General features: G+C 71.1%; 202 protein-coding genes, 1 tRNA gene and 3 pseudogenes (2 of these 206 only partly in view). 100 read left to right on the forward strand and 106 right to left on the reverse strand.

Translation table 11 applies throughout. The features are described from left to right. Together CRM89_RS05910 and CRM89_RS05915 are read right to left on the reverse strand one after the other, a co-directional pair. Nucleotides 1–1,613 carry the 5' portion of an FAD-dependent oxidoreductase gene (locus CRM89_RS05910; protein ID WP_098083425.1) on the reverse strand. The gene continues 52 nt to the left of window position 1, outside the view, so the window shows 1,613 of its 1,665 coding nt (coding positions 1–1,613); it begins with the start codon at nucleotides 1,611–1,613; its stop codon lies off the left edge, out of view. Further along, nucleotides 1,613–2,971, reverse strand: coding sequence for a cytochrome P450 (locus tag CRM89_RS05915; RefSeq protein WP_011209121.1), 1,359 nt, complete (start codon nucleotides 2,969–2,971; stop codon nucleotides 1,613–1,615). The genes CRM89_RS05910 and CRM89_RS05915 overlap by 1 nt, the downstream gene beginning before the upstream one ends. 131 nt (nucleotides 2,972–3,102) lie before the next feature. Here CRM89_RS05915 and CRM89_RS05920 point away from each other — a divergent pair, with 131 nt between their 5' ends. From CRM89_RS05920 to CRM89_RS05930, 3 genes are all read left to right on the forward strand, one after another. Beyond that, a complete protein-coding gene (locus tag CRM89_RS05920) occupies nucleotides 3,103–4,332 on the forward strand; it encodes an MCE family protein (protein ID WP_086838865.1) in 1,230 nt (409 codons plus the stop codon). Nucleotides 4,333–4,380: 48 nt separating this feature from the next. Further along, nucleotides 4,381–5,277 carry an SDR family NAD(P)-dependent oxidoreductase gene (locus CRM89_RS05925; RefSeq protein WP_098083426.1) on the forward strand — a complete coding sequence of 299 codons (897 nt, stop codon included), beginning with the start codon at nucleotides 4,381–4,383 and terminating at the stop codon, nucleotides 5,275–5,277. Nucleotides 5,278–5,410: 133 nt separating this feature from the next. Next, nucleotides 5,411–6,475, forward strand: a complete 1,065-nt coding sequence (locus CRM89_RS05930; RefSeq protein WP_098083427.1) for a phosphotransferase family protein — start codon at nucleotides 5,411–5,413, stop codon at nucleotides 6,473–6,475. A 13-nt stretch (nucleotides 6,476–6,488) separates the two neighbouring features. Here CRM89_RS05930 and CRM89_RS05935 read toward each other — a convergent pair whose 3' ends face one another. After that, nucleotides 6,489–8,258 (reverse strand): FAD-dependent oxidoreductase, encoded by a 1,770-nt coding sequence (locus CRM89_RS05935; RefSeq protein ID WP_098083428.1) that lies wholly within the window; start codon nucleotides 8,256–8,258, stop codon nucleotides 6,489–6,491. Then, a complete protein-coding gene (locus CRM89_RS05940; RefSeq protein WP_098086892.1) occupies nucleotides 8,251–9,666 on the reverse strand; it encodes an NAD(P)/FAD-dependent oxidoreductase in 1,416 nt (471 codons plus the stop codon). The genes CRM89_RS05935 and CRM89_RS05940 overlap by 8 nt, the downstream gene beginning before the upstream one ends. Before the next feature lie 160 nt (nucleotides 9,667–9,826). Here CRM89_RS05940 and CRM89_RS05945 point away from each other — a divergent pair, with 160 nt between their 5' ends. Continuing rightward, nucleotides 9,827–10,471: a TetR/AcrR family transcriptional regulator gene (locus tag CRM89_RS05945; RefSeq protein ID WP_098083429.1), complete on the forward strand. Its 645-nt coding sequence runs from the start codon at nucleotides 9,827–9,829 to the stop codon at nucleotides 10,469–10,471. A 26-nt stretch (nucleotides 10,472–10,497) separates the two neighbouring features. Here CRM89_RS05945 and CRM89_RS05950 read toward each other — a convergent pair whose 3' ends face one another. Further along, a complete protein-coding gene (locus CRM89_RS05950; protein ID WP_011209128.1) occupies nucleotides 10,498–11,061 on the reverse strand; it encodes a TetR family transcriptional regulator in 564 nt (187 codons plus the stop codon). 93 nt (nucleotides 11,062–11,154) lie between these two features. Here CRM89_RS05950 and CRM89_RS05955 point away from each other — a divergent pair, with 93 nt between their 5' ends. Together CRM89_RS05955 and CRM89_RS05960 are read left to right on the forward strand one after the other, a co-directional pair. Beyond that, the gene (locus CRM89_RS05955) at nucleotides 11,155–11,622 is read left to right on the forward strand and encodes a DUF4334 domain-containing protein (protein WP_098083430.1); all 468 of its coding nucleotides are present in this window, start codon (nucleotides 11,155–11,157) and stop codon (nucleotides 11,620–11,622) included. Beyond that, the gene (locus tag CRM89_RS05960) at nucleotides 11,622–12,713 is read left to right on the forward strand and encodes an NAD(P)-dependent alcohol dehydrogenase (protein WP_098083431.1); all 1,092 of its coding nucleotides are present in this window, start codon (nucleotides 11,622–11,624) and stop codon (nucleotides 12,711–12,713) included. Before CRM89_RS05955 ends, CRM89_RS05960 begins: the two co-directional genes overlap by 1 nt. Before the next feature lie 22 nt (nucleotides 12,714–12,735). Here CRM89_RS05960 and CRM89_RS30810 read toward each other — a convergent pair whose 3' ends face one another. Then, on the reverse strand, nucleotides 12,736–12,897 hold the full coding sequence (locus tag CRM89_RS30810) for a hypothetical protein (protein WP_011209131.1): 162 nt from the start codon (nucleotides 12,895–12,897) through the stop codon (nucleotides 12,736–12,738). Nucleotides 12,898–13,218: 321 nt separating this feature from the next. Continuing rightward, a complete protein-coding gene (locus CRM89_RS05965) occupies nucleotides 13,219–14,016 on the reverse strand; it encodes an SAM-dependent methyltransferase (RefSeq protein ID WP_011209132.1) in 798 nt (265 codons plus the stop codon). A gap of 340 nt (nucleotides 14,017–14,356) precedes the next feature. On the opposite strand from CRM89_RS05965, the gene CRM89_RS05970 reads away from it, so the two are divergent. Continuing rightward, nucleotides 14,357–14,581, forward strand: a complete 225-nt coding sequence (locus tag CRM89_RS05970; RefSeq protein WP_041560957.1) for a DUF397 domain-containing protein — start codon at nucleotides 14,357–14,359, stop codon at nucleotides 14,579–14,581. 196 nt (nucleotides 14,582–14,777) lie between these two features. Next, the gene (locus CRM89_RS05975; protein ID WP_041560114.1) at nucleotides 14,778–15,665 is read left to right on the forward strand and encodes a helix-turn-helix transcriptional regulator; all 888 of its coding nucleotides are present in this window, start codon (nucleotides 14,778–14,780) and stop codon (nucleotides 15,663–15,665) included. Nucleotides 15,666–15,815: 150 nt separating this feature from the next. Here CRM89_RS05975 and CRM89_RS05980 read toward each other — a convergent pair whose 3' ends face one another. From CRM89_RS05980 to CRM89_RS05990, 3 genes are all read right to left on the reverse strand, one after another. After that, complete coding sequence (locus CRM89_RS05980) at nucleotides 15,816–16,043, reverse strand: hypothetical protein (protein ID WP_041560115.1); 228 nt, start codon at nucleotides 16,041–16,043, stop codon at nucleotides 15,816–15,818. 674 nt (nucleotides 16,044–16,717) lie between these two features. Beyond that, nucleotides 16,718–17,377, reverse strand: a complete 660-nt coding sequence (locus tag CRM89_RS05985; protein WP_098083432.1) for an NAD(P)H-binding protein — start codon at nucleotides 17,375–17,377, stop codon at nucleotides 16,718–16,720. A gap of 31 nt (nucleotides 17,378–17,408) precedes the next feature. Further along, nucleotides 17,409–17,909: a DUF2599 domain-containing protein gene (locus CRM89_RS05990; protein WP_098083433.1), complete on the reverse strand. Its 501-nt coding sequence runs from the start codon at nucleotides 17,907–17,909 to the stop codon at nucleotides 17,409–17,411. 228 nt (nucleotides 17,910–18,137) lie between these two features. Here CRM89_RS05990 and CRM89_RS05995 point away from each other — a divergent pair, with 228 nt between their 5' ends. After that, nucleotides 18,138–18,992, forward strand: coding sequence for a helix-turn-helix transcriptional regulator (locus CRM89_RS05995; RefSeq protein ID WP_098083434.1), 855 nt, complete (start codon nucleotides 18,138–18,140; stop codon nucleotides 18,990–18,992). 7 nt (nucleotides 18,993–18,999) lie between these two features. On the opposite strand, the gene CRM89_RS06000 is transcribed toward CRM89_RS05995, so the two are convergent. Together CRM89_RS06000 and CRM89_RS06005 are read right to left on the reverse strand one after the other, a co-directional pair. Continuing rightward, nucleotides 19,000–21,099, reverse strand: coding sequence for an acyl-CoA synthetase (locus CRM89_RS06000; RefSeq protein WP_060591481.1), 2,100 nt, complete (start codon nucleotides 21,097–21,099; stop codon nucleotides 19,000–19,002). 289 nt (nucleotides 21,100–21,388) lie between these two features. Then, the gene (locus CRM89_RS06005) at nucleotides 21,389–22,939 is read right to left on the reverse strand and encodes an acyl-CoA carboxylase subunit beta (protein WP_098083435.1); all 1,551 of its coding nucleotides are present in this window, start codon (nucleotides 22,937–22,939) and stop codon (nucleotides 21,389–21,391) included. A 264-nt stretch (nucleotides 22,940–23,203) separates the two neighbouring features. On the opposite strand from CRM89_RS06005, the gene CRM89_RS06010 reads away from it, so the two are divergent. After that, nucleotides 23,204–23,680: an HAD-IIIC family phosphatase gene (locus CRM89_RS06010; RefSeq protein ID WP_011209141.1), complete on the forward strand. Its 477-nt coding sequence runs from the start codon at nucleotides 23,204–23,206 to the stop codon at nucleotides 23,678–23,680. Between the two features lie 31 nt (nucleotides 23,681–23,711). Here the strand turns inward: CRM89_RS06010 and CRM89_RS06015 are convergent, their stop codons facing one another. Next, nucleotides 23,712–24,587: a sigma-70 family RNA polymerase sigma factor gene (locus tag CRM89_RS06015; protein WP_098086893.1), complete on the reverse strand. Its 876-nt coding sequence runs from the start codon at nucleotides 24,585–24,587 to the stop codon at nucleotides 23,712–23,714. Nucleotides 24,588–24,693: 106 nt separating this feature from the next. Between CRM89_RS06015 and CRM89_RS06020 the strand changes: the two genes are divergently transcribed. Beyond that, nucleotides 24,694–25,044 (forward strand): DoxX family protein, encoded by a 351-nt coding sequence (locus CRM89_RS06020; protein ID WP_041560117.1) that lies wholly within the window; start codon nucleotides 24,694–24,696, stop codon nucleotides 25,042–25,044. A gap of 35 nt (nucleotides 25,045–25,079) precedes the next feature. On the opposite strand, the gene CRM89_RS06025 is transcribed toward CRM89_RS06020, so the two are convergent. Together CRM89_RS06025 and CRM89_RS06030 are read right to left on the reverse strand one after the other, a co-directional pair. Further along, the gene (locus tag CRM89_RS06025) at nucleotides 25,080–26,651 is read right to left on the reverse strand and encodes a GMC family oxidoreductase (RefSeq protein WP_086838887.1); all 1,572 of its coding nucleotides are present in this window, start codon (nucleotides 26,649–26,651) and stop codon (nucleotides 25,080–25,082) included. Between the two features lie 105 nt (nucleotides 26,652–26,756). Continuing rightward, nucleotides 26,757–28,490 (reverse strand): GMC oxidoreductase, encoded by a 1,734-nt coding sequence (locus tag CRM89_RS06030; RefSeq protein WP_098083436.1) that lies wholly within the window; start codon nucleotides 28,488–28,490, stop codon nucleotides 26,757–26,759. 88 nt (nucleotides 28,491–28,578) lie between these two features. On the opposite strand from CRM89_RS06030, the gene CRM89_RS06035 reads away from it, so the two are divergent. From CRM89_RS06035 to CRM89_RS06045, 3 genes are all read left to right on the forward strand, one after another. Continuing rightward, on the forward strand, nucleotides 28,579–29,274 hold the full coding sequence (locus CRM89_RS06035; protein ID WP_060591470.1) for a MerR family transcriptional regulator: 696 nt from the start codon (nucleotides 28,579–28,581) through the stop codon (nucleotides 29,272–29,274). Between the two features lie 21 nt (nucleotides 29,275–29,295). After that, entirely contained in the window at nucleotides 29,296–29,991 is a 696-nt protein-coding gene (locus CRM89_RS06040) for a TetR/AcrR family transcriptional regulator (RefSeq protein ID WP_098083437.1), read from the forward strand. Nucleotides 29,992–30,133: 142 nt separating this feature from the next. Further along, nucleotides 30,134–31,123, forward strand: a complete 990-nt coding sequence (locus CRM89_RS06045) for a diiron oxygenase (protein ID WP_011209148.1) — start codon at nucleotides 30,134–30,136, stop codon at nucleotides 31,121–31,123. Between the two features lie 3 nt (nucleotides 31,124–31,126). Here the strand turns inward: CRM89_RS06045 and CRM89_RS06050 are convergent, their stop codons facing one another. After that, nucleotides 31,127–31,858: a TetR/AcrR family transcriptional regulator gene (locus tag CRM89_RS06050; protein ID WP_011209149.1), complete on the reverse strand. Its 732-nt coding sequence runs from the start codon at nucleotides 31,856–31,858 to the stop codon at nucleotides 31,127–31,129. Nucleotides 31,859–32,016: 158 nt separating this feature from the next. Here CRM89_RS06050 and CRM89_RS06055 point away from each other — a divergent pair, with 158 nt between their 5' ends. Continuing rightward, nucleotides 32,017–33,282 carry a CdaR family transcriptional regulator gene (locus CRM89_RS06055; RefSeq protein ID WP_060591462.1) on the forward strand — a complete coding sequence of 422 codons (1,266 nt, stop codon included), beginning with the start codon at nucleotides 32,017–32,019 and terminating at the stop codon, nucleotides 33,280–33,282. A 16-nt stretch (nucleotides 33,283–33,298) separates the two neighbouring features. Here the strand turns inward: CRM89_RS06055 and CRM89_RS06060 are convergent, their stop codons facing one another. Then, nucleotides 33,299–34,621: a family 1 glycosylhydrolase gene (locus tag CRM89_RS06060; protein ID WP_098083438.1), complete on the reverse strand. Its 1,323-nt coding sequence runs from the start codon at nucleotides 34,619–34,621 to the stop codon at nucleotides 33,299–33,301. A gap of 395 nt (nucleotides 34,622–35,016) precedes the next feature. Here CRM89_RS06060 and CRM89_RS06065 point away from each other — a divergent pair, with 395 nt between their 5' ends. Further along, entirely contained in the window at nucleotides 35,017–35,274 is a 258-nt protein-coding gene (locus tag CRM89_RS06065) for a hypothetical protein (protein ID WP_229435004.1), read from the forward strand. 5 nt (nucleotides 35,275–35,279) lie between these two features. Here the strand turns inward: CRM89_RS06065 and CRM89_RS06070 are convergent, their stop codons facing one another. Then, entirely contained in the window at nucleotides 35,280–36,008 is a 729-nt protein-coding gene (locus CRM89_RS06070; protein ID WP_060591458.1) for an endonuclease/exonuclease/phosphatase family protein, read from the reverse strand. Between the two features lie 65 nt (nucleotides 36,009–36,073). Between CRM89_RS06070 and CRM89_RS06075 the strand changes: the two genes are divergently transcribed. Then, nucleotides 36,074–36,565 carry a nitroreductase family deazaflavin-dependent oxidoreductase gene (locus CRM89_RS06075; RefSeq protein WP_324188804.1) on the forward strand — a complete coding sequence of 164 codons (492 nt, stop codon included), beginning with the start codon at nucleotides 36,074–36,076 and terminating at the stop codon, nucleotides 36,563–36,565. Between the two features lie 99 nt (nucleotides 36,566–36,664). Next, a complete protein-coding gene (locus CRM89_RS06080; protein ID WP_098083441.1) occupies nucleotides 36,665–37,525 on the forward strand; it encodes a haloalkane dehalogenase in 861 nt (286 codons plus the stop codon). 93 nt (nucleotides 37,526–37,618) lie between these two features. Here CRM89_RS06080 and CRM89_RS06085 read toward each other — a convergent pair whose 3' ends face one another. After that, the gene (locus tag CRM89_RS06085) at nucleotides 37,619–38,821 is read right to left on the reverse strand and encodes a site-specific integrase (RefSeq protein ID WP_098083442.1); all 1,203 of its coding nucleotides are present in this window, start codon (nucleotides 38,819–38,821) and stop codon (nucleotides 37,619–37,621) included. Nucleotides 38,822–38,933: 112 nt separating this feature from the next. Further along, nucleotides 38,934–39,845 carry an LLM class F420-dependent oxidoreductase gene (locus CRM89_RS06090; RefSeq protein WP_098083443.1) on the reverse strand — a complete coding sequence of 304 codons (912 nt, stop codon included), beginning with the start codon at nucleotides 39,843–39,845 and terminating at the stop codon, nucleotides 38,934–38,936. A gap of 42 nt (nucleotides 39,846–39,887) precedes the next feature. On the opposite strand from CRM89_RS06090, the gene CRM89_RS30815 reads away from it, so the two are divergent. After that, nucleotides 39,888–40,046 (forward strand): hypothetical protein, encoded by a 159-nt coding sequence (locus tag CRM89_RS30815; protein WP_159005582.1) that lies wholly within the window; start codon nucleotides 39,888–39,890, stop codon nucleotides 40,044–40,046. On the opposite strand, the gene CRM89_RS06095 is transcribed toward CRM89_RS30815, so the two are convergent. Next, nucleotides 40,034–41,002 (reverse strand): YafY family protein, encoded by a 969-nt coding sequence (locus tag CRM89_RS06095; protein WP_098083444.1) that lies wholly within the window; start codon nucleotides 41,000–41,002, stop codon nucleotides 40,034–40,036. The two genes, CRM89_RS30815 and CRM89_RS06095, sit on opposite strands and share 13 nt — an antisense overlap. 175 nt (nucleotides 41,003–41,177) lie before the next feature. Between CRM89_RS06095 and CRM89_RS06100 the strand changes: the two genes are divergently transcribed. The 4 genes from CRM89_RS06100 to CRM89_RS06120 all read left to right on the forward strand — a co-directional run bounded on the left by CRM89_RS06100 (nucleotide 41,178) and on the right by CRM89_RS06120 (nucleotide 44,802). Next, nucleotides 41,178–41,531, forward strand: coding sequence for a RidA family protein (locus CRM89_RS06100; protein ID WP_216641996.1), 354 nt, complete (start codon nucleotides 41,178–41,180; stop codon nucleotides 41,529–41,531). Between the two features lie 942 nt (nucleotides 41,532–42,473). Next, entirely contained in the window at nucleotides 42,474–43,547 is a 1,074-nt protein-coding gene (locus tag CRM89_RS06110; protein WP_172964448.1) for a hypothetical protein, read from the forward strand. A 212-nt stretch (nucleotides 43,548–43,759) separates the two neighbouring features. Further along, nucleotides 43,760–44,095 carry a helix-turn-helix transcriptional regulator gene (locus CRM89_RS06115; RefSeq protein WP_098083447.1) on the forward strand — a complete coding sequence of 112 codons (336 nt, stop codon included), beginning with the start codon at nucleotides 43,760–43,762 and terminating at the stop codon, nucleotides 44,093–44,095. Beyond that, nucleotides 44,095–44,802, forward strand: a complete 708-nt coding sequence (locus CRM89_RS06120; RefSeq protein WP_098086894.1) for a cation transporter — start codon at nucleotides 44,095–44,097, stop codon at nucleotides 44,800–44,802. The genes CRM89_RS06115 and CRM89_RS06120 overlap by 1 nt, the downstream gene beginning before the upstream one ends. Nucleotides 44,803–44,848: 46 nt before the next feature. Here CRM89_RS06120 and CRM89_RS06125 read toward each other — a convergent pair whose 3' ends face one another. Next, nucleotides 44,849–45,403, reverse strand: coding sequence for a putative immunity protein (locus CRM89_RS06125; protein WP_098083448.1), 555 nt, complete (start codon nucleotides 45,401–45,403; stop codon nucleotides 44,849–44,851). A gap of 190 nt (nucleotides 45,404–45,593) precedes the next feature. Here CRM89_RS06125 and CRM89_RS06130 point away from each other — a divergent pair, with 190 nt between their 5' ends. The 5 genes and pseudogenes from CRM89_RS06130 (at nucleotide 45,594) to CRM89_RS06150 (ending at nucleotide 49,327) form a co-directional block, all read left to right on the forward strand. After that, nucleotides 45,594–46,187 (forward strand): DUF308 domain-containing protein, encoded by a 594-nt coding sequence (locus CRM89_RS06130; RefSeq protein WP_098083449.1) that lies wholly within the window; start codon nucleotides 45,594–45,596, stop codon nucleotides 46,185–46,187. Nucleotides 46,188–46,326: 139 nt separating this feature from the next. Continuing rightward, nucleotides 46,327–47,082, forward strand: a complete 756-nt coding sequence (locus tag CRM89_RS06135) for a prolipoprotein diacylglyceryl transferase (RefSeq protein WP_060591441.1) — start codon at nucleotides 46,327–46,329, stop codon at nucleotides 47,080–47,082. Beyond that, the gene (locus CRM89_RS06140) at nucleotides 47,079–47,471 is read left to right on the forward strand and encodes a hypothetical protein (protein ID WP_127516072.1); all 393 of its coding nucleotides are present in this window, start codon (nucleotides 47,079–47,081) and stop codon (nucleotides 47,469–47,471) included. The genes CRM89_RS06135 and CRM89_RS06140 overlap by 4 nt, the downstream gene beginning before the upstream one ends. A gap of 26 nt (nucleotides 47,472–47,497) precedes the next feature. Continuing rightward, nucleotides 47,498–49,046 (forward strand): annotated as a pseudogene (locus CRM89_RS06145) (radical SAM protein). Continuing rightward, nucleotides 49,043–49,327 (forward strand): hypothetical protein, encoded by a 285-nt coding sequence (locus CRM89_RS06150; protein WP_098083450.1) that lies wholly within the window; start codon nucleotides 49,043–49,045, stop codon nucleotides 49,325–49,327. The pseudogene CRM89_RS06145 and the gene CRM89_RS06150 overlap by 4 nt, the downstream one beginning before the upstream one ends. 23 nt (nucleotides 49,328–49,350) lie before the next feature. Here the strand turns inward: CRM89_RS06150 and CRM89_RS06155 are convergent, their stop codons facing one another. Then, complete coding sequence (locus CRM89_RS06155) at nucleotides 49,351–49,923, reverse strand: TetR/AcrR family transcriptional regulator (RefSeq protein WP_098083451.1); 573 nt, start codon at nucleotides 49,921–49,923, stop codon at nucleotides 49,351–49,353. 89 nt (nucleotides 49,924–50,012) lie between these two features. On the opposite strand from CRM89_RS06155, the gene CRM89_RS06160 reads away from it, so the two are divergent. Beyond that, nucleotides 50,013–50,486 (forward strand): hypothetical protein, encoded by a 474-nt coding sequence (locus CRM89_RS06160; RefSeq protein ID WP_011209171.1) that lies wholly within the window; start codon nucleotides 50,013–50,015, stop codon nucleotides 50,484–50,486. Between the two features lie 438 nt (nucleotides 50,487–50,924). Then, a complete protein-coding gene (locus CRM89_RS06165) occupies nucleotides 50,925–52,403 on the forward strand; it encodes a three-helix bundle dimerization domain-containing protein (protein ID WP_229435006.1) in 1,479 nt (492 codons plus the stop codon). Between the two features lie 4 nt (nucleotides 52,404–52,407). On the opposite strand, the gene CRM89_RS06170 is transcribed toward CRM89_RS06165, so the two are convergent. Further along, nucleotides 52,408–52,755 carry a DoxX family protein gene (locus CRM89_RS06170; protein WP_060591431.1) on the reverse strand — a complete coding sequence of 116 codons (348 nt, stop codon included), beginning with the start codon at nucleotides 52,753–52,755 and terminating at the stop codon, nucleotides 52,408–52,410. Nucleotides 52,756–52,995: 240 nt separating this feature from the next. Here CRM89_RS06170 and CRM89_RS06175 point away from each other — a divergent pair, with 240 nt between their 5' ends. The 4 genes from CRM89_RS06175 (at nucleotide 52,996) to CRM89_RS06190 (ending at nucleotide 57,723) form a co-directional block, all read left to right on the forward strand. Then, nucleotides 52,996–54,534: an NAD(P)/FAD-dependent oxidoreductase gene (locus tag CRM89_RS06175; RefSeq protein WP_060591428.1), complete on the forward strand. Its 1,539-nt coding sequence runs from the start codon at nucleotides 52,996–52,998 to the stop codon at nucleotides 54,532–54,534. Next, the gene (locus CRM89_RS06180) at nucleotides 54,524–55,456 is read left to right on the forward strand and encodes a DMT family transporter (protein WP_098083453.1); all 933 of its coding nucleotides are present in this window, start codon (nucleotides 54,524–54,526) and stop codon (nucleotides 55,454–55,456) included. Before CRM89_RS06175 ends, CRM89_RS06180 begins: the two co-directional genes overlap by 11 nt. After that, nucleotides 55,453–55,899, forward strand: a complete 447-nt coding sequence (locus tag CRM89_RS06185; protein WP_098083454.1) for a heme-binding protein — start codon at nucleotides 55,453–55,455, stop codon at nucleotides 55,897–55,899. The genes CRM89_RS06180 and CRM89_RS06185 overlap by 4 nt, the downstream gene beginning before the upstream one ends. 204 nt (nucleotides 55,900–56,103) lie before the next feature. Next, complete coding sequence (locus CRM89_RS06190) at nucleotides 56,104–57,723, forward strand: amidohydrolase (RefSeq protein ID WP_098083455.1); 1,620 nt, start codon at nucleotides 56,104–56,106, stop codon at nucleotides 57,721–57,723. Between the two features lie 219 nt (nucleotides 57,724–57,942). On the opposite strand, the gene CRM89_RS06195 is transcribed toward CRM89_RS06190, so the two are convergent. From CRM89_RS06195 to CRM89_RS06215, 5 genes are all read right to left on the reverse strand, one after another. Next, nucleotides 57,943–58,401 (reverse strand): hypothetical protein, encoded by a 459-nt coding sequence (locus CRM89_RS06195; RefSeq protein WP_127516074.1) that lies wholly within the window; start codon nucleotides 58,399–58,401, stop codon nucleotides 57,943–57,945. Nucleotides 58,402–58,444: 43 nt separating this feature from the next. Continuing rightward, nucleotides 58,445–58,978, reverse strand: a complete 534-nt coding sequence (locus CRM89_RS06200) for a hypothetical protein (protein WP_011209180.1) — start codon at nucleotides 58,976–58,978, stop codon at nucleotides 58,445–58,447. A 25-nt stretch (nucleotides 58,979–59,003) separates the two neighbouring features. Further along, nucleotides 59,004–59,288, reverse strand: a complete 285-nt coding sequence (locus CRM89_RS06205; RefSeq protein WP_127516076.1) for a hypothetical protein — start codon at nucleotides 59,286–59,288, stop codon at nucleotides 59,004–59,006. A 47-nt stretch (nucleotides 59,289–59,335) separates the two neighbouring features. Further along, nucleotides 59,336–59,821 carry a hypothetical protein gene (locus tag CRM89_RS06210; protein WP_098083458.1) on the reverse strand — a complete coding sequence of 162 codons (486 nt, stop codon included), beginning with the start codon at nucleotides 59,819–59,821 and terminating at the stop codon, nucleotides 59,336–59,338. A gap of 567 nt (nucleotides 59,822–60,388) precedes the next feature. Further along, nucleotides 60,389–60,946, reverse strand: coding sequence for a PadR family transcriptional regulator (locus CRM89_RS06215; RefSeq protein WP_011209183.1), 558 nt, complete (start codon nucleotides 60,944–60,946; stop codon nucleotides 60,389–60,391). 46 nt (nucleotides 60,947–60,992) lie between these two features. Here CRM89_RS06215 and CRM89_RS06220 point away from each other — a divergent pair, with 46 nt between their 5' ends. The 3 genes from CRM89_RS06220 to CRM89_RS06230 all read left to right on the forward strand — a co-directional run bounded on the left by CRM89_RS06220 (nucleotide 60,993) and on the right by CRM89_RS06230 (nucleotide 63,015). Continuing rightward, a complete protein-coding gene (locus tag CRM89_RS06220) occupies nucleotides 60,993–61,565 on the forward strand; it encodes a peptide deformylase (RefSeq protein ID WP_098083459.1) in 573 nt (190 codons plus the stop codon). Nucleotides 61,566–61,599: 34 nt separating this feature from the next. Next, nucleotides 61,600–62,112 carry a GNAT family N-acetyltransferase gene (locus CRM89_RS06225; RefSeq protein ID WP_229435008.1) on the forward strand — a complete coding sequence of 171 codons (513 nt, stop codon included), beginning with the start codon at nucleotides 61,600–61,602 and terminating at the stop codon, nucleotides 62,110–62,112. 66 nt (nucleotides 62,113–62,178) lie between these two features. After that, the gene (locus CRM89_RS06230; protein ID WP_098083460.1) at nucleotides 62,179–63,015 is read left to right on the forward strand and encodes an alpha/beta fold hydrolase; all 837 of its coding nucleotides are present in this window, start codon (nucleotides 62,179–62,181) and stop codon (nucleotides 63,013–63,015) included. 41 nt (nucleotides 63,016–63,056) lie between these two features. On the opposite strand, the gene nuoN is transcribed toward CRM89_RS06230, so the two are convergent. The 17 genes from nuoN to CRM89_RS06315 form a co-directional block, all read right to left on the reverse strand. Next, nucleotides 63,057–64,673 carry an NADH-quinone oxidoreductase subunit NuoN gene (gene nuoN / locus CRM89_RS06235; protein WP_098083461.1) on the reverse strand — a complete coding sequence of 539 codons (1,617 nt, stop codon included), beginning with the start codon at nucleotides 64,671–64,673 and terminating at the stop codon, nucleotides 63,057–63,059. Further along, a complete protein-coding gene (locus CRM89_RS06240; protein WP_041560968.1) occupies nucleotides 64,670–66,286 on the reverse strand; it encodes an NADH-quinone oxidoreductase subunit M in 1,617 nt (538 codons plus the stop codon). Before CRM89_RS06240 ends, nuoN begins: the two co-directional genes overlap by 4 nt. Nucleotides 66,287–66,297: 11 nt before the next feature. After that, the gene (nuoL, locus tag CRM89_RS06245) at nucleotides 66,298–68,184 is read right to left on the reverse strand and encodes an NADH-quinone oxidoreductase subunit L (protein ID WP_098083462.1); all 1,887 of its coding nucleotides are present in this window, start codon (nucleotides 68,182–68,184) and stop codon (nucleotides 66,298–66,300) included. A gap of 1 nt (nucleotide 68,185) precedes the next feature. Beyond that, nucleotides 68,186–68,485: an NADH-quinone oxidoreductase subunit NuoK gene (nuoK, locus tag CRM89_RS06250; RefSeq protein WP_011209190.1), complete on the reverse strand. Its 300-nt coding sequence runs from the start codon at nucleotides 68,483–68,485 to the stop codon at nucleotides 68,186–68,188. Further along, the gene (locus CRM89_RS06255) at nucleotides 68,482–69,306 is read right to left on the reverse strand and encodes an NADH-quinone oxidoreductase subunit J (RefSeq protein ID WP_098083463.1); all 825 of its coding nucleotides are present in this window, start codon (nucleotides 69,304–69,306) and stop codon (nucleotides 68,482–68,484) included. The genes nuoK and CRM89_RS06255 overlap by 4 nt, the downstream gene beginning before the upstream one ends. After that, nucleotides 69,303–71,096 (reverse strand): NADH-quinone oxidoreductase subunit NuoH, encoded by a 1,794-nt coding sequence (nuoH, locus tag CRM89_RS06260; protein WP_060591410.1) that lies wholly within the window; start codon nucleotides 71,094–71,096, stop codon nucleotides 69,303–69,305. Before nuoH ends, CRM89_RS06255 begins: the two co-directional genes overlap by 4 nt. Beyond that, complete coding sequence (locus tag CRM89_RS06265) at nucleotides 71,089–73,716, reverse strand: NADH-quinone oxidoreductase subunit G (protein ID WP_098083464.1); 2,628 nt, start codon at nucleotides 73,714–73,716, stop codon at nucleotides 71,089–71,091. The genes nuoH and CRM89_RS06265 overlap by 8 nt, the downstream gene beginning before the upstream one ends. After that, the gene (gene nuoF / locus CRM89_RS06270) at nucleotides 73,713–75,038 is read right to left on the reverse strand and encodes an NADH-quinone oxidoreductase subunit NuoF (protein WP_098083465.1); all 1,326 of its coding nucleotides are present in this window, start codon (nucleotides 75,036–75,038) and stop codon (nucleotides 73,713–73,715) included. Before nuoF ends, CRM89_RS06265 begins: the two co-directional genes overlap by 4 nt. Beyond that, a complete protein-coding gene (nuoE, locus tag CRM89_RS06275; RefSeq protein WP_098083466.1) occupies nucleotides 75,035–75,772 on the reverse strand; it encodes an NADH-quinone oxidoreductase subunit NuoE in 738 nt (245 codons plus the stop codon). Before nuoE ends, nuoF begins: the two co-directional genes overlap by 4 nt. Continuing rightward, complete coding sequence (locus tag CRM89_RS06280; protein WP_041560970.1) at nucleotides 75,769–77,046, reverse strand: NADH-quinone oxidoreductase subunit D; 1,278 nt, start codon at nucleotides 77,044–77,046, stop codon at nucleotides 75,769–75,771. The genes nuoE and CRM89_RS06280 overlap by 4 nt, the downstream gene beginning before the upstream one ends. A gap of 83 nt (nucleotides 77,047–77,129) precedes the next feature. Then, entirely contained in the window at nucleotides 77,130–77,891 is a 762-nt protein-coding gene (locus tag CRM89_RS06285) for an NADH-quinone oxidoreductase subunit C (protein WP_098083467.1), read from the reverse strand. Further along, a complete protein-coding gene (locus CRM89_RS06290) occupies nucleotides 77,888–78,442 on the reverse strand; it encodes an NADH-quinone oxidoreductase subunit B family protein (protein WP_011209198.1) in 555 nt (184 codons plus the stop codon). Before CRM89_RS06290 ends, CRM89_RS06285 begins: the two co-directional genes overlap by 4 nt. A gap of 48 nt (nucleotides 78,443–78,490) precedes the next feature. Continuing rightward, nucleotides 78,491–78,871 (reverse strand): NADH-quinone oxidoreductase subunit A, encoded by a 381-nt coding sequence (locus CRM89_RS06295; protein WP_011209199.1) that lies wholly within the window; start codon nucleotides 78,869–78,871, stop codon nucleotides 78,491–78,493. Nucleotides 78,872–79,179: 308 nt separating this feature from the next. Continuing rightward, on the reverse strand, nucleotides 79,180–79,578 hold the full coding sequence (locus tag CRM89_RS06300; protein WP_086842191.1) for a response regulator transcription factor: 399 nt from the start codon (nucleotides 79,576–79,578) through the stop codon (nucleotides 79,180–79,182). A 67-nt stretch (nucleotides 79,579–79,645) separates the two neighbouring features. Further along, a complete protein-coding gene (locus CRM89_RS06305) occupies nucleotides 79,646–80,029 on the reverse strand; it encodes a PLD nuclease N-terminal domain-containing protein (RefSeq protein ID WP_041560973.1) in 384 nt (127 codons plus the stop codon). 92 nt (nucleotides 80,030–80,121) lie between these two features. After that, nucleotides 80,122–81,363: a DNA polymerase IV gene (gene dinB / locus CRM89_RS06310; RefSeq protein ID WP_098086895.1), complete on the reverse strand. Its 1,242-nt coding sequence runs from the start codon at nucleotides 81,361–81,363 to the stop codon at nucleotides 80,122–80,124. Nucleotides 81,364–81,480: 117 nt separating this feature from the next. Further along, nucleotides 81,481–82,404 carry a LysR family transcriptional regulator gene (locus CRM89_RS06315; protein WP_098083468.1) on the reverse strand — a complete coding sequence of 308 codons (924 nt, stop codon included), beginning with the start codon at nucleotides 82,402–82,404 and terminating at the stop codon, nucleotides 81,481–81,483. A 70-nt stretch (nucleotides 82,405–82,474) separates the two neighbouring features. Here CRM89_RS06315 and CRM89_RS31565 point away from each other — a divergent pair, with 70 nt between their 5' ends. After that, the gene (locus tag CRM89_RS31565; protein WP_253805080.1) at nucleotides 82,475–83,053 is read left to right on the forward strand and encodes a dihydrodipicolinate synthase family protein; all 579 of its coding nucleotides are present in this window, start codon (nucleotides 82,475–82,477) and stop codon (nucleotides 83,051–83,053) included. Further along, on the forward strand, nucleotides 82,989–83,396 hold the full coding sequence (locus CRM89_RS31570) for a dihydrodipicolinate synthase family protein (protein ID WP_253805081.1): 408 nt from the start codon (nucleotides 82,989–82,991) through the stop codon (nucleotides 83,394–83,396). The genes CRM89_RS31565 and CRM89_RS31570 overlap by 65 nt, the downstream gene beginning before the upstream one ends. Before the next feature lie 9 nt (nucleotides 83,397–83,405). Here CRM89_RS31570 and CRM89_RS06325 read toward each other — a convergent pair whose 3' ends face one another. Further along, the gene (locus CRM89_RS06325) at nucleotides 83,406–84,005 is read right to left on the reverse strand and encodes a TetR/AcrR family transcriptional regulator (protein ID WP_098083469.1); all 600 of its coding nucleotides are present in this window, start codon (nucleotides 84,003–84,005) and stop codon (nucleotides 83,406–83,408) included. A 181-nt stretch (nucleotides 84,006–84,186) separates the two neighbouring features. On the opposite strand from CRM89_RS06325, the gene CRM89_RS06330 reads away from it, so the two are divergent. The 4 genes from CRM89_RS06330 to CRM89_RS06345 all read left to right on the forward strand — a co-directional run bounded on the left by CRM89_RS06330 (nucleotide 84,187) and on the right by CRM89_RS06345 (nucleotide 87,271). Beyond that, nucleotides 84,187–85,293 (forward strand): winged helix DNA-binding domain-containing protein, encoded by a 1,107-nt coding sequence (locus CRM89_RS06330; RefSeq protein WP_098083470.1) that lies wholly within the window; start codon nucleotides 84,187–84,189, stop codon nucleotides 85,291–85,293. A 103-nt stretch (nucleotides 85,294–85,396) separates the two neighbouring features. Beyond that, nucleotides 85,397–85,813: an NUDIX domain-containing protein gene (locus CRM89_RS06335; RefSeq protein WP_011209207.1), complete on the forward strand. Its 417-nt coding sequence runs from the start codon at nucleotides 85,397–85,399 to the stop codon at nucleotides 85,811–85,813. 11 nt (nucleotides 85,814–85,824) lie between these two features. After that, nucleotides 85,825–86,337, forward strand: a complete 513-nt coding sequence (locus CRM89_RS06340; RefSeq protein WP_060593338.1) for a hypothetical protein — start codon at nucleotides 85,825–85,827, stop codon at nucleotides 86,335–86,337. 79 nt (nucleotides 86,338–86,416) lie between these two features. Then, nucleotides 86,417–87,271, forward strand: coding sequence for a TIGR03619 family F420-dependent LLM class oxidoreductase (locus CRM89_RS06345; RefSeq protein ID WP_098083471.1), 855 nt, complete (start codon nucleotides 86,417–86,419; stop codon nucleotides 87,269–87,271). A gap of 79 nt (nucleotides 87,272–87,350) precedes the next feature. Here the strand turns inward: CRM89_RS06345 and CRM89_RS06350 are convergent, their stop codons facing one another. The 4 genes from CRM89_RS06350 to CRM89_RS06365 are packed head-to-tail and all read right to left on the reverse strand — an operon-like array spanning nucleotide 87,351 to nucleotide 90,946. Next, the gene (locus tag CRM89_RS06350; protein WP_011209210.1) at nucleotides 87,351–87,965 is read right to left on the reverse strand and encodes an ATP/GTP-binding protein; all 615 of its coding nucleotides are present in this window, start codon (nucleotides 87,963–87,965) and stop codon (nucleotides 87,351–87,353) included. Beyond that, entirely contained in the window at nucleotides 87,946–88,320 is a 375-nt protein-coding gene (locus CRM89_RS06355) for a DUF742 domain-containing protein (RefSeq protein ID WP_098083472.1), read from the reverse strand. The genes CRM89_RS06350 and CRM89_RS06355 overlap by 20 nt, the downstream gene beginning before the upstream one ends. Further along, nucleotides 88,317–88,712 (reverse strand): roadblock/LC7 domain-containing protein, encoded by a 396-nt coding sequence (locus tag CRM89_RS06360; protein ID WP_098083473.1) that lies wholly within the window; start codon nucleotides 88,710–88,712, stop codon nucleotides 88,317–88,319. The genes CRM89_RS06355 and CRM89_RS06360 overlap by 4 nt, the downstream gene beginning before the upstream one ends. Next, complete coding sequence (locus CRM89_RS06365; RefSeq protein WP_228786488.1) at nucleotides 88,709–90,946, reverse strand: nitrate- and nitrite sensing domain-containing protein; 2,238 nt, start codon at nucleotides 90,944–90,946, stop codon at nucleotides 88,709–88,711. The genes CRM89_RS06360 and CRM89_RS06365 overlap by 4 nt, the downstream gene beginning before the upstream one ends. A 176-nt stretch (nucleotides 90,947–91,122) precedes the next feature. Here CRM89_RS06365 and CRM89_RS06370 point away from each other — a divergent pair, with 176 nt between their 5' ends. Then, complete coding sequence (locus tag CRM89_RS06370) at nucleotides 91,123–92,676, forward strand: succinic semialdehyde dehydrogenase (protein ID WP_011209214.1); 1,554 nt, start codon at nucleotides 91,123–91,125, stop codon at nucleotides 92,674–92,676. A gap of 6 nt (nucleotides 92,677–92,682) precedes the next feature. On the opposite strand, the gene CRM89_RS06375 is transcribed toward CRM89_RS06370, so the two are convergent. The 3 genes from CRM89_RS06375 to CRM89_RS06385 form a co-directional block, all read right to left on the reverse strand. Beyond that, a complete protein-coding gene (locus tag CRM89_RS06375; RefSeq protein WP_060591386.1) occupies nucleotides 92,683–93,003 on the reverse strand; it encodes a hypothetical protein in 321 nt (106 codons plus the stop codon). 140 nt (nucleotides 93,004–93,143) lie between these two features. After that, entirely contained in the window at nucleotides 93,144–94,286 is a 1,143-nt protein-coding gene (locus CRM89_RS06380) for an alkaline phosphatase family protein (protein WP_172964449.1), read from the reverse strand. 59 nt (nucleotides 94,287–94,345) lie between these two features. After that, on the reverse strand, nucleotides 94,346–94,963 hold the full coding sequence (locus CRM89_RS06385; protein ID WP_098083475.1) for a TetR/AcrR family transcriptional regulator: 618 nt from the start codon (nucleotides 94,961–94,963) through the stop codon (nucleotides 94,346–94,348). A gap of 126 nt (nucleotides 94,964–95,089) precedes the next feature. On the opposite strand from CRM89_RS06385, the gene CRM89_RS06390 reads away from it, so the two are divergent. From CRM89_RS06390 to CRM89_RS06405, 4 genes are all read left to right on the forward strand, one after another. Beyond that, the gene (locus CRM89_RS06390; protein ID WP_098086897.1) at nucleotides 95,090–96,163 is read left to right on the forward strand and encodes an NAD-dependent epimerase/dehydratase family protein; all 1,074 of its coding nucleotides are present in this window, start codon (nucleotides 95,090–95,092) and stop codon (nucleotides 96,161–96,163) included. Between the two features lie 10 nt (nucleotides 96,164–96,173). Next, on the forward strand, nucleotides 96,174–96,383 hold the full coding sequence (locus CRM89_RS06395) for a hypothetical protein (protein ID WP_060591380.1): 210 nt from the start codon (nucleotides 96,174–96,176) through the stop codon (nucleotides 96,381–96,383). Nucleotides 96,384–96,442: 59 nt separating this feature from the next. Continuing rightward, on the forward strand, nucleotides 96,443–97,330 hold the full coding sequence (locus CRM89_RS06400; RefSeq protein WP_076573451.1) for an LLM class F420-dependent oxidoreductase: 888 nt from the start codon (nucleotides 96,443–96,445) through the stop codon (nucleotides 97,328–97,330). Between the two features lie 95 nt (nucleotides 97,331–97,425). Next, nucleotides 97,426–98,094: a hypothetical protein gene (locus tag CRM89_RS06405; protein WP_115410676.1), complete on the forward strand. Its 669-nt coding sequence runs from the start codon at nucleotides 97,426–97,428 to the stop codon at nucleotides 98,092–98,094. A 12-nt stretch (nucleotides 98,095–98,106) separates the two neighbouring features. Here the strand turns inward: CRM89_RS06405 and CRM89_RS06410 are convergent, their stop codons facing one another. Together CRM89_RS06410 and CRM89_RS06415 are read right to left on the reverse strand one after the other, a co-directional pair. Then, a complete protein-coding gene (locus CRM89_RS06410; RefSeq protein ID WP_253805082.1) occupies nucleotides 98,107–98,658 on the reverse strand; it encodes an HAD family hydrolase in 552 nt (183 codons plus the stop codon). A gap of 446 nt (nucleotides 98,659–99,104) precedes the next feature. Beyond that, entirely contained in the window at nucleotides 99,105–100,121 is a 1,017-nt protein-coding gene (locus tag CRM89_RS06415) for a TIGR03617 family F420-dependent LLM class oxidoreductase (protein ID WP_098083477.1), read from the reverse strand. Between the two features lie 172 nt (nucleotides 100,122–100,293). On the opposite strand from CRM89_RS06415, the gene CRM89_RS06420 reads away from it, so the two are divergent. The 4 genes from CRM89_RS06420 to CRM89_RS06435 all read left to right on the forward strand — a co-directional run bounded on the left by CRM89_RS06420 (nucleotide 100,294) and on the right by CRM89_RS06435 (nucleotide 107,277). Continuing rightward, a complete protein-coding gene (locus CRM89_RS06420; protein WP_098083478.1) occupies nucleotides 100,294–101,799 on the forward strand; it encodes an NAD(P)/FAD-dependent oxidoreductase in 1,506 nt (501 codons plus the stop codon). A 76-nt stretch (nucleotides 101,800–101,875) separates the two neighbouring features. Beyond that, nucleotides 101,876–105,118 (forward strand): carboxyl transferase domain-containing protein, encoded by a 3,243-nt coding sequence (locus tag CRM89_RS06425; protein WP_172964450.1) that lies wholly within the window; start codon nucleotides 101,876–101,878, stop codon nucleotides 105,116–105,118. A 9-nt stretch (nucleotides 105,119–105,127) separates the two neighbouring features. Further along, nucleotides 105,128–106,015: an SDR family oxidoreductase gene (locus CRM89_RS06430; RefSeq protein WP_011209227.1), complete on the forward strand. Its 888-nt coding sequence runs from the start codon at nucleotides 105,128–105,130 to the stop codon at nucleotides 106,013–106,015. Between the two features lie 173 nt (nucleotides 106,016–106,188). Further along, nucleotides 106,189–107,277 carry a PP2C family serine/threonine-protein phosphatase gene (locus CRM89_RS06435; RefSeq protein WP_060591367.1) on the forward strand — a complete coding sequence of 363 codons (1,089 nt, stop codon included), beginning with the start codon at nucleotides 106,189–106,191 and terminating at the stop codon, nucleotides 107,275–107,277. A gap of 9 nt (nucleotides 107,278–107,286) precedes the next feature. Here CRM89_RS06435 and CRM89_RS06440 read toward each other — a convergent pair whose 3' ends face one another. The 7 genes from CRM89_RS06440 to CRM89_RS06470 form a co-directional block, all read right to left on the reverse strand. After that, nucleotides 107,287–108,813 carry an FAD-dependent oxidoreductase gene (locus CRM89_RS06440; RefSeq protein WP_170986920.1) on the reverse strand — a complete coding sequence of 509 codons (1,527 nt, stop codon included), beginning with the start codon at nucleotides 108,811–108,813 and terminating at the stop codon, nucleotides 107,287–107,289. 57 nt (nucleotides 108,814–108,870) lie between these two features. Beyond that, nucleotides 108,871–109,188, reverse strand: a complete 318-nt coding sequence (locus CRM89_RS06445; RefSeq protein ID WP_060591361.1) for a hypothetical protein — start codon at nucleotides 109,186–109,188, stop codon at nucleotides 108,871–108,873. 30 nt (nucleotides 109,189–109,218) lie between these two features. Then, nucleotides 109,219–109,680: a hypothetical protein gene (locus CRM89_RS06450; protein ID WP_060591358.1), complete on the reverse strand. Its 462-nt coding sequence runs from the start codon at nucleotides 109,678–109,680 to the stop codon at nucleotides 109,219–109,221. Nucleotides 109,681–109,726: 46 nt separating this feature from the next. Further along, a complete protein-coding gene (locus CRM89_RS06455; RefSeq protein WP_060591355.1) occupies nucleotides 109,727–110,038 on the reverse strand; it encodes a hypothetical protein in 312 nt (103 codons plus the stop codon). A gap of 88 nt (nucleotides 110,039–110,126) precedes the next feature. After that, on the reverse strand, nucleotides 110,127–110,858 hold the full coding sequence (locus CRM89_RS06460) for a metallophosphoesterase (RefSeq protein WP_041560125.1): 732 nt from the start codon (nucleotides 110,856–110,858) through the stop codon (nucleotides 110,127–110,129). Nucleotides 110,859–110,863: 5 nt separating this feature from the next. Continuing rightward, nucleotides 110,864–111,127, reverse strand: coding sequence for a BON domain-containing protein (locus tag CRM89_RS31575; protein WP_060591350.1), 264 nt, complete (start codon nucleotides 111,125–111,127; stop codon nucleotides 110,864–110,866). Nucleotides 111,128–111,133: 6 nt separating this feature from the next. After that, nucleotides 111,134–111,709, reverse strand: coding sequence for a nucleotidyltransferase family protein (locus CRM89_RS06470; protein ID WP_011209235.1), 576 nt, complete (start codon nucleotides 111,707–111,709; stop codon nucleotides 111,134–111,136). 112 nt (nucleotides 111,710–111,821) lie between these two features. Between CRM89_RS06470 and CRM89_RS06475 the strand changes: the two genes are divergently transcribed. After that, nucleotides 111,822–112,244 carry a ChaB family protein gene (locus CRM89_RS06475; RefSeq protein ID WP_041560979.1) on the forward strand — a complete coding sequence of 141 codons (423 nt, stop codon included), beginning with the start codon at nucleotides 111,822–111,824 and terminating at the stop codon, nucleotides 112,242–112,244. After that, nucleotides 112,231–112,728, forward strand: a complete 498-nt coding sequence (locus tag CRM89_RS06480; protein ID WP_011209237.1) for a DUF6328 family protein — start codon at nucleotides 112,231–112,233, stop codon at nucleotides 112,726–112,728. Before CRM89_RS06475 ends, CRM89_RS06480 begins: the two co-directional genes overlap by 14 nt. On the opposite strand, the gene CRM89_RS06485 is transcribed toward CRM89_RS06480, so the two are convergent. Further along, nucleotides 112,682–113,947, reverse strand: a complete 1,266-nt coding sequence (locus tag CRM89_RS06485) for a glycosyltransferase (RefSeq protein WP_011209238.1) — start codon at nucleotides 113,945–113,947, stop codon at nucleotides 112,682–112,684. The genes CRM89_RS06480 and CRM89_RS06485 overlap by 47 nt on opposite strands. Nucleotides 113,948–114,178: 231 nt before the next feature. On the opposite strand from CRM89_RS06485, the gene CRM89_RS06490 reads away from it, so the two are divergent. From CRM89_RS06490 to CRM89_RS06510, 5 genes are all read left to right on the forward strand, one after another. Beyond that, complete coding sequence (locus CRM89_RS06490) at nucleotides 114,179–116,329, forward strand: catalase (protein WP_098083481.1); 2,151 nt, start codon at nucleotides 114,179–114,181, stop codon at nucleotides 116,327–116,329. 294 nt (nucleotides 116,330–116,623) lie between these two features. Further along, a complete protein-coding gene (locus CRM89_RS06495) occupies nucleotides 116,624–117,019 on the forward strand; it encodes an STAS domain-containing protein (RefSeq protein ID WP_011209240.1) in 396 nt (131 codons plus the stop codon). Between the two features lie 86 nt (nucleotides 117,020–117,105). Beyond that, on the forward strand, nucleotides 117,106–117,786 hold the full coding sequence (locus CRM89_RS06500; RefSeq protein ID WP_098083482.1) for a PAS and ANTAR domain-containing protein: 681 nt from the start codon (nucleotides 117,106–117,108) through the stop codon (nucleotides 117,784–117,786). 118 nt (nucleotides 117,787–117,904) lie between these two features. Further along, nucleotides 117,905–118,336 carry an anti-sigma factor gene (locus tag CRM89_RS06505; protein WP_060591341.1) on the forward strand — a complete coding sequence of 144 codons (432 nt, stop codon included), beginning with the start codon at nucleotides 117,905–117,907 and terminating at the stop codon, nucleotides 118,334–118,336. Continuing rightward, a complete protein-coding gene (locus tag CRM89_RS06510) occupies nucleotides 118,326–119,111 on the forward strand; it encodes an RNA polymerase sigma factor SigF (protein WP_060591339.1) in 786 nt (261 codons plus the stop codon). The genes CRM89_RS06505 and CRM89_RS06510 overlap by 11 nt, the downstream gene beginning before the upstream one ends. Before the next feature lie 31 nt (nucleotides 119,112–119,142). On the opposite strand, the gene CRM89_RS06515 is transcribed toward CRM89_RS06510, so the two are convergent. From CRM89_RS06515 to CRM89_RS06525, 3 genes are all read right to left on the reverse strand, one after another. Further along, entirely contained in the window at nucleotides 119,143–119,325 is a 183-nt protein-coding gene (locus tag CRM89_RS06515; RefSeq protein ID WP_060591336.1) for a hypothetical protein, read from the reverse strand. Nucleotides 119,326–119,350: 25 nt separating this feature from the next. Beyond that, nucleotides 119,351–120,418, reverse strand: a complete 1,068-nt coding sequence (locus CRM89_RS30820; protein WP_127516078.1) for a Vms1/Ankzf1 family peptidyl-tRNA hydrolase — start codon at nucleotides 120,416–120,418, stop codon at nucleotides 119,351–119,353. A gap of 612 nt (nucleotides 120,419–121,030) precedes the next feature. After that, a complete protein-coding gene (locus tag CRM89_RS06525; protein WP_172964451.1) occupies nucleotides 121,031–125,788 on the reverse strand; it encodes a cation-translocating P-type ATPase in 4,758 nt (1,585 codons plus the stop codon). A gap of 375 nt (nucleotides 125,789–126,163) precedes the next feature. Here CRM89_RS06525 and CRM89_RS06530 point away from each other — a divergent pair, with 375 nt between their 5' ends. The 5 genes from CRM89_RS06530 to thpD all read left to right on the forward strand — a co-directional run bounded on the left by CRM89_RS06530 (nucleotide 126,164) and on the right by thpD (nucleotide 130,264). Beyond that, nucleotides 126,164–126,874, forward strand: a complete 711-nt coding sequence (locus tag CRM89_RS06530) for a response regulator transcription factor (protein WP_041560984.1) — start codon at nucleotides 126,164–126,166, stop codon at nucleotides 126,872–126,874. A 197-nt stretch (nucleotides 126,875–127,071) separates the two neighbouring features. After that, the gene (ectA, locus tag CRM89_RS06535) at nucleotides 127,072–127,653 is read left to right on the forward strand and encodes a diaminobutyrate acetyltransferase (protein ID WP_170916111.1); all 582 of its coding nucleotides are present in this window, start codon (nucleotides 127,072–127,074) and stop codon (nucleotides 127,651–127,653) included. Next, entirely contained in the window at nucleotides 127,650–128,960 is a 1,311-nt protein-coding gene (ectB, locus tag CRM89_RS06540) for a diaminobutyrate--2-oxoglutarate transaminase (RefSeq protein ID WP_011209249.1), read from the forward strand. The genes ectA and ectB overlap by 4 nt, the downstream gene beginning before the upstream one ends. Further along, entirely contained in the window at nucleotides 128,957–129,352 is a 396-nt protein-coding gene (locus tag CRM89_RS06545) for an ectoine synthase (RefSeq protein ID WP_011209250.1), read from the forward strand. Before ectB ends, CRM89_RS06545 begins: the two co-directional genes overlap by 4 nt. A gap of 15 nt (nucleotides 129,353–129,367) precedes the next feature. Beyond that, nucleotides 129,368–130,264, forward strand: coding sequence for an ectoine hydroxylase (gene thpD, locus CRM89_RS06550; RefSeq protein ID WP_172964452.1), 897 nt, complete (start codon nucleotides 129,368–129,370; stop codon nucleotides 130,262–130,264). A gap of 63 nt (nucleotides 130,265–130,327) precedes the next feature. Here the strand turns inward: thpD and CRM89_RS06555 are convergent, their stop codons facing one another. The 3 genes and pseudogenes from CRM89_RS06555 to CRM89_RS06565 all read right to left on the reverse strand — a co-directional run bounded on the left by CRM89_RS06555 (nucleotide 130,328) and on the right by CRM89_RS06565 (nucleotide 135,037). Then, nucleotides 130,328–132,586, reverse strand: a complete 2,259-nt coding sequence (locus tag CRM89_RS06555) for a serine/threonine-protein kinase (protein WP_098083484.1) — start codon at nucleotides 132,584–132,586, stop codon at nucleotides 130,328–130,330. 37 nt (nucleotides 132,587–132,623) lie between these two features. Further along, nucleotides 132,624–133,410, reverse strand: a pseudogene (erm, locus tag CRM89_RS06560) (23S ribosomal RNA methyltransferase Erm); the annotation flags it as partial. A gap of 325 nt (nucleotides 133,411–133,735) precedes the next feature. After that, on the reverse strand, nucleotides 133,736–135,037 hold the full coding sequence (locus CRM89_RS06565) for a tetratricopeptide repeat protein (RefSeq protein WP_098083486.1): 1,302 nt from the start codon (nucleotides 135,035–135,037) through the stop codon (nucleotides 133,736–133,738). Nucleotides 135,038–135,076: 39 nt separating this feature from the next. On the opposite strand from CRM89_RS06565, the gene CRM89_RS06570 reads away from it, so the two are divergent. Beyond that, nucleotides 135,077–136,177, forward strand: a complete 1,101-nt coding sequence (locus CRM89_RS06570; RefSeq protein WP_060591314.1) for a dihydrodipicolinate reductase — start codon at nucleotides 135,077–135,079, stop codon at nucleotides 136,175–136,177. Next, the gene (locus CRM89_RS06575) at nucleotides 136,177–136,659 is read left to right on the forward strand and encodes a carboxymuconolactone decarboxylase family protein (RefSeq protein WP_011209256.1); all 483 of its coding nucleotides are present in this window, start codon (nucleotides 136,177–136,179) and stop codon (nucleotides 136,657–136,659) included. The genes CRM89_RS06570 and CRM89_RS06575 overlap by 1 nt, the downstream gene beginning before the upstream one ends. Before the next feature lie 7 nt (nucleotides 136,660–136,666). On the opposite strand, the gene CRM89_RS06580 is transcribed toward CRM89_RS06575, so the two are convergent. Beyond that, entirely contained in the window at nucleotides 136,667–137,353 is a 687-nt protein-coding gene (locus CRM89_RS06580) for a hypothetical protein (RefSeq protein WP_011209257.1), read from the reverse strand. 132 nt (nucleotides 137,354–137,485) lie between these two features. Beyond that, on the reverse strand, nucleotides 137,486–137,803 hold the full coding sequence (locus CRM89_RS06585) for a hypothetical protein (protein WP_041560127.1): 318 nt from the start codon (nucleotides 137,801–137,803) through the stop codon (nucleotides 137,486–137,488). Between the two features lie 152 nt (nucleotides 137,804–137,955). Between CRM89_RS06585 and CRM89_RS06590 the strand changes: the two genes are divergently transcribed. Continuing rightward, on the forward strand, nucleotides 137,956–139,329 hold the full coding sequence (locus CRM89_RS06590) for an FAD-dependent oxidoreductase (RefSeq protein WP_060593330.1): 1,374 nt from the start codon (nucleotides 137,956–137,958) through the stop codon (nucleotides 139,327–139,329). An 86-nt stretch (nucleotides 139,330–139,415) separates the two neighbouring features. Then, on the forward strand, nucleotides 139,416–139,649 hold the full coding sequence (locus CRM89_RS06595; protein WP_041560128.1) for a hypothetical protein: 234 nt from the start codon (nucleotides 139,416–139,418) through the stop codon (nucleotides 139,647–139,649). Between the two features lie 106 nt (nucleotides 139,650–139,755). Here the strand turns inward: CRM89_RS06595 and CRM89_RS06600 are convergent, their stop codons facing one another. From CRM89_RS06600 to CRM89_RS06610, 3 genes are read right to left on the reverse strand one after another with little or no spacing between them, the layout of a single operon-like run. After that, on the reverse strand, nucleotides 139,756–140,391 hold the full coding sequence (locus tag CRM89_RS06600) for a UdgX family uracil-DNA binding protein (RefSeq protein ID WP_011209261.1): 636 nt from the start codon (nucleotides 140,389–140,391) through the stop codon (nucleotides 139,756–139,758). Beyond that, nucleotides 140,391–141,542, reverse strand: coding sequence for a glutamate--cysteine ligase (locus CRM89_RS06605; protein WP_098083487.1), 1,152 nt, complete (start codon nucleotides 141,540–141,542; stop codon nucleotides 140,391–140,393). Before CRM89_RS06605 ends, CRM89_RS06600 begins: the two co-directional genes overlap by 1 nt. Nucleotides 141,543–141,591: 49 nt before the next feature. Then, nucleotides 141,592–142,035 (reverse strand): nuclear transport factor 2 family protein, encoded by a 444-nt coding sequence (locus tag CRM89_RS06610; protein WP_086845026.1) that lies wholly within the window; start codon nucleotides 142,033–142,035, stop codon nucleotides 141,592–141,594. Nucleotides 142,036–142,139: 104 nt separating this feature from the next. Between CRM89_RS06610 and CRM89_RS06615 the strand changes: the two genes are divergently transcribed. The 3 genes from CRM89_RS06615 (at nucleotide 142,140) to CRM89_RS06625 (ending at nucleotide 145,221) form a co-directional block, all read left to right on the forward strand. After that, the gene (locus CRM89_RS06615; protein ID WP_127516082.1) at nucleotides 142,140–143,384 is read left to right on the forward strand and encodes an alpha/beta hydrolase; all 1,245 of its coding nucleotides are present in this window, start codon (nucleotides 142,140–142,142) and stop codon (nucleotides 143,382–143,384) included. A 394-nt stretch (nucleotides 143,385–143,778) separates the two neighbouring features. Next, nucleotides 143,779–144,456 carry a uracil-DNA glycosylase gene (locus tag CRM89_RS06620; protein WP_127516084.1) on the forward strand — a complete coding sequence of 226 codons (678 nt, stop codon included), beginning with the start codon at nucleotides 143,779–143,781 and terminating at the stop codon, nucleotides 144,454–144,456. A gap of 60 nt (nucleotides 144,457–144,516) precedes the next feature. Continuing rightward, nucleotides 144,517–145,221, forward strand: coding sequence for a histidine phosphatase family protein (locus CRM89_RS06625; protein ID WP_170986741.1), 705 nt, complete (start codon nucleotides 144,517–144,519; stop codon nucleotides 145,219–145,221). Between the two features lie 34 nt (nucleotides 145,222–145,255). Here the strand turns inward: CRM89_RS06625 and speG are convergent, their stop codons facing one another. The 3 genes from speG to sigJ all read right to left on the reverse strand — a co-directional run bounded on the left by speG (nucleotide 145,256) and on the right by sigJ (nucleotide 148,312). After that, a complete protein-coding gene (gene speG / locus CRM89_RS06630) occupies nucleotides 145,256–145,771 on the reverse strand; it encodes a spermidine N1-acetyltransferase (protein ID WP_137355078.1) in 516 nt (171 codons plus the stop codon). 66 nt (nucleotides 145,772–145,837) lie between these two features. Next, complete coding sequence (locus CRM89_RS06635) at nucleotides 145,838–147,250, reverse strand: glycosyltransferase family 39 protein (RefSeq protein ID WP_098083490.1); 1,413 nt, start codon at nucleotides 147,248–147,250, stop codon at nucleotides 145,838–145,840. 168 nt (nucleotides 147,251–147,418) lie between these two features. After that, nucleotides 147,419–148,312 (reverse strand): RNA polymerase sigma factor SigJ, encoded by an 894-nt coding sequence (gene sigJ, locus CRM89_RS06640; protein ID WP_098083491.1) that lies wholly within the window; start codon nucleotides 148,310–148,312, stop codon nucleotides 147,419–147,421. A 101-nt stretch (nucleotides 148,313–148,413) separates the two neighbouring features. Here sigJ and CRM89_RS06645 point away from each other — a divergent pair, with 101 nt between their 5' ends. Continuing rightward, nucleotides 148,414–148,998 carry an NADPH-dependent FMN reductase gene (locus CRM89_RS06645; protein ID WP_060591291.1) on the forward strand — a complete coding sequence of 195 codons (585 nt, stop codon included), beginning with the start codon at nucleotides 148,414–148,416 and terminating at the stop codon, nucleotides 148,996–148,998. A gap of 10 nt (nucleotides 148,999–149,008) precedes the next feature. After that, on the forward strand, nucleotides 149,009–149,464 hold the full coding sequence (locus CRM89_RS06650) for a nuclear transport factor 2 family protein (protein ID WP_060591289.1): 456 nt from the start codon (nucleotides 149,009–149,011) through the stop codon (nucleotides 149,462–149,464). A 170-nt stretch (nucleotides 149,465–149,634) separates the two neighbouring features. On the opposite strand, the gene CRM89_RS06655 is transcribed toward CRM89_RS06650, so the two are convergent. Continuing rightward, a complete protein-coding gene (locus CRM89_RS06655) occupies nucleotides 149,635–150,585 on the reverse strand; it encodes an epoxide hydrolase (RefSeq protein ID WP_324188803.1) in 951 nt (316 codons plus the stop codon). Between the two features lie 63 nt (nucleotides 150,586–150,648). Between CRM89_RS06655 and CRM89_RS06660 the strand changes: the two genes are divergently transcribed. Continuing rightward, the gene (locus CRM89_RS06660) at nucleotides 150,649–151,611 is read left to right on the forward strand and encodes a YafY family protein (protein ID WP_098086900.1); all 963 of its coding nucleotides are present in this window, start codon (nucleotides 150,649–150,651) and stop codon (nucleotides 151,609–151,611) included. An 11-nt stretch (nucleotides 151,612–151,622) separates the two neighbouring features. On the opposite strand, the gene CRM89_RS06665 is transcribed toward CRM89_RS06660, so the two are convergent. Together CRM89_RS06665 and CRM89_RS06670 are read right to left on the reverse strand one after the other, a co-directional pair. Continuing rightward, a complete protein-coding gene (locus CRM89_RS06665; RefSeq protein ID WP_098083492.1) occupies nucleotides 151,623–152,201 on the reverse strand; it encodes a dihydrofolate reductase family protein in 579 nt (192 codons plus the stop codon). A gap of 182 nt (nucleotides 152,202–152,383) precedes the next feature. Continuing rightward, entirely contained in the window at nucleotides 152,384–152,944 is a 561-nt protein-coding gene (locus tag CRM89_RS06670) for a TetR/AcrR family transcriptional regulator (RefSeq protein WP_098083493.1), read from the reverse strand. Nucleotides 152,945–153,038: 94 nt separating this feature from the next. On the opposite strand from CRM89_RS06670, the gene CRM89_RS06675 reads away from it, so the two are divergent. Beyond that, the gene (locus CRM89_RS06675) at nucleotides 153,039–153,659 is read left to right on the forward strand and encodes a DUF2867 domain-containing protein (RefSeq protein ID WP_098083494.1); all 621 of its coding nucleotides are present in this window, start codon (nucleotides 153,039–153,041) and stop codon (nucleotides 153,657–153,659) included. Beyond that, nucleotides 153,656–154,054 carry a DUF6463 family protein gene (locus CRM89_RS06680; RefSeq protein ID WP_060591259.1) on the forward strand — a complete coding sequence of 133 codons (399 nt, stop codon included), beginning with the start codon at nucleotides 153,656–153,658 and terminating at the stop codon, nucleotides 154,052–154,054. The genes CRM89_RS06675 and CRM89_RS06680 overlap by 4 nt, the downstream gene beginning before the upstream one ends. A 215-nt stretch (nucleotides 154,055–154,269) precedes the next feature. On the opposite strand, the gene CRM89_RS06685 is transcribed toward CRM89_RS06680, so the two are convergent. Genes CRM89_RS06685 through CRM89_RS06695 form a run of 3 tightly spaced genes read right to left on the reverse strand, consistent with a single transcriptional unit; the run spans nucleotide 154,270 to nucleotide 157,492 of the window. Next, a complete protein-coding gene (locus tag CRM89_RS06685) occupies nucleotides 154,270–155,142 on the reverse strand; it encodes a sugar phosphate isomerase/epimerase (RefSeq protein WP_098083495.1) in 873 nt (290 codons plus the stop codon). Then, nucleotides 155,139–156,329, reverse strand: coding sequence for a dihydrodipicolinate synthase family protein (locus CRM89_RS06690; protein ID WP_098083496.1), 1,191 nt, complete (start codon nucleotides 156,327–156,329; stop codon nucleotides 155,139–155,141). The genes CRM89_RS06685 and CRM89_RS06690 overlap by 4 nt, the downstream gene beginning before the upstream one ends. Continuing rightward, nucleotides 156,326–157,492 carry a Gfo/Idh/MocA family protein gene (locus CRM89_RS06695; RefSeq protein ID WP_098083497.1) on the reverse strand — a complete coding sequence of 389 codons (1,167 nt, stop codon included), beginning with the start codon at nucleotides 157,490–157,492 and terminating at the stop codon, nucleotides 156,326–156,328. The genes CRM89_RS06690 and CRM89_RS06695 overlap by 4 nt, the downstream gene beginning before the upstream one ends. Before the next feature lie 175 nt (nucleotides 157,493–157,667). On the opposite strand from CRM89_RS06695, the gene CRM89_RS06700 reads away from it, so the two are divergent. From CRM89_RS06700 to CRM89_RS06740, 10 genes and pseudogenes are all read left to right on the forward strand, one after another. Continuing rightward, nucleotides 157,668–158,708 carry a LacI family DNA-binding transcriptional regulator gene (locus CRM89_RS06700; RefSeq protein ID WP_098083498.1) on the forward strand — a complete coding sequence of 347 codons (1,041 nt, stop codon included), beginning with the start codon at nucleotides 157,668–157,670 and terminating at the stop codon, nucleotides 158,706–158,708. 126 nt (nucleotides 158,709–158,834) lie between these two features. Further along, the gene (locus tag CRM89_RS06705; RefSeq protein WP_011209288.1) at nucleotides 158,835–159,707 is read left to right on the forward strand and encodes an ABC transporter permease; all 873 of its coding nucleotides are present in this window, start codon (nucleotides 158,835–158,837) and stop codon (nucleotides 159,705–159,707) included. Between the two features lie 43 nt (nucleotides 159,708–159,750). Further along, nucleotides 159,751–160,791, forward strand: a complete 1,041-nt coding sequence (locus CRM89_RS06710) for an ABC transporter substrate-binding protein (protein WP_098083499.1) — start codon at nucleotides 159,751–159,753, stop codon at nucleotides 160,789–160,791. Nucleotides 160,792–160,807: 16 nt separating this feature from the next. Next, entirely contained in the window at nucleotides 160,808–161,602 is a 795-nt protein-coding gene (locus tag CRM89_RS06715) for an ABC transporter ATP-binding protein (protein WP_011209290.1), read from the forward strand. A 38-nt stretch (nucleotides 161,603–161,640) separates the two neighbouring features. Then, entirely contained in the window at nucleotides 161,641–162,777 is a 1,137-nt protein-coding gene (locus CRM89_RS06720) for a glycerate kinase (RefSeq protein WP_098083500.1), read from the forward strand. Between the two features lie 9 nt (nucleotides 162,778–162,786). After that, complete coding sequence (locus CRM89_RS06725) at nucleotides 162,787–163,572, forward strand: alpha/beta fold hydrolase (RefSeq protein ID WP_098083501.1); 786 nt, start codon at nucleotides 162,787–162,789, stop codon at nucleotides 163,570–163,572. A gap of 226 nt (nucleotides 163,573–163,798) precedes the next feature. Continuing rightward, on the forward strand, nucleotides 163,799–165,343 hold the full coding sequence (locus CRM89_RS06730) for a class I SAM-dependent DNA methyltransferase (protein ID WP_098083502.1): 1,545 nt from the start codon (nucleotides 163,799–163,801) through the stop codon (nucleotides 165,341–165,343). 83 nt (nucleotides 165,344–165,426) lie between these two features. Continuing rightward, entirely contained in the window at nucleotides 165,427–166,503 is a 1,077-nt protein-coding gene (locus tag CRM89_RS06735; RefSeq protein WP_098083503.1) for a restriction endonuclease subunit S, read from the forward strand. A gap of 144 nt (nucleotides 166,504–166,647) precedes the next feature. Then, a pseudogene (locus tag CRM89_RS31585) lies at nucleotides 166,648–166,719 on the forward strand (hypothetical protein); the annotation flags it as partial. Between the two features lie 73 nt (nucleotides 166,720–166,792). After that, nucleotides 166,793–167,425, forward strand: a complete 633-nt coding sequence (locus tag CRM89_RS06740) for a restriction endonuclease (protein WP_229435011.1) — start codon at nucleotides 166,793–166,795, stop codon at nucleotides 167,423–167,425. A gap of 48 nt (nucleotides 167,426–167,473) precedes the next feature. Here the strand turns inward: CRM89_RS06740 and CRM89_RS06745 are convergent, their stop codons facing one another. Continuing rightward, the gene (locus tag CRM89_RS06745) at nucleotides 167,474–168,940 is read right to left on the reverse strand and encodes an ATP-binding protein (RefSeq protein ID WP_229435013.1); all 1,467 of its coding nucleotides are present in this window, start codon (nucleotides 168,938–168,940) and stop codon (nucleotides 167,474–167,476) included. Between the two features lie 111 nt (nucleotides 168,941–169,051). Here CRM89_RS06745 and CRM89_RS06750 point away from each other — a divergent pair, with 111 nt between their 5' ends. Further along, entirely contained in the window at nucleotides 169,052–172,495 is a 3,444-nt protein-coding gene (locus CRM89_RS06750; protein ID WP_098083505.1) for a DEAD/DEAH box helicase family protein, read from the forward strand. Between the two features lie 171 nt (nucleotides 172,496–172,666). Here the strand turns inward: CRM89_RS06750 and CRM89_RS06755 are convergent. The 7 genes from CRM89_RS06755 to CRM89_RS06785 form a co-directional block, all read right to left on the reverse strand. Then, a tRNA-Leu gene (locus CRM89_RS06755) sits at nucleotides 172,667–172,750 on the reverse strand. Between the two features lie 72 nt (nucleotides 172,751–172,822). Next, nucleotides 172,823–176,053 carry a beta-phosphoglucomutase family hydrolase gene (locus CRM89_RS06760; RefSeq protein ID WP_098083506.1) on the reverse strand — a complete coding sequence of 1,077 codons (3,231 nt, stop codon included), beginning with the start codon at nucleotides 176,051–176,053 and terminating at the stop codon, nucleotides 172,823–172,825. 51 nt (nucleotides 176,054–176,104) lie between these two features. Continuing rightward, on the reverse strand, nucleotides 176,105–177,106 hold the full coding sequence (locus CRM89_RS06765; protein ID WP_098083507.1) for a hypothetical protein: 1,002 nt from the start codon (nucleotides 177,104–177,106) through the stop codon (nucleotides 176,105–176,107). 192 nt (nucleotides 177,107–177,298) lie between these two features. Next, on the reverse strand, nucleotides 177,299–177,667 hold the full coding sequence (locus CRM89_RS06770; RefSeq protein ID WP_106427525.1) for a metalloregulator ArsR/SmtB family transcription factor: 369 nt from the start codon (nucleotides 177,665–177,667) through the stop codon (nucleotides 177,299–177,301). A 14-nt stretch (nucleotides 177,668–177,681) separates the two neighbouring features. After that, nucleotides 177,682–178,950, reverse strand: coding sequence for an MFS transporter (locus tag CRM89_RS06775; protein WP_305778345.1), 1,269 nt, complete (start codon nucleotides 178,948–178,950; stop codon nucleotides 177,682–177,684). 175 nt (nucleotides 178,951–179,125) lie between these two features. Beyond that, nucleotides 179,126–180,064, reverse strand: coding sequence for a sigma-70 family RNA polymerase sigma factor (locus CRM89_RS06780; RefSeq protein ID WP_098083509.1), 939 nt, complete (start codon nucleotides 180,062–180,064; stop codon nucleotides 179,126–179,128). Between the two features lie 10 nt (nucleotides 180,065–180,074). Further along, complete coding sequence (locus tag CRM89_RS06785; protein ID WP_098083510.1) at nucleotides 180,075–181,262, reverse strand: NAD(P)/FAD-dependent oxidoreductase; 1,188 nt, start codon at nucleotides 181,260–181,262, stop codon at nucleotides 180,075–180,077. Nucleotides 181,263–181,529: 267 nt separating this feature from the next. On the opposite strand from CRM89_RS06785, the gene CRM89_RS06790 reads away from it, so the two are divergent. Beyond that, entirely contained in the window at nucleotides 181,530–182,300 is a 771-nt protein-coding gene (locus CRM89_RS06790) for an SDR family NAD(P)-dependent oxidoreductase (protein ID WP_098083511.1), read from the forward strand. Between the two features lie 35 nt (nucleotides 182,301–182,335). On the opposite strand, the gene CRM89_RS06795 is transcribed toward CRM89_RS06790, so the two are convergent. The 8 genes from CRM89_RS06795 to CRM89_RS06830 form a co-directional block, all read right to left on the reverse strand. Beyond that, nucleotides 182,336–182,959 (reverse strand): bifunctional 2-polyprenyl-6-hydroxyphenol methylase/3-demethylubiquinol 3-O-methyltransferase UbiG, encoded by a 624-nt coding sequence (locus tag CRM89_RS06795; RefSeq protein WP_011209304.1) that lies wholly within the window; start codon nucleotides 182,957–182,959, stop codon nucleotides 182,336–182,338. Between the two features lie 169 nt (nucleotides 182,960–183,128). Next, nucleotides 183,129–184,592, reverse strand: a complete 1,464-nt coding sequence (locus CRM89_RS06800; RefSeq protein ID WP_098083512.1) for an NAD-dependent succinate-semialdehyde dehydrogenase — start codon at nucleotides 184,590–184,592, stop codon at nucleotides 183,129–183,131. 43 nt (nucleotides 184,593–184,635) lie between these two features. Further along, nucleotides 184,636–185,439 carry an HpcH/HpaI aldolase/citrate lyase family protein gene (locus tag CRM89_RS06805; protein WP_098083513.1) on the reverse strand — a complete coding sequence of 268 codons (804 nt, stop codon included), beginning with the start codon at nucleotides 185,437–185,439 and terminating at the stop codon, nucleotides 184,636–184,638. Beyond that, complete coding sequence (gene hpaH / locus CRM89_RS06810) at nucleotides 185,424–186,212, reverse strand: 2-oxo-hept-4-ene-1,7-dioate hydratase (protein WP_011209307.1); 789 nt, start codon at nucleotides 186,210–186,212, stop codon at nucleotides 185,424–185,426. The genes CRM89_RS06805 and hpaH overlap by 16 nt, the downstream gene beginning before the upstream one ends. A gap of 18 nt (nucleotides 186,213–186,230) precedes the next feature. After that, entirely contained in the window at nucleotides 186,231–187,385 is a 1,155-nt protein-coding gene (hpaD, locus tag CRM89_RS06815; RefSeq protein WP_098083514.1) for a 3,4-dihydroxyphenylacetate 2,3-dioxygenase, read from the reverse strand. A 37-nt stretch (nucleotides 187,386–187,422) separates the two neighbouring features. Then, complete coding sequence (hpaE, locus tag CRM89_RS06820; protein ID WP_098083515.1) at nucleotides 187,423–188,925, reverse strand: 5-carboxymethyl-2-hydroxymuconate semialdehyde dehydrogenase; 1,503 nt, start codon at nucleotides 188,923–188,925, stop codon at nucleotides 187,423–187,425. A gap of 33 nt (nucleotides 188,926–188,958) precedes the next feature. Next, nucleotides 188,959–189,690 (reverse strand): GntR family transcriptional regulator, encoded by a 732-nt coding sequence (locus CRM89_RS06825; protein ID WP_098083516.1) that lies wholly within the window; start codon nucleotides 189,688–189,690, stop codon nucleotides 188,959–188,961. Between the two features lie 13 nt (nucleotides 189,691–189,703). After that, on the reverse strand, nucleotides 189,704–191,191 hold the full coding sequence (locus CRM89_RS06830; protein ID WP_098083517.1) for a fumarylacetoacetate hydrolase family protein: 1,488 nt from the start codon (nucleotides 191,189–191,191) through the stop codon (nucleotides 189,704–189,706). 105 nt (nucleotides 191,192–191,296) lie between these two features. Here CRM89_RS06830 and CRM89_RS06835 point away from each other — a divergent pair, with 105 nt between their 5' ends. Next, entirely contained in the window at nucleotides 191,297–192,646 is a 1,350-nt protein-coding gene (locus CRM89_RS06835; RefSeq protein WP_060591208.1) for an MFS transporter, read from the forward strand. 120 nt (nucleotides 192,647–192,766) lie between these two features. Continuing rightward, nucleotides 192,767–194,668, forward strand: a complete 1,902-nt coding sequence (locus CRM89_RS06840) for an FAD-binding monooxygenase (protein WP_060591206.1) — start codon at nucleotides 192,767–192,769, stop codon at nucleotides 194,666–194,668. A gap of 105 nt (nucleotides 194,669–194,773) precedes the next feature. Here the strand turns inward: CRM89_RS06840 and CRM89_RS06845 are convergent, their stop codons facing one another. After that, nucleotides 194,774–195,472, reverse strand: a complete 699-nt coding sequence (locus CRM89_RS06845; protein ID WP_060591204.1) for an IclR family transcriptional regulator — start codon at nucleotides 195,470–195,472, stop codon at nucleotides 194,774–194,776. Nucleotides 195,473–195,596: 124 nt separating this feature from the next. Here CRM89_RS06845 and CRM89_RS06850 point away from each other — a divergent pair, with 124 nt between their 5' ends. The 7 genes from CRM89_RS06850 (at nucleotide 195,597) to CRM89_RS06880 (ending at nucleotide 204,293) form a co-directional block, all read left to right on the forward strand. After that, nucleotides 195,597–196,571 carry a helix-turn-helix domain-containing protein gene (locus CRM89_RS06850; protein WP_011209315.1) on the forward strand — a complete coding sequence of 325 codons (975 nt, stop codon included), beginning with the start codon at nucleotides 195,597–195,599 and terminating at the stop codon, nucleotides 196,569–196,571. 83 nt (nucleotides 196,572–196,654) lie between these two features. Beyond that, entirely contained in the window at nucleotides 196,655–198,079 is a 1,425-nt protein-coding gene (locus CRM89_RS06855; RefSeq protein ID WP_011209316.1) for an aldehyde dehydrogenase family protein, read from the forward strand. A 25-nt stretch (nucleotides 198,080–198,104) separates the two neighbouring features. Continuing rightward, a complete protein-coding gene (locus CRM89_RS06860) occupies nucleotides 198,105–199,649 on the forward strand; it encodes a GMC family oxidoreductase (protein WP_098083518.1) in 1,545 nt (514 codons plus the stop codon). A 119-nt stretch (nucleotides 199,650–199,768) separates the two neighbouring features. Further along, nucleotides 199,769–201,703, forward strand: a complete 1,935-nt coding sequence (locus CRM89_RS06865; protein WP_098083519.1) for a primary-amine oxidase — start codon at nucleotides 199,769–199,771, stop codon at nucleotides 201,701–201,703. After that, nucleotides 201,696–203,114, forward strand: a complete 1,419-nt coding sequence (locus CRM89_RS06870; protein ID WP_098083520.1) for an APC family permease — start codon at nucleotides 201,696–201,698, stop codon at nucleotides 203,112–203,114. Before CRM89_RS06865 ends, CRM89_RS06870 begins: the two co-directional genes overlap by 8 nt. 12 nt (nucleotides 203,115–203,126) lie before the next feature. Then, a complete protein-coding gene (locus CRM89_RS06875; RefSeq protein ID WP_127516086.1) occupies nucleotides 203,127–203,651 on the forward strand; it encodes a hypothetical protein in 525 nt (174 codons plus the stop codon). 54 nt (nucleotides 203,652–203,705) lie between these two features. Then, nucleotides 203,706–204,293 carry a TetR/AcrR family transcriptional regulator gene (locus CRM89_RS06880; RefSeq protein WP_011209321.1) on the forward strand — a complete coding sequence of 196 codons (588 nt, stop codon included), beginning with the start codon at nucleotides 203,706–203,708 and terminating at the stop codon, nucleotides 204,291–204,293. A 54-nt stretch (nucleotides 204,294–204,347) separates the two neighbouring features. Here the strand turns inward: CRM89_RS06880 and CRM89_RS06885 are convergent, their stop codons facing one another. Beyond that, nucleotides 204,348–204,800 (reverse strand): MaoC family dehydratase, encoded by a 453-nt coding sequence (locus tag CRM89_RS06885; protein ID WP_086843029.1) that lies wholly within the window; start codon nucleotides 204,798–204,800, stop codon nucleotides 204,348–204,350. Nucleotides 204,801–204,968: 168 nt separating this feature from the next. Here CRM89_RS06885 and CRM89_RS06890 point away from each other — a divergent pair, with 168 nt between their 5' ends. Beyond that, the gene (locus tag CRM89_RS06890; RefSeq protein WP_098083522.1) at nucleotides 204,969–205,448 is read left to right on the forward strand and encodes a helix-turn-helix domain-containing protein; all 480 of its coding nucleotides are present in this window, start codon (nucleotides 204,969–204,971) and stop codon (nucleotides 205,446–205,448) included. 58 nt (nucleotides 205,449–205,506) lie between these two features. On the opposite strand, the gene CRM89_RS06895 is transcribed toward CRM89_RS06890, so the two are convergent. After that, on the reverse strand, nucleotides 205,507–205,983 hold the full coding sequence (locus tag CRM89_RS06895) for a hypothetical protein (protein WP_127516088.1): 477 nt from the start codon (nucleotides 205,981–205,983) through the stop codon (nucleotides 205,507–205,509). Nucleotides 205,984–206,138: 155 nt separating this feature from the next. Continuing rightward, nucleotides 206,139–207,014: a hypothetical protein gene (locus tag CRM89_RS30325; RefSeq protein ID WP_127516090.1), complete on the reverse strand. Its 876-nt coding sequence runs from the start codon at nucleotides 207,012–207,014 to the stop codon at nucleotides 206,139–206,141. Between the two features lie 176 nt (nucleotides 207,015–207,190). Here CRM89_RS30325 and CRM89_RS06905 point away from each other — a divergent pair, with 176 nt between their 5' ends. Together CRM89_RS06905 and CRM89_RS06910 are read left to right on the forward strand one after the other, a co-directional pair. Beyond that, nucleotides 207,191–207,694 (forward strand): thioesterase family protein, encoded by a 504-nt coding sequence (locus CRM89_RS06905; RefSeq protein ID WP_011209326.1) that lies wholly within the window; start codon nucleotides 207,191–207,193, stop codon nucleotides 207,692–207,694. Nucleotides 207,695–208,382: 688 nt separating this feature from the next. Next, nucleotides 208,383–226,493 (forward strand): amino acid adenylation domain-containing protein, encoded by an 18,111-nt coding sequence (locus CRM89_RS06910; protein WP_098083525.1) that lies wholly within the window; start codon nucleotides 208,383–208,385, stop codon nucleotides 226,491–226,493. Here CRM89_RS06910 and CRM89_RS06915 read toward each other — a convergent pair. Further along, nucleotides 226,483–227,532 (reverse strand): nuclear transport factor 2 family protein, encoded by a 1,050-nt coding sequence (locus tag CRM89_RS06915; RefSeq protein WP_098083526.1) that lies wholly within the window; start codon nucleotides 227,530–227,532, stop codon nucleotides 226,483–226,485. The two genes, CRM89_RS06910 and CRM89_RS06915, sit on opposite strands and share 11 nt — an antisense overlap. Before the next feature lie 74 nt (nucleotides 227,533–227,606). Then, nucleotides 227,607–228,479 carry the 3' portion of a GlxA family transcriptional regulator gene (locus tag CRM89_RS06920; protein WP_098083527.1) on the reverse strand. Its footprint extends 123 nt past the window's final position, so only the last 873 of its 996 coding nucleotides appear in the window; the start codon falls outside the window, past its right edge — the gene reads right to left on this strand; its stop codon occupies nucleotides 227,607–227,609.

Consider the following 228,479-nt stretch of genomic DNA (forward strand, 5'->3'; position numbering starts at 1 on the left):
CGGGGGCGGCCGGTCGCGGCGCCCGCGGCGCGTTCGGCGCGGTCGATGTCCTGCCAGGCGGTGCGGTCAACCACGTCGGGTTGCCGAGTGCGGATCAGTGCGGTCAGGGCGGTGCGGTCACCGGCCGGGGTGGGTAGCAGTCCGGCACGGAAGTCGGCGAGCAGGGCCTGCACGGTTTCGGCGGAATCGCCGCGGTTGGAGCCGATCACGCCGCGGGCGCCGCGTTTGATCCAGCCGGTGACGTACAACCCGGGCACCGGCCTGCCGCCGGGCGCGTCGAGGACACGACCGGCCGCGTTGGGCACGATGCCGCGCTCGGGGTCGAACGGCACGTCGGGTACCGGCACGCCCCGGTAGCCGGTCGCGCGCAGGACCAGCGACGCCTCGATGTGCGCCCGGTCGTCGGTGCGGTCGGCGACCACGCCGTCGGCGGTCTGCCGCACGCGGGTGCGCGCGTACTCCACACCGGTGACCCGGTCCGTCCCGAGGATCGCGGTGGGGGCGGCGCGGTAGCCGAAGCGGATCCGACGGCGGCCCGAACCCACCGCGGCCGAGGCGTATTCGTGGACCAGCGCCACCTTGCGGCGGGCGGCGTCGTCGCCCTCGGGCACGGCGGTGCCCGGCCCCGGCGCCAGATCGGCGGGGTCGACGATCACGTCCACCCCGGACAGGTGTGCGAGGGCGAGGAATTCGGGACCGGTGTAGGCCGCCTGCGCCGGGCCGCGCCTGCCGAGCACGACCACCTCGCGGATGCGCGAGTGCCGCAGCGCGGCCAGCGCGTGGTCGGCGATGTCGGTGCGGGCCAGCTCGTCGGGGTCGGCGGTGAGCACGCGGGCGATGTCGAGGGCGACGTTGCCGTTGCCGATCACCACCGCGCGCTCGCCGGACAGATCGACGGCGAGGTCCGCGTGCTCGGGATGGCCGTTGTACCAGGCGACGAAATCGGTGCCGGAATGGCTGCCCGGCAGGTTTTCGCCGGGGATGCCGAGCTCCCGGTCGGCCGAGGCGCCGACCGCGTAGATCACCGCGTGACAGCTGTCCAACAATTCGGCCTGGGCGACATGCTCGCCGACAGTGACATTGAGATGCAGCTGGACCGCGTCGCGCTTGATGGCCGCGGCGAACATCTCCGCCACCGCCCTGGTCTGACCGTGATCGGGCGCCACCCCGTGGCGGACCAGGCCCCACGGGGTGGGCAGCCGGTCGAACATCTCCACCTCGACGTTGCCCGCGGCCAGCAGATGCTCGGCGGCGTAGCAGGCGGCGGGACCGGTGCCCACGATCGCGACCCGCAGGGTGCCCAGGTGGGCGGGCAGCCGCGCGGGCGGCGCCGGGAGCGGCAGATCGGTGGTCATCGGGTGCCGAGCGAACCAGTCGGCGTTGATCTCGCGGTAGCGGTCCAGCTGCGCGGGCAACTCGTCCTCGGCGTAGACCGCCCCGACCGGGCAGGCCTCGAAGCACGCCCCGCAGTCGATGCAGGTCTCCGGGTCGATGTAGAGCATCTCCGCCGAGGTGAACTCGGGGTCCTCCGGGCGCGGCCGGATGCAGTCCACCGGGCATTCGGCCACGCAACTGGCGTCGTTGCAGCAGCGCTGGGTGATGACGTAGGCCATCAGCTGGTCCTGACCCGGCGGCGGTAACGCACCCGGCAGGGCTGTTGCAACTGCACCACCATCTTGGAGTGGTCGTTGCGGTAGCTCTCCGACGGCTGCGCCATCTCGAATTCCCAGTCCCGCAACAGGATCGAGAAGATCGCCTTCAGCTGCATGAGCGCGAACGCCGCGCCGACGCAGCGGTGCCTGCCCGCGCCGAACGGGATCCAGGTCCAGCGGTTGACCAGATCCTCCTGGTTCGGGTCGATGTAGCGGCCGGGGTCGAAGGTGTCGGGGTCGGGGAAGTCCTCGGGCAGGCGGTTGGAGATGGCCGGGGTCGCCGCGACGTGGTCGCCCGCCGCGATGTGGTGCCCGCACACCTCGAAATCGCCCTGCGCGACCCGCATGAGGATGATCAGCGGCGGGTGCATCCGCAGCGTCTCCTTCAGCGTCGCCTCCAGTAGCGGGATCTGGCGCAGCGCGTGGAAGCTGACATCCTTGCCGTCGGCGAACAACTCGTCCAGCTCGGCCACCACGCGGTCGCGCAGCTCGGGATGGCGCAGCAGTTCGATGACCGTCCAGGCCGCGGTGCCCGAGGTGGTGTGGTGACCGGCGAACATCATCGAGATGAAGATGCCGGTGATCTCGCTGGCCGAGAAGCGCGGACCGCCGTCCTCGTTCGGCACCGAGACCAGCACGTCGAGCAGATCCCGGTCGGACTTGTCGGCGGGCGGGTTCGCCGCGCGCTCGTCCATGATGGCCTGCACCAGCGCGACCAGCGCGGCGCGGGCTTCGTCGCGGCGGCGGAAGCTCTCGATCGGGGCGTAGGGATCCACGTAGGCGAGCGCGTCGGTGCCGCGCTCGAGCTCGTGGTAGAGCCTGGCGAAGCGATCGTCGAGTTCGTTGCGGAACTTCACGCCGATCAGGCAGGCCGAGGACGTGTAGATGGTCAGTTCGGCGAAGAAGTCGAGCAGGTCGATCTCGCCCTCGTCGTCCCATCCGGCGATCATCCGGTCCACCTCGGCGGCGATGGTGGTGGCGTGCCCGCGCATCTGCTCGGCGCGCAGGGCGGAGTTGTGCAGCATCTCCTTGCGGCGTTCGGGGCTGGCGTCGAAGACGACGCCCTCGCCGAAGATCGGTTTCATGAACGGGTAGGCCGCGCCCTGGTCGAGGTCCTCGTCCCCGGAACGGAAGAAGAACTCGTTGGCTTCCGCGCCGCTGAGCAGGATGACCTGCTTGCCCGCGAGTTCGAAGGCGCCGACATCGCCGCACTCCTGCCGCACCCGCCGCATGAGGGCGATCGGATCGGTGCGGAACTCCTCGAGATGCCCGTGCTCGTGTTCGCCGCCGGAGACCCGCCGTGGTTTCACCAGAGTCATCGGAATTCCTTCCCCAGATACCTGTCCACGTCATATGATGGACACGTGTCTGGACAGTACTACGGCTGACCGGACGCGGGCAAGGAGTCGCGGTCGGCCCCGCGCACCGGCCCTCTCGCGAGAGGTGAGAAGTGGACGCAGGACAATCCGACAGCCACGAGCGATACGTACTGCTGCGCACCGCCTGGTCGCTACTGCGGCTCAAGGTCGCCGGCCTGGCGATGGTGACGGTTCTCCTCGCCGTCGTGCTGCTGGCGCTGGCCATGTTCACCGGCCGGTTCCAGTCCACCGCGGTCGTCACCGTCGACGCGCCGCGGAGCGGCCTGGTGCTCGACCCCGACGCCAAGGTGCGCATGCGGGGCGTGGAGATCGGCCGGGTGGCCGCGATCGAACCGGCCGCGGGCCGGGTGCGGCTGACGCTCGCCCTCGATCCCGAGCTGATGCGCATGGTGCCGGAGAACGCCCTGGTCGACATCCGTTCCACCACGGTCTTCGGTGCCAAATACGTCAACTTCGTCGCGCCGCCGCAGCCGTCGGACCGGCCGCTGCGCGCGGGGGCGCTGGTGCGCGGCGAATCGGTGACCGTCGAGTTCAACACCCTGTTCCAACGGCTGTCGACCATCCTGTCCCGGATCGATCCCGCCGAGCTCAACGCCACCCTGTCCGCGATCGGGCAGGCGTTGCACGGCCGCGGCGAAACGCTCGGTGACCTGCTCGCTCGCGCCGACGCCTACCTGCGCGAGATGAATCCGACGCTGCCCGCGCTCCGCGCGGACATGGCAGCCACCGCCCAGGTCGGGCACCTCTACGCCGATACCGCGCCCGAGTTGCTGCACACCGTCGACAACGCGACCGGCACCGCCACGACGCTCACCGAGCACGCCGCCGAGTTCGACGAGGTGCTCATGAACGTGACCGGGCTCGCGCAGACGGCGGGCACGGTGCTCGCGGAGAACGAGGGGCGACTGGCCGAGTCGCTCGGCCTGCTGGCCCCCACCACCGGGTTGCTGAACCGGTACAACCCGGTCTTCTACTGCATCGTCACCGGCGTGGCGTCGGTGCTGCCCCAGGGTGAGGCGATCTTCGGCGGCAACCAGCCGGGCGCGGCCTTCAACACCAACTTCATGCTGGGTGGCGAGCCCTACAGCTATCCCGAGGACCTGCCGAAGGTGAACGCGACCGGCGGGCCGAGCTGCGCGGGCATCACCGATCGGGTGCCCGGCTCGCACGCCGACTACGTCGTCACCGACACCAGCGAAGGCGCGCCCTTCACGCCCTCGACGGGCATCCGGTGGCTCGACGACCCGCCCCGCGTCTTCGAGATCATCTTCGCCGGCCTGCCCGGCGTGGGCAGGCGCTGACCGCCGGTATACCCGCCGGTGGCACGACGAAAGTGAGCGAATCCGAGCATGAGCGGACATGGATCGATGCGTGGCCGCGGTGCGGTGGTCGTCGGCGCGACCAGCGGCATCGGCCGCGCCGTCGCCGAGGCCCTGGCAGCCGAGGGCGCGGGGGTGGTCGTGAACGGGCGCGACAGCGCCGCCGTCGACGCCGCGGTCGCGCACCTCGGCGCCCGCGCGCGGCAGGGCGGCAGGGTGGTCGGGGTGCCGGGGTCGGCGGCGCACGAGGCGGTGGCGCAGCAGGCCGTCGCCACCTGCCGCGCCGAGTTCGGCACGGTCGACGTGCTGGTGAACTGCGCCGGCGTGCCCGAGCCGGACGGCTCGTCGATCCTGAATGTCACCGAGCCGCAATGGCATGCACTGCTGGAGGCGCACCTGGGTACGGCGTTCGCCACCTGCCGGGCGGTGGCGCCGCACATGGTCGCCCAGGGTCGCGGGTCGATCGTCACCACCGGTTCCTTCGCCTACCTCGGCGACTACGGCGGGACCGGATACGCGGCGGGCAAGGGCGCGGTCACCAGTCTGACGCTGGCCGTCGCGGCGGAGCTGAAGGAGCACGGCGTCCGCGCGAACGTCGTGTGCCCGGGCGCGAAGACCCGCCTGTCCAGCGGGCCGGGCTACGAGGCGAAGATCCGGGAGCTGCACCGGCGCGGGCTGCTCGACGAGGTGTCCGCGCACGGCGCGCTCGACGCGCCGCCCGCCGAGTACGCCGCGCGGCTGTACCTGTTCCTCGCCGGGGACCGCGCCGCCGATGTCACCGGGCAGGTCTTCGTCGCCGCGGGCGGATTCGTCGGCCGGTTCGAGCGGCCCACGCCGGCCGTTCTCGGCTACCGCGACCACCACACCGATCCCCCCTGGGAACTCGGCGACCTCGAGCACATGATCGGGCGGCGGGCCCGCCGATGAGTGCCGTACCACGCTTCCCCGAACTCCGGTGCTCCACCCCCGCCGACCTCGCGCCCGTGCCGGCAGCCTGGGAGCGCCGTCGCGACCCGGCGCGGTTCGCCGGGCTGTCCGCCGATCCGGGAAGCACCACAGCGTGAACGCCGACGCCACCGCCGCGGACCTCGAACCCGCCTGCACCGCAGCGCAACTCACCCCGGAGTGGCTCGGTCGTGCGCTCGGCCGCCCGGTGCGGGCCGCCCGCGTCGAACCGGTCGGCACCGGCCAGATCGGCGCCGTGTACCGGGTCCACCTCGACGGCGCAGGCGTGCCCGAACGCGTGCTGGCCAAGCTGCCCGCCGCCGACCCCGGTACCCGCGCCATGCTCGCCGGCCCCTACCGGCAGGAGGTCGCGTTCTACACCCGCCTGGCGGCGACGGTGGCGGTGCGGGTGCCGCGGTGTCATCACGCCGTCAGCCGGGGCGACGGCGCCGAGTTCACCCTCCTGCTCGAGGATCTGGCCCCGGCCACGCCGGGCGACCAGATCGCCGGCTGCGGCTACCCGGAGGCCGCCGCCGCCGTCCGGAATCTCGCCGGACTGCACGCGCCGCGCTGGTGCGACCCCACGCTGCTCGACGAACCGGGCCTGTCGCTCACCGGGCCCGGCGAGGCGGCGATGCTGGCCGACCTCTACGGCCCGGCGCTCGACACCTTCCTCGCGCGCCTCGGCGACCGGCTGGACCCCGCCGATGCCGACACGCTGCGGGCCTGCGCCGCCGGGTCGGCGGACTGGCTGGTGGCCCGCCCGGAGCGATTCGCGCTCGTCCACGGCGACTACCGGCTCGACAACCTGCTGTTCGACACCCGCGGCGGCGGCACCGTCACCGCCGTCGACTGGCAGACCCTCGGATTGGGCCTGCCCGCACGGGATCTGGCCTATTTCGTCGGTACCGCGCTCGACCCCGCCGACCGGGCACGCCACGAGGACGCGCTCGTCGAACAGTACTGGCGGGCGTTGTGCGAGCTCGGCGTCACCGGATACACCCTCGGGCAATGCCGGCGCGACTACGTCTTCGCGATGCCGCAGGGTCCGCTGGTCGCCGTGTTCGGGGCGGCCTACGGTACGCCGAGCGAGCGCGGCGACGCCATGTTCGCCGCCATGGTCCGGCGCAGCTGCGCCGCGATCCGGGAACTCGGCTCACTCGCCGCGACACCGGGCTGAACCGGAGGCGATGTCAGACGTCGAGCACGTGCGGCAGCCCGGCCCGATACCGGTCGGCGTCGATCGCCTTGGCCGCCTCGAACACCGGCACCCGCACGAGCGGGAAGATCGGCGCCCGCGGGCCGGGGTCGTCGGCGGCGTCCATGATCGCGTTGGCCGCGGCGCGCCCGGACTCGTTGGCGCCCTCCATCGTCGCCAGATCGATGTGGTTGCGCACGTGGTCGCCGCCGAAGAACAGGTTGGGGATCGCGCAGCGCGCCTCCGGCCGGTTCGCGTACGAGCCGACCGTGTTGACCAGCAGCGGGGTCGCGTTCTCGATACCGCCGCGGCCCCAGGTGATGCCCGGATCGAGATGCCAGGAGTGCACGTCCTCGTCGCGCAGCCAGCCGGTGGCGGTGTTGAGCCATTCCTTCAGCTGCGCCCACACTTCGGCGGCGATCTCCTCGGCGGAGCATTCCTTGGCGGTTCGGCCGTAGAGGATGCCGGGGGTGTCCCAGTCGGAGATGTCGACGGACAGGCACTCGCGGACGGTGCCGTCGCCGTAGCGGGCGGCGAAATCGCCCACCCACATCGGCGCCTGCCGCAGTGCGGTCAACGCCCACGGCGAGCCGAGCGCGGCGATGTGGCCCTCCGGGATGTCGGTCGGTGTGCGCAGGTAGTACTGGATGCCGACCATCCAGTCCACCACCAGCTCACGCATGCCCGCCAGGCTCGGGTCGGCGTCGAGCACGGCGTTGCTCAGCAGCGGCACCGTCCGCTCCACCGGCATCGCGCAGACGTACCAGTCCGCGGTCACCCGCTCGCCACCGCTCAGCCGCACCGCCGCGATCTGCCCCTCGGCCAGCTCCAGCGCGCTCGCCGCCCGGCCGAGCACGAAACGCACCCCGCTCGCACGCAGATGGGCGACCCACGGGTCGATCCATGCCTCGTTGGTCGGCCGGTTCAGGATGCGGTCGATGCCGCCGGAATACTCCTTGATCAGCCCGGTGCCTGCCAGTACCAGCGCCTCGCCGATCGTGCCGATGGTGCGCGCGGAACTCATGTGCGGCTTGGCCGCCACGGTGATCCTGGTCAGCGCGCTGACCAGGTACTCGCGGTAGGCCGCGGACTTGCCCTCGGCCCGGAGCGCCTGCGCCCAGGTCATGTGCTCCCACTGCCCGAAGCGGCGGGCATCGCAGGAGGTGAACCACATCATCATCTGCCTGCCGAAGAAGGCCAGCTCGTCGGGCGGCAGTTCGGGAATGAAACTCAGCCCGCCCACCACCGTGTTCTGTAGCCGCTGCGGCGTCAGCTGATCGATCGCGCCGACCTCCACCGGAACGAAGATCGGCGGCCTGCCCCGGAAGCCGGCCACCGTGCCCTCGACGCGAATCAGATTGTCCGCCACACCGTTCGGGTTCCCCGGGAACGGGATGCGCCGCATCATCTCGGGGATGTTCTGGTAACAGCCGGGGAAGAACCGGAATCCGTGCTCGCCGGGCAGATCGAGCCGCCCGTCGCGGGCGGTCCCCGGCACCGCCATGCTGCGCGCCTTGCCGCCGAGATGAGCGGGCTCGTACACGGTCACCTGGTACCCGCGTTCGACGAGTTCGTGGGCGGCCGACAGTCCCGCCACGCCGCCGCCGAAGATCGCGACGCTGCGCCCGCCGCCGGTGCGCAACCACGGCGTTCGGCGTCGCTGCGCCGCGGCCGCTGGTGCGGTGGCGGCGAGGCCGAGACCCGCGGCCAGCGCCCCGCGGAGCACGTCGCGGCGGTTCACGATGCCCGGTCGCTTGTCATCCATGTCGATCTCCTGAGCAGACGGCGGAGGGAGGGGTGGCCGCCGCGAGGGCGGACGACTGCGCACCGAACCGGTGGTGTGCCAGCGCCCGCGCCTGCCACCAGTCGGCGACCGCGCCGCGGGCCTCGGCGGCGAGATCGCCGAGCACCGGACCGATGCCGGGAAACGCCCGGCGCAGCGCCGAGACCGTGAGGGCGGCGCCGCGTGCGGGACCGAGAATGTCGGTGGGGCGCCGGGTCCGCGAGAAGATCGCGGTCACCGCCGAAGCCAGCGCGGGGTCGGCCTGTGCCGCCCGGTACAGCTCGGTCTCGAGGGAGTTCATGGCGGTGCCGCGGGCGAGCCGGTTCGTCCACTGGAAGATCTCCAGGCACTCGGCCACGCGCTCGCGTTCCCAGGCGGTCACCGCCGCGTCGAGTGCGTGGGTGTCGTCGAGCATCGGCGCCGCCTGCTCGCCGAGCAGGCGGCCGTACCGCAGCGCGTCCCGGATGCCTTGTGCGGTGACGGGATCCTTGAAATGGCCTGCGTCGCCCGGCAACGCCCAGCCCGGACCGGCCGACCGGCGGAAATAGGAGACCAGTCCGGTCGCCGAGCGCACCCGCCCCACCCGCTCGCAGCCCGCCAGCCGCGCCGCCAGACCCGGAATCCGCGCGATCGCCGCGGTATAACGCCGTTCGGCGGTGCCCGGTCCGAGCCGCTCGGTGCTCGCGGCGGGCTGCACGAGGCTCAACAGCAGGTCGTCGTCGCACGGGAACGCCGTGCCCAGGTCGGTGCCCTCGCGCCATTGGGCGGCGATCGCGCGGCGATCATGGTGGACATCGCGCCAGTAGGCGTAGAAGCAGTCGCGTCCGCTCGCCCGCGCCAGCCAGGGCTCGCCCGCGCCGGCCAGCCGGGCGACCGTGCTGCGCCGCCCGTCCGCTCCCACCACCAGCGCCGCCCGCAGCTCCCGGAGACCGTTCCCCTCGGCGTAGCGGACACCCACGCAGCGCCCGCGCTCCCAGACCAGTTCCGCGACGCGGGCCCCCTCGCGCAGCTGCGCCCCCGCCGCCGTGGCGGTCGCCACCAGTGCCGCGTCCAAGCCGGTGCGCCGCACGCACAGCGCGTAGTCGATCCCGTCGACCGGCTCGAACCTCGACCGCACCGCCAGCCCGGCGCCCGCGGCGAAGGCGGTGCGCAGGGGCGGTGCGCCGAGCGCCAGCACCCGGTCCAGCGCGCCGAGCCGCCGGAGTTCGGCCACGCCCGCGGGCCACAGCAGGTGGGTGGACAGCGTGTCGGAGGGAAAGCGGGCCGCGTCGAGCAGCACGACCGCCCGGCCCGCCCGGGCGAAGGCGGTGGCCGCGGCCGATCCGGCACAGCGCGCCCCGACGACGACGACCTCGGTTTCCTCGACGCCCGTGGCGGGGGTACCGCTCATTCCGACCACCTCGGTCACTAAGTCTCGGACACACTGTCCGATTGATGGTCCGGGCCCGGCGCGGGATTGTCAACGACTGTGCGGATGCGGGCACAATGGTCGACATGCAGCCACGCCGCCGACCCGAACGGCTCTCGCGCGCCGCGACGACGGGTGCCGGATGCCGTCGCTGACCCGGGCGCCCAGGAGCGCGCGCAAGCCGGACGACGAGCGCCGCGCCGAATTCGAGCGGCGCGTGCTGGCCGCCGTCGAGGACCTGCTCGCCGACGGCACCCCCTACACCGAGATCGCCGTGCAGAAGATCGCCGCGGCCTCGGGCGCGGCGCGCTCGACCTTCTACCGCTACTTCCCGGACAAGAGCGAGCTACTGGTCCGGATGGCCGAACTGGCGACCACCGACCTGTTCGAGGCCGCCGAGAACTGGTGGCGTGCCGAGCACACCGAGGAACCGGCCGGTGTCGTCGCGGCCATCGCGGCGATGATCGCCGGGTTCCGCGAACACCGCTACCTGCTGCTGGCCCTGAGCGAGGTGGCCGCCTACGACCGGGCGGTCGGCCGCTACTGGCGCGGCCGCGTCGCCGCGTTCGTGGCGATCGTGCGCGAGCGCCTGGACGCCGAGAAAGCGGCCGGTCGAATCGACCCCGCGGTGGACAGCGCCGCGACGGCACTGGTGTTGACCGCGATGGTGGAACGCGCCATCGCGACCGCGTTCGCGTCGAACTCGGCGGTCGGCGACGATGCCCTGGCCGCGGCGCTGGGCCGGGCGATCTGGCTGATCGTGTACGGGGACGCGCCCGGTCGCTGAAAGACGCCGCACCCCAGGGTTTCCGCTCAGGGGCGGGGCTCGACGAGGCGGCGCGCGGCCAGCACGATCGCCTCGCGCTGCGCCGCCCGGCTCGGCCCGGAGGTGGCCTGGATCGCGTGGGTGGCCGACGTGCGCGCCAGATCGGTGAGGATGCGCAGCAAGGCGGCCGGATGGAACTCGGTGGTCACCGTGCCCGCGGCCTGGCCGCGCCGGATCTCGGCCAGCTTCGGGGCGATCGCCGCCTTCAGCACCGTGGCGACGGCCGCGTGCGTCGTCGGTTCCAGATCGGCCCACGCCTGCAACCGGGCGTTGTCGGGGTTGGCCAGGAAATGATCGAACAACCGCCCGACGTAGCCGGGCAGGTCGTCGGCCGCCAGCGCCGTCTCCGCGGTGGTCTGTGCCGTCCAGCGTTCGGTGACGGCCGCGTACAACTCGTCCTTGCCGGGGAAGTAGGCGTAGAGCCGGTCCTTGCTGGCGCGGGCGGCCGTGGCGATGCGATTGATCCGCGCACCGGCGACGCCGAACTCGGCGAACTCGGCCTTCGCCGCCGCGAGTATCCGCTCCCGGGTGGCCTCTCCAGCTGCACGCATGCCGACGATCCTATCTTGCCGAACCGTTTGGTTCGGATATATGGTCGATCCGCGAACCGGGTGGTTCGGCACCGGCGGAGGCGAGGAGCTGTGATGAGCGAACAGATCGACTGGCGGCAACTGCGCGAGCAGCACGAGGGCGTCTCGCCCCGCGACCTGGACCGGCTGTGGGCGCAGCTGCCGACCGCGCGGGCCGAGGACATCCTCGGCAACTGGCGCGGCGATGCCTTCCCGACCGGTCATGCGCTGTGCCGGGCGCTGCCCGCCAGCCGCTGGTACGGCAAGCACTTCTTGGCGCTCGACGATGCCAAGCCGCTCATCTGCCGCGCCGAGGACGGCAGCCTGTTCTCCAATGTGGAACTCGGCCAGGGCGAGGCGACGTTGTGGAACATCGAGTTCCGCGGCGAGGTCACCGCGACCATGGTCTACGACGGCCGCGCCGTCTTCGACCATTTCAAGTGGCTCGACGAGAACACCCTCATGGGCATCATGAACGGCAGGCCCGAGCTGGTGCTCAGCCGCGGCGAGCACTTCTACTTCCTGCTGGAGCGGGATTCGTGATGCGCACGACCACGGCGGCGCTGTCGCGGGATCCGCGCGGCCCGTTCCAGCTCGAACAGGTGCGCCTGGACGCCCCGCATCCGGACGAGATCCTGGTTCGCGTGCTCGCCTCGGGCATCTGCCACACCGATCTGGTCAGCAGGGCCGCCGGCGCCGCCGATCGACCGGTGCTGCTCGGCCATGAGGGCGCAGGGGTGGTCGAGGAGGTCGGCGGCGCGGTCACGGCGGTGCGCCCCGGCGACCACGTGGTCCTGACGTTCCGGCACTGCGGCGCCTGCCGCAACTGCGCGACCGGCCGCCCGGCATACTGCCGAAAAGCCACCGCTCTCAACACGTTCGGGCGGAGGGCGGACGGTACGCCGCGGGTGACCGTCGACGGCGCACCGGTGCTCGACGGGTTCTTCGGTCAATCGAGCCTGGCCGGCTACGCGCTCGCCACACCCGACAACACCGTCGTCATCGACCCGTCGGTCGATCCGGTCGTGGCCGCCCCGCTGGGTTGCGGCTTCCAGACCGGCGCCGGTGCCGTGCTGAATCTGCTTCGGCCGGAAGCGGATTCCTGGCTGGTGGTGTACGGCGCGGGCGCGGTGGGCTTGGCCGCGCTGCTGGCGGCCCGCACGCTCGACGGGGTGCGGACGGTCGTCGTGGAGACCTCGGCGCAACGTCGCGCCCTGGCGCTCGAACTGGGCGCGACCGCGGCACTCGACCCCGCCGACGGCGACACCACCGCCCGGGTGCGCGAGCTGACCGGGGGAGGGGCCGACCACGCGCTGGAGGCCACCGGCATTCCCGCCGTACTGGCCGACGCGGTCCGCGCGCTCGGGGTGGGTGGCACCGTCGCGGCGGTCGGCCTCGGGACCGGGACGCCGCCGCTGGACATGCGGGACATCGTGGTGCACGGCAAGAGCATCCGGGGTTGCCTGGAGGGGGACTCGGTGCCCACCGAATTCGTGCCCCGGCTACTGGAGTTGTACCGCTCGGGCCGGTTGCCGTTGGATCGGCTGGTGAGCGTCTATCCGAGTGCGGAGATCGAGACGGCGCTCGCGGATCAGCGCGCGGGGACGATAGTCAAACCGGTGCTGCGCTGGTGAGCTCGAGGGCGTGCCGCCTCGGTCACTCGTCGTCGAGTCCGGCCGACAGGTAGGCCGCGGCGGCCAGCCACTGCCGGCACTGCGGTCCGTGGACCTCGTGAACGAGCAGGATCTCGCGGGCGCGGCGATAGGTGAGCCCGCCCGGCTCGACGCTGCAATCGGCCGATGCCACATCGGTGTACACCCGAGCACGCCAGGTCTCGGCGGGGGAGCGTGGTGGTTCGGCTATCCCCGCAGCGATGCCCGCCGGGTAGGGAGTTCGGAATGGTTGGTGCATTTCGACCGCCCCTCGCTTCTGGCGATGGGGAGGCGATGATCCGGCGCCGAACGGAAATTCCGGCGGACCTCCCCGATATGTCTTGCGGCGAGTTTACGGCCGTGTCGCTTACAGATGCAAGTACATCTGTAAGGATGCCGGGCGGTTTGTAAAAGGCGGCCGCCGTCCGGGCAGGACGACGGCCGCCGTTGTGCCGCAGGGGGTTTGGCTCGTGCTGCCGCGTCGGCGTCAGGGCTTGCGCGCGACCGCGCCGTAGGCCGAGATCGGCCGGATCTCGCCCACCTGGGTGGCGTCGGGCCGCCACTGCGTGATGGAGACGAACCCCGGTTCCACCATCTCCAATCCGTCGAACACCGCGCGAATCTGCTCCTGCGGCCGCGGAACATAGGGCACGCCACCGGTTTCGGCGTAGTTCTTGCACAGGGCGACGTATTCGGCACTGTCGTCGGTGCCGTCCCACATGACCAGGTAGCTGCCCGAGGGCACCGCCGCGAGCACGGTGTCCACGATGCGGCGCAGTTCGTCGTAGGTCTTGGCGTGGCCGAGCACGCCCATGAACATCACGCCGACCGGCTCGTTCAGATTGAGCACGTTGCGGGCGTCGGCGATGATCTGCTCGGGGTCGTGGAAGTCGCAGTCGACGTAGGTCGTCACGCCCTCGGGGGTGGTGCTGGTCAGCAGCGCCCTGGCGTGGGTGAGGACCAGCGGATCGTTGTCGACGTAGACGACCTTGGACTCCGGCGCGACGCTCTGGGCCACCTCGTGGGTGTTCTGCATGGTGGGCAGGCCGGTGCCGATGTCGAGGAACTGGCGGATGCCGATCTCGCTGGCCAGGAACCGCACGGCGCGGATGAGGAACTGCCGCGACTGCACCGCCATGGTGGTGATGTCGGGGTCGACCTCGATGCCCGCGTCGCCGGCGACCCTGTCGATTTCGTAGTAGTCCTTGCCGCCCATCCAGTAGTTCCAGATGCGCGCCGAGTGCGGGATGTCGGTCCGGATCAACGGGGCGTGGTCATCGGGCATTGCGTGCGACTCCTCAGGCGAGCGGTTCTTCGTGATGGCGGTACCGCCGTGCGCGACCTCCCGCGCGAACGGTCGGTACATCCGTTGTTGCACTGTGACAGTACAAGATTCAAGGCCGGTCGGCCGCCGAGATGAGGGACCTGAACTCGGCGTATTCGGACAGTTCTCGACACGCGTAACAAAGCCGACCAGTAGGTCCGAAAATCCTTGCTGCACAACGCCCCCCGCGGTGAACTTCGTGCTATCGTCCACGCGTCGGTGCAAATGCAAGAACGTTTGAGCGTGCATCTGCAAAACCGACTCGTACGAATCACTCACACTGCGCAAACGAGGAGTGGACATGTCGGAGACGATCGCGCACCGCATCACCGGTGCCTGGCGGAAGAGCTCGTTCAGCGGCCCGAGCGGCGGCAACTGCGTCGAACTCGCCGAGGCGACCAATGGTCTTGTGGCCATGCGGAACTCGCGCGACCCCGAAGGAGCTGTCATCTTCTACACCCGGCCCGAGATCGATGCGTTCGTTCGCGGCGCGAAAGCCGGGGAGTTCGACGATCTGACCAACTGAGAGCCCGGGCGGCGCCGGATCGTCTCCGTCGTCGAGCGGTGCGCCGATTCCCGCGACGCCACAGGTGTGCCGGTGGTCTTTGTGACCGGCGACGGATGTGCCACACTGGTGGTGCCGGGACCCCCTGGATGCTGGTGGCGCAGTGGCGCCTCCCGTGCGGACGGGAATGCGCCCTCGAGTAGCGGAGACGAGCTCCATGATCGCAGAACCCAACGACGACGGTCGTGTGCAACAAGCTGTCGCGGAACGTGGTCCGACCGTACTGCGGATCGCACTCGGCGGTCAGCTGAGGAAATTGCGGGAGAGCCGCAACATCACCCGGGAAGCGGCGGGTGACGCCATCCGCGGATCGCACGCGAAGATCAGTCGTCTGGAGTTGGGCCGCACCGGCTTCAAGGAACGCGACATCCGGGATCTGCTGACGCTCTACGGCGTGGTCGACCCCGCCGAGCGCGAATCGTTCCTGGATCTCGCGCGCCGGGCCAACGAGCCGGGGTGGTGGCATCGCTACAGCGATCTGCTGCCCCAGTGGTTCGGTCAGTATCTCGGTCTGGAACAGGCCGCGTGGAAGATCCGTACCTACGAGGCACACCTCGTGCCCGGCCTGTTGCAGACCCCCGATTACGCCCGCGCCGTGCTCGCGTTGGGCAGCGACGACGCCGACACCGATCGCCGGGTCGACGTCCGTAGGCGCAGGCAGGAGATCCTGCGCAGGCCGGAGCCGCCGATCGTGTGGGCCGTCCTCGACGAGGCGGCCCTGCACCGGCCGGTGGGCGGCGTGCAGGTGCACCGGGCGCAGATCGAGCACCTGATCGAACTCGCCGCGCTGCCCAACGTCACCTTGCAGGTGTTGCCCTACTCGGCGGGTGAGCACGCCGCCGCGGGGGCGTCGTTCAGCATTCTGCGCTTCGCCGAGGCGGAACTGCCCGACGTCGTGTACCTCGAACACCTGACCAGTGCCCTGTATCTGGATCGTACGCAGGACTTGGCGCTGTACCGGTCGGTGATGGACCGCCTGAGCGTCCAGGCGCTGGCGCCCGACAAGTCGGTGGACTGGTTGAAGAACTTCGCCGCCGGCTTGTAGCAGTTCGGAAGCGACCGCCCGGTCGCGAAATGAATGACGGCCTGCCCGGATCGCTCCGGGCAGGCCGTCATTCGTCGTCGTGGCCCGCGGTACCGCCACCCGACCAGTGGACGGTGATCGGGAGGCGAACCGGCAGCTACCGCGCGGCCGTCACTGCTTGATGAACGTGGCCGCGATGCGCCAGAAGGTCTCCGGCTGCAGGGTGTTCAGATCCCAGTCGTCCGCCAGGTCGTGGGCGGTGTTGACGATCCGATCGATGTCGAAGTCGTTCCGCGTCGCGGCGCCGGTGGACTCGACGGCGTCGATGACGAAGGCGACGGCGGTCTCCCGCGAATAGCTGGTGGTTCGTTGCCCGGACCGGGCCGACGGTGTGCTCATGGTTCTACCGTTCGCTGGCTGGACGGCCAGAGCGGATTCGGCGAGGCCGACGTGGCCGCCAATGAGTGGTTGATTCATGTGAACGCCCCTGACTTTCGGCGGCGGCTAACTTATGGCGACATTGCCCGTCGATTCGCCGTAACGGCCGCCCCTGGTTGTCCCCTTGTCGAGCTGTGCGATTCAGAGTCTAGGACCGTGTGTCTTGCAGATGCAAGTACATCTGTACGGTCCATTTGTATTCGCAGAGAATGACTTTCGCATTCCGGCAGTACTACCGGTCGTGCCGACCGGGTGGTTCGCTATGGGTGACTGCCACCGATCATCCCCGTGCGGATACCGTGCGCTGCCCGTCGCGCGGCGGTGTTTCCGCCGCTCGTGGCCCGTCGGATCGGGTGCCGGCGGGTCGGTCGGGCCTGGGGTGGTGCTTCGTCCGGCGGGTGCGGGCGCGGTCCGGGCCCGCACTCACCGGTGTTTGAAGAATCCGTCTCGCGGTGCGTGAGGCCTTCCGCTCGATCGGATTCGCCGTGCACTCCCGGTCTACCGCTTCTGTCATCCGAACGGGAGCAAGCACACGCAATCGTGATGAAAACGAATCCAATGGATGTGCCCGGGGCTGAATCCAACCGAGTGGATGGTACTTATTTCCTTGCCGCGCAGATCAGTTCAGCAATTTTTCAGTTACTGATTGCTGCGACGGCCTCGGAAATCGGTGTGACGCCCGCTACCAGCTCGAGTGTGGTGTGCACGGTGTTCGCTGCGGGCAGCAACGCGGCGATGACGGCGGCGACGTCCGCGCGAGCGATACTGTCGCGACCCACCCGTCCGGTGCTGAGCGTGACCGAACCGCTGGAGACCGTGTCGACCAGGCGGCCCGGCCGCAGCACCGTCCAGTCCAGATCCCTTGACCGCAGATCGTCTTCGGCCTGGGTCTTGGCGTCGAGATAGGCCGCCCACACCTCGTCCGTTCCCGGTGCCGGTGGCGCGCCGGTGCCCATCGCCGAGATCTGCACGAAGCGCCGCACTCCGGCGCGCTGGGCCGCCTCCGCGAGCAGGACCGAACCGTCCCGGTCGACGGTGTATTTGCGGGCCGCACCGCTGCCCGGTCCCGCGCCGGCCGCGAAGACCGCCGCGTCGGCGCCGGCGAGGGCGGCGGCCACCTCGGTGACGTCGGTCTGTTCGAGGTCGAGCAGCACCGGCTCCGCGCCGGTCGCCGCGACGTCACCGGTGTGCTCGGGGTTGCGGATCAGGCTGCGCACCCGATGCCCGTTCGCCGTCAGCTGCTCGGCCAGCAGCAGCGCGATCTTGCCGTGTCCGCCTGCGATCACCACGTCCATGTCGGTCCTCTCGTGTCGACGCCGGTTCGGGTCAGCGCTCGGGTCCGCCGGGATTGCAGGAGGCCCGCACGGTCTCCTGATACCCGACCGCCGGGCGCCAGGGTTCCAGGTTCCAGCTCGGTTTGTCCGGCTGCACCAGCCGCGCCCAGTGCCAGTGGCAGACGAACTGGTCGCGCATGCCGGGGCTGTCGGCCGCCGGGGAGAGCGCGACGATCTCGGCCCAGGCGCGGTTCTCCGCGCCGGGGAAGGTGGTGTCCCGGCCCGCCCGGGTCGGCACGACCAGCAGCCGGTCGCCGTCGACCGTGTCGGTCCACTCCACCCGATCGATCAGCGGGACGTCCGCGTAGGGATCGATCGTCGGCAGTGCGGCGACCGGCGGCGGTGTGGCGGTGGTCGGCGGACGCGGGGTGGTGGCGGTGGCCGGGGGAGCGGCGGCGGGCTGGTCGTCGCCGCAACCGGTGAGGAGGGCGGCCAGCGCCAGCGGGGCCAGGATCGCCGCTGCGCGCCTGCCCGCCGGTCTCCGAAGTGTCACCCGCCGTCCTTCCCTGCCGTGGGGCCGCGTCGTGAACCAGCCTAGACGCCGCGGCGACCCCGGATGAATATCACTGAAGACACTCCGTTTTAGTGCTGGAGTCATGCGCTGTGCGCATGGCAGACTCTATGGATGCGTTCCCCGGACGGCCGACGCCATGCTCCCGGCACCGAATCTGCCCCGCCCGCAAGACAACCCGCTCCCGAAGGCGGTCCGACTGTGCTTCGTATGATTCTCGGCGGCAGGCTGCGGCGGCTGCGCGAGAGCCGCGGCATCTCGCGCGAGGACGCCGGCGAGGCGATCCGCGGATCGCACTCGAAGATCAGCCGGCTGGAGCTGGGTCGCACCGGTTTTCGCGAACGCGATCTGGTCGACCTGCTCACGCTCTACGGCGTCGAGGACGAGACCGAGCGCGCGGAGTTCCTCACGCTGGCCAGGCAGGCCAATGCCTCGGGCTGGTGGCACCACGACTCGGACTGGCTGCCCAAGTGGTTCGACACCTATCTCGGCCTGGAGCAGGGCGCGCGGCTGATCCGCTGCTACGAGCCACGGGCGGTCCCGGAACTGTTGCAGACCGCCGACTACGCGCGCGCCCTGCTGACCCTGGCCCACCCCGACGAACCCGCCGACGCGATCGAGCGCCGCGTCGCGTTGCGCATGCGCAGGCAGCACATCCTGGATCGGACCGACCCGCCGCAGGTGTGGTTGATCGTGGAGGAAGCCGCGCTACGCAGGCCGATCGGCGGGTCGGCTGTGTGGCGCGACCAGCTCGATCGGCTGCTCGAGGCCCTGGACCGGCCGAACATCACCCTGCAGGTGCTGCCCGACCACGTCGGCGGACCGGCCCTGGCCGACGGCGCCTTCACCATGCTGCGCTTCACCGAGGCCGACCTGCCCGACATCGTCTACCTCCAGCAGCTCACCGGCGCGCTGTACCTGGACAAGGAGTCGGACCTGTCCGCCTATCGCGCGGTCGCGAACATGCTCTCGGTGCACGCGTCGCCGCCGCAGTACACCAAGGGCCTGCTAGAGGCGCTGCGGCTGCGCCAGCCCGCCACCGTGGACGAGCCGCTGGGCCGCTGAGAGCGGGTCAGGGGTTCGGGGCGATCGTCCCGATGATCGGATGCAGATCCTCGCCTCCGGCCTCGCCGGTGAGCAGGCGCTTGAGGATCTTGCCGGTGTCACCGCGGGGGAGCGCGCTGAGGAAGGTGACGTCGCGCGGCACCGAGAACCGACTCAGCCGGTTGCGGATGTAGGTGCGCACCATGTCCGAATCCAGTCCGGTGCCTTCCCTTTTCACCACGAACGCCGCCAGCCGCTGGCCGTACTCCGGGTCCGGCACGCCGACCACCGCGACCTCGCGCACCTGCGGCAGGTAGGCCAGCGCCTCCTCCACGGGGCGGGGGAAGACGTTCTCCCCGCCGGAGATGATCATCTCGTCGTCGCGGCCCGCGATGAACAGCCGTCCGGTGGCGTCGAGATAGCCGAGATCGCCGGTGTCTAGCATGCCGTCGGCCTCGTCGGGCGGGGCGGAGTTGACGTAGCCGTCGAAGAGCATGTGATTGCTCACGAACACGTGCCCGGTGGCGCCGACGGGCACCGGGCGGTGGTCGGGTCCGAGCACGGCGACCTTGGTGCCCAGCGGGGGTGTGCCCGCGGTCGTGGGGGCGGCGAGCAGATCGGCCGGATCGGCGATGGTGGCCCAGGAGACCTCCGTGGAGCCGTAGACGTTGTAGAGGATCTCGCCGTAGGCGTCCATGAAGCCGAGCACCGTGTGCGCGGCCAGCGGCGCTCCGCAGCTGGCGACCACCCGCAGGCTGGAGGTGTCGTAGCGGGCGCGCACGTGTGCGGGCAGTTCCAGGATGCGGTGCACCATGATCGGCACGGCGATGAGCGTGCTGACCCGGTGGTCGGCGATGAGCCGCAGGCACTGCTCGGCGTCGAAGTGCCGCGGCAGCACCACCGTCGAGCGCAGCGCGGTGCTCAGTTGCAGCGCGGCCAGGCCCCAGGTGTGGAACAACGGCGCCGGGATGAGCATGGTCTCGTCCATGCCCAGTGGGATGCGGGAGAGCAGCGCGGCGACGGTGCTGAAGCCCTTGGGATGCGGACGTCGCGCGCCCTTGGGGGTGCCCGAGGTGCCGGAGGTGAGCACGATCAGCTTGCCGGGCCGGGTGGGTTTGCGGAACCGGGTGTGGCCCATGCCCGCCAGATCGTCGAGGGTGATCCGGCCCGGGACCGCGGTGGCCTCGGTGGCGTAGCGCGGCAGGTCGGCGTGTAGGTACTGGACCAGATGGTCGAACTCGTCGTCGACGAACAGCGCGGTGAGCTTGTCGCGCTGCACCACCTCCTCGATGCGACGGGCGGGCAGTCCCGTGTTGAGCAGCGCGACGTCGACACCGAGTTTCCCGGCCGCCACGATGGTTTCGACCATGCCACGGTGGTTGCGGGCCAGCAGGCCGACCGCATCGCCCGCGCGCAGGCCCAGTTCGCCGAGCGCGCCCGCGATCGCGGTGGTCCGCTCGTGCACGTCGGCGAAGGTGGCGGTGCCGTGCTCGTCGACCAGGGCGGTCCGGGCCGGGTCGAACACCGCGCCCGCCGCGTACCCGCCCGCCATGTTGAATCCCCACTCGGAGAGCATGCGCAGCTGCCGGAGCCCGATGTCGGGTCGCGTGGTGGGCACGACACCGGTGCCGACCATCTGGCGCAGCACTTCGGCGCGCCGGCGGACCGGGGAGTTCTCGCCGTTGACCACCGTGGAGGTCGGCGTGCCGCGCACCAGGTCGGCGATGCGCCGCAGGCCGCGTTCGGTCCAGGCGGCGATGGCGGCGTTGGTGGAGCGCTCGATCGCCGGGTGCATGCGGCCGGGCGCGAAGAGTGTCACGGTGACGCGGGTGCGGCGCTCGTCGCCGAGCAGCCGCACCGACGCGAAGCTGCCCAGCGCCGGGCACACCAGCTCCAGGCTCTCGTACCAGCGTCCGACGCGGAGCTGGACGGTGTGCAGGCGGATGCCCGCGGCGGCGGTGCCGACGCGCAGGCGCAGCATCGTGTGGCCGCCCACCGATTCCAGGGGATCGCAGGCGCCCACACCGGGAAAGACACGAGGATAGGTCTGCGGTTCGCGGAGCAGATCCCACACCGCCTGGCGGGAGATGGGCAGATCCGCGGTCACATCGAGGACATCGGTAACCACTGGCGTGCAATTCTCGTCGGCCGGTTCGAACAGCTCGGGTCGGCGGAGATTTCATTTGTAACCCTCGCGCTCGATCTTGGTCAAGCGTTTTCGGTTACCACTGTTCACACTTTGTTTGCCCACCTCACCCGACCGCGAACGGACTTGTGGGATCGCACAGAACCGCAGGTCATCCCACGGATCGGGAGCCACGGTCGACCATGACGGAAGCGAAAACGGGCGATTTCCGGTGGAATCTGTGATCATTCACGATTTCACCGGAAATCGCCCGCGCGCGGGAAATTCGTGCTTACACCGGGAAAAGGCTGTGCTTGCGCGGATTGTGGCGCGGCCGCGGATTCTTGTCGCGCAGCATCCGCAGTGCCTTGCGGATCTCGAGCCGGGTCTGGGACGGTTCGATCACCGCGTCGATGTAGCCGCGCTCGGCCGCGATCCACGGGGTGGCCATGGTGGCGTTGTAGAAATCGATCATCTGCTGCCGCACGACCTCGCGCTGGTCGGCGGGCGTCTCGGCGAGCTTCTTGCGGCCGATGATGCCGACCATGCTCTCCGCGCCCATCACCGCGATGCGGGCGGTGGGCCAGGCGAAGCTGACATCGGCGCCGAGCTGCTTGCATCCCATCACCGCGTAGCCGCCGCCGTAGGCCTTGCGGGTCACGACGGTGACGATGGGAACGGTCGCCTCGATCACCGCCCGGAAGAACCGGCCGCCCCGCTTGATGACGCCGTTGCGCTCCTCCTCGATACCGGGCAGCACGCCGGGGGTGTCGACCACGAACACCAGCGGCAGGCCGAAGGCGTCGCAGAGCCGGATGAAGTGGGTGGCCTTGTCCGAGCACTGCGCGTCGAGCGCCCCGCCGAGCACCTGCGGCTGATTGGCGATCACCCCGATGGGGCGGCCGTCCACCCGGGCGAAGGCGGTGATGAGGTTGCCCGCGGTGGCCGCGCCGATCTCGTGCAGCTGACCGTCGTCGAAGATGCGCAGCAGGATCTCGTGCATGTCGTAGCCGACCTTGTCCGAGTCCGGGATGATCGAGTCCAGCTCGCGATCGTGGTCGGTGATCTCGGGCTCGAGACCCGGGTTGACCACCGGCGGCTGCTCGAGGCAACTCGACGGCAGGTAGCTCAGGTAGTCGCGCACCCAGTCGAAGGCGGCCTGCTCCGTGGGCGCGACGTGGTGCACGGTGCCGTTCTCGGCCTGCACCGCCGCGCCGCCGAGTTCCTCCGCGCTGACCGTCTCCCCGGTGACCGCCTTGATCACCTCGGGGCCGGTGACGAACATGTAGGACTTCTCGGTGGCGACCAGCACGTCCATGTTGACCGGGCCGTACACCGATCCCGCGGCGCACTTGCCGAGCATGACGGCGATCTGCGGGACGTAGCCGGACAGATCCTCCTGCCGACGGCACATCAGCGCGTACCAGGCCAGCGAGGTGACCGCATCCTGGATGCGGGCGCCACCGGAGTCGTTGATGGCGATGACCGGGCAGGCGTTCTGGTAGGCGAACTCCATCGCCGCGGCCACCTTGCGGCCGAACATCTCGCCCACCGACCCGCCGTGCACGGTCTGATCGTGGGCGATCACCACCACCGGCCTGCCGTCGATGTAGCCCCGGCCGGTGACCACGCCGTCGCCGTACATGGCGTCGCCGGATCCCGGCTGGCGCACCAGCTTTCCGATCTCGACGAACGTGCCCTTGTCCAGCAGCATGCGCACGCGCTCGCGAGCGCTCGGTATCTCCTTGGCTTTGCGTTTCGCGATGCCGGCTTCTCCGGCAGGTTCCTCGGCGAGTTCCAGGATCCCCAGTAGCTGATCCAGCTTCTCTCGCGTACCGCTCATAGTGTCGTCTTGTCCTTCGAACTCGCCGTGGCGCCCGATCCGCCGATATCACTGTGCGGAGGCGCGGCGCTCGACTCTATCCGGGATGAGACGCTTCGCACACCCCGGGACCGTTACTCATGGGCGACCTCACAGGCGGGGCCGGGCGTGACTTGGGCCGGAGCGGGAAAGCGCCCGGTCGACGATGCCGCTCGGGTGGCGGGTCGTGGCGCGAACGGTATTATCGGCGCGGCTGCTGTGGTGACGAACCGATGAGGGGCAGGCATGCGACCGGCTCTGAGATGTCTTGTCTGGGAACTGGACAACACGCTGTGGGACGGCGTCGTCTGCGACGCCACCAGCACCGCGCCCAGACCGGCCGCCCTGCGCACGCTGCGGGTCCTCAACGAGCGCGGCATCTGGCACGCCGCCGCCAGCCGCAGCGACCGCGGGCTCACGCTCGAGCGGCTCTACCGCCACGGCGTCTACGAGATGTTCTCCGCCCTCGAGATCGGCTGGGGCCGGAAATCGGCGTCGATCGTGCGGATCGCGCGCACCCTCGGCCTGAGTCTGGACACCATCGCCTACATCGACGACGAGCCGGTCGAGCGCGCCGAGGTGTCGCGGGCGCTGCCCCAGGTCCGCTGCTACGCGGCGCGCAACGTCGACGTGCTCACCGCGCTGCCGGATTTCCGCCCGGTCCGCCGCTCCGGCCCGCACCCGACACCGCCGCTCGGCTTCGATCGCATTCCGGCCGTGTAGTTTTCGGCTCCGTGCGCCGGGGCCGCCCGAATCAGTCGAGCACCGCGAGGGAGAGCCGCGCCAGCCGGGCAGGCTCGGCCACCACCTCGTAGCCGGCGACCCGGCCGTCGGCCACGGTGATCCGCAGGGCCAGCAGCAGCCGGCCCGCGGGTGCGACGACCACACCCACCCGGCCGTCCACCAGGGCCAGATCGGCGGCCGCGGCGCGGGTGCGCAGCAGCAGCGTCTCGCGCACGACGGCGTCGGCGCCGCGGACGACCGGCGCCGCACCGGCGGGCAGCGCGGCGGGATCGGCGGTGCGCACCACCTCGGGCGCCAGGACGCGCAGCAGCGCGGCGATGTCACCGCCGCGGGCGGCGTCGAGGAAGGCCTGCACCACGGCGCGATGGTGGGGGAGATCCGGGTCGGCCGCGGTCTGCTCGCCGCGCACCCGCGCCCTGGCCCGGCTCGCCAGCTTCTTCGTGGTGGCCGCGCTGCGGTCCACGATCGGCGCGATCTGCTCGAACGGCACGGCGAACAGATCGTGCAGCACGAAGGCGACCCGCTCGTCGGGGCCGAGCCGGTCCAGGACCACCAGCAGCGCGCGGCCCACGGAATCCACCAGTGCCGCTACCTCTTCCGGTGCGCGGTCGGGGGCGGGCCGCAGCAGTGCGGTAGCCGCGTCGAGGGGTTCCTCGCGCCGCGCGCCCCGGGTGCGCAGCATGTCCAGGCAGATCCGGGACACCACCGTGGTGAGCCAGGCGTCCAGGTTCACCACGTCGGCGGTGTCGGCGCGGGACAGCCGCAGCCAGGCCTCCTGGACCGCGTCCTCGGCCTCGCCCATCCCGCCGAGCATCCGGTAGGCGAGGCCGAGCAGCCGCCCGCGTTGCCGTTCGAAGCGCCCGGCCAGCTGCTGCGACTCGTCCACGGTCACCTTCGCCGCCCCCCGTCCGTCGACCTCATGACGGGCGCGTGCGCGCCCGCGTCATCACGATCGCAGAGCCGCTCGTCGGCCTCGACAGAAGGGTGTCCCCATGCACGTCGCCTACGTCGTCCTCACCGCACTGGCCGCCGCCGCGGCCGCCTTCGCCGCGGGGGTGGACCTGGTGCGCCCGGAATGGGTGCGCGCCAACATGCGCACCTACGGCATCCCGGACCGGGCCCTGTACCCGCTGGCGGCCGTCAAGGCGATCGGCGCGCTCGGGCTGCTGGCCGGGCTCGTCGTCGCTCCGGTCGGCCTGGCCGCCGCGATCGGGCTCGTCGGCTACTTCTCGCTCGCGGTGCTCACCGTCCTGCGCGCGCGAGTGTTCGCCGATGTCGGCTACCCGCTGCCCTACCTGGCGATCTCGGTCGCCGCGCTCGGCGTCACGCTGGTCGCGTCCTAGGGGTCGGTCGCGAGGATCATCGCCGCGGGCGGTCCTCAGCCCGCCCGCAGGAAGCGGGCCGCCTGCTCGCCGACGAACACGCTCGGCGCGTGCGTGTGCCCGCGGACCAGCAGCGGCATCACCGACGCGTCCGCCACCCGCAGCCCCGCCACGCCGCGGACCCGCAGCTGCGGATCGACCACGCTCACCGGGTCGGTGCCCATGCGGCAGGTGCCGACCGGGTGATAAAGGGTGTGCGAGTAGCCGGTGAGCGCCAGCTCGATGGCGGCTTCGAGGTCGGCGGGTGCCTTCGGCGGGTAGATCAGATCGCCCAGCACGGCCTTGAGGGCGGGCGCCTCGGCGATCCTGGCGCAGGTGCGCAGGCCGGACAGGATCGCCGCGCGGTCCACCCCGTCGCTGTCGGACAGGTAGCGCGGATCGATCACCGGCTTGGCGGTCGGGTCGGCCGAGGCCAGGGTGATGCGGCCGCGGCTCTCCGGGCGCAACAACACCGTGGCCAGGATGACGCCGTGTTCGGTCGGGTCGAGCAGACCCTCGTAGTAGAAGGGGGCGGGCGCGTACACCAGCTCCAGATCCGGCTGCTCGAGGTCGGGCCTGCTGCGCACGAACCCGTACGCCTCGCCGACGTTGGAGGTGAGCATGCCGCGGTGGCGCAACAGGTAGTTCAGCAGTTCCTTCGGTTTCTCCGCGGCGAAGAGCGAATCGCCCTCGACGGAGTAACCGAGGCCCGCGACGAGGTGGTCCTGGAGGTTCGCGCCGACCTCGGGTGCGTGCCGGACCACGGGGATGCCGTGCCGGGCCAGCTCGTCGGCGTCACCGACGCCGGACAGCATCAGCAGCTGCGGGCTGTTGATCGCACCGCCGCACAGCACCACCTCGCGCCGCGCCCGCACCACGAATGTCTCGGTGCCGCGGCGGTATTCGACCCCGACCGCCCGCGTGCCCTCGAACAGCACCCGGGTGGCGAGCGCCTCGGGTAGCACGGTGAGGTTCGGTCGGCGCATGGCCGGTTTCAGGTAGGCGTCGGCGGTGCTCCACCGCCTGCCGCCGTGCTGGGTGACCATGGTCTGGCTGAAACCCTTGGGCTGCGGGCGGTTCGGCGGCTCCACCGGGAAGCCGGACTCCTGCACCGCGGTCAGGAACGCCGCGGTCGAGGCGCGCGGGCTGCGCTGGTGCTCGACGTGGATCGGCCCGCCGGTGCCCTCGTCGGGGTACTGCGCGTCCTGGACGTTCTCGATGCGCCGGTACTGCTCCACCGCGGCGGCGAAGCCCCACTCGTCCCCGGCCAGCAGTGCCCACTCGTCGTAGTCGGCGCGGAAGCCACGCACCCACATCATCGCGTTCATCGACGAGGAGCCGCCGAACATCCGCCCGCGCGGCCAGTAGATGCGGCGCCCGTCCAGGGCGGGCTGCGGCTCGGTCAGGTAGTCCCAGTCCAGTTCGGAGCGAAACAGTTTCGCGAATCCGGCCGGGATGTGCGCGAATTTGTTCTTGTCCGGCGGACCCGCCTCGAGCGCCACCACACGGGTGCCGGAATCCTCGCTGAGCCGGTGGGCGACCACCGCGCCCGCGGACCCGGTCCCGACCACGACGTAGTCCGCGGCCATCTGTTCTGCTGCCACTGTCCCACTCCGATCTGCTGCTAGGGCCAAGATACGAGCACGCGGCCCACCCCGGCGGTGTTTCGCCGAAGTGGGGTGGCGAGCGGTGGGTCAGCCCGCGGCGGGCGTGTCCTGCTCGGTGCGGCGCACCGGACTGATCGGCAGCACCAGGGCGGCGGGGGCCTCGGCGGGCACCACCGGGCGCACCGGCGGCACCGGGTCGATCCGGCGGTAGCCCTCGCCCTGCGGCGGGCGCTTGTCCTGCTCGCCGTTGTTCGGCCAGTAGGCGGCGGCCCGCTCGGCCTGCGCGGTGATGGTGAGTGACGGGTTGACGCCCAGGTTGGCCGAGACCGCGGCGCCGTCCACCACGCTCAGCGTGGGGTAGCCGTAGACGCGGTGGTACGGGTCGATGACGCCGTGCTCGGGGTCGGCGCCGATCGCCGCGCCGCCGAGGAAGTGCGCGGTGAGCGGGATGTTGAAGATCTCACCCCAGCTGCCGCCCGCGATGCCGCCGATCTCCTCGGCGACCTTGCGGGTCACCTGGTTGCCCACCGGGATCCAAGTCGGATTCGGTTGGCCGTGGCCCTGTTTCGAGGTCATCTTGCGACCGAACAGGCCGCGTTTGGTGTAGGTGGTGATGGAGTTGTCCAGGTGCTGCATCACCAGCGAGATGATGGTGCGCTCGCTCCAGTTCTTGGTGCTCAGGAAGCTGAGCAGGTCCAGCGGGTGGCGCAGCACCAGCAGCAGGAATTTCAGCCAGCGCGGGATGCGGCCGCCACCGTCCACCATCAGCGTCTGGAGCAGGCCCATGAAGTTGGAGCCCTTGCCGTACCGGACCGGTTCGATGTGGGTGTCGGGGGTGGGGTGGATCGAGGAGGTGATCGCCACGCCCTTGGTGAAGTCCTGGCCGGGCTGCAGCGTCTTGGTGGCGGCGCCGACGATGGACTCGGAGTTGGTGCGGGTCAGCACGCCGAGGCGGTCGGAGAGCTTGGGCAGCACCCCCTTGTCGCGCATGGCGAACAGCAGTTGCTGGGTGCCACGGGTGCCTGCCGCCAGCACCACGTGGCCCGCGGTGTAGGTCTTGGGCTGCTTGCCGATCAGCTTGCCGGTGCGCTTGGTCTCCACGTCCCAGGTGCCGTCCGGGAGCGGGCGGATGGCGGTGACCGTGGTCATCGGCACCACCTGTGCGCCCGCCTGCTCGGCGAGGTAGAGGTAGTTCTTCACCAGGGTGTTCTTGGCCCCGTATTTGCAGCCGACCATGCAGTCACCGCACTCGACACACCCGGTGCGCTCGGGGCCGACGCCCCCGAAGTAGGGGTCGGGCACGGTCTTTCCCGGCTCCCCGAAGAACACGCCGACCGGGGTCTGCACGAAGGTGTCGCCGAAGCCCATGTCGTCGGCGACCTTCTTGAAGACCTCGTCGGCGGGCGTCATGTGCGGGTTGCGGACCACGCCGAGCATCTTCTGGGCCTGCTCGTAGTACGGCGTCAGTTCCTCGCGCCAGTCGGTGATGTCGCGCCACTGCGGGTCGCGGAAGAACGGCTCCGGCGGCACGTAGAGGGTGTTGGCGTAGTTCAGCGAGCCGCCGCCGACCCCCGCGCCGCCGAGGATGAGCACGTCGCGCAGCAGATGGATGCGCTGGATGCCGTAGCACCCCAGGGCGGGCGCCCACAGGAACTTGCGCACGTCCCAGCTGGTCTTGGGCAGCTCGTGGTCGGCGAAGCGCTGTCCGGCCTCGAGCACGCCGACCCGGTAGCCCTTCTCGACCAGGCGCAGCGCGGTGACGCTGCCACCGAACCCGGAACCGACGATGAGCACGTCGAAGTCGGTTTCTCGCTGGGTCATGCGGAACTCCTCGGTCGCGTCGGCAGTGACGCGCGTTACGCTAACGCCGACAGTAGGAACTGTCAACGAAGGCGGGAGGTGGCGCTCTATGCTGACAGTCGTGTCCCGCTACAGCCGCTCGCAGCTCGCCGAACTCAGCGGCGTCCCGGCGCGCACCATCCGCTACTACCACTCGCTCGGCGTGCTGCCCAAGCCCGGCCGCGCGGGCAAGGAAGCCGTCTACGGCGACGATCACCTCGCCCGCCTGCGCGACATCGCCGAGATGCAGGCGCGCGGGCTGCGCCTCGACGCGATCCGCGAGGTGTTCGACGTCCAGGCACAGTCGGGCGCCCCGGCGGATTGGCGCGCGGTCCTCGATCCCCGCTATCCCGGTGCAGGCGAGCAGTCGGCGGTGCTCGACGACGACCAGCTCACCGCCCTGCTCGGCGACCGGCGCGCCGACATCCTCGACGAACTGATCGCGGCCGAGTACCTGCACCGGTGCGAGGGCGGCTGGCGCATTCCCGACCAGCCCATGCTCAAAGGCGCGCTCATCCTCTACGACCTGGGCACCGACATCACCCTCAGCGGCGCGCTGCGGAAACTGATCAGGACCCGGTTGGCCGAACTCGCCGACGAGATCGTCGCGACCTTCCGCGACGCGGCCGCGACGAGCTACGGCGGCGAAGGGATCGGCATCGACCACAGCCGGTTCCGTGAGCGTTTCCGCGCCGCCGCCCGCGAGGTCGCCGGCGCCACCCTGGCCGACGAGATCGACCGCGCGGTCCGCGAATCCGAGGCCTGAGCGCCGCCTAGGGTGTGGGACATGACCACACCCCGCCAGCGGGCCAGGGCCCGGACCATGGAGGACATCAAGCGCATCGGCCGCGAACATCTGGCTCTGCACGGCGCGGCCGCGCTGTCGCTGCGCGCGGTGGCGCGCGATCTCGGGGTGGTCTCCTCGGCGGTGTACCGGTACGTCGCCAGTCGCGACGAACTGCTCACGCTGCTGGTGGTCGACGGCTACAACGCGCTCGGCGACGCGGTGGACGCGGCGGTCGCGGCCGCGCCCGAGGACCCCGCCGAGCGGCTGCGGGCCGCCGCGCGGGCCGTGCGGGCGTGGGCGCTGGCGGAACGGGCCTGGTACGGGCTGCTGTTCGGCACCCCGGTGCCCGGCTACGAGGCACCCGCCGAACAGACCGTCGATCCCGGCACCCGGGTGATCGCCGCCCTGCTGCGGATCGCGGCCGACGCCCACGAGCGCGGCCTGCTCACCGAGCCGGCGCGGCCGGTCCGGGTCTCGCCGGACCTGGCCCGCAGCTTCGCCCGGGTGGGCGCGGAATTCGGGGTCCGGCTGCCGGACGGGCTGGTGCCGCGCCTGGTCTCGGTGTGGACCGCGTTGTTCGGCGCGGTCGGGTTCGACGTGTTCGACATGTACGGCCGCGACACCTTCGCCGACCGGGACGAACTGTTCGAGCTGCTGGTCGAGAACCTGGTCGAACTCCTCGGCCTGCCCGCCTGAGCCGCGACGATTCGCGGCCCGGACGCGCGAACGACACCCGGGGTGTTGTGTGGGACCGGTAGTCCCATATATTCTGGATCACATCACGCACCCCGCGTGCGCAGAGCCGGCGCGGCGCGCCGGCGGGAACGAGGAGGCATCGATGACGCTGTCCGAATCGGTACGTGCCGGACTGTTCGATCAGGAGTACCGGGACGCCCTGGCGACCCTGTCGGACGGATCGGTGCACCGCAAATTCGACCCGTATCTCGACATCGACTGGGACTCCCCGGAACTCGGGATCGACAAGAACGACCCGCGCTGGATCCTGTCGCCGGACTACGATCCGCTCGGCGCGACCTCGTGGTACCGCAACCTGCCCGTGGAGCGGCAGATCGAGATCGGCCGCTGGCGCACCGCCAACGCGATCAAGGTCGGCGCCGCCTTCGAGAGTGTGCTCATCCGCGGAATGATGCAGTACATCATGAAGCTGCCGAACCAGTCACCGGAGTTCCGGTACTGCCTGCACGAGATGACCGAAGAGTGCAACCACATCCAGATGTTCCAGGAACTCGTCAACCGCATCGGTGACGACGTGCCGGGCATGCGGCCGATCTTCCGCAGGCTCTCGCCGTTCATCGGCGTCGCGGGCGGCTTCGCCCCGGCCATCCTGTTCATCGGGATCCTCGGCGGCGAGGAGCCGATCGACCACTACCAGAAGGCGCTGCTGCGCGACGGCGGCAACATCCCGCCCGCCGTGCGCCGGTGCATGCAGATCCACATCGCCGAGGAGGCTCGCCACATCTCGTTCGCCAACGAGTTCCTCAAGGCGCACCTCGAGCACATGACGCCCGCGGGCCGGGCGGTGTGCGCGGTCGCCTTCCCGGTGGTGATGCGGTGGCTGGCCGGCGAGATCATGGTGCCGCCGCGCTCGTTCGCCGAGAAGTTCGACGTGCCCCGCGAGGTCTTCAAGGAAGCGTTCTGGCGCGCGCCGCACTCCAAGCGCATCCTGGCCGGCTACTTCGGCGACGTGCGCAAACTCGCCGACGAACTCGGCCTGATGAACCCGGTGACCAAGCGGCTGTGGGCGCTGCTCAACGTCGACGGGGAAGCCTCGCGCTACCGCAGCGAACCCGAGCGCCGGGCGGCGTGAACGTCAGCCCGGGGTCTGCACATCGGAGAGCCGGGTGAGCACCGACAACAGCGGCTCGTCCGGATCGATGAGCAGACCCTGGGCCCGGCACACGCCGTCGAGCACGCTCCACGCGTACCCGGCGAGTTCGGTGACCAGCCGGTCCCGGTCCATCAACCGGTCCGGACTGCGCACCCACCGGGTGACCGTCGCCTCGGTCATCGAGACGATGGCGAAGGTCATGGTGTCGACGACCGGCTCGTCCACCACGCCGATCACGCCCGCCAAGCCGGACACCAGCCCGCGGGTGTCCGCGGCGATACGGTCCTTCAGGCTGCTCACGCCGTCCACGTCGTCGGGGTCGCCCAGCGCCGGGCCGCGGCGCAGGAATTCGTAGAGGCTGGCGTGCCCGTCGATCCAGTCGACCACCGCGGCGATGGTGCGGTGCAGGATCTCGTTGATCGAGCCGACCGAGACGTCCAGCGCGGTGGCGAGGGTGTCGGCGAACTGATCGGAGATGGCCGTCCTGGCCCGGCGGTCGAGTTCGTCCCGGCCGGAGAACTGCCGGTAGACCACCGATTTCGCCAGCCCCGCCCGCTCGGTGATCCGCTGCATCGGCACCTCGATGCCCGGCGGGGTCTCCTCGATCAGCTCGATGAGCGCGGCGACGATGCGCTCGCGGCGCCGGTCGTTGTGCGGCTGCCAACGCGCCTGTCTGCCGCCGCGCGGCGGATCGGGTGACGCGGAGATCGACACGCACCGAGTCTAGAACACCACCCCATCCGGCTGGCGATGATCACAACGGGCCGCCGGAGCGCTCGTCGAGTATCACAAACCGGACGCCTGCGCCTCCCAGCGAGCACGCGATTGCCGTTAGGTTGAATCGCTGCGTTACCCGGGCGGAAGGAATCTCGATGACCCCACCACCCACGGCCGATCCGGACCTGATCGTCTCCGGCCGGCCCGCGTCGACGCACCTGCGGGATGTTCGCACGATCTCCCGGCGAATGGTAGGCCATTTCGTCGAGAACGTCGTGCCGTGCGGAACACTGCCCGGCGACGCGCTGGCCGGCGACGTCACCGCGGTCACCCGCGCCTGCCTGGAATTGACCATGCGGATGCTCGACGGTCACGAGATCGGCGAGAACATCGACGAGGTCGCCGCCGCCGCGGCGGGCTGGGCGCGCGAGGGCATCCCGATCGACACCATCCAGCACGCCATCCACGAGGGCTTCAAACTCAGTTTCGATCTGATCCAATCCCAGGCCAGCGCACAGGATTACGAGAGCCTGATCAACGTGGCGCGCCGGTTCATGGAGATCCTCGACGCCATCACCGTGGCCGTCTCCGCCGCCTATGTGCGGGAGCTGCGCGCGGTCGTCGGTGAACACCACACCGCGGTGCACACCCTCACCTCGGCACTGCTCGCGGGCAACACCACCTCGACCATGGTGCGTGAGTGCGGCATTCCGATCGCCGCGTCGTATCACGTCCTGGCCCTGGCGGTTCCGCAGCACCCCGACGAGCACAACCCGGCACTGGACGGCGGCGTCGTCGCCCGGCGCAAGCTGCGCAGAGTACAGGCCGAGCTGGCGACCCGGGTCGGCGAGGCCGCGTTGTCACTGCTCAGCGTGGACGGCGGCACCGTCCTGATCCCCACCGACGCCTGCGCGGACGAGGCGCTGGACGACCTGGTCGCCCGCCTGTCGGGGGCCGCGCAGGTGCCGGTGCGGGCCGCGGTGGTGGCCGCCGAGCCGGACCGGGTACCGCAGGCCGCCGACCAGGCCCACGAACTGCTCGACATGGTGCAGCGCATGCACAGCGAGCCCGGACTCTACCGGTTCACCGATCTGGCCCTGGAATACCAGCTCACCCGGCCCGGCCCCGCCCGCGAGTACCTCGGCGGGCTGCTCGATCCCCTCGAGGAGTACCCCGAGCTGCTGGAAACCCTGCGCGTGCACATCTCCACCAACCTCAATCGACAGCGCACCGCCCGGCTGCTGCACGTGCACACCAACACCGTCGACTACCGCCTCAAGCGCATCGGTCACCTGATCGGCTTCGACCCCACCAACCCCTCCGGGTTGTGGTACCTGCGCTCGGCCCTGGTCGCCCGCACGCACCGCACGGCCGAGCCCGCCGCCGGGCCCGACGGCGCGCGAGTACGCCGCCGGGCCTGAGTTCACCGGGGCAGCGTCACCGGGGCAGCGTCACCGGTTCGAGGCAGCTCGAGAGCCCGTCGACCAGCGAGCAGAGCTTCGGGTCGCGGGTGGGGCGGTAGTCCGCGGGCACGCCGCCGGACGCGGTGATCTCCCGGTAGGCGGCCACGGCGTCGGTGGGTCGGCGGGTGAGGGTGGGATCGGTGCGGACGTCGACGGTGTAGAGGCCGAAACGCGGTGTGTAGGAGCCCCATTCGTAGTTGTCGGTGAGGCTCCAGTAGTTGTAGCCCAGCACGTTCATGCCGTCGGCGACCGCGCGCTGCAGCCAGTAGACGGTGTCGCGCAGGTTGTCCGCGCGGCCGTAACCGTCGGCGCGCGGGTGGCCGTTCTCGGTGGGCATGCCGTTCTCCACGATGTAGAGCGGCTTACCCGGGAAGGCGCGCGCGTAGTGCCGTAGCGCGTAATAGATGCCCTCGGCGTGCAGCGGGTTCTTCCAGAGCTCGGCGAAACTCCATTCCTCGGTCACCGCATCGGGCGCGACGCCGTAGTAGTAGTCGATGCCGATGTAGTCGAGTTTGCCGCCGATCCTGTCGAGCAGCGGTTTGTTCACCACGTCCTCGACGGCGGGGATGTAGGCCACGTTGCTGGTGACCATCGCGCCGGGCTGCACGGCGTGGATGTGGTCGTAGATCGCGTTGTGGCCCCGCGCGATCCGGTCGTGCATCGCCGGGACGTCGGTGGGGGAGAGGCCGCCGTGGCGCACCTCGTTGATCTGGTACATCAGCGGCTCGTTGAAGGTGACCCACAGCGGGTCGGCGGGCGCGTAACGGTCGACCACCCGGCGCGCGTTGGTCAGCCAGTCCTCGACGATCCCCGGGTTGCCCCACCCGCCCCGGTCGACGGCCCAGCCGGGGTAGACCCAGTGGTCGAGGGTGATCATCGGCCGCATCCCCGCCGCGCGGATGGCGGCGACCACATCGTCGTAGAAGCGGAACCCCTGCTCGTCCCACTCGCCCGGGTGCGGCTGCACGCGGGCCCATTCGATGCCGATCCGGTACACGCGCACACCGAGGTCGGCGGCGAGCTGGATGTCGGAGCGGTAGCGGCCGAAGAAGTCCACACTGTTCGCGTACGGGTCCTCGGTCTTGCCCTGGGCGACATAGCGGGACCAATTGCTGTCGGGCGCCTGGCCTTCGGACTGATAGCCCGAGGAGGCGACACCCCAGAGGAAGTCGTTGCCGAGTGGCGCCACCCGGTCGGGCGCGGGCTGTGCCTGGGCGGTGGTGGGGCCGCCGAGCAAGAGCGCGGCCGTGGTTGCCGCGACGACGGCCAGGACGTGACGGCGACGGGGTGATCGCATCGTGGCTCCTGTTGTGTCCGGACGGGGGGAGGGCGGGATGGCGCTCGGGCGCCACTGTACTGGTCGATTGTCCGATTGGGGGAGGGGACCGAATGATTCGCACGGAAGAGTCGGGGGAGGCGAGTTCGCCGGGGCGAGGGTGCCGCTCCGGAACAGGGTTGGAGAAGCGAGCCGGCGGGCGGGGAGGTGGTCCAACACGCCGCGATTAAAAGTGCCGATACGTAGATATTCGCATCTAACCATATTTCTCACCTTTTCCACCGAACGCTGCCAACCAGCCCCATGCTGATGCAACGACGCCAAGGACGAAGAGGAGAATCGGACCCGTGCCCGACCATCTTTCAGACCTGCCGGTGCATCCGCGGTGGTGCAGGACCGGCGATGACCGCTTTCCCGTGGCCGCGTCGGTCGACGGCGCGTGGTGGGTATTGCGCCGCAATCCTTTTCCCGACCACGACCTGTGGACGGTGTTCGTGGACGGCGCCGCCCGGTACGACCTGAACGACCTGCCCGCGGGATGGGGGCGGCCGCTGACCGTGTCGACGGTGCTCGAGGCCGCGACCGCGAGCGCGATCCTGGCCGTGGTCGAACCGTTCGCCGTGTACGGCAGTGAGGTCGGTGCGCCCTGTGACGATCCGTTCTGTTGCGGGTGACCGCGTCAGATCCGGGGCGGTGGGTCCAGTGCCAGGGCGGCGTGCACGAAGTTGTGATCGGAGCGGTCGCCGGTGATCTCGACGCCGACCTCCGTGATGCGCGCGCCGCGGACGACGATGTGGTCGATGGTGCGGGACCGGCCGGCACGCTCGCGGGGGCGGGTCGGGGGCGCGTCCTCGGGTGGGATCGCGACGGTGAAGTCGGGCAGGTGCTGCGCGACCGCGTCACGGCCGGTGTTGAAGTCACCGAGCAACACGACCGGCCGGTCGGTGTGTTCGCGGGTGAGGGCGGCCAGCCGGTCGAGCTGGCCGTTGGTGCGGCCGCGTCCGCTGAGGTGGGTGGCGACGGCGACGAGTTCGTCGGTCTGTACGGCGAGCACGCCCTTGCCCGGGTCGTCGGGGAAGGCCTCGGCGACCAGTGGACGGGCGGGTTTGTCGAGGATGAGCACCAGGTATTCGGCGGGTTCGGTCAGTTCGGCGGCCGTGCGTCGCGGCGTGGGCATGCGGGGGTAGCGGAAATACGGCACGGTCCGGTCCGGGAGGGCGATGCGCAGGCTGTTGAGCAGGTCGCCGCTGACTTCCTGTAGGGCGATCACCTGTTCGGACCGGCTCGCGACCCACTCGGTGACGGCGCTGATCCGGGCGGCCTCGTTCGGCCACCGGCGCGGCGCCTCCTCACCCCAGTTGTCGGCGTGGATGCGGTGCAGGACATTCCAGGTGGCCACCGTGATCACACGGGGTGATGCTACCGATCCCCGTCGGGGCGCCGCGCCACACGGGGCGTCCGGATCGTGCCAGGATGGCGAATATGGCCGCCAACCCGTTGCCCGTCCTGGCCCGGTATCTCGCCCGGCAACGCTGGGTGATGCGCACGGCGCCCCTGGTGGTCCGCTTGGAACGGCTCGTACGTCGGCTGACCCGCGGCCGGTACGGGGTGCTGGACCTGGCGGGCCTGCCGTCCCTGGAACTGACGGTGGCGGGCCGCAAGACCGGTCGGCCCCGCACCACCGCGCTGCTGTACGTGCCGTACGGCCCGGATCACCTTGTCGTCGGTTCGAATTGGGGCAGCGCCAAGCACCCCGTATGGTCGGCGAACCTGCGCGCCGCCGACCGCGCGGTGGTGCACCGCCGGGGCGAGCGGTATCCGGTACGGGTGGTGGAGTTGACCGGACCGGAGCGCAAGGAAGCCTGGGCGGCGGCCGTGCGGTTCTGGCCCGGCTACCTGATGGAGTGCGAGTTGTCGGGCGGTCGCGAGTTCCGGATGTTCGTGTTGCAGCGCGTCCGGGAGTGAGTGGGACGGCGGATATCGGTTGCTTGCGGATCGGACCAGTCGAACGCCGGCCCCGGCCGTCCCGGGTGCGTTGTAGGCTACCTCGAAGGAGGGGGCTCGATGCAGATCACATTCGTTCCCGACGCGACGCTCTACCCGTTCGCGTCGCGCTGGTTCGATTCGTCGGTGGGCCGCGTGCACTACATCGACGAGGGGGCGGGACCGACGATCCTGTTCTGTCACGGTGCGCCGGCGTGGAGCTTCCTCTACCGGCGCATTGTGCGAGCGCTACGTGATCGGTTTCGTTGTGTCGCCGTCGATCACCTGGGTTTCGGGCTGTCCGAGCGGCCCACCGGATTCGGATACACCGTCGCTGAACAGACCGCGGTTCTCGGCGAATTGATCGATCATCTGCGCCTCGAGGACTTCGTGGTGATGGGCCACGACTGGGGTGGGCCGATCGGTCTCGGGGCAGCCAGCGCGCGGGCCGACCGGGTGCGGGGAATCGTGCTGGGAAATACGGCGCTCTGGCCTGTCGACGCACTCGCGAACCGGGTGTTCAGCGTCGTCATGAGCAGTCGTCCGTTGCAGCGGCGGATTCTGGAACACAACTTTCTCATCGACCGTGTGCTGCTCGCAGAACTGAGGGGCGTGCTCACCAAGGCCGAGGCCGACCACTATCGAGCTGTGCAGCCCACCCCGGCGGCCCGTCGTGGGCTCGCCGTCATGCCGGGCCAGATTCGTGCCGCACGCCCCTTGCTCGAGGAACTCGCTCGGAAGGTGCCCGAGCGGTTCGGGGATAAGCCGACTCTGGCCGTGTGGGGGATGCGGGACGTGGTCTTCCGCCCGAGCGTGTGTCTTCCGCGGGTTCGGGCGATGTTCGGCGATCTCGAGGTGGTCGAGCTGTCGGGCGCTCGGCATTTCGTTCAGGAACACGAACCGGACGCGATCGCAGTAGCGATCACCGAACGCTTTTCCTGAACCCAGCTCTACCACGGGACCGGGACGAGTTGCTGACGAGCCGTTCGTCGAGCCGGCGACCAGGGCGGTGCGGCCGCAGGTGGCGGGGCATTCTCACAGCCCGAGTTTGGTGACGGCGTTGTCCTGGAGCGGGTCGGCCGTGCGGATGTAGCCGTGCACGGTGCGGGGATTGGACCAGCGGCCCTGGCGCATGATCTCGCGGTCGTCGGCGCCGCCGAGGGCGGCTTGGGTGGCGAAGCCGGCGCGCAGGGAGTGGCCGGAGAAGAGGGCGGGGTCGAGGCCGGCGCGGGCGGCGTAGCGTTTGACGAGTTCGGCGACGGCGCGGCCGGACAGCGGGCGCGCGCCGATGTGCCCGTGCCGGGTGATGGTCGGCAGCAGGGGTGCGTCGGGGTGCCCGCCGGTGCTGCCGGTGAAGCCGTGGCAGCGGTGCAGAGCGGGGTCGTGGTGGGTTTGCGCGCAGTAGGCGCGGACGGCGTCGGTGCCGCCGCGGTGGTGGATGTCGAGCAGGCGCAGCCAGTCGGCGTAGGCGCAGACGGGGCAGGTGCGGGGGTGTTTGCCGCGGGGCAGGACGACGCGGTGTTCGGCGGTGCCGGTGGGGTCGGTCTTGGTGGTGGGCAGGTGCAGGAGCAGCAGCGGTTCGCCGGTGGCGTGGTCGGTGCGTTGTTCGACGTCGCCGAGGCGCAGGCCGGCGAGTTCGCTGCGGCGCAGGGCGCCGGCGAACCCCATGAGCAGGGCGAGGGTGTCGCGGCGGCGGGCCGGTTCGCCGGGCCAGCCGGGTTCGGGCAGGCCGTCGAGGAGTTGTTCGAGGGTGTGCAGCAGCACGGGGCGTTTGCGGGTGGGGGCGCTGCGGCGGGTGCGGCGGATGCCGCGCAGGGTCAGTCGCACGACGTCGGAGCGAGTGGGGGAGGGCAGGCCGTTGGCGGCGTGGACGGCGGCGATGGCGGCGGATTTGCGTTCCAGGGTGGCGGGTCCGAACGCCCAGGTGCCGTCCTCGCGGCGGGCGTCGGCGGCCGCGGCGAGATAGACGGCCACGTCGAGGGGTTCGGCGGGCAGGGCCTGGCGTCCTTCGCGCGCGCACCAGGCGGCCCAGGCGACCCAGTCGGTTCGATAGGCGCGCAACGTGTTCGGTGACTGCGAGGCCTCCAGGTAGCGGCGTAACGCGCCGGCCTGACCGTCGTCGAATCGTTCGCGCACCAGCCGCAGTGCCGCGGCGTCGACGAGCACGCTGCCCACTCCGCGTCGCAGTTCCCCGCGCACGGCGTCGGGCACCGCCACGACCACCGTTCCCTCCGGCACCGCACCTCCTCGTGAATCACCGCCCGCCGCACCGGTTTCGCCGAGTCTACGGCGATCGATCCCCGGACCGGTCGGGCGCGCCGCACCGGTCGGCGCGCGCCGGATCACGTGGTCAGGATTTCAGGTCGGTGAGGAGCTTGCGGGTGCGGGTGGCGTCGTCGCCGTCGGCGAAGACGATGCCGACGAATTCGGTGGCGCCGGCGGCGAAGACCGTGCGCACCCGTTCGGCGACCTGGTCCTCGGTGCCGACGATGGCCAGGTCGGCCGGGCCCGCGGCGCCCTCGCGGTCCATCATGGCGCGGTAGGAGGGCAGGCTGCCGTAGATCTTGAACACCTTGGCGGCGCGTTCGCGGGCGCTGTCGGGGTGGTCGGTGACGAGCACCGGCAGCGCGCACACGATCCGGGGTGCGGGACGGCCCGCTTCGGTCGCGGCGGCGGTGATGGTGGGGGCGATGTGGTCGCGGATGGTGGTGGGTCCGGTCATCCACAGCACGGTGCCGTCGGTGCGTTTGCCCGCGAGCCGGAGCATCTGTTCACCCAGCGCGGCGACGAGCACCGGCACGCGGTCGTCGTTGGGGACGCTCAGTTGCAGGTTGGCGCTGACCGTTTCGCCGCTGAAGGACACCGCCTGTCCGTCCACCAGCGGCATCAGCACCTCGAGGTATTCGCGCAGGTGCCGGACCGGGCGGGCGAAGTCGTAGCCGTACATGTTCTCGATGACCATCTGGTGCGAGAGTCCGATGCCCAGCGTCAGCCGGTCGGGTCCGACCGCGAGCGCGGTGGTGCGCGCCTGCTGGGCGAGGGCCCCGGGGTGGCGTGGGTAGGTGGGCACGACGGCGGTGCCGATGGCGATGTCGGGAACTCGGCTGCCCGCGACGGCGAGCGCGGTGAGCGCGTCCACGCCGAAGACGTGCGTGAGCCAGGACGAGTCGAATCCTTCGTCGGCGTTGCGGCGCAGCTCGTCGGTGAGCAGGCGCAGGCTGTCGGGTCCGGCATGCTCGTTCAGCATGATTCCGATCCGCACGGGGTCTCCTTCGGGTCGTGCCGAGGGCGCCCCGGTGGCCCGGTGCGACCCGGCGTCGTCGCTCGCCCGAAGCCTACGCGGCGGGCCGCCGCGCAGGCGCTGGCGGCCGCCCTGAAGTACTGGACGGTGGCCTTTCCGCCCGAGCCGTTCTGGATCATGCGGCTGGTGTCGCGGGCCGTCGGTGGTGGTCAGCGCTCGTAGCGGGCGGCGATGGCGGCGGCGCGGTCGTGCAGGGCGGCGCGCAGGGCCGGCGGGGCGAGGGCTTCGGCGTCGATGCCGAGCTGCCACAGTGCCCATTCGGCGTGGCGGGTGTCCTGGAAGGTGACTTCCATGCGCAGCCTGCCGTCGGTGTCGGGTTCTTCGGTGAGCACGGCCAGTGCGGTGGTCACCAGGTCGTCTCGTCTGGCCGGGTTGAGTCGGAGCAGCACGGTGATCTGGTCGCCGCCGGTGCGGAAGCGGATGCTGCGCTCCTGCCAGATCTGGTCCAGGTCGACCTGCTCGGGTCGCTGGGCGGGGTCGGGCAGTTCTTCGGCGGCGAGCACTCGCGCCAGCCGGTAGGTGCGGTCCGCGCCGGATCGGGTGGCCAGCAGGTAGGTCTGGCCGCGGGCCACGACCAGGCCGATGGGGTCCACGGTGCGCCACCGTGGCGGCTGGTCGACGGCGGCGTAGTGGATGCGCAGCCGGTGGCCGGCCAGCACCGCGCGTCGGATCTCGGCGAGCACGGTGCCGGGGATCTCCTCGGCCGCGAGTGGACGCGACAGCAGGTCGGTGCGTGGGTCGATGAGCAGCCGCTCGGCGATGTCGGCGGCGGTGTCGCGATAGGTGTCGGGCAGTGCGTCGACGACCTTGAGCATTGCCGAGGCGAGCGCGGAGTCGAGGCCGAATGCCTGTGCTCCGCGGCGGGATCCGGCGATCAGCAAGGCCAGCGCTTCGTCGTGGTTGAGGCCGGTGAGCTCGGTGCGGAAGCCGGGCAACAATGCGAAGCCGCCGTACCTGCCGCGTTCGGCGTACACGGGAACGCCTGCGGTGGACAGTGCGTCGATATCGCGCAGCACGGTGCGCGTGGACACCTCGAGTTCGGCGGCCAGCTCGGCCGCGGTGGCCCTGCCGCGTTGGCGGAGCAGCAGCACCAGCGACACCAATCGATCCGCGCGCACCGCAAAACCCTAGTCCGATACGCGACAGAGGGTGTCGTCATTACCGGGAAGGCTCCTCGGCACGGCGCTCGAACACGCGGTCACCCGACCGCGGGGCGCCGGATCCGACGAAGCGAATGGAGCTGATGTGGTAGCGGAACGAACGGCGATCAACCCGGTGACGTGGTCGCTGGCGATGGGGTTCAACCAGGGCGAGCTCGTCACCGGGCACACCCGGACCCTGTATTGCTCCGGGCAGACCGCCATGAGCGCGGACGGGCAACCGTGCCACGACGGTGACATGGCGGCGCAGCTGGCGCTGAGCCTGGACAACGTGGAGGCGGTGCTGGCGGCGGGCGGCATGTCGTTGGCGAACCTGGTCCGCCTCGACGTCTACACCACCGACGTCGACCTGCTGCTCGAACACTACGGCGTGCTGGCCGGCCGATTGGGTGCGGCCGGGGTGGCGCCGACGACCACGATGCTCGGTGTGACGCGGTTGGCCGTGCCGGGGCAGCTGGTCGAGCTCGAGGCGACCGCGGTGGAGTGAGTGGGTCACCGTCCCCGGCCGCAGCGACCGGGGACGGTCGTCCAACCGCCCGGGGTACGCCCGCGTCGTGCGGAAGCAGTAGGGGACGGGAATTCGGCGTGCCGTCCTCGCCAGTGCGTGCGGAAGTGTTGTGGCTCACGTTCGGTACGTCCGTACCACCGATCCCAGTTTTTCGACCGCTTACGTCGCAATGCGTTGCGTTTGTGCGACGATAACGAAAACGAAAATGAGCGGAGTTGACTCCGACGAGCGGGAGATCCTGACCGCCGATAATGTTCACTTATCGGCGGTCAGGAAAGGAACGGTCTCCACCCCACTCCGCAGAGGGCGGGGGCATTTCGTTGGCCGTCAGCGGAGAGCAGCGCCGTCCTCGCCGGTGCTGCACGACCGCGGAGGGGTGGGATGTCCCCCTTCTGTCCGGCAGACCGAAGCGCGGCGACCTGGCGGACCGTGGGTCTCGCCGATCGGCTGGCGTCGCGTTCATGATCTGGGCGTGGCTGTTCGTCGCCCTGCTGGCCGCCTTGGCGATCGTCCAGATCGCGGTGGCGCCGCTGGGGCGCTTCACCTGGGGAGGCGCGCACCCGCGTGCTGCCCGCGGGTTTGCGGGTCGCCGCGGTGGTGTCGATCCTGATCTACGCGGTGATGGCCGCGCTCGCACTCGACCGGGCCGGGGCGGTGGCACTCCTCGTCGCCGTCGGCTGAACGGCGCGATCGCCGCCCTCGGCCCGCCCGCGGGAACGCGGTGGACGCGGCCGGTGCGGCTACGATCCACCCGTGTCCAGTGTCTGCAACTATCCCGGCTGTTCCCGTCCTGTTACGCGCGGGAGCGGGCCCGGCCGCCCGTCGGAGTACTGCGACCACCCGGACCATACGCGGTGGCGGGCCTGGCGGGAGCGGCAGCGGATGCAGCAGGAGACGCAGGCACCCCCGGCTGGTGTCACTGTGACGCAACAGGGTCCGGTGACGGCTGCCCGGCTGCGGGCCGATGAGCTGCTGGGTCAGTTTCGTGGACTGGCCGAGCAACTGAGCGCCAACCTCACGGCAGCGGTCGCCGAATTGTCCACCCTCGCCGACCCTTCCGTGGCCGAGGCGCAGGTCCAGGCGGTGCAGGCGGATGCGGCGCGGCGGATCGCGGAAGCGGAGATGAGCGCCGTCGCGGCCGAGCAGGCGCGGCGGGAGGCCGAGGACGCACGCGCGGTCGCCGAATCGGCGGCCGAGGACGCGGCCGCGGCGGCCGAGCGCGCCGAAGCTCTCGCGGCCGAGGCGAATTCGGCGCGTGCGGAAGCGCTCCGGGAGGTCGAGCGGGTCGCGGCCGCCGCGGCCGAGGAAGCCTTCGCCCTCCGCAGCGCGGCCGAGGCCGACCTGCGTGCGGCGCGCCAGGAGGCGGCCGCGGAGATCGAACGCGCCCGCCGGCAGGCCGCCGAGGACGTCGACGCCGCGCGAGCCAAGGCCGCCGCCGAGATCGAACAGGTCCGCCGCGAGGCCGCACAGCAGACCACCGCCGCGGCCGCCGAACGCGACCTCGCCGTCCAACGCGCCGCCGACGCCGAGCGGGCCATCACCCGGGCCGAACAGGCCGCCGCCGAACGCGCCGAGGCCGCTGCCGACACCAAGGCCGAACTCGCCCGCGTTCGCGACGAGCTCGCGCGCACCCGGGACGAACTCGACACCGCCCGCGCCGAACTCGGCCGCGCCCGCGCCGAGACCGCCGAAGCCCGCCGCGCCGCCGCCACCGAACTCGCCGATCTACGCGCGGAAACGGCCGCGACCCTCGACCGTGTGCGCGCCGAATCCACCGCGGCGCTCGAGCGTGTGCGCGGTGAGTCCGCGGCCGCGCTCGAGCAGGCCCGCGCCGAAGCGGCCGCCGCCCTGGAGCAGGTCCGCGCGGAGACCGCCGAGCGGATCGCGGCCCTCGACGACGCCCGCGCCCAAACCCTCGCGCGCGCCGAACGGGCCGAACGCCAACTCGACGAACTCCTCGACGGGCGGCGTTCGGGCACACCGGAATCGGTCTGACCACCCGCTCACCGAGCGGTCCCTGACACCCCGGGGTCGAGTGAGCACTCGCCTCGTTGCTCGAACCCGACCGCCGCACCGTCGGGTAGCGGCCCACCTGCTGCGGAATACCGGCCGTGGGCGGTGCACGCCGCCGTGCGGATCGGCAGGTGTCAGTCCTCCTGGCGACCGCCCCGGCCCCAATAGTACAGATTTCGCTGTACTATTTCGGCATGGAGACCGCTCCCGTGCTGCACATCGACGCGCTGGCTCGCTTCGGGCACGCCCTGTCCGACCCGACGCGCGCGCGGATCATGGTGCGGCTGCGGCAGCAGCCGGGGTATCCGTCGGAGTTGGCCGAGCAGCTCGGGGTGTCGCGGCAGGTCCTGTCCAATCATCTGGCGTGCCTGCGCGGGTGCGGGCTGGTGGTCGCGGTGCCCGAGGGGCGGCGCGTGCGTTACGAGCTGGCCGACGCCCGTGTCGGTGCCGCGCTCGGGGATCTGCTGGGTCTGGTGCTCGCCGTCGATCCGGCCTGCTGCCCGGCCTCGGACGAGCAGGGGTGCTGCTGATGACGGCATCGGCGAGTGCGTTGTCGCGGCGGGACGTGCTGGCGCGGCGGATCCGCTGGTTCGTCGCGGCCACCATCACCTACAACGTGATCGAGGCGGGCGTGGCCCTCACCGAGGGGGCGCGCGTGTCCTCCACCGCCCTGATCGGGTTCGGACTGGATTCGGTGATCGAAGTGTCCTCGGCGGCGGCGGTCGCCTGGCAGTTCGCCGGGCCCGACCCGCAGGCGCGCGAACGGGTGGCGCTGCGGGTGATCGCCTGCTCCTTCTTCGCGCTGGCCGGTTATGTCGGTGTGGAGGCGGTGCGGGCGCTGGCCGGATTCGGCGAAGCCCGGCATTCCACCGTGGGGATCGTGCTGGCCGCGGTGAGTCTGGTCGTCATGCCGGTGCTCTCGGCAGCGCAGCGGCGGGCCGGGCGGGAGCTGGGCTCGGCCTCGGCGGTGGCCGATTCCAAGCAGACGCTGCTGTGCACCTACCTGTCGGGAGTGCTGTTGCTGGGCTTGGTGCTCAACAGCCTGTTCGGCTGGTCGTGGGCGGACCCGATCGCGGCGCTGGTGATCGCGGCCGTCGCGGTGAAGGAAGGCCGCGAAGCCTGGAACGGTGACCACTGCTGCACCCCGGTGGCCCCCGCCCGGATCGACGGGGACGCGACCGGCGACGGGTGCTGCGGGAGGTCCGGGTGCGATGAGGGCACCGTCGGCAAGGGGTGACCGAAGCCACCTCGCGGAGCCGAACAGCCGTGCGGCGGAACTCAACTCACCCGGTCTGGCGGAGGGCGGAGTCGAGCGTGCGCCACAACTCACCCACCCGTCCGCGTCCCCGCGCCGGTGCGGGTGGATATCGCCGCAACACCGCCCGCACCACCGGGCCGGCCAGCCGCTGGGCCGTGGCGAGGGTGTCGGCGGCGACGGTCGGGTCACCGGCGTCGAGTTCGCGGGCGCGCGCCGCGTGCGCGGCCGACAGGAGGATGTGTCCGCCCTGCGTCGCGGTCGCCAGCGGATGCAGGTAGGCGGCTCCGCCGGTGTGCCCGGCGGCCAGCGCCGCCTCCGCGGCGGCGTCCATCCCCCGGTCGCGGGCCTCTCGGGCGGCGCGGTGCGCGGCGAGCGCGGTCACCCGGATCGCCTGCGTGCGTGGGCCACCGGTGACGAAGGCACGCGTGCGGTCGAGGACGGCGCGCGGGCGCGGGTCGCCGGGGCAGTCGCGCTCGGCGATCGGCAGCACCGATTCGGCGCAGGCGAGCGCGAACGCTGTGACCGCGCGCACCTCGTCGAGGGTGAGGTCGATGGCGGGGTGCCGGTCGTTCGGTGTCATGAGCCTCGACAGTATCGTTGAAGTCCCGGTGGAGACTTCCGCGCCGGGCCGCCCGGCGCGATGGCTGCCAAGCCCCCTCGATGGGCGGTGTCGATCCGGGCTCAGCGGGCACCCTCGCGGCATGGTGACGTTGCGAACCCGACTCCCGGCACTGACGAACCGCTTGTTCGCCCGCCCATATCATGGGCTTATGTCGGACAACTATGGCGGAAAGCCGGTTTCGTCGCGAGTCCGGGGTGGCCGGGAAGCGATTCTCGTGCTGGGCATCTGCTCGGTGGCGCTGGGCGTGCTGGTGGCGCTGTGGCCGGGCAAGACCGTGCCGACCCTCGAACTGCTCCTGGGGTTGTACCTGGCCGTGAGCGCGGGCGCGCAGGTGTTCCTGGCGTTCGGCGCGCGGTTCGCGATGCCGTTGCGGGCGTTGCTGTTGGTGTCCGGGCTGCTGTCGGTGATCTTGGCGGTGCTGGCGCTCAGCGGCGGCAATTCGATACCGACACTGTCGATGTGGTTGGGGCTGGGGTGGGCGATGCGCGGGGTGAGCCAGGCCACCGTCGCGGTGTGGGACGAGCAGCTGTCCGAGCCGTTGCGTCTCGAGCTGGCCGGGGTGGCGGCGCTGGTGATCGGCATCGTCGTGTTGTTGTGGCCGCTGGAGTCGACGATGGCGCTCGGATTCGTCGCGGCGGCCGGGTTGCTCGCGATCGGGGCGGCGGAGCTGGGCGTGGCCGGGGTCGGGCGCGCGGAGGCGCGCGCGGTGTGGGCGAACCGGATCGCGGTGCCGCGCGGCTGAACCGGGTCGGTCGGTAGGTCCGTACCGGTGATCGGGCGCGGGGGAGGGCTGGAAGGGTCCGGCGGTCACCGCGCACCTGCCGACATACCGAGTGGTTTCACTCATGCCCGCGAGCGGGCGCGGCGGCTAGTCTCGGCCCATGGTGCCGCAGCTGATCGGAGGGATCCCCACCCACGGGTTCTTCGTGGCGCTCGGGGTCGCGGTGGCGGCGGTGGTGTTCGTGCTCGAATGCAGGCGCCGGGCCGCGCTGCGCGAGGAATCGCTGGTCGCGGTCACCGGCGCGCTGGTGGGCGGCGCGATCGGCATGCGGTTGTCGAGCCTGGCCGAAACGCTGGACCCCTACGAGAGCTGGTTGTTCGGCGCCCGCAGTGTGCTGGGCGGTCTGCTGGGCGCCTACCTCGGCGTGCTGGTCGCCAAACGCCTCATCGGCTACCGCGAACGCACCGGTGACCTGTTCGCCCCCGCCGTGGCCCTCGGCATGGCGGTCGGCCGCATCGGCTGCCATCTCACCGAAGCACCCGGGCGGCCCACCGGCCTGCCGTGGGGCGTGCACGCACCCGGTACCGTCCCGCAGTGCCCGGGCTGCGCCAGCGGTGCCGCCATGCATCCGAGCTTCCTCTACGAGATCGCCTTCCACCTGGCCGCGTTCGCCGCGCTGCGGTGGGCGCGCACCCGCATCACCGCGCCCGGGGAGTTGTTCACCCTCTACATCGGCGCCTACGCGATCTTCCGGTTCCTCGTCGAATTCACCCGCGCCAACGACACCGTGTGGCTGGATCTGACCCGCCCGCAGTGGTTCCTGCTGCCCGGATTGGTGCTGGTCGCCGTCCGGCTGACCCTCGGCTACCGGCGCGGCACCTATGACGCTGTCCTCCGACGAAAGGTCGCGGCATGACCCAGCCCCCACCCCCACCACCACCCGTCGGCCCGCCGCCGCCCGGCTCCGGTAATGGTCTGGTCGTCGCCGGATTCGCGGTGCTCGGCGCATTCGTCTACATCTGCGCCAACGCCGTGCTCGGGTTCATGGTGTTCCTGCTGGTCTCCGACCGGCCGGGGACCACCGGCGAGATCATCCTCGGTGTGGCCACCGCCGCCGGGGTGCTCACCGTCTTCGTCGGTGGGGGACTGCTGATCCGGACCCGCAACGCCGTCGCCAAGGGACTCGGTCTCGGGCTGATGATCGGCTGGGCCCTGGTCACCATCTGCACCGTCGGCCTCTGCACCGGCGTCAACCCCGACCTGTATGCCGCCCTGACCTGGCCCGCCTCGAACGGAGTACCGTGATGAGCCGTCGACCGACCGGCACCGGCATGCCCCTGCGCGGTGACCGGATCCTGCGCTACGTCAACGCGTTCTGCCCGCAGTGCCACCGCGCGGACCCCGACCGCCCGCTCGCCGAGGTCGCCCGCCGCTCGGGCTGGCTGGCCGAACGCGACGGGCGGGTCTACCTCGAACGCGGCTGCCCCGAGCACGGCATGGTGCGCACTCTCTACGACGAGCATCCCGAGATCCTGGCCTACCTCGAGGAATGGACCGCCCCGACCAAGGCCCACCTGCCCGACACGCCGGGCAATTTCGACCCCGTGCCCGCCGCCTACCTGCGCGGACTGCCGGAGATGCAGACCCAGCACACCTGCATCCTGCTCGCCGACATCGTGGAGGGCTGCAATCTGCGCTGCCCCACCTGTTTCGCCGACTCCACCCCGGAGCTGGCCGGCGTCGTCGCCGTCGCCGACGTGCTCGCCAACGTCGACCAGCGGCTGGCCCGCGAACACGGCAGGCTCGATGTGCTCATGCTCAGCGGCGGCGAACCCACCCTGCATCCCGACCTGCCCACCCTGCTGGCCGAACTCACCGCCCGCCCCATCACCCGCATCCTGATCAACACCAACGGCGTGCGCCTCGCCCGCGACGAGTCGCTGGTCGCGCTGCTGGCCGAGCACCGCGAACGCGTGGAGGTCTACCTGCAATACGACGGGGTCAGCGCCGCCGCCTCCCGCCACCACCGCGGTGGGGATCTGCGCGCCCTCAAAGCCGAAGCGCTGCGCCGTCTTTCCGGTCACGGCATCTTCACCACCCTGGTGATGACCGTCGCGCTCGGGGTCAACGACGACGAGATCGGCGCGGTCGTGCGCACCGCACTGGACACCCCGTTCGTCGGCGGGGTCTCCCTGCAACCGCAGTTCGGCTCCGGCCGCAGCGGCGCCATCGACCCGATGCACCGGCTCACCCACACCGGTGTGCTGGCCCGCCTCGGCCCGCAGACCGACGGCCTGGTCACCTGGCGCGACCTGACCGCACTGCCCTGCTCGCACCCGCACTGCTGCTCGGTCGGCTACCTGCTGCGCGACGACGGGCGACTGGCGCTCCCTGACCGCTCTGCTCGGACACGACACCCTCAAACAGCGCCTCGGCCTGGTCGCCAACCGCATCGCCGACAGCGACATCCCCGCCGATCTGCGCCTGGCGGTGCGCGAATCCCTGCTCGGGCTGCTCTCGGAACAGTCCTCGCTGTCGCACCCCGACATCGGGCGGGTCTGGCAGACCATCTGCCAGCACTGCGATCTGGGCATGTCCACGCTGCTGACGCTGGCCTCCTCGGCGCTGCCCGGCCGCAAGGCCCGCCTGCGGACCCTGTTGGGTGAGCGGGTCGTCCGCGTCACCGTCAAACCCTTCATGGACATCGACACCATGCTCGAGGAACGCCTCACCCAGTGCTGTGTGCACGTGGGCACCCGCGCCGAACAGGACCAGTGCGCGCCCTTCTGTGCCGTGCAGGCCTGGCCCGCCCTGTCGCGCCAACGCCTGTCCGCCGCCGCCCCCGCCGGGGCCGCGCTGCTCCCGGTGACCACACCATGAGCGACAACCCCGGGGTCTACTACACCGAGGCCACCGCGAAACAGGCCACGCCCGACCCGCTGAACCTCTGTGTCTACGCCACCGTCGCCCTGCTCACCTGGCTGGTCGGGCCGCTCGCCCTGATCGCCTTCGCCGCCCTGGCCTTCGTCGGCTACTGGCGTGCCTGGCGTCACGGACTGCGCCGCAGCCACTGCCTGCTGCGCGACACCCGGCTCGTGCTGGGCTATCTCGCGCTGCTCGTGGTGATCGGAGTGGTGGCGGTGGTCCACCCGCTCATCTGACACATCGCCCGCGGCAGCGAGCGTCAGGCGCCCGTCAGCCAGCGCTCGAGGATGTCGAGGCGTTGTTCGCGCAGGCCCGGGCGCAGGCGGGCATCGCGTTCCAGGCTCGCCAGGCCGTGCAGGGTGCTCCAGACGGTTTCGGTGAGGGTCTCCACGTCGGTGGCGGCGGCGAAGGGAGCGAAGGTGGCCACCAGCTCGGCGAAGGCCGCGCGCAACGGTTCGGGGGCACCCTCGCCGAAGGTGAGATCGGTGGGCTGGGAGAACATGGCGTCGTAGAGGGCCGGGTGGGATGCGGCGAAGTCGGTGTAGGCGCTGGCCACGGCGGCCAGGGCCGCGGGGGCGTCGGGTGCGGAGGTGCGGGCCCGGTGTAGTGCCTCGGCGAGTTCGGCGATGCCGTCGAGGGCCACCGCGGTGACGATGGCGCGCTTGCCCGCGAAGTGGCTGTAGAGCACGGGCTGGCTGTATTCGATGCGGTCGGCGAGCTTGCGGACGGTGACCGCGTCCCAGCCCTCGGTTTCGGCCAACTCGCGCGCGGTGTCGACGATGAGGCGGTGCCGCTCGGCGCGCTCCCGCTCCCGCCTGCTCTGGATACCCATACCGCGAACCTAGCAGCGCTAGACAACGTAGCGCCAGCACGTTAGTTTCGCTACATCAGATAGCAACGCTAGACTTCAGGAGTCCGCCCATGATCACCGTCGTTCAGGTCCTCGCCGTGCTCGCGCTGGCGGCCAACGCCGTCGTCTACGGCACCGACGCGGCCGCCGCGCTCGTCGTGCGTTCGGCCAACACCCATCTCGACGACACCGCGATGACCCTCAGTGCCGGGTGGGGTCACTACTACGCCGACCGGCGCATGCCGCCGGTCGGCATCACCGGACTGGTGAGCATGCTCGCCGCCGCCGTGGCCGCCGCGCTCGGTGGGCACACGGTCGCGGCGGCCGCCGCCGGAGTGTCCGTGATCGCCCTGATCGCCTGGCTCGTGCTGTATGCGCGAATCGCCAAGCCGGTCAACATCGCCCAGAAGGCAGCCGCGCTGTCGGGCATCATCCCGGCGAATGCCCGTGCGCTGCAGCAACGATGGGACAGCATCATCGGTGTGCGGGTCGGATTGCAGGCGATCGCACTCCTCGCCGCGGCGGTCACCATCGCTGCCGTCTGAGCGGTGGTGTTCTCTCGTGCCCGCCACGGGTGCGCGCCGGTCCGGCGACGGCAGACACACCGGACGGTCCCGCACCTGACAGTCCGGTGGCGAACGGTCACGCAGCGAACGGTCCCGTGGCGAACACGGTCGGTCCGCGCGTCGCACCGGCGAACAACCGGTATCGAGGGGCCGATGCCCGAGTGAACTCTCGACCGCTCAGCAGGCAGCGCGGCACGGTTGCCGCCGAGGCGGGGCGACGCCGCCGCATGCCCGCCGACCTGCGCGGATACCGCCCAGGACACCCGCGCGGGGGTGTTCGCTGCGGGTCGAGGCGGCCCCTCGGCGCCGGTCCGCGGCCGCTGCCGCGACCCGTGCGCTGCCGGTATCGTTTCGGCGCGCAACTCAGGTGGTGGCGGCGCGCGGCGCCGGTGGATACGTGGTCCGAGGGAGTGTGTGGTGGCTGTCGATACCGTCCGCGAAGAACAGGCACTGCGCCGATTGGCCGACAGCCTGGTCGAGAGCTACACCGAGACCCATCCGCCCGAACGGGTGCGCACCGTCATCGACCACGCCCGGGAGCGGTTCACCGGCAACCCGGTCCGCGAGTTCGTGCCGATCCTCGTCGAACGCATCGCCCGGCGCGAACTGGACCGGACCGCCGGGGCCGGCCCGGTCGCCACTCCGGCACCGGACGCCGGTGCGGCAGCGCAGCCGAGCACCCGGCTGGAATCGGCTGGGCGGGACCACGATACGCCGCACAACCGAACCGGCCACCGCGCACCAGCGATATCGGCGGATGCGGAGTCCCGGGGGAGCGGGGCACGGCACGCCGCCACCGTGGGTGGCGTGTCCCGGCGCACTCTGGCGCTGGCCGGCGGCGCGCTGCTCGTGGTGGCCGTGGTGGTCGCCGCCCTGCTCGGCCGCCAGCCCGAGCCCGAGCCCGCCGCGGCGAGCGGACCCGCCCTCACCGTGGTGCGTGGCGCGGTCGGCTCGGAGAAGGCGTCCTTCTTCGAAGATCAGCGCGTCATCGACGCGCTGGCCCGGCACGGCCTGCGCGCCGAGATCGAACCCGCCGGGTCCCGCCAGATCGCCGACATGGACCTGTCCGGCTACAGCTTCGCCTTCCCCTCCAGCGCCACCGCCGCCGAACGCATCCAGCGCGCCCGCGGTGTGGCGACCAAGTACACGCCGTTCTCCTCCCCGATGGCGATCGCCACCTTCGCCCCGATCGCCGACCTGCTCACCGGCGCGGGCGTCCTCCGTCCCGGCCCGGAGCCCACCGTCGACATGGCACGCTATCTCGAACTGGTCCAACGCAATACCGAGTGGACGCACCTGCCCGGCAACACCGTCTACCCCGTGCGCAAGAACATCCTGGTCTCCACCACCGACCCCCGCACCTCCAACTCGGCGGCGATGTTCCTGGCGATCGCGGCGTTCGTCGCCAACGACAACGCCGTCGTCCAGGGCTCCGACGCCGAGCAGCGGGTGCTGCCGCAGCTGACCCGTCTGTTCACCGGCCAGGGCTACGCCGAGAACTCCAGTGCCGGCCCCTTCCAGGAATACCTGACCGCGGGCATGGGCCCCGCGCCGCTGGTGCTCATCTACGAAGCCCAGTACGTCGAAGCGCTGGCCCAGGGCCGCATCCAGCCCGGCATGGTGCTGGCCTACCCCTCACCGACCGTGCTGTCGACCCACACCGTCGTGCCCTTCGACGAACCGGGCGACCGGCTCGGCCGCCTGCTCACCACCGACCCCGAACTCCAGCGCCTGGCCGCCGAACACGGCTTCCGCACCCGTGACGCCGCCCAGTTCGCCGCCGTCGCCGCCGAACACCGCGCCCCGGTCCCCGCCGAGCTCATCGACGTCGTCGACACCCCCACCTACGACACTCTCGAGAGCCTGCTCGACGGCGTCACCCGCTCCTACAACTGAGCCCTCACCGGGCCAGCTGCAGCGCCAGGGCCGCCGCCGCCGGCGCCAGGTACAGCAGCGGAAACACGGTCGTCCCATACGATTTCGCGTGGATCGTGGTGGCGACGGCACCCAGGAAGTAGACGATCAACCCCATCGCCGCGGCGACACCGACCGCGGGCACCACCAACCCGGCGAGCAGGCCCAGTGCGCCCGCCGACTTCGCCGCCGCCAACCAATTCCACCAGGCCCGCGGAACCCCGTACCGCTCGAGCGGTTCCACGACGAACGGCTGCTTGCTGTAGAGCGAATACCCCGAGAACCCGATCCACAGCGCAGCCGCCACCGTGACGATGTGATACGCGACGTCCATTCGACTCCCCGTCCTTCCGACTCGTGTTGGTCTGTCGGCAGGGAGACGATGCGGGCCGCCCGAGTGTGACACGGCCGCGAATCGGAGGATGCGCGACGACGGGCGAATCGGGCATCTTCGCTCGAGCTGATCGCAATGCTCGCCCCGCGGGCCCGGACCGGACAGGCTCGAACCGCGGTCCGCCCGCGACGCGGCGGCGGATCGGTCCGGCTCGAATCCTACTGGGGGAGTTGATGTCCGATGTCTGCTACCGCACAGCACCGCCCGATCCGTGGCGAGTCGCTGTTCGACGAGTCCTTCGCCTTTCCCGCGCCACTGCGCACCCCGGCACCGGCGGCGCCCGCGCGGGTCGCTGTCGTCGGCGCCGGTGTGGGCGGGCTCGCCGCCGCCTACGAACTCCAGCGCCGCGGGCTGGCCGTGACCGTCTTCGAACGCACCGCCCGGCCCGGTGGCCGCATCCGCACCTGGCGGTTCTGGGACGGCACCCACGGCGAACTCGGTGCCATGCGCATCCCGGGCAACCACCACTGCACCCTGCACTACATACGCGAATTCGCGCTACCCACAAGGCCGTTCGTCAACGCGAACCCCGACGCCCTCTATCTGCTGCGCGACACGCGCGTGCGGCGCGCCGACGTGGCGCGGGTGGTGAACGGTTATCGGCTCGCCGCCGGTGAGCAGGGCGACCCGCTGACACTGCTGGACACCCTGCTGCGTTCGGCGTGGGAGGGGCTCGGCGAGCACCGGCGCAAGGCGCTGCTCGCCGGCGACGTCGCCGACCCGGAACTCGAGCGGCTGGCGGGCACCTCGCTGTGGCAGTTCGCGCGCGAGCGGCTCTCCGCCGAGGCGTGGGATCTGGTCGGGCACGCCAGCGGGCTGCTGCACTACGAGCACGCGTCCCTGCTCGAGGTGCTCGTCGACTACTTCGGGCTGTTCAACGTCGACCAGGTCGAGCTCGTCGACGGCACCGACGCCCTGGTGCGCGCCTTCGTCGCGGCCCTGCGCCCCGGCACCCTGCGGCTGGCGACCCGCGTCACCGCCGTGCGGGTCGACGGCGACGGTGTGCGCGTGCACGGCGAGCAGCTCGGCGCACCGGTCGAGGAGGACTTCGACTACCTCGTCTGCGCCGTGCCCGCGCCCGGCCTCGACCAGATCGAGATCACCCCCGGCCTGCCCGCCCGCCAGCGGCAGGCCATCCGCGGCATGAACTACGCCAGCAGCACCAAAACCCTGCTGCACCTGCGGGACCGGCCCTGGGAGTACCGTGACGGCATCTACGGCGGCGGCAGCTTCACCGACCTGCCGATCCAGCAGGTGTGGTATCCGGCCGACAACGCCGTGCGGGTGCCGGGCACCGATCGCCTCACCGCCCGCGACCGCGACCGCTCGCATCGTCCGGCCGTACTCACCGCCGCCTACCTGTGGGAGAACAACGCCCGCCGCTTCGCCGCGCTGCCCGAAGCCGACCGCACCCGCGTCGTGCTGTCCGCGCTCGACAAGCTGCACCCGGGCATCGTCGCCTCGGTCGACGACGTGGTGCACTGGACCTGGGACGAACAGGTCGGTCTGGGCGGCGGCGCGTTCGCCTATCTGGCGCCCGGCGAGCACGCGCGGTACCTGGCCGGGATCGGCGCCGCCCATCCCGCGCCCGCGCCGCGGATCTTCTTCGCCGGCGAACACCTCTCGGTGGCACACGCGTGGATCCAGGGCGCACTGCAGTCGGCGCTCGACGCGGTCACCCAGGTGCTCGATCGCGTGAGCCTGGCTCGTGCGGCGTGAGCCGGCGACACTGCTGCCCGCGGCGGCGGCGCTGGTGTGGGGCGCCAGCTACACCGTCACCGGCTGGGGCCTGCGGGAACTGGATGTATTGAGCTACAACGCGATCCGGTTCGCCGCCGCGGCGCCGCTGCTGTTCGCGGTGGTGCTGCTCACCGAGGGCGCGCCGTGGGTGGCGCGGGCGGTATGGCCGCGGCTCGCGGTCTCGGCGTCGATCGGCATCGTGGCCTATCAGCTGACGTTCTCGCTGGCGGTCGCCTGGACCACGGTCACCGAGGCCGCGATCCTCATCGCCCTCTCGCCGCTGTGGGCAGCGCTGTTCGCCGCGGTGGCGGGGGAGCGGGTGCCCGGCCCGGTCGTCGTCGCCGCGCTGGTCGCCACGGTGGGGGTGATCCTGGTGGTGACCGGCCGACCGGACGGGCCGCCGCCGGTGCACCGCCTCGCCGGAGATCTGGCCGCGCTCGCCGCGGGCGTGTTGTGGGGACTGTATCCGGTGGTCACCCGGCCGTTGCTGGACCGCTACAGCCCGGTCCGGGTGACGGCGTGGGCGGTGCTGATCGGCGGCGCGGTCCTGCTCGCGGGCGCCGCGCTGCTGCCCGGCGCCCGGCCCGGCGCCGCCGAGTGGGCCGCGCTCACCTGGGTGTCGCTGGCGTTCTCGGTGCTCGCGGTCACCGTCTTCGGCCTCGTCGCCTGGTATCGCGGGGTGCGCGCCCTCGGCTCGGCGCGCACCATGCTGCTCATGTTCGCGGTGCCGGTGGTCGCCGCGGCGTTCGCGGTCGTCGGGGGTGAACGGATCGGCCCGGCCCAGATCCTCGGCGGCGCCCTCGTCCTGGCCGCGCTGGCCGCCGTGCCGACCACCCGATCCGACCCTGCCCCGCCGGTCACACCGGCATCGAAACACCCTGTCCCGAGGAGGATTCCATGACATCGATCAGCCTGACCGCCGCTGTCACCATCGCCGAGCACGCCGTGGCCTTCGGCGTCGAACACGGCTACGACCCGCTCACCGTGGCTGTGCTCGACCCCGGCGGACACCCGGTCGTGCTGCACCGCCAGGACGGCTCGGGCATTCTGCGCCCGGACATCGCGACCGCCAAGGCCTGGGGTGTGCTCGGGCTCGGCGTGCCCAACCGGGAGATCGCCCGCCGCGCCGCCGCCGCACCGGCCTTCTTCACCTCGGTCGCCGTGCTCGCCCAGGGCCGCATCCTCGACGTGCCCGGCGGGGTGTTCGTCCGCGCCGAATCCGCGACGCTGCTCGGCGCGGTCGGCGTCACCGGCGCCGCCACCTCGGCGGAGGACGAGCTGGCCGCGATCGCCGGGATCCGCGCGGCGGGGCTGGTGCCCGAGACAGGCGCGCCGTCGACCTGACATCCGGCGGCGTGGGCTGCTCGGCCGGCGGCGTGGGCTGCTCGGCCGGCGGCGTGGGCTGCTCAGCCGGCGGCGTGGGCTGCTCAGCCGGCGGCGTGGGCTGCTCAGCCGGTGTCGATGTCGGCGCGGGCGGTGCGGGCGGCTGTTATCGTTCGGTGGTTCGAGCTGTTCCGCCCGCTGTTCTCCCGTCCGCGGAGGTGTGCGATGAGCACGGCCGATCTGATCGTCACCGGAGGACCCGTCCACACCATGGACCCCGACCGGCCGCGCGCGAGCGCGGTCGCGGTCACCGGCGGCCGGATCACCGCCGTGGGCGCCGAGGAGGTCCTGGAGCTGCGCGGGGCGAGCACCGAGATGATCGACCTGGGTGGGCGCTGTCTGCTGCCGGGATTCGTCGAGGCACACACCCACCCCACCCAGGACCAGATGATGTACTCCGACGCCGTCGTCGACATCCGCCCGGTCACCACCTGCCCCAGCGCCGAGGACGTACACCGCACGATCGAGCGGGCCCTCGCCGCGGCCCCCGCGGACGCCCCGCTGATCTGCTACGGCCTCGACATCCTGTTGCAGAAGGGGTTCCCCGAACCCACCCGGCGGTGGCTGGACGACCTCGGCCCGGCCCGCCCGATCGTGATCTGGCAGAACTCCGGACACCTCGCCTACGCCAACAGCGCCGCCCTCGCGCAGGCGGGCGTGCACGCCGCCACCCCCGACCCGGTCGGCGGCAGCTTCGAACGCGACGCCACCGGGGAACCGACCGGCCGCGTCTACGAAGCGCCCGCCGTACTCGCCGTGGTCGCCCCGATCCTCGCCGGGGAACTCACCGGCCCCGGCCTGCTGGCCCGCCAGCACGCCGAATTGGCCCGGCGCGGAGTCACGCTGTGCAGCGACATGGCCTTCTCCGACCGGCTGCGCCCACTGACCGACGAGCTGTACCGGCGGGATCTGGCGAAGGTGCGGATGCGGGTCTACGAAATGTCCACCGCCGACGGCCGGGCGAGCTGCCCGCTCGACAACGGCGACGACATGTTCCGCCAGATCGGCATCAAACTGTGGCTGGACGGCTCACCCTGGATCGGCAACATCGATATCTCCTTCCCCTACCTGAACACCGCCGCCACCGCCGCGCTCGGCCTCGCCCACGACCACCGCGGACACGCCAACTACACCGCGGCCCAATTGGATTCGATCATGGCCGCCTATCATCCGCACGGTTGGCAGATGGCCTGCCACATTCACGGCGACCACGGCGTCGACACCATCCTCGACGTCTACGAACGGGCGCTGGCCGCCCACCCGCGCCCGGACCACCGGCTGCGCCTGGAACACTGCGGCGCCATGACCGCCGAGCAATTCCGGCGCGCCGCCCGCCTCGGCGTCACCTGCAGCCTGTTCATCGACCACATCTATCACTGGGGCGACGTGCTCGTCGACGACCTGTTCGGGCCCGACCACGGCGCGCACTGGACACGCGCTCGCTCCGCGCTCGACGCGGGCGTACGGATCTCCTTCCACAACGACAGCCCGGTGACCGAGGAGGAGCCGCTGCGCAACATCGCCGCCGCCGTCACCCGCACCACCCGCACCGGACGCGTGCTCGCCCCGCAGGAGCGCATCACCCTCGACCAGGCCCTGCGCGCACAGACCCTCGACGCCGCCTACCAACTGTTCGCCGACGACATCACCGGATCGATCACCCCGGGCAAATACGCCGACCTCGTCGTCCTCGACCGAGACCCGTACGACCTCGATCCCGCGGAGCTCCCCGGGACCGAGGTGCGCGCAACCTACCTCGCCGGGACGCCGACGTTCTCGGGGTGAGGACATCGCCCACCGCCCGGACCGGGCGTGTTGATCAAGACGTCCGGGCTCGTGGTCGGCGAACTCGATCAGGCTCGAGCGATGGCGAGCCATCGCGATGCGCTCGGACATGACCGCCCGCGCCCACAGCGCCGCGATACCTTCAGCTACTTCGATGAAGTCCGTGCCGGTAGGCCGGGGCCTGCCGCGCGCGTGTCCCACTCGGCAGCGGCGGGCGGGTTACGAACCGGGGTTGCGACGGCTCCGGAGTTCGGTGAACCGTTCGCGTAGTTGGGTTTGTTTCTGCTCGGGTGAAGGACCGGGGACTTCGACGGCGCGGGAGCTGGTCTGCAGCCGGTACGCGAGCAAGGCCGACGCGCACCCGAAGATCGCGAATTCGAACGCGATCGCGGCGGTGACCCCCGCCGGCTCCCGAAACGCAGCGAGCGCGCCGAGCGCGACGAAGCCCGCCGCGCTGAGCGACAGGATCGTCACTGCCGTGTGCCGCAGCCAGGCGGGCGCGCGATGGCTGGTGAACAGCAACGGAATCGCACAGAGCGCTGCTGCCGCGCCGAGAATCGCGTACGCGGCGAAAATCGCGGCGTTCATCCCGGCGATCCGGTCGGCCTCGCCGAGGACGAGAAACCATAACGGGGGTACCGAGGTGGCGACGACGAGTGCTGCTCCCGCGCCCTGCACTCGCTGTGTTTTCCTGTTCGTCGTCAGGCGGCAGCCCTCCTGATCATCGGATGGACCACTCCGCGGTTCCGTCCAGTCGCGTCCCGTTGTCGAAGGTCGACGTCGCGGCGTCGGGCCACTTTCCGTTGGGCCAAGTGGAATTGTCCGTAGCTGTCGCCTCGAGTCCCGCCATCGTGGTCACCTGCGCGGTCAGCAGTGCCGTGAGGCCCGCGATGGCGGCGGCGATCGCTGCGGAGTCGGTGATCGCTTCTTCGACGATGAGCGCCGCGCCTGCCCAGGAGAACACTCCCGAGGCGATGCCGCCGAGTCCAACGGTTACCGCCATGGCGGCCTTCACCAGGACGCCGAGGATCACGGCGTAGAAGGTCAATCCCGCAGCCGCGGAGACGATCAGGGTGGTGGCGGCATCCTTGGAGATATCGCTGATCCGCTTCGCCGCGGCATTGTGCGCTGTCGCGGCAGCTCGGTAGGCGAACTGCGCGATTCCCGGCACCGAAGCCAATTGACTGTCGAGGCCGTCCAGCTTCTCCTCGATATTGCGGACGACTTCCTCGAACTCTTCGATGCTGAAATCCACGTCAGCTCCCCCTTCTCGTCCGCTGCTACCAGATGTTCGCGAGCCGCTCCGCGTACAACCGGTCTTCTTCGTCGTAAGTGTTGGCCACCTTGTTCAGGGTTGATCCGGTGTCGGCGAACGCGGTCGATCCCTCCTGGCACCGCTCGGCGGCCTTGTCGACCAAGTTGGAGTGCGCGGTGACTATCAACTGGAACATGCCGGCTTCGGTCCGGTTGAACTTCAGTCGGCTGATCGCGTGGGAGATGGAGGTCAACGTCCCGGATTCCGTTGTCCACACGCGGGATTCGGCGCGCAGATTGTCGGTGGCCACCTTGATTCGTTCCGCGGTCGGGCGTGGGGGCATGGGAGCCGTCTTTCCTATCGGTCGTGGTTGACGAGGTACGCGAGCCCGTCGGTGATGAGCCGGTTCGCCTGGGTGAGCGGGTCGGCCGCGGCAGGTTTCGTCGCGAGATCTCGCAGCGCGTCGGCGACCGCCTGGTCGATGGCGGCCGCTATCTCGGATCCGTCGCGTCCGGCTGCCCAATAGGCGGCGACATCGCATCCGACGAGCACACCCGTCGAGTTCTCTGCGGCGCGCACCCAGCCTTCGGCTCCCGCGCCGTGTCCCGCGTTCTCGGTGTCCGAGTGTCCGGAGGCGTTGGAGGCGAGGTCGAGCCTCTCGCCCGCCAGTTGTCGCGCGGACCGGATGCTGCCGGGGTCGCCGACGTTCGGCGGTGCGCCGAGCGGCGATGGCGCGAGATCATTGTCGGATCGGGCGCGCAGGCGTTGCAGGACGGCAGGGGCGATGGCGGTGCCTGCGCTCGGAGGAACTCGTCGCGCGTGCCAACCGTCACCGACACGCACCTCGTCCGGTCGTAGCCGACCACTGAGCGCGGTCCGGTGTGCGACACCGAATCGAGCATGCGCCGGGATCGAGCCATCCGGGCGTGGAACTGCAGGGTCTTGTCCAGTAGTTCCTCGGTCGAGGCACTGTCGCGGGCGACGCTCGGCATGGGCGTGCTGGGTCGTGGTGAAGGGACCACCTCCGGATGCCCCTGAGGCCCCGCGCTGGAGGGCGGAACAGGGGGCGCGGGCGGCGTCGTAGTCGGTGGACGAGTAGTCGACCGCACCTGCAAAGGCTCGTCGTCCCAGAACTCGTCCGGATCGTCGTAGTGGTTGAACCACCCGCCGCTCGTCATCAACGCATCTCGAGTTCGAGCCCGAGATGATCGTATTCACGCATTCAACCACCCCCCGAAATGGCGACCCATCATCAGCTCGCCGTCGCGTCACATCCTCACCCGCGACTCGTTTTTGGTCAAGCCAGGACCGGCACAACGCGGGTTTCAGAGTTCGCGCGCTGATCGTTTCACTGCGGATGGTGGGAGTTGGCGCCTGTGCGCGGCGGCGGCGATCATTGCTCGATCCCGGTCATCGGTTCGGCGCCCGACCGGTGTCGAGTTTGTCGATGTGGGCGAGAACCTTTTCGTGCCAGTCGATCTCGGCCTGGATGCGCAACGTGGCGTGCTCGACCACGAGATCGTCGGCCGCGGTCTGGTCGGGCCAGCGGCGGTCGAGCTGGTGCTCGAGGGTGGATCGGCGGGCGCGCAGGGCTGCCAGGCGGTCTTCGACGTAGCCGCGCAGCAGCTCCCCGTCCAGATCCTCGCTCACCGCCAACGCCAGATCGACGGGATCCGGGCGGATGTCGACCTCGCTGAACGCCTCGTCGCGCAGGGCGCGCAGCTCTCGGTGCCCCTCGCCGGTGATCTCGTACACGGTGCGGGCGGGCAGGGCACCGGACTGCTCGGTGCGCAACGGCCGGATCAGGCCTTCGTCGGCCATCCGGTGCAGTGCGCTGTACAGCGAGCCGGGCCGCACGCGCGACCACAGATCCGCGCGATCCAACCGCGCGTCGCGCCGCAGCTGGTGCCCGTGCATCGGTCCGCGCTTGGCCAGCGCCGCCAGCACGAACAACCGCGTCTCGTTCATGCTCCTAGTCTGACACGACTACTCGGTTTTGAGTACCCTCGGCGGCATGGCGATACGACCCATCCTCATCGCGGGCGACCCGCGCCTGACCACCCCTGCCCAACCCGTCACCGTGTTCGACGACGAACTCGCCGCCCTGGTCGACGACCTCTTCGACACCCTGGCCGCCGCCGAGGGCGCGGGCCTGGCGGCCAACCAGATCGGCGACCCGCGCGCGGTGTTCGTCTACGACCTGGTCGACCACGGACACCGGTATCGCGGAGTCGTGGTCAACCCGGTCGCGGAAACCTCCGCACTACCGGAAACGATGCCCGACCCCGACGGCGACCTCGAAGGCTGCCTGTCGGTGCCGGGGGAGTGGTACCCGACCGGCCGCGCCGACCGGGCCAGGGTCACCGGCCTCGACGCCACCGGCGCACCCATCACCGTCGAGGGCACCGGCTACCTCGCCCGTTGCCTGCAACACGAAACCGACCACCTCGCCGGCCGGCTCTACCTCGAGCGCCTGCTCGGCCGCCACGCCCGCGCCGCCCGCCGCATGATCAAAGCCCACGGCTGGACCGTCCCGGGCAACACCTGGCTACCACCGAAGAACCACTCGAGACCGGAATCGGATTGACGCGCCTCGCTCGCGGCGTGCAAGGATATGCATCGTGACAAATAATGATGCAGCAGGTGATGTGTCGGCCGATCTGGTGTTCCGGGAACCGACCGAGGAGGATCACGCCCGGGTGTTGGCCGTGCTCGACGAGTGGTGGGGTGGGTTGGGCGGTGCGGAGGGGTCGCGGCAGCGGGCCGGGCTCTTGCCGCGGTTGTTCTTCCAGCACTTCACCGACACCAGCACGGTGGTGGAGCGCGACGGACAGTTGGTGGGGTTCCTGATCGGGTTCCTCTCGCAGTCCCGGCCGGACGAGGCCTACATCCACTTCGTCGGCGTCGCACCCGACCTGCACGGGCACGGCCTCGGGCGCGCGCTCTACGAGCGCTTCTTCGCGCTGGTCCGCGCCCGGGGCCGGCGGATCGTCCGCGCGATCACCTCCGACACCAACACCGCATCCCAGGCCTTCCACGCCCGCATGGGGTTCACGGTGAGCACGGCGGCCTACCCCGGCTACGACGGGCCGAACACCGTTCGCGTCACCTTCGAACGCGTCCTCGAAGACTGACGACCGATGAATCCGGTGCTCCCGCCCCGTCGACTCCGGTGAAGCCTCGACAATCCGGGAGACCCCATGACCACATCCAGTCGAATCAGCGAACCCCGCACCGGTGAACTCGCCGTGCCCGGCGCACGCCTGTACTACGAGGTGCGCGGCGCGGGCCCGCTCCTCGTGCTGGCGGGTGCGCCGATGGCGGCGGCGGATTTCGCGGCGGTGGCCGAGCAGCTCGCCGCCACCCACACCGTGCTCACCACCGATCCGCGCGGTCATCGCGGCAGTACGCTCGACCACCCCGCCGCCGATTCCACCCCGGCCCTGCGCGGTGACGACCTGGCCCGGCTCATCGAACATCTCGGCGCCGGACCGGCCACGGTGTTCGGTTCCAGCGGTGGCGCGGTGAGCGCGCTGGCGCTCGTCCAGCGGCGCCCCGACCTGGTCGCCACCGTGATCGCGCACGAACCGCCGCTCATCGAACTGCTCGACGACCGCGAGGCGTTGCGGGCGGGCACCCACGCCATGATCGCCACCTATCTGTCCGGGGACGTGGTCGGCGCCTGGCGGAAGTTCTTCGCCCAGGCGAACATCCCGATCCCCGACGAGGCGCTCGAGCAGATGTTCGGCGGCGCGCGCGACCCGGAACAGGCCGCCACCGAGCGGTACTGGTTCGAGCACGAACTGCTCGGCACCGTGACCTGGCAGCCCGACATCGCCGCACTCACCGCGCAGGGCGCGAAGGTCGTCGTCGGCGTCGGCGCGGATTCCGCCGGGCAACTCTGCGACCGCACCTCCCGTGCGCTCGCCGCCCGGCTGGGCGGCGAGCCGATGGTCTTTCCCGGCGATCACACCGGATTCGTCGACGATCCGGCCGGATTCGCGGCCTTTCTCACCGACTCCTCAGCCCGGCGCTGACGGTCGGAGCTGGCGCGTACCGCGCAGCTGCGGTGGCGCGCTCAGCGCACCAAGGTGGCCGCGCGCTCGGCGAGGTCGAGCAGCGGCTGGGGCAACACGCCCAGCACCAGCGTGGCCGCCGCCGTCACCGTGATGACCGCCCGCGTCAGCGCGAGGGGCAGGACAGCGGGGGCGTCGGCGGGCTGGTCGGTGAAGAACATCATCACGATCACCCGCACGTAGAAGAACGCCGCCACCGCGCTGGTCAGCACGCCGACCACGACCACCGCCGCGCCGTAGCCACCGGCCGCGGCTTCGAACACCGCGAACTTCGCGACGAACCCGCTGGTGAGCGGGATGCCCGCGAACGAGAGCAGGAACAACGCGAACACCGTGGCCGCCCAGGGGGACCGGCGGCCCAGCCCGGCCCACTGCGCCAGCCCGGTCGCCTCCTCGTCGCCGTCGCGCACCAGCGTGACCACCGCGAACGCGCCCAGCGTGCCCAGCGCATAGGTGGCGAGATAGAACAGCACCGCGCGGATTCCGGCGTCGTCGGCGGCGAGCAGCCCGGTGAGCAGGAAGCCCGCGTGAGTGATCGAGGAGTAGGCGAGCATCCGCTTCACATCGGTTTGAGTGACCGCCAGTACCGCGCCGACGACCATCGTCGCGATCGCGACCGTCGCCAGCACCGGCCGCCAGTCGTCCACCAGGCCGGGCACCCCGACATACAGCACGCGCAACAGCGCACCGACCGCCGCGATCTTGGTCGCGGCCGCCATGAACGCCGTGACCGGCGTCGGCGCACCCTGATAGACGTCGGGTACCCACGCCTGGAACGGCACCGCGCCCACCTTGAACAGCAACCCCACCGCCAGCATCGCCAACCCCAGCAACGCCAGCAGCGGATCGTCCTGCGGCCGGGCGGCCAAGGCGTCGGCGATGCCGCCGAGACGCACCGTGCCCGTCTGCCCGTACAGCAGGGCGACGCCGTAGAGGAAGAACGCCGAGGAAAACGCGCCGAGCAGGAAGTACTTCAGCGCCGCTTCCTGGGAGAGCAGCCGCCGATGCCGCGCCAGCCCGCACAGCAGGTACAGCGGCAGCGACAGCACCTCGAGCGCGACGAACATGGTGAGCAGATCGTTGGACGCGGGCAGCAGCATCATGCCGCCGACCGCCAGCATGGTCAGCGGGAACACCTCGGTGGTCACCGCACCCGCGCGCGCGGCGGCCTGTTCGTCGGCGCTGCCGGGCACCGCCGCCGCCTGCGGGGTGAACGCGTCCAGGCCACGATCCAGGGTCGCGGCGGCCCGGCTCCACGTGCCAGGACCCGACCGCACCCGGCTGCGCGTCCCGCGCCGCTCGGCCATCAACAGCACGCCGAGCGCCGCCACCACCAGCAGCGTGCCCTGCAGGAACAGCGTCACCCCGTCGACGGCGACCGCGCCGACCACCGCCGTCTGCTCGGCGCCCCACACGGCCAGCACCGCGACGAACCCGGCCGCCGAACCGCCGAGCGCCAACACCAGCTGGGTGCCGTAGCGGAACCGGCGCGGCACGAACGCCTCGACCAGCACACCGGCCACGGCGGCGCCGAACACGATCAGCATCGGTGCGAGCACGCCGTATTCGATGCTCGGGGCGGGCACCGTCGCGGCGAGCGGAAGCGGCTGGGCGGTCACGGGTGTCCACCTTCCTGGAGGTCCGCGGCGGCGGGCGCGGGCACCGTCGGCGCCGGATCCTGGCGGCCGATGGTGGTGAGGGTCTGGCCGACCGCGGGATCGACGACATCGAGCACCGCCTTCGGGTACACGCCGAGGAACACGAGCCCGGCGATCAGCGGCGCGACCACCAGCAGCTCCCGCGGCACCAGGTCGGGCAGTTTCTCGTTGCCGGCCTTCACCGGCCCGGTCATCATCCGCTGATACAGCCACAGCACATAGATCGCGGCCAGCACCAGCGCGCCGGTCGCGAAGACCGCCGCCACCTGATACCGGCTGAACGTGCCGACCAGCACCAGGAATTCGCTGACGAACGGCGCCAGACCCGGCAGCGACAACGTCGCCAGGCCCGCCACGAAGAACGTGCCCGCCAGCACCGGCGCCACCTTCTGTACCCCGCCGTAGTCGGCGATGAGCCGGGTGCCGCGCCGCGAGACCAGGAACCCGGCGATCAGGAACAGCGCGGCGGTGGAGATGCCGTGATTGACCATGTAGAGCGTGGCGCCGGACTGCGATTGGCTGGTCATCGCGAAGATGCCCAGGATGATGAAACCGAAGTGCGAGATCGAGGTGTAGGCGATCAGGCGCATCACGTCGGTCTGGCCGATGGCCAGCAGTGCGCCGTAGAGGATCCCGATCACCGCGAGCGTGATCACCAGCGGCGCATAGGTCTGCGACGCGCCGGGGAACAGTGTCAGGCAGAACCGCAGCATGCCGAAGGTGCCGACCTTGTCCACCACCGCCATCATCAGCACCGCGCTCGACGGCGTCGCCGCCACCGCCGCGTCCGGCAGCCAGGTGTGCAGCGGCCACAGCGGCGCCTTCACCGCGAAGGCGAACATGAAACCGAGGAACAGCGCGTTCAGCACCGCCGGACCCGCGCCGAGGGCACCGGAATTCGCGGCCGCGACCACGGTGCGCAGATCGAAGGTGCCGCCGCCGTCGGGGCCGAGGCCCGCCCGCGCGGTGAGCACGTACAGCCCGATCACCGCGGCCAGCATGATCAGTCCGCCGAGCAGGTTGTAGAGCAGGAACTTCACCGCCGCCCGGGAGCGGGTTGCGCGCGCGGCGAGATCGCCGGTGCGCGGGCCGAATCCGCCGATCAGGAAGTACATCGGGATGAGCATGGCCTCGAAGAACACGTAGAACAGCAGGATGTCCAGGGCCAGGAAGGACATCAGCACCATCGCCTCGACCAGCAGGGTCAACGCGACGTAGGTGTGCGCGACCCGGCGGCCGCTGCCGACCTCGCGGTCGTCGTGCCAGCCGGCCAGGATCAACAGCGGCACCAGCGCGGCCGTCAGCACCACCAGCACCAGCGCGATCCCGTCCAGCCCCAGCGTGTAGCCCGCGCCGAACGCCGGGATCCACTGCCGGGACTCGACGAACTGGTACTGGGCGCCCCCGGGTTCGAAGGCGACCGCCAGACCGGCGGCCACGCCGAGCACACCCACCGACACCGCCAGCGCCAGACCGCGGGCGAGGGTGCGGCGTTCGGCGGGCACGGCCAGCACCGCCAGCGCGCCCGCCACCGGCAGCAGCCACAGGATGGTCAACCACGGGAAATCGCTCACGACCGCCTCGCTCACAGGATGCGCACCGCCACCAGGGCGGCGGCCACCAGGGCCGCGCCGGTGAACATGGACAGGGCATACGACCGCACGAAGCCGGTCTGGATGCGGCGGGCCCGCGCGGACAGCCCGCCGATCAGCGCGGCGGTGCCGTTGACCAGGCCGTCGATGCCGCGGTTGTCGAGGAACACCAGCGAGCGGGTCAGGTGCAGGCCCGGTCGCATGAGCAGGCCCTCGTTGACCGCGTCACCGTAGAGATCGTTGCGCGCGGCCACGGTGAGCGGGCCGACGGCTTCCGGTGCGGTGCGCGGGATCTCGGCCCGGGCATAGCGCTGGTAGGCGATGCCCGCGCCGACGGCCACGACCGCGAGCGCGAGCACGGTCACCACGATCGGCGGCACCGCGTGCTCGGCGTGGTGTGCGCCGACGACCGGCTCCAGCCAGTTCTGCAGCCCGTTGCCGAGCACGAACAGCAGACCCGAGGCGACCGAGCCGATCGCGAGCAGGATCATCGGGCCGGTCATCACCGCGGGCGCCTCGTGCGGATGAGTGTCCGGCGCCCACCGGCGTTCACCGAAGAACGTCATCAGCATGACCCGGGTCATGTAGAAGGCGGTGAGCCCGGCGCCCAGCAGCGCGGCCGTGCCGAGGGCGTATCCGCCCGCGCCGCCGTCGCCGAAGGCCACCTCGATGATCTTGTCCTTGGAGAAGAATCCCGCGAACGGCGGCACCCCGATGATCGCGAGATAACCGAGCCCGAACGTGACGTAGGTGATCGGCAGCAGGGTGCGCAGCCCGCCGTAGCGGCGCATGTCGGTCTCGTCGTTCATCGCGTGCATCACCGAGCCCGCGCCCAGGAACAGTCCGGCTTTGAAGAAGCCGTGCGTGAGCAGGTGCATGATGGCGAAGGCGTAGCCCGCCGGGCCGAGTCCGGCGGCCAGGACCATGTAGCCGATCTGGCTCATGGTGGAGGCGGCGAGCGCCTTCTTGATGTCGTCCTTGGCGCAGCCGATGATCGCACCGAACAGCAGTGTCACCGCACCGACGAGCACCACGCCGAGTTGCGCGCCGGGCGCGAGGTCGAAGATGGCGTTGGACCGGGCGATGAGATACACACCGGCGGTGACCATGGTGGCGGCGTGGATGAGCGCCGAGACCGGGGTGGGGCCCTCCATGGCGTCGCCGAGCCAGGACTGCAGCGGCACCTGCGCGGACTTGCCGCAGGCGGCGAGCAACAGCAGCAGGCCGATGGCGGTCAGTGTCGCCTCGCTCGCATCGGGCGCCGCGGCGAACACGGTGTCGAAGCCGACCGAGCCGAAGGTGGCGAACATGGCCATCATCGCCAGCGCCAATCCCATGTCACCGACCCTGTTGACCACGAACGCCTTCTTCGCCGCGGTGGCGGCCGAGGGCTTGTGGTACCAGAAGCCGATCAGCAGATAGGAGGCCAGGCCGACGCCCTCCCAGCCCAGGTACAGCACCAGGTAGTTGTTCGCCAGCACCAGGATCAGCATCGCGGCCAGGAACAGATTCAGGTAGGCGAAGAACCGCCTGCGGCCGGGATCGGCGTTCATGTAGCCGATCGAGTACACGTGGATGAGCGTGCCGACCCCGGTGATCAGCAGCACGAAGCACATCGACAGCTGATCCAGCGACAGCCCGAAATCCACCTGCAGGCCGGCCACCGGCACCCAGGAGAACAGGTCGGTGTGGATCGCGCGGGCGGGTTCGGCGCGGCCCAGCATCGCCACGAACGCGACCACCGCGACGACGAACGACGCCAGCGCGGTGGCGGTGCCGAGCAGGTGACCCCAGCGGTCACCGCGGCGTCCGATCAGCAGCAGCACGACCGCGCCCGCCAGCGGCAGCGCGGGCAACAGCGACAACGTTGCGGTATCCACGTCAGAACTTCAGCAGGTTGGCGTCGTCGACCGAGGTCGAGCGGCGGGCGCGGAAGATGGTCATGATGATGGCCAGCCCGACCACCACTTCGGCGGCGGCGACGACCATCGTGAAGAAGGCGAACACTTGCCCGTCGAGGTTCGCGTGCATCCTGGCGAAGGTGACGAACGCGAGGTTCACCGCGTTGAGCATCAGCTCGATGCACATGAACACCACGATGGCGTTGCGGCGCAACAGGACTCCGGCCGCGCCGATGGTGAACAACAGCGCGGACAGGAACAGGTAGTTCGCGGGATTCACCGCTGGCCTCCCTCGTCGGCGGATTCGGGACCGTCCTGGCCGCCCCTGGAGCCGACCGACAGCGCGGCCGCCTCGGTGAGGGCCCTGGTACGGCGGTGCCGCAGGATCGTGCTGACCGAGAGTTCCTCGAAGGAACCGTCGGGCAGCCGCGCCGGGACGTCGACGGCGTTGTGCCGGGCATAGACGCCCGGCGTCGGCAGCGGTGTCGCGCGGCTCGCGCCGTCGCGGAACCGGCGGCGGGACAGCTCGCGCTGGGTCGTCCTGGCGCCGAAGTGGTCGCGGTGGGCGAGCACCATCGCGCCGATGGTGGCCGTGATGAGCAGCGCGCCGGTGAGCTCGAACGCCCACACGTAGCGCAGGAAGATCAGTTCGGCCAGTTCGGCGATGACGTCGCGGCCCGGAAAACCGGTGGCCGGGAAGGTGACCCCCGACTCCCGGATGCCGATCCCGATTCCGGCCATCAGCAGCAGCCCGAACCCGATCCCGACGACCGTGGCGGCGATGCGCTGCCCGCGCAAGGTCTCGCGCAGTGATTCGGCCGAGTCGACGCCGACGAGCATCAGCACGAACAGGAACAGCATCATCACCGCGCCGGTGTAGACGACGATCTGCACGACACCGAGGAACAACGCGTCCTGGGCGATGTACATCACCGCCAGCGCGATCATGGTGGCGGCCAGGCAGATCGCCGAATGGACGGCCTTGGCGGCGAACACCATGCCGAGCGCGCCCAGCACCGCCAGCGGAGCCAGTATCCAGAACTGCACGGCCTCACCGGTGGAAGCTCGGGTCAGGGGCTCGGCGGCCAGTACCAGCGTCACCGCGCACCTCCTTTCGCACCCGCGGGCGCGGGTTGCTCGGCGGCGGGGGCGCCGCCGGTGACCGCGCCGAGGTAGTAGTCGGCCTCGGTGGTGCCCGGCGCCATCGCGTGCGGAGGAGCGACCATGCCGGGGGCGAGCGGGGCGAGCAACCGGTCCTTCTCGTAGATCAGGTCGGCGCGGTTGTCGTCGGTGAGCTCGTAGTCGTTGGTCATGGTCAGCGCGCGCGTCGGGCACGCCTCGATGCACAGGCCGCAGCCGATGCACCGCAGGTAGTTGATCTGGTAGACGCGGCCGTACCGCTCGCCGGGGGAGAAGCGTTCGTCTTCGGTGTTGTCGGCGCCCTCGACATAGATGGCGTCGGCCGGGCAGGCCCACGCGCACAGTTCGCAGCCGATGCACTTCTCCAGCCCGTCGGGGTGGCGGTTGAGCTGGTGCCTGCCGTGGTAGCGCGGCGCGGTCGGCACCTTCTGCTCGGGGTAGAACTCGGTGTTCGGCTTCTTGAACATGGTGGCCGCGGTGACCGCGAAACCCGCCAGCGGTTCGAGCAGGCCGCCCTTCGGGTTGTCGACGCGGTGGGCGTCGGCGGGCACCGGCGGGGTCGGGAAGCCGAGGAACACCGCCTCGCCGGACGGTTCGGGTTCCGGCTCCGGCGGCGCGGCCGGGCGGCGGCCCGCCCGCAGGAACAGCCCGATCATCGCCGCGGTGAGCGCGACTCCGACGACGACCTGGGCGCCGGTGGCCCACGCGTGGCCGTCGGCGCGCAGCAGCCGGGCGGTGGCGACCAGCATCACCCACAGCAGCGACACCGGGATGAGCAGCTGCCAGCCCAGCCGCATGAACTGGTCGTAACGCAAGCGGGGCAGGGTGCCGCGCAGCCAGACGAACACGAACATGAACGTCCACACCTTGGCGGTGAACCAGAGCAGCCCCCACCAGCCCGCGTCCGCGCCCGGGATGAGGTTGAACGGCCACGGCGCGCTCCAGCCGCCGAGGAACAACGTGGTCGCCAGCGCCGAGACGGTGCCCATGTTCACGTATTCGGCGAGCATGAACATCGCGAATTTCAGCGACGAGTACTCGGTGTGGAAGCCGCCGACGAGTTCGCCCTCGGCCTCGGGCAGGTCGAACGGCGCGCGGTTGGTCTCGCCGACCATCGACACGCAGTAGATGAGGAACGAGGGCAGCAGCAGGAAGACGAACCAGGTCGGATGCTGGGCGCCGACGATGCCGGAGGTGGCCATCGTGCCCGCGTGCAGGAACACCGCCGCGAAGCACAAGGCCATCGCGATCTCGTAGGAGATCACCTGTGCCGTCGAGCGCAGCCCGCCCAGCAGCGGGTAGGTCGAGCCGGACGCCCACCCGGCCAGCACGATGCCGTAGACGCCGATGGAGGTGATGGCGAGGATGTAGAGCACGCCGACCGGCATGTCGGTGAGCTGGAGTGCGGTGGTGTTGCCGGCCACCGACACCTCGCCACCGAGCGGGATCACCGCGAAGGCCATGAACGCGGGGATCACCGAGACGACCGGCGCCAGCAGGTAGATCGGTTTGTCGACGATGGCGGGGACGAGGTCTTCCTTGAACGCCATCTTCACGCCGTCGGCGATGGACTGCAGCGACCCGAACGGGCCGACCCGGTTCGGGCCGACCCGCATCTGCATGCGCGCCACGACCTTGCGTTCGGCGAGCACCGCGACCAGCGGGATCAGGATGATGTAGACGAACAGGAAGACCGATTTGGCGACGACCAGCCAGAACGGGTCGTGGCCGAACAGGGACAGGTCAGGCATGGTCGTCCTCCTGCTGGGTAGCGCCTTCGGCGGCGCCGGATGCCGCGACGACGGCGGCGACCGGCCCGGTCTGCGGCGCGGGACCGGCTCGCCGGATCCGCACCACCGCACCGGCCGGGGTGGCCAGCTGGGCGGGGACAGCGCAGCCGGGGGAGTTCAGCGGCACCCACACCACCCGGTCCGGCATCGGTGTGACCGCCAGCGGCAGGGTGAGCGCCCCGCGCTCGCTCGCCACCTCGACGAGGTCGCCGTCGGCGGCGCCGATCTCGGCCGCGGTCGCGGCGGACAGCCGCGCGACCGCCGGGCGGGCGATGCCCGCGAGGTTCGGTTCGCCGTCCTGCATGCGGCCGTTGTCGAGCAGCATCCGCCAGCCGGCCAGCAGTGCGGTGCCCGGCCCCGGCAGGGTGACCGGATGTGCGCGGTGCGCGGGCGGTGCCAGCCGCTGCCCGTCCCAGGCGCCCAGCGCGGTCAGCTCCGCCCTGGCCGCGTCCGCGTCGGGCAGGCCGAGCCGGACGCCGAGTTCGGCGGCGAGGGCGTGCAGCACCCGGTGGTCCGACAGCGGTGCCGCCTCACGGCGCACCGTCGAGGTGCCGAGCGCGGCCGCGAACGGGCGCGGCCTGCCCTCCCAGGTGCGGAAGGTGCCCGCCTTCTCCATCGCCGAGGCCACCGGGAAGACGACGTCGGCGCGTTCGGTCACGGCGCTGCGCCGCAGCTCGAGGCTCACCACGAACGGTGCGGCGTCGAGGGCGGCGAGCGCCGCGGCCGGGTCGGGCAGGTCGGCGGGATCGACGCCGCCGACCAGCAGGGCGCCGAGCCGGGGTGCCGCCTCGAGGATCGCGCCGGTGTCGCGGCCGGGTGTGACCGGCAGTTCGTCGGTCTGCCAGACCGCTCGGACCTGTTGGCGCGCGGCGGGATCGGTCACGGGACGGCCGCCGGGCAGCAGGCCGGGCAGCGCACCCGCCTCCACGGCGCCGCGCTCGCCGGCCCGGCGCGGCACCCAGGCCAGCGCCGCGCCGGTCTCCTCGGCCAGCCGGACCGCCGCCGAGAGCGCGCCCGGCACCGCCGCCATCCGCTCGCCGACCAGGATCACCGCCCCCGGCCGCCGCAGCAGCTCCGCCGCCCGGCGGACCGTGGCCCCGTCCACCCCCGCGACCACGGCGGCGGAGGCAGGTTCCGGGCTGCCCGTGCCGTGCGCCGCATCGGCCGATTCCGCGGACGCGGGACGGTCGTTCGGTTCCGGCAGCTGCCCGGTGCGCAACGCGTCGAGCAGGTGCGGTTCGGCGCCGGGAACGGTCGGGAGCAGCGCGCCGCCCATCCGTGCCAGCCCGCGCGAGGCGTACGGCGCCGCCGAGTACACCGCCAGCCCCCGCTTGCGGGCGGCCTTGCGCAGCCGCAGGTAGACGATCGGCGACTCCTCCTCGGGCTCGAACCCGGCCAGCAGCACCATCGGGGCCCGCTCCAGCGCGTCGTAGTCGACGACCACGCCCTGCCCGGCGACCCGCGCGGCGAGGAAGTCGGCCTCCTCCACCGAATGCGGACGCGCGCGGAAGTCGATGTCGTTGGTGCCCAACACGATCCGCGCGAACTTGGCGTAGGCGTAGGCGTCCTCCTCGGTGACCCGCCCGCCGACCAGCACGCCCGCGTCGCCGCGCGCGGCGGACAGACCCCGGGCCGCCGCGTCCAACGCCTCGGACCAGGACGCCGGGCGCAGCTCGCCGTCGGCGCCGCGCACCAGCGGGGTGGTGAGCCGGTCGGGCTCGCTCGCGTAGGTGAACGCCCACCGCCCCTTGTCGCAGTTCCATTCCTCGTTGACCGCGGGATCGTCGCCGGCCAGCCTGCGCAGCACCTTGCCGCGCCGGTGGTCGGTGCGCTGTGCGCAGCCCGACGCGCAGTGCTCGCACACGCTGGGCGAGGAGACCAGGTCGAACGGGCGGGCGCGGAACCGGTAACTGGTGCCGGTGAGCGCGCCGACCGGGCAGATCTGCACGGTGTTGCCGGAGAAGTAGGAGTCGAACGGCGCGGCCTGCGCGGTGCCCACCTGCTCGAGCGCGCCGCGGTCCATCAGCTCGATGAACGGGTCGCCTGCGACCTGCTGGGAGAAGCGAGTGCAGCGCGCGCACAGCACGCACCGTTCCCGGTCGAGCAGCACCGCGCTCGACAGCGGAATCGGTTTGGGATAGGTGCGTTTGACGCCGTCGAAGCGTGACTCCGGGCGGCCGGAGGACATCGCCTGGTTCTGCAACGGGCACTCCCCGCCCTTGTCGCAGACCGGGCAGTCCAACGGATGGTTGATGAGCAGCAGCTCCATCACGCCCTCCTGCGCGCGGCCGGCGACCGGCGAGGTGAGCTGGGTGCGCACGACCATGCCGTCGGCGACGGTCTGGGTACAGGAGGCGACCGGTTTGCGCTGGCCCTCCACCTCGACCAGGCACTGACGGCACGCGCCGACCGGGTCGAGCAGCGGATGGTCGCAGAAGCGCGGGATCTGGATGCCGATCAACTCGGCGGCGCGGATCACCAGCGTGCCCGCGGGCACGCTGACCTGCACGCCGTCGATGACGACGGTGACCAGGTCGGCGGGCACCACGCCGCTGGCGTTGCTGCTGACGGTGGCGGTCATCGAACCCCTTCTCCTGCCTCGGCCCACGCCGTCGACCGCGCCGGGTCGAACGGACAGCCGTCGCCGCGCATGTGCGCGAGGTACTCGTCGCGGAAGTACTTCACCGAGGACACGATCGGGCTCGCCGCGCCGTCGCCGAGCGCGCAGAACGATTTGCCGTTGATGCTGTCGGTGATGTCGAGCAGGGTGTCCAGATCGGCCTCGGTGCCCCCGCCGGTCTCGATCCGCCGCAGCAACTGCACCAGCCAGTAGGTGCCTTCGCGGCACGGTGTGCACTTACCGCACGACTCGTGGGCGTAGAACTCCGTCCAGCGCAGCACCGCCCGCACCACGCAGGTGGTCTCGTCGAAGATCTGCAGCGCCTTGGTGCCCAGCATCGAGCCCGCCGCGGCGACGCCCTCGTAGTCCAGCGGCACGTCCAGGTGCTCGTCGGTGAACAGCGGCGTGGACGAGCCGCCGGGTGTCCAGAACTTCAGCCGGTGTCCGGCGCGCACGCCGCCGGCGTAGTCGAGCAGCTCGCGCAGGGTGATGCCGAGCGGCGCCTCGTACTGGCCGGGCCGGGTGACGTGACCGGACAGCGAGTAGATCGTGAAGCCGGGCGACTTCTCGCTGCCCATCGACCGGAACCAGTCGGTGCCGTACCGCAGGATCGGGGGCACGCTGGCGATGGACTCCACGTTGTTGACCACGGTCGGGCAGGCGTACAGACCGGCGACGGCGGGGAACGGCGGGCGCAGCCGGGGCTGGCCGCGGCGGCCCTCCAGCGAATCCAGCAGCGCGGTCTCCTCGCCGCAGATGTAGGCGCCCGCGCCCGCGTGCACGATCAGCTCCAGATCGAAGCCGGAGCCGAGGATGTCGCGGCCGAGCAGACCCGCCGCGTAGGCCTGGTCGACCGCGGCGCGCAGCCGCCGCAGCACCGGTACCACCTCGCCGCGCAGGTAGATGAAGGCGGTGTTGGCGCGGATGGCGTAGGAGGCGATGATCGCGCCCTCCACCAGCGCGTGCGGGGTGGCCATCAGCAGCGGGATGTCCTTGCACGTGCCGGGTTCGGACTCGTCGGCGTTGACCACCAGGTAGTGCGGTTTCACGGTGCCGTCCGGGCCGGGGCCCTGCGGGATGAATCCCCACTTCATGCCGGTGGGGAAGCCGGCGCCGCCGCGGCCGCGCAGGCCCGCGTCCTTGACCGTCTGGATCACCTGGTCCGGCGCCATGCCCAGCGCGATCCGCAGGCCCTCGTAGCCGTCGTGGCTGCGGTAGGTGTCGAGGGTCCAGGACTGCGGGTCGTCCCAGTAGCGGGTGAGGACGGGCGCGAGGGCGGTCATCGCAGCTCTCCCGAATCTGGTTGCGGCGCGGTCATGTTCCGGTCGCGGGCGATCTCGAGCCCGGCCAGGGTGGCGTGCCCGGCCGCGCCGTCCAGCGCGCCGGGCCGCTCGTCGGGGAAGCCCGCGAGCAGGCGCGCGGTCTCGCGGAAGGTGCACATCGGAGCGCCGCGGCTGGGCCGCACCGGTTCCCCGGCACGCAACGCATCGACCAGGGCTCGCGCGGACTCGGGCGTCTGGTTGTCGAAGAACTCCCAGTTGACCATCACCACGGGCGCGAAATCGCAGGCGGCGTTGCATTCGATGTGCTCGACGGTGATCGCGCCGTCGGCGGTGGTTTCCCCGGCGGCGATGCCCAGGTGTTCGGTGAGGCTCGCCAGGATGGCGTCGCCGCCGAGGACCGCGCACAGCGTGTTCGTGCACACCCCGACGTGGTAGTCGCCGGTGGGGGTGCGGCGGAACATCGAGTAGAAGGTCGCCACGGCGGTCACCTCGGCGCCGGTGAGCCCGAGTTGTTCGGCGCAGAATTCGATGCCGGTGGCGGTGACGTAGCCGTCCTCGGACTGCACCAGGTGCAGCAGCGGCAACAGCGCCGAGCGCGGCTGCGGGTAGCGGCCGATGATCTCCTTGGCGTCGAGCGCGAGTCGTTCCCGCACCGAGGGCGGGTACGGCTCGGGCCGGGTGCTCAACTGCAACAGGATCGGGGCGTGCCCGTCGCCGGTCTGTCGGTCGCTCATCGGTCGACACCACCCATCACCGGGTCGATGCTCGCGACGGCGGCGATCACGTCGGCGACCATGCCGCCCTCGCACATCGCCGCCACCGCTTGCAGATTCGTGAACGAGGGATCGCGGTAGTGCACCCGGTACGGCCGGGTGCCGCCGTCGCTGACCATGTGCACCCCCAGCTCACCGCGCGGCGACTCCACCGCCACGTACACCTGGCCCGCCGGCACGCGGATGCCCTCGGTGACGAGCTTGAAGTGGTGGATCAGGCCCTCCATCGAGCTGCCCATGATGCGGCCGATGTGGGCGGGGGAGTTGCCCAGGCCGTCGGCGCCCAGTTTCAGGTCGGCGGGCCAGGCGAGTTTCTTGTCCTCGATCATGACCGGGCCGGGCCGCAGCCGGTCCAGGCACTGCTCGACGATCTTCAGCGACTCCTTCATCTCCTCGACCCGGATGAGGTAGCGGCCGTAGCAGTCGCAGCCGGTGGTGGTGGGCACGTCGAACTCGTAGGTCTCGTAGCCGCAGTAGGGCTGGGACTTGCGCAGGTCGTGCGGCAGGCCCGCGGACCGCAGCACCGGGCCGGTGATCCCCAGCGCCATGCAGCCGGTGAGATCGAGGTAGCCGATGTCCTGGGTGCGGGCCTTGAAGATCGGGTTCTGGGTGAGCAGATGTTCCATGTCGCGCAACCGCTTCGGCATGAGGTCGAGCAGCTCGCGGACCTTGGCGACACCGTCGTCGGGCAGGTCCTGGGCGAGCCCGCCCGGGCGGATGTAGGCGTGGTTCATCCGCAGGCCGGTGATGGTCTCGAAGACGTCGAGGATCAGTTCGCGTTCGCGGAAGCCGAACAGCATCGGGGTGAGCGCCCCGAGCTCCATGCCGCCGGTGGCCAGGCACACCAGGTGCGAGGAGATGCGGTTGAGTTCCATCAGCAGCACCCGGACGATGCTGGCCCGCTCGGGAATCTGTTCGGTGATCCCCAGCAGCCGCTCCACGCCCAGGCAGTAGGCGGTCTCGTTGTAGAACGGTGACAGGTAGTCCATCCGGGTCACGAAGGTGACGCCCTGCATCCAGGTGCGGTATTCGAGGTTCTTCTCGATGCCGGTGTGCAGGTAGCCGATGCCGCAGCGGGCTTCGACGACGGTCTCGCCCTCGATCTCGAGGATCAGCCGCAGCACGCCGTGGGTGGACGGATGCTGCGGGCCCATGTTCACGACGATGCGCTCTTCGCGTGCGCCGCCGAGGGTTTCGGTGACCGTGTCCCAGTCCTGGCCGGAGACGGTGACCACGGTGTCGCCGGTGGTGTCCGGCTGCTCGGGGTGTGCCGGCTCGGGGGCGCGGTGGCGGCCCGGCCGGGTCTCGGTGTCCTTCACTAGCTGTACGCCCTCCGCTCGTCGGGCGGCGGGATGCGCGCGCCCTTGTACTCGACCGGGATCCCGCCCAGCGGGTAGTCCTTGCGCTGCGGGTGACCGCGCCAGTCGTCCGGCATGGTGATGCGGGTCAGCGACGGATGACCGTCGAAGAGGATCCCGAAGAAGTCGTAGGTCTCGCGTTCGTGCCAGTCGGTGGTCGGATAGACCTCGAACAGCGACGGGATGTGCGGGTCGGCGTCGGGGGCGCAGGTCTCCACGCGCAGGAGGCGGTTGTGGGTGATCGAGCGCAGCGGGTAGACCGCGTGCAGTTCGCGGCCCGCGTCGTCGGGGTAGTGCACGCCGTTCACGCCCAGGCACAGTTCGAATCGCAGGGCGGGGTCGTCCCGGAGCAGGCGCGCCACGGTCACCAGGTGCTCGCGGCGCACGTGCAGGGTGAGTTCGCCGCGGAAGACCACGATCTTCTCCAGCGCCGACCCGAAGGGGGTGCCGCTGTTCTCCAGCGCGGTGCGCAGCCGGTCGACGACCTCGTCGAACCAGCCGCCGTAGGGCGGCGCGGTGCCGCCGGGCAGGGTGACCGGGCGGATCAGGCGACCGTAGCCGGAGGTGTCGCCGGTGCCGCGGATGCCGAACATGCCGTGCCGCACGCCGATCACCTCGGCGGCCGGTTCGGTGTCCGGCGGGGTGCCTTCGGGGCCCGCGGTGGCGGCGGCGTCGGGCTCGGGCGGGTGCAGATCGCCGCCGCGGGGCGTGTCCGGGCTCATCGCAGCAGGCCCTCCATCCGGATGGTGGGGGTCGCGGCGAGGGCGGCCTGCTCGGCGGCGCGCACCGCCTCCTGCCGGTTCACGCCCAGCGGGGTGTGCTGGATCTTGTCGTGCAGTGCCAGGATCGCGTTGAGCAGCATCTCCGGGCGGGGCGGGCAGCCGGGCAGGTAGATGTCGACCGGCACCACGTGGTCGACCCCCTGGACCACCGCGTAGTTGTTGAACATCCCGCCCGAGGACGCGCACACCCCCATGGCCAGCACCCATTTCGGCTCGGCCATCTGGTCGTAGACCTGCCGCAGCACCGGCGCCATCTTCTGACTGACCCGGCCGGCGACGATCATCAGATCGGCCTGCCGGGGCGAGGCGCGGAAGGCCTCCATACCGAAGCGCGCGATGTCGAAACGGCCTGCGCCGGTGGCCATCATCTCGATGGCGCAGCAGGCCAGGCCGAAGGTCGCGGGCCACACCGAGCCCTTGCGTAGATATCCGGCGAAACTCTCCACCGTGCTCAGCAGGAACCCGCTGGGCAATTTTTCCTCGAGACCCATATCCGACTGACTCTCACTTCCACTGTGCGGGCGTGACTCCGGCGGTGATCAGTCCCAGCTGAGCCCGCCGCGCCGCCATTCGTAGGCGTAGGCGATCGAGACGTTGACGATGAACAGCGCCATCGCGACGAGACCGAACAGCCCGAGTGCGTCGAAATGCACGGCCCACGGGTAGAGGAACACGATCTCGATGTCGAAGATGATGAACAGCATCGCCGTGAGGTAGTACTTCACCGGAAAGCGTTGCCCGGTGGCATTTCCCGGCCCACCGGCGACCGCGTGCGGTGTCGGCTCGATGCCGCATTCGTAGGCTTCCAGCTTCGCCCGGTTGTAGCGCTTGGGGCCGACCAGGGCCGAGAGCACGATGGAGAACACGGCGAAGGCGCCGGCCAGCGCGCCGAGCACGAGGGTGGGCGTTTCCAGGTTCACGAGCGCTTCCCCTCCTTGCGAGCCAAGGCTCCTCGACGGCCGGTGGGCAGCTTCGAGACGGCGCGCGGGCAGCGGCGATTGTCACGGGGCTGTCATTCCGCTACCCGCATCCGTGTGAGCTACGGCACAGCCTACAACCGCCGCACGTGCGTGAGCGGCCTTTGCGGGGTCCGGTTTGATCGAATTCGCGACTGCGATTCATGACCGAAACGGGGGTAATCGGGCAGGTGCGCGCACCGGCTCGGGTCGCGGTCGGAGCGCGGGAGGGCCGGCCACGGCGGTGGCCGGTCATGTGCGATGGATATGAATCAGGCCGCGGAGCGATCGCGGAGCAGCTCGACCACCGACTCGGTCAGCCGCAGCGGATCGATCGGGTGCGGGACCGCGGCCTCGGCGCGCGACCACTTCGCCAGCCAGGCGTCGTCCGGGCGGCCGGTGAGCACGAGCACCGGCGGGCACTGCGCGAGTTCGTCCTTGAGTTGCTTGGCGATGCCGAGACCGCCGGCGGGAGTGGCCTCGCCGTCGAGGATGGCCAGGTCGATGCCGCCCGCGTCCATCCGCTCGATCACCATCGGTGCCGTCGCGACCTCGAGGTAGTCGAACTCCGGCAGGTCCGGGTGCGGGCGCGGGCCAAGGGCGAGCACGACCTGGCGCCGGGTATCGGCGTCGTTGCTGTAGACCAGGACCCGCAGTGCGGTGGAACGCATCTCGTCGGCCACGATCGCATCGTACGTCCGTCCCCGCGGCGGGCGGGCGAAGTTCGGCCGGATCAGATCAGCCCGCGTCGCCGCGGCTCTCGCGCGCCCGGCGTTCCCGCTCCTGCCGTTCCTCCTCCTGCCGTCGGGCTTCGCGGCGCTGCTGTTCGGCGCGTTCGCGCAGCCCGCGGAGGAACGCCTCGTCGTCCTCGGGGTTCTGCGCCACCGCGCGGCCGGGACGGTCGTACTCGGCGTAGCGGGTGGTCGAGCGCGGCGCCCCCTCGTGCAGGGGGCGGCCCGCGAACAGCCACAGCAGCGCACCGATGGTCGGCACCAGCAGTACCACCAGCAGCCAGCCCATCTTGGGCAGGTGGCGGATGCCGGCCTCGGGACAGGTCACGATGTCGACCAGGCAGTAGACCCACAGCGCGAGCGTGAGGAAGCCGAACACGGCGTAGGGCACGGACATTCTCCTCGATAGCGTGGCCGGCGTTCCGCGGTCCCGAGTGGTGACGCCCCCCGTCCGGCCGTTCCGGCAACCATAGCGCTATCGGTTCAGTCGGGGAGCAGCGGCACCGAAAGTCCCTCGCCGCTGGTGATCAGCGCGGCCCGGGTGACCGCGGCCGACCCGAAGCGGCGGCGCAGTTCGTCGAGCGTGCGGTCGAGGGTGCCGGTGGGGCGCGGTTCCAGGGGCAGCGTGAGTTGCAGCGGGTCGGCGTCGACGAGGTTGGTGAGCGAGAGGCCGATCAGGGTGAGGCCGCGCTGCTGGATCATCGGGGTCGCGGCGTCGAGCAGCAGCCGGGCCGCGCGCAGCACGGTGGCGGTGTCGTCGGTGGGTTCGGGCAGGGTGTGCGAGCGGGTCGCGCGGGTGAAATCGTCGAAACGCATGCGCAGCACCACCGTTCGGCACAGGCGGTCCGCCGCGCGCAGCCGCCTGCCGAGCCGGTCGACCAGCCCGTGCAGGTACGCCGCCACCTCCTCGGGCGTGCGGTGCCGCCGCCCGAGCGCGCGTTGGGCGCCGAGGGAACGGCGTCGCCGCCCGGTCTCCACCCGGCGCGGGTCGCGTGCCATCGCCAGCGCCGACAGGTGCCGGGCCGCCGCCGGACCCAGGAACCCGCGCAGCCCGCTCTCGCCGAGTTCGGCGAGCTGGGCGATCCGGGTGATGCCGTGCTCGTGCAGTGTCCGCGCGGTGACGTCGCCGACGCCCCAGAGCCGCTCGACGGGCAGCGGATGCAGGAACTCGAGCTCGCGCTCCGGCTCCACCAGCCGCAGTCCGTCCGGCTTGGCGACCGCGCTGGCCACCTTCGCCAGGAACTTGGTACGCGCGATGCCCACCGAGATCGGCAGGCCGACCTCGTCGCGCACCCGGGCCCGCAGCCGCCGGGCGATCTCGATCGGCTCGCCCGCGATCCGCCGCAGCCCGGCCACGTAGAGGAACGCCTCGTCGATCGAGATGCCCTCGACCACCGGGGTGGTGTCGCGGAAGACCTCGAAGACGGCCTTGCTCGCCGCCGCGTAGGCGCTCATCCGCGGCGGCACCACCACCGCCTGCGGGCACAGCCGCAGCGCCCGCGCACCGTTCATCGGCGTGCGCACCCCGAACGCCTTCGCCTCGTACGAGGCCGCCAGTACCACCCCGCCGCCGACGATGACCGGCCTGCCGCGCAGGCTCGGATCGTCGCGCTGCTCGACCGAGGCGTAGAAGGAGTCGAGGTCGGCGTGCAGGATCGAGGCATCGGCCCTGGCTTCGATGCGCGGGCGGGGTGCCCGGGTCGGTTCGGCCCCGGCGTCCCCGATGCCGCCGCGCCCGCGAACGGTGGGCGAGGGGGGTTCGAGGTGGCTCTCCGACACGAACACATGTTCGCATGCGGGGGTGACAAACTGCGGGGGACGAGGCGGGGCACTCCTCGGCGGTCAGGAATTCTCGTCGAGCCGGATCCCGTCGTCCGCGCGGAACGCCGCCGCCGCGCGGTGGAGTTCGGCGGCGACGGCGGCGAACAGCGGCTGGTCGGCGCTGCCGCGACGATAGGCGATACGGGTTCGCCTGCCGACCGGCAGGGCGGCCAGCCGCACACCGGCCGGTAGGTGGTCCACGCCGAGGTGGGGAACGAGGGCCACACCGGCCCCCGCGGCGACGAGCCGGAGCACCGTGGCGAAGTCGTCGATGTGGTGGGCGACCCGCGGTTCGAAGCCGTGCGCTCGGCAGGTGCGCACGGCCATGCTGTGGCAGAGGGTGCCCGGATTGGCGAGTATCCACCGCGACTCCGCGTGGTCGCCGAGGGTGATCTCGCGGTCCGGGTTCCAGCTCGCGGGACAGGCGAGATGCACGGCCTCCGCGAGCAACGGCTCCAGATCGAGGCCCGCGCCGAGCGCGGAGGGCACGTTGTCGTACTCGTGGACCAGGGCGAGATCGAGCCGACCGCCGCGCAGCAGGTTCGGCACTTCGGCGGGGTCGACCTCGGTGATGTCGACGGCGAGGTCCGGCGCGGAGCGGGCGAGCGCGGCGAGGGCGGGCAGCACGAGGGTGGGCAGGGCGGTGGTGAACGCGCCGAGCCGGACGGTGCCCGCGAGGACGCTGTCGTGCCGGGCGAGGGCGGCGCGCGCCCGTTCCATGTCGGCGAGCAGGGTCTCGGCGTGTTCGACGAGCAGGCGCCCGGCGGGGGTGAGCTCGACGCGCCGCCCCGTCCGGATCAGCAACGGACGTCCCGCTTCCCGTTCCAGAGCGGTGAGCTGCTGCGACACCGCGGAGGGGGTGTAGGAGAGCGCGTCGGCGACCGCGGCGATCGTGCCGCGATGGGCGAGTTCACGGAGCAGTCGCAGCCTGCGCAGATCGAGCATCAGTTCAGCTTACGGAAAGGCTCATGAAACCTAACTGGTGCTTCATCTCGCTGCGGGTGAGGGTGGAGGCATGTCGTTTCGACCATCCGGAATCTTCGTCCCCCTGGTGACCCCGTTCGACGAGCACGGCGCGGTCGCCGCCGCCGAGCTGGCGCGCCTCGCCCACACGGTGCTCGACGAGGGTGCGGCGGGTCTCGTCGCGCTGGGCACGACCGCCGAACCGGCGACCTTGTCGGCGGCCGAGCGGGTTCGGGTGCTGCGGGTCTGCGGCGAGGTGTGCCGGGCCCGTGGTGTTCCGCTGATCGCGGCCGTGGGCTCCAACGACACCGTCGCGACGGTGCGGGCGATCGAGCAGACCGTCGCCCGGACCGACGTCGCGGCGGTGCTGACGGTGGTGCCGTACTACGTGCGGCCCTCCGAAGCCGGCGTGGTCGCGCATTTCGAGTACGTCGCCGAACGCAGCCCGGTGCCGGTGCTCGTCTACAACGTCCCCTATCGCACCGCGCAGACCGTGGGATACGAGGCGATGCTCGAGCTGGCCCGGGCAACCAGGGATCGTCGGGGTGAAGCAGGCGGTGGGCGCGGTGGACACCGACACCGCGCGACTCATCGCGCACGCCCCGGCCACCTTCTCCGTGCTGGCGGGTGAGGACACGCTGGTCTCGCCGCTGCTGGCGATGGGCGCGCGCGGCGGGATCCTGGCGACCGCGAACGTGTGTGCGCGCGAGTTGGTCGAGCTGCGCCGGCGCTGGCTGGACGGGACGCCCGACCGGGCGCGCGAGCTGGCCGATCGCCTGGTCGAGCCCGCCCGGCTGCTGCTGTCGGAGCCCAATCCGACCGTGATCAAAGCGGTGCTGCACGCGCGCGGGCTGCTGTCGACGCCGCGGGTGCGCCTGCCGCTGCTGACCGCCGCGCCGTCCCCGGCGGTGCTGGCCGCGGTGCGGGCGCTGCGGGCGGAGTACCCGGGCGCGGTGGTCACGGCCGGTCGCTGACGGCCGGGGTCACCGGCGGGGCGCGGAACCCAGGAGGCGGTCGAGGGCGTGGTCGACGAGTGCGGTGGCGCGGTCGGGGGTGTGGTAGCCGGCCAGGGTGGATTGGGTGAGGCCGACGAGGATGCCGGTGAGGAGTTCGGCGTCGGCTTCGGTGTCGGTATCGCTGCCGCGGGCACGGCGCAGGTGGCCGGCGAAGGTCTGGGCGAGCAGTCGGGGTGCTTCGAGGGTTTCGCCGGGGATGGTGGGCGAGCCGGTGAGCCGGGCGGTCTGGTAGGCGGACAGGACGAGGGCTTCCGCGCGGCGGGTCTCGTCGAGGGGGAGCAGGGCGAGGGCGGTGGCGCGCATGGCCGCGCGGGGGTCGGGGTCGGGACCGAGCGCTTCGACGTGGCGGATGAAGCGGACGGCCATGTCGTCCAGCACGGCTTTCAGGGTGCCGAGCAGGAAGTCGTTCTTGGTGCCGAAGTAGTACTGCACCAGGCGGACCGAGATGCCCGCCTCGGCGGCGACGGCCTGGAAGGTGGCGGCCGCCAGTCCGCCACGCACGATCACCCGCCGGGCGGCGTCGGTGATCTGGCGTCGTCGTTCGTCGTGATCCACCAGTCGCGGCACGATGTCGTCCCTTCGTCCTCCGAAACCGCTTATGGTACGCGGATATCATCCAAGTGCTACGCTCGTCGGTGCTGCCGCGCATCCTGTGGTTCGTTCATAGCCACGAACATGTCACCGGGTAGGCCGGATCTGTCGCCCACGGCCGGTAGCCTCCAGCCGGTCCGGTGATGAGGAGGAGCGGGTGCGGGTCACGTGGGAGCAGGTGTTCGCCTGGCGGCTGCGCAGGCAGTTCGTGTCCGGGGCGGGCGCGCGGTCGGCCGTCGAGGTGGCCGAGCGGTTGGTCGGGGTGCAGGCGCAGGTGGCCTCCTCGGCCGAGTTGGCGGTGGCGTTGCGCAGTGCGGAGCCGAGCACGGGCGCGGTCGCGCGGGCGCTGGCGGCGGGGACGCTGGTGAAGACCTGGGCGATGCGCGGCACGCTGCACGCGATGACGCCCGCGACCGCGGCGACCGTGCTGCCGCTCATCGCGGCCGCGCGCACGTGGGAGAAACCGTCCTGGCAGAAGGCCTTCGGCGCCTCGCCCGCAGACGTGGCGGCCTTGGCCGAGGCCGTCGGTGACGTGCTCGCCGACGCCGCGCTCACCCGCGCCGAACTGGTGGACGCGCTGCTCGCCGACGCGCGGTTCCACCGGCTCGGTACCGAGCTGAGTTCCGGGTGGGGCGCGCTGCTCAAACCGCTGGCCTGGCAGGGTGTGCTCTGCCACGGGCCGGCCGAGGGCAACCGGGTGACATTCACCAGTCCCCGCCGCGCCGTTCCCGGCTGGACCGGCCCGCTCGCGCCCGAGGAAGCCGCGCCGCGCGCGATCGCGGCCTACCTCGGCGCCTACGGCCCGGCGACACCGGAGACGTTCGACGCGTGGCTCACCCGCACCAGCCACCGCAAGACCGTGGTGCGGTCCTGGTTCGCCGACATGGGCGCGGCGTTGGTAACCGTGGACGTCGACGGCACGCCCGGCGCGCTGCTCGCCGAACACGCCGACGACCTCGCCGCGGCCGAACCGAGCGCCGAGGTCCACCTGCTCGGCCCGTTCGACCAGTACGTTCTCGGCCCCGGCACCGCCGCCACGGAACTGCTGCCCAAGGCACATCGCGCGCAGGTCAGCCGGACGGCCGGCTGGATCGCGCCGTTGGTCGTCGTCGGCGGACGTATCGCGGGCACCTGGGAATTCACCGACGACGAGGTGGCCGTGTCGATGTTCGACGACGCCCCGCTCCCGAAACACCTGGACGCCGCGCTCGACCGCGTGGCGACCGCGACGGGTCGGGCGGCGTTGCGCGTCCGGCCGGTGTGAAGCCCACCCTGGGACGGCAGCCCGCACCGGGTGCCCGCGTGGCAGCACCCACCGTGTCGCCTCATGGCCGACCTCGGACGGCGCGACCCGGTAGGCTGCGGCGATGAGGGAAGGCCCGGTGACGACACTCATCGATACGGTCGCGTGGGTGCACATCGTGCGGGGACGCATCCTGTGCGCGCGTCCGCGCGGCAAGGACGTCTTCTTCATTCCCGGCGGGAAACGCGAAGGCGCCGAATCGGATCTGGACACGTTGCTGCGGGAGATCCGCGAGGAACTGACCGTCGCGCTGATCGCAGGGACCGTCGCGGCGGTGGGCGTCTACGAAGCGGGCGCGCACGCACCGGGCGACGACGTGCTCGTCCGGATGGCCTGCTACACCGCCGAATACCGCGGCACCCTCGCCGCCAGCAGCGAGATCGACGAGCTGGCCTGGTTCGGGTACGCCGACCGGCCGCGGGTACCGCCGGTGGATCGACTGCTGTTCGACGACCTGCACGCCGCCGGTCTGCTGGAGTGAACGGGGACGGTATGCGCCGGGGCCCACGGACGACAGCGGCGACACTCGCGCGCTGGTCGGGATACGGGCTGGCGGCGCTGCCGTTGGCGTTCGCACCGGTGAGTGTCCGGCTGCGGGTGCCGCGGCGCTGGCTGCGCAGCCCGGTCCGGCTCGAGCGGCCCGGCCCGCTGCGGGTGCTCGCGCATTCGGTTCTCAGCGGCGGCTCGGGCCTGGTCGGCTGGTTCCTGGCCCTCCTCGCCCTCGTCGCGCTCACCCGCGGGCTGGCCTACCCGGTGCTCACCGGCGACGACCACGCGAACTCCTGGGGCGGCCCGACCCTGGCGGGCGCCTGGGCGGTGCACGCGGTCCTGGGCGTGGCACTGCTGCCGGTCTGGCTCCTGGCGATCGCCGGGCTCGGCGCCGTGCAGTGGCGGCTGGCGCAGCGACTGCTCGGGCGCACCGGCCCGCCGTGGGCGATTCCGCTGTCCATCGCGCTCGCCGCCGCAGGCGCGCTGCTGTTCATCGCCTGGACCCGCCAGCTCTGAACCGGGAATCGGTCTGCGCGCGGCGCGGTTTCCCTCCGAGACGACCCGCACCCGCGCGGTCGCGCCCGGAAGGACCAGCATGCACTTCGCCGTCAGCTACAGCAGTGCCCATTTCGGCACCGACCCCGACCGTCTCGTCGCCTATGCCCGGCACGCGGAATCCTGCGGTTTCGACGGGCTGTATCTGCCCGAACACCTGGTCCTCGGCCCCGGGATCGAACTGCACGGTGCCGAGGTGGCACCCACCCTGCCGTTCCTCGACCCGCTCGACACCCTGGCCTACGTCGCCGCCGCGACCGAGCGGCTGCTGCTGGGCACCGGGGTGCTGTTGCTGCCGTACCGGCATCCGGTGGTTCTGGCCAAGCAGCTGGCGACGATCGACGTGCTGTCCAAGGGCCGGATGCGCTTGCTGACGGTCGGATTGGGGACGGTGCCGCGCGAGGCGGCCGCCACCGGGGTGGACTTCCGTGCCCGCGGCCGTCGCGCCGACGAGGCGATCGACGTGCTGCGCCTGCTGTGGTCCGGTGACCAGGACGGGGTGAGTTTCCACGGCGAGTTCTTCGACCTCGACCGCGTGGTCCAGTATCCGACGCCGGTGCGCCCGCTGCCGATTCACATCGGTGGCTCCAGCGAGGCCGCCGCGCGCCGGGCCGGGTTGCGCGGGGACGGCTACTTCGCCGGGGGAGCGTTGATGCCCTGGGATCGCGCGGCGCAATGGGAACTCGCCCGCGCCACGGCGGCGGCGGCCGGGCGCGACCCGGACGCTCTCGAATACACCCGCTGGAGCGGCATCGACATGACTCCCGAGCGGCTCGACGCCTTCGTCGCGCAGGGCGTCACCCGGGTGGTCGTGAGCGCGACGGCGGCCGACCCGGCCGAACAACTCGATCAGCTGTCCGCTTTCGCCGAACGGTTCGGTCTCGGCCCACACTGACCGGACGGTCGGGCCGACCCACCGAGCCGGGCCGCCGGTGCCCGGCATCCGCGTCCGTGGGCGGGGATGCCGAGCCGGCTCAGGTGGCGACGGCCGCGCGGCCCGCCAGCTCGATCAGATGCTGGACGAGGGTGAGCAGCACGTTCTTCACCGAATCGCGGCTGCGCGCATCGCACAGCAGCACGGGCGTCTCCGGATCGAGGTCCAGCGCGTCGCGCACCTCGTCCACGGTGTAGCGCGGTGCGCCGTCGAAGCAGTTGACGCCGATGATGAACGGCAGCCCGCGCCGCTCGAAGAAATCGACCGCGGCGAAGGAATTGCTGAGGCGCCGGGTATCGGCCAGCACCACCGCGCCGAGCGCGCCCCGGGACAATTCGTCCCACAGGAACCAGAATCGGTCCTGGCCCGGTGTGCCGAACAGATACAGCACGAGATCACGGTCGATGGTGATGCGACCGAAATCGAGCGCCACCGTGGTGGTTTCCTTGGATTCGACGCCGGACAGGTCGTCGACGCCGGTACTGACCTCGGTGATGAGTTCCTCGGTGCGTAGTGGCGTGATCTCGCTGATCGCCGACACCATGGTGGTCTTACCGACCCCGAAGCCGCCCGCGATGAGAATCTTGACCGAGGCGGCCAAGCGCTGGGATCCGCTGGGATCGACCCGTGCGGGGTCATAGTTTTCTGATGCCATCCAATACCGCTCGCAATACGTTGAGACCGCCGGGACCTGTTTCCAGTTGCACCGGAGCCCGGAAGATCAGGTGTCCCTCGCCGATCAGGTCGCCGACGAGAATCTTTGTCACCGCAACGGGAAGTTGCAAGTGGGCGGCTACCTCGGCCACCGATTTCGGCTGCGCGCAGAGCGCGGTGATGATCCCGTATTCGGGCTCCGGCCTGCGCAGAGTCGGCGCCGCGGTGGTGGTGACGACCACCGTCAGCATGTCCAGATCGTGGGCGGCGCCCATCGTGCGGCCGCGGATCAGCGCGTACGGACGGACCACGGGCCCGGCCGCCTCGTCGAACCACGGCTCGCCCCCGCGCGTCATGACAAACGGGCGGGGGTGGACAGGTAGGAGCCGACACGCTGGACGGTGACGTTCATTTCGTAGGCGACCATGCCGAGGTTGGCGTTCTCGGCGGCCTGCAACGCCAGGCACGCGTTGTCGCCCGCCGAGGTGACGAACAGCACCGCGCGGTCCAGCTCGATCACCGCCTGGCGCACCCCGCCGCCGTCGAATCGGCTGCCCGCGCTGCGCGCCAGCCCGTACAGGGTCGACGACATCGCGGCGAAATGCTCGGCGTCGTCGCGCTCGATCGCCTTCGATCGGCCGAGCAGCAATCCGTCGGTGGACAACACCACCGCGTGGCTCACACCGGCCAGCCGGTCGACCAGGTCATCGAGCAGCCAGTCGAGATCACCGGATTTGGCAGTGCTCACTGTTCGCCTTCCTGTCCATCGGCGAGCCGCTCGCGGCGGCCCTGCCGGGTTCCATTCTCTATGGCCGACATCAGATCGCGGGCCTGTTCGGGGGAACGTTCGCGGTCGGGCGCGGCCGGGGCGGGTGTGGCCGGCGACTCGGCGGCTCGCGGGGCCTGGCGCCGACGCCGGGGCAGCTGGGGGCGGCCGTCGGGGGTGAACGCGGCCGCGGGTGCCCGCACGGGGGCGGGCGGGGCCAGGGTCGCCACCGCGGTGTCGGCGCGGTCCCCGGCAGGCTCGTCGGGGACGGCCGAATACCGTTGACGCAGTGGATATTCGGCGGGCCGCGGGGCGGGCGGCTCGGCGGCGAGCAACGCGCTGGGGATCAGCACGACCGCCCGGACGCCACCGTAGGGCGATTCCGACAGGCGCACCGAGACACCGTGCCGCACGGCCAGCTGCGCGACGACGAACAGCCCGAGGCGCGAATCGGCGGACAGCCGGGCCACACCGAAGTCGGGCGGCTCACGCAACATCTCGTTGACCCGCGCCAGCTCCTCCTCGGACATGCCCATGCCCTGGTCGCTGACCTCGACCACGACGCCGCGGCCGACGACGGCGCCGGACAGCTCCACCCGTGACTGCGGTGGGGAGAAGGCGATCGCGTTGTCCACCAGCTCGGCCAGCAGGTGCCCGAGGTCGGCCACCACCGAGCCGAGCACGTGGGTGTCGGGGATGCGGTGCACGTGTACCCGCGCGTAGTCGAGTGTTTCGCCGACGGCGGCGCGCACGAGGTCGAGCAGCGGGATGGGGTGGCGCCACTGCCTGCCGGGCATGCCGCCGCCGAGCACGATGAGGTTCTCGGCGTTGCGGCGTTCCCGGGTGGCGAGGTGGTCGAGCCGGAACAGCGTCTCGAGCAGTTGCGGGTCTTCCTGGCGGGATTCGGCTTCGTCGAGGATCTCCAGCTGGCGGTGCACCACGATCTGGCTGCGGTGGGCGATGTTGAGGAACACCGCCTTGACCCCTTCGCGGGTGCGTGCCTCGTCGACCGCGGCGGTGACGGCGGCGGCGTGGGCGTGCTCGAAGGCGCGCGCCACCTGGCCGATCTCGTCGCGGCCGTAGTCCAGCCGCGGTGTCTCGGCGGCGGGGTCGACGGACTCGCCGGCGCGGAGCCGGCGCAGCATGGCGGGCAGCCGTTCGTCGGCCAGGGCCAGCGTCTCCCCGCGCAACCGCTTGAGCCTGCGGATGATCCGGTTGGCCAGCACCACGGCGATGAGGAACGCGGCGACGCTGACCAGCATCACGCCCATGCCGCCGTAGAGCGAGCCGAGGGCCGAGTCGCCGGAGGTCTCCTCGGCCAAGCGCTGGGTGCGCTTGTTCTGCGCGATCCACAGGTCGAGCAGCCCGCGATTGACCTCGGCGGCGGCGCTCTGCCACTGCTCGGTGTCCATCGGCGGGTCGGCGGTGTCGGCACCGGCGACCCGGCGCAGCACCGCGTTCTCCATGGCGGTGACCTGCTGCCAGGCGGGGGAGCGGGTGAGGGCGGCCGCGGCCTCGCGCTGCTCGTTGTCGATGTCGGCGGCCAGCAGTCCGATCTCGGTGTGGTAGAAGCCGATCTGATACAGCAACTCCTCGACCGGCACCGCGGGCGGGCCGCCGTCGGCGAGCGTGACGGCCAGCGCGTTGGCCTTGGACATGGCCTCCGCCGCGTAGAGCATCCGCATGCCCTCGGTGAGTTCGACGCCGACCTCGGCGCTGGGCGCGGACTGCCGGGTCACCTGGGTGCCGACGGTGACGACGTCGAGCAGGCGGTTGTAGAACGCGTAGGCGTCGGCGGCGGGTACCTGGCGGACGTCGACGCCGGCGCGCAGCCCGCTCAGGTGCTGGCCCAGGGTGGCGAAACCGGCGAGGTCGTCGCCGTAGCGGTCGTCACTGGCGGCGCGCACGTCGCCGGACACCTCGATCAGCTGCCGGAAGGCGCCGTCGAGGCGGACCCGGGCGGCGGTGAGCGCCGGGCCGGTGGTGGGGTCGCCCGCGAGATGGGCGAGGGTGTAGCGGCGCTCCTGCTGGACGGCCTCGATGAGTTCGCGTGCGCTGGGCATGGCCGCCTGTAGCTGCACCGCCCAGTCCCTGGCCTGTCTGCCCTCGTCGACCAGGTATCCCGCGGCGCCGACGCCGATCACCAGCAGGACCAGGCTCGGCACCAGCGCGATCGCCAGGATCCGGCCCCGGACACCGAGCCTCGCTCTGAACATCCGCACAACGTAGTTCAGCGGACTACACCCCTGTCATTCCGGTCTCGTTGAGCGAGACTGCAATTGACAATCGCACGGTGGATGTGCTGTCGGCGCGCCGCCGGGAGGATGCGGTGGCGGTGGACGGCGGCGTAGATTGTGTGTACCCGCGGGTTACTCACAAGTAGGAGGCAAAGATGCCGGCGCCCGAAGCCGCAGTGTTCGCCCGTCTGAGCGCGCTCGCCGCGATCGACGACCCGGGCGACCGCGCCCGCCGCACGATCACCGAGACCTTCACCGGCGCGGTCCTGGGCGAGGTGCCCGTCGGCACCGCCGAGGACGTGCGCGTCGCCTTCGGCAAGGCCGCGACCGCGCAGGCCCGCTGGGCCGCACGCGCCCCACGCGAGCGGGCGACCGTGTTCGACCGGTTCCGCGCCCTGCTCGTCGAGCATCGCGAGCAGCTGATGGACGTCATCCAGGCCGAGACCGGCAAGGCGCGGTGGGCGGCGCAGGAAGAGGTCATGGGCCTGATGTTCGCGGCCCGCTACTTCGCCAGGGTCGCGCCCGCCCTGCTGGCCCCGCACAAGGTGCCCGGCGCCTTCCCGGTGCTGAACCGGGCCGCGGTGTACAGCCAGCCCAAGGGCGTGGTCGGGGTGATCGCGCCGTGGAACTACCCGATGCTGCTCTCGATCGGCGATTCGGTGCCCGCGCTGCTGGCCGGGAACGCCGTCGTGGTCAAGCCCGACAGCCAGACCCCCTATTCCGCCCTCGCGGCCGCCGAACTGCTCTACCGCGCGGGCCTGCCGCGCGACCTGCTCGCCGTCGTCCCCGGCCCGGGCACGGTCGTCGGCACCGCCATCGTGGACTCCTGCGACTACCTGATGTTCACCGGCTCCTCGGCCACCGGCCGCACGCTGGCCGAGCAGTGCGGGCGCAGGCTCATCGGCTTCTCCGCCGAGCTCGGCGGCAAGAACCCGATGATCGTCACCGCGGGCGCGAACCTCGACCGCGCGGCCAAGGCGGCCGTGCGCGCCTGCTTCTCCAACGCCGGTCAGCTCTGCATCTCCATCGAGCGGCTGTATGTGGAGAAGGCGGTGGCCGCGCAGTTCACCGAGAAGTTCGTCGAGGCGGTGCGCGCGGCGAAACTCGGCGCCGCCTACGACTATTCGGCCGACATCGGCAGCCTGATCTCCGAATCCCAGCTGGAGACGGTGTCCAAGCACGTCGCCGACGCCACCTCCAAGGGCGCCCAGGTGCTCGTCGGCGGCAAGGCCAGGCCGGATCTCGGTCCGCTGTTCTTCGAGCCGACCGTGCTCACCGAGGTGACCGACGAGATGGAGTGCGGGCGAGAGGAGACCTTCGGCCCGCTGGTCTCGATCTACCCGGTCGAGGACGCGGCCGAGGCGATCCGGCGCGCCAACGACACCGAGTACGGCCTCAACGCCAGCGTGTGGGCGCAGAGCAAGGCGGCGGGCGAGGAGATCGCCCGGCAACTGCGCGCGGGCACGGTGTGCGTGGACGAGGGCTACGCGCCCGCCTGGGGGACCACCGGCGCGCCGATGGGCGGCATGGGCATCTCGGGTGTCGGGCGCAGGCACGGCCCCGACGGCCTGCTCAAGTTCACCGAACCGCAGACCGTGGTGGTGACGCGGTTCCTCAATCTGGACACCCCGCCGCTGGTCCCGCAGGAGATGTGGCAGAAGTTCCTGATGACCGTGGCCCGGTCGCTGCGGTTCCTGCCCGGCCGCTGACCGGCGCTACTTGTTGAAGAAGATGCCCGCGACGTCGGCGTTCTTGATCGGCGTCTCGGCATTGCGCTGGGCGCCGCACAGCACGTCGACGGCGACCATGGTGACGTCGACGGAGGTGCCCGGCGGCTCGTTCTCCAGGTGATCGCGTTCCTTGACGAACTTGGTGATCGTGGTCCGCTTGGTGTCGGGGTCCTGCGCCACGTATTCGCGGCACGGGGTGTCACCGCCCTTGTTGAGGGCCCGCTCGATATCGGTGCAGCCGCCGAGCACCGCCACCGCGGCCGCCGCCGCCATCATCAGTGCGGTCCTGCCCGCCGTGCCGTTCATCCGCTCCTCCTGGTGCCTCGGTCGAGCGGATGAGCCGCGCGATCCACCTCCCCCGACGGTGAGCCTAGAGGCGCTGCGCGCCGCGGCGGGCGCCGACCCGCGCGCGACGCGCCGAGTGTGAGCAATCGGATCGCGGCGTGTCAGGCGGTGGCGATGCGCAGCGGCACATCCAGTTCCGCGGTGGTGAGCGAACCGTGGTGACCGATCATCGCCGACTCGAGCGGTTCGGCCGCGCTGCGGATCACCCCGCGGGTGCCCGCGGCGGCCACCACCAGATCGCCGATGCGGGCGGCGATCTCGGGCGTGACGAGTGGTCCGAACCAGCCGCGGGCGATCACCTCCTGGCGCGGCAGCACCGCGAAATCCGGCCCGAGGGTCTCCTGCCAGGCCGCGGCGACGTCGGCGGTGGCGCCGTCGACGGTGTAGACGTGGCGTGCTCGCGGCTCGCCGCCGAGCCGGTGCACCCCGTCGCGCAACGGCTCGACGGTGTCGAAATCGATGGTGCCGTCGAGTTCCACCATGCCGTGGTCGGCGGTGACCACCAGGGCGGCGTCGGCGGGCAGGCGGGCGGCGATGGCGGCCGCGATCCGGTCGACGTGCCCGAGTTCGAGCAGCCACGCCTCCGAGGAGGGGCCGCGCACGTGACCGGTGGTGTCCAGATCGCCGTGGTAGGCGTAGACCAGGGAGCGCTCACCCGCCCGCAGCGCGGTGATCGTGCCGTCGACGAGATCGCCGAACGACAGGCCGGGCCGGAACTCGTTGCCGCGCAGCACCGCCCGGGTGAGCCCGGAGTTCGCCTGGTACATGGGCGCCACCTGGGTCACCCGCACTCCGGCGGCGGCCGCGCGCTCGAAGGTCGTCGGCCGGGGCTGGAACTGTTCGGGTACCAGTTCGCGCAGCAGATCGACCTCGGGGCCGCCGCCCTGCAACCGCCAGCGCAGCGGATTCACCAGCCGGTCGTAGCCGGGCACGGTCATCTGGTAGCCGACGATGCCGTGTTCGCCGGGCGGGGCACCGACACCGAGCGAGCTCAGGCTGGTGGCGGTGGTGCTGGGGAAGCCCGTGGTCAGCGGCATCGACGCCAGGCCGGACAGGAACGGCGCGGCCTCGGCGTGTTCGGCGAGCAGCTCGGCGCCGAGTCCGTCGATCAGCAGGACGCAGACGCGGCGGGCCGTGAGGTCGAGGCCGAGGCGATCCTCTTCGCCCGGCACGCCAAGGCAGGCCAGGACCGAGGGCAGGACATCGGCGAGGGAACCCGATCCGTATCGGGGCGCGGCGAACACCTGGCCAGGATGGCAAGCCCGGGACGCGGTGGCAAGCGTATTCGGGAGTGCCGGCCCGTTCAGGGGTGCGGGCGCAGCAGCCGGACGAGGGTGGCGAGCACGTCGTCGGTGAGCTCGGGGGCGGTGGTGCCCAATTGGGCGCTGCGCTTGCCGAGCTGACCGTCCAGCCACAGCGAGGCGAGGCCGTGCCCCACCGCCCACCACGTGATGCCGAGCGTGTCGGCCTTGTCGGCGGGCAGCTGCCCGGCCGCGACACAGTCGCCGATGGCCTCGGCCAGGACGCCGAAGGCGGCGTCGCCCGCCGCGGCTGCCTCGGGATGCTTGTCCGGCTGGGACAACTCGGGCCGGAACATCAACCGGAAGTACGCGGGCCGGGTACGGGAGAACCGGACGTAGGCGGCGGCGAGCGCGCCCAGCGCGTCCAGTGGCGTGCCCTCGGCCGCCGCGCGCGCGGCCCGCAGCTCCTCGGCGAGCAGGTGGAAGCCCTCGATGGACAGGGCGGCCAGCAGTGCGGCGCGGTCGGGGAAGTGGTGGTAGGGCGCGCCCGAGCTGACGCCCGCCTCCCGCGCGACGCGGCGCAGGCTCACCGCCGCGAGTCCTTCGGTCTCGATCAGGCGCAGGCAGGCGGCCATCAACTCGGCACGGAGCGCGCCGTGGTGGTAACTGGTCCGCTTCACCCTCCGAGCGTATGCGACCGGTGCCGGCGCGGATTTCCCTGGACAACCAATCTATGCGGTGCTTAGATTATCTGAGCGGCGCTCAGATTCCCGCCGCGCCGCATCCCTCCCGGACAGGTGGACTTCATGAACACACGCGTACTCGTCACCGGCGCCACCGGTTTCGTCGCAGGCCACGTCATCGCCGAACTGCTCGCCCACGGCCATCCCGTGCGCGCCACCGTGCGCGATCTCGCCGACACCGGCAAACGCGCCCATCTGGTCGAGCTGGCCCGCCGTCTCGACGGCGATCTCGAGTTCGCCGCCGCCGATCTCGGCGCCGACACCGGCTGGGCCGCGGCCGTGGCGGGCTGCGCGGCCGTGCTCCACGTGGCCTCCCCGTTTCCCGCCACGCCACCGAAGGACGAACGAGAGCTCATCGAGCCCGCCGTCCAGGGCACGCTGCGGGTGCTGCGGGCCGCGGCCGACGCCGACGTGCGCCGCGTGGTGCTCACGTCCTCGGTCGCCGCCGTCGCCTACGGCCACGGCAACGACGCGGTGCGCACGGAGGCGGACTGGTCGGTGGTCGACCGGGTGCCGGCCTACCAGAAGAGCAAGACCCTGGCCGAGCGTGCCGCCTGGGACTTCGTGGCCGCGTTGCCCGACGAGCGCGGGCTGGAACTGGTGGCCCTCAACCCCGGCATGATCCTCGGCCCGCTGCTGACCGCGGCCACCAGCACCTCGCACGAGCCGGTGCGCAAGCTGCTGGCCCGCGAGGTGCCCGGCTCGGTGCGCACCGGGTGGACCCCCGTCGACGTGCGCGATCTCGCCGTCGCCCACCGGCTCGCCCTGGAAACGCCCGCCGCCGCGGGCAACCGCTACATCTGCGCCGCACCGCCGCTGTGGATGGGCGAGCTGGCCCGCATGCTCGCCGACGAGTACAACCCGCGCGGGTACCGGGTGCCCACCCGGGTGCTGCCGAACTGGTTGATCCGCGCTCTCGCCCTGGTCGACGGCACCGTGCGGCTCACCGTGCCGGTGCTCGGCCGCACCGAGAACGTCAGCGCCGCCAAGGCCGAAGCCGAACTCGGCTGGCGCATGCGTCCGGTGCGCGACACGGTGCTCGACACCGCCGAGAGCCTCATCGCGCACGGCCTCGTCCCCACCCCGGCGGCGGCCGCGTCGCCGCGCCGCACCCGCCCCGCCCCCGCGAGCGCCTGAGGAGGCCGCCGTGCTCGTCACCACCCTCGTCGTCGCCACCATCGGGCTGATCCGCAAGCTGCGCAACCGATCCGCGACCGACCGGCCTGACCGGCCCGCCCGCGCCGCCACCGGATGGCGGTCGGTCCGGCAGGTGGCACGCCGCCCCGTGCCCGCCGTCTCCGCCGCGGTCGCGCTCGCCGGCGGCTCGGTCGCCGTGGGCACCCTGGCCTGGTGCTGAGCCGTTCGCGCTCGGCGATACCGCTGGCGCGCCGGGGGACGAGCCGTTAGACAGAAGCGGTGAACACACAGCGTCCGTTCAGGTTCGGTGTCAACATGGTGCTCGCGGAGTCGCGGCGGGACTGGGTGCGCAAGTGCCGCCGGGTCGAGGAACTCGGCTTCGACGTCCTCGGTGTCGCCGATCATCTCGGGATGCCCGCCCCGTTCCCCGCGATGGCGGTCGCGGCCGAGGCCACCGAGCGCGTCCGGCTCACCACCTTCGTGCTCAACACCCCGTTCTACAACCCGGTGCTGCTCGCCCGTGAGGTCGCGGGGCTGGACCAACTGACCGACGGCCGCGTGGAACTGGGACTGGGCGCGGGCTACGTGAAAGCGGAATTCGAGCAGGCGGGGATTCCGTTCGAGAGCGGCGGGCGCCGGGTCGCGCACCTGGAACGCACCGCCACCACCCTGCGGCGGTTGTTCGCCGATCCCGACCACCGTCCGCGGCCGGCCCAGCCCGCGGGACCGCCGCTGCTGATCGCGGGCTGGGGAGACCGGCTGCTGCGAGTCGCCGCCGCGCACGCCCGGATCATCGGCTTCACCGGTGCCGCGGCCGCCCGCGACGGCGGACCGCTGCTGCTGGCCGGTGAGCGGCAGCTGGGGGAGCGGGTCGATTTCGTGCGCGGGGCGTTGGGTGAGCGCGCGTCCGAGGTGGAGCTGAACCTGTTGATCCAGCGGGTGGCCGGGGACGGTGCGGCCGCCACGGAGCTGTTCGAGACCTATCGTCCCGCGATGGTTGCCGAGGCCGCCGTCGACCCGCGTTCGGTGCCCACGTTGCTCGCCGGCTCGCCGGAGGCGGCGGCCGAGCGCCTGCACGAACTGCGGGAACGTTTCGGCATCAGCTACTTCACCGTCCTCGAGGACAGCATGGAGGCCTTCGCCCCGATCCTGGCCCGCGCCCGCTGATCTCGCCGGGTACGGCCTCAAACTGTTTGCGGCGGGGCGGGTTTGGGGCCACCGTCGGCCTTGCCAACCGTGGCGGCGTGGCTAGGATCGCTCGAATGGATTCGGAGAAGGGGAGCCCCCGGCGGCCGGACACGGTGTATCGGTCGACCGGCGCGGCACCAGGGGCGCTGGTGTGTTGCGGTGTCGTCGCGGTGCTCGGCTTGGCCGCGGCCGTGAGTGGGGTGGCGGTGCTGGCGGGCCTGGTCGGCGCACTGTTGTTCGGGCCGATCGCCTGCGAGATGGGGTGGGCGGCGCTGCGGCGCAGGCCCGAGCTGGTGATCGGGGACGAGGCGATCGCGCATCCCGCGCTCGGCCACATCGCCTGGAGCAGTGTCGATCACGTGCGGGTGCGGCGGGACGGGCGCGGCCGGGTGCTCGAGATCGTGCTGCGCGGCGGGTCGATGCGGGCGTGCCCGTGTGTCCCGGTCAGCGCGTTGCCGGTGCGGGTGGACGCGGTGCTCGGTGCGATCCGGGCGCACCGTCCCGACGTGCTGATCGGTGGCGAGCGGGTGGTGCAACAGGGCGTGCCGGTGCTCGGCCGCACCGTGGCGCGCGGCGGTCAGTCCGCGCCGGTGGACCGCGAGGACGTGCCGGTGCTCGGCGCCGCGGGCGGTGGGGCGGCGCGCGCGGGGTCGGCGGTGCTGGACGGACCGCGCCGCCGCGCCGGGCTGCGCGGGGCGATCAGGCGACGGCCTGCTCGTCCAGCCAGGCCGGGAAATCGGTGAGGCCCGCCAGAATCAATCCGCCCCGGCGGCCCGCAACTCGTCGGCGTCGCACGGTCCGGTCGTGACGCCGACGGCCAGCGCCTGCGCCGCCTTCGCGCCCCGCATGTCGCCCGCGTGGTCACCGACGAACACCCGCGCGCGGTGCTCGCGCAGCGCACCGGCCTTGGCCGCCGACCAGAGGTCACCGACCAGGGCGTCGACCCGCCAGCCCAGCGCGTCGAGGTGCAGCTGGGCCAGCGGCGTGTGCTTGCCGGTGACCACCACCACCCGGCCGCCCCGGTCGAGCACCGCCGCCAGCGCGGCGTCCGCGCCCGGCATCGCGGGGATCCGGGCGACCACCGAGGGGTAGAGCTCCCGGTAGCGGGACACGAACGCCGGGATGAGGCTTTCGTCCATGCCCGCGTCGGCCAGCAGCATCGGCATCGGCGGCCCGAGCTTGTCGACGATGTCGGCCCCGCGCACGCCCACCCCGAACTCGGCGGCGGCGATGTCGACCGCCCTGGCCACCCCGGGGCGCGAGTCGATCAACGTCATGTCCAGGTCGAATCCGACGGTCCAGCTCACCCGTCCGACCCTAGACGAGCGACCCGAGCGGCCGTCCGGGTGCGCTCGGCGTTCCGGTCACCGCGGGTGGGCGGGGCGGGCCGTGGCTGCGCCCCTGCGTTCCGGTTCCGGTCCGCCGCGCGATCTCGGCCCTGGCGCGATCGGGGCGTTGCCGCCGGTGGCCGTGCCGGAGACGGGGATCAGGGCGACGCCGAGCCGGACCTGTCCGTCGGCGACAGCGCGGACAGCCGGAAAAGTCTGCCGCCGAGGGAATTCCGCCGAGGCACGACGCGTCCGATGCCGAATTGTGTTGCGGTCTCGCCTGATTCACGTGGAACCGGGCGTGCACCGCGTGCCGGTCGGCACGGGCCGCAGCCCGAAGCGGGGGCGGGACGCGGTGCAAGCCGTGCGTGTTTGCAGTGTGTGCACGCGTGACCGGTTCGCTCGTCATACGCGGAATTCGCAGGTCAGACCGCCTGATCCGCACCGACCAGGTGATCGACCAGCTCCGCCAGCGTCGCGTCGTCCGGTGCGTAGGGCTGGTAGAAGCACACCCGGTCCGACAGTCCGCTCACCCGGGCGCGGATGTCGGCGGCGACCTCGGCCGGGGTGCCGCGGGCGGCGATGGTGGCGAGCATGTCGTCGTCGACGAGGTGGGCCATCTCCTGCCAGCGACCCTGCTTGGACAAAGCGTTGAGTTCCGGTTGCAGCTCGCCCCAGCCGTGCAGGTCGAGCACGGGACGGTAGGCGGGGGTGGAGCCGTAGAAGGCGAGCAGGCGGCGGGTGGCGGCGTCGGCGGCGGCCTGCTCGGCCGCGGAGCGGCCGACGGCGACGATGACCTCGGGTACCACGGTGAAATCGGCGCGCTCGCGCCCGGCGGCGGCCAAGCCCTCGTCCACCGCGGGCATGGTCCGTTCCCGCAGGTACCGCCGGGAGGTGAAGGGCATGACGAGCAGGCCGTCGGCGACCCGGGCCGCCATCGCGGTCATGCGGGGCCCCAGCGCGCCGAGGTGGATCGGCGGCGGGCCGAAGGGGTTGGGGCCGGGGCTGAAGGTGGGGGTCATCAGGGTGTGGCGGTAGTAGCGGCCGCGGAAATCCAGTCGTTCACCGGTCTGCCAGCAGTCGAAGATCGCGCGCAGGGCCGCGACCAGCTCGGCCATGCGCTCGACCGGATCGTCGAACGTGGCGCCGAATCGCCGTTCGATCTGGGTGCGGATCTGGGTGCCCAGGCCGAGGGTGAATCGGCCACCGGACAGCAGCTGGAGATCGTTGGCCTGGTGGGCCAGGTGGATCGGGTTGCGGGGGAAGGCGATGGCCACGTTGGTGAGCAGATCGAGTCCGCCGACGGTCGCGGCCAGCGTCAGCGGGGCGAACACGTCGTGCGGGCCTTCGAAGGTGAACACCCCCGCCACCCCCGCCGCACGGAGTGCCCGCGCCCGCTCGGCGCTGTCGGTGAGGCCGTAGATCGCCGTGTACACCCGCATCGGACCACCACTCCTCCGACCGCCACGGCGGACTGCAACGCGTTTCAATTCGGTCGCGAATGTAGCATCCGGGACGCCCCGATCTAGACGTAACTTGCGATAACATGTAACCTCGCGGCAACGCTCGGACAAGGGAGCCCGAGTGCGCGACCCAGACGAAACGAGTACCTCAATGACGCGGCATGTCGACGTACTGATCATCGGCGCAGGGCTGTCCGGCATCGGAATGGCCTGCCACCTCACCCGGGAACGCCCGGAGCACAGCTTCGCGATCCTCGAACGGCGCGACAGCATCGGCGGCACCTGGGACCTGTTCCGCTACCCGGGCATCCGCTCGGACTCGGACATGTACACCTTCGGCTACGGCTTCCGGCCCTGGAACGGCACCAAGGTGCTCGCCGACGGACCGAACATCCGCCAGTACATCGAGGACACCGCCCGCGAATACGGCGTCACCGAGCACATCCGGTTCGGCCGCAAGGTCATCCTGGCCGGCTGGTCGAGCGAGCGCGAACTGTGGACGGTCACCGCGCTGGACGAGCGCACCGGCGCCACCGAGGAGTGGACCAGCCGCTTCCTGGTCGGCTGCACCGGCTACTACGACTACGACAACGGCTACCGGCCCGAGTTCCCCGGCGAGGAGAACTTCCGCGGCCGGATCGTGCACCCGCAGCACTGGCCCGAGGATCTGGACTACCGCGGCAAGCGCGTGGTGGTGATCGGCAGCGGTGCCACCGCCATCACCCTGGTGCCCGCGATGAGCACCGACGCCGCGCACGTGACCATGCTGCAGCGCTCGCCCACCTACATCACCGCACTGCCCGCCGAGGACCCGGTGGCGCTGGCGCTGAAGAAGGCGCGGGTGCCCGACAAGATCGCCTACCAGGTCGGCCGCGCGCGCAACATCGCCCTGCAGCGGGCCAGCTTCCAGCTCTCCCGCACCCATCCGGAGAAGGCCAAGAAGCTGCTGCTGGCCGCGATCCGGCTGCAGGTCGGCTCCGGCATCGACATGCGCCACTTCACCCCCAGCTACAACCCCTGGGACCAGCGCCTGTGCGTGGTGCCCAACGGCGACCTGTTCAAGGTGCTGCGCAGTGGCAAGGCCTCGATCGTCACCGACCGCATCGCGACCTTCACCGAGGACGGCATCCGGCTCGAATCCGGCGAGGAGCTGCCCGCCGACATCATCGTGACCGCCACCGGCCTGCGCGTGCAGATGCTCGGCGGCGGCGCGCTCGAGGTCGACGGCGAGCCGGTCGTGGTGCGCGACCGCGTGGTGTACAAGGGCGCGCTGCTCGACGGCATCCCGAACGCGATGGTGGTGCTCGGCTACACCAACGCCTCCTGGACCCTCAAGGCCGACCTGGCCGCCGAGTACTTCTGCCGGCTGCTCGGGCACATGGCCGAGCGCGGGTACCGCACCTTCACCGCCGTGGCCCGCGAGGGCGACCGTGGCACCGACTCGGTGATGGGCGGCGCGCTGACCTCCGGCTACATCCAGCGCGGCGACGCGGTGATGCCGCGCCAGGGCACCAACGGCCCGTGGCAGGTGATCAACAACTACTTCCGCGATCGCGCCTTCCTGCGCAAGGGGCCGATCGAGGACGGTGTGCTCACCTTCGACGCGTACGCCGCCGCGTCGGCGCCGGTCCGCGCCGCCGAAACCCGCAGCGCCTGAGCCGCCGGGGCCACGCGGGACGGGCCGTGCTCGCCCCGCGTGGCCTCCGACCATGATCGTCGGCGAGACTGGCCCCATGCGTGTGGTCGTGGTGAACAGAGGCGAGATCGCGGTCCGGATCGTGCGGGCCGCCCGGGCCCACGGGTATCGAACGCTGGTGGTGCACACCCCCGCCGAAGCCGCGACCCTGCCGGTGCGACTGGCCGACGACGCGGTCGAACTGCCGGGGGAGGGGGCGGCGGCCTACCTGGACATCCCCGCGGTCGTGGCCGCGGCCCGCACCGCCGGTGCGGGCGCGCTGGTGCACCCGGGCTACGGATTCCTCAGCGAGAACGCCGAGTTCGCCAGGGCCTGCGCCGCGGCCGGGCTCGTCTTCGTCGGCCCGGATCCGCGGGTGCTGGCCGCCTTCGGCGACAAGGTCGCCGCCCGCGCCGCCGCCGAACGTGCCGGGGTGCCGGTGCCGCCGGGCACCCCGGTGGGCGCGGACGCGACGGCCGTGGCCGCGCTGCTTTCCGAGCATCCCGACGGTGTGATGATCAAGGCGGCCGCCGGAGGCGGTGGCCGCGGGATGCGCGCGGTCCGGGACCCGGACGAACTCGCCGACGCCTACGCCCAGTGCCGGGCCGAGGCGAACGCCGCCTTCGGCGACGACCGGGTGTTCGCCGAGGCGCTGGTCGACGGGGCCCGGCACATCGAGATCCAGGTCGTCGCCGACGGCGTGCACGCGCGGGCGGTGGGCGACCGCGATTGCAGCGTGCAGCGGCGCCGCCAGAAGCTGGTGGAGATCGCGCCCGCGCCGGAGCTGGCCGAGACCGTGCGCGAACGGTTGCACCGCGCGGCGGCCGCGCTCGCCGAATCGGTGGGCTGCCGCGGGGTGATCACGGTGGAGTTCCTGGTCCGCGGGGCCGAAGCGTGGTTCCTCGAGGTGAATCCGCGCCTGCAGGTCGAGCACACCGTCACCGAGGAAGTCACCGGACTCGACCTGGTGGGCATCCAGTTCGCGCTGGCCCGCGGCCGGACGCTGGCCGAACTGGCGCTGCCCGACACCACCCCGCGCGGGCACGCCGTGCAGGCGCGGGTGAACGCCGAGACCATGACCGCGGGCGGGGACGTGCTGCCCGGGTCGGGCATCGTCACCCGCTTCGACGCGCCGACGGGCGCGGGCGTCCGGGTCGACACCGCGGTGTTCGCGGGCCTGCGGCACACGGTGCAGTTCGATTCGCTGCTGGCCAAGGTGATCGCCCGCGCCGACACCCACGCCGCGGCCGTGCGCCGATGCGCCGACGCGCTCGCCGAGACCGTCGTCGTCGGCGTGGACACCAACGTCGCGGTGTTGCGCGCGATCCTCGACGCCCTCGCCGAGGCCGGTCCGGTCGACACCGGCTGGTTCGAGCGGCACGTCGACGGCATCCTCGCCGCCGCGGCCGAACTCGCGCCGGTGGTCCCACCGGAGACCGTGCCCGACGGGTCCGGGCCCGATCGCACCGGGCCGGAGCTCGGGCCCGACGAGCAGGCGTTGGCCACGCCGATGGGCGCCACCGTCGTCGCCCTCGCCGACACCGGCGCCGTCGTGGCGGCCGGTGCCGAGGTGGCGGTGCTGGAGGCGATGAAGATGCAGCACGTGTTGCGCGCCGAGCGGCCGCTGCGGGTGCTGCGTCACCTGGTCGCGCCCGGCGACGTGGTGGACCCGCACACCGCGCTGCTGGTGTGGGCGCCCGCCGAGCACGACGGCGAGGACACCGAGCGCGCCACCGTCGACCTCGACGCCATCCGGCCCGACCTGGCCGAGGTCCTGGAGCGTCACCGCGGCGTCCTGGACGAGGCGCGGCCGGACGCGGTCGCCAAACGGCACCGGCTGGGCAGGCGCACCGCCCGCCGGAACATCGACGACCTCGTCGACGCGGGCAGCTTCGTCGAATACGGTGCGCTCGCGGTCGCCGCGCAACGGCTGCGCCGCAGCCAGGAGGACCTGATCGCCAACACCCCCGCCGACGGCTTGATCGGCGGCGTCGCCACCGTCAACGCCGATCGTTTCGGCCCCGACGCGACGCGCACGGTGGTGCTGTCCTACGACTACACCGTGCTCGCGGGCACCCAGGGCATGCGCAATCACGCCAAGACCGACCGGATGCTGGAGCTGGCGCACGAGCAGCGGCTGCCCGTGGTGTTCTTCACCGAGGGTGGCGGCGGGCGGCCCGGTGACACCGACTACCCGGGGATCTCCGGCCTGGACGTCACCACCTTCCGCGCGATGGGTGCGCTGTCGGGGCGGGTGCCGTTGATCGGCATCGTCTCCGGGCGCTGCTTCGCGGGCAACGCCGCGCTGCTCGGCATGTGCGACGTCGTGATCGCCACCCCCGACGCCAACATCGGCATGGGCGGGCCCGCGATGATCGAGGGCGGCGGACTCGGCGTGTTCCGCCCCGAGGACATCGGGCCGATCGAGGTCCAGCGGCGCAACGGCGTGGTCCACGTGGTCGCCGCCGACGAGGCCGAGGCGGTCGACATCGCCCGCCGCTACCTGGCCTACTTCCAGGGCGCCGACAAGCAGTGGCAGGCGCCCGATCCGCGGCTGGCCCGGCACGTCGTCCCGGAGAACCGCTTGCGCGCCTTCGACATCCGCGCCGCGATCGAGGCGGTCGTCGACGTGGGCTCGGTGCTGGAACTGCGCCGCGACTGGGGTGTGGGCGTGGTGACCGCGCTGGTGCGGGTGGAGGGGAAGCCCTACGGTCTCGTGGCCAACGACTGCCACCATCTCGGCGGGGCGATCGACGCGCCGGCCGCCGACAAGCTCAGTGCGTTCCTGCGGCTCTGCGACGCGCACGGGCTACCGATCGTGGCACTCTGCGACACACCGGGGTTCATGGTCGGCCCGGACGCGGAGAAGCACGCGACGGTGACCAAGTTCAGCAGGCTGTTCGTCGACGCGGCGAACATGCGGGTGCCGTGGGGCACGATCATCCTGCGCAAGGGCTACGGGCTGGGCGCGCAGGCGATGGCGGCGGGTTCGTTCCGCGCGCCGCGGTTCGTGGTGGCGTGGCCGACCGGCGAGATCGGCGGGATGGGCCTCGAGGGGGCGGTGCGGCTCGGGTTCGCCAAGGAACTGGCCGCCATCGCCGACCCGGACGAGCGAGCCGAGGCGTTCGACGCCCTCGTCGCGGCGGCCTACGCCAACGGTAAGGCGCTCACGGCGGCCACCGTGCTCGAACTCGACGACGTCATCGACCCGGCCGACACCCGACGCTGGATCGGGCTGCTGACCGGCCCGGAAAGAGCTCGGGGACAACGATTCATAGACAACAATGTTCGTGAACACTAGGGTCGTGGCATGACCAAGTTCGACGGCAAGAGCTGCCTGATCACCGGCGCCGCCAGCGGGCTCGGCCGCAGTACCGCGCAGGCGGTCGCGGCCAAGGGCGCCTCGCTGGTACTCACCGACATCGACGGCCCAGGACTCGAGCGTACCGCCGCGGAGCTGCGCGACGGCGGCGCCACCGTGCATCTGGCCGAAGCGCTCGACGTGAGCGACCACGACGCCGTCGTCGCGCTGGCCGAGCAGACCCACGCCCGGCTCGGCAGCGTCGACATCGTCATGAACGTCGCGGGCATCGCCACCTGGGGCACGGTCGACCGGCTCACCCACCGGCAGTGGCGCCGCACCGTCGACATCGACCTGATGGGGCCGATCCACGTCATCGAGGAGTTCCTGCCGCCGATGATCGCCGCGGGCCGCGGCGGGCACCTGGTGAACGTCGCCTCGGCGGCCGGCCTGTTCGGGCTGCCGTGGCACGCGCCCTACAGTGCGGGCAAGTTCGGTCTGCGCGGTGTCTCGGAGGTGCTGCGCTTCGACCTGCGCCGGCACCGGATCGGGGTCAGCCTGGTGTGCCCGGGGGCGATGCGCACCCCGATGGTGAACCGGGTGGAGATCGCCGGGGTCGACCGGGAGGCCGAGGCCGTGCAGAAGGGGATGAAGCTGTTCCTGCGCCACGCGGTGACGCCCGAGGCGGCGGCGGCATCGATCGTGCGCGGGGTGGAGCGCAACCGCTACCTCGTCTACACCTCCCACGACATCCGCGTCGGCCACTGGGCGCAACGGTACTTCCCGCCCGCCTACACCCTGGCCATGCGCGGGCTGAACTGGGCCATGCAGCATTACGTGGACAAGCCGGGCGTGCTGCGCGAGTCCGGCCGCGAGCGCGATGCCCCGCTGCCGTAGGTAGCATCCAGGCGAGAACTGCGCCGGCCGACGACGAAGGGGGACTGGGTGCGGGGCGACACGCCGCGATGCGGTCAGGGGGCGAAGTGGGGCGACGGGGCCGCCGGTCTGGAACGCTGGAGGCCCGACCTGCCGGTCGGCCGTGCCACCGACATCCGTTCGAGGACCACCCTGTGAATCCCGATCTGCCCAAGGATCCCGCCGACGTGCCCACCGAGCCCGTCGAACACCGCGCGCCCGGCGCGACGCCACGGCCCGCCGAGGCCCCGACCGTCGAGATCACCGCCGAGAGTTCCGGCCTGCCCGCGGGACACGACCCGGCCACCCGGCCGGTCCGGCACAGCGGCCCGCGCTGCCCCGACTGCGACGCCGAGGTGAGCGGACCCCGGTGTCCTGGCTGCGGCGCCGACCTCGACGGCAAGTACGTCGCGCTGCCGGTGCCGGGCGCCGCCGCCGACCGGTTCGAGGCCGATCTGGGGGCGGTGTGCGTGGTGACCGATCGCGGAATCGCGCACGCGCGCAACGAGGACGCGGTCGCGGCGGCCGTGCTCGAGGGCGAGCACGGCCCGCACACCACCGTGATCGTGGTCTGTGACGGGGTGTCCACCTCGGCCAATCCGCAGGCCGCCTCCGGCACCGCGGTGCGGGCCGGGGTACAGGCCTGCCTGGCGGCACTGCGCCAGGGGGCGACGGCGCCGGACGCGGCACAGGCCGGACTCGCCGCGGCCGCCGACGCGGTGCGCGCCATCGCCACCGACGATCTGCACGCACCGTCGTGCACCTACGTCTCGGCCGTCGTGCGCGGCGCCGGAGGCGGCGCCGTGGACGTCACCGTCGCCAACGTGGGTGACAGCCGGGCGTATTGGCTTGCCGCCGAGCCGTTCCGCGACGATCCCGGCTTCATGCCGTCCCAGCGGCTCACCGTCGACGACTCCTGGGCGCAGGCCCTGGTCGACGCGGGCGCGATGGACGAGCAGGCCGCGATGAACGACCCGCGCGCGCACACCCTGCTGCGCTGGCTCGGGGCGGATTCCGACGAGAACCCGTGGTCGGAGAACGCGGTGCGGACTTTCCGTGCGGTGGGGCCGGGCCGGTTGCTGCTGTGCAGCGACGGGCTGTGGAACTACCGCCCCGAGCCGGACGGGCTGGCCGCGCTGGCCGCCGCGCCCGATCCCATGGCCGCCGCGCGCGATCTCGCCGATTTCGCGGTGCGCAGCGGCGGCAACGACAACATCACCATCGCGCTCGCGCCGGTCTCCTAGCGGCCGGGGTCAGGAGCCGAGGTTCTCGGTGGCCGGGCTCGCCGGCAGCGGGCTGCGGCGGGTCGGCAGCGGTTTGGTGGCCGGGCCCTCCAGCACGCTGCCGTCGGGGGCGAACCGCGAACCGTGCAGCGGGCAGTCCCAGCTGCGTTCCGCGTCGTTCCAGTGCACGATGCCGTAGAGGTGCGAGCACACCGCCGACACCTCGTGGGTGACCCCGTCGACCGTCGACACCGCGGTGGGGTGCAGGCCGTGCCGTTCGACCCGGCCGCAGCCCTCCGGCGGCACGGTCGTGCCCGAGTTGCCGAGCAATCGCAGCCAGCCGGTCGACATGTGTTGCGCGACGGCGGCATTGACCTGCACGCCGGAGCCGAGCGACTTCAGCTCACCGGGCTGCCAGGTGGCCAGCGTCCCCGCCCAGGCCGGTGTCTTGCCGGTCAGCCGCCCGGCCAGCGCCAGCGCCGCGGCCGCTCCGTTGGTCATGCCCCACTTGGCGAAGCCGCTGGCCACCAGCACGCCGTCCTGGCCGGGCAGCAGCGGCCCGACGTACGGGAGTTCGCTGACCGGGTGATAGTCCTGCGCCGACCAGCGGTACAGCGGTTCGGCGCCGGGGAACCACCGCCGCGTCCAGTCCAGCACCTGCTCGACATGCGCGGCCTCGGAGCGGGTGCGGCCGACCTCGTGGCCGCTGCCGCCCACGAGCAGCAGATCACCGTCGGCGGTGGGGTGGTAGCGCAGCGAGCGGCTGGGCTGGCCGGCGCTGATGTACATCTCGTGCGGCACCGGCCCCGGCACGCGGAACGCCGCCAGATAGGAGCGCTGCGCGGTGAGCCGGGCGAAGAACCCGCCGCGGTCGAAGATCGGGGTGCCGGTGGCCACCACCACGTTCGTGGCCGAGACGTCGCCGTGCTCGGTGCGCACCACGATCTGCCCGCCGTCGTGGCGCAATGCCTGCGCGCGCGTGGACTCGTAGATGGGCGCGCCGTGCGCCTCGACCTCGGCCGCGAGCGCCGCCAGCACGGCCATGGGGTCCAGCTGTGCCTGCTCGGCCAGCCGGACGGCGCCGTGCGCGGGAAAGGGCACGTCCAGCTCGTCCACCAGCTCGGTGGGCAGGCCGACCGCGCGGGTCGCCTCGAACTCCGCTCGCACCGAGGACAATTCGGATTCGTCCTGCGCGTAGGTGTAGGCGGGCACCCGTTGGACGTCGATGTCGTGGTCGGCGCAGAAGTGCAGCAGCCAGTCCAGGCCGTCGCGGTTGGCGGCGACGTACCGGGACAGCGTCGCCGTGCCGTGGCGCTGGGCGATGGTGCTGCCCCTGGTGCCTTGCAGGAGCGAGACTTTCGCGGTCGAGGCGCCGGTGGTGCCCGCGCCCACCCGCCTGGCCTCGAGGACGGCGACCTCGCGCCCGCTCTGCGCCAGCAGCAGCGCCGTCGCCAGCCCCACCAGTCCGGCGCCGACGACGAGGGTGTCGTATCGGGCACCGGCGGTGAGGCGCAACCGCGCGGGAACCTCCGCGTCGTTCAACCACAGTGACGTCATGCAGGGGGCATATCCGTTGCGGTGGCCGCGAAACGCGGCCGACGCAATCACGGGCGGCTACTTGGGCACCAGCACGCCGGTCAGGTCCGCCTGGTGGATCGGGGTGTCCGGGTCGGCCTGGGCGCTGCACATCAGGTCGATGGCGGCGATGGCCAGATCCAGGGTGTTCTGATCGGCGGGCGCTTCGCCGCGTTCCTCCTCGAGGAACTTCGTCACCGTGGTGCGCTTCTTGTCGGCGTCCTGGGCGGTGAACTCGCTGCACGGAGTGTCTCCGCCCTTGTTGACCGCCTTCTCGGCCTCGTCGCACGCCGTGCCGAAGGCGGCGAGGGCGGCGGCGGCCAGCAGTGCCGCGACGGTGTTCCGCGGTGCTCTCATCGGATCTCTCGCTTCCTGTGTGTCATGGCTTCAGAACCCGGCCAGCGCGGCGGCCAGGTCGGGGACGTCGAGCACCTCGAGTGCGCGGTCGCGGACATCCGGGCACTGGGTGGTCGTGGCGGTGTCGACCACGGAGCGGTCGCGCACCACCGCGTCGTTGAGTCCGCCGTTGCGGACCGCCCAGTTGTGCACGGCGCCGTTGAAGCTCACCCGCGCGATGATCGAGCCCTGATCGCGCCAGCTGTCCAGGTCGGCGCGGATCGTGTCGCACAGCGCGGTGGCGGCTTCCGGAGAGATCCGGTCGGGGTCGGGAACGTCGGTGACCGAGCTCGACGGCGGGGCGATGGTCATTTCGAAACCGGGATCGGTCGGCGTCGCGGGCACCGCGGGCTGGTCGGTCTCTAGGGCGTTGCCGCAGGCGGCCAGCAGCGCACACGCCGCGGCGAGGGGCAACGCCGAGAAGGCCCGCCTGCGCGGGCTCGGGGCTGTCATGTTCAGTTCTTCCTCTCGGCACCGGCGCGGCCGGTGTGCGGCGGGGTCAGTGACCCCGGTCGTCGAAACCCGAATTCCGGTCGGAGAGCTTCTGGAGCCTGCGGTGCTCGGCGAGGATCAGCACCGCCCCGATGATCAGGAACAGGGCTGCGGCGATGCCGCCGATGATCGCCCAGCCCTCGAAGCCGTAACCGGCCGCGACCAGCGTCAGGCCGACGGTCACGATGCCGAGTCCGACCAGGATCATGCCCGGCCAGTTGCGGGTGTCCTCGATGGCTTCGCCCGCGTGCGATCGCATCGTCCTGGCGTGGTCGGGGAAGTCCCCGTGCTGGGGGGAATGGCTCTGGGCACTCATCATGGTCTCCTTTCGAGTCCACCTCGTCACGGGTGCCGCTTCGGGGATACCCGTGGCTCTCCCGGTCAATCGACCGGGACGGCGGCGTGGCTCACAGCCCCACGCGGGTGCGGGCGGGCTCGAGTTCGTAGATGGCGTAGGCGGACCGGATCACCGGCTCGGCCACGTTGCGGACGCGGATGCCGCCGGGGGTGGTGCCGCGCTCGGTCCCGGCATGGGCGTGCCCGTGCAGCGCGAGGTCGACATCGAACTCGTCGATCACCTCACCGAGCAGATAGGAGCCGAGGAACGGATAGATCTCGCGCGGCTCGCCGTGCAGGGTGTCGCTGACGGGGGAGTAGTGGGTGAGGACGACGGTGACATCGGTGCGCAGCTCACGCAGCGCCGCCCGCAGCGATTCCGCCAGATCGCAGGTGTGCTGGGCGAATTCGCGCATGATCCGCTCACCGAAGACGCTGGCGCACTTGCCGGCGAACCCGCCGCCGAAGCCCTTGGTGCCCGCGACACCGAGGGTGCGCCCCTCGATCTCGACGGTGGCGGCCGTTCCCTCGAGCACCGTGATGCCGTGGTCGGTGAGCAACGCGGCGATCTCGTCCTGCGCGTCGCTGTGGTGGTCGTGGTTGCCGAGCACCGCCAGCACGGGCACTCCGAGATCGGCGAACTCCTCGGCCACCACCCTGGCCTCGGCGACGGTGCCGTGCCGGGTGAGGTCGCCGGCGAGCAGCAGGACGTCGGCGCGCAACGGCAGTTCGCGCAGCACCGGGCGCAACTGCCCGCCTGAATCGGTGCCGAGATGGACGTCTCCAACCGCGGCGATGCGCATGCGGCTCAACTCCTTTCGGGGGTCGACAGGTGTTCGGCGCCCGCCGGTGCGGCGGGATGCACCACCCGCACGTCGTTGTGGACGCGCAGCTGCGGCAGCTGTTCGCGCACCACCGCCGTCATCTGTTCCTTGAGCGCCTCGCTGGCCACCTCGCCGTCCAGGACGACGACATCGCCGCGGATGGTGACCTGCACACCCAGTTCCGCGGTGCGCGGATCCTCGGCGAGGGCCCGGCGCAGGTGGGCGACCTGGTACTGCGGCTTGTCCATCGGTTCTCACCCGGCTTTCTTCATGTCGGCGCGCGTGTCGGCGATGCCGAGATCGTCGATCAGCCCGAGGAAGGCCTTCGCGTAGGGGGAGTGGATCGTCTCCGCGCGCACCTGCGGCCAGTCGACCTGCTCGCGCAGATCGCGGGCGATGTGCAGCAGCGGGCTCAGATCCAGCCGATGGGCGTCGAAGACCAGCAGCTTGTCCACCATCAGGTCGGTGGCGCTGACCACCGGCGCGACCGCGGGACCGATCCGCATCGTCTCGGCCCGGTCGAGCAGCTCGTCGGTGACGTCGCGGCAGTTGGGGCGGTAGATGATGTCGATGAGGGTGTCGCGGTCGTAGACCTTCTTGAGCCAGTCCTCGGCGGGGTCGCAGCCGCGCAGCCCGGCGCGGGTGAGCACCTGGACGGCGCGGGAGGCGTCCTCGGGTTTGACGAACAGATCGACGTCGTGGTCGGAGGCGGGACCGCCGCGGGCGTAGACCGCGCAGCCGCCCGCCACCGCGAACCGCACGTCGGATTCGGACAGGGCGTTCACGGCACGCGTGAGGGCGTGCAGCAATTCGTCCATCGTGGCGACCATGCCGCCGTGATACCCGGCGCCAGGTCGGTTAATCAGTGGTGAGCACGGGTATGCGAGCCGTGCCAGTGCCGGGAAACCGCCGGTGAACCCGATCCGAAAGGGGGCAGTGGAGATGCCGAAGACCACCCGCACGGGGGAGGCGAAGAAGTCCGAGCTGCCCAGCACGCTGCGGCGTTCGGAGGAGAAGGCGCAGCGCACCTTCGCCAAAGCCCACGATGCCGCCCTGGCCGAGTACGGCAGCGAGGAGCGCGCGTACCGTGTCGGCTACAGCGCGCTCAAGCACAGCTACGAGAAGGTCGGCGACCACTGGGAGGCCAAGGAGCAGCGCGGGCCCTCCGACGAGCGCGCCGAACACGGCGGGCCGGATGCCGAAGGCGAGACCGCGGGCGGGGTGAACGCCAACGCCTCCAAGAAACACCTGCTCGATGTCGCCGGGCGGCTGGGCATCACGGGGCGGTGGAAGATGACCAAGCACCAGCTGATCTCGGCGATCGAGAAGGAGAATCGCCGGGAGACCGCCCGTGCGCGTTCCTGACGACGCCTGGAACCGGGTGGCCAGGGGCGAGACCGAAACCGAACGGCTGGACCGCAACTGGAACAGCCTGGTCCAGGAACTGCGCGTGGTGCAGACCGGGGTGCAGTTCCTGGTCGGCGCCCTGCTGATCGTGCCGTTCCAAGCCGGGTTCGCCGAACTGTCCGACCGTGAGCGCGCGGTCTACCTGGCCACCGTTGCCGCGGCCTTCGGTGCGACGGTGCTGTTGGTCGCGCCGGTGTCGTGGCATCGGATCCTGTTCCGCCGGCACCGGCTGGCCAACGTGGTGGCGGCCGCCCACCGCTGCGCGATCGCGGGGCTGGCGCTGCTGGGTGTCGCGCTGGTCGGGTCGCTGGTCCTGGTGGTGGACATCGTCGTCCACCCGGCGGCGGGGTCCGCGGCGGGCGCGCTGGTGGCGGTGTCGTTCCTGATCGCCTGGCTCATCTCGCCGTGGCGGTGGCGCGGGCCGGGGCGGCGCGCCGGCTGAGCGCCGGATCGACCAGCTCGCGCGCCAGCGCGCTGTCCCGGGTCGGTGCGGCCCGGTGGTAGACCGCCAGCGTCCGCTCCGCCACCCGGTCCCAGGAGTAGCGCTCGCGCACCCGCTCGCACCCCGCCGCGCCCCAGGTGCGGCGCAGCACGTCGTCGTCGAGCAGCGGGCGTACCGCGCGCGCGACGGTCTCGGGGGCGGCCGGGGCGACGAAACGTCCGGTCACGCCGTCGACCACCGCATCGAGCATGCCGCCCACGGCGGTGGCGACGACCGGCCTGCCGCAGGCCATCGCCTCGAGCGCCACCAGCCCGAACGGCTCGTAGCGCGGGATGGCCAGCACCGCGTCGGCGGAGCGGTACAGCCGGGGCATGGCGCTGTGCGAGACCCGGCCGAGCAGCCGGACCCGGTCGCCCACACCGCATTCGGCGGCCAGCCTGCGCAACCGTTTGGTCTCCGCGTCGTCGGCCACGTCGTCGCCGACCGCGCCGCCCGCGATCACCAGCTCGGTGCCGGGCAGTTCGGGCATGGCGCGCACCGCGACGTCGAATCCTTTGCGCGGCAGCAACTTTCCCGCGCACAACAGCCGGTGCCGCGCCTTGCGGTCGGCGGCCGCGCCGCCCGGGGTGAACGCCGTGACATCGACACCCGAGGGCACCACCGAGATGCGGAAGCGCGGCACGCCCATGCGCACCAGCTCCACCGCCTCGTCCACGCTGGTGGCCAGGATGTGCCGGGCGCGGGTGGCGATCAGCCGCTCGAACCGGATGCGCGAGGGCGGGCTGGTGTCGGCCAGGCCCTGGTGCCTGCGCTTGACGGTGCCCAAGGCGTGGAAGGTGACCACCACGGGGATGTCGAAGGCTCGCGCGGCCAGCTCGGCCGCCAGCGCCGACATCCAGAAGTGCGCGTGCACCAGCTGCGGGCGGTCGGTGAGCCAGTGCCTGCGCAGGAAGGTGCCGAACTCACCCAGGTGCGGCAGGGTGCGGTCGCGCGGCAACGGCTCGGGCGGGCCCGCGGGTACGTGCACCACCCGGTAGCCGGGACGGGTGAGCACCTCGGTCCTGGTGTGCGGATCGACGCGGCGGGTGTAGACGGTGACCGAGTGCCCGCGCCGCGCCAGCGCCGCCGCCAGCTCGGCGACGTGCAGCTGTTGACCGCCTTCGGGTCCGCCCGGTTCGGCGAGGGGGCTGGCGTGCTCGGATACCAGGGCGATCTTCACGGATGCTCCGTTCGGGCGAGAAGGACGGATCGGGCCGACTGAGTGGCGCGCAGACACATCCGCCGCGGCCCGGGGACCGAGCGAGGCATCCGCGGTCTCGTCGCGGATATGCCCGCCGACGGGCGCCGCCAAACGGGTGTGAGCCCGACCCGGTGGGGTAAGGCCGCCAGTGAGGCCCGCCCCGGGCCGCCGCACACACGCGCACGGACTGCGAGAACGCGAGAGGTGAGGATGACTGGGCACACCCCCGACACCCCCGACAACGCCGACCACGCCGCCGGCGGAGCGGATCGCAAGCAGCGTCAGCTCGACGCCCACCGGTTCGACCGGGAGCAGGGCCACCTCACCACCCAGCAGGGCGTGCGAGTGCGCCACACCGACGACGCGCTCTCGGCCGGAGCCCGCGGCCCCACGCTGCTCGACGACTTCCATGCCAGGGAGAAGATCACCCACTTCGATCACGAGCGCATCCCCGAACGCGTGGTGCACGCGCGCGGCGCCGGTGCCTACGGCTACTTCCAGCCCTACGACGACCGGCTGGCCGAATACACCGTCGCGAAGTTCCTGACCGATCCCGCCGAACGCACCCCGGTGTTCGTGCGCTTCTCCACCGTCGCCGGTTCCCGTGGTTCGGCCGACACCGTGCGCGACGTGCGCGGTTTCGCGACCAAGTTCTACACCTCGCAGGGCAACTACGACCTGGTCGGCAACAACTTCCCGGTGTTCTTCATCCAGGACGGCATCAAGTTCCCCGACTTCGTGCACGCGGTGAAACCCGAGCCGCACAACGAGATACCGCAGGCCGCCTCGGCGCACGACACCCTGTGGGACTTCGTGTCGCTGCAGCCGGAGACCCTGCACGCGATCATGTGGCTGATGTCGGACCGGGCGCTGCCGCGCAGCTACCGGATGATGCAGGGCTTCGGCGTGCACACCTTCCGGTTCCTCGACGCCGCGGGCACGCCGACCTTCGTGAAGTTCCACTGGACGCCCAAGCTCGGGGTGCACTCGCTGGTGTGGGACGAATGCCAGCAGATCGCCGGGCGCGACCCCGACTACAACCGCCGCGATCTGTGGGACTGCATCGAGGCCGGGCACTATCCGGAGTGGGAGCTGGGCGTGCAGCTCATCCCGGTGGAGAAGGAGTTCGACTTCGACTTCGACCTGCTCGACGCCACCAAGCTGGTCCCCGAGGAACAGGTGCCCGTGCTGCCGGTGGGCCGGATGGTGCTCGACCGCAACCCGGACAACTTCTTCGCCGAGACCGAGCAGGTCGCCTTCCACACCGCCAACCTGGTGCCGGGCATCGACTTCACCGACGACCCGCTGCTGCAACTGCGCAACTTCTCCTATCTGGACACCCAGCTGATCCGGCTCGGCGGCCCCAACTTCGCCCAGATCCCGATCAACCGCCCGGTCGCCGACGTGCGCAACCACCAGCAGGACGGCTACGGCCAGCACGCCATCCCGCGCGGGCAGGCGAGCTACACCGTCAACAGCATCGGCGGCGGCTGCCCCGTCGTGGGCGGCGACGGCTCCTACGAGCACTACCCGCGGCAGGTGGACGGCCGGGCGCAGCGCCGGCGCGCCGAGAGCTTCCGGGAGTACTACCGGCAGCCGCGGATGTTCTGGCGCAGCATGTCCGCACCGGAGGCCGAACACATCGTGGAGGCCTTCGCCTTCGAACTCGGCAAGGTGCAGCGGGTGGAGATCCGCGAGCGCACGCTCGGCCAGCTGGTGCGCATCGACCCCGACCTGGCCGTGCGGGTGGCGGGCCGGCTCGGTCTGCCCGCGCCGCCGCCGGACCCCGAGGCCGGCACCGATGCCTTCGTCTCCCCGGCCCTCTCGCAAGCCCACACCGCCAAGGACGGCATCGCCACCCGGCAGGTCGCGGTGCTGGCCGCCGACGGAGTGGACGCGGCGGGGGTGCGGGCGCTGCGCTCGGCGCTCACCGAACGCGGCGCGATCGTGGAGGTGATCGCCTCGCACGGCGGCATGGTGCACGCCGACGGCGGCGACAGCGACACCCTGCCGGTCGATCGCACGCTGATGACGGTGGCCTCGGTGCTCTATGACGGCGTCGTGGTCGCCGGCGGGCAGACCGGAGTGGAGACGCTGACCCGCAACGGCGAGGCGGTGCATTTCGTCCTCGAGGCGTTCAAGCACGCCAAACCGGTCGCGGCGTTCGGTGCGGGTGTCTCGCTGTTGCGGATCGCGGGCATCCTCGACGCGGCGCGGGTGCACGAGGCCGACCCGACCACCGGCGTGATAACCACCGACACCCACGGTGACGGTCTTGACGAGCGATTCGTGGCCGATCTGGCGCGGGCACTGGCGAACCATCGGACGTGGCAGCGGGCGACCTCGGCGATTCCGGCATAACGGCCGACGGCATGACATTGCGCGCTCGGCGTGCAAGACTGTAGGCAGGTTGAGACTCCAGCCGACCCCGGTTCGACGCAGTGGGTTACCCCCACCGGCGCGGTTCCGTCTCGGCGGTCCGCCCGGCCCGGTCGACGAGGGCTTTTGCTTTGCACGACACCACGCGCAGGGCGCGGCTGATACGCAGCACAGCACGAGCATCAGCCGTCCGCACCATGCCTGACGATCCACCAGGATCGTCACTCGCCACAAACCCGCAGCACCGATCTGGAACCGCTTCCAGGGAGGTCCTCCATGTCAGTAGACGCCACGATCTCGAGCAACCACGACGCCGATCCGCGCTCGCCCGGCGGACGGGTCTGCGCCCAGCGGGTCGAGCATCGCCACCGGTGCGTGGTGATCCGCATCGAAGGCGAACTCGACGCGCTCGCCCAGCACCGATTCCACGAGACACTGGATCGGGCCACCCACTCGGACTGCCATGCCGTCGTGGTGGACCTGCGGGCCGCCCGGTTCCTGAGTATCCGGGCCGCCGCCATGCTCGGCACGGTCCGCGGCGAGGCCGCCCGACACGGTGTCGACCTGCGCGTCGTCACCGGGCGGCGGGAGATCGAGCGATCGCTGGAGATCACCGGCGTCCGCTCCCAGTTCCCGCGCTACCCGTCCATGCGTGCCGCCATGGAGGCGTGAGGACTTCGGCCTCTTCTTCCGTGACCTTGGTCCTCGGAAGGTCCGATCCGCTCGCTGTCGCCTCCCGTTCTTCCGATACTGGGACGGTGACGGAGAGTGGGTCGGTCTCGCCCGGGGAATCGGGGGCGCGGGACCGGGTGGTCGGCGCCGGCGCGCCACGCGACGTCGGGAGCTTCCGCTTCCGGTTCGCCGATCAGCGGTGGGAATGGTCCGACGAGGTGGCCGCCATGCGCGGTTATCCGCCCGGCTCGGTGGTGCCGACCACCGAGCTGCTGCTGTCACACAAGCATCCCGAGGACCGCGAGCAGGTCGCCGCCACGCTGGCCAGGGCGATCCGGGATGCCGCGCCGTTCTCCAGCAGGCATCGCATCGTCGACACCGCGGGCCGGGTGCGCCACGTGATCGTGGTCGCGGACCGGATGACCGACGCGAGCGGCAGGCCGATCGGTACCGCGGGCTACTACATCGATGTCACCGGAACGCTGGCCGCGCACCGCCGGGAGACCCTGGACGACACCCTGCCCGAGCTGTACGCCGCGCGCGCGGTGATCGAGCAGGCCAAAGGTGTGCTGATGTTCGTCTACGGCATCGGCGCCGAACAGGCGTTCCGGGTGCTGAGCTGGCGATCGCAGGAGACCAACACCAAGTTGCGGGCGCTGGCCGCCCAACTGCTGGCCGACATCGGCGCCGTGCCGGTGCCCGTCGGCGTGCGCAGCCACTTCGATCACCTGCTGCTCACCGCGCACGAGCGGATCGGGAAACGCTGAGGCGGTGTCCGATTCGGGTTTGGTCACCCCCACCACGGGTACGCGCTCCCCGAGCCCGCGACGGTCCGGTGGCCGCTCGTGGCGAACCGGCAGCGTGTGGAGTGAGGTGGTGATGGGTATGGGGGAGCGGATCGGACGGTCCTCGACCGGCACGACGAGCATCGGTATCCGGGTGCCCGCCCGGCCCGACCAGCTGACGATGCTGCGGGCACTCGCCGAAACCGTCGCATTGATCGCGGATTTCGCGATCGACGAGGTGACCGACATCCGCCTGGCCCTCGACGAGGTGGCGACGGCCCTGGTGCTCGACGCGGCGCCGGAATCCATCCTCGAATGCGAGTTCTCCTACGCGGCCGACTGCATGCACGTGCGGGTGCGCGGTGTCGCGCTGTCGGACGCGGTGGTCAGCCAGGCCGGTTTCGGCTGGCACATCGTGCGCACTCTCACCGAATCCATTGCGGCGGTGCAGGAACCGTACGACGGCCGCATCGGCGGGTATCGGACCACGATCGACTTCCGGTGGACCAGGGAGCTGGTCGATGGCAGCTGAGTCCCGGTCGGCGGGCGACAGCTACGACAACATCGAGCCGCTGTTCGAGAAGATCGCGGCGCTCGATCCCGGCGACCCGCGCCGGACCGCGCTGCGCGCCGAGGTGATCGACCGGGCGCTGCCGCTGGCCGAGCACATCGCGCGCCGCTTCTCCGGCCGCGGGGAGTCGTTCGAGGATCTGCTGCAGGTGGCGCGCCTGGGCCTGGTGCAGGCCGCCGACCGCTTCGACGTCGGCCGCGGCTCCTCGTTCCTGGCCTTCGCGGTGCCGACGATCATGGGCGAGGTGCGCAGGCACTTCCGCGACAACACCTGGGCGGTGCGGGTTCCGCGCCGCACCAAGGAGATCCAGGGCAGCATCGGCGCCACCGTCGAGGAGCTCTCGCAGCGGCTGGGGCGGATGCCGCGCGCCCGTGAGATCGCCGCCGAGCTCGGCATCGACGTCGTGGAGGTCACCCAGGCGCTCATCGCGGGCAATGCCTACCAGTCCTCGTCGCTGGATTCGACCGCGGGCGACGACGGCGAGAACACCCCGTTGCCGCTGTCGGAGAGCCTGGGCGCGGAGGAGCCGTCCTTCGAGTTCGTCGACGACTACCTGGCGGTGCGCCCGCTCATCGCCGAACTGCCCGAGCGTGAGCGGCAGGTGCTGGTGATGCGGTTCTTCGAGGGCAAGACCCAGACCCAGATCGCGGATGTGCTCGGTGTCTCGCAGATGCACGTCTCGCGCATCCTGTCCAAGACGCTGCACGCCTTACGCGAGCAGGCGCTGCGCGATTGACGCGCAGCGCCTGCCCGGCCGTCCGCTCGGCCTATTCGGTATCGAGTTCGGTGCGTTCCACCCGGTCGGCGGCGGGATTGTCGTCGTCGGCGGGCGGTTCCGGGTCGCGCCATTCCTCGGCCCGGCTGGACCGGTTGCCCCGCAGGGTGCCCTCCAGTTCGTGGGCCAGCTCCTCGTCGGCGACAGGTCCGTGCTTGGTGTTTCCGCGTTCCATGATGTCCTCCTTCGGGGGTGGGTGGTCAGCGGTGGCGCAGCAGGGCGCCGACGCCGTCGGCGGGGGCCTGCGCGCCGTGTACCGGTGTGATCTCCGCGCCCGAGGCGATCGCCGCGACCGGTAGCGCCTCGTCGGCCCGCCGCTCCCGCGGCTGTTCGGGATGGCGCGGGTCGAGGTGGATGGTCGTCTCGGGTACCGCGTCGGTGTCGATGAGCAGTGTGGCGACGTTGCCTTCGGCCAGCGCGCGGGCGGTTTCGTGCAGGCCCTGCACGGCCAGGCCGTCGGCGCGGCCGAGCGCGGCGCGGAAACTGTCCAGCGCGTCGGCCCGGTGGTGGTCGGCGCACTCGTCGACCACCTCGTGCACGCGGGCGTCCAAGGCGGCCGGGTCGACGCCCGCGGCCCGGCCGCCGGTCTCCACCTCGATCACGCGGTGATGCTGCTTGCCGAGCTCGGCGTGCAGCTTCGCGCGGGATTCGACCTCACCGGCGAGCACGATGACCTCGGCGTGTGCGGCCTCGGCCAGTTCTTCGACGTCGTGGGCGACTTCGCCGAGGTTGCGGCGGGTGGTCTCCTCGACCCGGGTCTGCATCGTGCGGTGCGACCAGCCCCCGCCGGGCACCTTGTGCACCGGATGGTCTTCGCCGCGCACGGTGCGCCTGCGTTCGCCGCCGTTCTCGTCGACGGCGTAGAGGTCGGCGCCCACCTTGTCGACCACCGCGACCACGTGCGGCACCCGATGCGCGCGTGCCTCCAGCAACGGCAGGACATAGGGCAGTTCCGAGACGCGCACGACCTCACGGGCCGGTGGCTGCGGCAACTCCACGTCGACGAGGACCTCGTTCTCGTCGGCGATCAGCAGGTGCCCGGCACGGCCGCGATCGGGCCTGCCGCGCACCGCGGCCTCGGCGAGCACGTCGAGCATGGACTCCGAAGCGCCTGCCGCGCGCAGCTTCTCGGCGATCGAGCGCCACCGCAACGCCAGCTGCCGTGCGGCGTCCTCGGTGTTGTGCGAACTGTCGTAGTACGCCGAGGCGAACGGGCCGGGACGGGTCGCGAGCGCGCGCAGGTCGATCGCGGACATGTCGTCGAGCATGGTGACCTCCTTGCTCACTGCGGGTTCGGCGGTATCGGGTCCGGTCCGGGGCCCGGCGCGGGCGGTGGGGTGGGATCGCGTGGATCGGGTCCGGGGACCGGCGGCATCGGTCTGCCCGGCTCGCCCGGTGGGTGCGGCTCGCCGGGCGGGACGGGGCGGTGGGGTTCCGGCGGGAACGGATGACCCGGCTCGGGGGGCTCTGGCCTGCCGGGCTCGGGCGGGAAGGGATGGCCGGGTTCGGGTTCGGGTGGGAAGGGGACCGGGTCGGGCTCGGGTGGGATCGGGTGACCGGGCACCGGGTCCGGCTCCGGCACCGGCGGGACGGGGTCCGGCGTCGGGTCCGGTGGTGTGCGGTCGTTCATGGCGCCGTCCTCCTCGCTCGCGTTCCGCAGCCGCCTCCGGCCGCCGACCCGCTCGGGCGGTGTCCGATCGGCCCGAGCGGGGCGGCCTTCGTGGTCGCGCTCCGCTGCCGCCGCCGGCCCCCCGGAGCAGGTTGTCGCCTCGCGCCTCGGTTGCCTCGGACGTGTTCCGGCGGTGCGGGCGGATCAGTGGGCGGTTACCCAGCGACCCGGCCGCGAATCACCGGCGGGGCGATCGCGGCCGGGCCGGAAATCACTGCGGATCCGCGTCGGACGAGGCCGGTGCCGCGGGCAGCGCGCCGTTGGGCAGCAGGCCGTTCGGGAGCACGCGCGGCAGCACGATCGAGCCCGCGGTCGCCGCCACCGCGGAGGTGGTCGCGATGGTCCAGCCGAGCGGTCCCAGCGGGGTGCAGCCGAAGTAGTGGCACACGCCCGGTGTCATCACCACACCGCACAGCACCGCGCCACTGACGGCGGTGGTGAGCCACACGCCGGGGCTGCGATGCCCCGAGACGAGCGTCTGCCCCAGCTGGGTGCCGATCAGCGCGACCAGGCCGATGGTGGCGGCGCGGCGCGGGGTGGCGACGAACCGGCCGACCGTCCAGGCGCCTGCGGCACCGGCCGCGGTCGCGAGCCCGCGCACGGCGATGGTGTGCGCCAGCTCGGCGCCCAGATGGGCGGGCGGGATCTCCGACAGCTGTGCCGCGCGCTGGGCGGTGTCCACCCCCGCCGCCGTCTCCCGGTCCTGGGCCAGGGCCAGTGCCAGCGCCGGGAACATGTCGGTGAGCATATTGACCAGCAGGAACTGCCGGGTGCCCAGCGGCGCGTGACCACTCACCGCGGTCCCGTAGAGGGTGAAGGCCACCTCACCCGCGTTGCCGCCCACCAGCACGCCCACCGCGGCACTGATGCGCTGCCACATGCCGCGGCCCTCCACCAGCGCGTGCAGCAGCGCGGTCGGGTCGGCGTCGGTGAGCACCATGTCGGCGGCGTTGCGGGCGGCGGCCGAGCCGTGCGCGGCCAGGCCGATGCCGACGTCGGCGGTGCGGATGGCGGCGGCGTCGTTGCTGCCGTCGCCGGTCATCCCCACCACGTGGCCGGCCTTGCGCAGTGCCGCGACGATGCGCACCTTGTGCTCCGGGCTCACCCGCGCGAACACGGTGCTCCGTTCGATGCGCTCGATCTGGGCGGTCTCGTCGAGCCGGTCGAGGTCGGCGCCGGTGGTCACCTCGCCGACCTCGATGCCGAGTTGCTTCGCCACCGCGGCCGCGGTGACGGGGTGGTCGCCGGTGATCATCCGCACACCGATGCCGTTGTCCTGCAACGACTTCACCAGCGGCAGGGTCTGCGGCCGCGGGGTGTCGGCCAGGCCGAGGAAACCGAGCAGGGTGAGTTCGCCGACCGCGTCCTCCATGTCCTCGGGGCGGTCGGCCAGGTCGCGGCGGGCCACCACGAGCACCCGCAGGCCCTGTTCGGCCAGCTCGGCCACCCGTCGGACGGCCCGCTCGCGCAGTTCCTCGGTGAGTGCATGCTTGGGCTGGTCGCCGGTGCGCACCTTGCTGCACCGGGGCAGCACCACCTCCGGCGCGCCCTTGACGACCAGGCGCAGCCGCCGGGTGGTCTGGCCGATGGCGGCGGCGTAACCGCGGTTGGATTCGAAGGGGATCTCCTCGATCGGATCCCAGCGGTGCGCTTCGTCGCCCAGCACCTCGGCGGCGTCGAGCACCGCGCGGTCGGTGGCGTGCAGCACCGGGCCGTCGGCGGGGTCGGGGCAGGCGCGGGCGGCCGCGCGCAGCAACCGGCGGGCCCGGTCGCTGTCGGTGTCGGGCTCCCACTGCTCGTCCAGGTCGGCCAGTGTGGTCAGCCGCAGCTTGCCCTCGGTGAGGGTGCCCGTCTTGTCGAAGCACAGGGTATCGACGCGGCCCAGCGCCTCGACGGTGCGGCTGGCGCGCACCAGCACACCGAACCGGGACAACCGGCGGGCCGCCGCCAGCTGCGCCACCGTGGCCACCAGCGGCAGACCCTCCGGTACCGCCGCCACCGCGACACCGACACCGTCGGCGATCGCGGTGCGCAGCGGCTGGCGGCGCAGGCCGCCCAGTGCCGTCACGGCGGTGCCGCCGGCGAGGGTGAGCGGAAGCGCGCGGTCGGTGAGCCTGCGCAGCTGCGCCTGCACGCCGCCCTTCTCCGGCGGCATCGCCCCCGCGGCCGCCCGCCCGGCCTGGGTGTCGGCGCCGACGGCGACCACGACCGCGGTGCCCGCGCCGCTGACCACCGTGCTGCCCTCGAAGACCATGCAGGCCCGGTCGCCCAGCGCCGCGCCCGGCGTGGCGGCCAGCTGCTTCTCCACGGTGACCGACTCACCGGTGAGTCCGGATTCATCCAGTTCGAGATCGTCCAGTTCGATCAGCCGGGCGTCGGCGGGCACCACATCGCCCGCGCGCAGCCGGATGAGATCGCCGACCCGCAGCCGGTGGGCCGGGATCACCTGCTCGGCGTCCCCGGAACGGCCGACCAGCCGCGCGGTCAGTTCCTCGTCGGCCATCAGATCCTGCAACGCGTGCTCGGCGCGCTGGCGCTGGCGCGCCGAGACCACCGCGTTCACGGTGAGCACCGAGGACAGCAGGATGGCATCGGAGGGGGAGCCGAGAATCGCGGTGGCCACGGCGCCCACGCCGAGGATCGGCGTCAGCGGGTCGGCCAGTTCCCGCCGCAGCTGCCTGCCGAAGGACACCGCCGGGGCGAGCGGGGCCAGTGCGGCGCCCAGCCTCGACCGCTGCGCCTCGGCGCGCTCGTCGAGACCCGGCGGCTCCGGTAGCCGGGCCAAGACCTCGCCGGGGCCCAGAGCGTGCCAGGGCAGCAGCGGGGCCAGGTCGTCACGCGGCTGCCTGCGCACCGCCTGCCAGCCGCCGACGGCGCCGTTGAGCAGGCCGAGCACGTGGGCGGTGACGATCGGGGAGGTGCGGCCACGCTGCTCGGGGCCGATGGCCAGCAGCAGCGCGGCCAGTGCCGCGCCGGACAGGGCGAGCGCGCGGCCACGTTCGCTGGCCTGCCGGGCCGGGCCGACCGCCGCGAGCACCCGCTGCACCTGGACCAGGTCGCGGCAGACGATGTCGGAACTCCACGGTGGCCGCGGGCAGCCGTGTTCGACCGGGCTCAGCCCGATCGCCACATCCGCCCACGCCAACGCCTTGTAGGCGCGCGGGCTGAGCACCGCGACGACGTGCCCGTCCTCCTGCGCGCGGTGCACCACCGCGCTCATCGACCCCGCCGAGGTGCGGAACTCGTCCGCGAGCGTGCGCAATTCGGCCACGTCGTCGCCGCCGACCAGCACCACCCGCAGCCCGGCGTTGCGGGCCGCGGTGAGCACGGCGTGGGCACGCCGGTCCAGCTCCCGCCCGACCAGCACCCGTCCCACCACGCGGTCGCCGTCACGGAGTTCCCGCCAGGCCGGTCGCAAGGTCGCGCCGCGATCCGGGGAGCCGGTGTCGGGATGCACCAGCCGCAATCCGCCCGCGGCCGCCCCGCCCTTCTCCTGTTCGTGCAGCAGCCGCTGCGCGGCGGTCCAGACGTGCGCGGCCGCGCGGGCCTCGTCGGCGGGGGAGTGCGCGGAATCGGCAGGCGCGGTGTCCTGGCCGGACGTCGCCGCGCCGATGGGAGCGTCGGCGGGATGTTCGTCGGCGGGGATCATCGCGGTGGCGCGCTCGGTGCGGTGCGCGCTGCCGTCGCGGGAGAACGCGGGGTCGGCGCGCCGGGCCGTGCCCGGATCGCGCCAGTGCGGGTCGACGGCTTCGGCATCGAGCACCATGCGGCGGCGGGTGAGCAGCGATTCGCCGTCGACGACCAGGACCGACAGCCGGTCGAACCGGCGCCACGCGCCCGGGTGCAGCGTGAGCACGCCCGCGCGGGCGAGCGTCGTCGATGCCGCCGCCGCATACGCTTCCCTGGTCGCCCTGGCCGCCTTGGGCGCGCCGAGTTCCAGCGCCGAGGCCGCGGGACCGAGCCGCCCGGCGATGCCGAACGCTCCGGCGCCGGCCAGCGCGCCCGCCGCGGTTTCGTCGGCGACCCGCTCGACCGGACCCTTCGGCATCTCCGCCGGGCGTTCGTGTGCGGGCAGCGGCTGATCGACGGCCAAGGCGTCGTGCGAGGTCAACGTGTGTTCCCAGGCGCGCCACTGCTGGTGGCGGGTGATCGCCTCGGTCATCATGATCGACCGCTGCACCGTGTCGACCACCAGGTTCACCACCCCCTCGGCGGCGCCCTCGTTCAGCGCGTTGCCGACGGCGTTGGTGATGCTGAGCAGCAGGTCGGTGCGGGGACGGCCCAGGCGCTCCTCCAGCACCTTGCGCAGGCGCGGCTGGGTGTCGGTGAGGGTGGCCGCGGCGCGCAGCACCCGGGTCGGCGGTTTGCCGGGGATAAGCAGCCCGGCGGCCGCGACGCCGAGCGCGGCCAGATCGCCCGCGACCTGAATCGTGGTGGCCAGCAGCGGTTCCCGGTCGGCGGGAAACTCGGCGCGGCGGCTCCAGTCGCGGTCGGCGACGTCGGTGTCGCGTTCGGTGCGTTCCACCTCGGCCAGCAACGCGGGCAGGTCGGCGGCGCCGTCGGCCAGCGCCGCCACCACGCGGCCGGTCACCGAGTTGATCTCCCACCAGCGCACCGCGCGCAACCGATCGAGGCGCTTGCCCAGCGCCTCGGCGATGTCGGGGGCCCGGTCCCCGTCCAGTCCCCGCACCTCCACGGTCGCCCGCTGCTCGTGCAGGTCGACGCGGCGATGCGTGCGATCCGGCCGCGGGTCGATCAGATCGATCAGGTCGTCGCGCCACCGCACCGTCTCCTCCCGCAGCCGCGCGGTGGTCTCCGGTAACAACGCCTCGGTGCCCGCCGCCGCCCACTGCACACCGGACTCGACCGCGCGCAGCGGAGCGGTGGCCACTTTGCCGCCGGCGTCCAGCGCCAGCCCGGCGCCCGCGCGGGCGACCGTACCCGCCAGCGACATCGGTGTGGTGACCAACGGTCCGAGAAGATCTCTCCGCACAGAAAAGCCCATAACCGGCAGCTACCCCCGGTCAGAGGCCGCAAACCAGGCGCCGATCACGGTGGCAGCGGCCATGTTCGGCGTCCCCGGCACGCCCGTGCGGCCGCCCTGGGAGAGTTGCCGGGCAGCGGCGGCGGGATGTGACCGGTACCATAGCGCCCTTGCGCGGGCGCGCGCCGTGGGGGATGGTTGATCGAGAGCTTTTCGCGCGTCCGTTCGAGCGATCCGCGCCACATTCCAGCAAACCCGCGTTTACCGATCGGTCGGTATGGGTAACCGATAGATCGGCAAGTTTGCCGGAAGTGGACCGCCTCCGAGCCCGCTTCCGCACATCGGCAAGGGATGAGGGTCTTGAGCGCGAACCTGATGATCGTGGACGACGACGACCGGATCCGCCGCGAACTGCGCGAGGCTCTGGAGGACGAAGGCTACGACGTCTCCGAGGCCAACGAGGCCGAGGACGCGCTCACCTACCTGCGCAGCAACGGCGCCCCGGACGTGATGATCGTCGAGCTGATGCTCGGCGACATGGACGGCTTCGAGTGCATCCGCGAGATCCGTCGCGACCACGACGTCCCCATCATCGTCATCAGTTCCCGCGACGACACCCACGACGTGGTGGCCGCGCTCGAGGCCGGCGCCGACGACTTCGTCACCAAGCCCTTCGAGATCAAGGAGATCTCCGCCCGGATGCGGGCCCTGCGCAGGCGGGCCAAGCTGGCCGCCGAGCGTGACGCCCCGCGGGAGGTGGCGCTCGACGCGCACGAGGAAGCCCCGCTGATGCTCGATCGCGAGGGCGGCGCCGTGCGGCGCGGCGACGAGGAGATCAAGCTGACCCTCACCGAATTCCGCCTGCTGTGTGAACTCGCCGACGTCCCCGGCCGGGTGCTCAGTCGTGCGCAGTTGCTCGAAAAAGTCTGGGACGAGAACTTTTTCGGGGACGAGCGGATCGTCGACGTCCACATGCGCCGGTTGCGCACCAAGATCGAACTCGACCCTTCCGACCCGCAGATCGTGGTCACCGTGCGTGGCCTGGGCTACCGCCTCGATCTGCCGAAGTGACCCGCGGCGGGTCCGTTTCCGCACCGGGAACGGACACCGCGCCGGTCCGCAGCGACGCCCGCGTGCGCCGCGATCCCGTGCTGCGCCGAAGCCGGTTCGTGAAACACATTCGTAACACAACCGCAAAGAGATCGACCAATTCACCGCAAAGTTGGTTGGCAAACCTGGACGCGTAGACAGACCGACCTGGGAGTTGTATGTCACTGCAAACGTTGTCCACGCCTACCGCAGAACCCGTCGAGGAACCACGGCCCGTCGAGGCGCCGTGGCAGGTGTCCGACCGCATCGGCACCGCGCTCCTGCGGGCTCCCCAGCTGGGTGATGCCGCGGAGATCTGGCGGATCGCGAAGGATTCGCGCGTCCTCGACACCAACTCGAGCTACGCCTACCTGCTGTGGTGCCGGGATTTCCCGGGAACGACGGTGGTCGCGGAGGTGGACGGCAGGGTCGTCGGCTTCGTGATCGGCTATCTACGGCCCGAGTCTCCCGACACCGTGTTCGTCTGGCAGGTGGCCGTCTCGCCCACCGAGCGCGGCCGCGGCACCGGCACGGCCCTGATCCAGAAGCTGCTCGACCGGGTGGCGCCGCACGGCGTGACCGCGCTGGAGACCACCATCTCCCCGGACAACCCGGCCTCGATCGCGATGTTCGCCGCGGTCGCGCGGCGCCGCGGCGCGCAGCTCACCAAGCAGCCCCTCTTCGACGCCGGCGTGTTCCCCGACGAGCACGCCCCCGAGGACCTCTACCGCATCGCCCCTATTGCACAGGAGATTCGATGATCACCGCTGAAACGAACGTCTTCGAGTCGCTGGAGTCCAATGTGCGCGGCTACTGCCGCAACTGGCCCACGGTGTTCACCACCGCCAAGGGCGCCTGGCTCCAGGACGAGGACGGCAAGGACTACCTGGACTTCTTCGCCGGTGCCGGTGCGCTGAACTACGGCCACAACAACCCGGTGCTCAAGCAGCCGCTGATCGACTACATCGCCTCCGACGGCATCACGCACGGCTTGGACATGTCCACCGCGGCCAAGCGCAAGCTGCTAGAGACGCTGCGCGACACCGTGTTCGCCCCCCGCGGCCTGGACTACAAGGTGCAGTTCCCCGGCCCGACCGGCGCCAACGCCGTGGAGGCGGCGCTGAAGCTGGCGCGCAAGGTCACCGGCCGCGAAACCGTGCTGAGCTTCACCAACGCCTTCCACGGCATGACGCTGGGCGCGCTGTCGGTCACCGGTAACGCCGCCAAGCGCGCCGGTGCGGGCGTGCCGCTGGTGCACGCCGCGCACATGCCCTACGACGGCTACTTCGACAACACCACCGCCGACTTCCAGTGGATGGAGCGGGTGCTCGACGACACCTCCTCCGGTTTCGACCGGCCCGCCGCGGTGATCGTGGAGACCGTGCAGGGCGAGGGCGGCATCAACGTCGCCCGGGTGGAGTGGCTGCAGCACCTGGCGCAGCTGTGCGCGGAGCGGGAGATCCTGCTCATCGTCGACGACGTGCAGATGGGGTGCGGGCGCACCGGCCCGTTCTTCTCCTTCGAGGTCGCGGGCATCACCCCCGACATCGTGACGCTGTCGAAGTCCATCGGCGGCTACGGCCTGCCGCTGGCGCTGGTGCTGTTCAAGCCCGAACTCGACCAGTGGGCTCCGGGCGAGCACAACGGCACCTTCCGCGGCAACAACCCCGCCTTCGTCACCGCGCAGGTGGCGCTGGAGACGTTCTGGTCCGACGGCGCGCTGGAGGCCGCGACCAAGGCCAAGGGCGAGAAGGTCGCCACCGAGCTGGCCACCGTCGCCGGGCACTTCCCCGGCCTGTCCACCCGCGGTCGCGGGCTGGTGCACGGCATCGCCTTCGAGGATCCCTCGCAGGCGGGCAAGGTCTGCCAGGTCGCCTTCGAGCGCGGGCTGCTGGTGGAGACCTCGGGCTCCAGCGACGAGGTCGTCAAGCTGCTGCCGCCGCTGACCATCACCGACGACGAGCTGGATCAGGGCCTGCAGATCCTGACCGGCGCCATCGACACCGTCTGCACCGGCTGGGGCCGCCTGCACCACCGCGCCCCGGCCGAGGGAGGAGAGCGCCGATGATCGTGCGCACCACCGACGAGATCACCGGCACCGAGCGGGACGTGGCGGGCCCGGGCTGGCGCAGCAAGCGCATCGTGCTCGGCGGCGACGGGGTCGGCTTCTCCTTCCACGAGACCACCATCGACGCCGGGACCACCCACGAGTTCCACTACGTCCACCACATCGAGGCGGTGTGGTTGGTCGAGGGCGAGGGCACGCTGACCGATCTGGACAACGATCAGGTCTACGACCTGCGCCCCGGCACCATGTACCTGCTGAACGGCCACGAGAAGCACCGGGTGCAGGCGCGCACCACCATGCGGATGATGTGCGTGTTCAACCCGCCCGTGACCGGGCAGGAGGTCCACGACGAGAACGGGGTGTATCCGCTGGTAGCGGTTCCCGCCAGCTGAGAGGAGCGACGAGAAGTGTTGCAGCAGGCCATCGATCGCGATCCCGTCGACCGCATCGATCGGTATCCGACCCGCACCGCCGAGCCGGCACCGCACATCGAGCGGCTGGACCCGACGGTGTGGGGTGAGGTCCACAGCGAACAGCTGTCGACCTTCGACCGCGACGGTTTCTCGATCATGGAGAATCTGCTGAGCCCGGAGGAGGTGTCGGAGTTCCGCGCCGAGGTCGAGCGGCTGGCGGCCGACAAGTCCCTGCTCGACGACGAGCGGGTGATCCGGGAGAAGACCTCGAACCGGGTGCGCTCGGTGTTCGAGGTGCACAAGCTCAGCGCCGCGGTGGCCGATCTGGTGCGCCAGACCCGCATCGTCGGGCTGGCCAGGCAGGTGCTCGGCTCCGATGTCTACCTGCACCAGACCCGGATCAACTACATGCCGGGCTTCCGCGGCACTGGGTTCTACTGGCACTCGGACTTCGAGACCTGGCACGCCGAGGACGGTATGCCCGCCCCGCGCGCGGTGAGCCTGTCGATCGCCCTGACCGACAACTACCCGTTCAACGGCAGCCTGATGGTGATGCCCGGCTCGCACCGCACCTTCGTGCCGTGCGTGGGCGCCACCCCGGCCGACCACTACCGGGAGTCGTTGCGCGAGCAGGAGATCGGGGTGCCCAGCACCGAGGACATCACCGTGCTCGCCCAGCGCTACGGCATCACGCAGTTCACCGGCCGGGCGGGTTCGGCCCTGCTGTTCGATTCGAACATCATGCACGGCTCGGCGAACAACATCACCCCGTTCCCGCGCTCGAACATCTTCCTGGTGTTCAACAGCGTGGAGAACACGCTGGTGGAGCCGTTCGCCGCCCCGGCGCCGCGGCCCACCTACATCGGCAGCCGCGACTTCACCCCGCTGTAGGCCGCGGATCACACCCGCCCGGCGCGCCGGACGACCGTCAGAGTCGTCCGGCGCGCCGGCGTCTCAGCGTTGTCCGACCACCCGGGCCAGCGCGGTGAGATCCCGCTCGGACATCCGGAACAGCCAGTACACCCCGACGAAGGCCAGCGCGCTGCCGACGCCGAGTACCCGCAGCGGCACGATCACCGCGGGCAGATCGGCGGGTGGGATGAAGGTCGCGCCCGCGACACCCAGCAGCGGGACGGCGGCGGCGACGGCGAGGAACGCGGTGCCGCGGCGGTCGAGCCGGTCCAATTCGGCCGCGTCGGCCGGACCGAGCCCGCCGTGCGGCACGAACATCGGATACAGGCACCGCACCGAATAGAAGCTCACCAGGAAGTACGGATAGGCCATCGCGATCCCGCCGCAGACGATCTGTGTCGCGAAGAAGTGCAGGTAGGACTGCGCGGGCAGGCTGCTGCCGGAGACCTGCACGGTCAACGGCACCACGATCCCGGCCAGCGCCCACAGCACGAAACAGGTGAGCACGTTGCGCTGCGCCAGCCGCAGCGTGTCGCTGCGCGCCTTCGCCAGCGTCGCGGCGTCGTAGTGCCGGCCGTGCCGCAGCCCACGCGAGACCGACCACAGGTGCGCGATGAGCACGTTGGTGGCGACCACGCCCAGCAGGAAGCACAACCCGTAGGTGGTGAGAGCGACCTGATCGAAGCGCTGCTGGGTCTGCGCGTCGAGCTTGTCGATGATGAGGGTGCGGTTGTGCTGGTAGCTGTAGAGGATGGCCAGCGCGTTGGGAATCGCGATGGCGCAGGCCATGATCGGATGCAGCCACGCCCTGGCCCGCACCCGCGCGCTCCGCGGCGGCGGGTCGACCAGATCGCGGGCGCGCGCATCCAGGCACACGTCGAACTGCTGGGCCATGTCCGCGCCGGTGGGCCAGCGGCGATCGGGGTCGGGGTCGAGCGCGCGGGCCAGGGTGCGACGCAGCGCGGCGGGGCAGTCCGGCGGCAGATCGGCGTACGGCAGCGCGCCGGGACCGCGGCGGCGGCGCTCGAGCATCCCGTCGAGGGTGGTGCGGTCGCCGCCGGTCACGTGGTCGTCGCCGAAGGGCTTGTGGCCGGTGAGCAGTTCCCACAGCATCACCGCGAGCGCGTACAGGTCGCTGCGCACGTCCAGATCGGCGGCGGTGCCGGGCAGATCCGGGTGCACGGCGGCGAGCTGCTCGGGCGACATGTAGGCCAGCGAGCCGCCGAAGTAGGCGACCGGGCTGGCGCCGGTGACGGTGCTGCCGAAGCTGATGTTGAAGTCGGCCAGCTGCGGCTCGCCCTCGGCGGTGAGGAGTACGTTGGCCGGTTTGATGTCGCGGTGCAGCACACCGCACCGGTCGGCGTAGTCCAGGGCGTCGGCCAGCCGCCTGCCCAGCCAGGCGATGGTCTCCGGCCAGGTGAGACCGGCCAGTTCGGCGCGGGTGGCCGATTCGCCGGGCCGGATCTCGCCCTTGCCGGTGAGCACGTCGTCGATGACGTCGAGCAGTAGCGCCCCGCCGCGCGCCCTGGCCTGCGCGGGGTGCGCGCGCAGCCGTTCCAGCACCGAGAACAGCGTGCCGCCGGGCACGTACTGCATGTACAGCAGCCGCAACCCGCTCGACGGCAGCACCCGTTGGTCGAAGACCCGCACGATGTGGCGATGGTCTAGCTGGGCGAGGGTCTGCGGCTCGGTGCTCTTGTCGCGGGAGATCTTCACCGCCACCAGCCGCTGCATCGACCGCTGCCTGGCCAGGAACACCCGCGCGAACGCACCGCGGCCCAGGCTGGTCATCAGGTCGAAATCATCGACGCTGGTGCCCGGTTCGAGCTCGTCGAGCCCGGCCGGTTCCACCGGGCCCGCGAGCAGGGTGCTGTGGTAGTCGTCGGTGGTGAGCAGTTCGGAGAGCACCTGCGCCTGCGCCGGATAGGTGGCGGTGTACTCGGCGACGTCGACCGGTTGCCCGGCCTGCCTGCGCAGGTGGAATTCCTCGTAGATCAGGTCCGGCGGCAGCGGCCAGGTGCGCAGCTCGGGTAGCTCGGCGACGTACTGGGCGAGCCGTTTGGGCTCGACGTGGTGGCGCCAGCGCTGCGCCAGGTCCACCTTGATCAACTCGATCAGCGAGACCCGGCGCAGCGCGGGGGAGTCGGGCAGGAACGCGGTCAGGTCCGGCGGGGTGCGGGCGTCCCGCCAGGCTTCGGCGAAGCGGGTCACCACGTCGGCCACCGGCGACCCGCGGCCCGCCGACTGCGGCGGGCTCGCTGCGGCCGTCGCGCGGGAGACCCGCGCTGCGGGGTGCGCCATCTGCGCATCGTAACGCCGCGGCGACGCACCGCACCGGTCATCGGCCCGTCGCGGCGCCGGGTCGCAGTGCCCGATACAGCGCGAACCATCGCTCCGGGGCCACGAGACCCACCGGGGTGCCGGCCGGAATGCCCGCGGCCGCACACGCCGCCCGCACCCGGCGTGGCGGGAAGGCGGTGGCGAGTGTGGCGGCCAGGGAACCACCGACCCCGGTGAACCCGAGTTCCACCAGGCGGCGATAGTCGCGCGCCGCGGCCCCGGCGAGCAGCGGGTCCGGGCGGCGGCGCAGGTGCAGTAGCGCGCCGTCGACGCGCGGCACCGGGCGGAAGTGCCGCCGGTCGATGCGCGCGCCCAGGTGCATGGTCGTCGTCGGCCAGTGCGTCACCGTGAGCTTGCTCCACCGGCCGTAGTCGCCGGTGTGCTTGCGGGCGAATTCGCGCTGGGTCAGCAGGGTCGCCGAGGTGAGCTGCCGCGCCGCCAGACACCAGCGCACGATGTCGGTGGTGCTCCCGAACGGCACGTTCGCGACCACGCCGAAGGGCTCGTCGGGCAGCGGGGCGTCCCGGAAATCCTTGTGATAGCAGTTGATTCGCGGGTCGTGGGCGTAGCGGGCCTGCAGCCGCGCGGCGTAACGGGCATCGATCTCGTAGGCCAGCACCCGGCCGGCGACACCGAGCAGTTGCGCGGTGAGCATGCCGTCACCGGGGCCGATCTCGAGTACGAGATCCCCGGCGCCGACACCGGCGGACCGGACGATGCGCCGCGCGATGTCCGCGTCGGCGAGAAAGTTCTGGGAGAAGCGTTTGCGCGCGCCGGCCTGGGCGGCGCGCGACGAGGCGCGGGACATGGCTGTCCTCCGAACGGAGTGGGGAATCAGGAAAGGTGATTCGCCCGGACCCGTACCGGAGCACCACGAAACACCCGCTCGGGGCGGGTGCGATCAGCGGTAGCGGACCCCGATCAGCGCTGTCGGGGAGACGCAGCGGTGCGCGGCAGAGCCCGGGCCCGCCGGCGAAGCCGGATGAAGTACGCGCCCACCGCGCACGCTCCGTTCACTGCTGCACACATGCGCGACACCGTAGCGAGGCACGCGCCGCGGACGCCACCGAATTTCCACGGTCGGCGGACAGTTGTCGACGCGAGTACCGCTCAGGAGTACAGCGTCTGTCCCGCGCGGGCGGCGTACTCGGCCGCGCGGGCCCGCCATTGCCGCGCCTCGGCGTGATCACCGCGGCGGTCGAGTAGTTCGGCCAGCAGCGACATGGCCCGGAACTCGCCGTACTCGGCGGCCCGCCGCCACCACCGTTCGGCGCCCCCGTGGTCGCCGCGGCGGAACAGCAGTACCGCGAGGTCGTAGGCGGCCCCGGCATGGCCGGCCTCGGCGGCCTGAGCCCACAGGCCGCACGCTTCGGCCTCCTCGCCACGGTCGTACATCGCGGTGCCCAGTTCGTAGAGGGCGTTGCGGTAGCCGTGGCCGGGGCCGGTCGCCGGCGGCTCGGCACCCGCCGCCGACGCCATGCGCACGTAGTGCATTGTCATGGTGGCGTTTTCGTCGACCGCCGGGAGGCTCGGGTCGGTGTCGACGGTGGACAGGTCGTCGTGCGCCGGCGGTGGCGCGGCCGGGGGCGGATCGGTGGCGACGGCTTGGGCGCCGGGACGGGTCTCCTCCTTGCCGCCTCCGATCTCGTCGCCGCCTCCGATCTCGTCGCCGCCTCTGATCTCGGTGCCGCCCCCGGTCTCTTCGGCACCTCCGGTCTCTTCGGCGGCTCGGATCTCCTCGGCGGCAGGGGCGTCGGCGTCGGCGTCGGGGTCCCGGCCCGCGTCGCCGGTGCGCTTGGCGGGCACCGTCGCGACGCCGACGACGAGATTGGCGAAATTGGGTGGCCCCTCACCGAGACTGCACCACAGTGCGACGATGTCGTTGGGGATGTCCTCGACCAGCATGCCGTAGTTGCCCGTCCAACAGCGGTGCGCGCCGGTCTGATCGACCCAGACCGGGGTCAGCGTGAACAGCGGCGCGGCGCCGGTGGGCACCAGTTCGACGGTGACCCCGCGGGCGAGCGCGTCGCTCCAGATATCCACCCCGGTCAGCCGGTGGCCGTCGAGTTCGATATAGGCGTCCTGCACCGCCAGTCCGAGTCCGTGCCCGCGCAGCCCGGCGGGTGGCGCCTGGGAGAGCAGGCTCATGAACAACAGCGTCGGTTCCTGCGGTAGTCGGTCGCTGTACATCGGGTAGACCATGCTGCCATTCCAGAGGATCGGCTCGGCCCCGGTGTAGCGCGCGGCCAGCGGTTGGTCGGTCGGCGAATTGCGCTGATGCCATTGCGAATACGGCTCGTTCATCTGCTGGCCTTCCGCTTCCCGCCCGATGCTGCTGACCGCCTCCCGCGCGGGCGCGGCGGCTCGAGCGTACTCGTCGCACGAGAACGCGTCGCGACGATCCGGTGCCATCCGCCCGCGAATCTACCAAGCACTTGCTACGCTCGCGCGATGATCCCCACGCTCGTCTGGGGCACCGGCAACGTCGGCCGCGCGTCGATCCGTGCCGTCGACGCCCATCCCGACCTCGAACTCGCCGCGGTGCTCGTGCGTGACCCGGCCAAATCCGGCCGAGACGCGGGGCAGCTGGCCGGACTGGACCGCACCCTCGGCGTCACCGCCACCGACGACGTGGACGCCGCGCTGGCGGCCCGGCCGCGCGCCGTCGTCTACGCCGCCTCCGGCGATCTACGCCCCGACGACGCGCTCGCCGACGTGCTGCGGCTGCTGCGCGCGGGCGCCGTCGTCGTGACCCCCTCGCTCTACGCCCTGTACGACCCGGTCGGGGCCCCCGCCGAGATCCGCGACCCGGTGCTGGCCGCGATCGAGGAGGGCGGCGGCGCGCTGTTCGTGTCCGGGGTGGACCCGGGCTGGGGCAACGACGTGCTGCCCCTGCTGGTCAGCGGTCTGGCCGGCACCGTCGAGACCGTGCGCTGCCAGGAGATCTTCGACTACACCACCTACGACCAGCCGGACTCGGTGCGCTACCTGGTCGGCATGGGCCAGCCCATGGACTACGCGCCGCCCATGCTCGCCGCCGGCGTGCCGACCATGGTGTGGGGTGGGCAGGTCCGGCTGCTGGCCCGTGCGCTCGGCGTCGAACTGGACGACCTGCGCGAGACGCTCGAGCGCCGCCCCCTCGAACACACCGTGCGGACCGAGCTGATGGGGGAGTTCGCGGCGGGCACCCAGGGCGCGGTGCGGTTCGAGGTGCAGGGCATCGTCGACGGCGAGCCACGCCTGGTGATCGAACACGTCACCCGCATCCACCCGGACTGCGCGCCGGACTGGCCGAGTCCGCCCGACGGCGGCGCGGGCGCCCACCGGGTGATCGTGACCGGCGTGCCCCGCATCGAAGTGACCGTGGCCGCCGACGACGAGCACGGGAATCGCTCGGCGGGCGGCAACGCCACCGCGGCGGGCCGCCTGGTCAACGCCATCGACTGGCTGGTCGAGGCGGGCCCCGGCCTCTACGACGCGCTGACGGTGCCCCTGCGTCCGGCGCTGGGCAAACTCGGACGGACGCCGGGCGAACAGGGAAGGAAACAGTGATGATTGTCGATGTCCCCGCGGGCAAGGACCCCATCGGCTACGTGTGGGGGGAGATGGTGCCCGGGATCGGCCCGGCCGCCGCGGCCCTGGCGCTGGCCGTCTACGAACACAGCACGCTGGGGCTGCGCGAATTCGAGGCCGCCCGGCTGCGTATCGCCCAGATCAACGGGTGCCTGTTCTGCCAGGACTGGCGCACCGAACGCGACGGCGCGAAGGTGGAACCGGAATTCGCCGAAGCGGTCACGAATTGGCGCACCACCGAGGCGTTCGACGAGCGCACCCGGCTGGCCGCCGAATACGCCGACCGCTACGCCACCGACCATCACGGCATCGACGAGGAGTTCTGGGCGCGGATGGCCGCCCACTACAGCCAGGCCGAGATCGTGGAATTGAGCATGTGCCTCGGCTCGTGGCTCGCCTTCGGCAGGCTCAACCGGGTGCTCGGGCTCGACACGGCCTGCGTGCTGCCCGGCCATTCCTGACCGGCTCTCATTTCGATTCGCGCAGCCAGTCCACCCGTTCCAGGGTGGACCAATCGTCGCCCGCCCATTCCCAGATGAGCCGGGCCACCAGCGCCGGATCGGACAGGGTGGTCGCGAAATAGTGGTCGGGCCGCCCGCTGTGGTGCACCTCGAGGGTGTAGTCGACCGCGGAATTGCGGTACGTCTGGATGAAGGTCTGGTCGTCGTGCGGTTTGCCCGCGATGAGGAACGGCGTGGCGGCCAGGGTGTCCAGGTTCGGGATCCAGCCGTGGATCTGACGCTCGGTCATCGAGGAGAACCGCTGTTCACCGCCGATGTCGACCTCGACCACCCGGTGCTCCGGCGCGCGGCTGACGGTATAGGAACGGGCGTCGTAGAGCTCGTAGTCGAAGCCCGTGATCAGGTCTTCCAGCAGCTGCCGCACCGGCGCGGCAGCGTTGTCGAGCGCGCCGGGCACCCGCGGACCGCCGCGGTCGGCGGCGGTGACCCGCACCGCGTAGCCCGCCGCCTCGATGCGAACACCGGCGTGCGGGCGCGACCCCGAGACCGCGGAATTCCACGCCCGCAATCCGGCGACGACCACCAGGCGCAGGTCGTCGTCGAGGGGCCTGCCGGCCTGCGACCGGAGATAGTCCGGAATTTCACCGGGCGTCCGGACCGCGCCGACCGGCACGACCACATACTCGAAACTCACCGTGACAAGGTAACTTCCGAATCGCGTGCGCGGGAGGTTCCCGCCGGGGGAAATCCGGTCCGGAAAATGCCTGCCCGGCGGTCGTTCGGAATTGCCCGGCGTTCGCGCCGGGTTCCGGCCCGGCGCGCGGATTCAGCGCGGTGAAGGTTGTGCACCGGAGGCCATGTCACCGGGGTGGTTAGCTGCGGGTGCGGTGGGTGCGACCGTCGTGGCCGTCGGCAGTGTTTCCGGCGATCCGGGGGAGCGGACCGGCAGCAGACCCGCCACCGCCACGCACACGCCGAGCGCGGCCAACGCCAGCCCACCATCGATCATCCGCCGCCCGGCCGTGCCGCGTGGGCCGGGCGGGCGAGTGGCATACCAGGTGCCCGCGAACACGAACGCCAGCACCGCCGCGACCAGCAGGCACACCCCCACACCGGCCAGCACCTCACGCACCGCGCCGCCCACCCCGAACTCCCTCCCGCGCCACGCCGGTCCGCGGCCCGCACCACGCGGACCCGGGAGCGGACCAGGCCCCGGCGCCGGCGAAACTAACCCACCGGCACGGTTGTCCGCAACAGCGCCGGTCCCCGGTCGCGCGACCACGTAGCGTGGCGATCATGAGCGAACGTCTGGTCGTCATCGGGGCCGACGCGACCGGCATGGCGGCGGCCTCCCAGGCGCGGCGCATGCTCGGGCCGCGCGAATTGGAGATCGTGGTGTTCGAGCGGGGCGGGTTCACCTCGTACTCGGCCTGCGGCATCCCGTACTGGGTCGGCGGGGTCGTCACCGAGCGCGACGCGCTGATCGCGCGCACCGCCGAGGAACACCGTGCCCGCGACATCGATCTGCGCATGCGCACCGAGGCGATCGAGCTCGACGTCACCGGGCGGCGCGTGCGCACGCGCGACCTCGACAGCGGCGTCGAATCATGGACCGAGTACGACAAACTCGTCCTCGCCACCGGTGCGCGACCACTGCGTCCCGCCCTGCCCGGCATCGACGCCGCCGGCGTGCACGGCGTGCAGACCCTCGACGACGGCCAAGCCCTCATCGACACCCTCGACCGCACCGAGGGCAGGCGCGCGGTGGTCGTCGGGGCGGGCTACATCGGCGTGGAGATGGCCGAGGCGCTGATCCAGCGCGGCTTCCGGGTCACCGTGCTCAACCGCAGCGCCGAACCCATGTCCACCCTCGACCCCGACATGGGCGCGCTGGTGCGCAAGGCGATGGACGGCATGGGCATCGAGGTCGTGGGCGGCGCGGAGGTGACCGGAGTGCGCACCGACGCGCACGGCCGCGTCCGCGCGGTGGCCACCGCCGACGAGGAGTACCCGGCCGACGTGGTGGTGCTCGGCCTCGGCGTACGCCCGGAGACCACGCTGGCCAGGGCGGCGGGCCTGCCGCTCGGTGAGCACGACGGGCTGCTCACCGACCTGTCCATGCGGGTGCGCGGGCACACCGACATCTGGGCGGGCGGCGACTGTGTGGAAGTGCTCGACCTGGTCTCGGGGCGGGAACGCCACGTCGCCCTCGGCACCCACGCCAACAAGCACGGCCAGGTCATCGGCCAGGTGATCGGCGGCGGCTACGCCACCTTCCCCGGCGTGGTCGGCACCGCCGTCAGCAAGGTCTGCGATCTGGAGGTGGCGCGAACCGGCCTGCGCGAGAAGGAAGCCCACGCCGCGGGCCTCCAGTTCGTGACCGTCACCATCGAGTCGACCAGCCGCTCCGGGTACTACCCCGAGGCGGCGCCGATGACGGTGAAGATGCTCGCCGAGCGCCGCACCGGGCGGCTGCTCGGAGTGCAGATCGTGGGCCGGGAAGGGGCGGGCAAGCGGGTCGACATCGCCGCGGTGGCGTTGACCGCGCGGATGACCGTCGAGCAGATGACCGCCCTCGACCTCGGCTACGCCCCGCCGTTCTCCCCGGTCTGGGATCCGGTGCTGGTCGCCGCGCGCAAGGCGAGCCTGGCCGTCCAGCAGCGCGGCTGAGGCGCCACCACCGGGGCGTTTCGCGCGCCGTACCGCGGGTACCGCGACCCTCGAACGGACCCATCGACGATCGGGAGGTGAGCCGGATGGCGGTATGCGACACCTGCGGCAACGACTACGACAAGGCGTTCACGGTCACCCGGGACGGGCACACGGCCACGTTCGACAGCATCGAATGCGCCGCCGCCGCGATCGCGCCGGTGTGCGCGCACTGCAGCTGCCGGATCCTCGGCCACGGCGTGGAGGCGGGCGAGCAGATCTTCTGCTGCGCGCACTGCGCCCACAAAGCCGGGCACCCACAACTGGTCGACCACGCCTGAGGGGGACGACCGCCTCCGGCCGCTGACCGCTCACGCTGTGTCGGATTCGCGTGCGCGGGGCGGCCTGCGTGGTGACGCTGCGCTGCCTCCTCCGGCCGCTGACCGCTCACGCGCGGTGCAGCTCTCCTGCCGCCGTGCGGACCTTGCGTAGGTCCGCCAGGAAGTCCGCGTAGGCGGCCGCGCGGTCGGGCGCGCGCAGCACCGAGGAAGGATGCACGGTCGCGATCACCCGGTGCTCGCCCGCCTCGACCACCTCACCGCGGCGCTCGCTCACCTTGAACGACGGGCCGAGTACCGCCTTGGCCGCGACCGCGCCCAGGCACACCACCAGTTGCGGCCGCACCGCGTCCAGCTCGGCGGTCAGCCACGGCGAGCACGCCACCACCTCGGTGCGGCCCGGCTGCTTGTGGATGCGCCGCTTGCCGCGCTCCTCGAACTTGAAATGCTTGACCGCGTTGGTCAGATACACCGCCTCCCGGTCGATGTCCGCCTCGGTCAGCGCCTTGTCCAGCAGCCTGCCCGCCGGCCCGACGAACGGGTGCCCGGCGACGTCCTCGCGGTCGCCGGGCTGCTCGCCGACGACGAACACCGGCGCGTGCGCGGGCCCCTCGCCGAACACCGCCTGGGTCGCCCCGCGATACAACTCGCACCCGCGGCAGCCCTGCACCGCCGTGCGCAGCGTGTCCAGATCGGCGTCCGCGGGCACGAACTCCGCGGCTCCCGGTGCCTTCGCAGCAGCCATCAGTGTCGTCCTTCCACCGGAACGTGTTCGCCTCCACCGGAATTGGCGGGCTCGGGAGCACAGCCCTCCAGGGTCGCCTCACCCAGCTCCGCGATCACCGCGGCGACGTCGTGGTCCGCGCCGAACGCGCGCACCTGGCGCTGGGCACCGTTGCCGCGCGCGAACAGCGCGGTGAGCGCGTCGGAGACGAACCCGCGATCACCCAGTTCCTCCAGCGCCGGGTCCACCGTCTCGAGCAGTTCGTCGAGCAGATCGCGGGCGGGCAGCACGCGCCCGTCCAGCGGCGCCACCGCGTCGCCGCCGATCCCGCTGCGTGCCGCCTTCCAGTACGCCGCCCGCAGCACCTCCGCGGGCACCGCGGGCGCGGTGTTGCCCTCGGCGAGGAAACGCCGGGCGGTGTGCACGGTCGCCCGCACCAGCGCGGCCAGCAGCACCGTCTCGCCGACGGTGGCGGGCACGTCGCTGACGCGGACCTCGATGGTGGGGTAGTTGATGGAGGGGCGGGCGTCCCAGTAGACCATCTTCTCGTCCAGCACGATGCCGCTGGAGAGCATCATCGTCACCATCGCGTCGTAGTCGGCGGCGGTGCGGAAGTAGGGCGGGGGTCCGGCGCTGGGCCACCGCCGCCACAGAATGCTGCGCCAGCTGGCGTAGCCGGTGTCGGAGCCGCGGTAGATCGCCGAATTCGCGGTGAGCGCGAGCAGCATCGGCAGCCACGGCCGCAGGTAGTTGCTCACCTGCACCGCGGTCTCCCGGTCGGGCACCGCGACGTGCACGTGGCAGCCGCACAGGCCCTGTTCGTGCGCGATCATCCCGAAACTCTCGGCGATGCGCCGATAGCGCGGGGTGTCGGTGACCGGGAATTCGTGCGGCACGGTCGGGGGGATGGCGACCGCGAGCAACCGGCTCTCGTTGGCCTGCGCGCACCGTGCGACCCCGCAGCGCAGGTCGCGGAGCTGCCCGAACAACGCGCCGATGTCGGAGTGCACGGCGGTACTCGTCTCCACCTGGCAGCGGGTGAGCTCGAGTTGCAGATCGATGCCGAGTTCGCCTGCGGTGTGCGCGACGGCCTCGTTGCGGGCGGTCGGCGCGCCGGTGCGCGGGTCGACGAGCAGGAATTCCTCTTCCACGCCGACAGTCGGTGCGTCCATGCCGGGGGGTTACCGCGCGCCGGTCAGGTTATGCGCGGGTGCGGACGAGTCACGAGGTGACGGCGGATCCGGCCAGGAACATGTAGCTCTTCTCCTCGACCCGGCTGCGGATGCGCCAGCGCCCGTCGATCCGGGCGAAGGTGTCGAGGTACCACAGCCCGCACAGCATCAGTTGCTGTGGGCCGTCCGGGCCGCCGACGAGCATCGGGTTCTGGCACATGGTGCGGCCGGTGGCGGTGTCGCCGTCGATGGTGAGCGCGGAGTTCGAGATCAGATGCTGGAAGGCGGGGAAGTTCGGCAGCGCCGTGGCGAGGAACTGTTTGGTGGCGGCCAGGTCGCCGGCCGGGCCGCCCATCGCGGTGTAGTCGATGTGGGCGTCGGCGGTGAAGAGCTCGTCGAGCAGGTCCCACTGGTGGGTGTCGATGGCGTGGGCGTAGCGGACCATCAGGTCCTCGATCTCCATCCGGTCCGAGATCTCCTGTAGCGACAGCATCGTGGCCTCCTGGGTCCAGCGGCTCGCGGGTGCGCGAGTCGGCGTGATTGTCCCCGATCGGCGTGGGCGGGGTGGGCGAATCGCGCCGGGACTATGGTGGTCTGATGAGCGGCGTCGCGCCCGGCACCCCGCCCGCCACGACGGCGGCCGGTACCCGTCGGATGGTCGGGAGTGTGCTCGCCGTACTCCTGATCGTGCTGGCGTCGGCCTGCGGAACGTCCCGCGACGACGGGGATCCGGCCGCGCGCCGAGGTGAGGTCGTCTCGGTGACGGCGCTGAGCACCATGACCGATGCCGAGACCGCGGCCTACCTCGGGGAGCGACAGCTCGAGACGCCGGTCCGCAACGGTGTGGAGACCTACCGCATCGTCTACCGCACCGTCGGTCCGCTGGGGGAGGAGACCACCGCCAGCGGGCTGATGGTGTTGCCGCGCACCGAGACCGAACGCCTGCGGGTCGTCAGCTACGCGCACGGCACGATCGTGCGCAAGGACGAAGCGCCCTCCGCCGACGGTGAGACCGACCGGGCCCGCGCGATCATGTTCGCGGCGGTCGGCAACGCCGCGGTGGCGCCGGACTATCTCGGGCTCGGCGAAGGCCCCGGCCGCCACCCCTACGCGCACGCCCCCACCGAGGCGAGCGCGTCGCTGGATCTGCTGCGGGCCGCCCGCGATGCGGCCGCCGACCGCGGCCGCACTCTCGAATCCGACGTCTACATCGTGGGATTCTCCCAGGGCGGGCAGGCCGCGACCGCGCTCGGGCGGGAACTGCACGACAACCCCGGCACGGGTTTCCGGGTCGCGGCGCTGTCGGCGATCAGCGGACCCTACGCCATCCGCGAAGCCCAGACCCCGGCCGCGCTGGACGGTGGTGTCAGCCCGCGCAGCGCCGTGGTCTACCTCGCCTACTGGCTCACCGCGATGAACCCGATCTACGGGCTCTACGACCATCCCACCGAGGCGTTCCGCCAGCCCTACGCCGATCGCGTGGAGAGCCTCTTCGACGGCTACCACGACGTGCTGAGCGTCGGCACCGGCCTGCCCGCGACTCCTGCCGAACTGCTCACCGACCGCTTCCTGGCGTGGGCGCGCCAGCCCACCGGCCCGGCGCTGCGCGCGGTGGCCGAGAGCGACGGCACCTGCGAGTGGGCCACCGACGCACCGGTCCGCCTGTACGTCTCGACCGCCGATCGCAGTGTCGCGGCGGCCAACACGGATCACTGTCTGCGATCGCTGCGCGGCCCGCGGGTCGAACGGGTGGATCTGAGCCCGATGGATCACGGTGCCACCGGTCGGGCCGGGTTGGTGCAGACCCTCGCGTGGTTCGACCAATTGGTGCCGGTCGGCTGACCGGTGCGCCGTGCACATGCACGTGCACCGGAATCCGGCGCCGACCACGGGATTCGCGGATGGTTCGCCGGAGCCGCGCCGGACCGGGAGCGGTACCGGCGAGTGGCGAGATGTTCGGGACGGCACGAACCGCCCCCGACACGACGGTGCCGCCGGATGGGGGGAGATCCGGCGGCACCTGATTCGGGTCGCGACCCGCAGGGGGACGGATCGCGGGGCCAGCTATGGGGGGAGTAGCTGGCTCATTGCCGACCCTACAACGTGATCCGGCTCCGCGCACAGCGTCTTGACCTAATCGTCATCAACCAGTGCGTGCGGCGGCCCGGCGATCGCGGCCCATAATCGGATCGACGGTGTTCCGAGGCCCGCACGGCACCACGGCGATCGGAGAGACGTGACGACACGACGCAGAATCGTTGCCGCGGGCCGCCCACCCACCCCGATCACCATCGCGGGCCGGATGCGCGACCCGGTGCACCGGGAAAGCCAGCTCGCCCACCGCTACGACCCGCACGTCGCACCGATCAACCGGCTGGTCGACGACCTGCGCGAGGAGTCGGGCCGTCCGCTGCCCCATGTCGCGCCCGCCTGCGGTGGCGTGCACGCGCGTGTTCTCGTCCTGTGTCACGACCCGGGACCGCCGGCCCGTCAGGTGACGGGCAGCGGGATGCTCTCGCTCGAGAACGACGACCCGGCCGCCGAACGTCTGCACGCGATCGTCGGGCGAGCCGGGCTCACCGTGCTCGACCTGGTGCCCTGGAACATCCACCCCTGGTACCTGGAGCGCTCCACCGACCCGCCCGACCTCGACGGCGGCCTCGCCGCGCTGGACCGGCTGCTCGCCCTGCTGCCCGAACTCCGGGCCGTGGTCGCCCACGGACGTGACGTCCGCAATGCCTGGCAGGACGTCACCCGGCTGCGGCCGCGCTCGTTGCCGACGCTGATCGAGACCTACGATCCCGACCGCCGGGAGCTGTGGACGCCCGACGCGGCCGAACGCGCCGGGCGGGAGGCGCACCTGCGGGAGGCCTACGAGCGCGCCGCCCAGCTGCTCGAGCCGGACGGTGGCTAGCCCTCCGCCCGAACCGTCGTGGTCCCGCGAAGCCGGGACGAGGCGGCCTAAGCTCGTGGTGTGGCGGATCTCGCGCACGAGACGTTCGATCCCGGCCCGCTCGCCGCACCGGGCCCCGCCGGGATCCTCGCCATCCGGCACGGCCGCAGCACCGCCAACGACGCGTTCGCGGCCGACGCCGACACCCCGGTCCCCGGCCGCGACGCCGACGTCCCGCTCTCCGATCTCGGTGTGCGCCAAGCCGAGACACTGGGCGGGCTGCTCGCGGCGCAGCCGCCCGACCTGGTGGTCTGCTCGCCCTACCGGCGCACCCGCCAGACCTGGGCCGCGATGGTGCGCGCGGCGCGCGCGCTCGTCCCGGGCTGGTCACCGCCGCGCGCGGTGCTCGACGAGCGACTGCGCGACCGGGAGATGGGCGTGCTCGAACTCCACCCGCCCGCCGCGATCCGGCGACTGGCCCCGCAGGAGGCGCACCGGCGAATCCGGCAGGGCGAGTGGGCCTACCGCGCGCCCGGCGGCGAATCCCTCGCGGATGTGGCGCTGCGGCTGCGCGCCCTGGTCGCCGACCTCGATCGCGCGGCGGCGGGGGCCCGGGTGCTGATCGTCACCCATGACGCCGTCATCGCCGTCCTGCGCGACATCTTCGACGGCGCGGGTGGGACGGACTCGCTCGACCCGGTCCCCAACGCGTCGGTATCCGAATGGCGGTGCGACGGCGGACGTTTCGTGCTCGCCCGCTGGGCGGACACCCGCCACCTCGGTTAGGCCGGGGCGGCAAGCCACCCTCCGCCGCGGCCGCTCAGTCGGCGGATCCGTCGAGATGCTCGTGCTGCAAAATGCTCATCCGCAGCGCGTCCCGGTAGCGGCCGGCCGCGAAGTACTCGTCGCGCAGGGTGCCCTCGTCCTGGAAGCCGAGCTTGCGGTAGATGTGGATCGCCTTGGTGTTGGCGACGTCGACGATCAGATACACCTTGTGCAGATTCAGTACCGCGAAGGCGTAGTCGAGCGCCTTGCGAGTGGCGAGGGTCGCCAGCCCGCGGCCCTGATGACCGGGCGCGATGATGATCTGGAACTCGGCCTTGCGGTGCACCGGCGCGATTTCCACCAGTTCGACCAAGCCGGCCGCGGCCCCGTCGGCGTCGACGATGAACCGCCGCTCCCGCTCATCGTGGATGTGGCGGTCGTAGATGTCGCGCAACTCCACCAGCGCCTCGAACGGCTCGTCGAACCAGTACGACATGATCTGGGCGTCATTGGACAACTGATGGACGAACGGCAGGTCCTCCCGCTCGAGCGCGCGCAGCCGGACATTCACCACTCCCACAACTCCGCAGCCTAATCCCGGTTCGGTGCCGGAACGCGCAGGCAGCGGGCGTGTCCGTCAGCCCAGATGCCGCATCGAAGGCCACAGCTGCGCCCACGGTGCGCGCACGGACCGGCAGAGGAACAGCGGGGCGCCCTGTTCGTCATTGTCGATACCGAGGCCGTTGTCGAGCGCGCCCACGGGTTCTGGCGCGGGGCAGAACCGGCGGACCTGTGCCTCGGGCAGGCCGACGGTCAGCAGCGGGCGGTCGTCGGCGGGTGGTCCCCACCACCAGTAGGCGTTGTGCCCGCTGTGCGGGGTCGGCAGCCCGTACCGATCACCGAAGTGTTCGATGGCGGCGGCTTCCCCGTAGTTGGCGGTGAGGACCTCCGCGTCCGGGGCCAGCCGGGCGCGGACGGCGCCGATCTGCTCGACGTGACGCGGCCAGCCCACGGTCTCGCCCGCGTCGTAGTTGATGGCGAGGATCGGCGAGTCCCGGAGCGCGTCGACCGGCAGGATCGGAAGGAACACCGCCGCCGAACCCACCGCCGTCAGTCCCGCCGCCGCGGCGACGAGCAGCCGCCGTCGTTCGGCCAGCGCGACCGCGCCCGCGGCCAGCAACACCGGATACATGCCGCCCAGGTAGTACGCCTTGCCGCCGGTGACCAGGAACAGTACGAACAACGCCGGGTAGACGAGGGCGAACGCGCGATACCGCACCTGCCGCCACAACCACCACAGGCCGAGCAGCCACACCGGCGCCAGCAGCGGACCCACCAGCCCGAACTGGGTGAGCACGAACGCCAGCCGACCATCCGACGTCCCCGAGGACCCGCCCGCGATCGCCCGGCTCATCTCCAGTTGCGGCCACCCGCTGCGCGCCTGCCACCACAGATTCGGCGCCGCGATCAGCAGCCCGGCCACGACCGCGACCGGAAGGTACCGGGTGCGCAGAACCGCGCGGGGACCGACGACCAGCAACGCCACCACGAGAACCAGCACCGGCACCGCGAGCAGTGTCTTGTTCAGCAGCCCGACCCCGACGAGCACGCCGACGAGCAGCCACCAGCGCCGGTCCGTCTCGGGCCGCAGCAACCGCAGCACCAGGACGACGACGCCGGACCACGCCGCCAGGTCGAACACCGCCGTCCCCAGCTGATGCCCCGCGGCCACCACCACGGCCGCCGCGGCAGTGCACCCGGCGGCGAGTGCCTGCGCACCGCGCCCGCCACCCAGTTCCCTGGCCATCAGCCCCGCGCACACCACCACCGCCGTCGCGGCCGCGATCGCGGGAAGACGCAGCAGCACAAGCGAATCGGGGTCGAGCGCGGACATGCTCCTGGCGATCGACGGCACCAGCGGCGGCTGATCCGGGTACCCCCAGTCCAGCCGCCGCCCCGCCGCGAGAAAGTACAACTCGTCCCGGTGGTACCCGTAGCGGCCCGCGCACGCCACCAACACCACCGCGAACAGGCCCGCCACCCGATACACCCCGGCAGCATCCCACGCCGGCCGCGGCGAACGACGGCGACCGGCTCGGCGCCGCCAATATCACGGCCGCCCGCGCGGCAGCGCCGCCGGACACCGAACCGGTCACCCCGTACCGCTGTCCCCTGTGCCGAAACCGCCCGTCGCACAACCTCTGAGGCTGAATACCGTTCAGCGCACGGTGTGCCAATGTCGCAGCTTCTCCGGGTTGCGGACCGCCCAGATGCGGGTGATCCGGTGGTCGGCGATGTCGAAGGCGTAGACGGTGACGATGCGGCCGTCGAGGTGCCCGACCAGGCCGGGCTGTCCGTTGACCGGGTGTTCGGCCAGCGTGACGGCGGGGTTGCGGGCGGCGATCTCGATCCAGGCGCGGGCGATCTGCGCGCCGCCGTGGATCGGATCGAGGAAGGCGGGCACCAGGCCGCCGCTGTCGGCGGTCGCGATCGCCTGCGGGTCGAGCACGCGGATCAGCGCCCGGACATCGCCCGCCTCCCAGGCACGTTTGAAGTCGCGGACCACGTCGGCGCGTTCGGCGGCCGAGGGCCCGCGGGCGGTGCGAAGGCGTCGGCGCGCGGAGGAGGCGAGCTGGCGGCACGCGGCGGGGGAGCGTCCGACGATCTCGGCGACCTCCGGGAAGGAGTAGCGGAAAACGTCGTGCAGGACGAACGCCACCCGCTCGGCCGGCGTCATCGCATCCAGCACCACGAGGAAGGCCATGCCGATCGACTCGTCGAGGGTGACCCGATCGGCGGGATCGCCGGGACCGGAACCGCCGAGCCATTCCGGCCGTCCCGGCACCGGCTCCGGAATCCACTCGCCCACGTAGCGTTCCCGCCTGGCACGCGCGGAACCGAGCAGATCCAGGCAGATCCGGCCGGCCACCGTCGTCATCCAGGCCCCGGGTGCGGTCACCTCCCGCCGCTGCCGCTCGGACAGCGCGTACCAGCGGGCGTAGGTCTCCTGCACCACGTCCTCGGCCTCGGCGAGAGAACCCAGCAACCGATAGGCGAGATTGATCAGCTGGCGGCGTTCGCCGATCACCGCGGCCAGGTGCGGGTCGGTCATGTCTGCTCCTTCGGTCGGTGCGGGCGTCACCGAACCGACGACACAGCGACCCGATGTGTGAGGCCGCCTGACATTCCGGGCGGCTGTGTCGTCGGAGGGGCATGACCAGCATCGGCATCATCCTCGGCAGTACCCGTCCCAACCGTAAGGGCCCGCAGGTCGCGCAGTGGGTCCTCGACACCGCGTCGCAGCGCGGCGACGCCCGATACGACGTGATCGACCTGCGCGACCACCCGCTGCCGCACCTGGACGAAGCGGTGCCGCCGATGTTCGGCCCTTCCGTCCACGAACACACCCGTTCCTGGGCGGCGCGGATCGCCCCGTTCGACGGTTTCGTGGTGGTGACGCCGGAATACAACGGCGGCATGCCCGGCGTGCTGAAGAACGCCCTCGACCACGTGTCGGCACAGTGGCGCGACAAGGCCGTCGGCTTCGTCTCCTACGGCGTGCACGGCGGGGCCCGTGCCGTCGTGCAACTGCGGACGGTCTGCGGCACCCTCGGCATGGCCGATGTGGGCTACCAGGTCGCGATCTCGGTACTCACCGACTTCGCGGACCAGACCACGTTCACCCCGCGCGACCACCACACCGCGGCGTTGCACAAGACCCTCGACCAGCTGCTCGCCTGGAGCGCCGCGCTCGCGCCACTGCGCGCCGCCACCGACCCCGCGCTCACCCGATCCTGAGGAGCATGCCGTGAACCACGCACACCCGACCGAACATTCCGCGGCAGCGCACGCCGAACTCCGCCGCCGGATCGATGAAGCCGTCGACGCGCTCCGCACCAAGGATCTCGCCGCCCTCGAACGGCTCTACACGCCCGACGTGGTGTCCTTCGACATCGAACCGCCCCTCCAGCATGTCGGTGTCGCCGCCAAACTCGCCAACTGGGCCAGGGTCTTCGAGGTATTCGACACGGTCACCTACGAGGTCCGCGACCTGACGTTCACCGCGGGCGCGGACGTGGCGTTCGGCCACGCGTTCGCCCGGCTCGGCGGCACCCGCGCCGACGGGACCGCCACCAGCGGCATCTGGGTCCGGGTCAGCTACGGCCTGCGTCGGATAAACGGCGCTTGGCTGATCGCCCACGACCAGGTCTCGGTACCCCTGGACATCCGCACCGGCCGCGGCGTCGTCGACCTGGAGCCCTGACCGCGGCGCATGTGCGGGGCGCACCGCCGAGGCCGACTTCGCCTCGGCCGACCTCGGCGGGACCAAGGTCGTCGAGGCGGGGTCAGGGAATCCTGCGGAAGAAGGCGCGGATGTCGTCGGCGAGCAGTCTTGGCTCCTCCATCGCCGGGAAGTGTCCGCCCTCGGTGAATTCACTCCACTGGCCGATCGCCTGCCCCGGGTCCAGCACGCGGCGGATGAGCGGGTGGGTGTCGAGTGAACCAGTACAGGCTGATGTTCGTGAGGAGCTGGTCGCGGTCGACCGACTGGTCCGGCGTCCGGTGGTCGCCGACCGGCCTGGTCTTGAACTGTTCGGCGATCCACGCGAGCTGCCCGACCGGTGAGTCGGTGAGCGCCGCGCCGATCGTGTCGGGGCGGTGATTCTGCATCTCGAGGTACCCGCGATCAGCCGCGGCCTCGGTGCGCACTGCCGCGAGCTGGGCGATCTCGTCGTCGGAAAGCCCGTCCGGAAGCGGAAATTCATCACCCACCAGCCCGAGCCACCGACGGTCGGCACCGATGTGCGTGCCGATGACACGCTCGGGGTAGATCGCCGCCAGCCGACCGGTGATGCCGGAACCCATGTCGGTGCCGTGTGCCGCGAATCTCGGGTAACCCAGACGTGTCATGATCTCGGCGCAGGCGTCCGTCGTCCGCGCCAACTCCCAGCCGGTTCCCGACAGCGGCGTGGAGAACCCGAAACCGGGCGGCGACGGGATGACCACGTGGAACTCCTCGGTCAGGAGCGGGACGAGGCGCTGGTACTCGACGAACGAGCCGGGCCAGCCGTGGTTCAGCAGCAGCGGAGTGGCCGCGGGGTTCGCCGAACGCACGTGGACGAGGTGAAACGTCTGGCCGTCCACGACGGTCGTGAACTGTTCGTACTCGTTGAGCTTCGCCTCCTGCGCTCGCCAGTCGAACCCGTCGCGCCAGTATTCGGCGAGCTCCTTCAGATATGCCGGCGGGATGCCCCGGCTGAAGTCGGTGCGATCGTCTCGGCCCGGCACGGGGCTCGGCCAGCGGGTGTGCGCGAGGCGGTTGCGCAGGTCGTCGAGGTCGGCCTGCGGGATGTCGATGCGGAAGGGGGTGAGTGCGTTGTCCATGACGCTCACGCTCGCAGGTAATGCGGCAGATCAGCTTCCGCGTTTGCTGGAATGATCGAGAAGATGTTGGAGACCTCGGCCCGTCTGCTCGAACTGCTGTTGTTGCTCCAGCTCGGGCGGGACTGGACCAGTTCCGAACTCGCCGACCGGCTCGCGGTGAGCACGAGAACTGTGCGCGCCGACATCGGCAAGCTGCGGTCGCTCGGCTATCCCGTGGACGCGCGCCCCGGCGTCGCGGGCGGGTACCGGCTGGCCGCCGGAACGGCGATGCCCCCGCTGCTGCTCGACGACGACGAGGCCGTCGCCGTCGCGGTCGGACTGGGCGCGGTCGCGACCCAACGGCTCGGACTCGAGGAGACATCACTCACCGCGCTCGCGAAGCTGGAGCAGGTGCTGCCCGCGCGCCTGCGGCGACGCGTCCAGGCGGTACGCGAGTCGACCAGCGTCGTTCCCGGAGCTGTGCCGCCGCTCGATCCCTCGGTTCTCGGCGCGGTCGCTGCCGCGACCCGACGCCACGAACGGCTCCGGTTCCGATACACGAAGCCCGGGGGCGCCGAAGGGGCCCGCCACATCGAACCGCAACGGCTGGTGACCTGGGGGCCGCTGTGGTATCTGCTCGCGTGGGATCTCGACCGGTGCGACTGGCGGGTTTTTCGCGTCGACCGCATGGCTCCGCCCACCCCGACCGGTGCCCGGTTCCAGCCGCGCGCCATCCCGGCGGACGATGTCGTCGAGTACGTCGTCGGACGTGTCAGCAAGGGAACCTGGAAGTACCGCGCCCGGGTGCGCGTGCATGCTCCCGCCGCCACGGTCTCCGCGAAGATCCCCATACCGGTCGACATCGAGGTGATCGACGAGTCCACATGCCACATCGAGCTGGGTTCCGACGACCCGGACGGGCTCGCGCTGTCGATGGCACAGCTCGGCGTCGACATCGAGGTGATCGAAGGAGACGAACTCGCGGTGGCGTTCGATCGCCTCGCCGCGAGGTTCCGGCGGGCGGCAGGCGGGGCATCCACCGCGTGAATCCCGGCGGGTCAGGGGTGCAGGGTGGGCCGGTAGACGAGTTCCTGGATGTTGCCGTCGAGTGTCCGGCTCTCGAGCAGCTCGAGGTCGAAGTCGGCGGCACCCCGGAAGATCGGGTCGTCGCCGGTCCGGCCGGTGACGACCGGGAAGATCGTGATCTGCACCCGGTCGACCAACCCGGCGGCCATCAGCGCCCGGTTCATCGACAGGCTGCCGTGCGACCGCAGCGGTACCTCGGATTCCTCCTTCAACCGGGCCACCACGTCGACGGCGTCACCGGCGGCGACGGTGGCGTCCGGCCAGTCGAGTGGACCGTCCAGCGTGGTCGAGACGACCGTCGCCGGAAGATTGCGCATCCGCTCGACCCACGGATCACGCACCGTCTCCTCGGTGCCCGCCGCGAGCAACTGCGTGAACACCCGATACGTGTTGGCCCCGAACACCATCCGCTGCGGCGCCGCGTACAGACCCAGGCGGTGATCGAGCAACTCGGGACCTTGCTTCCCCCAGTAGCCACCCCAATCCCCACCGCTCACCCCGCCGAAGCCGTCGAGACTGGAGAAGACGTCGAAGGTGTAGGTGACGGTCATGATGAGCTCCTCGGGTTCGGGGTGGGTTCACGAGTAGAGACGTGAATCCACCGCGGAACTCATCTCTCGTCCTGAAAGTCGGCAGCGCTCGAACGTGCTCGCGATCCCGGTGCCGACCGGGACGCGGTCTACGACCTGTGGCGTGCCGAGGGGCAGCAAGGCCGGCCACTCGATCGGCTACTTCATTCCGGCGAGCGCTTCAGGATCAGGTCTCCGGCCCGGGCCAGGACCTCCTCGCGGGTCCTGCCGGGGTGATCGGCGGCGAGGAAATGGCGGCCGATGGCCGCGCAGAACGCGAGCAGGCTGCGGGCTTCGATCTCGTCGGGATCCGAGCACACGGTGCCGATCGCGGCGCGGAGCAGGTCCATGCGCCGGTTGTCGACGCGGCGGAGGCGTTCGGCGACGGCGGGGTCGCGGCGGGCCCAGTCGCGCACCGCGAGGTCGATGGGGAGCAGCCGGTCGCTGGAGAAGGTGAGGTGTCCGGCCAGCCGGGCCTTGTCGAGGACGCTGCCCTCGGCGTGTTCGATCTGCTCGACGACGTTGTCGACGGCTTCGCGTTCCCAGGTGTCGAGCATCGCCGTGAGCAGCGCGTCCCGGTCGGCGAAGTGACCGTAGAACCCGCCTTTGGTCACCCCGAGCGCCTTGGCGAGTGCCTCGACGCGCACCGCGTCGACCCCGCCGGTCGCCAGTGCCGACAGCCCGGCGTCCACCCATGCTTCCCGTCGCGTGCGCAGCGCGCCCATGCTGTGATCCACCCCACTTCCACGTTGTACGGAGGCGTATAACCGCTCTACCATCTTATTATACGCAACCGTATAACTCACCGAGGACGGTGTCATGTCCAGTCGACTCCCACGCGCCGCGCACACCGAAAGGCCGTGGCGCATCCACGAAATCGCACCGGAGTTCCACCTACAGGACGTCTGGGCCTTCCACGTGCCCGGCGCCGGCCCGGACGACTTCGCGTCCGCTCTGAAGCTCCTCCCGGGCGGCGACGGAACCGAATCCGGCTCTGCGGTGGTCCGATTCCTGTTCGCGGTGCGCTGGCGGCTCGGCGCGCTGCTGGGCTGGGACGACCCCCGCACCGGGCTGGGGACCCGGGTCCGTTCCCTCCGCGACCGGCTGCCCGACGACCTGCGGCAGGACCCGGCGGAAACGGCGACGCCGGACAGCCCGTTCACCACGCTGTACGAACTCCACGACGAAGCTGCGCTCGAACTGGCGAACAGGACGGTGCACGGGATCGCGCACTTCGGCTGGGTGCCAACCCGCGACGGGTACGAGCTGCGCATGGCCGTCCTGGTCCAACCGAACGGCCGCTTCGGCCGGTTGTACCTGGCCGTCATCGAACCGTTCCGCCTGCTGATCGTCTACCCCGCGATGCTGCGGCGATGGGATCGCCAATGGCGCCAACGCGTTTCGGCCGGTCGTGCCGTCACCCACGGGGAGGTCCGGTGATCACCTGGGCGGGGCGGCTCATCGTCCTCTTCGGAGCCGCGCACACGATTCTGGCCCTGACCTTGATGCGTGCCGCGAGTCACGCCGGTGACTGGTTCTCCGGCGCACTGTGGCGCGACGATCTGGCCGACATGAGCCCGGCGAACAGCGCACTGTGGCTCTCACTCAACAGCTTCGGCATCCCGCTGGTCCTGGTCGGGTTGACCGTCCTGTGGCTGGACCGCCGCGGCATCACCCCACCCCGCTTCCTCGCCTGGGTGCTCGGCCTGTGGACCGCCCAATGCGCCGTGATCCTGATCCTCACCCCCTGGCCGATCATGGCGGTGGCGGTCGGCCTGCTGGTAGCGGGCAGCCGCCGAGCGGCCCCGACACCGCAACCCACCACAACCGTGTAATGGAGGCGGGGGAGGTGCCGCGATGCGCCCGCAGCGGAGGCAGCGATTCCCCGAGATCTGCATGGGCAGACTCCGGCGCATCGCCACCCGCGCTCGTAGAGTCGACCGGATGAGCACCGGGCGCCTGCGGCGGATACTCGGCACCGATTACGCGGTGATCGAAGCGGGGCGCGCCCGCGTCCTGCCGAGGCGGCGACGACGCGGGCCGCAACGCATCAGCCCACCAGTGCGGGTAGGACCAACTCCCGGTAGCGTTGTTTCATCGTCTCGATCACCGAATGCCCATCGGCCTCCCACACCGCGGCGTTGAAGATCTCGACCTCCACGTCGCCCCGGTACCCGGCCGTGCGCACCCATCCGCCGATGGTCGCGAAGTCGACGACGCCGTCGCCCATCATGCCTCGCGACAGCAGCGGATCGGCCGCCATCGGGTTCAGCCAGTCGCACACCTGGTAGGAGCTGATCCGTCCTTCCGCGCCGGCCTGCGCGATCTGGTCTTCCAGGAGGGGATCCCACCAGAGGTGGAAGGTGTCGACCACGACGCCCACGGTCTCGGCCGGATACGGGCGGGCCATCGTCAGGGCCTGTGCCAGTGTGGATATCACCGCGCGGTCGGCGCAGAACATCGGGTGCAGCGGCTCGAGGGCCAGGCGGACACCGCGCTCGGCCGCGTAGGGCACCAGCAGGGCCAGCCGCTCCTCGACGCGCGCGCGGGCGGCGGCGAGGTCACGGTCGGCGATACCGCCCATGACCATCACCAGTTCGCGCGTGCCGAGTGCCGCCGCTTCGTCGATGGCACGCCGGTTGTCGTCGAGTGCCGACTGTCCGTCGCCCGGCGCGGTGAGGAAGCCGCCGCGGCACAGGCTGGAGACGCGCAGGCCCGCGTCGGCGACGAGCTTCGCCGCGGCGGCCACCCCGATTTCCTGGACCCGATCGCGCCACAGTCCGATCGCGCCGAGTCCGGCTCGGGCGGCTCCGTCGACGGCCTCGGCGAGGGTCCACCGCTTGGTGGTGGCCGTGTTCAACGAGAGCGAGCGATAGGGGTCGGTCAGATCGTACGGGAGGTGCTGTGCCGCAACCGATGTCATGAGACCAGTCCGTTCAGTTCGAGATAGATCCGCATGCGGTGGGCGGCCAGTTCCGGGTCCGACAGCAGCCCGGCCTTGTCCGCGAGCCGGAACACTTCGATCAGATGCGGCGCGGATCGGCCCGTGGACAGCCCGCCCACCATCGAGAACCCGGCCTGCCGTCCGTTGAGCCACGACAGGAACGCGATGCCGGTCTTGTAGTAGTACGTCGGTGCGGCGAAGATGTGCCGCCCGAGGTCCTGTGTGGCGCTCAGGATTTCGGCCGCGCGCGCGGTGTTGCCGTTGTCGAGTTCCTGTAGGGCGGTCGAGGCAGCGGGGTAGATCGCCGCGAAGATGCCGAGCAGCGCGTCGGAATGGCCGTGCGCATCGCCGACGATCAGCTCGGGGTAGTTGAAATCGTCACCGGTGTAGAGCCGCACGCCGTCGGGCAGTGCGCGGCGCAAGGCGACCTCGTGTGCCGCGTCGAGCAGGGAGACCTTGACGCCGTCGATCTTGGTCCGGTTGTTCGCGACGAGGGTGCGGAATGCCTCGGTGGCGGTGTCGATGTCGGCACTGCCCCAATAACCGTGCAGGGCGGGATCGAACATGGTGCCGAGCCAGTGCAGGATCACCGGTCGCTCGACGTCGGCCAGCACCCGCTCGTAGACGTAGGCGTAGTCGGCGGCCGACCGCGCGACCTGCGCGAGCGCCCGCGAGGCCATCAGGATCACCTGCGCTCCGGCCTCGCTCACCACCGCCACCTGCTCGCGGTAGGCGTCGACGATCCTGGCGAGCCCGGCCGCGCCCGAGGGGAGCGCGGCGAGGTCGAGCTGATCGGTGCCGGCCCCGCAGGCCAGCCGGCCGCCGGCGGAGGCGGCCTCGCGACCGGATCGCCGGATCAGCTCCGCCGTCGCCTGCCAGTCCAGGCCCATGCCGCGTTGCGCGGTGTCCATGGCATCGGCGACGCCGAGCCCGTAGGACCACAGTTCGTGCCGGTAGGCCAGCGTCGCGTCCCAGTCGATCTGGGCGGGCGCGCCCGGTGTGTTGTCGGCCGTCGACCGCGGAATCACGTGCGCGGCAGCGAAGGCGACGCGTGAGCTGATCGGCCGGGTCGGTCGCGTCCACGCGCCGGGTGCGCCGAGCGCATAGGGCTCGAAGCGGCCGTCGCCGGGCAGCAGGACCGAGGCGCCCGTGGCGGTCGCGGTCACAGCGTCACCTCCGGGACCTCGATCCGACGGCCCTCGGCGGAGCTGCGCAGACCCAGTTCGGCGAGCTGCACTCCCCGGGCGGCCGACAGCATCCCGTAGCGGTGCGGGCGTCGGTTCACCACGTCGGTGAGGAACTCCTCCCACTGGAGCTTGAACCCGTTGTCCAGCTCGGCGTTCGCCGGCACCTCCAGCCACTGATCGCGGAACCGTTCGGTGACCGGCAGATCCGGATTCCAGAGCGGCTTGGGCGTGTGCGAGCGGTGCTGCGCGACGCATTTGCGCAGCCCCGCCACGGCGGAGCCGTGCGTTCCGTCGATCTGGAACTCGACGAGCTCGTCCCGGTACACCCGCACCGCCCACGACGAGTTGATCTGCGCGATGACGCCGTTCTCCATCTCGAAGATGCCGTAGGCGGCGTCGTCGGCGGTCGCCTGATACGGATTGCCCTGCTCGTCCCAGCGGGTGGGGATGTGGGTGGTCGCCTTGGCGGTGACCGCCTCGACCTTGCCGAGCAGTCCCTCGAGCACGTAGTTCCAGTGGCAGAACATGTCGACCACGATGCCGCCGCCGTCCTCGGCCCGGTAGTTCCAGCTGGGGCGCTGGGCGGGCTGGCCGTCGCCCTCGAAGACCCAATAGCCGAATTCGCCGCGCAACGACAGGATCCGGCCGAAGAAGCCTTCGTCGACGAGCCTGCGCAGCTTCACCAGGCCGGGCAGGTAGAGCTTGTCGTGCACGACGCCGGCGGTGACCCCGGTGTCGGCGGCCACCCTGGCCAGCTCGACGGCCTCGGTCAGCGTTTCGGCGGTCGGCTTCTCGGTGAAGACGTGCTTGCCCGCCTTCATCGCGGTCGCCAGCGCGTCGGCGCGCCGGGAGGTGACCTGCGCGTCGAAGTAGATGTCGACGGACGGATCGGCGAGGACGGCCGCGGCGTCGGTGCTCCATTCCGCGATGCCGTGCTGCTCGGCGAGCTCGGCGAGCTTGGCGGCGTTGCGACCGACGAGAATGGGTTCGACCTGGACGCGGGTGCCGTCGGCGAGCAACAGGCCACCGGCGTCGCGGATCGGCAGGATCGATCGCATCAGGTGCTGGCGATAGCCCATGCGGCCGGTGACGCCGTTCATGGCGATGCGGAGCAGGCGCGGGGGAGTGGGGGAATCGGGCATTGGTCTGTGCCTCTTCTGATTTACGGGACCGACGACCGCGGGACGGCGTCGTGGACGGTGCGGAGGGACTCGCACCCATCGAGTGGACAAGCAGCCTCGGAATGCGCTTTCCAAGCTATGCTAGTCCCGAAGTTCGGTCAACCCCACCCGCATCGAGAGAACGAGGCACCAAGCCATGGCGGCTGTGAGATTGCAAGACGTCGCGGCCCGGGCGGGCGTCTCCCTGGCAACCGCGTCCCGCGTGCTCAACGGCTCGTCCCGGGTTCCCGGCGAAGGCGTCGCCGACCGGGTCCGTGCCGCCGCCGCCGAGCTGGGCTACGTGCCGAATGCCCAGGCCCAGGCGCTCGCACGGGCGTCGACCGGCCTCATCGGCCTCGTGGTGCACGACATCGCCGACCCCTACTTCTCCTCGATCGTCCAGGGCGTCCAGGCGGCGGCGCGCCGGGCGGGCAAACTCGTGCTGCTGGCCAGCACGCAACGCGACTTCGACATCGAACGCGAGTCGGTGAGCACCTTCATCTCGCATCGCGCCGACGCGATCATCCTCGCGGGCTCGCGCCAGAGCGGGGACCTCGACCGCGACCTCGAGAAGGAGTGCGCGCGGTATCTCGACAACAACGGCAAGGTGGTCGTGATCGGGCAGCCGTTGTCCTTCGGGGCCGCGGTGGAGCCCGAAAACCATGCGGCATCAGCCGAATTGGCGCGCGCACTGCTCGGGCAGGGGCATCGGGACTTCGCCGTCATCGGCGGGCCCGCGCATATCAGAACCGCCGTCGACCGGCGCAACGGCTTCGTCGAAGCGCTCGCGTGCCGGGGCGTGACACCGCTGGTGGAGATCGCGGGCGACTTCTCCCGCGACGGTGGCTTCAGCGCCGCGCGCCGCCTCGCCGCCGCGCTGGATCTGCGTCCCGGGCAGACCGGAGCCGCGGCGCCGTGCGTGTTCGCCGTCAGCGACGTGATGGCGATCGGGGCGATCGCCGCGTGGCGTGAGCTCGGGCTTTCGGTGCCCGACGATGTCTGTGTCGCCGGATTCGACGACATTCCGACGCTGCGGGATCACGTGCCGGGTTTGTCGACGGTCGCGCTGTCCCTGGTCGAGATCGGCGAGCGTGCCGTCGCGCTCGCGCTGGACGAGGCGGCGACGGCGGAGCGGGTCCACGAATTCGTGCCCGGTCGCGTGATCCTGCGCGGCAGCAGCGTGTCGCGCCGGTCCTGACCTGCGCCGATTCGAGACCCTTGACACTGTGGGTCCGGTCACACTAGCCTCGGGTCCAGCTTCGGAAAGCGCATTCCCGGCGGGTACCGTTCGAACCCCGCTCCACTACTAGCTTTAGGACTCCAGATGGCGGTAGTCACGTCCGTCGAGGCCGGTTCCTCCGCACCGAAAGCGACGCAACCCGTTCGCCCCCGGCGCCGAAAGCTCCCACCCCTGTCGAGCCTGTGGTCGACCGTGTGGCGGCCGCTCGCCCTGGTGGCGGCGCTCGTCGTCGCCTGGTGGGTCGTCACCGAATTCGAGCTCGTCGAGCCCTACATTCTGCCGTCGCCGGCGGAAACCTGGCGCACCACCGTCGACAACTCGGCCTACCTGCTCGAGAACACGTGGGTCACCACCTACGAAACAGTCGTCGGCTTCGTCATCGCCGCGTTGATCGGCGAGGCGGTCGCGCTGGTGATGATCTATTCGCGCAGTGTCGAGCGAACCATGTACCCGCTCATTCTCTTCGCGCAGGTCATCCCGAAAATCGCGATCGCGCCGCTGTTCATCGTCTGGCTCGGGTTCGGCACCAGCCCGAAGATCCTGGTCGCGGTGCTGATGGCCTTCTTCCCGATCGTGATCTCCGGTATGGCCGGCCTGCGCTCGGTGGACCCGGAGATTCTCGAACTCACCTCCACCATGGGCGCCGGCAACTGGAAGACGTTCGTGAAGGTCCGTTTTCCCGCCTCGCTGCCCCAACTGATGTCCGGGCTCAAGATCGCGGCCACCCTCGCGGTCACCGGCGCGGTGGTCGGCGAATTCGTCGGCGCCAACGAGGGGCTCGGCTACGTGATTCTGCAGGCCAACGGCAACATCGACACGGCCATGCTGTTCGCGGCCCTGATCATCATGTCCCTGCTCGGCATCATCCTGTTCGCGATCATCGAGATCGCCGAGCAGTTCCTCATTCCCTGGCACGCCTCCCGTCGGTCCACGGCCTCGGTCGTCGGCGGCGCATGAGCACGCCGACCCTTCGTATCACCGCCACAGCTGGAGAACTCGCATGACATTCCGTACTCGCACACGCACGACCATCGGCGCCGCGGCGCTGGCCTCGATCCTGGCACTGACCGGCTGCGGAGGCGGCGGCACCGAAGCGAAGGCGCCCGGCGCCGACGGCGCGACCACCGAGGTGTCGTTGATGCTCAACTGGTACCCCTACGGCGAGCACGCCCCGTTCTATTACGGGGTGCAGGAAGGCATCTTCGCCAAGCACGGCATCGACCTGAAGATCTCGGCGGGTCAGGGCTCGACCAAAACCGCCCAGGCCACCGGCGCCAACCAGACCGACTTCGGCTGGGCCGACACCCCGGCGGTCCTCAGCAATATCGACAAGGGCGTGAAGATCAAAAGCGTCGGCGTTTTCCTGCAGACCACCCCCTCGGCGGTGCAGGTGTTCGCCGATTCGGATATCCGCACCCCGGCCGACCTCGCGGGCAAGACCATCGCCGTCTCCGCCGGTGACGCGCCGACCACGACCTTCCCGATGTATCTCGACAAGGCAGGCGTGCCCGCCGACCAGGTGACTCAGCAGAGCCTCGACTCGGCGGGCAAGATGTCGGCGATGCTGTCGGGCCGGGTCGACGGGCTGATCGGTTTCGCCCACGACCAGGGACCGACGATCGCGAACAAGAGCGGCAAAGAAGTCCGCTACCTGCGGTATTCGGATCAGGCACTGAACTTCTACAGCAACGGGCTCATCGCCAACCAGGAAACCATCGCGTCTTCGCCCGAACTGGTGCAGGCCATGGTGGATGCGACCAGTGAGGCTTTCGCCGCCGCCGTCGCCGCGCCCGAGAAGGCCGTCGCCGCGATGGAGGGCAAGGATCCGCAACTGCCGCCGCAGTCGGTGTTGCTCGAGCAGTGGCAGCAGACCATCCCGCTGCTCAGCACGCCCGAGACCGCGGGCAAGGCGCCGGGAACCAACGTGGAAGCGAACTGGCGCGCCACCGTCGAGGTGCTCAGCGAGGCGAAACTCCTCGAGAAAGCCGAGGACCCGGCCAAATACTGGGACTCGGCATTCACCCCCGCCAGCCAGCCGTGACCGGAGCGAGGACGATATGAGCACACCGACCACCATCGCCGACACCGCGGTCGAGGTCGCGGACCTGACCGTCCGCTTCTCCTCCAACCGCGGCGAGGTCACCGCACTGCACGATGTGGATCTACGGATCGGCCGGGGCGAATTCGTCTCGATCGTCGGTCCCTCCGGCTGCGGTAAATCCACGCTGTTGAAAGTTGTCGCCGGGCTCACCGAGCCGAGCGAGGGCCGCGTCGAACTCGGCGGCGCCCCCGTGCGGGGACCGCAGCGCAATATCGGTTACGTCTTCCAGCGCGCCGCGCTGCTGGAATGGCGGACCGTGCGCAAGAACATCCTGCTCCAGGCCGAGATGCGCGGCATGAACAAGCGGGCCGCCGCGGCCGAATGCGCGCGTCTGATCGAGATGACCGGGCTCACCGGATTCGAGAACGCATTGCCGCACGAGCTTTCCGGCGGTATGCAGCAGCGGGTTTCGCTGTGCCGGGCCCTGCTGCACGAACCGGAAGTGCTGCTGATGGATGAGCCGTTCGGCGCGCTCGACGCGCTCACCAGGGAGCGGATGAACGTCGAACTGCATCGGATCTGGCGGGAAACGGGCACCACGGTGCTGCTGGTCACCCATTCGGTGGCCGAGGCCGTCTACCTGGCCAATCGGGTCGTGGTGATGAGTCCGCGGCCGGGTCGCATCGTCGAAGTGCTCGACGTCGACCTGCCCGCGCACCGCGAGTACGCCGCCACCATGGAGACGCCGGAATTCATCTCGGTCGCCAACCGGGTGCGGGATCTGCTCGGCGCCGCGGCGCACGCGGACTGATCCCACTGCCCTCCGATCACGGATAGGAAGACGTCTCGGTGCGGGTTCTGATCGCCCCCGACAAGTTCAAAGGCAGCCTCACCGCGTCCGAGGTGGCCGACCACGTGGCGCAGGGCTTGGCGTCGGCGGGCGTCGACAGCCGGCGCATGCCGCTGGCCGACGGCGGTGACGGGAGCGTCGACGCCGCCGTCGCCGCCGGGCTCGCGCCGCATCCGGTCACCGTGGCGGGTGCGGCGGGCACCCCGACCTACGGCCGGATCGCGGTCGGCGACGGCACCGCCGTGGTCGAGGTCGCCAACACCTGCGGCCTCACCACCCTGCCCAACGGGCGCCCACTGCCCCTGGACGCGAGCAGCCTCGGTCTGGGACAGGCCATCGCGCAAGCCCTGCGGCACCGCCCGCGGCGACTGGTGCTCGCCCTCGGTGGCAGCGCGGGCACCGACGGCGGCATGGGAATGCTCGCCGCGCTCGGCTTCACCTTCGCCGACGCGAGCGGCAGGCGACTGCGCGCCTGCGGACGCAGCCTGGCACGCGTCCACACCGTCGACGCGTCCCGGGCGATGCGGCTGTCCGGGGTCGACATCGTGATCGCCGGCGATGTCACCAACCCCCTGCTCGGCCCCACCGGCGCGGCGCCCGTCTACGCGCCGCAGAAGGGGGCGACCCCCGCCGAAGTGGCGTTCCTCGATGCCGGTCTGAACAACCTGGTCCGGGCCTTCGCCCGCAGCGGCTACCCGAACGCGGCGGCGGTCGCGGCCGTGCCGGGAGCGGGCAGCGCGGGTGGCATCGGGTTCGCGGCACTCCTGCTCGGCGGCACAGTCGTGTCGGGAGCCGGGTTCTTTCTCGACCTGCTCGAATTCGACCGGCAACTGCCCGAATTCGACTTGGTGGTCACCGGCGAGGGCAGCATCGACGAGCAGACCGCCCACGGCAAACTCCCCGCGGTGCTGGCCCGTCGCGCCCACCCCGTTCCGGTCGTCGCCGTCGCCGGTCGGAGCACGCTGCGGGCGGATCAATGGGGTTCGGCCGGGTTCAGCGCCGTGTATGCGCTGGGGGACTACACCGACGAGGACACCGCCGGTGACCCGGACCTGACCCGGAGGCTGCTGACCCACATCGGTCACCAGATCGGCCGAGCCGCCATCTCGACGGGCGTGGACGCGAACGCTGGGTAGCATGCGCTGATGAGTCCCGCTCGCTCATCAGTAGTCCTGTTCCACGGCGTCACCATGTCCGCGGCGGCGTGGGACGACGTCGTCCCGCACCTGAGCGACCACCACGACGTGTTCGCGCCGACCGCGCTCGGCCACCGGGGCGGACCCGCGGTGCGGCAGCGCCCGGTCCGGGTGCGCGACGTCGTCGACGCGGCCGAACGGATGCTCGACGATCGCGGTATCGAGCAGGCCCACCTCGCGGGCAACTCACTCGGCGGCTGGATCGCCATCGAACTGGCACTCCGCGGCCGCGCCTCGAGCGTCTGCGCCCTCTCACCCGCCGGCTTCTGGAACCCCGGCGGCCACGGGCAGACCGCCGCGGTTCGCAAACTGCGCCGCCTCGGCGCACTCACCCGGGCAACCCACCGGGTCCAGCCGCTGGTCTTCCGCTCGGCGACGATCCGCCGACTCGCCATGCGCGACATCGCCTGCCACGCCGACCGACTGACCCCGGCACAAGCACTGACCGCGGCGACCGACCTCGTCGAATGCGCCGCCACCGAAGACCTGCTCGCCACCGACGAGTACATTCCCGCCGTCCCCGACCTGCCGTGCCCGATGACCCTGGCCTGGTCCGGTGCGGACGCCATCCTGCCGCCCGAAGTCAACGGCCGCATCGCCCGGGAACGGCTGCCGCAAGCCCGCTTCGAGATCCTGCCCGGCGTCGGCCACGTGCCGATGATCGACGACCCGGAACTGGTCGCGGCGACCATCCTGGCCACCACCGGCGCGGTCCCGGGCCCACACCGCGCCTGATCGGGCGCACTGGTCGCGATCGTCGTCCGCTATGACACGGCCGGCTTGGTCATGGCGCCGGCGGACCCGCTGGCTGGGCCGCCCCGCCGGCAGAGTCGGCGAGTCGGACAGGCAGGCACGACCGTCCGAGCGATCCGGAAGGGGGCGGGGGAACGGTGGTATCGGCCGGTGATCTATACAGTTCTGTTGGTCTTCGTCGAGCAGAACAGGCAGGTTTTGGTATCCCGTGATCACCGGTGACATCAAGAACAAGGTCGACGCAGTCTGGGACGCGTTCTGGACAGGTGGCATCTCCAATCCACTCGAGGTGATGGAGCAGATCACATACCTGCTGTTCATCCGGCGCCTGGACGATGAGCAGACCCGCGCGCTGGAGCGGGCGAACCTGCTGGCGCAGCCGCTCGAGGGCAACCCGTTCCCGGAAGGGAACGACCCGGAGGGCCGGCCGTACAACGACCTGCGCTGGTCGGTGTTCCGGGACCGGCATGCCGAGGAGATGTTCGACATCGTCGCGAACCGGGTGTTCCCGTTCATCAAGGAGATGCGCGGCGAGGACTCCACGTATGCGCACTTCATGAAGGACGCCCGGCTCACGATCCCGAACCCTGGCATGTTGCAGCGGGTGGTCGATCGCCTGGACAAGGTGCCGATGGAGAACCGCGACACCAAGGGCGACATCTACGAGTACCTGCTCGCGAAGATCGCCTCCGCCGGCCAGAACGGCCAGTTCCGCACCCCGCGCCACATCATCGAGCTGATGGTCCACATGATGGCCCCGAAACCCGGCGACACGATCGTCGACCCGGCGTCCGGGACATGTGGCTTCCTGGTGGCTGCGTCGGAGTACATGCGCGCCCACCACGCGGACGCGATCAACTCGGGCGCCGGTAGGCACCACTACCACCACAAAATGTTCCACGGCTTCGACTTCGACAACACGATGCTGCGAATCGGGTCGATGAACATGCTGCTGCACGGCATCGAACAGCCCGACATCCGCTACCGTGATTCCCTCGCGGAGGCGAACACCGGTGACGCCGAAGCGTATTCGCTGGTCCTGGCGAATCCGCCGTTCGCCGGGTCGTTGGACTACGAGAACACCGCCAAGGATCTACAGCAGATCGCGAAGACGAAGAAGACCGAACTACTGTTCCTGGCGTTGTTCCTGCGCCTGCTCAAGCCCGGTGGGCGGGCGGCGGTGATCGTGCCGGACGGGGTGCTGTTCGGGTCTTCGAAGGCGCACAAGGAACTTCGCAGGATTCTGGTGGAGGACCAGAAACTCGATGCGGTGGTGAAGCTGCCCTCGGGTGTGTTCAAACCGTATGCGGGAGTGTCGACGGCGATCCTGTTCTTCACCAAGACGGACTCGGGTGGGACCGACCACGTGTGGTTCTACGACGTGCAGGCCGACGGTTGGTCCCTGGACGACAAGCGCAACCCGTTGCTGGAGACCGACAAGCTCGGTGCGCTCGCGGAGCTGTCGGATGACGAGCACGCGAAGAACAACCTTCCGGATGTGTTGCGGCGCTGGGCCGAACGCGACGGGGCCGAGCTGGAGCGGGCTCGGACGGAGCAGAGCTTCTGCGTGCCGAAGGATGACATTGCTGCACAGGGGTATGACCTGTCGCTGAATCGGTATAAGGAGGTCGTGCACGAGGAGGTCGAGCACAGGTCACCTACTGAGATTCTCGACGAGCTCGATCGGCTCGAGAAAGAAATCGCCGACGGCATGGCCCAGCTGCGGGAGATGCTGGCGGGTGGTGTGGCGTGAGTGGGTGGCCCGTTGTCGAGCTCTCGACAGTTGCTTCGCTTCCCCGTATACAACTTCAAGCGCGTGATATTGCCGACGGAACTATGTATTTGGGTCTTGAGCACATCGAACCTGGCGGGCGTCTGCTTGACCCGCATTTGATAACCGCAGGCGATGTTGCGAGCGCTAAGTTTGCGTTCGAACCCGGGGACATTCTCTATGGGAAGTTGCGACCATACCTGGCGAAGATCGCGATCCCCGACTTCTCTGGAGTCTGTAGCACCGACATTATTCCGGTTCGAGTAACTGACGTCATGGATGCTCGATTCCTGCTTCACTATCTCCGGCAACCACGGTTGGTTGACTGGGCGAATTCCCGGAGCGCCGGAGCGAATTTGCCGCGCCTGAGTCCGAAGGTACTCGCAGCCCTCCCGGTTCCGGTGCCGCCACTAGTGGAGCAGCGGCGGATCGCGGCGATCCTCGACCTCGCCGACGCCCTCCGCGCCAAGCGCCGCGAAGCCCTCGCCCGCCTCGACGAGCTGACCCAGTCGATCTTCATCGACATGTTCGGCGACTATTTGAACGGACGGCGTAATTGTGTCGTTCGTCCATTGTCAGAGGTTGTTAGATCTGGAACTATTGTCACCTATGGAATTGTTCAAGCAGGCGACGAATATCCGGGCGGTGTACCTTATATCCGCACTGGTGACATTGTGAATGGCGAGATTGTGAAGGATGCTCTGCGGCGGACGGACCCCTCGATCGCGGCGAAGTATGAGAGGTCGACTGTTCGGCGGGGCGACATTGTAATGAGTATTCGCGCGACAGTGGGTACCACCGCGATGGTCGACGACGAACTGGACGGGGCGAATCTCACCCAGGGAACTGCCCGCATAGCGCCGGGCGACGTTGTGGATGGTACCTATCTGCTGGAGTTCCTTCGGAATGCCAAGACTCAACATTGGATCTCGCGGCAGGTTAAAGGCGCGACTTTTCGAGAGATCACACTCTCGAGACTTCGGCAGCTGTCTGTTGTGCTGCCCCCGCTAGATCTTCAGCGTGAGTATGCGAACCACCTCGTTAAGCTGGCAGCCGTAAAGAGTCAGCATAGAACCGCGATTGTCGAATCAGACGCCCTCTTCGCCTCCCTCCAGTCCCGAGCTTTCCGAGGCGAACTGTGACCGCACCGGTCTCAGCAATGCCGGTGTGGTCCGGCTTCCTCACCCCGGTGCTGGAAGTGCTGACCGCTGGCAAGGTCTGGCAAGCGTGATCTGCATTCGGCGGTGGAGGATCATCTCGGGCTGACGGCCGAACAGCGGGCGGAGGTGTTGCCGTCGGGGCAGCGGCGTGCGGACTATCGGATAGGGTGGGCACTGCGCGGGTTGTATCGGGCGAAATTGGTGGATAAGCCGGCTTGTGCGACGTTCATTATCACGGAGGCGGGTCGCGCGCCGCTGGAAGCTCATCCGGGTGGGGGTCACCGAGAAGATCCTGAAGAGTTTACCGGAGTACCGCGATTACACGCCGTTGCGTTCGGTGTCGTCGAACGCAGGGCCGGCTACCGGCAGCGTGGAGGCAGACGAGGATATCGATCCTCTCGAGCAGATCGAGCACGGTGTCGAGCGCCTGCATGCGGAGGTCGCGGCCGATCTGCTTGTGTGGTTGCGTAGTCAGGATCCGGCGTTTCTGGAGCAGTCGGTGCTCGATGTGCTCGTCGCCATGGGGTACGGCGGCACGCAGGGCCGCGCGGTTCGGATCGGCGGCTCCGGTGACGGTGGGGTCGACGGTGTCATCGATCAGGATCCGCTGGGTTTGGAGCGAATCTATGTGCAGGCCAAGCGTTATGCGGCGGACAACACCGTCGGGCGGCCGGAGATCCAGGCATTCGTGGGCGCGCTGCACGGTGTCGGTACGGCTCGCGGGGTGTTCATCACCACCAACGCGTTCCCCTCGGGTGCGCGCGAGTACGCGCGGAGCATCGCCACCCGCGTCATCCTCATCGACGGTGAGCACCTGGCCAAGCTGATGATCCGCTACGGCGTCGCCGTCCAGACGCGGCAAACGTTCACCCTCGTCGAGGTCGACGAGGACTACTTCGAATGATCCACCGAAAGTGAGCGTGGAGCTCCTGATGGGAGCGTCGCTCGCTGTTCATTCCGACGAGCGGTGCGGGTTCTCGGCGGTCCACAGGGCGCTGATCGGCAGGGCGGCCAGCTGGTCGCCGAAGGGGAGTTGCTGGTCACCGCAGTACAGGACGAAACCTACGTGGAATCGGTCGCCGAGGCGCCGCTGTAGATGCCGCAGGCCGCGGAAATCCTCGGAGCGCACGGTTTCCGCCGCTTTCACCTCGATAGCGACGACTTGGCCTGCGTTGTTCTCCAGCAGCGCATCGACCTCGTGGCCGTCGCGGTCCCGGTAGTGGTGGAGCTGGGCCAGGGAGTGACTCCACGTCAGCTGACGGGTGAGTTCTCCGATGACGAAGGTTTCGAGGAGTCCGCCGGTGGTGGCGTCGTTGGTGATGCCGGCGAGCAGGTGGCCGGCCAGGCCGGAGTCGGTGAAGACGACCTTGGGGGTGGCCACGGCGCGCATGGTGGCATTGGCAGACCATGCGGGAACAAGGCGGACGAGGTAGATGAGTTCGAGGATCGCGACGTAATTGCGGATGGTGGAGGCGGGCATGCTCAATGCCGAGGCGAGCCGGTCGTAGTTCAGCAATCCGCCGCTCTGGGCGGCGAGGGTGACGATGAGGCGGCGCATATCCGCGGCTCGCTGGATGTCGGCGACCTGACGGATATCCCGGGTCATGATGTCGTCGAGGTAGGAACGTGCGAACTGGGCGCGGCGGCGGTCGCTGGTCCGGTGCACGGATTCGGGATATCCGCCGCGGGCGGCCAAGGCGAGATAGTCACGGCGCCGGAGTCCGGAGTCCGGGATCTCGAGATGGCGGCCGTAGGTGAACGCGGCGTCGATGAAACCGTCCGGTGCGCCCGAGATCTCGCCCTGAGACAGGGGGAACAGTTCAATGGTTTCCGACCGCCCCGGCATGGCGTCGGGGAGTGAGCTCAGGCCGAGTAGGCGGGCCGATCCGGTGAGGAGGAATCGTCCGGGTCGCGGGTCGCGATCGACGGTGTGCTTGATGGCCAGCCAGAGGTCGGGCACCCGCTGCACCTCGTCGATGAGCATGAGTCCGGGAGCGTCCAGGAAGGCGACGGGATCGTCCGCGGCGGCATCCCGGGTGCGGGGATCGTCCAGGTAGCGTTTGACGACATTCGGGTGGTCCTTGACGCAGTGTTCCGCCAGCGTGCTCTTACCGGTTTGGCGGGCGCCGTTGACGATCACCACGCGGGTATCTGCGAGAGCCTCTTTTACCAGTTCAGCCGCATGCCGCGGTAGGTAGTCGACTCCCATTCGCATGAGTTCCATGCTATCGCATTCTGTGGATCTGCCGAACCACTGATTGTGGATCTGCCGGATCTTCTGCTGTGGATCTGCCGGTGGTTGTACTGCGGATCTGCCGATACGAGCCTTGTGGATGTGACGACTACCGTCCTGGCGAGGGCCCGCAAGTCCACCGCGAGCCGTGCGGTATCGCCGATGAGGGAACCTGTCGGACCCCACCTGTAATGTTCATCAGCTCCGGGAACGCTCCGGCGCCTGTGCCAAGATCGAGCACGGAACAACACGTCACTGCGCACGCCGCACACGAGTTCGGAGAGGACCGCGGGGCCCATGGTGGGGAACTTCGACTTCCTGCAGGCCGAATGGCCGCAGCTGTATGCCGAGGCCAAGAAGGCCGAGCGCGACGCCCTGTTCGACCCGCGCACCACCTGCTTCTACGCGCGCCGCACCGTGGAGCACACGGTCATGTGGATCTATCGCGCGCAGAACCTGCCCGAGCCGTACAAGTCGGACCTCGCGGCCCGGATCCACGACGGCAAGTTCGTCGGGGTCGTCGGCCACGCACTCGTCACGAAGATGGACCTCATCCGCCGACTGGGCAACACAGCCGTCCACGACGCCAAGCCCGTGTCGAAGGACGCCGGCCACAAGGCGCTCGCCGAGCTGTTCCACATTCTGTCGTGGCTGGCCCGCACCTACGCGACCCAGCCGTCGAGCAAGCCGTCGCCGCTGCAGCAGTTCGACCCCGGTCGGCTGCCCAAGCCGGGTGGTGGTGCGGTCGTGGCGAAGACCGTCGCGCAGCTCGGCAAGCTCGAGGCCGAGCTGGCCGCCAAGGACGCGCAGCTCGAGAAGTCCGAAGCCGAGAAGCAGGACCTCATCGCACAGCTCAAGGCCCGCGACGAGGCCTCCGAGACGGCGGAACTCGAGAAGGCCAGCTACGAGCAGCTGATCGCGGAGTTGCGCGCCCAGATCCACGCCGCGCAGCAAGCGAGCGCCGCAACCCCCGACACGCACGACTACGACGAGGCGCAGACCCGGCGCGACCTGGTCGATCTCATGCTCCGTGAGGCCGGCTGGATGCTCGACCAGAAACGGGACCGCGAGTTCCCCGTCACCGGAATGCCCGACGGCAAGAACGGATTCGTCGACTACGTGCTGTGGGGCGCGGACGGTTTGCCGCTGGCGGTCGTCGAGGCGAAGAAGACATCCGTTGATCCGTTTGCCGGTCAGCAGCAGGCGAAGCTGTATGCCGATTGCCTCGAGCAGCAGTTCGGCAAGCGGCCGGTCATCTACTACAGCAATGGGTTCGAACATCACTTCTGGGATGACCTGCGCTATCCGCCGCGGGAGATCGCCGGTTTTCACACCCGTGACGAACTCGAGCTCCTCGTCGCCCGTCGGACGACGAGGAAGTCGCTCAGCGAGATGCCCGTACCCCAGGAGATCGCCGGTCGGCCGTACCAGGAGAGGGCGATCCGCGCCGTCACCGAGCGGTTCGAGGCCGAGAACCAGCGTGCTGCGCTCCTCGTCATGGCCACCGGCTCGGGCAAGACGCGCACCGTGGTAGCGCTCACCGACATGCTGATGCGCGCCAACTGGGTCAAGCGGGTGCTGTTCCTCGCCGACCGGAAGGCCCTGGTCAAGCAGGCCGTCGGCGCGTTCAAGACACACCTGCCGGACTCGTCGCCGGTGAACCTGCTGACCGACAAGAACACCGAGGGGCGGGTCTACGTCTCCACCTATCCCACGATGATGGGGTTGATCGACGAAACCGACGGAGGCACCAGGCGATTCGGCCCCGGCTACTTCGATCTCATCGTGATCGACGAGGCGCACCGATCGGTGTACCAGAAGTACCGGCACATCTTCCGGTACTTCGACTCGCTGCTCCTCGGACTCACCGCGACCCCGAAGGACGAAGTCGACTACAACACCTACCAGTTGTTCCACCTCGAAACCGGCGTCCCGACCAACGACTACCCGCTCGATGAGGCCATCGCCGACGAATATCTGGTCCCGCCGCGCGCGGTGGACGTCCCGCTGTCCTTCCCGTTGCGGGGAATCCGCTATGCCGACCTCACCGAGGAGGAGAAGAAGCGGTACGAGTCCATCGACTGGGGCGACGATGTCGCAGACGACGAGATCCCCGACGTCGTGCAGGCCGAGGCCGTCAACAAGTGGTTGTTCAACACCGACACCGTCGACAAGGTCCTCGAAACCCTGATGACCCACGGCCATCGCGTCGCCGGCGGCGACCGGCTCGGCAAGACCATCGTCTTCGCGAAGAACGAGCTGCACGCCAAGTTCATCGCCGACCGATTCGACGTGAGCTACCCGGAGTTCAAGGGCTCGTTCGCGCGCGTCATCACCCACTCGGTCAGCTACAGTCAGGACCTCATCGACAAGTTCGCCCAGCCCGACCAGGAACCGCACATCGCGATCTCCGTCGACATGCTCGACACCGGTATCGATGTCCCCGAGGTCGTGAATCTCGTGTTCTTCAAGCCGGTGCGGTCGAAGTCGAAATTCTGGCAGATGGTGGGTCGTGGCACTCGGCTGTGCCCCGACCTGTACGGTCCCGGCCAGGACAAGACCGATTTCTTCATCTTCGACGTCTGCGGCAACTTCGACTACTTCGAGCAGCACCCCGACGCCTCGGAAGGAGCACTCGCGCCGTCGCTCTCGCAGCGGCTGTTCACCACCCGAACCGAACTGCTCGCCGCTCTCGACAACTCCGGCGCATCGCAGGCGTTGCGGCGCGACACCGCGGACCTGCTCCACGGGCAGGTCGCCGGGATGCGACTGGACAATTTCATCGTTCGCACCCGGCGCCGTCAGGTGGAGAAGTACGCCGACCGCGCCGCCTGGGAATCCCTCACCGACCAGCAGGTCGCGGAGATCATCGACAATCTCGCGGACCTGCCCACCACCATCCGCGACAACGACGAGATGGCGAAACGCTTCGATCTCGTCGTCCTGCGCGGACAGCTCGCTCTCCTCGTCGCCGACGGTACCCTGCCGCGGCACGCCGACACGATCCGCAGCGTCGTGAACAGCCTTCTCGACGAGGGACTCACCATCCCGAAGGTGAAGGCGAAGGAAGAACTGCTGCGCGAGGTCGCGAGCGACGAGTGGTGGGAGGACGTCACCGTCGACATGCTCGAACACGCTCGGCGAGAGCTCCGTTCCATCGTCGGGTTGCTCGACAAGAAGAAGCGCGTCGTCGTCTACACCGACTTCACCGACACCCTCGGCGAGGTCGTCGAACGGGACATGCCCGAGATGCGGTCCGGTACCGATATCGAGCGGTACACGGCGAAGGTGCGTGACTATCTGCGCCGTCAGCCGGACAACCTGGCGCTGCAGAAGCTGCGATCGGGCAAGCCGTTGACACCGGTCGATCTGGAATCACTCGAGGAACTGCTGGCCCGCAGTGGCGCCGGCGAACCGGAGGACATGGAACGCGCCGTCGCCAACGCGCACGGACTCGGACGTTTCATCCGCTCCCTCGTCGGCCTCGATCAGCAGGCCGTGCAGGAAGCGTTCGCCGAGTTCCTCGGCGAACGCACCGCCACCGCAAGTCAGATCGACTTCGTCAACCTCGTTATCGGCCACCTCACCCGGCACGGCGAGATGGACCCGAAGCTGCTGTTCGAGCCGCCGTTCACCGACGCGGCGCCGCAGGGCCCGACGCAACTGTTCGCCCCCGAGCAGACGAAGCGGCTCCTCTGCGTGATTCGGTCGATCAACGAGTCGGTCGGCGCGAGCGCCTGACCGACCAGCTCGCCGGCAGAAGGACGAGATCCAGCAGGCGTGGCCACACGTCTGTGGACGGATCCTGCTCCGCGCCATCGGCGGCGACCGACCGAGATTCGGCGGGCGCGTGAACTCGAGAGCCATGACGATCCCGCTACCAGGCCCCACACCGAATTCGCGGGAATGCTGTGTCCGAAGGGGGACTTGAACCCCCACGCCCTTTACGGGCACTAGCACCTCAAGCTAGCGCGTCTGCCATTCCGCCACCCGGACCCGTGTTCTGTTGTCGCGCCGGATCGCTCGGACCGGCGGATCAAGATCATAAAGGACGGGGCGGTGGCGGCGTCAAATCAGGGCGGGGGTTGGGCGGCGGGTGGTGAGGGGGACGCGCCAGGTCTGGCCGGGGCCGATCGTGCGCTCCACGTCTTCGACGACGACGCGGATGGGGGCGGCGCGGCTGGCGTGCAGGCGCAGGTTCACGTGGGTGTGGGTGACGGTGACGGTGAGGGGTTGGCCGCGGTAGGAGATGGTGAATTCGGCTTCGTGGAGTTCGGTGGGCAGTACCGGGTGCAGGCGGAGGGTGTCGCGGCGGGTTTCTAGGCCGCCGTAGCAGCGCAGCACCATGTCGGCGGTGCCGGCCATCGCGCCGATGTGCACGCCTTCGCGGGTGGTGCCGCCCTGGGTGTCGGCGAGGTCGGCGGCGAGGGCTTGTTCGAACAGCGACCACGAGGCGGTGCGGTCGGTGCGGGCCAGCACCCAGGCGTGGGCGAGGCGGCTGAGGGTGGAGCCGTGGCTGGTCCTGGCGAGGTAGTAGGCGACGGTGCGGGGGATGAGTTCCGGTGGCAGGGCGTAGCCGAGGCGCTCGAAGATGTCGCGTAGTTCCTCGGCCGAGAACAGGTAGAACAGCATCAGCACGTCGGCCTGTTTGGAGAGTTTGTAGCGGTTGGTGCTGTCGCCTTCGGCCTGCAGGATGAGGTCGAGCCGTTCGATGTTGCCGTACTCGGAACGGTAGGCCGCCCAATCGAATTCGGCGAGATCCTCGTACCCCTCGAACTGGCTGATGATGCCGTCGCGGTGGAAGGGCACGCGCAACCGTCTGCTGATCCGGTCCCAGCGGGCGGGTTCCTCGGGGCGCAGCCGCAGCCGTTCGCGCAGCGGGGTGCAGTCGCGGCCGTCGAGCAGCTGCACGATGTCGCGAGCGCGGGCGAGCACCCAGGCGGTGAGGACATTGGTGTAGGTGTTGTTGCGCAGTCCGCCGCCGGGGGTGTCGGGGTAGCCGTCGTGGTATTCGTCGGGGCCCATCACACCGCTGATGTCGAAGCGGTCGTCGGCGGGGTCGTAGGTGGCCAGGGCGGCGAACAGGCGCGCCACCTGGATGACGATGTCGGCGCCGTGGTCGAACAGGAACCGCTCGTCGTCGGTGCTCTGGTAGTACTGCCAGACGCTGTAGGCCAGCGCCAGGCCGACGTGGTGCTGGCGGCGCGAATTGTCCGGCATCCACTGGCCGTTGCGGGTGTTCAGCAGTTCGGCGGGGGTTTCGTCGCGGCCGTCGCTGCCGCTCTGCCAGGGGAACAGGGCGCCGTCGAGTCCGGCCGCGGTGGCGGCCGCGCAGGCGCGGCGCAGGCGCCGGTAGCGGTAGAGCAGGAAGGCGCGGGTGAGTTCGGGGCGGCGCAGGGTGAGCATCGGGTAGACGAACAGTTCGTCCCAGAAGATGTGACCGCGGTAGGCCTCGCCGTGCAGGCCGCGGGCCGGAAGCCCGGCGTCGAGGTCGGGGTCGGCGGCGGCGACGGTCTGCAGGACGTGGAAGATGTGCAGGTTCAACGCCAGTCGGTGGGTGGTGCCGTCGTCGAGCCGGATGCCGAAGCGGTCCCACAGTCGCGCCCAGGCGGTGACGTGAGCGTCCAGCAGCGGGGCGAGGCAGGGGGCGTTCCTGATCCGGTGGGCGGCGTCGAGGGCGGCGGTGCTGACGGCGCGGTCGCGGGAGGTGCTCACGGCGGCGACCTTCTCGATGGAAACCGCTGTCCCGGAGTCGATGTCGAGGGTGAAGCGGTCGCCGGGGCACTGCTCGTCGGCCAGTGGGCTCCGGTCGCGGACGGTGGCCTCGGTGCGGGTGCGTATCGCGGTGGCGATGCGCACCCCCGACTGCCGGGTGACCGTCTCGTACAGCAGGGTTTCCTCGTCGGGACGGTGATGGGCGCCCGGGCACAGGTGTCGTCCGTCCAGTGGCCGGTCGGCGGCGACGTTGCGGTTGGCGACCCGGCCGTCGACACCGGATTCGATCACCACCTGCCCGCTCCAGTTCTCGGCCACCACGGTGACTTCGAGTGCCGCCAGGTGCGGGTCGGTCATGGAGTGGAAGCGGCGGGTGGTGACCTTGGTGCGCCTGCCCTGGCCGTGCCGGTAGTGGTCGATGGTGGTCAGCACGCCGGACCGCAGGTTGAGGTCCTGGTGGTGGGCCACCATCTCCGGAATGCCCGGCAGCAGCACCGGGCCGTCGGCGGGCCGCACGGTGAGGTAGGTCCAGTCCGGTGCGTTGACCATGTGCTCGGTCTCGACGTCGCGGCCGCCGATATGGGAGGTGATCCGGTTGTAGACGCCCGCCAGGTAGGTGCCGGGGTAGTGCACGGTGTCGGCGGTGCTGCCGGGATAGGAGCCGCGGCTGGCCCAGTAGCCGTTTCCGGTGGTGCACAACGCTTCCCGGGTGCCTTCCTGGGCGGGCACGAAGTCGTCGTAGATGAGGTTCCAGCCGCCGGGGCTGCCGTCGGTCGCACCGCCGCCCCATCGTTGCGCGACCGGAGGTGCGGGGCGGCCGTGGGGCGGGGCGAACGGCAGGTCGGCCAGATCGGTGACGACGACGTCGGCGCCCGCCTCCGCCAGCCCGGACGCGGCACCGGTGCGGTCCACGCCGACGACGAGGCCGAACCCACCCGTGGCCGCGGCACGGACACCGGAGGTGGCGTCCTCGAGCACCGCGGCGTCGATGGGCGCGACCCCCAGCCGGCACGCGGCCTCGAGGAACATCGCCGGATCGGGCTTGCCGGGCAGGCCGAGCCGTGCGGCGTCGGTGCCGTCCACGCGCACGGTGAACAGCTCAGCCAGGCCCGCGGCCGCCAACACGGCCGCACTGTTGCGGCTGGCGGTGACCAGCGCTGTCGGCACACCCGTCGCGCGCAGCCGGCGCAGCAGCTCGGCGGCGTCGGGGAAGACGCGGACGCCGTTGCGGTCGAGTTCGGCGGTGAACAGGTCCTGTTTGCGACGGGACAGCCCGGACACGGTCAACGCGCCCGGTTCGTCGTCGGGCTCGCCCTCGGGCAGGGTGATGCCGCGCGAGGACAGGAACTCGCGGACACCGTCCTCCCGGCTGCGGCCATCCACCCAGCGGCGGTAGTCCTCGACGATGTCGAATTCGGGTTCGTCGGGTCCGCGCACACGACCCAACGCCTCGTCGAAGAGCGTCTTCCAGGCTGCCGCGTGCACGGCGGCGGTGTCGGTGACGACGCCGTCCATGTCGAACACGACAGCGCCGTAGTCGTTCTGCGTTCGGCCCAGCGGAGCGGGTAGATGTTCCAGTCGCATCGGCAGGAGGAATACCCGGTTCGGCGGGGGATCGAACAGCCCGGCGGCCGCTCAGCCGCCGAGCACGGTGAGGAATTCGTCCGGCCTGCGACGGGGGGTCGGCACGTGGTACTCGTTGCCCGGCGCGACACCCACCCGGACGACGACCTGGGGCACGCCCGCCCGGCCCGCGAGATTCGCCAGCAGCTGCCGGGTGGTGGCCAGCTCGGTGATGTGGGTCAGCGGGCAGGTGGCCAGCCCGTCGGCCGTGCACTCCAGCAGGATCGCCGAGAGCGCTTCACCCGCGTGCAACCACGATGACACGGTGTCGCTGGCTGTGCTGAGCACCAGCAGTCCGGCGCGGTCGGGCTGGTCGCCGCGGCGGGCCGAGGGTCCCGCGGGCGGGAAGGGGCGACCGACCGGCACCCGAGCGGCCTCGTCCGGCGAGGCGAGGGCGTGGGCGGGGACGCCGTGTTCACCGTGCTCGTGGCCGGTCCACCAGCGCAGCTCGGCCTGGTAGGGCATGTCGTAGTGGCGCAGGGCGGTGGAGTGTTCGGAGGCGGCGGCCAAGCGGGCCGGCGCGGTTTCGTCGAGGACGCCGACGGTCACGTCGTGCGGGTCGGCGAGTTTGCGGGCGAGGTGTTCGAGTCCGCCGAGGTCGGGTGGTGGATCGAGGGGCAGCCGGTCGGTGCGGCGGTGATCGATCGCCTCCGCCCGGACTCGCACGCCGGGCGGCGGGTCGGGCCAGGGTCGGAAGGTGAGGGCGGCCAGGAGGTCGGGTCGGTCGGGTGCGGGCAGCCGCTCGGTGTCGGTGTGCCAGCCCGCGGCGGCGAAGGCGGTGCGCACGTGGTGCAGCATCGCGCCGCAGCTGATGACCAGCTGCCTGCCGTTCGGGTCGGCGGCGTCGAGCAGCCGGTCGTCGTCGCGGAACAGGCGCAGTTCCCGGCCGTCGAACTCCCACCGCCACGGCTGGGTGTTGTGCAGCGACGGCGCCCTGGCCGCGCGGCGCATGACCGCGAGCAAGGTCTGCTGGTCGGGCACCGGAATCGGAGCGCGCGCATCGTGGTCGGTCATGTGTTCCAGTGTGGTCCGTGCCCGTCGGGTCGGGCCAGGGTCGGATCGTCCCGGTCGCGGGCCGACCGGCCCTGCCCGAAGGGACCGTCGACTCTAACGGCGGCTCACCGCTCGTGGACGACCAGGACGGGGCAGTGGGCGCGTCGAACCAGGATATGGGCATTCGGCGTCGGGGACTTTTCTCCCCGGGGATCATTCGTGCGGCGGTTCGCCGGTGACGAGGTGATCGGCCTGGTTGAGGCCCTCCTGCACCAGGCGCGCGACGTGCCCGCCGCGCAGCCGGTAGATGACGCGCCGACCCTCGCGCCGGGTGTCGACCAGGCCGGTGAACCGCAGCTTCGCCAGATGCTGGCTGACCGCGGTGCGCGCCGCCCCGCAGGACTCCACCAGCGCGGTCACATCGGCTTCGCCGTGGCTGAGCAGCCACAGCAGGTGCAGGCGGGTCGGGTCGGCCAGCATCTGGAAGATGCCCGTGGCGGCTTCGAGGCGACGGTGATCGGGCGAGACCGGGTGGCGCAGGCTGGCGCGGGACGCCGGCTCGCCTGCCACGCGCTCGGCCATCGCCCTCACCACTCTCATCGTCTCGCCGGAACCGCTCCGATCGGCGGGCCCGCCGGCCACAGGCGGGCGGCGGTGCTGGTTGCGAGTGTAGCCAGCACCGCCAGCAGGCCGGCCGGCACGGCGTGGCCTGCCCGGACGCCGAGCCATCCGGCGATCGGGTAGGTGAGCAGGAAACACGCGTGCGAGAGCGAGAACTGGGCGCTGAAGACGGCGGGTAGCTCGGACTCGCCGGCCTGGGCGCGCAGCAGCCGCGCCGCGGGCGTGTTCACCAGCGCGGTGCCCACGCCGATCGCGAACCAGCAGCCGCCGAGTACGCCCCATCCGAGGCTCGGGCGGGTACCGATCGCCAGCCATCCCGCGGTCACGGTGAGCGCGATGGGCACCAGGGCGGCGCCGGTGAGCATGAGGGTCCGGTCCGTGCACGTGCGCAGCAGCCGGGGGACGAGCAGTGCGGCCGTCATCGAGCCCGCGCCGAAGGAGCCGGTCGCGAGCGCGACACCGACGTCGGTGCCGCCGAGCACGTCGCGGACGTACACGACGGTGTCGACCAGCACGAGCGCGGTTCCCGCCGCCACGGTCATGTTCATCGCGAGCAGGCCGCGCAGCACCGGCCGCGTCGTGAGGATCCGGGCGCCCGCGAGGATGCGGGAGGTCAGCGGTTGCGGTCGGACGCAGGCCGGGGCGGGCAGCGGCGTGGTCGTCACCAGCAGTGCCGAGACGGCGAAACCGCCCACGGTGCCGAGGAACAACCAGTGGTAGCCCGCCACGGTGAGGACGGCCGCGGCGAGCAGTGGCGACAGCAGGGCTTCCAGGTCGTAGGCCAGCCGCGACAGCGACAGGGCGCGGGTGTAGTCGCGCTCGTCCGGCAACACCGCGGGGATGATCGCCTGGAAGGTGGGCGTGAAGGTGGCCGAGGCCGCTTGCAGGACGACGATGAGCGCGTAGATCTGCCAGACCTCGTCGACGGCGGGCAGCAGCAGCGCGACCGTCGCGCGCACCGTGTCGGCGGCGACGAGGATCGTGCGGCGCGGTAGCCGCTCGGTCAGCGCCGTGATCACCGGCGCGACACCGACATACGCGGCCATCTTGATCGCGAGCGCGGTGCCGAGCACCGCGCCCGCGGCGGAACCGGCCAGGTCGTAGGCGAGCAGCCCGAGCGCTACCGTCAACAGCCCCGTTCCGGCCAGCGCCACCGCCTGCGCGGCGAACAACCGCCGGAACACCGGGTGAGCGAGCACGTCCCGCACCGAACCACCTCCCACCACGAGACTATGTGTGCGCACGTGCGCACGCAATAGCCCGCACCGGCTGGTCGTCTGCCGGGCCGCCCATCCGGTCGCGCGCCGAACGGCTACCCGGACGGAACGCCCGATCCGTGTCGGCGCGACGATGCGTCCGATCCGCGCCGGCGGTCGGCGGAATCGGTCGGCGACGCGAAAGCTGTTGGCGGCAGGACGATTACCACGCTTCGATCAGCGCGTCCGGATGCTCACGCCGATACCATTCCCGGCTGAGCCGGTCGAGCCGCGCCGCGGCCGCGATACCGCGCACCCCGGCGATCCGCCCGTCGCGAACCTCCAGGACGGTGGCACCCACGACCCGGTCCGCCGCCACGAACAGCAGGGCCGGGCAGCCGTTGACCACCGCGGCATGCACCGAGACCGGACCGCCCGCGAGGCGTCGCTTGGCCGGGGACGCGCGGAACCCCGCCCGGACCGCGTCGGCGATCCGCACGGGATCCGGAAAGCGGATGAGCGTCCTCGCGCGGCCGAGCGCGCCGTCGGAGACACCGGTCGCGTCGTCGGTAAGCAGGGCCACGAGCCGGTCGGTGCGCCCCGACGCCGCGGCGGCGACGAACGCCTCGACGATCCGGCGCGCCGAGGCCGGCTCGATCACGCGCGGGGTGCGTTCGGCGGCGAGCCTGCGCCGGGCCCGGTGGGCGTGCTGTTGACTCGCGGCTTCGGTGATGTCGAGGATGCCGGCGATCTCGGCGTGACTGTAGGAGAAGGCCTCACGCAACACATACACCGCCCGCTCGATCGGGGAGAGGCGCTCCATCAGCATCAGCACGGCCAGGGTGACCGATTCGCGCTGCTCGACGGTGTCGGCCGGACCCAGCATCGGATCGCCGTCGAGCAGCGGCTCCGGCATCCAGGTGCCCACCGCGCGTTCGCGCCGTACCCGCGCCGAGCGCAGCCGATCCAAGGCCAGGTTGGTCACGATCTTGGTGAGCCACGCCTCGGGCACCTCGATGTGATCCGGGTCCGCGGCCTGCCACCGCAGGAACGCGTCCTGCACCGTGTCCTCGGCGTCGGCGGCCGAGCCGAGGAGCCGATAGGCGAGGGAGGCCAGCCGGTTGCGGCTGGCCTCGAATCGCGCCACGGTGGCGGTGTCCATGCGGGCGAATCTAACCCGCGCGCACCGGCGAGTGTTCCGTAAACTCCGCCGAGCGGTATCGGCGCCCGGGCATGCCGAAGGTCGGGTGGCTCAGAGCCCAGGCGGCCACGTCGAGGATGGACGACTTCACCCGAGCCGCCGGACGGCCGCGCAGCGCAACCGGTTTCGATACGCCGCGGGCGTCGACCGGCTGATAGATCGCGTCCTTGCGACCGAGGCTGATGTGGTTGCCGACATAGGTCATCGCGATCTCGGGAATCTCACGGCCGGTGTGATCCCCGATGAGCGCGGCGGTCGCCTGCTTGCTGGTCGGTCCAGCGGACGCGCACGACATCGGCAGCGGCCGCCCGTTCTCACCGAGGACGAAGACGCTGTCCCCGGCCACATAGACGTCCGGGTGCGAGACCGAGCGCAGTTGGCGATCGACGGTGATCTGCCCGTTCGGCTCCACCGCCAAGCCGCTGTCGGCGGCGATCGGATGCACGGCGAACCCCGCGGCCCACACCGTGGCGTCCGAGTCGAACACGGTGCCGTCGACGGCGATCGCCGCCGACTCCGTGACCTGCGCGACGGGGGCGTGTTCGTGAACGTCGATGCCGAAGCGGTCGAAGGCGCGCCGCAGGTGCGTTCGTGCCTTCGGGCCGAGCCAACCGCCGAGTTCACCTTGCGTCACCAAGCTCACCCGGAGCCCGGGACGTGATTCGGCGATCTCGGTGGCGGCTTCGATCGCGGTGAGATTGCCACCGACCACCAGCACCCGCCCGGTCCCGCCCAGCTCGTCCAGGCGGTCGCGCAACCGGAGCGCGGCCGGACGGGCCGCGACGTGGTACGCGTGCTCGGCCACGCCGGGCACGTCGTCGACGGCGGCGGTGCTGCCGAGGGCGTAGAGCAGGCTGTCGTAGCCGATCCGGTCGATGCCGGTGTCGTCGACCACCGTGACCGCGCGGTGATCGGGATCCAGGCCGGTCACCCGCGCCACCCGCAGCCGGATGCCGGTGCCGGCGAACACCTCGGTGAGTGGACGGTGCCGGAGTTCCTGCCCGGCGGCGAGCTGGTGCAGGCGCAGCCGCTCGACGAAATCCGGCTCGGCGTTGACGACCGTGATCTCGAAGTCGTCGGCGTGCAATCGGCGGGCGAGGTACCCGGCGGAGAAGGCTCCGGCGTACCCGGCCCCGAGGACGACGATGCGATGCTTCATGAGTTCGCTCCTGTCTGGTTCGCGTGTTCCCTGAACGAGACAGCGCGCCGTTTCCTGACAGCCGGCGTCGGTGACGTGCGTCACCGGCTTCGGTACCGTCGGGGCATGGGCTTCCTGTCCGCCGGTTCGGCCCGCCTGGTCGGGCGCGCGAGCCGCGCCGGGTGATTCCGCCCTGCGGCGCCGACTGGTAGAACTGGCTGCGGCCGTAGAGCGCGTTATGCGGCCGGGGTGCCGGGCGCTGCCGCCCGCCGAGCGAGAGGCTGGTCCGTGGACAAGGACTCCTTCCGGAAGCTGTTCGACCTGAGCGGGCGGACCGCGATCGTCACCGGCGGCACCCGCGGGATCGGCCTGGCCATCGCCGAGGGATTCGCTTGCGCGGGTGCGAATCTCGTCGTCGCCAGCCGCAAGCCGGAGGCGTGTGAGCAGGCCGCGGCGCGGTTGCGCGAGCTCGGTGCGCAGGCCGTGGGCGTGCCGACCCACCTGGGCGAGATCGACTCGCTGCGAGCGCTGGTCGACACCGCGGTGTCGGCCTTCGGGGGCATCGACATCGTGGTCAACAACGCGGCGAACGCGCTCGCACAGCCGCTGGCGACGATGGCGCCGGAAGCCGTGGACAAATCCTTCGGCGTCAATGTGCAGGGCCCACTGTTCCTGGTGCAGGCGGCGCTACCGCATCTGCGCGCCAGCGAGCACGCCGCGGTGCTCAATCTGGGCTCGGTCGCGGCCCTGCAGTTCGCGCCCGGACTGTCGATGTATGCGGCGGGCAAGGCGGCACTGCTGTCGTTCACCCGGGCGATGGCGGCCGAGTTCGCCGCCGACGGCATCCGCGTCAACGCGATGGCGCCGGGCGCGGTGAACACCGACATGGTGCGCAAGAACCCGCCGGAGTTCATCGCGGCGATGGCGCAGGCCCCGCTGCTGCGCCGCATCGCCGAACCCGACGAGATGGTCGGCGCCGCGCTGCTGTTGTGTTCGGACGCGGGCAGTTTCATCACCGGCCAGACCTTCCTCGTCGACGGCGGCACCGTCGCCCGCTGACGCCGCGACAAGGGACGGCCGTGTCCGGCCCCGAACTACTCTGCGCGGGACAGCACCGCGACCAGGAACTCCGAATCCTCGGTGAAGGGGCGCAGATCCCAGGTGGACAGCAGCACGTCGACGGCGAAACCGTGCAGGGTGACGTCGGCGAGGAATTCGGCGAACTCGTAGCCGCGGCCCGCACCGAAACCCACGACCGCCCGGCCCTCCGGCGCGAGGTGCCGGGCGAAACCACGCAGCACCGCACCGCGGGTCTCGGGCGCGACGAAGGTCATCACATTGCCCGCGCACACGATGGCATCGAAATCGGCGGCGACACCGCGCGCCGGCAGATCCAGTTCGGCGAGGTCGCCGACCAGCCAGGTCGGCCCCGGATGGTCCGCCTCGGCGGCGGCGATCAGCTCCGGGTCGACGTCGACGCCGACCACGGTGTGCCCGACCGCGTAGAGGTAGCCGCCGAGCCTGCCCGGCCCGCACCCGGCGTCCAGCACGCGCCCGCCGCGCGGCAGCATCGCATCGATCAACCGCGCCTCGCCCACGATGTCGTGTCCCTCGGCGGCCAGATTCCGGAACCGCTCGACATAACGGCGGGAATGGGTCGGATCGGCGGCGGTGATCTCCTCCCACTTGCTCGGAATGCGCTCACCCTGGTTGTCCATCGTCGCGTCCTCCTCGGGTCGGCCACCGGTTCGCACCCCGGTCTCGCCGCATCGTCGCACACCGCGGGCGATCATCGGCGCCGCGCCCCGGAACGGGTGCGGCGCCGCGATCGCCGGTGCGGGTGGGACGGCCTTACACGGCTCGTGGCTCGCGCGGCGGGCGGCCCGGCTAGCTGGCGGGGATCAGCGTGTATTTCGTGGAGAGGAATTCGTGAATGCCCTCGAAGCCGCCCTCGCGGCCGACGCCGGACTGTTTGACGCCGCCGAAGGGGGCGGCGGCGTTGGAGACGACGCCGGCGTTGAGGCCCATCATGCCGGTCTCGAGCTTGTCGATCATGCGGTGGCCGCGGGCCAGGTCCCGGGTGTAGACGTAGGACACCAGGCCGTATTCGGTGTTGTTGGCCAGGCGCACCGCCTCGTCCTCGGTGGTGAAGGTGGCGATGGCCAGCACCGGGCCGAAGATCTCCTCGCGCAGGATCGCACTGCCCTCGGTGACGCCGGTGAGCACGGTGGGTCGGTAGAAGCTGCCCGGGCCGTCGATCCGTTCGCCGCCGGTGCGCACCACCGCGCCGCGGGCGGTGGCGTCGGTGACCAGTTCGTGGGCCTTGGCGACGGCGTCGTCATCGATGAGCGGGCCGATGGTGACGCCGTCCTCGGTGCCGCGGCCGATCTTCATGGCCGCGACCCGTTCGGTGACCCGCGCGGCGAACTCCTCGGCCACCTGTTCGTGCACGATGAACCGGTTGGCGGCCGTGCAGGCCTGGCCGATGTTGCGGAACTTGGCCGCCAGCGCGCCCTCGACGGCCTTGTCCAGGTCGGCGTCCTCGAACACCACGAACGGCGCGTTGCCGCCGAGCTCCATCGACACCCGCAGCACGTTGTCGGCGGCCTGGGCGATGAGCTGCCTGCCGACCTCCGTCGAGCCGGTGAAGGAGAGTTTGCGCAGCCGGGAGTCGGCGATGATCGGCGCCGACACCCGCCGCGAGGACGTGGATGTCACCACGTTCACCACGCCCGCGGGCAGCCCGGCCTCGGCGAGCAGACCGGTGAAGAACAGGGCGGTCAGCGGGGTGAGCTGGGGCGGCTTCACCACCACCGTGCAGCCCGCGGCCAGGGCGGGGGCGATCTTGCGGGTCGCCATCGCGAACGGGAAGTTCCAGGGCGTGATGAAGTAGCAGGGCCCGACCGGGCGCTGGGAGACGATCATCTGCCCGGTGCCCTCGGGATTGAGCCCGTAGCGGCCGTGGATGCGCACCGCCTCTTCGCTGAACCAGCGCAGGAACTCGCCACCGTAGGTGACCTCACCGCGCGCCTCGGCCAGCGGCTTGCCCATCTCCAGGGTCATCAGCAGCGCCAGGTCCTCGGCCCGCTCCTGCACGAGTTCCCAGGCGCGGCGCAGGATCTCGCCGCGAGTGCGCGGAGCGGTGGCCGCCCACGACTCCTGGGCGGCGACGGCGGCGTCGAGGGCGCGCACGGCGTCCTCTGCGGTGGCGTCGGCGACCTCGCGCACGATCTCGCCGGTGGCGGGATCGTGCACCGCGAAGGTGGCGCCGCCGGTGGCGTCGACCCATTCGCCGCCGATGAACAATTGGTGCGGCGCGGTGGCAAGCAGCGCGCCCTCGCGATCGGTCACGACATCACTCCTGGTGGGTTGTCTGGGAAACGGCCCGGGCGGCTCAGTAGGAGGCGCCCGGTGAGCCGTCCGTGCTGGGGATGAAGGTCTGCGCCAGCTGTTCCGAACCGCGCGCCAGCAACGCGACGTCGGCGCCGACGAGGATGAAGCGGGCACCCGCCGCCGCGTACTCACGGGCGGCGGCGGGGTCGAAGGCGTTGACGCCGACGGGTTTTCCCGCGGCGGTGATGCCTTCGAAGGCCCGCTTCACGGCGGCCACCACGTCGGGATGGGTCTGCTGCCCGATCAGTCCCATCGAGGCGGCCAGGTCGCTCGGGCCCACGAAAACCCCGTCCACGCCGGGGGTTTCGGCGATGGCGCGGGCGTTCTCGACGCCCTGGGCGGTTTCGATCTGCACGAACAGCGACACATGTTCGGCGTCGTCGCGCAGATAGCCCTCGACCCGGTTCCAGCGGGCCGAGCGGGCCAGGGCGCTGCCGACCCCGCGCCTGCCGACCGGGGGATACCTGGTCATCGCGGCGACGTCGGCGGCTTGCTCCGGTGTCGAGATCATCGGCACCAGGATGTTCTGGGCGCCCAGGTCGAGCACCTGTTTGACGATCACCGTCTCGCCCTCGGGCACCCGCACCACCGGCGCCGACGGGTAGCCGGACACCGCGTAGAGCTGGGCCAGTACCGATTCCAGCCCGTTGGGCGCGTGCTCCATGTCGATGAGCAGCCAGTCCAGGCCTGCCCCGGCCATGATCTCGGCGACGACGGGGGAGCCCGAGCAGATCCAGCCGCCGTAGAGGGTGCGGTCGGCGGCGGCCAGGCGATCGCGGAAGGTCGGGGTCAGACGAAGCGGCATGAGATCGTTCCCAACGGTCCGTAGTCGGCGAGCACGGTGTCACCCGGCTCGACCCACATGGGGCGGGTGAAGGAGCCGGCCAGCACGATCTCCCCGGCCTCGAGCCGGTCGCCGTGCTGGTGCAGCTTGTTCGCCAGCCACGCCACCCCGGTGGCCGGATGGTTGAGCACCGCGGCGGCGACACCGGACTCCTCGATGGTCTCGTTGCGGTAGAGCAACGCCGAGACCCAGCGCAGATCGACCTCGCCGGGCCGCACCGGGTTGCCGCCGTAGACCAGCCCGGCGAACGCGGCGTTGTCGCTGATGGTGTCGACGATGGTGCGTCCGGCCAGCTCGATGCGCGAGGACAGGATCTCCAGCGCGGGCACCACGTACTCGGTGGCGCGCAGGACGTCGAACACCGTCACGTCCGGGCCGGTCAACGGCTCGGCGAGGACGAAGGCGAGCTCCACCTCGATGCGCACGTTGGAGAACTGCCCGTGCTCGATCACCGACCCGTTGTCGAACACCGCGTCGGCGAAGATGGCGCCGTAGTCGGGCTCGGTGATGCCGGTCGCGGCCTGCATCACCTTGCTGGTGAGCCCGATCTTGCGGCCCACCAGTTTTCGGCCCGCGGCGATCCCGCGGCGGCGCCACTCGTTCTGCACCGCGTAGGAATCCTCGATCGTCATGCCGGGGTGCCGTGCGGTGAGCAGCGGCACCGTGGTGCGGTCGCGTTCGGCCGCCGCCAGCTCGTCGGCGATCGCGGTGATGGTGTCGGCGTCCAGCGCCATCGGATGTCCTTTCCCCTGCTAGAGCTGGTGGCCCAGCTTGTATTCGCCCTTCTTCCACTCGGGCAGGTCGTCCTGGCCCTGCTCCCGGGTGTAGGAGAAGCCGTCGGCGCCGATGGTGACCTCGAGTTCACTGGATTCCTTGCGCGCCACCGCCGGCTGCGGGTTGCCGTCGAGGTCGAGCACCAGCGAGGCGTCGGTGTACCAGGACGGCACCACGGGGGTGCCCCACCAGTCGCGGCGCTGGTTGTCGTGCACGTCCCAGGTGACCACGGGGTTGTCGGGGTCGCCGGTGTAGTAGTCCTGGGTGTAGATCTCGATGCGGTGGCCGTCGGGGTCGCGCAGGTACAGGTAGAAGGCGTTGGAGACGCCGTGGCGGCCGGGGCCGCGCTCGATGCGGTCCGACAGGCGCAGCGCACCGAGCTTGTCGCAGATCGCCAGGATGTTGTGCTTCTCGTGGGTGGAGAAGGCGACGTGGTGCAGGCGCGGGCCGTCGCCGCCGGTCGCGGCGGTGTCGTGCACGGTCGGCTTGCGCCGCATCCAGGCCGCGTAGGTGGTGCCCTCCTGGTCCTGGATGTCCTCGGTGACCCGGAAACCCAGGTCCTGGTAGTGCTTCACCGCGCGCGGCACGTCGGGGGTCACCTGGTTGAAGTGGTCGAGGCGGACCAGCGCGCCGGGAGTGTAGAGGTCGTAGCGCCAGGCCAGCCGCTCCACGTGGGTGGTGTCGTGGAAGAACTCGTAGGGGAAGCCCAGCGGGTCCTCCACCCGTACCGAATCGCCGATGCCCTTGGTGAAGCCCTCCGCGCGGCGCTCCACCCGGCAGCCGAGTTCGGTGTAGAAGGCCACCGCCTTGTCCAGGTCCTCGGGGCTGCGCACCCGGTAGGACAGCGCGGCCAGCGCCGCGACCGGGCCGCGCCGCAGCACCAGGTTGTGGTGGATGAACTCCTCGAGGGTGCGCAGGTAGATCGCGTCCTCGTCCTCGGCGGTGACGGTCAGGCCGAGCACGTCGACGTAGAACTCGCGGGAGGCGGCCAGATCGGTGACGACGAGTTCGGCGTAGGCGACGCGCAGGATGTCCGGCGGCGGCGCGGCCGGGGTGGGCACCGGGTTCGCCGCGGCGATGGGGGCTTCCTGGCTGACGTAGAAGCCGGAGGAGGTGAGAGTGCGTTCGCTCATCGTTGCTGCCTTGCTGTGCGGTGGTCGGGACGTGCGGTCACTTGCCGAAGGTGGGGTTGTGCACATTGCCGAGGGTGATGTGCACGGCCTGCTGGTCGGTGTAGAAGTCGATCGAGCGGTAGCCGCCCTCGTGGCCGAGGCCGGAGGCCTTCACGCCGCCGAACGGGGTGCGCAGGTCGCGCACGTTGTTCGAGTTGAGCCAGACCATGCCCGCCTCCACCGCCTGCGAGAAGTTGTGCGCGCGCTTGAGGTCGTTGGTCCAGATGTAGGCCGCCAGACCGTATTTCACGCCGTTGGCCAGTTCGAGCGCCTCCTCCTCGGTGTCGAAGGGGGTGATGGCCACGACCGGGCCGAAGATCTCCTCCTGGAAGATCCTGGCGTCGGGCTTGACGTCGGCGAACACGGTGGGGCGCACGAAGTTGCCGGTCGGGAACTCCGCGGGCCGGTCGCCGCCGGCCACCAGCCGCGCCTCGCTCTTGCCGATCTCGATGTACTCGGTGACCTTGGCGTAGTGCTCGGGGTGCACCAGCGCGCCGACCTCGGTGGCCGGATCGTGCGGGTAGCCGACCTTCACCCGCTCGGCCTGGGCGGCGTAGCGCTCGACGAACTCGTCGTAGATCTCGCGCTGCACCAGGATGCGGCTGCCCGCGGTGCAGCGTTCCCCGTTGAGGGAGAAGACGCCGAAGATGGTGGCGTCGATGGCGGCGTCGAGATCCGCGTCGGCGAATACCACCGCGGGGGACTTGCCGCCCAGCTCCATCGACAGGCCCTTGAGGTGGGGCGCGGCGTTGGCGAAGATGATCTGGCCGGTGCGGCTCTCGCCGGTGAACGAGATCAGCGGCACCTCGGGGTGTTTCACCAGCGCGTCGCCCGCCTCCTCGCCGAGGCCGTTGACGAGGTTGAACACGCCCTGCGGCAGGCCCGCCTCCTCGAAGATGCCCGCCCACAGCGAGGCCGACAGCGGGGTGAACTCCGCGGGCTTGAGCACCACGGTGTTGCCGGTGGCCAAGGCGGGGGCCAGCTTCCAGCTCTCCAGCATGAACGGGGTGTTCCACGGCGTGATCAGGCCCGCGACGCCGATCGGCTTGCGGTTGACGTAGTTGATCTGGCGGCCGGGCACCTTGTAGGTGTCGTCGGACTGGGCCACGATCAGGTCGGCGAAGAACCGGAAGTTCTCCGCGGCGCGGCGGGCCTGGCCCAGCGCCTGGGTGATGGGCAGCCCGGAGTCGAAGCTCTCCAGTTCGGCCAGCCGGGCGTCGCGCGACTCGACCAGGTCGGCGATGCGGTGCAGCACCCGGGAACGCTCGCGCGGCAGCAGCTTCGGCCACGGGCCCTCGGTGAAGGCCTTGCGGGCGGCGGCGACAGCGCGATCGATGTCGGCCTTCTTGCCCGCCGCGGCCTGCACATAGGTCTCGTTGGTGACCGGGTCGAGCACGTCGAAGGTGTCGCCGTCGACGGAGTCGACGAAGGCGCCATCGATGTAGTGCCGGATGCGGTCGGGCAACTCGGCGGGGACGTGGTGCCCTGCGCTGTCGGCCATGGGGTTCCTCCTGGGTGAGGTCGGGGAGTGGGTTCAGTCGGTGTCGCCGGTGCGGTGGGCACCGGCTTCGTACTGGCCGAGATAGGCGTTCATGGTGCGCCAGCGGTGCTGACGCGCGGCCATCTCGATCTCGAGTGGATCGGCTCGGCGGCGGATGAGGTCGAGGATGTGCTCGTGCTCGTCGACCGATTCGCGCGCCCGCTGCGGGACGAAGGCGAAGGACGAGGACCGCAGCCCGGACATGCGCGTCCAGCCGCGGTGTACCAGGTCGCGAATGTGCGGGTTCGGGCACGGCTCGAACAGCACGCTGTGGAACTGCTCGTTGATCCGGGTGAACAGGTGCGGGTCGAAGTCGTCGAGCAGCGCGCGCAGCCGGGCGTTCACCGCGGCGGCCCGGTCGAGATCGGCCTCGCTCAGGTGCGGCACCGCCAACGCGGTGGCCACCCCCTCCACCACGCCGAGAGTCTGCATGGTGTGCAGGTATTCGGCCTGATCGATCTGGGCGACCCGGGCGCCGACATTGCGTTCGAACTCGACCAGCCCCTCCGCCTCGAGCCGCCGGATGGCCTCACGCACCGGCACCACGCTCATGCCGAGGGATTCGGCGATCGAGCCGAGGACGAGCCGGTAACCCGGGACGAACCTGCGGTCGGCGATGCGGGCGTGGATCCACTCGTAGGCACGCTGGGATTTACTCTGCGTCTCGGTCTTGTTCGGGGTCTCGGTCTTGCTCGGGGTCTCGGTCTTGCTGTGCGTCTCGGTCACAGCGACCACCGAATCATTGCTCGGCACCTCGGCGCACCTCCTCGTAGCGGGCTCGCCACTGCGCGTTCATCGGGAACAGCCCGTCGACGGGATGACCGGCGGCGACCTGCTCGGCGACCCAGGCATCCTCGGTCTCCTGCGCCAGCGCCGCGTCGGCGACCTCCTCGGCGATGTCGGCCGGGATGACGATGACGCCGTCGTCGTCGCCGACGATCACGTCACCGGGCAGCACGGTGGCGCCGCCGCAGGCGACCGCGACGTCGACCTCCCACGGGACGTGCTTGCGCCCGAGCACCGCCGGGTGCGGGCCCTGGCTGAACACCGGGACGCCGATCTCGGCGACGGCCGCGTAGTCGCGCACACCGCCGTCGGTGACGATGCCCGCCGCGCCGCGTGCCTTGGCGCGCAGGGCGAGCACGTCGCCGAGGGTGCCCGAGCCGCGTTCGCCGCGGGCCTCGATGACGATCACCTCGCCCGGCGCGACCGCGTCGAAGGCACGCTTCTGCGCGTTGTAGCCGCCGCCGTGACTGCGGAACAGGTCTTCCCGATTCGGCACGAAGCGCAGGGTTTTCGCGGTGCCGACGAGCTTGGTGCCCGGGCGCATGGCGTGCACGCCGTCGATGGCGACGTTGTTCAGGCCGCGCTTGCGCAGCGCCTGCGACAGGCCGGCGACCGGTGCGGCCATGAGCTTCTCGCGGAGTTCGGGGGACAGGCCGGTCGTCTGCTCGGGCAGGCCCGCGGCGGCACGCGATCCCCACGCCTCCTCGCGCTGGCGATCGTCCACCGCGGGCAGCGAGCCCAGCGCGGGATCGAAATCGCCGCGGCCCTCGACGACCTCGGTCACCAGCCGTCCGCTCGTCGGCGCGCCCGCGGTGGTCGGGGCGTCCACCTCCACCTCGATCACGTCGCCGGGCCGCGCGACCGACGATCCGGCCGGGGTACCGGTCAGGATCACGTCACCCGGTTCGAGGGTCAGATGCTGGGACAGGTCGGCGACGAACTGCGCGAGCGGGAAGATCATCCCGGCGGTGGTGTCGTCCTGCACCAATTCGCCGTTGCGCCAGGTCCGTACGCGCAGGGCGGCCGGGTCGACCGTGCGGGCGTCGATCAGGCGCGGCCCGAGCGGGGTGTAGCCGTCGCGGCCCTTGTTGCGCACATTGGAGCCCTTGTCCGCGGCGCGCAGGTCGTAGAGGCCCCAGTCGTTGGCGGCGGTCACCCAGGCGACGTGCGACCAGGCGTCGGCCAGCGCGACGTGCCGCGCCGGCGTGCCGATCACCAGGGCGACCTCACCTTCGAAGGCCAGCAACTCGGTGCCCGCGGGCCGCTCGATCGTGGCGCCGGACTCGGCGAGCGAGCTGGCGGGCTTGAAGAAGTAGGACGGCGCGGCGGGGGTGCGGCCGCGCTGTGTGGCGCGCGACGCATAGCTGAGGTGGACCGCGATGATCTTGCCCGGCACCGACGGCAGCCCTGCGACCAGGTGATTCGCGCTCGGCGCGGTCATTTCAGCTCCTTCGCCCGTTGTCATATCTCAAATCATATACGATCATTCAGGCTTCGCAAGGTCGCTTCGAGACCCACCTCACAGCGACGTCACAAAGGAGTGCGCATGTCCTCGGTTCTTCCCCAGGCCACCGACGTCGACCGCAGGCGGGTGGCACTGGCCACCGTCGTCGGTACGGCGGTGGAGTGGTACGACTACTTCGTCTATGCCGCGGCCGCCGGCCTCGTGTTCGGCACGTTGTTCTTCGAACCCGCCGGTCCCGGCTTCGGCACCATCCTGTCCTTCCTCACGGTCGGCATCAGCTTCCTGTTCCGGCCGTTGGGGGCGTTCCTCGCCGGGCACTTCGGCGACAAGGTCGGCCGCCGCCCGGTGCTGGTCACCACGCTGATCCTGATGGGCACCGCCACCGCCCTGATCGGCTTGCTGCCCACCTATGAGGCCATCGGTATCGGCGCACCGCTGCTGCTGGTGCTGCTGCGCGTGCTGCAGGGCGTCTCGGCCGGTGGCGAGTGGGGCGGTGCGGTGCTGATGGCCGTCGAGCACGCGCCACGACACCGGCGCGGTCTGTTCGGCGCGATGCCCCAGATCGGTGTGCCCATAGGGCTGCTGCTGGCCAGCGCCATGATGGCGAGCATGGACGCGCTGTTTCCCGGTGAGGCGTTCCTGGACTGGGGCTGGCGCATCCCGTTCCTGTTCTCGGTGGTGCTGATCGCGGTCGGCGCCTGGGTGCGCAGGCGGGTCGAGGAGAGCCCGGTGTTCGCCGAGATCGCCGAGCGCAAGGAGCAGACCAAGGCTCCGGTGGTCGACCTGTTCGCCCGCTTCACCCCGCTGGTGCTGCTCTCGGCGCTGGTCTTCGCGGGCAACTCCACCGTCGGGTACATGACCACCGGCGGCTACATCCAGGGCTACGCCACCAACGCCGAGGGCCTGGCGCTCGACCGCGGTCCCGTGCTGTGGGCCGTGACGGCCTCGTCGGTGAGCTGGCTGCTGGCCACCTTCGCCGCGGGCTGGATCTCCGACGCCATCGGCCGCCGCGCCACCTACATCATCGGCTGGTGCCTGCAGGGTGTGTTCGTACTGACGCTGTTCCCGCTGGTCAACACCGGTGAGGTGGTGCTGCTCGGCGCCGGTCTGGTGCTGCTGACGCTCGGCCTCGGGTTCACCTACGGCGCCCAATCGGCCTGGTACACCGAACTTTTCCCGGCCTCGGTGCGGTTCTCCGGCGTGTCGATCTCGTACGCGATCGGCTCGATCGTCGGCGGCGCCTTCGCGCCCACCATCGCCCAGTGGATCCAGCAGTCGACCGGCTCCTCGGCCAATGTCGCCTACTACCTGCTGGCGATGACCGGTGTCGGGCTGGTGGGCACGGTGCTGCTGCGCGATCGCAAGGGCATCGACCTGAGCCCGTCCAACGAAGCCCAGCAACAGACCGGCATCTACGCCTGGGAGAAGTGAGCCCGGGCGCACCCGACGCTTGTGTGAGAGCCGGGTCACCCCGTACCATCAGGTCACTCTATATAAGAATTCGCTGTTCTATTATCGAACACTCGCCCACCATGGAGTGAGGAGCACCCCGTGCAGTTCCATCACCACGGCTACGTGTCCGGTGACCCGCGCGTGCAGCCTGCCGCCGGCGTCGGCATCGACCGCCCCGCCGACCTCCCCGACGAGGTGGATGTGCTGATCGTCGGCGCGGGCCCGGCGGGCATGATCGCCGCGGCCCAGCTGGCGCAGTTCCCGACCATCAACGCCCGCATCATCGACCGCCGCCCCGGCCGGCTCGAGGTCGGGCAGGCCGACGGCATCCAGGCGCGCAGCGTGGAGACCTTCCAGGCGTTCGGGTTCGCCGAGCGGATCACCGCCGAGGCCTACCGCATCACCGAGATGGCGTTCTGGAAGCCCGACCCGCAGAACCCCAGCAATATCGTGCGCACCGCCCGCACCCCCGACGACGAGACCGGGATCAGCGAGTTCCCGCACCTCATCGTCAACCAGGCGCGCGTGCTCGACTACTTCGCCGAGGCCGCCCGCAACGCCCCGGCCCGGCTCGAGCCCGACTACGGGTACGAGTTCGTGACCCTCGAGGTCGCCGAGGAGGGGGAGCGTCCCGTCACGGTGACGTTGCGGCACAGCGCGGGGGAGCGCGCCGGTCAGGAGCGCATCGTCAAGGCCAAGTACGTGATCGGTTGCGACGGCGCGCGCAGCCGGGTGCGGGAGGCCATCGGCCGCCGGTTCATCGGCAACCAGGCCAACCACGCCTGGGGCGTGATGGACGTGCTCGCCGAGACCGACTTCCCCGACATCCGTCTCAAGTGCGCCATCCAGTCGCACGACGGCGGCAGCATCCTGCACATCCCGCGCGAGGGCAACTTCCTGTTCCGCATGTACGTCGACCTCGGCGAGGTGCCCGAGGGCGACAACGGCCGGATCCGCCAGACCAGCCAGGAGGAGGTGGAGGCCCGCGCCAACAAGATCCTGCACCCGTACACGCTGACGGTGAAGCACGTCGCCTGGCGCAGTGTCTACGAGGTCGGCCACCGGGTGACCGACAAGTTCGACGACGTGCCGCCCGAGCAGTGCGGCACCCGCACGCCGCGGGTGTTCATCACCGGCGACGCCTGCCACACCCACTCGGCCAAGGCCGGGCAGGGCATGAACGTCTCGATGCAGGACGGGTGGAACATCGCCTGGAAGGTCGCGCACGTGCTCGACGGCCGTGCGCCCGAAACGATCCTGGACACCTACTCGGCCGAGCGGCAGGTGATCGCGCAGAACCTGATCGACTTCGACCGGGAGTGGTCGACGCTGATGGCGACCCGGCCCGAGGAGATGGCCGACCCGAGCCAGCTCGAGGAGTTCTACGTCAAGACCGCGGAGTTCCCCGCCGGGTTCATGACGCAGTACGCGCCCTCCATGCTGGTCGCCGAGGCCAGGCACCAGGCGCTGGCGACCGGTTTCCCGGTCGGCAAGCGGTTCAAGTCGAACCTGGTCACCCGGGTCTGCGATGCCAATCCCAAGCATCTCGGCCACCACGCGCGGGCCGACGGCCGGTGGCGCATCTACGTTTTCGCCGACGCGCCCGCCGCGGGTGCGCCGTCGAAGACCACGGAGCTGGCCGAGTGGCTGGTCACCGCGCCGACCTCACCGCTGGTGGCCTACACCCCCGAGGGCGCCGACCTCGACGCCTGGTTCGACGTGAAGGTGATCTACCAGCAGGACCACACCGGCGTCGACCTGGGCGCGGTACCCGCGGTGTTCCTGCCGAAGGTCGGGCCGTTCCAGGTCACCGACTACGAGAAGGTCTACGCCGCCGACCCGGCCGACGACATCTTCACCGCGCGCGGCATCTCGCGGGACGGCGCGATCGTGGTGGTGCGCCCGGACCAGTACGTCGCCGACGTGCTGCCGCTGGACGCCACCGACGAACTGGCCGCCTTCTTCGACGGGGTGTTCGTCAAGCGGCTGAGCACCGTCTGAGCGGGTCAGCGCCCGTAGGCGGCAGCGGAGCGTGACCACGGAGGGCGCCCCGCTCAGACGAGATCGGACACCGTCTGAGCGGGTCAGCGCCCGTAGGCGGCGGCCTCACCCTCCCAGTGCCCTGACGACCGCTGCCGCCGCGGTCGTCAGACGCTGGGCGATCTCGTCTTCGGGGCGGGGGAGTGACACATGGATGACAGCGATCGAGGCGGCGGGCTGTCCCGGCGCGATGAGGGGCACCGCCACCGAGCGCAGCGAGGGCACCACCTCGTCGTGGCTCACCGCGTAACCGCGCGCCCGGCTCGCGGTGAGTTCGTCGCGCAGGTCGTCGGGCCAGGTGTCCTGCGGCAGCTCCAGCAGGATCGCCTTGCCCGGTCCGCCGCGGGTGAGCGGATGGCGGTGGCCGGGCCGGTAGGCGACCGCGACGCTCTGTTCGGGCGCCGCGCTGGTGAGGGTCACCGCCTCGTCGCCGTCGAGCCGTACGGCGAGCAGGCAGGTCATGCCCAGTTCGTTGGCGACGGCTTTGAGTTCGGGCAGCGCGGCGGCCTGCAGATCCCGGTCGACGCCGGCGGCGAGGGCGGCCAGTCCCGCCCCGAGGACGAGGCGACCGGCCGGATCGCGGGCGATCAGGCCGTGGTCTTCCAGGGTGCGCAGCAGTCGGTAGGCGACCGAGCGGTGCACGCCGAGCGCCTCGGCGAGTTCGTCGATGCTCATCGCCCGGCCCGCGGCGGCGAGGATCTCGAGCAGCCGGATACCGCGGCTGAGGGTTTGCGATCCGGCGGAGGATCCTGGTTTCTCGGGCACCCGGGCCGTACCTTTCTCTACGTTGCGCGCAATCGTGCACTCGCTGCCGAACTCGATAGTAGAATACTGAGTTCACTATTCGATCACGCGGCGCGCCAAGCACTTTCATCCGAGGAGGTGGAGGATGACCGTCGGCGACCTGGCCCCGCTGCGGCACGACTGCGGACCCGATGACTCCCTGCTGGCCTGGCGCGTCCAGGTGACGGACTTCTTCCCGCCGCTGGCGATCGAACCGCTCGGTGCGCGATTCACCGGCTCGATCAGCGGTGCGCGCAGCCGGGAATTGCAGGTCACCGAGATCGTCGGGAGCGCACATCACGTCGCCCGGCGTCCCGCGGGGCATCGGACCTCCGACGGGGAGTACTTCAAGCTCAACGTCCAGCTCGACGGGCACGGCTTCGTCCGGCAGGCCGGGAACGAGACGCGCCTCGCGCCGGGATCGATCGCGATCTACGACTTCGCCCAGCCCTACGACCTCGTCTTCGACGGCGACAGCCGGTTCCTGGTGGCGCTGTTCCCCAAGGACGCGCTCGGCCTGCCGGACGCGCTGGCCGCCGACCTGATGGCCGCGCCGCTGGCCGCCGACGACGGGACCGCGCCGCTGGTGTCGTCGTATCTGCGCAGCCTCGCCGAGAACCTCGGGCTGCTCGCCGGTCCGTCGGGGGCGAAGGTGAGCAGGGTGTTCCTCGATCTGGTCACCACCTTCCTCGGTGAGCAGCTGAACCGACGGATCGGCTCGGCGCGCGCCGACCTCGGCACCCTGACCATGACGATCCTGCGCTACATCGACGATCACCTCGCCGACCCGGACCTGGACCCCGCGCGCCTGGCCGAGGCGCACCACATCTCGGTGCGCTACCTGCACAAACTGTTCGAACCGACCGGGGTGAGCGTGGGCCAGTGGATCCGGCAGCGCAGGCTCGAGCACGCTCGCGCCGAACTCACCGGCCGCGCCGATCTGGCCGTGGCCGAGGTGGCGCACCGGTCCGGATTCGTCGATCCGGGCTATTTCGGCCGGGTGTTCAAGCAGGCCTACGGGATGACGCCGGGGCAGTGGCGCGCCAATCGTGCGCTCTCGTCATATACCAGTGCGCGATAGTCACATCCGGTCGAGTGTGACCCAGGGCATGCTCTCCAGACACCCCCTCGGTCACGGGGGAGGGCGCAACGAAGGAGACCCTGATGCCTGACGTCCAGACCGCCGACGATGCCCTGCTCGCCCGGGTGCAGGCCGATGCCGCCACCGGCCGCGCGATTCCCGACGCCGCCACCGGCGTGACCATCGGCTACGCCCCCGAGCAGACCGTCGCCGATGTCGACGCCGCCGTCGCCAGGGCGAAGGCCGCGCAGCCCGCGTGGGAAGCCCTCGGCCACGAGGAGCGCAGCAAACTCATGCTCGCCGCCGCCGACGCCATCGACGCCAACGCCGAGGCACTGGCTCGCCTGCTCTCCCGCGAGCAGGGCAAGCCCCTCGACGGCCCGAACGCCCGCTTCGAGGTCGGCGGTTGCTCGGCCTGGCTGCGCGAGGCCGCGACCGCGGTGCTCGAGCCGCAGCTGCTCGTCGACGACGAGACCGACCACGCGGTGCTGACCTATCGCGCGCTCGGCGTGGTCGGCGCGATCGGCCCGTGGAACTGGCCGCTGATGATCGGTATCTGGCAGATCGCGCCGTCGCTGCGAATGGGCAATACCGTCGTGGTCAAGCCCAGCGAGTACACGCCGCTGAGTGTGCTGGCCCTGATCGACATCCTCAACGAGGTGCTGCCGCCCGACGTGGTGATCCCGGTGGTGTCCGGCGACCGCGAGGTCGGCGCCCGGCTGGCGAGCCACCCCGACATCGGCAAGGTGATGTTCACCGGTTCCACCGCGACCGGCCGCAAGATCGTCGAGGCCACCGGCGCCAACCTGGCCCGCCTGACCCTCGAGCTGGGCGGCAACGACGCGGGCATCGTGCTGCCCGACGTCGACCCGGCGGCCATCGCCGAGGGCCTGTTCTGGGGCGCGTTCATCAACACCGGCCAGACCTGCGCCGCGCTCAAGCGTCTCTACGTGCACGAATCGGTGTACGAGGCCGTCATCGACGCGCTGGCCACGGTGGCCGAGCAGATGCCGATGGGTTACGGCCTCGACGAGGGCACCGTGCTGGGCCCGCTGCAGAACGCCAAGCAGTTCCAGATCGTCAAGCGGCTGGTCGACGACGCGAAGGCGCGCGGCGGCCGGGTCGTGGTCGGCGGCGAGCCCGCACCGGAACTGGGCGCCAACTTCTTCCGCACCACGATCATCGCCGATCTCACCGACGGTGTCCCGCTGGTGGACGAGGAGCAGTTCGGTCCCGCGCTGCCGGTCATCAAGTACAGCGACCTCGACGAGGCCATCGCCAGCGCCAACCGGCTCGACGTCGGACTCGGCGCGTCGGTGTGGTCCTCGGACCGCGCGGCGGCCCTGGCGGTCGCCGAACGGCTGCGCGCGGGCACGGTGTGGATCAACAAGCACGGCGTGCTGCATCCGCAGGTGCCCTTCGGCGGCGTGAAGAGCTCCGGCTACGGCCTCGAGTTCGGCGTCGAGGGCCTGAAGTCGGTGGCCGAGCCGCGGGTGATCAGCGGCTGAGGCGTCGGGCGAGGAAGTTCGGACGATGACAACGACGTCAGTGATCGTGGTCGGAGCCGGGTCGGCCGGCTCCGTGGTGGCGCGCCGCCTCGTGGACGCGGGCGTGCGCGTCACCCTGCTCGAGGCCGGCGGCGAGGACACCAACCCGGCCATCCACGACCTGTCCCGGATGGGCGAGTTGTGGCACAGCCCCGACGACTGGGACTACTACACGGTCCCGCAGCGCGGCGCGGCCGGACGCAGGCTGCACCTGCCGCGCGGCAAGGTGCTCGGTGGCTCGCACGCCCTCAACGCCACCATCTGGGTGCGCGGCGCCCCGGCCGACTACGACCACTGGGCCGAGGTCGCGGGCCCGGACTGGGCGTGGGAGAACGTGCTGCCGGTCTACCGGGCCATCGAGGACTTCTCCGGCGGCGCGTCGGAATACCACGGTGCGGGCGGTCCGCTGCCGGTGGACAACGACTACCCGCTCGACCCGATCCACCGGTCGATCGTGGCCGCCGCGGTACAGGCGGGCATTCCGTTCAACCCCGACTACAACGGCGCGAGCCTGGAGGGAATCTCCAAGGAGCAGATCAACGTTCGCGACGGCGAGCGGGTCAACACCTGGAAGGCCTACCTCGCGCCGGTGCGCGACCGGCTGACCATCCGCACCGGCGCGCACGTGCACTCGGTGATCATCGAGGACGGCCGCGCGATCGGCGTGCGCTATCGCCACGACGGTCAGGACGCCGAGGCGTGGGCCGACGAAGTGGTGCTGGCCGCGGGCGCGCTCGACAGCCCGCAGGTGTTGCTGCGCAGCGGAATCGGGCCCGCCGCCGACCTCGAGGCGCTCGGGATCGAGGTGGTACACGACGCCCCGCAGGTGGGCAAGAACCTGCACGACCACCTGCTGGTGCCGGTGATCGTGCGGACCCGACGGCCGATCCCGCCGCCGCGCACCGGCGTCTCGGTGACCCAGACGCACCTGTTCGCCAGGAGCCGCCCCGATCTGGCCGTACCCGACACCCAACCGCTGTTCTTCGCGGTGCCGATGTACAGCGAGGGCATGACGCCGATCGAGGGCAGCGCGTTCACCCTGCACTCGGGCATCGTCACCCCGGCCAGCCGGGGCTCGGTCACCCTGACCGGTCCGAAGCTCGACGATCCGGCGAACATCGACCTGGGTGCGCTCGAGCATCCGGACGACCTCGCCGCCCTCCTGTTCACCGTGCGCCAGTGCCGCGAGATCGCGGCCCAGCCCGTGCTTGCCGAGGAATGGGGCGCCGAGGAGGTCTACCCGGGTCCGGCCGTGCGCAGCGATGCCGAGTTGGTCGACTACATCCGGCGCACCGTGGTCACCTATCACCACCAGGTCGGCACCTGCCGGATGGGCGCCGACGAGGCGGCCGTGGTCGATCCGCGGCTGCGCGTCAGGGGCGTGGACGGCCTGCGGGTCGTGGACGCCTCGATCATGCCGCGGGTCACCACCGGCAACACCAACGCGCCGTCGGTGCTGATCGGTGAGTTCGGCGCGCGGTACCTACTCGCCGATCTCGGGCTCGACCGGCCCGGATTCATCGAACCGTAACGCGGCGCCGACCGCCCGGAAACAGGGCGGCGGCACCGTTACTTCCTACAGACGTAGAGCCAAGGGCTCCCGTGTCGCCATATTTTCCAACACTTGTAGGACCAAAGAAGGAGTTGCCGATGCCGACCCTCACTCCCGTGCGGGTGGACCATCCCCTGGCGCTGCCGACCGCCGACGAGATCGCCGAGGTGCGGGCGATCGTCGACGGAGCCGGGCTGGTCACCGAGCACACCCGGTTCGTCTACGTCGGGCTTGCCGACCCCGACAAGTACGCCGTCTACGAGCGGCCCGGCGATCTCGACCGGCGGTTCCGCGTGCTGCTGCACGACACCCGCCGACCGAACGCGGTCGACCTGCTGGTCGGTCTCGGCACCCGGGAAGTGCTCGCGCAGCGCACCCTCGACGCCGTGGTCGATGGCCAACTGCCGGTTCTCGACGAGGAATTCGGCCTCGTCGAGGAAATCCTGGCCACCGACCCGGACTGGCTGCGGGCACTCGCCGACCGCGGCCTGGATGTCGCGCAGGTGCGCGTCGCCCCGCTGTCCGCGGGCGTGTTCGACTATGAGGGGGAACACGGCCGCCGGATCCTGCGCGGGCTGGCATTCCTGCAGGAACACGACAAGGACCACGCGTGGGCGCACCCCATCGACGGTTTGGTCGCCTTCGTCGACGTGATGACGCGAGAGGTGTTGCGCGTCATCGACACCGGGCCCGTCCCGGTGCCCGCCACCTCGGGCAACTACACCGATCCCGAGGTCGTCGGCCCGCTGCGCACCACGCAGAAGCCGATCGAGATCACCCAGCCGCAGGGTCCGAGCTTCACCGTGACGGGCAACCTGGTCGAGTGGGAGAAGTGGTCGCTGCGGGTCGGTTTCGACGCCCGCGAGGGACTGGTGCTGCACCAGATCGGCTTCCGCGACGGCGACCGGGTGCGTCCGATCATCCACCGCGCGGCGATCTCGGAGATGGTGGTGCCCTATGGCGATCCCTCGCCGATCCGCTCCTGGCAGAACTACTTCGACACCGGCGAGTACCTCGTCGGGCGCTACGCCAACGCCCTGGAACTGGGCTGCGACTGCGTCGGTGACATCACCTACTTCGACGCGGTGATCGCCGACGAGGCGGGTAACCCGCGCACCCTGCGCAACGCGATCTGCATGCACGAGGAAGACTTCGGCGTGCTGTGGAAGCACACCGACCTCTGGGCCGGCTCGCACGAGGTGCGCCGCCAGCGCCGGCTGGTGATCTCCTTCTTCACCACCATCGGCAACTACGACTACGGGTTCTTCTGGTACCTCTATCTCGACGGCACCATCGAATTCGAGGCCAAGGCCACCGGCATCCCGTTCACCTCCGCCTACCCCGGCCCCGAGCACCCGTACGCGAGCGAGATCGCGCCCGGTCTCGGCGCCCCCTACCATCAGCACCTGTTCAACGCCCGCCTGGACATGATGGTCGACGGGCACCGCAACCGCGTCGACGAGGTGGAGTCCCAGCGCGTGCCGATGGGGCCGGGCAACCCGCACGGCAACGCCTTCACCCTGCGCCGCACCACCCTCGCCAGCGAGGCGCAGGCGCAGCGGACGGCCGACAACCGGGCCGGGCGCACCTGGCACATCGTCAACCCCGAGGTCACCAACGCACTAGGCAATCCGGTGGGCTATGTGCTCTACCCGGAGGGACGCGAACCGTTGCTCGCCGACGACGAATCCTCCATCGCCGGCCGCGCGGCCTTCGCCACCAAGCACCTGTGGGTCACCCGCTACGCGCCCGACGAACTCTACGCCGCAGGCGATTTCGTCAACCAGCACCACGGCGGCGCCGGTCTGCCCAGTTACGTCGCCGGTGACCGGTCGCTGGACGGCGAGGACCTGGTGGTCTGGCACTCCTTCGGGCTCACCCATTTCCCGCGGCCGGAGGACTGGCCCATCATGCCCGTCGACTACGCGGGTTTCGTCCTCAAACCGCACGGGTTCTTCGACCGCAACCCCGCGCTCGACGTGCCCGTCACCACCGCCGCGCACTGCCACAGCTCCGGCGGCTGCCATGAGTGAGGGCGGCACCCAGGGGCTGCGCGGGTCGGTCGGCGTCATCGGCGTCGTCTTCCTCGTCGTCGCGGCGGCGGCGCCGCTCACCGCGGTCGGTGGCGCGCTACCGGTGATGATCGCGCTGGGCAACGGGGCGGGCTCGCCGACGGCCTTCCTCGTCGCCGCCGCGGTACTGCTGGTGTTCAGCGTCGGCTACGCGGCGATGAGCAGGCACATGGTGGACGCGGGCGCGTTCTACGCCTACGTCCGCGAGGGCATCGGCAACACCGTCGGGCTGGGCGCGGCGGGCCTGGCGCTGCTGGCCTACACCGCCATCCAGGCCGCGATCTACGGGCTGGCCTCGGCCACCCTGCACGATCTGGTGGTGCACTACGGCGGGCCCGACCTGCCGTGGTTCGTGTACGCGCTGGGATTGATCGCGGTGGTGGCCCTGCTGGGTTACCGCAACATCGAGCTCGGCGCGAAGGTGCTCGGCGTGCTGCTGGTGGTCGAGATCGGGATCATCCTGGTGTTCTCGGCCGCGGTGCTGCTGCGTGGCGGTGCGCACGGGGTCGACGCGGTGTCGTTCACCCCGTCGGCGTTCCTGGGCGGTTCACCCGGCATCGCGTTGATGTTCGCCATCGCCTCCTTCGTCGGCTTCGAGGCCACCGCCATCTACGGCGAGGAGGCCCGCGATCCGAAGCGGACCGTCCCGCTCTCGACCTACGCGGCGGTGCTGGTGATCGGTGTCGTGTACGCGATCGCGAGCTGGGCGATGGTGCTCGCATTCGGCAGCGGCGAGGTGGCGGGCGCGGCCGGGGCCGACCCGTCCGGCCTGGTCTTCACCGCCGCCGAGCGGTTCCTCGGCACCGCGGCCGTGGAGATCATGCGGGTCATGTTGGTGACCAGCCTGTTCGCCGCGCTGCTGGCCTTCCACAACGCGATCTCCCGCTACCTGTACGTGCTCGCCCGCGACGGACACGGACATCCGGCGCTGGGTCGCACGCACGCGAAACACGGTTCCCCGCACCGGGGTTCGATCGCCCAGACGATCTCGGCCGTGCTGGTGGTCGGCGCGTTCGCGGCGGCGGGCGCCGACCCGGTGCTCCAGCTGTTCACCTGGTTGTCCGGGTTGGCTACGGTGTCGGTGCTGTCGCTGATGGTGTTGACCAGCATCGCGGTGATCGTGTTCTTCCACCGCTCCGGGCTCGATCGGCGGGTGTGGCACACCAGGATCGCGCCCGCACTCGGCACGGTGGGCCTGCTCGCGGTGACCGCCACGGTGCTGGCGAACTTCACGACACTCGTCGGCGGGTCGACAGCCGCGGAGGTGCTCCTCACACTGGTGGTGGCGGTGTTCGTGGCGGGCGTGCTGGCCGCCCGGCTCCGCGCCCGGCCCGCACCGGTGGGCGAGCCGGTACCCGAGCCCGGCATCTGAGGAGGCGCGACGGTGACCGGAACGCTGCACACGGCATTGATGTGGCTCGGTGCGGTCGTGGCGCTGGTCCCCGTCGCGCTCACCGTCCGGGACGGGTTGCCCGCACCGCGAATCCTGTTGGCGCACACCGGGATGGCCGCGTGCATGGCCCTGCTGGCGGTGGGGGCGGGGTCCGGCTGGGCGGAGCTTGGCGCCGCCGCGCTGGCGGCCGGTTGCGCGCTCCTGGCCACCCCGGCCTGCCGCTCCGAGCCGGGCGCGGCACACTGTGTCATCGACCTGCTGGCGATGACGTGGCTGGTGCTGGCCGCCGCACCCGCCGCCGCGGGCGCGGCCGACCTCGCCGGGGGCGGGCACCGGCACGGCGGGGGAGCGGGCAATGCCACTGTGCTGGACGCACTTCCGCTGGTGATCTGGGTCGGTGCGGCATACCTGGCGGCGCGCTCGACCGCGCACGCCGGGCCCGGCCGCCGGCGCGTCCGGATCGGTTTCCTCGCCTCGCTGGCGATGGCCGCCACCATGACGCCGATGGTGCTGTGAGGCTCACTATGCTGGGCGGATGACCGCATCACGCCGCGCCGACCGGGCCTGACCATGCCCAAACTCGTCGACCACGCCGAGCGCAGGCAGGCGATCACCGCGGCGGTCTGGCGGCTCATCGCCGACCGCGGCCTCGAAGCCCTCAACATGCGCGACATCGCCGCCGAGGCCGGTTACGCCAACGGTTCGCTCAAGCACTATTTCAAGGGCAAGGACGACCTGCTGCGCTTCGCCTATCAGCACGTCTTCGACGCGACCAACCGCCGCGTCGCCGCCGCACTCGGCGAGGCCACCGGCCTGGCCGCGATCCGGCTGTTCTGCCGGGAAGTCCTGCCGGTGACGGCGGAGACGTTGCAGGAGGCCCGCATCGCGATCGCCCTGTGGCAGCGTGCCGTCTACGACGAACCCCTCGGCGCGGTGAACGAACGCGCCCTGGCCGACTGGCGCGAGCGCCTCATCGATTTCCTCGACCAGGCCCGCGATGCGGGCGAGATCACCGACGTGGACACCGTCGTCGTCGCCGACCAGATCCTCACGCTGCTCATGGGCGCCCAGATCACCGGCGTCCTCACGCCCGCGACCGCCACCCCCGACCGCCAACTCGAACTCCTCGAAGCCCTCCTCGACCGCATCCGGACGTGAGGGATGCGCGAACCCCGGCACGCGCCGAGCCGGGATTCCGGCCGCGCCCGGGCTTCACCGAGGTCTGGCGAACGCCAGGAGCCGCGCGGTGGTGTGCTGGCGGATTTCGCCGTGCTGGTTGAGGGTGTCGTAGGTCGCGGTGATGAAGCCCCGGGAGGGATCGGATCTGGACGTGCGGACGTCGGTGACTTCCAGCTCGACGTGCAGCCGGTCCCCGGGACGGGTGGGGGTGGGCCAGGTCAGGTCGATGGACGCGCCGATGATGCCGGTGGCCAACGGCAGCCCGGTGGTGACCAGCAGTCGCATGGTGATCGACGCGGTCTGCCATCCGCTGGCCGCGAGTCCGCGGAAGAAGGTGTCCTGCGCGGTGTCGTCACCCAGGTGGAAGGGCTGGGGGTCCCACGCGGTGGCGAAGTCGATGATCGCGTCGGTGGTGAGGTCGTAGGTGTCGGTGCGGAATCGGTCACCGATGGTGATGTCGTCGAGCCACAGCGCGGTATCGGTCATGGTGCCTTCCTGGTGTCACGGCATCGGGTGATTTCGGCCGAATCGGTCCTGCTCCGGTGGTAAGTTGCAAAGTGCAACGTACCGCATCGGTTCTGCCGTGGACAAGGCGGACGCTCGCGCACGGCTGGGGCGTGGCGAGTGTCGATGCGACAAGGAGGTGCCGGCTGGATGCGGGAGACGAATCTCGCCCGGATGGACTGTTCGATCGCCCGGACCGCCGAGATCATCGGCGATCGCTGGACGCTGATGATCGTGCGGTCGATGTTCGCGTTCAAGGGATTACACCGGTTCGAGGAGTTACGGGCCGAACTCGGCGTCGCACGGAACATCCTCAGCGACCGGCTCGGGCTGCTGATGGCGCAAGGAATCGTCGAGCAGCGCCCATACAGCGACCGGCCACCCCGGTACGAATACCATCTGACCGCCGCGGGCAAGGACTTGCTACCGGTCATCCTCGCGCTGCTGCGGTGGGGCGACACCCACCTGATGGGCGACGACGGCCCGCCGGTCATTCTCCAGCACACCGAATGCGGCCACGACATGGTCCCCTACCTGGCCTGCAGCTATTGCCACCAACCCGTCGCGCCCCGCACCGTCCTCGGCCGCGACGCCCCCGCACGCCCCCGACCCCCGCGAACCGCACCATGACCACGAGTGCGCGGATTCGCGCAGGAGACCCGAATCCAGGCCGATGCAACGGCGGCCCCTACTCCGCCCGCATGGTTCGGGAGTCCGGGTCGTAGCGGAGCACGGTATCCGGGAGGAGGAAGTCACGCTTGCCGAACCGCAGGCTCGGGGTTTGGCCCACCCACCACACCGCCTGCAATGGCTTCCCATCTGCCACGAACAACGTCACGTGCGAGCTGCGGAGGTCGGGATCGGAATTCTCCGTGGGCAGGCCCGCGAAGCAAGCCAGTCGGAGGTCGGTTGCCGAATCCTTCCTCAGCTCCTCGTCGGTCGTGCGTGCGCCGATGTAGACGACTCGTTCCCACTCCGGGGACCAGCCGGCGCGGGTGGTCATTTCCACCATCGTCGCAGACGCCAGTTGCTGTTCCGCCGCTTCGTCGAAGGCCCGGACCAGATCGTTCTCGGCGCCGAGAAGCTCCGGATGACTGTGCAGGTTGAACGTCTCGCCGCTGCACGCGGCGGAAGTGTCCTTCGGGCCGCAGGCGGTGATGCTCACGGCCGCCACACTGAGGGCAGCGGCGATCAGTACAGAGCGGTATCGCATCACTACTACTTCCCTTTCGGCATAGGAATTCCGGCGCCGGGCAGAATCGCGTCCTGACCGGGCACCACCGACTTGCTGAACACGATCTGCGCCGAGGACGGCGTCCCCTACTCCGCGCGCATGGTTTGCGCGGTCGGGTCGTAGCGGAGCACGGTATCCGGGAGGAGAAACTCCCGGTCACCGAAATCAAGGCTCGGGTTTCGGTCGACCCACCACACGGCCTGAACCGGTTTACCGTCAGCCAGGAATACCGTCGTGTGCGGGCTGGGCTGATCCGAATTGCTGGTCAGCGCGGGCAGGTTGGAAAAGCACGCCAGATCGAGGTCGCTTGCGGCCTTCAGTTTCAGCTGCTCGTCGGTCGTGCGCGGGCCGAGATAGATGACCCGGTCCCAGGCCGTGCTCCACCCTGCGCGGCTGGTCATCTCCGCCATGGTCGTGGATTCCAACTGCTGCTCGGCGGCTTCGTCGAAAGCTCGCACGAGAGCCTTCTCGTCGCCGAGCGTGGCCGGGTGCCGATGCAGATCGAAAGTCTCGGAGGGGCAAGCCGGGGGCTCGGTACCCATCGAGCCGCAAGCCGTGCCGCACACGGCCGCGAGGGCAAGCGCCGCCGCGAGAAGTACAGTCGGGACACGCATCGTCAGTTCCCCTTCGGCATCGGAATCCCCGCACCCGGCAGGATGACGTTCTGGCCGGGCGCGACAGAGTTGCTGAACGCGATCTGTCCGCCGTCGGGACTCGACTGGATCACGACCGCCTGGTTGTTGTCGATGGCTTCCAGAGCCTTCTGCTGCAGTTCCTCGTTGCGGCCCCCACTCCATCGCGAAATCGGTCAGCTGCAGGCGGGTGATCGCGCCGTAGATGTCGACTTCCCTGTCCGCCGAGCCGTCCGGTGAACAGGCCGTCCCGTGGACGGCGTGGACCGCGGCGTCGAGTTCGGCGACGTGCCCGGCCAGCCGTTCGGGGCCGTCGCCCGGAATCCACACCCCCACCCTTCTGTACTGCGGAACGACCTGGGCCGGACGATCCGGCATCAACGTATACCGATCGGGCGAGGGCGGCAAAACGTCTGTCGCCCGCGTGTGGGTGGCACCGGACAGAGGTGTTCGGTGAGTGGGCACCCGCTGTCCGGGGCGGTGTGGTGGTGTCGCAGGATGGGCGTATGGCGATCGACCTACCGAGTGTTGCGCAGATTCGTGAGCTTCCGGCCGTGCTCGAGGGGCGGGTGAGTGCCCGGGAGATCGACGACAACGGGCACATGAACGTGCTGTACTACCTCGAGCACAACATCCGGGCGGCGGACATCCTGCTGCGGGCCGCCGGGCTCGACGAGCAGTACCGGCGGGAGCGCAGGCTCGGGCTGTTCACCACCGAGCATCACATCGCCTACTACAGCGAGCTGCGCGAGGGCGATCCGCTGACCGTGCACGCGCGGGTGCTCGAGCGGGCGGACAAGGCCGTGCACATGATGACCTTCCTCGTCGACCCGCAGCGGGAGCGGCTGTCGAACACCCTCGAGATCATGCTCGTGCACGTCGACCTCGAGCGCCGCCGGGCCGCGTCGATGCCCGAAGACCTCGCCGCGGCGGTCGACGACCTGGTCGCCGTTTCCGGCAAATTGACCTGGTCAGCGCCGGTCTGCGGGGTCATGGGCATTCGCCGCTGATTTCGTTGCGAGGTTCGTCGCGGCTCGATTATGATTGCTTTTCGCGCCCGTCGCCGAGCCACCGAAATGCTCCGGCGACAGTCGACCCGGAAGCCTGAGAGGCAGGTCGGCAACACAGACGAATCTCCCAATAGTCGGGGTTGCGGAGAGCCAACAGGACAAGTTCGCGACAGCGCCGTCGATGGACTTGCGACCGAACGGACGCGTACTGCGGTATGCCATTGTCCCGAGGCGAGTCGGTGCCACCGATGAAATCCACTACCTTCGTTCTGCTCGCGGAACCGTGCCACGGCGCGAGCATTACCCCTGACCAGCGCGTACGCCGATACGAACACGGCGTGCACGCGGCCGTGACCGGCTGGGAACCCCACCGGCACGGTCCACCCGGGCGACCGCGAAAACGCGAGGATCGCCAGAAATGACCGAATCGCGAATTCTCGCAACGGTCACGTCGGCAAACACCGGTCGATAATTCGAACAATGTAATTCGTCGGCAGTCCGGCGGAATTTCACCCGGTCGTGTTCGCCACGGTTCCTTGCGCCCGTGTCGGCGTGCTTTTCGGTGCCGTCACGAGCAATTCCTCGTCCGAGGGCACAGACACCATTTCGATGCGTCGCGAATGGTGCGCACAGCCCTGCGCACCCGACGCTGCCCGCCGGACGGCAACAACGGATCAATGGAGGTCCGGTGACCCAGTCCAAGCGCAACCTCGACAGCACCCCCGAGTGGTCGGGTGATCCGCGCCGCCACTCGCCCGACGCGACCCGGCACCTGGTGTCCGGCGGTGATTCCCGAGCCGACTCCGCGAGCGCGGCGAGCCCGCCCCCCGAGGTCCTCCGGCTGACCGCCGCCCAGCGGGGCATCTGGTTCGCTCAGCACCTGGCGGGCGGGTCGCCGATCTCCGTGGCGCAGTACGTGGAGATCGTCGGGGAGCTGCGGGCGGATCTGCTGGTGGAGGCGTGCCGGACCGCCAGCCGCGAGTTCGGGTCGGGGCACGTGCGTCTGATCGAGGTGGACGGGGAGCCGTGCCAGTTCGTCGACCTCAGCCTCGACGCGCCGGTGTCGGTGGTGGATCTGCGCGGGCACACCGACCCGGTGGCGACCGCGCACCGGTTGATGGTGGAGGACTATTCGGCCCCGCTCGACCTGCTCACCGACCGGTTGATGAAAAGCTATGTGTACCAGGTGGGTCCGCAGCACTACCTGTGGTATCAGCGTGCTCACCACATCGCGCTGGACGGGTTCGCGGCGGTCACGATGTTGCGCCGGATCACCGAGCTGTACAACGCGTGGGTCCGCGGCGAGGACGCCCCGTTGCCCGCCGCCCAGAATCTCGCCGACATCGTCGAACAGGACCTGGCCTACCGGGATTCCACCCGCTTCGACAACGACCGCAAGTACTGGACCGAACACCTGGCCGGGGCGCCCCCGGTGGTGAGCCTGGCCGGCCGGGTCGGCAAGCCCACCATCCATCCGACGCTGATCAGCGCCCCGCTGCCCGACGACACCGCGCGCCTGCTGGACGAGGTGATCGCGGCGCGCGGCACGAGCGTCACGCCCATCGCGGTCGCGGCCTTCGCGGCGTATCTGGCACGGATGACCGGCAGCGACGAGGTGCTGCTGAGCCTGCCGGTCTCGGGCAGGCACTCGGCGGTGCTGCGGCGGTCCGGTGGCATGGTCGCCAACGTGGTGCCGTTGCGGGTGCGGGTCGCCGGACGCGCGGTCGGTGAGTTGATCGAGGCCACCCAGGGCGAGCTGACCAGTGCGCTGCGCCGCCAGCGCTACCGCCAAGAGGACATCTTCGCCGACATGGGCATCGCCCGCGACGAGGCCGCGTCCTTCGGTCCGGCGGTGAACCTGATGATGATCGAGAACGAGGTCGTCTTCGGGGAGACGACCGGGCGGCTGCATGTGCTCACCTCGGGGCCGACCGCCGACCTATTCGTCAACATCTACCCGGGCGCGGGCCGCGAGAGCACCCACATCGATTTCCAGGGCAACCCGAACATCTACACCCGCGCCGAACTGGCCGGGCATCACGTGCGGTTCCTGCGCTTCCTGCACGCCTTCCTCGCCCGCGGCGCCGACTGCCCGGTGGCGGCGCTGCCGCTGCTGGAACCGGCGGAGCGGGCGGCGCTGCTGCCCGTGCGCGGACCGAACCCCGCGCCGCCGCGGCTGCTACCCGACATCCTGGGTGAGGCCGCGCGCCGCGACCCCGCCGCCACCGCGATCATCGCCCCCGACGCGACGGTGACCTACGGCGAGCTCGACCGCGAGTCCGCCCGATTGGCCCGGCGACTCGTCGCACTCGGGTGCGGGCCGGAGACGGCCGTGGGGATCGTGCTGCGCCGGTCGGTGGAATCGGTCCTCGCGGCGTGGGCGGTCGCGCGATGCGGGGCGGCGATCGTGCAGATCGACCCGGCCTATCCGGCCGCGCGCATCGAGCACATGATCGCCGACAGCGGCGCGCGGACCGTGCTCACGGTGGCCGAGCACCGGGATCGGGTGCCCGACGGCGTGGCCGCGCTGGTGCTGGACGACCCGGCCACCCGCGCGGCGCTCGCGGGCACCGCCGACGGGCCCGTCGGCGACGACGAGCGGACCCGCCCGCTGCGTCCGGCCGACTCGGCGTATCTGACCTACACCTCCGGCTCCACCGGGACGCCGAAGGGTGTGCAGGTGACCCATGCCGGGCTGGCCGGGCTGATCGCCGACCGCGTCGCCGCCTACGGCATGGCCGCGGATTCGCGGGTGTCCTATGCGCTCTCGCCCAGCTTCGACGCCTCGCTGGAACAGTTCCTGACCTGCTTCGCCAGCGGCGCCGCGCTGGTGGTGGTGCCCCCGGAGATCATCGGCGGCGAAGGGCTCACCCGGCTGCTCGCCCAGGCGCGCGTCACCCACCTGACCCTCACCCCCGCCATGCTGGCCACGGTCGATCCCGAACCGCTGACGGAACTGCGCGCGGTCGTGGTCGGGGGCGACGTCTGCCCGCCGAACGTCGTGGAACGCTGGACCGGCCCGTGGGCGTTGTTGAACGAATACGGGCCCACCGAGGCGACCGTGACCGCCGCGTGCGCGCGCCTGCGGCCCGGCCACGACCGCACCGTGGGCGGACCGATCCGCGGGGTCGCGGCGATGGTGCTCGACCGGACCCTGCAACCGGTGCCGCCGGGCACGCCGGGGGAGCTGTATCTGGCCGGGCCGGGCCTGGCGCGCGGCTACCGACACCGGGTCGGCGAGACCGCGGCCCGATTCGTCGCCGACCCGTACGGTGCGCCGGGGGAGCGGATGTACCGCACCGGTGATCTCGCGCGGTGGCGCACCGACAGCGCCGAGCCCGAGCTGGAACTGTTGGGCCGCAGCGACTTCCAGGTCAAGATCCGCGGGTACCGGATCGAGCCGGGCGAGATCGACGCCGCACTGACCGGGCACGAGCACGTCGAGCTGTCGGTGACCGTGCCGGTGCCGAACAAGGCGGGCACGACCGTACTGGCCTCCTACGTGGTGCCGGTGCGCGGTCACCGCCTCGATGTCGCCGAACTCCAGCGGTTCGCCCGCGCGACGCTGCCGCCGCACATGGTGCCGACGGTGCTGATGCCGCTGGAGAGCCTGCCGGTCAACGCCTTCGGCAAGGTGGACCGCCGGGCGCTGCCGGAACCGGACTTCGGTGCCGTGCCGGTCGGGCGTCGACCGGAGACGCCGCGGGAACGGATCGTGGCGGAGCTGTTCTCGGAGGTGCTCGGCGTGCCCGAGGTCGGCGCCGACGACAGCTTCTTCGCACTGGGTGGCGACAGCATCCTGTCGATCCGGCTGGTGGCACGGGCCAAGGCGAAGGGCCTGAACTTCTCCACCCAGGACGTGTTCGACCACAAGACCGTCGCCGGGCTCGCGCTGATCGCCGCCGACGCGGGCGCCGAGCGGTTGCCCGAACTTCCCGGTGGCGGCATCGGTTCGATGCCGCTGTCGCCGATCATGCACGCCATGCTCGCGCGCGGGCACTACGACCGGTTCGCCCAGGCGGCGCTGATCCAGTTGCCCGCGGACCTGCGCCGCGACGACCTGGTTCGGGCGATCCAGGCCGTGCTCGACCGGCACGACATGCTGCGCGCGGTGCTGCGCGCCGCCGGCTCGGCGGACCGTTTCGTCGACGTGCTCGAGCGCGGCACGATCGACGCCGCGGCGGTGCTCACCCGCGTCCGGTTGGCGCGGCGCGACGCCGCCGAGGTCGACCGGCATCTGCAGGCCGCCGCCGACCGGCTGAATCCCCACGACGGCGTGCTCGTGCAGGCCGTGTGGCTCGACGGCGGCGACGCGGGCGCGGATCTGCTGTGGCTGGTGGTGCATCACCTCGCCGTCGACGCGGTGTCGTGGCGGATCCTGCTCGGCGATCTCGCGCAGGCATGGGCGCAGGTCGCCGAGGGCGGCGACCCGCGGTTCGACGCGCCGACCACCTCGGTGCGGCGGTGGGTGCACGGTCTGGTCGAGCAGGCGCCCCGCCGGCGGGCGGGCGAACTCGCGCTGTGGAGCGACGTGCTCGAGTGCGGGGACGACCTGCTCGGTGCGCGCAGGCTCGACCCCGACCGCGATGTCGCGGCCGCGGCGGAGCAGGTGCGCCTGCGGGTGCCCGCCGAGGTCACCGAGACCGTGCTGACCACCGTGCCCGCCAGGTTCCACGGCGGCGCGAACGACCCCCTGCTGGCCGCCCTTGGCCTGGCGTTGCGCGCATGGCGGCGGGCGCGGGGCCGGTCCGGCGGCGCGGAACTGATCGCGCTGGAGGGGCACGGTCGCGAGGAACAGGCGGTGCCCGGCGCCGATCTGGCCGCCACGGTCGGATGGTTCACCACCCGGTTCCCGCTGCGACTCGATCTGGGCGACCTCGATCTGGACGACGCGTTCGCCGGCGGGGACGCCGCCGGTCTGGCCGTGCGGCGGGTCAAGGAACAGCTGCGGGCGGTGCCGGACAACGGCATCGGCTACGGGATGCTGCGCCACCTGGACTCGCTCGGCGCCGCGGTGCTGGGTGGTGCGCCGGAGCCGCAGATCAGTTTCAACTACCTGGGCCGGGTCGGCGCGGGCGAACACACCGGGCCGTGGACGCCCACCACCGAATTCACCGCCCTCACCGCCACGGTCGACCCCCGGATGGCGTTGCCTGCCGTGCTCGATGTGAACGCGATCGCCGAGCACGGGCCCGACGGGTACGAACTCGAGGTCACCTGGGACTACGCCGCCGAGGTGCTCGACCGGGCCGAGGTCGCGGAGCTGGCCGGGTTGTGGGAGGCGGCGCTGCGCGGACTGGCCGCGCACGCGCGGTCCGCCGACGCGGGCGGATTCACCCCGTCGGACTTCCCGCTGGTCCCGGTGACGCAGGACGACCTCGACCGGTGGCGGCGCGAGTATCCGGCGATGACCGACGTCTGGCCGTTGACCGCGCTCCAGGCCGGGTTGCTGTTCCATGCCGTCTACGACACCGACGGCCAGGACGGCTACACCGTGCAGGCCACCCTCACCCTCGCGGGCCCGGTACTGGCGGACCGGATGCGCCGCGCCGCCCAGGCCCTCGTCGACCGGCACGACAGCCTGCGCACCGCGTTCGTGGAGAGCGCGGACGGGCCGCGGCAGATCGTGCTCGGTGAGGCCGAAACAGCCTGGCGCACCAGCGACCTGACGGATTCGGCCGATCCGGACGAGGGTCTGCGTATGCTCGCCGCCGCCGAGGCCGCCCCGTTCGATCCGGCCCGCCCGCCCCTGGTCCGGTTCCACCTGGTGCGCACCGGGGCCGACGAGTTCCGCCTGATCGTCACCAACCACCACATCGTGCTCGACGGCTGGTCGATGCCGCTGCTGATCCACGAACTGCTGGCGCGCTACGCCGACGAGACCGGCGCGGACCTCCCGCCCGCGCACTCCTACCGGGACTACCTGCAGTGGCTGCACGCGCAGGACGACGACGCCGCGATCGCCGCCTGGCAGCGGATGCTGGCCGGGATCGAGAGTCCCACCCGCGTCACCGGTGGTGAGCGCACGGTGACCGCCGACAGCGGCGAGGTCGGCGTGGAGCTGTCCGCCGCCACGTCCGCGGCGATCCTGGATCTGGGCCGCTCGCACGGCGTCACCGCGAACACCTCGGTACAGGTCGCGTGGGCTCTGCTGCTCACCGTCCTGACCGGGCGCTCGGACGTGGTGTTCGGCAACACGGTGTCGCACCGCCCGCCGCAGGTGGCCGGTGTCGAGCGGATGATCGGACTGTTCATCAACACGGTGCCGGTGCGGGTGCGGCTCGATCCGCACCAGCGGGTGGCCGAGCTGCTGGTGCGCGTGCAATCCGAACAGGCGGCCATGCTCGACCACCGGCACATCGGTCTGGCGGAGTTGCAGCGCGCCACCGGTGTGGCCGACCTGTTCGACACGGTGACCGTGCTCGAGTCCTACCCGCTGGGCCGGAACGAGCTGGCCCGCGACCTCGACGACGCGGGTCTGCGCCTGGTCGACGTCGACGCGCACGACGCCACCCCGTATCCGCTGAGCCTGCAGGTGACGCCGCCGCGTCCCGCGCGGGACGGGCAGGCGGCGCCGGGCGAGACCGGGACCCACACCGTGATCCTGCGGTACGCCACCGATCGGTTCGACGGGGAGCAGGCGCGTACGTTGCTCGGGCGGTTCGAGCGCATCCTCGCCCAGATCGTCACCGACCCGGAGCGCCGTGTCGCCGCGATCACCGCGGAACCGGGTGTGCCCGAACATGTTTCACGCTCCGACGAGCAACTGCCGGCGCGCACCCTGCGCGACCTCCTGACCGCCACCGCCGCAGCGCATCCCGATGCCACCGCCGTGCGCGCGGGGACCACCTCGCTCACCTATCGGGCGTTGGCCGAGCGGGCGGCCGACCTCGCACGCAGGCTCATCGCCCGGGGCGCTCGCCCCGAGTCGTTCGTCGCCGTGGTGGCGCCGCGATCGGCGGAACTGCCCGTGGCGATCTGGGCGGTGGCGATGACCGGCGCCGCGTTCGTGCCCATCGACCCGGCGAATCCGCCCGAGCGGATCGCCGGTCTGCTGGCGGACGCGCACTGCGCCCTCGGCGTGACCATCGCCGCTGTGGCACACCAGCTTCCGGCCACGGTCGAGTGGCTGCGCGCCGACGGGGAAACCGTCGCCACCGTCCCCAGCCCGGCGGGCCCGGTGCTGCCCGACACCACCGCGTACGTGATCTACACCTCCGGTTCGACCGGAACGCCGAAGGCCGTGCAGGTCTCCCACCGTGGCCTGGCGAATCTCGTCGCGGCCCAGGCCGATGCCTTCGCGGTGGACACCGCGTCGGTCGTGCTGCAAGTGGCGTCACCGGGTTTCGACGCGTGCGTGTCGGAGCTGCTGCTGGCGCACAGCCGCGGTGCGTGCCTGTCGATCGCACCGCCGCAAATCTACGGCGGGTCGGAGCTCGAGGACCTGATCGGCCGCGAGCACATCACCCACGCGATCATCACCCCGTCCGCGCTCGGCACGATGGCACCCGATCGGGTGCCCTCGCTGGCCACGGTCGCGGTCGTGGGCGAGGCGACCGGCGCCGACCTCGTGCGGCGCTGGGGAGCGGGTCGTCGCCTGCTGAACCACTACGGACCCACCGAGACCACGATCTGGGCGACCGGCTCGACCGAACTGCGGCCCGGCGACCAGGTCACCATCGGCGCGCCGATCCCCGGCACGTCGGTGCGGGTACTCGACGCCTGGCTGCGGCCCGTGCCGGTGGGCGTCACCGGTGAACTCTACGTCGGCGGGCCGGGCCTGGCCCGCGGCTACCACGAGCGGCCGGGCCTGACCGCGACGCGTTTCGTCGCCGACCCGGACCGGCCCGGCGAACGGATCTACCGCACCGGCGACGCGGTCCGCTGGGTACGCGGCCGCGACGGCCTGGAACTGGCCTACCTTGGCCGCAACGACCAGCAGGTCAAGATCCACGGTCTGCGGATCGAGCCGGGCGAGATCGACGCCCACCTGGCCCGCCGGCCCGCCGTCGCGCGGGTCGCCACCGTGGATCAGCGCGGTCCCGCCGGGGAACCGGTGCTGGTGTCCTACGTCGTCCCGGCGGCCGGCGCCGAACTGGACGTGACGGCGCTGCGCGCGGATCTGGAACGTGCGCTCGCGCACTACATGATCCCCGCCGCGATCGTGGTACTCGACGACCTGCCGCTCACTCCGGTCGGCAAGGTCGATCGGAAAGCGTTGCGCGCCAGGCCGGTCCGAGCCCGGCAGGAGTCGGGCCGGCCGCCCGCCACGCCGGCCGAACAGACCGTGGCGCGGCTGTTCGCCGAGGTGCTCCAGCTCGACACCGTCACGGCCGACAGCAACTTCTTCACCCTCGGCGGCGACAGCATCGTGTCGCTGCGACTGGTGGCGCTGGCCCGGTCCGCCGGGCTGCGATTCACACCACGCGACGTGTTCGAAGGAAAGACCGTCGCCGCGCTGGCCGCGCTGGCCCGCGCCGAGGGCGCGACCGAGGCGCCGGACGCGGGCGCGCCGCTCGTACGGCTCGCCGAGGCCGACCTCGACCGGTTGCGGCAGCGCTACCCGGCGTTGGCCGACGTGTGGCCGTTGTCGCCGATCCAGGCCGGCATCCACTTCCACGCCGGCCTGGGCGGCGACCGCGACGACTACACGGTGCAGACGATGATCGGGTTCGCCGGGACGGTCGACGGCGAGCGCCTGCGCGCCGCCGCCCAGGCCGTGGTGGCTCGGCACGACATCCTGCGGGCGGCCTTCGCCGAGACCGCGAACGGGCCGTGCCAGATCGTCCTCGCGCACGCCGACGTGCCGTTCCGCACCCTCGACCTGACGGACCGGAGCGAGCCGCGGCGGGCCGCCGACGAGGTCGCGGCGGCCGACGCGGCGGCGGGATTCGACCTGTCGGTACCGCCGCTGATCCGATTCACCCTGATCCGCCTGGCCCCGGACCGGTTCCGGTTGCTCGTCACCAATCACCACGTGGTCCTCGACGGCTGGTCGATGCCGTTGCTGTTGCGCGAGCTACTCGACTTCTACGGCCGACCGGCCCACATCGACTCCGCCGATGCCGCCCCGTCGTATCGCGACTACCTGGCGTGGCTGCGCCGGCAGGACGCCGACGCGGCGAAAACCGCCTGGGCGCGCGAGCTCTCCGATGTCACCGCACCGACCCGGGTGTCGCGCGGCGTGCCCGCCGCCGCGACCGCCGAGGAAGTGGCCGAGCTGACCGCGACCGAGGTCGACGCGCTGCGCCGCGTCGCCGCCGACACCGCGGTCACCGTCAACACCGCCCTCGCCGCGGCCTGGGCGATGACCCTGCGCGTCCACGCCGGGGAGACCGATGTGCTGTTCGGCACCGCGGTGTCGGGCCGACCGCCCGAGCTGCCGGACGTGGACCGGGCGCTGGGCATGTACCTCAACACCATCCCCGTACGGGCGCAGCTGGATCCGGCGGCGCCGATCGCGCGGCTGCTGGCCGAGCTCCAGGCCCAGCAGGCCCGCATGCTCGACCACCACCACATCGGCCTGCCCGAGATCCACCGAGCCGCGGGACTGCCGGAACTCTTCGACACCGCGCTGGCCTTCCAGTCCTTCCCGATCGACCGGACGGCCCTGCAGGAACTGGTCGACTCGGCCGGGCTGCGAGTCGAGGAACTCGCCGGTGTCGACGCCACCCCGTACCCGCTGAGCCTGGTCGTCGCCCCGACCCGGCCCGCGGCGGACGGCACGTCGGCGCTGCGGATCACCCTGCGCTACCGGGTCGGCGAGTTCGACGCCGCCGCCGCGCGGCAGATCCTCGACCGCTACACCGCGATGCTGCACCGGATCGCGGCCGACCCGCAGGCCGCCACGGCGGCCGTCGGGGGCGGCGAGGACGGCCCGATGCGGCCGGAGAACAGCGGCCCTGGCGCGGAACCACGCACACTGCCCGGCATCCTCGCCGCCTCCGCCGCGGCAGCGCCCGACGCGATCGCCGTGCGCTGTGCCGACGAGGCGCTGACCTACCGGGAACTCGACGAGCGGTCCGACCGGCTGGCCCGGCTCCTGCTGGCGCACACGGCCGGACACGATCGTGTCGTCGCGATCGCGCTGCCGCGTTCGCTCGCCGCCGTCACCGCCGTGTGGGCGGCGGCCAAGGCCGGAGCGGCGTTCCTGCCGATCGACCCCAGCCTGCCCGCCGATCGAATCGCGTTCCTGCTGTCCGATTCCGGCGCCGCGCTCGCCGTCACCGACAGCGCCGCCGCTGCCGCGGTGCCCGCGGCGGTCGCGACGCTGGTGCTCGACGACGAGAACACCCGCCGCGCCGTCGAATCCGTACCCGCGGGGCGGGTCACCGACGCCGAGCGCGGCGGTCCGGTGCGTCTCGACGACGTCGCGTACCTGATCTACACCTCCGGCTCCACGGGGACGCCGAAGGGCGTGCTCGTCACGCACCGTGGACTCGCGGATCTGGTCGCCGCGCAACATCGCCTGCTCGGCGTCGACCGGAACGCGGCGGTGTTGCAGGTCGCCGCGCCGAGTTTCGACGCCTCGGTCTTCGAACTGCTGCTGGCGCACGGGGCGGGCGCACGGCTGATCGTCGCACCGCCGCAGGTGTACGGCGGGCCCCAACTGGCCGATCTGATCCGCGGCGAGCACGTGACGCACGCGGTGGTGACCCCCTCGGCGCTGGCGACCGTCCCGGCCGACGGGCTCGACGAACTGCGGGTGCTGGCGACGGCCGGGGAGGCGGTCGGGGTGGAACTGGGCGAGCGGTGGGCGCACGGCCGCAGGATGGTCAATCTCTACGGTCCCAGCGAATCCACCATCTGGGCCACCGCAGGCGACCTGCGCCCCGGCGCGCCGATCACGATCGGCGGCCCGGTCGGACCGGTGGCGGCGGTCGTGCTCGACACCTGGCTGCGGCCTGCGCCGATCGGTGTCGTGGGTGAGCTGTACCTGTTCGGCGCCGGGGTCGCGGCCGGCTACGCGGGCAGGCGCGGGCTGACCGCGGCCCGATTCGTGGCCTGCCCGTTCGACGGCGGCCGGATGTACCGCACCGGCGACCTGGTCCGGCGCAACCGGGACGGCGCCCTCGAATTCGTGGGGCGCAACGATTTCCAGGTGAAGATCCGCGGCACCCGCGTGGAGCTGGGCGAGATCGATGCGGCCCTGGCGGCGCAGGACGCGGTGGCGTTCGCGGTGACGGTCCCGCGCCGGATCGGCGGGGGAGCGGTGGTGCCGGTGTCGTACGTGGTGCCCGCGGCGGGTGCCGCCGTCTCCGGGACGCAGCTGCGCGGGGCGCTGGCCGACGAGCTCCCCGCCTACATGGTCCCGGCGGCGGTCGTGGTGCTCGACGAGGTGCCGCTGACGGCCAACGGCAAGCTCGACCGGGACGCGCTGCCCGAACCCGCCTTCGCCGCACGGGAATACCGGGCCCCGTCGACGTGGTCGGAAGCGGCGGTCGCGGCCGCGTTCGCGGAGGTGCTCGGCCTCGACCGGGTGGGCGCCGACGACGACTTCTTCGCCCTCGGCGGTGACTCCCTGAGTGCCGCGTCGGTGGCGGCGCGCATCGGCGCGGCGATGAACACGACCGTGCCGGTACGGGCGGTGTTCGACTTCCCGACCGTGGCCGCCCTGGCCGCGCATGCCGCGTCGCTGAGCGGCGGACAGCGGGTCGCGCTGACCGCGGTGGCCCGCCCGGAGCGGCTGCCGTTGTCGCTGGCCCAACAGCGGATGTGGTTCCTGAACCGGTTCGAGCCGGACTCGGCGGCCTACAACGTCCCGGTGCTGCTGCGGCTGTCGGGCCGATTGGATCCCGCCGCGCTGGCGGCCGCCTTGCGCGATGTGATGGCTCGGCACGAGGTGTTGCGCACCGTCTATCCCGAGACCGACGGGGAACCGCGGCAGGTGATCCTCGACGAACCGGAGATCGCGCTGGAATCGGTGCGCGTCGATCCGGCCGCCGTCGAGGACACGATCGGCGAGTTCGTGCGCCGCGGCTTCGACGTGACCGCGCGGGTACCGCTGCGGGTCGGCCTCTTCGAACTCGCGGGCACGACCGGAGAGTTCCTGCTGGCGCTGGTGGTGCACCACATCGCGGGGGACGGCCGGTCGATGGGCCCGCTGGCCCGCGACGTGATGACCGCCTATGCCGCCCGGACGGCCGGACAGGCGCCGGCCTGGGCGCCGCTGCCGGTGCAGTACGCCGACTACGCCCTGTGGCAGCGCGCGGTGCTCGGCACGGCCGAGGATCCCGGGTCGCTGATGTCGGCGCAACTGGCGTTCTGGCGCACCACCCTCGCGGGCGCGCCCGACCGTCTCGAGCTGCCCACCGACCGGCCCCGCCCGCCGGTGGCGTCGCTGTCGGGCGCGCGGCTGCCGGTCGAGATCGGCCCCGACCTGCACGCCCGCCTGCTGGAACTGGCCCGATCGCACGGCACCTCGCTGTTCATGGTGCTGCACGCGGCACTGGCGGTGGTGCTCGGACGCTCCAGCGGCAGCGACGACGTCGTGATCGGCACCCCGGTCGCGGGCCGCGGCGAACCGGGCCTCGACGAGCTGGTCGGCATGTTCGTCAACACCCTGGCGCTGCGCACGCCGCTCGACGGCGGTGAGCCGTTCGCGGACCTGCTCGCCCGCACCCGCGAGACGGATCTGCGCGCCTTCGAGCACGCGGACGTGCCGTTCGAACGCGTCGTCGAGGATCTGAACCCGGACCGCTCGGCCCCGCACCATCCGGTGTTCCAGGTGATGCTGGCCTGGCAGAACCTGGCCGACACGCAGGTGAGCCTGCCGGATGTGCAGGTGTCCCTGGCCGAGGCCGACACCGGGATCTCCCAGTTCGACCTGCAATGGGTCGTATCGGATTCCTATGGGAAAGGAGGTGTGGCAGAGGGCATTTCCGGAATGCTCATGTATGCGCGTGAGCTGTTCGACCCGGCAACGGTGGCGGGATTCGGACGACGGCTGGTGCGAGTGCTGGAAGCGGTCGCCGACGATCCGTCGGTCTCGGTCGGGGAAATCGACTGGCTGGACGCGGACGAGCGCTCGCACCTGCTCGCGCACACCGGCGGAACACCCGCGCCGACGGTGCTGCTGCCGGAGGTGTTCGACGCCGCGGTGCGCAGCGCCGGCGCGGGTGTCGCCGTCGTGTCCGGGCAGACGCGGCTCACCTACGCCGAACTCGACGAACGGTCGAATCGGCTGGCGCGCCACCTGATCCGGCGCGGCGCCGGACCCGAGCGCACCGTGTTGGTGGCGGTGGCGCGCTCGGTGGAGTCGGTGGTGGCGTGGTGGGCCGTGGTGAAGACCGGCGCGGCCTATGTCCCGGTCGACCCCGGGTATCCCGCGGGCAGGATCGAGCAGATGGTGACGGATTCCGGCGCGACGCTGGGGCTGACCGTGGCCGCGGTGCGCGACCGGTTGCCCGCTGTCGTCGAGTGGGTCGTGCTCGATGCCGACGCCCGTGCCGACGACACCGCCGCGCGGCTCGCGGCGCTGCCGGGCGGCCGGATCGGCGACGCCGAACGGCTGCGCCCGCTGCGGCCGGCGAACACCGCGTACGTCGTCTTCACCTCCGGCTCCACCGGCGTGCCGAAAGGTGTCGCGGTCACCCACGCGGGCATCGCCGATTTCCTGGCCGGGCAGCGCGGATACGGCGTCGGCCCCGATTCGCGGGTACTGCACTTCGCCTCCCCGTCCTTCGACGCCTCGCTGCTCGAGATCCTGTTGGCGGTCGGGGGCGCGGCGGCGCTGGTGATCGCGCCCACCGAGCTGTACGGGGGTACGGAACTCGGCGAGTTCCTGCGGGCGCAGCGGGTGACGCACGCCTTCGTGACCCCGGCGGCACTGGCCTCCGTCGACCCGGCCGGTCTCGACGACCTGCGGGTGGTGCTGTCCGGCGGCGACGAGGTGCCCGCGGACCTGGTGCGCCGCTGGACCGGCACCGACGACGCGGGCGTCCGGGAGTTCCGGGTGCTCTACGGCCCGACCGAGGCCACCATCGTCGCGACCGCGGTCGACCGCGGGCAGCCGACCGCCCGGTCCTGCATCGGCACGCCGGTGCCGGGGATGCGGACGCTGGTACTCGACGCCCGCCTGCAGCCGGTGCCGGTCGGGGTGGCGGGCGAGCTGTACCTGGCGGGCCCGGGGCTGGCACGCGGCTACCTGGATCGCCCCGGCACCAGCGCGGGCCGGTTCGTGGCCTGCCCGTACGCCGGGCCCGGCGAGCGCATGTACCGCACCGGCGACCTGGTCCGCTGGAACCGGGCCGGGGCGCTGGAGTTCATGGGACGCAACGACTTCCAGGTCAAGGTGCGCGGCTTCCGGGTCGAACTGGGTGAGATCGACGCCGCGCTCACCGCGCGTCCCGACGTCCGGTACGCCGTGACCGTCCCGCGCCGCGACGGCGCCGGACCCGTCATGCTGGTCTCGTACGTGGTGCCCGAGGCCGGGGCGCTGCTGGCCGAAGCCGATCTGCGCGCTGCCCTGACCGCGGTGCTGCCGTCCTACATGGTGCCCGCCGCGGTGCTGATCCTCGACCGGATCCCGCTCTCGCCCAACGGCAAACTGGATCGCCGCGCGTTGCCGGCTCCGGTGTTGCAGACCAAGCGATTCCGGGCGCCGTCCACGCCGATCGAGGAGATCGTGGCCGGGGTGTTCGCCGAGACGCTGGGGCTGACCGGACCGGTCGGCGCCGACGACGACTTCTTCGCCCTCGGCGGCAACAGCCTGGTCGCGACCCGGGTCGCGGCGCGCCTGGGTGCCGCGATCGACGCGAGTGTGCCGGTACAGCTGATCTTCGAGGCGCCGACCGTCGCGACTCTGGCCGCCCGGGCGGAATCGCACGCCGACACCGGCCGGGTGGCGCTGACCGCGCAGCCGCGGCCCGCGCGTGTGCCGCTGTCGTACGCCCAGCAGCGCATGTGGTTCCTCAACCGCTTCGAACCCGAGTCGACCGCCTACAGCATTCCCGTCGTGATCCGGTTGTCCGGCAGCCTCGATCGCGACGCCCTGCGCGCCGCGCTCGACGACGTGGTCGGCCGCCACGAGATCCTGCGCACCGTCTACCCGCTGGTGGCGGGCGAGCCGGTACAGGTCGTGCTGCCCGTGGCGGAGGCGGCCGCGGCGCCCGAGGTCGTCCGGGTCGACCGGGACGACGTGGCCGAGGCGGTGCGGGCGTTCCTGGCCACCGTGTTCGATGTGACCACCCAGCCGCCCTTCCGGGTCCGCCTGTTCGACCTCGGTGGGGACGAGTGGGTGCTGGCCGCCGCCATGCACCACATCGGCGGTGACGGCGCCTCGCTGGCACCGCTGGCCCGCGACATGATGCTCGCCTACGAGGCGCGGTTGCTCGGTCAGGCGCCGGCCTGGACGCCGCTGCCGGTGCAGTACGCCGACTACGCGATCTGGCAGCGCGCGGTGCTCGGCGCGGAGGAGGATCCCGCGTCACTGCTGCACGCGCAGATCGACTACTGGACCACCCACCTGGCCGATCTGCCCCCGCGGCTGGAGCTGCCGACCGACCGCCCCCGCCCGCCCGTGCAGTCCTATGCCGGGGCGAGCGTGCCGATCCGGATCGGCGCGGAGTTGCACGCCGACCTGGAACGTGTGGCCCGCGAACACAACACGACCCTGTTCATGGTGTTCCACGCGGCGCTCGCGGCCACGCTCGGCAGGCTGGCGGGCACCGACGACGTCGCCGTCGGCACCCCCTACGCCGGACGCGGCGAACCCCAGCTCGACGATCTGGTCGGCATGTTCGTCAACACCCTGGTCCTGCGCACCCGGATGCGGCCTGGCACGACGTTCGCGGAGCTGCTCGCGCACGTCCGCGCCACCGATCTCGCCGCCTTCGGCCACGCCGACGTGCCGTTCGAGCGCCTGGTGCAGGAACTCAACCCCGTCCGCTCGCACGCGCACCACCCGCTGTTCCAGGTGATGCTGGCGTTCCAGAACCTGGGTGCCACCGTCTTCGCCTTGCCGGGCCTGTCGGCCACGGTCGCCGACGCCGACACCGGCACGTCGCTGTTCGACCTGCACGTCACCGTCTCCGACAGCTACGACGCCGACGGCACGCCCGCGGGCATCACCGGCGGAATCTCCTACGCGACCGACCTGTTCGACGCCACCACGGTGATCGGTTTCGTCGACCGCTTGCAGCGGATGCTCGAGGCGCTGGTCACCGATCCGGACCGGCCCGTGCACGAGGTGGAGTTGCTGACCGCCGCCGAACGCGATGCCGTGCTGGTGGGGTGGAACGCCACCGATCACGCGCTGCCCGCCGGCGACACGCTGGTCTCGCTGTTCGGCCGCGCCGTGCGCGCCCACGCCGACGAGCCCGCGGTGGAGTTCGAGGGCCGGTCGCTGACCTACGCCGAGTTCGCGGCGCGGGTGAACCGGTTGGCCCGCTGGCTGATCGCCCGCGGCGTCGGCCCGGAGACGGCGGTGGGCTTGCGGATGCGCCGCTCCCTGGACCAGGTGACCGCCATGTACGCCGTGCACGCCGCGGGCGGAGCGTACGTGCCGATCGATCCGGATCTGCCCGCCGACCGGATCGACTACATGCTGGCCACCGCCGCTCCCGTGGTGGTGCTCACCGCACTCGACGACCTCGATCTGGCGGGTCTGGACGCCACGGAGGTGACCGACGCCGAGCGGCTCGCCCCGCTACGGCCCGACCACCTGGCCTACATCCTGTTCACCTCCGGATCCACCGGCCGGCCGAAGGGGGTGGCGATCCCGCACCGCGCGGTGGTGAACCAGGTGCGCTGGCTCACCGACGCCTACGCGCTCGGCCCCGGCGATGTGGTGTTGCAGAAGACACCCGCCACCTTCGACGTGTCGGTGTGGGAGCTGTTCGGCAGTCTGGCGGTGGGCGCGCGGCTGGTGATCGCCCGCCCCGGCGGCCACACCGACCCGGCCTACCTCGCGGAGGTCATCGCCGCGCACCGCGTGACGATCACCTCGTTCGTGCCGTCGATGCTCGCGGCGTTCGCGCAGTCGGCACCGGCATCGGCGCTGCGCTCGCTGCGGGCGCTGCTGGTGGCCGGTGAGGCGTTCGGCGCGGACGTGGTGGCCGCCGTGCGACGGGTGCTGCCCGAGGTGGAACTGCACAACCTCTACGGACCGACCGAGTTCACCGTGCACGCGACCGCGCGCCCGGTCCGTGCCGGCGACACCGGCGCCGTCCCGATGGGTACGCCGGTGTGGAACGCCCGCGCCTACGTGCTCGACGCCCGGCTGCGGCCGGTCCCGCCCGGCGTGGTGGGGGAGCTGTATCTCGCCGGTGCCCAGGTGGCGCGCGGATACCACGCCCGGCCCGGATTGACCGCCGAACGGTTCGTGCCCGACCCCTACGGGCACGGTGAGCGGCTGTACCGAACCGGTGATCTGGTGCGCCGCAACCGCACCGGTGACCTGGAATATCTGGGCCGCACCGACTTCCAGGTGAAACTGCGCGGGTTGCGCATCGAACTCGGCGAAGTCGAGGCCGTGCTCGCCGAGCATGCCGGCGTCGCCCGCGCCCTGGCGGCCGTGCGGTCCACCGGCGCGGCGGCCCGGCTGGTCGGCTACCTCGTGCCCGCCCCCGGCGCGACCCTCGATGTCGACGCCGTGCTGGCGCACGCCGCGGCGGAGCTGCCCGACTACATGGTGCCCGGTGCCGTGGTCGTGCTCGACAGCGTGCCGCTCACCCCGTCGGGCAAGCTGGACCGCAACCGCCTGCCGGAACCCGACCTCGCGCACGGCGCATACCGGGAACCGGCGACCTGGCTGGAACGCGAGGTCGCGGAAGTCTTCGAGCACGTGCTCGGTGTCGAGCGGGTCGGCGCCGACGACGACTTCTACGCCCTGGGCGGCAACTCGCTGCGCTCGGTGCAGGTGGCCGGCGAGCTGTCCCGGGATCTGCACTACGAGGTCCCGGTCAGCTGGTTCCTGTCCGATCCGCGCCCGGCCGACCTCGCCAAGCGCATCGAAACCGGGATGCGCTCGGGCCGGCCCGCCCCCGAACCAGCCGCCGCGCTCTTCGACGTGCTGCTGCCGATCCGCACCGGCGGCGAGCAGCCACCGCTGTTCTGCATCCACCCCGCGTCCGGTCTGGCCTGGTGCTACCGGCCGCTGGCCGAATTCCTCACCGGCGACCGGCCGATCTACGGCTTGCAGGCGCCGCAGCTCGGCGGCGAGGAGCCCGGCCCCGACTCCATCGTCGAGACCGCCCGCCGCTACGTCGCCGAGATCCGCGGCGTGCAGCCACACGGGCCGTACCACCTGCTCGGCTGGTCGCTCGGCGGTCTCATCGCCCACGCGGTCGCCGCCGAAATACGTGCCGCCGGTGAGGACGTCGCGCTGTTGGCGATGCTCGACGCGGAGGTGGACGGCATCGACGCCTCGACCGTGACGACCGTGACCGCGGGCGAGCTGATCGCCAACCTCGGCCCCGTGATCGGTATCGACTTCGTGCCCACCGACGCCACTCCCGAGGAGGCGGCCGCCCTGATCCGCCGCAGGCTCGGCGACGGCCTCGCCATCGACGCCGCCGCCATCGAACGGCTCACCGACACCTACAACCGGTCGATCCGCGCCGCGGGGGACTGGGAGCCGGGGGTGCTCGACAGCGATCTGTTGTACTTCACCGCGCTACGGGACCGACGACCGGATGCCCGCGGTCACCGAGGCTGGGCGCCGGTCGTGGCCGGTGAGATCACCAATGTCGACGTCGACGCCGCGCACCTGGCGATGACCGAGCCGTCCGTGTTGGCCCGGATCGCCCGGGTGCTCGACGAACGGCTCGCGCCGGGACCGGGGCCGCTCAGGCGGTGAAGTACGGGTCGTCGAGGACGTATCGCCAGGAGCCGTCGCTGCCGCGCCGGGCGATCTCGGTGGTGGTGGACACCAGCGTGCCGTCCGGTCCGGCCCCGGTGAGGACCGAGTCGTTGGCGATGAGCGCCAGCTCACCGGCGACGTGCACGCCGCGCACCGTCAGCTCGATCCGTGCGCCGGAATCGAGCATGCCGCGCAGGGATTCGCGGATGGCGTCGAGGCCGGTGCGCCGCTCCCCGGGCATCGGGAACAACACCGCGCCCGGCTCGTACAGCGACAGCAGACCGTCGAGATCACCGGCGTTGAAGTAGCGGGTGAACAGCGTCGCCAGTTCCTCGGGCGTCGCCGCGCCGACCGGCCGGTCCCCGATCGGCACCGGCCGGTCGTGCCAGCCCGCCGCATCGACCACGTCGAACCAGGTGACCGCGGGTTGATCGGGGTAGTAGAGCTGGCAGAGCTGGCCGGGGAAGGTCAACGGACTGCCCTTGGCGGGGTTGTCGCGCACCTGCCTGGCGAGCACCTCGCCGAAGGCGTAGCCGACGTCCAGGCGCGGCCACGCGGCGTGCACGCGCTCGGGGAAGCCCGCGGGCAGCAGTTCCCGGCCCCGGCCGATGATGTCGGCGCCGGTGCCCATCTGCGTGAGCGCCACTTCGGTGCCGAAGCGGTGGGCGATACCGTCGGTGGAGTGCAACGCGATCGCGTTCCACACCACCTGGATCCGGTCCTCGGCGACGTCCCTGGCGCGCAGGAACTCCGCGGCCGCGTCCGCCCCGTCGACCTCGAACCGCTGGTCGCCCTGGGCGTAGTCGGTGGCGCCGAGATCGTGCAGGATGCAGCCGAGATAGAGCAGTTCGTCGTCGTAGTCGGTACCCGCCCGCAGGCCGGTGGCCGCGGCCATCTCGCGAGCGTAGAGGTAGGCGCGGACCACGTGGTTGTAGACCAGCGGGGACGAGACCTCGGCGACCAGCGCGTCGGCGGCGACGGCGAGCTCCGAAGTGGGGAATGCGAACCCGGTGCGGTCGGCTTCTCGAACAGTCATGGTGTTCCCTTCCGAAATGTGCGCTCACCAGTGTGCTTTCGGAAGATCTGCCCGCCCAGTGGCCAGATGGACACCTATCGCGAAGATCTGGCCAACGCCGGCTCCCGGTCGCCGGCGTCGCCGTGCTGGAAGGTGGTGCGGTAGGCCTGCGGTGAAGTCCGGGTCAGCCGGGTGAAGTGATAGCGCAGGGTGGTGGCCGAGCCGAAGCCGGACTCCTCGGCCACCCGATCGACCGACAGGCCGGTGGTCTCGAGCAGTTCTTGCGCGCGGTGCACGCGGGCGCGCAGCAGCCACTGCAACGGGGTGGTCCCGATCTCGGCGCGGAAGCGGCGGTTGAGGCTGCGCACACTCATCGCGCCGTGCGCGGCGATGTCGTCGAGGGTGAGCGGGCGGTGCAGGTTGGCCTGCATCCAGTCCAGGACCGGTTGCAGCGAGGTGTCGGGGTCGGCGGGGTCGGCGTGCGCGATGAACTGGGCCTGGCCGCCGTCGCGCTGCGGTGGCATGACGATCCGACGGGCGGTGTCGGCGGCCACCTGCGCGCCGAGATCCTGGCGCACCAGGTGCAGGCAGACGTCGAGCCCCGCGGCGATACCCGCCGAGGTGAGCACCTGCCCGTTGTCGATGAACAGCACCGACGGGTCCACCTCGACCTGTGGGTACCGGCGGGCCAGCTCCGCGGCATGGGCCCAGTGGGTGGTCGTGCGCAGCCCGTCCAGCAACCCGGCCGCGGCGAGGGTGAACGCCCCGACGCACACCGAGGCCACCCGCGCGCCACGGGCCAGGGCCGCGCGCAGCGCCTGGCAGACCGCCGTGGACGGCTCGGTGCGGTAGTCGTCGCGGCCGGGCACGACGACGATGTCGGCCGTCGCGAGAGTGTCGATGCCCCAATCGCTCTGGAGCCGGGCCCGCCCGTGGACCGCGCCGGTGGTGGCCCCCTCCTCGGGCGT

Origin of the sequence: Nocardia sp. FDAARGOS_372 (assembly GCF_002554515.1) — a bacterium.
GTDB lineage: Bacteria > Actinomycetota > Actinomycetes > Mycobacteriales > Mycobacteriaceae > Nocardia > Nocardia farcinica.

Coding starts and splice junctions, on each gene's coding strand:
- CRM89_RS05915 (WP_011209121.1), bottom strand. CDS start 2,971: ATGACTCTGGTGAAACCACGGCGGGTCTCCGGCGGCGAACACGAGCAC.
- CRM89_RS05925 (WP_098083426.1), top strand. CDS start 4,381: ATGAGCGGACATGGATCGATGCGTGGCCGCGGTGCGGTGGTCGTCGGC.
- CRM89_RS05935 (WP_098083428.1), bottom strand. CDS start 8,258: ATGGATGACAAGCGACCGGGCATCGTGAACCGCCGCGACGTGCTCCGC.
- CRM89_RS05940 (WP_098086892.1), bottom strand. CDS start 9,666: ATGAGCGGTACCCCCGCCACGGGCGTCGAGGAAACCGAGGTCGTCGTC.
- CRM89_RS05945 (WP_098083429.1), top strand. CDS start 9,827: ATGCCGTCGCTGACCCGGGCGCCCAGGAGCGCGCGCAAGCCGGACGAC.
- CRM89_RS05950 (WP_011209128.1), bottom strand. CDS start 11,061: ATGCGTGCAGCTGGAGAGGCCACCCGGGAGCGGATACTCGCGGCGGCG.
- CRM89_RS05955 (WP_098083430.1), top strand. CDS start 11,155: ATGAGCGAACAGATCGACTGGCGGCAACTGCGCGAGCAGCACGAGGGC.
- CRM89_RS05960 (WP_098083431.1), top strand. CDS start 11,622: ATGCGCACGACCACGGCGGCGCTGTCGCGGGATCCGCGCGGCCCGTTC.
- CRM89_RS05965 (WP_011209132.1), bottom strand. CDS start 14,016: ATGCCCGATGACCACGCCCCGTTGATCCGGACCGACATCCCGCACTCG.
- CRM89_RS05970 (WP_041560957.1), top strand. CDS start 14,357: ATGTCGGAGACGATCGCGCACCGCATCACCGGTGCCTGGCGGAAGAGC.
- CRM89_RS05975 (WP_041560114.1), top strand. CDS start 14,778: ATGATCGCAGAACCCAACGACGACGGTCGTGTGCAACAAGCTGTCGCG.
- CRM89_RS05980 (WP_041560115.1), bottom strand. CDS start 16,043: ATGAGCACACCGTCGGCCCGGTCCGGGCAACGAACCACCAGCTATTCG.
- CRM89_RS05985 (WP_098083432.1), bottom strand. CDS start 17,377: ATGGACGTGGTGATCGCAGGCGGACACGGCAAGATCGCGCTGCTGCTG.
- CRM89_RS05995 (WP_098083434.1), top strand. CDS start 18,138: ATGATTCTCGGCGGCAGGCTGCGGCGGCTGCGCGAGAGCCGCGGCATC.
- CRM89_RS06005 (WP_098083435.1), bottom strand. CDS start 22,939: ATGAGCGGTACGCGAGAGAAGCTGGATCAGCTACTGGGGATCCTGGAA.
- CRM89_RS06010 (WP_011209141.1), top strand. CDS start 23,204: ATGCGACCGGCTCTGAGATGTCTTGTCTGGGAACTGGACAACACGCTG.
- CRM89_RS06020 (WP_041560117.1), top strand. CDS start 24,694: ATGCACGTCGCCTACGTCGTCCTCACCGCACTGGCCGCCGCCGCGGCC.
- CRM89_RS06025 (WP_086838887.1), bottom strand. CDS start 26,651: ATGGCCGCGGACTACGTCGTGGTCGGGACCGGGTCCGCGGGCGCGGTG.
- CRM89_RS06030 (WP_098083436.1), bottom strand. CDS start 28,490: ATGACCCAGCGAGAAACCGACTTCGACGTGCTCATCGTCGGTTCCGGG.
- CRM89_RS06035 (WP_060591470.1), top strand. CDS start 28,579: ATGCTGACAGTCGTGTCCCGCTACAGCCGCTCGCAGCTCGCCGAACTC.
- CRM89_RS06040 (WP_098083437.1), top strand. CDS start 29,296: ATGACCACACCCCGCCAGCGGGCCAGGGCCCGGACCATGGAGGACATC.
- CRM89_RS06045 (WP_011209148.1), top strand. CDS start 30,134: ATGACGCTGTCCGAATCGGTACGTGCCGGACTGTTCGATCAGGAGTAC.
- CRM89_RS06055 (WP_060591462.1), top strand. CDS start 32,017: ATGACCCCACCACCCACGGCCGATCCGGACCTGATCGTCTCCGGCCGG.
- CRM89_RS06060 (WP_098083438.1), bottom strand. CDS start 34,621: ATGCGATCACCCCGTCGCCGTCACGTCCTGGCCGTCGTCGCGGCAACC.
- CRM89_RS06075 (WP_324188804.1), top strand. CDS start 36,074: ATGGCGAATATGGCCGCCAACCCGTTGCCCGTCCTGGCCCGGTATCTC.
- CRM89_RS06080 (WP_098083441.1), top strand. CDS start 36,665: ATGCAGATCACATTCGTTCCCGACGCGACGCTCTACCCGTTCGCGTCG.
- CRM89_RS06100 (WP_216641996.1), top strand. CDS start 41,178: ATGGGGTTCAACCAGGGCGAGCTCGTCACCGGGCACACCCGGACCCTG.
- CRM89_RS06115 (WP_098083447.1), top strand. CDS start 43,760: ATGGAGACCGCTCCCGTGCTGCACATCGACGCGCTGGCTCGCTTCGGG.
- CRM89_RS06120 (WP_098086894.1), top strand. CDS start 44,095: ATGACGGCATCGGCGAGTGCGTTGTCGCGGCGGGACGTGCTGGCGCGG.
- CRM89_RS06125 (WP_098083448.1), bottom strand. CDS start 45,403: ATGACACCGAACGACCGGCACCCCGCCATCGACCTCACCCTCGACGAG.
- CRM89_RS06130 (WP_098083449.1), top strand. CDS start 45,594: ATGTCGGACAACTATGGCGGAAAGCCGGTTTCGTCGCGAGTCCGGGGT.
- CRM89_RS06135 (WP_060591441.1), top strand. CDS start 46,327: ATGGTGCCGCAGCTGATCGGAGGGATCCCCACCCACGGGTTCTTCGTG.
- CRM89_RS06140 (WP_127516072.1), top strand. CDS start 47,079: ATGACCCAGCCCCCACCCCCACCACCACCCGTCGGCCCGCCGCCGCCC.
- CRM89_RS06150 (WP_098083450.1), top strand. CDS start 49,043: ATGAGCGACAACCCCGGGGTCTACTACACCGAGGCCACCGCGAAACAG.
- CRM89_RS06155 (WP_098083451.1), bottom strand. CDS start 49,923: ATGGGTATCCAGAGCAGGCGGGAGCGGGAGCGCGCCGAGCGGCACCGC.
- CRM89_RS06160 (WP_011209171.1), top strand. CDS start 50,013: ATGATCACCGTCGTTCAGGTCCTCGCCGTGCTCGCGCTGGCGGCCAAC.
- CRM89_RS06170 (WP_060591431.1), bottom strand. CDS start 52,755: ATGGACGTCGCGTATCACATCGTCACGGTGGCGGCTGCGCTGTGGATC.
- CRM89_RS06175 (WP_060591428.1), top strand. CDS start 52,996: ATGTCTGCTACCGCACAGCACCGCCCGATCCGTGGCGAGTCGCTGTTC.
- CRM89_RS06185 (WP_098083454.1), top strand. CDS start 55,453: ATGACATCGATCAGCCTGACCGCCGCTGTCACCATCGCCGAGCACGCC.
- CRM89_RS06190 (WP_098083455.1), top strand. CDS start 56,104: ATGAGCACGGCCGATCTGATCGTCACCGGAGGACCCGTCCACACCATG.
- CRM89_RS06215 (WP_011209183.1), bottom strand. CDS start 60,946: ATGAACGAGACGCGGTTGTTCGTGCTGGCGGCGCTGGCCAAGCGCGGA.
- CRM89_RS06220 (WP_098083459.1), top strand. CDS start 60,993: ATGGCGATACGACCCATCCTCATCGCGGGCGACCCGCGCCTGACCACC.
- CRM89_RS06230 (WP_098083460.1), top strand. CDS start 62,179: ATGACCACATCCAGTCGAATCAGCGAACCCCGCACCGGTGAACTCGCC.
- nuoH (WP_060591410.1), bottom strand. CDS start 71,096: ATGCCTGACCTGTCCCTGTTCGGCCACGACCCGTTCTGGCTGGTCGTC.
- CRM89_RS06265 (WP_098083464.1), bottom strand. CDS start 73,716: ATGACCGCCACCGTCAGCAGCAACGCCAGCGGCGTGGTGCCCGCCGAC.
- nuoF (WP_098083465.1), bottom strand. CDS start 75,038: ATGACCGCCCTCGCGCCCGTCCTCACCCGCTACTGGGACGACCCGCAG.
- nuoE (WP_098083466.1), bottom strand. CDS start 75,772: ATGAGCGACCGACAGACCGGCGACGGGCACGCCCCGATCCTGTTGCAG.
- CRM89_RS06285 (WP_098083467.1), bottom strand. CDS start 77,891: ATGAGCCCGGACACGCCCCGCGGCGGCGATCTGCACCCGCCCGAGCCC.
- CRM89_RS06290 (WP_011209198.1), bottom strand. CDS start 78,442: ATGGGTCTCGAGGAAAAATTGCCCAGCGGGTTCCTGCTGAGCACGGTG.
- CRM89_RS06300 (WP_086842191.1), bottom strand. CDS start 79,578: ATGCGTTCCACCGCACTGCGGGTCCTGGTCTACAGCAACGACGCCGAT.
- CRM89_RS06315 (WP_098083468.1), bottom strand. CDS start 82,404: ATGCTCGATCTGCGCAGGCTGCGACTGCTCCGTGAACTCGCCCATCGC.
- CRM89_RS31565 (WP_253805080.1), top strand. CDS start 82,475: ATGTCGTTTCGACCATCCGGAATCTTCGTCCCCCTGGTGACCCCGTTC.
- CRM89_RS06335 (WP_011209207.1), top strand. CDS start 85,397: ATGAGGGAAGGCCCGGTGACGACACTCATCGATACGGTCGCGTGGGTG.
- CRM89_RS06340 (WP_060593338.1), top strand. CDS start 85,825: ATGCGCCGGGGCCCACGGACGACAGCGGCGACACTCGCGCGCTGGTCG.
- CRM89_RS06345 (WP_098083471.1), top strand. CDS start 86,417: ATGCACTTCGCCGTCAGCTACAGCAGTGCCCATTTCGGCACCGACCCC.
- CRM89_RS06350 (WP_011209210.1), bottom strand. CDS start 87,965: ATGGCATCAGAAAACTATGACCCCGCACGGGTCGATCCCAGCGGATCC.
- CRM89_RS06355 (WP_098083472.1), bottom strand. CDS start 88,320: ATGACGCGCGGGGGCGAGCCGTGGTTCGACGAGGCGGCCGGGCCCGTG.
- CRM89_RS06365 (WP_228786488.1), bottom strand. CDS start 90,946: ATGTTCAGAGCGAGGCTCGGTGTCCGGGGCCGGATCCTGGCGATCGCG.
- CRM89_RS06370 (WP_011209214.1), top strand. CDS start 91,123: ATGCCGGCGCCCGAAGCCGCAGTGTTCGCCCGTCTGAGCGCGCTCGCC.
- CRM89_RS06375 (WP_060591386.1), bottom strand. CDS start 93,003: ATGAACGGCACGGCGGGCAGGACCGCACTGATGATGGCGGCGGCGGCC.
- CRM89_RS06390 (WP_098086897.1), top strand. CDS start 95,090: ATGAACACACGCGTACTCGTCACCGGCGCCACCGGTTTCGTCGCAGGC.
- CRM89_RS06405 (WP_115410676.1), top strand. CDS start 97,426: ATGGATTCGGAGAAGGGGAGCCCCCGGCGGCCGGACACGGTGTATCGG.
- CRM89_RS06415 (WP_098083477.1), bottom strand. CDS start 100,121: ATGCGGGTGTACACGGCGATCTACGGCCTCACCGACAGCGCCGAGCGG.
- CRM89_RS06420 (WP_098083478.1), top strand. CDS start 100,294: ATGACGCGGCATGTCGACGTACTGATCATCGGCGCAGGGCTGTCCGGC.
- CRM89_RS06425 (WP_172964450.1), top strand. CDS start 101,876: ATGCGTGTGGTCGTGGTGAACAGAGGCGAGATCGCGGTCCGGATCGTG.
- CRM89_RS06430 (WP_011209227.1), top strand. CDS start 105,128: ATGACCAAGTTCGACGGCAAGAGCTGCCTGATCACCGGCGCCGCCAGC.
- CRM89_RS06440 (WP_170986920.1), bottom strand. CDS start 108,813: ATGACGTCACTGTGGTTGAACGACGCGGAGGTTCCCGCGCGGTTGCGC.
- CRM89_RS06445 (WP_060591361.1), bottom strand. CDS start 109,188: ATGAGAGCACCGCGGAACACCGTCGCGGCACTGCTGGCCGCCGCCGCC.
- CRM89_RS06450 (WP_060591358.1), bottom strand. CDS start 109,680: ATGACAGCCCCGAGCCCGCGCAGGCGGGCCTTCTCGGCGTTGCCCCTC.
- CRM89_RS06455 (WP_060591355.1), bottom strand. CDS start 110,038: ATGATGAGTGCCCAGAGCCATTCCCCCCAGCACGGGGACTTCCCCGAC.
- CRM89_RS06460 (WP_041560125.1), bottom strand. CDS start 110,858: ATGCGCATCGCCGCGGTTGGAGACGTCCATCTCGGCACCGATTCAGGC.
- CRM89_RS31575 (WP_060591350.1), bottom strand. CDS start 111,127: ATGGACAAGCCGCAGTACCAGGTCGCCCACCTGCGCCGGGCCCTCGCC.
- CRM89_RS06470 (WP_011209235.1), bottom strand. CDS start 111,709: ATGGTCGCCACGATGGACGAATTGCTGCACGCCCTCACGCGTGCCGTG.
- CRM89_RS06475 (WP_041560979.1), top strand. CDS start 111,822: ATGCCGAAGACCACCCGCACGGGGGAGGCGAAGAAGTCCGAGCTGCCC.
- CRM89_RS06490 (WP_098083481.1), top strand. CDS start 114,179: ATGACTGGGCACACCCCCGACACCCCCGACAACGCCGACCACGCCGCC.
- CRM89_RS06495 (WP_011209240.1), top strand. CDS start 116,624: ATGTCAGTAGACGCCACGATCTCGAGCAACCACGACGCCGATCCGCGC.
- CRM89_RS06505 (WP_060591341.1), top strand. CDS start 117,905: ATGGGGGAGCGGATCGGACGGTCCTCGACCGGCACGACGAGCATCGGT.
- CRM89_RS06510 (WP_060591339.1), top strand. CDS start 118,326: ATGGCAGCTGAGTCCCGGTCGGCGGGCGACAGCTACGACAACATCGAG.
- CRM89_RS06515 (WP_060591336.1), bottom strand. CDS start 119,325: ATGGAACGCGGAAACACCAAGCACGGACCTGTCGCCGACGAGGAGCTG.
- CRM89_RS30820 (WP_127516078.1), bottom strand. CDS start 120,418: ATGCTCGACGACATGTCCGCGATCGACCTGCGCGCGCTCGCGACCCGT.
- ectA (WP_170916111.1), top strand. CDS start 127,072: ATGTCACTGCAAACGTTGTCCACGCCTACCGCAGAACCCGTCGAGGAA.
- ectB (WP_011209249.1), top strand. CDS start 127,650: ATGATCACCGCTGAAACGAACGTCTTCGAGTCGCTGGAGTCCAATGTG.
- CRM89_RS06545 (WP_011209250.1), top strand. CDS start 128,957: ATGATCGTGCGCACCACCGACGAGATCACCGGCACCGAGCGGGACGTG.
- CRM89_RS06555 (WP_098083484.1), bottom strand. CDS start 132,586: ATGGCGCACCCCGCAGCGCGGGTCTCCCGCGCGACGGCCGCAGCGAGC.
- CRM89_RS06565 (WP_098083486.1), bottom strand. CDS start 135,037: ATGGCACCGGATCGTCGCGACGCGTTCTCGTGCGACGAGTACGCTCGA.
- CRM89_RS06570 (WP_060591314.1), top strand. CDS start 135,077: ATGATCCCCACGCTCGTCTGGGGCACCGGCAACGTCGGCCGCGCGTCG.
- CRM89_RS06575 (WP_011209256.1), top strand. CDS start 136,177: ATGATTGTCGATGTCCCCGCGGGCAAGGACCCCATCGGCTACGTGTGG.
- CRM89_RS06590 (WP_060593330.1), top strand. CDS start 137,956: ATGAGCGAACGTCTGGTCGTCATCGGGGCCGACGCGACCGGCATGGCG.
- CRM89_RS06595 (WP_041560128.1), top strand. CDS start 139,416: ATGGCGGTATGCGACACCTGCGGCAACGACTACGACAAGGCGTTCACG.
- CRM89_RS06600 (WP_011209261.1), bottom strand. CDS start 140,391: ATGGCTGCTGCGAAGGCACCGGGAGCCGCGGAGTTCGTGCCCGCGGAC.
- CRM89_RS06605 (WP_098083487.1), bottom strand. CDS start 141,542: ATGGACGCACCGACTGTCGGCGTGGAAGAGGAATTCCTGCTCGTCGAC.
- CRM89_RS06610 (WP_086845026.1), bottom strand. CDS start 142,035: ATGCTGTCGCTACAGGAGATCTCGGACCGGATGGAGATCGAGGACCTG.
- CRM89_RS06615 (WP_127516082.1), top strand. CDS start 142,140: ATGAGCGGCGTCGCGCCCGGCACCCCGCCCGCCACGACGGCGGCCGGT.
- sigJ (WP_098083491.1), bottom strand. CDS start 148,312: ATGACCGACCCGCACCTGGCCGCGGTGATCGGCGAACGCCGCCAGCTG.
- CRM89_RS06645 (WP_060591291.1), top strand. CDS start 148,414: ATGACCAGCATCGGCATCATCCTCGGCAGTACCCGTCCCAACCGTAAG.
- CRM89_RS06655 (WP_324188803.1), bottom strand. CDS start 150,585: ATGGACAACGCACTCACCCCCTTCCGCATCGACATCCCGCAGGCCGAC.
- CRM89_RS06660 (WP_098086900.1), top strand. CDS start 150,649: ATGTTGGAGACCTCGGCCCGTCTGCTCGAACTGCTGTTGTTGCTCCAG.
- CRM89_RS06665 (WP_098083492.1), bottom strand. CDS start 152,201: ATGACCGTCACCTACACCTTCGACGTCTTCTCCAGTCTCGACGGCTTC.
- CRM89_RS06670 (WP_098083493.1), bottom strand. CDS start 152,944: ATGGGCGCGCTGCGCACGCGACGGGAAGCATGGGTGGACGCCGGGCTG.
- CRM89_RS06675 (WP_098083494.1), top strand. CDS start 153,039: ATGTCCAGTCGACTCCCACGCGCCGCGCACACCGAAAGGCCGTGGCGC.
- CRM89_RS06685 (WP_098083495.1), bottom strand. CDS start 155,142: ATGACATCGGTTGCGGCACAGCACCTCCCGTACGATCTGACCGACCCC.
- CRM89_RS06695 (WP_098083497.1), bottom strand. CDS start 157,492: ATGCCCGATTCCCCCACTCCCCCGCGCCTGCTCCGCATCGCCATGAAC.
- CRM89_RS06700 (WP_098083498.1), top strand. CDS start 157,668: ATGGCGGCTGTGAGATTGCAAGACGTCGCGGCCCGGGCGGGCGTCTCC.
- CRM89_RS06705 (WP_011209288.1), top strand. CDS start 158,835: ATGGCGGTAGTCACGTCCGTCGAGGCCGGTTCCTCCGCACCGAAAGCG.
- CRM89_RS06710 (WP_098083499.1), top strand. CDS start 159,751: ATGACATTCCGTACTCGCACACGCACGACCATCGGCGCCGCGGCGCTG.
- CRM89_RS06715 (WP_011209290.1), top strand. CDS start 160,808: ATGAGCACACCGACCACCATCGCCGACACCGCGGTCGAGGTCGCGGAC.
- CRM89_RS06725 (WP_098083501.1), top strand. CDS start 162,787: ATGAGTCCCGCTCGCTCATCAGTAGTCCTGTTCCACGGCGTCACCATG.
- CRM89_RS06735 (WP_098083503.1), top strand. CDS start 165,427: ATGTATTTGGGTCTTGAGCACATCGAACCTGGCGGGCGTCTGCTTGAC.
- CRM89_RS06750 (WP_098083505.1), top strand. CDS start 169,052: ATGGTGGGGAACTTCGACTTCCTGCAGGCCGAATGGCCGCAGCTGTAT.
- CRM89_RS06760 (WP_098083506.1), bottom strand. CDS start 176,053: ATGCGACTGGAACATCTACCCGCTCCGCTGGGCCGAACGCAGAACGAC.
- CRM89_RS06765 (WP_098083507.1), bottom strand. CDS start 177,106: ATGACCGACCACGATGCGCGCGCTCCGATTCCGGTGCCCGACCAGCAG.
- CRM89_RS06770 (WP_106427525.1), bottom strand. CDS start 177,667: ATGGCCGAGCGCGTGGCAGGCGAGCCGGCGTCCCGCGCCAGCCTGCGC.
- CRM89_RS06780 (WP_098083509.1), bottom strand. CDS start 180,064: ATGGACACCGCCACCGTGGCGCGATTCGAGGCCAGCCGCAACCGGCTG.
- CRM89_RS06785 (WP_098083510.1), bottom strand. CDS start 181,262: ATGAAGCATCGCATCGTCGTCCTCGGGGCCGGGTACGCCGGAGCCTTC.
- CRM89_RS06795 (WP_011209304.1), bottom strand. CDS start 182,959: ATGGACAACCAGGGTGAGCGCATTCCGAGCAAGTGGGAGGAGATCACC.
- CRM89_RS06805 (WP_098083513.1), bottom strand. CDS start 185,439: ATGCCGCTTCGTCTGACCCCGACCTTCCGCGATCGCCTGGCCGCCGCC.
- hpaH (WP_011209307.1), bottom strand. CDS start 186,212: ATGGCGCTGGACGCCGACACCATCACCGCGATCGCCGACGAGCTGGCG.
- hpaD (WP_098083514.1), bottom strand. CDS start 187,385: ATGAGCGAACGCACTCTCACCTCCTCCGGCTTCTACGTCAGCCAGGAA.
- hpaE (WP_098083515.1), bottom strand. CDS start 188,925: ATGGCCGACAGCGCAGGGCACCACGTCCCCGCCGAGTTGCCCGACCGC.
- CRM89_RS06830 (WP_098083517.1), bottom strand. CDS start 191,191: ATGACCGCGCCGAGCGCGAATCACCTGGTCGCAGGGCTGCCGTCGGTG.
- CRM89_RS06835 (WP_060591208.1), top strand. CDS start 191,297: ATGTCCTCGGTTCTTCCCCAGGCCACCGACGTCGACCGCAGGCGGGTG.
- CRM89_RS06850 (WP_011209315.1), top strand. CDS start 195,597: ATGACCGTCGGCGACCTGGCCCCGCTGCGGCACGACTGCGGACCCGAT.
- CRM89_RS06855 (WP_011209316.1), top strand. CDS start 196,655: ATGCCTGACGTCCAGACCGCCGACGATGCCCTGCTCGCCCGGGTGCAG.
- CRM89_RS06860 (WP_098083518.1), top strand. CDS start 198,105: ATGACAACGACGTCAGTGATCGTGGTCGGAGCCGGGTCGGCCGGCTCC.
- CRM89_RS06865 (WP_098083519.1), top strand. CDS start 199,769: ATGCCGACCCTCACTCCCGTGCGGGTGGACCATCCCCTGGCGCTGCCG.
- CRM89_RS06870 (WP_098083520.1), top strand. CDS start 201,696: ATGAGTGAGGGCGGCACCCAGGGGCTGCGCGGGTCGGTCGGCGTCATC.
- CRM89_RS06880 (WP_011209321.1), top strand. CDS start 203,706: ATGCCCAAACTCGTCGACCACGCCGAGCGCAGGCAGGCGATCACCGCG.
- CRM89_RS06885 (WP_086843029.1), bottom strand. CDS start 204,800: ATGACCGATACCGCGCTGTGGCTCGACGACATCACCATCGGTGACCGA.
- CRM89_RS06890 (WP_098083522.1), top strand. CDS start 204,969: ATGCGGGAGACGAATCTCGCCCGGATGGACTGTTCGATCGCCCGGACC.
- CRM89_RS06905 (WP_011209326.1), top strand. CDS start 207,191: ATGGCGATCGACCTACCGAGTGTTGCGCAGATTCGTGAGCTTCCGGCC.
- CRM89_RS06915 (WP_098083526.1), bottom strand. CDS start 227,532: ATGACTGTTCGAGAAGCCGACCGCACCGGGTTCGCATTCCCCACTTCG.